This window comes from Xenorhabdus mauleonii (assembly GCF_900113945.1).
Lineage (GTDB): Bacteria > Pseudomonadota > Gammaproteobacteria > Enterobacterales > Enterobacteriaceae > Xenorhabdus > Xenorhabdus mauleonii.
On the sequence record NZ_FORG01000005.1, the window covers coordinates 1 to 230,686 of the forward strand.

The window sequence follows — 230,686 nt, forward strand, 5'->3', positions numbered from 1 at the left end:
ATGGCGTCGATTCAGAAATTACTGGTGGGGATAGACATCAAATCCACCAATTACATCCCTAACCGGCAGGGGTTCCGCATTGATGCCAAAACCGGGTTTCTGGAAATCAACGGGTACGGCAATGGCTATCGCACGCAACTCAAAGATGCTGGCTTTTATATGTTTGATGCGAATGGTGTTGCATTAATTGAATTGGGGGTCTTTTTATGAGTGGTGTTGGGTTGAAGATTACCAATCAGGCCGACGGCACGAGTTTTGTCTTCAATGAGAAAACCGCGCCCGCCAGTTTGGTATGGACGGATTTCGTTTCAAAAAGCACACCGGGCATTCGTCGAAGCCCGACGGACTGGCGGTTTTATGAATGGACGTGTCAAATTAAAATCCCGGCAGGCTATCGGGCGCATGTTTATCCTGTGGAATTCACTGGATTTAGCCAAGACCGTTCAGGCAACGGGTTCGTATTGACGGGGTTTTATGAGCGCGCTGAGTTTGCCCAGAACGGAGAAACGGTCATTGTCGACAGGGTGAGCTTAGATAATTTCTTCGAAAAGTGGCTCACGGAACTCATCAAAATTATCGCCTACCCTTCAACCTCGGGGGGCAAGGCGGGATTGAAAATAGCAAACAACAGCAATTTTAATAACAGTGTGCCGCCTGCCGGCTTTGGTTATGTTTCCCATAAAGCCCGCGTCTATATCGATGGTCGATTCGATCCGGCGTCCATTGACCCCCGGCTCAATTACGGCAACTGCCTGATGTTCTTTTATAACGAAGACCCGGAGTGCATGCTGGTGCATCGGGAGGGGTATTACACCAGTCATAACCGGTACGATGGGGGTGGCCGGGCGGGATGGTATCGGGTGGTGGTCTTTTCCAACATCGGCATTAAAGAGCGGCTGGAAGGCGGGGGCTATGGACTCAAGCTAAGGAACCGTGATGGGGTGGTGACCTTTAACTCGGGTGTCGGGGTGTTGACCAAACCGGTGAGTCTGGATGTCAGCAACCGAAAGCTGGGCGACATCATTCCGACACCGGGGATAAAGTACCCGATGCTGGTGCCTGCATGGATAGGACATCATCTGTGGATGGGCGGGAGCACGGCCTACAGCCGGGATTTGTCGCTGACCGGCAACGGGGCAGGGGCGTTGTTTATTGGTTCCGGCAAAAGTGCATTTCATCGGGCGAGCCATTGGGGAACCATCAATTACACCACCAAGCAATCCATTCTTATCCTGGACGCCGCCAGTTACTTCAATTTCTAACCTTTCAGGAATTCATCTATGTACTATTCACAAGGCACAGTCAGTATGGTGTCCGGCTCGGCTATTGTCCGTGGCACAGGCACCAAGTTTAACGCGAATATTAACGGTGTTGCCCCCGGGCAGATAATGTTAATCCAGTCCGGCAAGGATAACCTGCTGCACATGATACAGGCGGTGAACTCCGATACCGAGCTGGTACTGGCGGATAAGGCCAGCGTCACCCTGAATAACGCCACCTATCAGATACAGATTACCGTGCCTGATTCAGCCTCAGATGCGACCCGGCATCTCGTGGCGATTAACAGCTATATCGTTCAGTTCCTCCAGAACATGGACAGATGGATGTCACAAAGTGGGGTGGTGGATGTGACCTTGCCGAACGGACAGACGGTAGCGTTGCAGTCGATTAGGGCATTGCAGGCGGCGGTAGACGGGAAGCTGGATAAGACAGGTGGTGCACTGACAGGAGAGTTATCTATCACGCGGAATAAAGGGCGAATGTTGCGTATGAATGCTGCCACAGAATCGCACGCAAATTATCTTGAAATGTACGGTGGCGATAAAATAGTTGGCTGGCTGGGATTTGGTGAAGATAACGATAGTAAATTGACGATTGGGAATTCTAAGACACGTAATTACTTACATATTTCAGACGAGTTAAAGTTTAATGACCGTACAGTTCATGTTCATGGTGGACCTGTTATCGATGCAAAATCTGATTTAAATATGTTTCTCAATGAGGGAGTGTACTATTTTAACAATAATGCTGTGAGTGAGTCGTTTCCTGAAAAATGGGGGGGGACACTGATAGTGTATCAGGGGCCATACAGGAGGTGTTATCAGGTGTACCAAGTCTATGGCACCTCGGCTATCTATCGACGGGCGACAGACCATGAAAATAAATTCCTATCATGGACTAAGGATTGGAACACGAGTAATGCCAATTTTGACAACAACGGTTATCTCAAAAAATCCTCCCCCATCCTCCAAATCCATCCCGATGGCACCTTTACCACCAACGACGAATCCGAAGGGGCCACAGTCTCCAAACTCGGTACCGGCCACTATCAGATAGACGGTATCCTTGGCTATAACGCGGATGGGGCGTGGGGTGTCCACGGCGGTATCTCTTCCCCGAAGAACAACAACGGGCTTGAACTTATCTACATTGATGACCGGGTGGAAAAAGACGGCAGCATCACGATTGAGACGTTCCACCGTCAGCACAGTCATTTACCGGAGCGCTTCCAAAACAAACGGATAAAAGCCCTCGTGGACGGTGAAAAGGTCTACTATGCGGATGGTGAACCCTGTGATATTCCCGAAGGATGTCGCTTGGATGTCCGAGTTCAGATGCCAGAAGATTCGGTGTGGAATGTGGGGCAGAAAGAAGCAGAGATTACTACTGATATCGATCAGCCTAAACAGATGGAGTGAGGGGTGGAGAGGAATGCTATAGAAATAGAAAACAATAAACCCGCAGGAGATTGCGGGTTACGTATTGAAGTTATTTATTTTATTTCTTGAAGAGGATCATAGCGTGATTCTATTTTAACGTTGACATAAAAATCTCCAGAATTATCGCTATATTGGCTATCTGAAAATAAAAGAGTTAATTCACCATTTGTAGAGACTGTTCTGTGGAGTACACCATTGCCAATTTCATAGGTACTGTCACCAATTTTTGCAATTAAACCCCCTCCTGGAGGAAGAGGCGGAACTCCTTGAGGAGCAGACCAGGGATTTGTATTGTCAAAGGTATACCTAACCCAGCCAGAGGCAATAACAGAGATCACGTCTCCTTTTTCAAGGATAAGCCCAGTGGGTTGACCTTGTTCCGCGTTTGCAGGAACAGTTCCAGACCAATCGTACATAGAAACCTCCCAATTATATTTTGAAAATAACTGAAGAATTAAGTTTATGACTCTTGAGTGTCAGACATTTTTACCCGAACCGAAATGAACCTACCTTCTGGAATATCAATCAAATCACCGTCAGAGTAGCCTTCTCTTATATTTCTGGCAAAAGCAGGAGCATCCGAATGTTCACGATGGTAGGTCATTAACTTAATGGAACTATTAGGCAGGATCTCGTGATCAACCCAAATTAATGGCAGCTTGTTTTGGCATGATGGAATCTCTATGTTATTCATGGTTCCATCGGCATTGAATCCTATAACACCTTTGATAAGGTATACGCCTTCTGAAATTCGATCTACTGTAGCACCTTCAGACTCGTTATTTGTTTCGAATTTTCCATCACTCCAAAGATTGATTATGGCTGAAGATAACTTGAAATTACCATTTGCATCCATGAAGGTATTCACGCCTAATATTGAGAATTGGCTCCAATTATGAAACGTAGAATTGAACTGGCCTTTTCTGGAGCGTATCCAAGCATTGTTACTGTATGCATCAAATGCTAATTGTGTGGCCCACTTTTTAGGCCCAATTGATAAATACTTCATTGCATGCGGTAGCGGAGAATCAGTTGGTATTTGGTCTGAACCCTTCTGATAAAACCCTGTTTTTCCTGCCAAATCTTCCAGTGTTTGGCCATCTCGTACTTCAACTCCTCCGCCACCAATCCCAAAATCTCCAATTTTAAGTGTATTTTCTAAGCCTATATTTTTAACAAACTCAGCTTTATCAGGAATATCCGCCCCATTTTGATTTTTAGACAGCCTACCCTCGGCATTGATATTAGCACTGATAGCATTCTGATTTGCAGTGATTGCCAATGCGTCAACTTCGCTGATATGAAAGTCGGTTTCTTCTTTGGTATAAGCACCGACATCCTTTGCCCTTAGAATTACATCAGCTGATAGCAGATAGCCATTAACTGTTCGCCCGATTGGAACTCTGTTACTAGCATTATTATTTGCAGTATTCGCTAAATCATATGCTGTCTTAACTGCTTTAGACGTTGCAACGGTTAACTCACTGTCACTATCTGTTTCATTGCTCAGAGTAACAAATCCCGGTTCTGTCTGAGTTGCATATGGGTGATTGCGGCTTTGGGCATGTTCTTCAATGGCCTTTCTGACGTCGTCCATTGTTGGAACTTCTACGGAGTTTTTACTGTCTTGAATACTCATATTTATTCCCTCATTTAATCAACAATGCACATTGCTAAATAACATGAAGGCGGGGGACTTCTCCGCCAGTGAACATCAATAATCGGTTCATCAATACTGGAGAATGAATTTTGACTAACTACAGTTGAATAGGTGATTTGGTGAGTAGCATATTTTGATGACAGGATGACATAAAATGATAGGTGGGGAATTAATAGAATTTGTCAGATCACTGATGAAACTCAATATGCTAAAAGCGGGATTTTTCACCTGTTAACTCATTGATAATTCTTCATCCACAAATGGTGGGCTGGATATCATCGCATAGGTAGATACGGGATTATCCCGTATGTTAAAGGGCAGAAATCTACCCTCTAGAAATCACTCATTTTTCTGCTGCATGAGTTTGTTGAGTTTCTCGTGCATTTATTATCGAAAAAATTACTTTTAAATGGCGAAATTTTAATAGCCTAGGCGATTTTTTCATTCTGCAAAATTAATATTAAAATTATATAAAACAATGAGTTAATTAAGTGGTTTTTTATACATAAAACTGATGTTTTAACCCTTAAATATACAATATATACAGCGGGTTACGATACCCATTTTATCCTGTTGCTGCGCCACATGGGATGGTTCGAAGCCGCAGACTTAATCGTTAAAGGAATGGAAGGTTCAATTGCTGCCAAGACCGTGACTTACGATTTCGAACGCCTGATGGATGATGCTAAGCTGCTGAAATGTAGCGAGTTCGGTGATGCAATTATCTCTCATATGTAATTGATTGCTTACTTGAATTGATAACGGGGGCTTAAGGGTTCCCGTTGTTTTACTGTCACATATGAAATGGTTATCAAAAAGTTATCAAAACAAGTTATCAAAACCTGTCAAAAATTAACCAATTTAAATGACGATTTTTATCCAATCTTTTCCGCGATCATCATGGTATTTGTCAGTTTGCCTTTGACTTTTGTGCCCTAATAAATCCTTTGTGTTAATACCTTGTTCCCGATAAAGCCGTTCAGATAACGAACGCTGCTCATAGAAAGTTGCTGGTATGCCATCACCCCAATTAATATTGGTTTTATCCCTCGCTTTTTTAAAATTTGTTGTTAGCGTATTTGCTGCTACTTTTTCACCACACTTAGATTGTGATGTAGTGTGAAAGTAGTGAACTAAATACGGGTTATCATTTTTAATGCTGATTATGATATTGAACCTCAAGAAGATTATGCCGTATCCGAGTTCGAACGCTTAACTCAGTACCCAGATGGCAGCAATTTGATTTATTTTCCCTAACGATAATGATGATTCTCTAAAAGGTGTTCTGAATCGCGTCAAAAAGTGGCGAACTGAAAATGACTTACCACTATTCAAAAATCAAAGTAAAATAAACAAAAGTAATAACAGGGACATCAAATCCCTGTTATTATTTAGTCCAACCTAATTTAGGTCATTTTGAAAATAATTTTGTCAAAATGATGTATATTATATAAGCCGGAGTTTGTTACATAAGTTCTTAATCCGCTCATAATTAGACTTTTATCACTTGTTCTAACGCCATTCCAATGATCTGTAATAATATATTCAACCGCTGCTGGGGATATTATTGCACTAAAACCTATCTGGAAAGCAGTTTGTTGAGTGACATATCTATATTCTCCGCTAACGTTAGCGTAGATAAGATTACCAAGTTCTAAACTATAGTGTTTGAAAATACCGTCAAATACGCCAGGGTGGTCATTGCTATTAGTTATTTCTAGTGAAAGTTTTTCGTCAAGACTTACATAAGTGCCATCGATAGGACCCATAATATTATCCTCTGATTGAATGAAATGTATTTTTTTATTAACTATTTTATTTAATTCAACTGATAAAATAATTTCTGGATACAACATGATTGAGGGATGTTTTTTCTTACTCTCTCATAAAATAGCAAACTAGTTTAAAAAGAGATCATTTAAAAGAATGTATTTTATTAGATATATATTAATAAAATATATGCCTTTACCTTATGCATTAGGTGTTTTTTATACTAAAAAGTAGAGGTCCTGATGTATTTATTTACGATATTGGCACCTTTATGTTTGTAACTTTTTGAAGCTACAAACATAATAAAATGGTGTGTATAATGGAAAACATATTTAACTATATGATAAATAGATAAAACAGAATTAAAAAAATCTCGATTATAGCGTGGGTGGAGGCACGGGGTGTACATGGCGGTATATCTTCCCCGAAGAGGAACAACGATCTTGAGCTTATTTACATCAATAACAAGGTAAAAAAGGATGTCAGCATTGCAATTGTGACATTCCGTCGTTACCTCGACGCCTTCAAAACAAACGGCTCAAAGCCATCGTGGACGGTGAAAAGGTCTACTATATCGTTGGATAACCATATGATATTTCTGAAAACTGTCGTTTGGATGCCCGTTTTCAGATGCAGAAAGATTCGGTGTGGAATCAGGCACAGGAAGTGAGTGTTATCAAACTCAACCCGCAATGTTCTGCGGGTCGGAATTCTTAACATTATATTAACTAAGAATTAAGCGGCTCGTACGATGTAATTGAATGCTATGTTGCGGGGGCGCGTCTCGTTCGCAACGGAAAATTTATTACCAGTATAAGTGTTTGAAACATCTGAACTATAAGTTCTGAAAAAATTACTATTCCACAACCCCTGATTATTTCCACCTGACTTGCTTGTATCCAAGGCGAAGTTATTCGCTTGAGCATCGCTAAAAACAGTTGTGATTCCTTGCTCGTCCTTACTCTCGTCACCATTACTAGTTGGCAATGTATGAATCACCATTACATATTAGCCAGCCCTCTGGAGCGAATTCTGTTGGCCAAGGTACGGGAACACCAACAGGTAGAGCTAAATTAGCATTCTCATTTGCATTATTAGCATTTTGATTAGCAATATGCGCTAAATCATATGCTATTTTTACCGCCTTGGGTGTGGCCGCATAAGTTTCGTCATCGCTATTTACTAAGCTGTTCAGGGTAACGAATCCTTTTTCTCTTAATGTTGCATCGGGATGATTACGGCCTTTGGCGTGTTCTTCAATTTTCTTATCGATAGTTTCTTTTACATACTTTCGGCTAGGTACGATGAATAAATCACAGTCTTCTGAACATGATGCATCTGGCTTATTATCTTGTGTATTCATATTTTTCCCCTCATTTAATCAACAATACACATTGCTAAATAACATGAAGGCGGTGGGATACTACTCCGCCTGTGAACATCAACAAAATGGGTTCATCAATATTGGAGAGTACGGCTTGGTTAGTATTTAATAGATATATGTTTTGTTTGCAGGATGACAGAAAATAACAAGCGCTGGATCTTCAAAATTTGTTTATATGCTGACAAAAATTAAGGATAAAGAAAGCAAAACTTCCTTTGTTTTTATACTTATTATCTTTCGCCTGGCAACTCCCAAAAGCAAGGCGACCTATTGAAACAAAACTTAGATAAGACACAGTATTTTTGCGCCCATTAGGTTGATAAATAAATCACATAAATTTACATACAGAATTTAAGGCTGCTTAATGTGGCTTTTTTCGTATTTGCCACCGCAATCACGCTAATCACATGCGTAACTACACATTGCGGTTGGCATGCCTATTAATTGATTCACAGGGGCAGCTATTTCATTTCATTCTGTCTGTTTTAGGTTTGAATACTTGGGAGTCGTTTTTGGTCACTGGAGGGTTGCTGTCTTTTATTAAACTGAAGTTGCGGTTAGGAAGAATTTTGTAATGGCTCTGGTTGAGTTTTCATTTGTAGCTCATCACGACTATTCGAAATATGGAAAATAGAAAAAATAAGCGTTCGGAATCCAGCAATTAACCGCTTTCATCACCAGCCAGCAAGAAGCATCAAATCAGAGGGTAGAGAATATACGACACCAGAGCAAATGATTCTGGAGTGATTGGAAATAGGATGCAATGTCGACAGCCCCTAACTCAGGGGCTAATTATCGAGAATAGTGTATGAGGATATTTTTAGAATTCATCAAGCCAATCATCAGGCAAACCCGGGATGTTACTAAATCGGGGAGTAGGTGTAGAAGATTGCCTTACTAAACCCTGTGGAGGAGCGGGAATAATATCACCTTGATACCAATCATGAGGTAAATCAGATGATGCTTGAGGCCTATTAACAATATGAGCTTGTGCTGCTGGATGATTATAAGGCATGTGGCGGGTATGTTGTTGTTGATGCCTCATTGCACCACCAACGGGAGAGTGAGTAGCCCGAATATTGTGTTGAGGGGGATAATGCGTCCCTTGTTGTAAAGAAGAGGATTGTTGAGTCGAGTATCCCATTGTACTGGTAGATTGAGATAGTTGTGGGTGCTGATAAGAAGGATGTGGTGGCACCACCATAGATGGAGAATACTGCACGTGTGGTAGCCCTTGCTGTACCGGTGGAAATGATTGTCCCGGATTTACCCCATTTTGAGAATAGAAATTTAATTGGTTTCTAATGGCTTCATTAGAAACCCAAGCTTCGAATCCACGGGTGCTATTGCTGTGATAATTTACTAACTTTTTGAGTAGGACATGTGTGTATGCGTTGATAGTTATGTTGCATCGGTGCCTAGGCCACAATACATATTTCCCATGTTTTCTATAGTCTTTAAAATCCGCATACGTAGAAACAAAACCTAATCTAAGCAATCTATTGCGAGTTGTTGGCTCCTGTTCTGGTGGGAGAAGGGGGCTTTTTAGTTGAGATATATCTGCGTGAATACATAGCGAAGTGTGCCCATCTGGTTTTACATATTCTTGGATAACGGCACCGGATTGATTGTTGTAATCTCTGTTGCTCAGAGAGCAATGACCTGTGGAAAGGTATTTGAAATATTCCGATAAAGGGATACTAAGGTTAGCCATGATGCCCTCCAAAAGAACGGATGTATTTGTAATAACCCATACGCCTATTTCCACCGTAAAACAAACGAATAAGCCTTAACTATCAGTTACTATCTGAAACTAAAAACAATATTTCTTTGCTCGTTCCCTTGAGCAGTTAAAGTCAATAGCCCATACCATTATATCCGTACTTATCGCATACCCAGCGCACAGGGATTGGCGTCATCACTACACTGGACAGCATGGCGTTGGTGCTTATGTGGAATGGGACATCATAGGGATGTGATTAAACGTGAAGGAAAATCCTATAAACCCACGACCAACGCTGGCGATATTATTATCCTGGCGCATTCTCAGGTTGTCATGATGGATAAAGCATGGCACGGGTATGAAAGATGCTGGTCGAACTCCTGAACTTTGACAAAACACTTTGAGTCTTATTTGGTTGGTTTGGATAAATCTGAGTAAGTAATGGAAATATTTTATCAGCCAAGTGAAGGATTATATAGATATAATTTCACTTGGCCTTGCCTTGTTTAATAAAAATATTGATTACTATTAATTAATAGGTTTTATTTCTTTCAGATAATCGGGTGCATAACGTGATTCTATTTTTACATCAACATGAAATTCACCTGAGTTATCTCCAAAATCACCTGCATAGTCGTTAAATATAAATACTAATTCACCATCAACAGGAATTGTTTTATGGAGGACACCATTGCCAATTTCATAAGTTTTTCCTCCTATTTTAGCAACCAAGCTATATGCTAAATTACTCGGTTCATCTGCAACACCTTGAGGTGCGGTATATGGATTGCCCGGGCCACCATATTGAACCCATCCTTTAGCAATAATAGATATGACATCCCCTTTTTGGAGTGTAAGCCCCGTGGGTTGACCTTGCTCAAATTTAGCAGGAACAGTTCCAGACCAATCATACATAGTATTACCTCCAAATTATATTTTGAAAGTGACAGAAAAATTAAGATTGTGATTCTTGAATGTCAGGCATTTGCACTCGAACTGAAACAAATCTGCCATCGGGAATATCGATTAAATCACCATTCGCGTAGCCTTCTCGTATATTTCTGGCGAAAGCAGGAGCATCTGAATGCTCACGATGGTGGGTCATTAATTTGATAGAGCCATCAAGCAGGACTTCGTAATTGATCCAAATTAATGGTAGATTATTATGACATTTCGGTATTTCTATGTTGTCTGCTGCTCTATCAGTATTAAATCCTGAAACACCTTTGATGAGATATGAACCTTTTGATAAGCGTTCAACAGTAACATTTTTGGATAGTTTGTTGGTGGTATATTTACCATCTGAGTAGATTAGAATTGTAGGGGAAAATGTCTTAATGCAGCCATTATTATCTGTGGAAGTATTAACTTCTGACCAAACTTTTCCTCCTATTTGTTTTCCATCTTTGTATCCTTCCCCTCCGTTTATTAAATAATAGGCGTACAAATCTCCTGACGAGTTGAGATATATCTGACCTGTATCATAATCTGACCATCCAAAATTAATTCCTTTTACATATCGATTAATTATATCTTTTTCACTAACACTAAACACACCCAGATATTCAGCGCTTGGAATATAGCCAAATTCTTTAGTGCTATTCACCGCACCAACATCCTTTGAATTCAATATAATATCATTCGTTAATGGTTTATCATTGATTTTTCTATTATTAGGTACGGCATTTTTAGCTAGGATTATGGTTTCCGCTAGGCCAATGTTTTTCACAAATTCATCTTTATCTAGAATATCCGCCCCGTTTTGCTTTTTCTCCAAATAGAGAACGGAATTATTGAGAACATTTTGATTGGCAGTATTCGCTAAATCATAGGCTTTTTTTACAGCCTTAGAGGTTGCGACGGTTAACTCACTGTCGCTGTCTGTTTCATTACTTAAAGTAACGAATCCTGGTTCTATCTGAGTTGCATAGGGATGATTACGACTTGCGGCGTGTTGAGCAATGGCTTCTTTGATTGAATCGTCGACATATTCTGGCGTGGTAACGGTAACCAGATTGCTATCTTTTGAAACAGGCGCATCAGGTTTCTTATCTTGCATATTTTTTCCCTCATTTAATCAACAATACACATTGCTAAGTAACATGAAGGCGGTGGGATACTACTCCGCCTGTGAACATCAACAAAATGGGTTCATCAATACTGGAGAGTACGGCTTGACTAATATTTGATAGGCTGCATATTTTGTTGGCAGGATGACAGAAAATGACAGATGGAGAATTAATAAAGTTTGTCAGATCACTACTGAAATTCAGTATGCTCAAAGTATAATTGATCGTTTTTATAATTTTTGATTTGATGAAATGCTCGTGTTATATAGGAATAATAGAAAATAAACGGGGCATAAAATAACAAACATTTGAGCAATAAATTATATTCATTTGCTGATAATGGTTGATGAATATTTTATGAAAAAGGACATAGAATCCCATTATTTTTTATATTTATTATGAACATAAACTTAATTATTTTCTTAGTTCATTGTTTTTACTGATATGAAAATTGAATAAAAAGAGAGACGTAGTTTTGGATAAAATACGGCTATCAAAATTTAAAGAATATCTTGTGAAATACTTCCATATTCTGTTTTTCCATCACAGGCAAAGGCGGAAATGCCTATTTTTTCAGTCATCGTAATCGGGCGGCATATTCCGCCAAGGTTTATCTATGTTTAAAACCCCAAATATCATATTAATAACTCGCTGATTGTATTAGTAAATACGATTTCAAGCTCTCTTTGAATCAGGTAAATGAAGCTCAGGCAAGCCTCAAATATGATCAGAGATATTATGGCGTCAGCATACTGATGCACTTATAGATAACTCATTCTATTTATGGAATAAAAATCTTACTGTTACATAAAATTACTTATGACGACACCATCTAAAGTCAGTTTAGAATGAAATTTCCATAAAGAGTCGCATTCTATTCGGTTATTTGCGACAACATCCTTTTCAATATAAATAATGTTATATAGAACAAATAATTACAGTGAAATAAGATAATTACTTGCAAAATAAGCATTAAATTTTCAGATGAATTCTTAACTGACAACTCTATTGTATAAAATCTTTGAGGTTATTATGTACAGTACGGATTTATTACTGAGCAAAATCAATCAAACTCGCGATAGTCGAGCAATGACTCTCGCAGATCTTCAGCCCTTCTCATTTAGTGAATTAAGAAGCATGTTCGAACAGCAACTTAGCTGGGGAGAAACTCACTATCTCTATCGCGAAGCTGTTGAGCAAAAAAAACGTAATCGCCTGCTGGAAGCACGTATTTTCACCCGAACCAATCCCCAATTGTCCGCAGCCGTCCGTCTGGGTATTGAACCAGACAGCGCTTCACGCAGTTATGATGACATGTTTGGCGCTCGTTCTTCTTCCTTTGTGAAACCAGGCTCAGTGGCTTCCATGTTTTCACCGGCCGGCTATCTTACAGAATTGTATCGTGAAGCGAAGGACTTGCATTTTACAAGCTCTGCCTATCATCTTGACAATCGCCGTCCGGATCTGGCTGATCTGGCGCTGAGTCAAAGCAATATGGATACGGAAATCTCCACTCTGACACTGTCTAATGAGTTGTTGTTGGAGCATATTACCTGCAAGATCGGAGAAGATTCGGATGCATTGATGGAAAGCCTGTCAATATACCGCCAAGCCATTGACACACCTTACCACCAGCCCTATGAAACTATCCGTCAGGTAATTATGGCGCATGACAGTACATTAACAGCGCTTTCACATAATCCGGAAGTCATGGAGCAGGCGGAAGGGGCTTCATTACTGGCGATTCTGGCGAATATCTCTCCAGAGCTTTATAACATCTTGACCGAAGAGATTACGGAAGAAAATGCTGACGCGTTATTTGCAAAAAACTTTGGCGAAAATATCTTGCCTGAGAATTTTGCGTCACAGGCGTGGATAGCCAAGCATTATGATCTTGAACTGTCTGAGGTACAAAAATATCTGGGAGTATTACAAAACTATCATTCTGATGATGCTTCAGCTTATGTTGATAATATTTCAACGGGCTTGGTGGCAAATAGTGAAAATAAACTTGAAGCTTATAAGATAACGCGGATAAAGACTGATAACTATGATAGCCATGTAAATTATTTCGATTTAATGTATGAAGGAAATAATAAATTTTTCATACGTGCTAATTTTAAGGTATCAAGAGAATTCGGGGCTACCCTTAGAAAGAATTCAGGCACAAATGGAATTGTCGGCAATCTTTCCGGCCCTTTAATAGCCAATACGAATTTCAACAGTGATTATTTAAGTAATATATCCGACAGTGAATACAAGAGCGGTGTGAAAATATATGCCTACCGCTACACGTCTTCCACCAGTGCTACAAATCAGGGTGGAGGAATATTCACTTTTGAATCTTATCCCCTGACAATATTTGCTCTCAAACTGAATAAAGCCATTCGCCTGTGTTTGGCCAGCGGGCTTTCACCGAATGAACTGCAAACTATCGTACGCAGTGATAATGCCCAGGGTGTTATAAACGACTCGGTTCTGACTAAAGTCTTTCATACTCTGTTCTACAGTAACCGTTATGCATTGGGCTTTGATGATGCCCAGGTACTGAATGGATCGGTCATCAATCAATATGCCGATGACGACAGTGTCAGTCATTTTAATCGTATCTTCAATGCGCCTCCGCTGAAAGGGAAAATCTTTGAAGTCGATGGTGGTACGATCAGCATTGATCCGGGTGAAGAGCAAGCTACTTTTGCCCGTTCAGCTTTGATGCGTGGTTTGGGGATCAACAGTGGCGAGCTGTACCAATTAGGCAAACTGGCTGGTGTGCTGGACACAAAAAATAACATCACCCTTTCTATCTCCGTTATCTCTTCACTTTATTGCCTGAAATTACTGGCCCGAACCCATCATCTAACAGTCAATGAACTCTTTATGCTGTATAGATTTTCGCCGTTCAGCAGTAAGGTGACAGTTTCCTTGTCTTCTAATGAACTGGCGCGGCTGGTTATCTGGCTGTATCAAATAACACAATGGCTAACTGAGGCGGAAATCACTACTGAAGAGCTTTGGTTGTTATGTACGCCCGAATTTAGCGGAAATATTTCACCGGAAATCAATAACCTGATTGTGACTCTTCGGCCACGCATTAATGAAGACATAGCACAGAGCCACAATCAGGAACTTCAAGCTGAAATTCTTGCTCCGTTTATCGCCGCGATGTTGAATCTGTCATCATCGGATATGGCGCGTTATATCTTGCTGTGGACAGATAATTTGCGGCCGGGCGATCTGAATATTGCCGGATTTATGCAGTTGGTATTGAAAGAAGAACTAAGTGATGATGAAACGACCCAATTGGTGCAGTTCTGTCATGTGATGGCGCAGTTGTCACTTTCTGTGCAAAAACTGCGCTTCAGCGAAGCAGAGCTTTCTGTGCTAGTCACCTCCGATTTCTCCGTGCTGGGAGCGAGAAGTCAACCCACCGGCCAACATAATATCGATACGCTGTACTCACTCTACCGATTCCACCAGTGGATTAATCGCTTGGGTAAACTGAGTTCTGACACGCTGGATATGCTGCATCAACGGACGCTGACAGCAGACAGACTGGCTTCGGTAATGAGGCTGGACATCAGTATGGTGACGCAGGCCATGGTTTCTGCTGGCGTGGAGCGCCTTCAGTGTTGGCAAAATATCAACACCGTACTGCAATGGATAGAGGTGGCATCAGCACTGCATACCATGCCGTCGGTTATTCGTGCGCTGGTGAATATCCGCTATGTGACCCGATTAAACAAAGCTGTGCCAGAACTTCCTTCTTGGGATGAGTGGCAGACACTGGCAGAAAATATGGCAGCCGGATTGAGCACACAACAGGCTCAGGTACTGGCTGAATATACCGCAGAGCGCCTGAGTAGCGTGTTATGCAACTGGTTTCTGGCGAATATCCAGCCAGAAGGCGTGTCCCTGCAAAATCGGGATGACCTGTACAGCTATTTCCTGATTGATAATCAGGTCTCTTCTGCCGTGAAAACCACCCGGCTGGCAGAGGCAATTGCCGGTATTCAACTCTACATCAATCGGGCGCTGAACCGGATAGAACCTAATGCCCGTGCCGATGTATCAACCCGACAGTTTTTTGCCGATTGGACGGTGAATAACCGTTATAGCACTTGGGGCGGCATTTCGCGGTTGGTCTATTATCCGGAAAATTACATTGACCCGACCCAGCGTATCGGGCAAACCCGCATGATGGATGAATTACTGGAGAATATTAGCCAGAGTCAACTTAGCCGGGATACGGTAGAAGAGGCGTTCAAAACCTATCTGACCCGCTTTGAAACCGTGGCAGACCTGAAAGTGGTCAGCGCCTATCATGATAATGTTAACAGTAATACCGGATTGGCCTGGTTTATCGGCCAAACGCGGGAGAAGCTGCCGGAGTACTATTGGCGTAACGTGGATATGTCACTGATGCAGGAGGGTAAACTGGCAGCCAATGCCTGGAATGAGTGGATAAAGGTTGATACGGCGGTCAATCCTTACAGGGATGCAATACGGCCGATCATATTCAGGGAACGTCTGCACCTTATCTGGGTAGAAAAAGATGAAGTAGCGAAAAACGGTACTGATCCGGTAGAACCCTATGACCGTTTTACACTGAAGCTGGCGTTCTTGCGTCATGACGGCAGTTGGAGTGCCCCTTGGTCTTATGACATTACAACGCAGGTAATGGCGGTCACTGACGAAAAACCGGATGCTCAACGGCTGGGGTTGGCCGCATCTGGCTTTCAGGGCGAAGACACGCTTCTGGTGTTTGTGTACAAAACTGGGGAGAGTTACCCGGATTTTGGTGACAGCAATAAAAATGTGGCAGGAATGACCATTTACGGTGATGGCTCTTTGAGAAAGATGGAGAACACTGTACTCAGCCGCTATAGCCAATTGAAAAATACCTTTGATGTCATTAATGCTCAAGATAGCGGCAATACCCAAGATACCAATTTGGTAAGAAAGGCCAGCTATCGCTTTGCTCAGGATTTTGAAATCCCGACCTCATTGAGTATGGGATCTGCGGCAGGAACCTATAATTTGACGGTGATGGAGAAGGGGAATATACCGCAGATAACCAGCAAATACTCCAGTGATGACCTCGTTATTGCGCTACATAATGCCGTTTTTACTGTCAGATATGATGGCAGTGGCAATGCAATCAGAAACAAACAAATCAGAGCCATGAAACTGACGGGAGTGGATGGAAAATCCCAGTACGGTAACGCATTTATCATCGCAAATACCGTCAAACATTATGGCGGTTACTCTGATCTTGGAGGGCCAATCGCCGTTTATAACAAAACAAAAAATTATATTGCATCAGTCCAAGATCGCCTTTTCAACGCAGACTACATTAGGCGTCTGATTCTGACACCTGTTGAAAATAATTATTCTGCTCGATTGTTCGAATTTCCATTTTCACCGAACGCTATCCGAAACACCGTCTTCACGGTTGGCAGCAATAAAACCAGTGAGTTTAAAAAGTGCAGTTATGCTATTGATGGTAATAATGCTTCTGGTTTTCAAATATTTAGTTCTTATCAATCTTCCGGCTGGCTGGATATTGATACGGGTGTTAACAATACCGATGTCAAAATTACGGTGGTGGCTGGCAGTAAAACTCATACCTTTACAGCCAGTGAACATGTTGCTTCCTTGCCAGCAAATAGTTTTGATGACATGCAGTACACCTTTAACCCGTTGGAAATTGATGCATCGTCATTGAAATTTACCAATAATATCGCGCCACTGGAGATTGTTTTTGAGGTCAAAGCCAAAGACGGGCGAGTGCTGGGTAAAGTCAATAATACGTTGTCAGTGAAACGGGTAAATTATAATCCGGATGATATTCTGTTTCTGCGTGAAACCCGTTCGGGTGCGCAATATATGCAACTCGGCGTTTATCGCATTCGTCTTAATACGCTTTTGGCTCCTCAACTGGTATCCAGAGCCAATACGGGCATTGATACTATCCTGACAATGGAAACTCAACGGCTACCGGAACCTCCGTTGGGAGAAGGCTTCTTTGCCAACTTTATTTTGCCTAAATATGACCCTGCTGAACATGGTGATGAGCGGTGGTTTAAGATCCATATCGGGAATATTGGCGGCAACAGTGGAAGGCAGCCTTATTATAGTGGAATGCTATCCGATTCATCGGAAACCAGCATGACGCTTTTTGTCCCTTACGCCGACGGGTATTACATGTATGAAGGCGTCAGATTGGGGGTTGGATACAAGAAAGTTACCTATGATAAAGATTGGGAATCTGCTTTCTTCTATTTTGATAAAAAGAAAAAGCAATTTGTATTAATTAACGATGCCAATCATGCATCCGGAACAACAAACATTGGGGAAGTCAAGAACATCAAGAAATACAAAGGATTCTTGAATGTTTCTATCGCTACTGGCTATTCCGCCCCGATGGATTTCAATAGTGCGAGCGCCCTCTATTACTGGGAGCTTTTCTACTACACCCCAATGATGTGCTTCCAGCGACTGCTACAGGAAAAACAGTTCGACGAAGCCACTAAATGGATAAATTACGTCTATAACCCTGCCGGCTATATTGTTAACGGAGAAATCGCGCCTTGGATATGGAATTGCCGACCGCTGGAAGAAACCACCTCCTGGAATGCCAATCCGCTGGATGCCATTGATCCGGATGCCGTTGCCCAAAATGACCCGACGCATTATAAGGTGGCTACCTTTATGCGCCTGTTGGAGCAACTTATTCTACGCGGCGATATGGCTTATCGCGAACTGACCCGCGATGCGTTGAATGAAGCTAAAATGTGGTATGTGCGCGCTTTAGAATTGCTGGGTGATGAGCCGGAGGACTACGGCAGCAGCCAGTGGGCGGCACCGTCTCTTTCCGTAGCGGCGAGCCAAACCGTGCAAGCGACCTATCAGCAGGATCTTACGATGCTGGGCCGTGGTAGGGTTCCCAAGAAGCTCCGCACTGCTAACTCGTTGGTTGGGTTGTTCCTGCCGGAATATAACCCGGCGCTCACTGATTACTGGAAAACCCTGCGTTTGCGCCTGTTTAACCTGCGCAATAATCTTTCCATTGATGGACAACCGCTATCTCTGGCGATTTATGCCGAACCTACAGATCCGAAAGCGCTGCTTACCAGTATGGTACAGGCTTCTCAGGGCGGCAGTGTGCTGCCGACCGGTACGTTGTCGTTATACCGCTTCCCGGTGATGCTGGAGCGTGCCCGCAATCTGGTGGCGCAATTGACTCAATTCGGGGCTTCTCTGCTCAGTATGGCAGAGCATGATGATGCCGATGAGCTCACCACACTATTGCTCAAACAGGGCATGGAGTTGGCGACACAAAGCATCCGAATCCAGCAACGAATCGTCGATGAAGTGGATGCCGATATCGCTGTATTGGCAGAAAGTCGCCGCAGTGCGCAGAATCGTCTGGAGAAATATCAACAGCTGTATGACGAAGATATCAACCACGGAGAACAGCGGGCGATGTCATTGCTCGATGCAGCAGCCGGTCAATCTCTGGCCGGGCAGGCGCTCTCGATAGCAGAAGGGGTGGCTGATTTAGTCCCAAACGTGTTCGGTTTTGCCGCGGGTGGAAGTCGTTGGGGGGCAGCACTGCGTGCTTCTGCCTCGGTGATGTCACTTTCCGCAGCGTCCTCCCAGTATTCCGCAGAAAAAATCAGCCGTTCGGAAACCTATCGCCGCCGCCGTCAGGAGTGGGAAATTCTGCGTGATAACGCTGACGGTGAAGTCAAACAAATGGACGCCCAACTGGAAGCCCTGAAAATCCGTCGCGAAGCCGCACAGATGCAGGTGGAATATCAGGAAACCCAGCAGGCCCATACTCAGGCCCAGTTAGAGTTGTTACAGCGTAAATTCACCAACAAAGCCCTTTACAGTTGGATGCGCGGCAAACTGAGCGCTATCTATTACCAGTTCTTTGATCTGACCCAGTCCTTCTGCCTGATGGCACAGGAAGCGCTGCGCCGCGAATTGAACGACAACGGCGTGACTTTTATCCGGGGTGGTGCCTGGAATGGCACTACAGCAGGCCTGATGGCGGGAGAAACGCTATTGCTGAATTTGGCTGACATGGAAAAAGCCTGGCTGGAGCGTGATGAGCGGGCATTGGAAGTTACCCGTACTGTATCGTTGGCCCAGTTCTATCAGGCTTTAACCTCAGACAACTTCAATCTGACAGAGAAACTCACTCAATTCCTTCGTGAAGGCAAAGGTAACGCGGGTTCTTCCGGCAATGAATTAAAACTCAGTAACCGCCAGATAGAAGCCTCAGTGCGATTGTCCGACCTGAACATTTTCAGTGACTACCCCGAAAGCCTTGGCAAGACCCGCCAGTTGAAACAGGTGAGTGTCACCTTGCCGGCGCTGATTGGGCCGTATGAGGATATTCGGGCCGTGCTGAACTACGGGGGCAGCATAGTCATGCCTCGCGGTTGCAGCGCCATTGCTCTCTCTCACGGTGTGAATGACAGCGGTCAATTTGTGCTGGATTTCAACGACACCCGCTATTTGCCATTTGAAGGTATTCCGGTGAATGACAATGGCAGCCTGACGTTGAGTTTCCCGGATTCGATTGATCGGCAGAAAGCACTGCTGGGGAGTCTGAGCGATATCATTTTGCATATTCGCTATACCATCCGTTCTTAATTAAAACATTGTGATTGACAGGTGCCTGGGGCGCCTGTCTAAGGAGTTTTTATGCAAGGTTCAACACCTTTGAAAATTGAAACACCATCACTGCCCTCTGGAGGCGGATCACTAAAAGGGATGGGAGAAGCACTCAACGCCGTCGGAATGAAGGGGATTGCGTCATTTTCACTGCCCTTGCCAGTTTCTGTCGGGCGTGGTCTGGTGCCGGTGCTATCACTGAATTACAGCAGTGCGGCAGGCAATGGGCCATTCGGGATGGGGTGGCAATGTGGGGCTGGTTTTATCGGCCCGCCTACAGCCAGGGGCGTTCCGCTCTATGCTGGAAAAGATACATATCTCGGACCAGATGGAAAAGCATTGGGCATTGTGGCGAATAGCCAAGGGCAACCAGAGCAGCGCACCGCAACCTCACTGTTGGGAACTGCTCTGACGCAGCCACATACCGTTACCCGCTATCAGCCTCTCGTGATAGAGAAAATCGCGCGCTTAGAGCACTGGCAGCCACAGCAACCAAGTGAAAAAGAGACTGCTTTCTGGGTACTTTTCACTGCGGATGGCTTAATGCACCTATTCGGTAAGAATCGCCATGCACGTATTGCTGACCCGCAAGATGAAACCCGAATTGCCCGCTGGCTGCTGGAGGAAACCGTCACCCACACTGGGGAACATATTTACTATCACTATCGGGCAGAAGACGATCTCGACTGTGATGAGAATGAGATTGCTCAACACCCGGGTGTTACGGCCCAGCGTTATTTGGCAAAAGTCAGTTATGGCAATATTCAGCCGGAAACCGCTTTTTTCGCTGTAAAATCAGATATCCCTGCTGACAATGATTGGCTGTTTCATCTGGTATTTGATTACGGTGAACGTTCTTCTTCATTGGACGATGTGCCCGAATTTAATGCTTCTGAAAAATGGCGTTGTCGTCCGGATAGTTTCTCCCGCTATGATTATGGGTTTGAAATCCGAACCCGTCGTTTGTGTCGCCAAATTCTGATGTTTCATCAGTTAGGCGCATTGGCAGGGGAAAATGTTGCAGAGAAAACACCGGCGTTGGTTTCCCGCCTTATTCTGGATTATGACCTGAGCAATCAGGTTTCCTTACTGCAAACTGCCCGCAGGCTGGCACATGAAGCAGACGGTACGCCAGTGCTCATGTCCCCGCTGGAAATGGATTACCAACGTGTTAGCCATGACGCGAATCTGAACTGGCAGGCAATGCCACAGCTGGAAAAATTGAACACGTTGCAGCCATACCAAATGGTTGATTTGTACGGAGAAGGCATTGCCGGCGTACTCTATCAGGATGCCCAGAAAGCATGGTGGTATCGTGCTCCGATAAGGGATACCACTGCCGAAGGAACGGATGCGGTGACCTATGAGGATGCGAAACCACTGCCACATATTCCGACGCAACAGGAAAGCGCGAAGTTGTTGGACATAAACGGTGATGGGCGTCTGGATTGGGTGATTACTGCAACAGGGTTACGGGGCTACCACACGATGTCGCCGGAAGGTGAATGGACTCCCTTTATTCCACTATCCGCAGTGCCAATGGAATATTTCCATCCGCAGGCAAAGCTGGCTGACATTAACGGGGCGGGTCTGCCTGACTTAGCGCTTATCGGGCCCAATAGTGTACGTGTCTGGTCAAATAACAGGGCAGGGTGGGGTAGCGCTCAGGATGTGGCTCATTTGTCAGATATGCCATTGCCGGTTCCCGGCAGAAATGAGCGTCACCTTGTCGCATTCAGTGATATGACCGGCTCCGGACAATCACATCTGGTCGAGGTGACGGCAGATAGCGTGCGCTACTGGCCGAATCTGGGGCATGGAAAATTTGGTGAGCCGCTGATGATGACAGGCTTCCAGATTAGCGGGGAAACATTCAGCCCCGACAGACTGTATATGGTAGACCTGAATGGCTCAGGCACCACCGATTTTATTTATGCCCGCAATACCCACCTTGAACTCTATGTCAATGAAAGCGGCAATCGGTTTGCTGAACCTCAGCGTATCGATCTGCCGGCTGGGGTACGTTTTGATAATACTTGTCGGCTACAAGTTGCGGACACACAAGGATTAGGAACTGCCAGCATTATTTTGACTGTTCCCCATATGAATGTGCAGCACTGGCGATTGGATATGACCACATCCAAGCCTTGGCTGTTGAATGTCATCAATAATAATATGGGCACAGAAACCACGTTGTCTTACCGCAGCTCTGCCCAGTTCTGGCTGGATGAGAAATTGAAGGCTGCTGAATCTGGGATTACGGCTGTCAGTAAATTACCGTTTCCTGTGCATCTGTTGTGGCATACGAGTGTCTTGGATGAAATTTCCGGTAATCAATTGGCGAGCTATTATGATTACGCTCATGGTGCCTGGGTACGTCAGGAAAAAGAATTTCGTGGCTTTGGGCGGGTAACGCAAACCGACATTAATTCACGGTCGTGTGCAACACAAGGGACAGATGCTGAACCACCATCACTTTCGCATATTGTTACTTGGTACAGCACGGGTATGCAGAAAGTCGATATTCTTTTGCCCAAGGAGTATTGGCAGGGGGATCAACAGGCATTTCCGCATTTTACCCCACGTTTTATCCGTTATGACGAAAAATCCGGAGATAATAAAACGGCCGTACCGAGCGTACTGGATAGATACTGGTTACATCGGGCGTTAAAAGGACAATGTTTACGGCGTGAACTGTATGGTGACGATAATTCTATACTGTTCAGTAAACCTTATTCAGTGGATGAATTCCGCATCCAAACATGTTTGTTACCGAGTGTGGTATCGGCCATTCCGGCTGTACTGGTTTCGGTTATCGAAACCCGCCAATACCGATATGAGCGAGTTGCTGCCGATCCCCAGTGCAGTCAAAATATCGTCCTTAAATCTGATGAGTTTGGATTCCCAACGGACAATCTCGAAATTGCCTATCCAAGACGCCCACGGCCTGAGCTATCGCCTTATCCGGCTAGCCTGCCTGAAACACTATTCGCCAGCAGTTATGATGAACAGCAGATGTGTCTACGTCTGACACGCCAGCGTTCTTCCTATCATCATCTGAATCATGATGATAATACGTGGATCGCAGGGCTTATGGACACCTCACGCAGCGATGCGCGCATTTATCATGCAGATAAAGTGCCGGACGGTGGATTTTCCTTTGAATGGTTTTCTGCCACAGAAGCAGGGGCATTATTGTTGCCTGATGCAGAAGCCGATTATCAGGGGCATCAACGTGTGGCTTACACCGGCTCAGAAGAGAAGCCCGCCATTCCTCCGCTGGTGGCATATATCGAAACCGCAGAGTTTGATGCACGATCGCTGGAGGCGTTTAAAGAGGTCATGGATGAGCAGGAACTGGCAAAGCAATTGAATAATGCCGGCTGGACTGTTGCAAATGTGCCGTTCAGTGAAAATGCCGATTTCAGGGCTTGGGTGGGGCAAAGGGAGTTTACGGAATACGCCAGTGCAGACGGATTCTATCGACCATTGGTGCAACGTGAAACCAAGCTCACGGGTAAAACGACAGTCACGTGGGATACCCATTACTGTGTTATCACCGCGACAGAGGATGCGTCTGGCCTGCGTATGCAAGCGCATTACGATTATCGATTCATGGTTGCCGATAACACCAGCGATATCAATGACAACTATCACACAGCAACGTTTGATGCGTTGGGAAGGGTAACCAGCTTCCGTTTCTGGGGGACTGAAAACGGTGAAAAACAAGGTTATAGCTCTCAGGAAAATGAAACTGTTCCCTTTATTGTCCCCACAACGGTGGAAGATGCCTTGGAACTGAAACCCGGCATACCCGTTGCAGGATTGATGGTTTATGCCCCTCTGAGCTGGATGGTGCAGGTCAACTTTTCCAATCAGGCCAATTTTTCTGGTTATGATGAGCTGAAATCGGCTGGGATCATCACTGAAGATGGTTATTTTCTGTCGCTTGCCTTTCGTCGTTGGCAACAGAATAATCCTGCCGCAGCCATACCCATACAAGCCAATTCACAGAACCCGCCCCATATCCTGAGTGTGATCACTGACCGCTATGATGCCGATCCGGAACAACAATTACGTCAAACGGTTATGTTTAGTGATGGCTTTGGGCGAGCCTTACAGACAGCAGTACGTCACGAAAGTGGGGAGGCTTGGGTACGGGATGAGAACGGAGCCATTGTGGCTGGAAGCAATGGCATGCCTAAAACAGCAGTGACAAATTTCCGTTGGGCCGTTTCCGGACGTACAGAGTATGACGGAAAAGGTCAGGCTTTGCGGACGTATCAACCGTATTTCTTGAATAGTTGGCAGTACGTCAGTGACGACAGTGCCCGGCAGGATCTGTATGCCGATACACATTGCTATGACCCGTTGGGGCGTGAATATCAGGTTATCACCGCTAAGGGCGGGTTACGTCAAACTTTATTCACCCCTTGGTTTGTGGTGAATAAAGATGAAAACGACACTGCCGATGAAATGACCGCATAAAGTTCAGTGATGTCTGTTCGCTGAACAAACATCACTCCATTTAGGAATGAATTATGAAGAATTTCGTTCACAGTAATACGCCATCTGTCACAGTATCGGACAACCGTGGCCAGACAGTACGGGAAATAGCTTGGTATCGGCACCCCGACACACCTCAGGTAACCGATGAACGCATCACCTGTTATCAATATGATGCTCAAGGCACGCTGACCCAGAGTATTGATCCGCGATTTTATGAACGCCAGCGGACAGCGAATGACAAGAACGCTGTTACACCAAATCTCATTCGTCTGTCATCACTCAGTAAAAAAGCACTGCGTACACAAAGTGTAGATGCCGGAACCAGTGTTGCCTTGCATGATGTTGCCGGGCGTCCGGTTTTAGCTGTCAGTGCCAATGGTGTTAGCCGAACTTTTCAGTATGAAAGTCATAACTTTCCGGGACGCTTGTTGGCGATTACCGAGCAGGGCAAAGGAGAGAACGCCCGTATCATAGAGCGATTGATCTGGTCAGGAAATACGCCGGCAGAAAAAGGCAACAATCTGGCCGGGCAGTGCGTGGTTCATTACGATCCCTCCGGGATGAATCAAACCAACAGTATATCGTTGACCGGCATCCCCTTGTCCATCACACAGCAATTATTGAGAGATGACAGAGAAGCAAATTGGCAAGGTACGGATGAATCCGGCTGGAAAAACGCACTGGCGCCGGAAAGCTTCACTTCTATCAGCACAACAGATGCTACCGGTACTGCATTGACGAGCACAGATGCGGCCGGAAATAGGCAACGTATCGCCTATGATGTTGCCGGTCTGCTGCAAGGCAGTTGGTTGGCGCTGAAAGGGAAACAAGAACAGGTTATCGTGCAATCCCTGACTTATTCCGCTGCCAGCCAGAAATTACGCGAGGTACATGGTAACGGGATAGTAACCACATATACCTATGAACCTGAGACGCAGCGCATTATTGGCATAAAAACAGAACGCCCTTCCGGCCATGCCGCTGGGGAAAAGGTGTTACAGGATCTGCGTTATGAATATGATCCTGTCGGCAATGTGCTGAAATCAACTAACAAGGCTGAAATTACCCGCTTTTGGCGCAACCAGAAAATTGTACCGGAATGTACTTACACTTATGACAGCCTGTATCAGCTGGTTTCCGCCACAGGGCGTGAAATGGCGAATATTGGTCGGCAAAAAAACCAGTTACCCATTCCCGCCCTGATTGATAACAATACGTATACTAATTACTCTCGCACGTACGACTACGATCGCGGGGGAAATCTGACCCAAATTCGCCACAATTCGCCGATCACAGGCAATAATTATACAACGAGCATGACAGTCTCAGAGCACAGCAACCGGACTGTGCTGGAGGAGCTGGCGAAAGATCCCACTAAGGTGGATATGCTGTTCACCTCCGGCGGGCAGCAAACCCAGCTTGTTCCCGGTCAAGATCTTTTCTGGACATCCCGTGACGAATTGCAACAAGTGATATTGGCCAATAGGGAAAATGCGGCGCCTGATCAGGAATTCTATCGTTATGATGCAGACAGTCAGCGTGTCATCAAGACGCATATTCAGAAGACCGGCAATAGTGAGCAAATACAGCGGACATTATATTTGCCAGATATGGAGTGGCGCACGACATATAGCGGCAATGCATTGAAAGAGTTTTTGCAGGTCATCAATGTCGGTGAAGCGGGTCAGGCACAAGTACGGGTGCTGCATTGGGAAGCAGGCAAACCGGCGGATATCAGCAATGATCAATTACGCTACAGTTATGGCAACTTGATTGGCAGTAGCGGGCTGGAATTAGACGGTGACGGGCAGATAATCAGTCAGGAAGAATATTACCCCTATGGTGGAACTGCCGTGTGGGCAGCCCGAAGTCAGTCAGAGGCGGATTACAAAACCGTGCGTTACTCTGGCAAAGAGCGGGATGCAACAGGGTTGTATTACTACGGTTATCGTTATTATCAATCGTGGGCAGGGCGATGGTTGAGTGTCGATCCTGCCGGTGAGGTCGATGGTCTCAATTTGTTCCGAATGTGCAGGAATAACCCCATCGTTTTTTCTGACTCTGATGGCCGTTTCCCTGGTCAGGGCGTTTTTGCCTGGATAGGGAAAAAAGCGTATCGGAAGGCAGTCAATATCACGACAGAACATCTTATCGAACAAGGCGCTTCCTTTGATACGTTTTTGAAATTAAACCGAGGGCTGCGATCTTTTGTTCTGGGTGTAGGAATGGCAAGTCTGGGAGTTAAGGCTGCAACGATTGCGGGAGCGACGCCTTGGGGAGTCGTCGGGGCCGCCATTGGTGGTTTTGTCTCTGGCGCGGTGATGGTTTTTTTTGCGAACAACATATCAGAAAAAATTGGCGAGGTTTTAAGTTATCTGACGCGTAAACGTTCTGTTCCTGTTCAGGTCGGCGCTTTTGTCGTCACATCGCTCGTCACGTCGGCACTCTTTAACAGCTCTTCGACAGGTACGGCCATTTCCATAGGAACCGTGGTGACCGTTGGAGGAGTCATAGCTTTAGCCGGAGAGCATAACACGGGCATGGCTATCAGCATTGCCGCGCCAGCCGGACAAGGTACGCTGGATACGCTCAGGCCCGGCAATGTCAGCGCGCCAGAGCGGTTAGGGGCACTATCAGGCGCAATTATTGGTGGAATGCTATTTGGTCGTCATCAGGGAAGTTCTGAGCTTGGCGAACGGGCAGCGATTGGCGCGATGTATGGTGCCCGCTGGGGAAGGCTTATAGGCAATATATGGGATGGCCCTTATCGATTTATAGGCCGATTACTGCTCAGGAGAGGCATTAGCTCTGCTATTTCCCACGCGATCAGCTCCAGAGGATGGTTTGGCCGCATGATAGGAGAAAGCGTAGGAAGAAATATTTCTGAAATATTATTGCCTTATAGTCGTACACCAAGCGAATGGGCGGGCGCAGCTATTGGCGGGACAGCCGCTGCTGCCCATCACGCCGTCGGAGAGGATGTTGCCAATGCCGCTAACCGGGTGACTTGGAGTGGTTTTAAGCGAGCCTTTAATAACTTCTTCTTTAACGCCCCTGCACGTAATAATGAATCTGAAGCATAACAATAATATTAATTACTGCTTTGTCTTTTAATTACCACCTTGTCATGGATGACAAGGTGGATTTTGTAAGCGGATAAGGGCACGGGAAGGAGGGCGCAGTATTTGTTAACAGGCCATCATCCGATCGCCTGACCAAGAGAAGATCCCACCCAATTTCATTTTGGCGGCATCAATTCCCTTACGCAGCACATTACGCGGTGTATCCGGTGAAATGCAGGACCGCCGCCAGCATTGAAGAGTGCATCCGTGCTGTTTTCTGTGTCGGTTGCCAGCTCAAAATAGAATTGGCTTTCGAAACAGCGTTCGATTTTTCTTGAGCGGAATAAAAAACTGATGGTTTATTCGATGTACAGAGGTGTACAGAAATGTACAGAAAAAAGAAGGGGGGATTAGCCCCTCCTGTTGTTTCTTATACTCACATAATGGAAATGTTGGTGTCAGGCAGCAAAAGCGGTTGCTCGACCTTGGCAGGTTGCAGGTTTTGCAGCGTGTTGCCGTGAACACTTCCCGCATCAGGGAATGCGGCCATTGCGCCAATCAGCGTTCCCAGACTCAGCTCTTCTGCTTCTGAGACAATAGCAACTGCATCAATTGGCATGGCAGGTTTGGCGGGTTGCCCGCTGGCCCAGGATAAATCCATCAGCATGCCCTGAGTGCCATTCGGCTTGCTTAAGTTTTTGACCAGATAATCCACGTCGATCACCGATGAAGCTCTTTCTAGGTTGATATGTAGATGAGCCTTGGCCTGATTGTCAAAGGCCTGACGAACCACCAATGCCGTTCCGTTGCCAGTGTCAGTCAACATCAAATCATCATTGTGCTGTTTCACCAGAATACTTGCCGGATTCGCTATCGGCAGGATAAGGCGATCCAACGCTTGTGCCGGATCGTTATTATCGATAATTACTGTGCGGTAGTGATCCCATATTTCCTTGGTGAAATGATAGGAATCGTGATTGCCCCCGCCATGCAGCACCAGACTATCAACACCGTCAATGATCGGTGGCGTCAGATCGTCATCGGCTTCCCCTCCTTGAAGCAATAAAGAGGAATTGATTCGTTCCACGCCATTGAGCTTGTTGACAGTTGTCGCTCTGCCATCATGGAGACAGTACAGTTTCTGGGCCGTTTGGTTATACACATACGCCACCTTATGTTCTGCATTGATGCCGATAAAACTAAGATGATCCGTGGTCGGAATTCCGTTGCCTACGAATTTCTGACCGCTGCCAACATCAAACCAGCTTGGTGCACTGCTGTTTTGTAAGGTCAGTGCCCCTTCTTCGACTTGCCACTGATTGGCAAGTTTAGAGAGTGCCTGTGTCTGATCAGCCTTGTTATTGTTCTGCCATTCTTCGTCAACACCCACTAACTGTAACTTGCCATTATCGGCTCGCAGCAAAATCTCACCCTTGATTGTGGTCAGACGCATGCCAACATCAACCTGCTGTACCTCTTTTAGGGACAATTCAGGCGTCAACTCGCTGGCAACAGGAATCTGTGCTGATGCATCAAGCACTTGGTCAGAACCAAAAGCGGCAGCCAGTTCATTTGAAGTCATGACAGGTTGGTGATATAGCTTACCGCTTTCAGGTTCAAAGAGCCGAGCGGAGGTGCTGCCCGCGTCAAATCCCAGAAATTGTGGGGATTTACCCTGCAATTCAGTTGATGCTACCACCACTTGCCCGTTGTGATACCACACCGGCAACGGGCGCTTGCCGTCGCTGCCTTTGACGCCAAACACGGCCAAGGTAGCTCCGTTGCCAGTGACGCTGGCCAGATCCTGCCACCAATGAGCACGTCCCTTGAGCCAATGTTCGTTAACAGCTTCATAGTTAAACTGTCCCGCCGCATTGAGTTGAGCCACACGCCCGTCCTCAGTGATGGCAAGCAAACTACCATTCAGGTTGACCACGTTGGCCAGTGGGGGAGTGCTGACACGCAATGCTGTCGGATGGCTGGCGTCAAGAACCGTCTGCCCCGGGCCTTCCTGACGGAACAGAACCTTTTGCTCATGGCTGTAGAAGAAGAACACTTCCTTATCAGCAAGATCGGAAATAGTGCCTGCCAATACCAGATCAGCCGGGATCTGCCAGTTGCTGCGGATGTGTTTATCCGCGTCGAAGGACAGAGGATGATCTGCTGGTGGTGCCAGATTTGGCTTGATCAATGTCCCGTCGTTGGTACGTATCCAGTAACGGTGTTTCACGTCATCAGCATCTACACCAAACACGGTGATCAGGTCCGCACTGGTTGGTTGAATCTGTCGGGCGTCCAGCGTATATGTTGACAATTCACGTTGGGTGCGGTTGTTCTCGTAGTTTTGGAGGATCGCCCCGAGCACATCACGATGTCTGTCGGTATTTGCCAAATGCTGGAGCAACTCATCATCACCCACAACACTGACTAATTCCATTCGGTCATTGATGATCCGATAACTCAACTCCGCTTCTCTTTCTTTTAGCTGATAATGCCGCGCCAGATAAACCGCATCTCCTTCTTGCCAGAGCCGACTGATCTTGCCCGCATTGTGGTTGAACCACGGCATAAATTGCGCATCAACCTGTCCGTTGGCAATATCTACCCGCCATGCCGCTGCGTTGTCGGCATCATAGAAATAAGCGTGTTCACCCATCACGGCACCCAATTGCGCATGTTTGGCCTGTTCTTGGCGGGTGTCGGTGAATATCATCCGATCTTTAGCGACATCGTAGAAGGCTCGGCCAACGTCATGCCCATTGTGGCTGTAGTTTTCCACCACCACATATTGCCCGTGCAACTGGTGCGCTTTCGCCAGATCACTTAAATGCTGCTCGATTTGTTGACCGGATACTTGCCATTTACTTGCATCCTCTTTCACCACATCAGCCGTCAGTGTGGAGAAGTTGATTTCACGCACTTCGTTCTTGTTGTTGACCACCAGCACCTGCCCGTGCCGGGATGGATCAAGTTCCACCACCACTCCGCCGACTTCCAGCCGGTTTTTCGAGACTTTGATAGTGTCATTGGCAAGCTGGCTGCTATCGATGATCCAGCGTGACGGCATATCGCTACTGCCGTCCGGCTTAATAGCGTCGTTGATGAGCTTGACACGGGTTCCTTCGTTCAACCCGATCAGGTACTCGCCACCTGCGCCTTTGATTTCGTAATGCAGGTAGCCATGCAGTTCCTTGGGGAGTTCCGGTACTATCAGTTTTCTGTTGCGCGGGTCGAGTATGACTTCAATGGGGGTCGAGACATATTCTTGATAAATCCTGCGGATCGTCCATTCGCTTGGGAAAACGTAGAAATCATAGTCAAAGCGCTTATCATCTTCGAGCCTGCGGATCACATCGAAACCAGTATCGTGGCGCGTAGTTGCCCCCGGAAGTATCATATATTCGTATTTGATGAAGGATTTGGGCGTACCCGGCAAGATCAGCACATTACTGTCACTGTGATCGAGCTTATGGAAAGCGTTGGTATGACCGATTCCACTGCGCACTTCGATTGCCTGACTGCGATCGTGCACCATCTTTGGAGAATCTCCGACCCAAAAGAAGTAATTGATTTTCCCTGAACCTGTCGGGCCAGAATGGGTACGATAGATGTACTGACTGTCGAAGCCGACTTGTTTATTACGCAGATCCAACGTCTTGATGACAGCGCCGGCAAGGGGCACCAGCACATCTTGCTTGCTGTCATACCGGTAGCCATTACCTTCGTAGGCCTTATCGAGTATATCGAAATAACGCCCGACAGCTTTAGCATCTTCGGCAACCGCACTAAAAGCTTGGGCCAGTGCGGTGAAGCCCACCGCAAGCCCGCCAAGGATCACTCCGGCACCGCCGAGGACGGCTGCGGTTGTCGAGGCACCGACCATGCCAGCACCGGCTCCGGCGGCACCGGTCACGAAACTGGCGGAATCGAACGCCAGTTGCGTTCCAAATACCGCTTTTTGTGTATCCGTTTCTGCGTGAGCGAGTTCATAGGCATCTAACCCAACAAAAGCGCCGCCAAAAAGCAAGCCTATGCCTTCGTTGGCGGTATGAGCCAGAGCGGAAGAGAACTCCTTGAGTGATGTTTCGGCGCCTACTACTTCGCCGCGCAATGCGGTACGCACCAGCTCAGTCACTTTAACCACATCGTTGATGCTACCGTGCGCCATTTGGGCGTAGTTAAGATAACTGTGGATCTTGAGTGCGGTAGCCAAATCTGGCGAAGAAATTCCATGTGCTGCATCGCTGCGGTTCTTGTTGGTAAACCACTGAATCAGTGTCTGTACCGCAAACCCTGAGTTCAACCCATCAACTGGAGCGGCTTCGCCAACACCGCCATTGTGCCGTATCTGGCCGCGTTCAAGGGTGAAGTGCTGGCCTAAAGTGTGCATATGCTCATCAATAAAATGGCGGAATTTGACAAAAGTGTCATCGCCGCTGCTTATCCACTTCTCCTCAAGGTTATCGCGATTGATGAATTGGATGCGATAATGGCCTTTACCCTGTTCCTTAATATTGTCAATCACCGGCATCCAGCGCTGGTCAAGCCTATTTTCTCTGGCAAGTTCTGTCATGGCATTGTCGAACCTTTCTCCCCACTGCTCCGCATCCAGAGCAACCAATGTGGTGCGTAACTGGACGTTTTCAGCAATCTTCTCTTGGGTGTTGACGGCTTGCTTGGCCCATTGCCGTTGCTCTATGACGGTGGCCAGTTCATCGGGACGGGTCAGGTCAGCTACATCCAAGCCGTTGCCTACCGGGACTTTTGCCATTTTGGCCGGATCGATCTCCACTAAGTTGAAAGCCGGTGCCGACTGGCTGCCAAGTGCACCATAATGAACGGCTAATTTGCGTTTCACTAAGTGTTTTTCTATGGCACGGGAGAAGTTTTTCATGCTGTCAAATGCAAAAATACCGACATTGGGATCATAGAAATAGTATCGACGTCCTTCAGCGTCAACAGTCACTCCCACCATCATGGCGTGATTTCGGGTATTGAGAGCGAATGTCGAAGTGCCAGCCGATTCTTCCAGCAGGGAAGCCACTTCGGGTAAGGTAACCTGTCCTCGCTGCATTGATGCCTGTACAGCCTCAACATTGGAATGCAGTCTTACCAGACTGTTTTTGAATAGCGTGGAGCTGCCTTCCTGCGGGGAAGCTGCGGCCAAAAAGAGCTTTTCCACCAGACTGTTGACACCTGTCTCACCATTGTTGGCGAGTGCCACCGCCATAGCCCTGACCAAAGGATAGCAACGGCCGCCGGATACATCCCCGACCAATGACAGATAGAAATCTTGTGGTACCAGATGGCTGGAGAGACTTCCGGCGCGTTGAAAATCTTCGCTGAATACAGCCGTCTGCTTCAGGACATTATCAATGTATTCTGCTTGGCTCGCTTCAGTGATGCGACTGATTAAGGCACCTCGTTGCTTGGGAGTCAACTGACTGTCAAAAAACAGGCCTTTCATCTCCAGCGCCGACATTCTATCGTCAAAACCCGGAATGCTGACATCCTGAAAGTGACGTAGCCCATCAATAAATTCAGGGTTCGTTTCCCTTCGTTGATAAGCTTCAGCGATAGCATAACGTTCACCCAAGCTGAGGTTACGCTCCTGCCCACCGCCCTGAATAGAGGTATCATTAATCTGCAAGACGGCATCGATACCGTTCTTGGATTTAATCTGCTGCCACAACCAGCTTTGCTCGACTGAGAAGACTTCACGCAAGACTACATCGTATTGCTCTTTGTAGAATTCCAGCGTGATATTGAGCTGCTTTATCTGTTGGTCGATCAGGACAAGCTTGGCACTGTCTCTGGTGTTGTTTCGGAGTTGATAGAGATCGCTTCGTTTGTCCACCAATTGCTGGGTATCTGCGGTGATTTTGTCTTGAACCTTATCACGCAGCTCAATCCATGCGGCAATCGCTGAATGATGAGGAGAAAATTCCCCTTTTTCATATACACCATCAGAGATCCCTTCGGTTGATATGCCGAACTGGGCCGCAACCTTTTGGAGTTTTTGATGAATTTTTTCACGGTAATCCGTGAATTTGGCCTGGCTATGAGCAGTCACTTGGCTGTCAGCCACCTGAATGGATAGTGGCTCTTCGCCGTTGCGCAGTTTCGGCCAGAGCATATGACCGTCTCGCTGATACTCTTGACGCTGGAACACCAGTTGCCACTCGCCATTAACGTATTGCATGTAAGCCGCGGCAAGGCCTTCAGCTGTACCGGCGACTTGATAATCCTGATAATCCACTGCCATGACCACATTGTCATACAGCAATGAGCTGTTAACCCGGCCATCGTGGTAGACGCGATAAGTATTGTCATCAAGGTTGGTCACCACGATTGAACATCCCGACAATGATCCGGTGAACAGAAAACTTCCCGGAACAGCCTGCTTAGGAATATCCACATAGGCAGGCAACGCTTTAGCCTGATTTGCGCCGTTGTAGCCGAGGAAATAGGCGGGCACGCTGTTCGCGTTACTCTCTGTGCCCAGATCAATGTATTCGACTTCGTATAAACCTGTCTTGACTTTCACCAATTGAGCGAGCCCTTCAGCCGGGAGTTGCCCCGCTCTGACCAATGCTTCCACACTGATGGTGTTGGATTCAGCGAACGATTTTGGATCGGTGGCAAATTGTTGAATATCGGCACTGCCTTCACGGGAGCCGGCTCCATTTCCCATAGGCATTAAGCCAGCTTTGAGTTCGCGATCCCGTACCGCTTGCGCCAGTAATGCAGGGTTGGATGCATCATATCCCCGTCTTTGCAAGGTTTTCGTCAGGGTCTTCTCGAGCGGGGCGCTGGTGAGCAAGGACTCTGTTGCTGCCGCTGCGATCAATCGCGCCCGGGATTGACCATGGCTGCTTGATTCACCTTCAACCGTTTCAGAATATGAAATGCCTTTGCTGACGTGATACATGCCAATCGGGGTATGTTTGATAAAGGCTGTCGCCGGCAGTAATTCATTGAGCTGGCGGCCGATAGCTTGTGCATGTTCGACCCCTGCATTGGAAAGGTAAATCACGGCTTGGTCGGTACGGTGACCCAGATTTTTCGGCCCCATGATTTTGGCCTGCTCCAGCCAGCCACGGTTGTCATCATTAAACAATTGGGTCAATGCACTGGCGAGCGAGTTGAAATGTGTTTTGTCAACGTTAATGGTCAGCCTTGCACCCATTTTGGAGCGAGTGCCATGACGTTGTTTGAAATCCTTGGGAAGTACCCGAAAAGCATCGGCGGTGCCCAGAACAGTATCGGTTTGAGAGGACAAGGCGGTATTTTCACTACCTTGTACCAAAATATCGACCGTATTGGTACGCGCTGCCAGCGTTTTAATATAATTGACAAATGACCGTTGCTCACCTTCATTAAGTCCGCTGATATCAGCCGGCTTGTCATTGCTATAGCGCATATAAGCACCTTTCTCCACTGCCTGCTCCAGCATTTTTTGCTGCCTGATCAACTCAGGAGTCCATTTATGGCCACTTTCGCTGAATCCTTGCTTAATAGCCTGAATCAACACCTTGATATCCGGTTTCCGTTGTATTTCCTTAAGAGTCGCCTGCGCTGACATAAGCAGAGATTGGTAGCTATTATTCGGCATGATAATTCTCCTTAAAAAATCTTACTGTCCTATTGATAAACTTTATGATTTACAACACGTTAAATAGAGTTATGGCAAAACATTAAATGTAATCATGGCAAATACATCAGCCCGCTTGGGCGGTAATTCAATCCTTCATCTGCAAAGTGTACAGCCGGGCTTTAAACCCATCTAAGGCGAGCTACATAAGCTAAAAAATCAATACGTCGCCGAAAAGATGACAGAATCATCTTCCTGCACCATCTGGTTTCAAGTTCGTTAGTGGGAAAAATGTCAGGCGAAGCGGTATAAAGAGACTGAGTCAAAGCCTGATTGGAAGAAAGGCATTGCAACAATAATCGAGGGTAATCAAGGGCAAATGACAACGTATTAACAAATGTATAGTCCCTATCAATTGTAATGCCCATCGTGTGATTCCGTTCATATGTTGCTAGAGATAAACTTTGTTGATTATTGTTATCGTAACAATAATCATTATCAATTAGTTTTACAAAAAATAACAAAGAACAAGCACATAAGGAGAGAGGGAATCGGCGGTAAACTTCAATCATAATCATAAACGCCAGTACCCGCATACCGGCGTCATCTCTAAAATCTTAACAAACCTAATGCACCATAGCTGTTTTCTTATTGGAAAAATCGTGGGAATATTCAGAGATAGTTAAAATAGGAAGTTGAGAGGAGTTTGTTATGCCTATATGGGTGGATGCTGATGCATGTCCTAAGGTGATAAAAGAAATATTATATCGTGCTGCAGAACGTGAAAAAATACAGGTTACATTCGTGGCAAATCAACGGCTAAGTGTACCTGCATCCGCTTTTTTGCATACATTACAAGTCCCTGCCGGGTTTGATGTTGCTGACAATGAAATTGTTTGTCGCACAGAAGTCGGTGATTTAGTGATTACAGCTGATATTCCTCTGGCTGCCGAGGTGATCCAAAAAGGTGCAGCGGCGCTTAATCCGCGTGGCGAACTTTATAGCGAAGAGACAATACGTGAGAGTCTGACTATGCGTGATTTTATGGATACAATGCGCGCGAGTGGGATCCAAACAGGAGGGCCTCCTGCGTTAAAACAACGTGATCGCCAGCTGTTTGCAAATGAACTAGATAAGTGGTTATTGCAACAGAAAAAACAAGTGAAATAACGAAACGGAAAAAGCGGCTCTCCAGCTTATTGTTGGAGAGCCAGCTTAATTGAAGCTAATTCTTCATTAAGATTCAGACTCGGATGCAAATGAAGATATCGAAGCTGAATAGAGATAAGCAGACCACTCGTTATAGTGGCATACAAATATAGCTGGGGCTTTTGATGATAATGGCGCTGCTAATTTTCTGACTTTGTCTCTGATCTCCATAACAGAATTTGCAGAGACGCCAACATAAGTTCCAGAAGGTAAAAGCATTAACTCACCATTGCTGTATCTGACAGTGTTTCTAAAATCAATGATAGCCATTGATTCAGTCAGATAACTATACTCTTTTGGACCTGCACCAAAAATTTCAACACGAACCATATAATTAGCCATAATAGCCCTCTCTTTTGTTTAAGAAAAAACCAAGCCGTTTTTTTGGGGTGACAGTAAATTTTTTAGGTAACAGAAAGTCATAGCCAATTCCCTGATTTCTTTCCGAGAATCTTTAGATGAATTTACAGGTGTTAACATTGTTGCGCTATATCAATAAATCACAGTTATTTGAGGAAACATTCCTGTATTTAAAAATAGCTTGCCTGTGATACTCAATAATGGGGTATGCTGTGTAATAATTAACCGGATCATGGTGGTGTGATTATGTGGAATAATTATGCTCAAAGAGGAAATATGCGGTTGCTGGCAAATTTTCTATCACCAATAGATGCCCGTATTATCTTAGGCAGAATGTTATCAGAAGGGATTTATGCCGCAGTTATTGATGAAGATATTGTGTGGAATAATTATATGTATTCACAAGCATTTGGCGGTGTGAAACTTCTTGTTCATCATGACGATATAGAGCGGGCCAGAGAGATCCTTTATCAAATTGAAGATAATGAATATTCATTGGATAAAATAGCTGATAATCCAGTCAGTAAAGAATTATCTTCATCCTCATATCGATTTAATGTGTTAATAAATACTTTATTAGTACTTCTGTTGTTTTTTACAACAGGAATCGGATTACCGTTAAAATCTGACTGATTATTTTTATTTCACTTCAATTCTTACGTCAATTTTGTGCGATTCTCCCTGCATTCCCATTATCTATATCTGCTTGATCAAATTTAATACTGACACGTCGATTTAAAAACGGTAAATCTTAAATTGAAAGACGAAGGAAGATTATGCATCTGATATTTTAAAAATAGAGGGGTAATAATAATGAAAGCACATTTAGAACTACTCTGTTCCCCGGCTATCTGGGCAGAAGGCCCCGTTTGGCTCCCAACAGAAGATGCGGTTATTTTCAGCGATGTGAAAGGAAATAGGATGTTTCGCTGGTCAGAGCATGATGGTGTAACGCTATGGCGAAAATATTCTAATTACGCCAATGGCAATGCGTTGGATAAAAAAGGCAGGATCGTTAGTTGTGAACATGGCAGACGAGGAATTTCCCGCACAGAAAAAAATGGCAATGTGACTATGCTGGTGGAAAAAATAGATGGGAAAAGATTTAATTCGCCGAATGATGTCGCCATTCGCTCTGATGGTACGATTTGGTTTACTGACCCTCCTTATGGAATTATTAGTGATGACGAAGGATATAAAGCAGAAAGCCAGATTATTGGATGCTATGTTTATTGTTACGATCCGGCTGATAACAGTATTTCGATAGCAACCAGCGATACCCAAAGGCCGAATGGATTAGCTTTTTCACCGGACGAAAAATGGCTCTACATTGCTGATATGTCTATTATCGATTTTCCTGCTCATGGAAGACGTGAATTACGCATTTATCCGGTACGGGGTAAAATTTTAGGGTCTGGCAGACATTTTGCATCAATATCACCTGGCGTCCCGGATGGTTTTTGTATCGATAAATTAGGCAATATCTATTGTAGTTGTGCAGATGGTGTCATCATTCTCGATAAATTTGGTACACAAATAGATAAAATTGAAGTACCGGAACGAGTATCTAATTGCACTTTAGGTGGCTTTAATCAAGATCTACTCTATATTACGGCCACAACGTCGTTATACCGAATCTCTGTAGCTCAGTTCACTGAAGAATGATGAAAGGGAAGAGTTAAGTCACTCGGGAGCGATTTATGTTGGACGGAAAACAACATAAAACGTGCTATATGAACCGGCAACTTACCTCTTCCTGATACGTTAATGCGATGAAAAAAACCTGCTTATGGGAATTCCGGTAATTCGGGAAAAATTACCGCACAATGAATCGCAGAGTTTGACGCTTATTTCAGCAAGGCAGAATATTACGGAGCCACTTCATATCGGCTCGATATGCCAAATCTATTTAGTGTATTCATCATAATAGCCAGCCACTCAATTGCAGCAACTTCTGCATCACTCCATACTTCAGCAGCTTTTTGATAAACGTCATCTGGAACTCGATCATTTTGTATTTCTGTTATCGCTTCGGCTAGCAATAATGCGGCTCGTTCCTTTTCTGTGAAATATTTTGTTTCCTGCCAAGCGGCCACCAGAGAAACTTTATCAATAGATTCACCTTTCTTTAAGGCATCTCTGGTATGCAGCCGGACACAATAGGCGCATCCATTAATCTGGGAAATACGTAATTTTAATAGATCGCATAACACGTCCGGGATCCCGGCAGATGCGGCGCTTTTATCTACTTCAGAATTTAAAGATAACAGTTGCTTGTAAAGGTCGGGAAACGTTTTAACTAAAGAAACGCGTGTCATAATGCTTTCCTTTTAATCTATTATGGGGTAGTGATTATCATAAAGAAGATAGGTTTCACTTTCTGACACCTTTTCTGAGAGGATGGGATGAAAAAAACAATATTATTGCAACAGATGCAATTTTTCTTACAGGGCAAGCAGAAAGTAACTTTAAATGAGCTGATGCAGGAATTTAATTTATCCCGCAGCAGTGCTTTGCGTTATATATCCGCCTTGGAAGAATTGGGGGTTCCTCTATATTCGGAGCGGGGAAGGAATGGGGGATATATGATTGCGCCGACATATCGATTAGCTCCGGTCAGGTTTAGTGCGGATGAAATTCATGCAATGTTATTTGCTATTTCAGGTATGCATATTTTGCAAAACACGCCTTTCAATCTGCAATTTCGCAGTATTTCCGAAAAGCTGAAACAAGTTTTGCCTCATGATGAAAAATTAAAAGAAGACAAATTACGCAAACATTTGGGCGTGATGGCGGTAAAGCAGATTAATCCAGCCAAGCAATTGGATGTGTTGCTGAACCATATTCTGCAACAGGAAAATCTAGAAATAACTTACCATGACAAGACGATGTTCATTTATCCTATCGCGATGTGGTTTGAATCGGGAAAATGGTTTTTAGCTGTTTTTGATTATGAAGAACAAGATTTACGGGTGTTACGTTGTAACGAGATTCGTTCATTTCATCCGACAATAAAATCATTGAATATTCCTGAAGATATCCGGTTTGTGGATTTTAATTTACTCAATTTTGCTCAATTAAGGCAGGAAAAACAGCAACATTATTTCCAGATCAAGATAAAAAGAACCGGTATTGAGCATTATTATGGCAAACCTTTCCCGCATATTGCACTGAAATTAACCGAGGATAACCATGCAATAATCTCAGGCCATTATCATCAAAAAGAACTGGGCTATCTACTGGATTATATCAATGGTTTTTCTCAACATCTGATCGATATCGAACCAGAAACATTAAAGCAAATGTACATTGATGAAATCAAAGCACGCTTGCAGCGGCTAGAGTCAGAAACACTATAAAAAAAGCCTCAGTAAGAGGCGTCTTGGAAAATATTTTCTTATTTGCAGGGTTGCATCGTTTTGATGGTCGAATGACTGAATCTCTTGCGAATTAAAAAATGTGAAAATAAATTAAACAAAACACTGGCAATGAAGATAGCGTTTGAAGTATGATGCGCCGTCTGCACAAGGCAGCAATCAACTTACTTCCACACAACTGACTGAAAATGGAGGAAATTATAATGACGACAATAATAACTCTTTTCAGGCCAGCCCATAGCTAATTACTAAATTCAAATCTATCAGTATTGCTTGGCTCTAGAAGGCCTGTCTACACCCTTATTTTTTCATTGATCATAAGGTTGATCTATGGGCAATACTTTGCATTCGGCTGTACCGAACGTACAGCTTATCGTGACAGAAAATACTTGGCTGGAAGGTAAAGCTATCCAGCAACTTGAAATAACAGCGCAGCTTCCTGATATGGTTCGTGTCGTCGGGTTACCCGATCTTCATCCTGGCAGGGGGTATCCAGTCGGTGCTGCATTTTTTTCACAATCTCGTTTTTATCCGGCCCTTATTGGCAATGATATCGGCTGCGGTATGGCATTGTGGCGGACAGACTTGATGTTGAATAAATGGTCATTGGACAAGTTGGAAAAACGGCTTGGCTCTATTGACTTACCTCTGGAGGCAGAGGATTTACCTGAAGATATCCCTGCGCATTTTTGCTATTCACCGGGAACGATTGGAGGCGGCAATCATTTTGCTGAATTACAGCAATTGGATGTCATCTATCAGCCAGAACTGATTGAAAAATGGCAGCTGAATAAACAGCAACTTCTGCTTTTGGTGCACAGTGGTTCACGTGGCATGGGGCAAATGATCCTTGAACAACATGTTCGTGAACATGGGCATAATGGGTTGGAATCATCCAGCCCGCAGGCGCAGAATTACCTTGAACAACATCAACAAGCGTTGAATTATGCGTGTGTTAATCGCCAATTAATTGCAGAAAGAATGCTGGGACGTTGGCGTGCTAATGGCGAATGCTTGCTCGATGTTTCACATAACTTACTGACACCATGTACCGTTGGTGGCATTGAGGGTTGGTTGCATCGAAAAGGTGCGACTCCGGCTGATAAAGGGCCGGTAATCATTCCGGGATCACGGGGGGATTACAGCTATTTGGTTCAACCGCTGACCAGTGAGCAGAGCTTATTTTCTCTTGCCCACGGCGCAGGACGAAAGTGGATGCGTGGTGAATGTAAGGAACGGCTGAGCGGGCGTTATAACACTGTGCAGCTTTCCCGTACCTCATTGGGCAGTCGCGTGATTTGTTTAGATAAACAATTAATTTTCCAAGAAGCGCCGGAAGCCTATAAGCCGATTGATGGTGTTATGGAGGCAATGCTACAGGCGGGATTGATCAAATTAATAGCTCGGCTTAAACCTGTTTTGACCTATAAAACACGGGGAGGCCAAGAGTGATATTGTTGCAAATATCCTCGGCTCAGGGGCCGGATGAGTGCATGCTGGCCGTCAAAAAAGCACTGGGGCGCTTGATCCAAGAAGCTGATGCGTTAAGTGTCACTGCCGATATTTTGGAAGAAGAGAGGGGAGAACGTGTTGGGACATTGCGTTCTGTACTGGTTGCTATTCAAGGGAAAAATGAGCAACAACTTTTTGAGTGCTGGAACGGAACAATTAAATGGATTTGCGATAGCCCATGGCGAAAAGGTGCGGGTAGAAAAAATTGGTTTATTGGTGTCACCCAATGTGAGGCTATAGCTGAATTGCCTGAAAGTGAAATCAGATTTGAGACGCTCAAAGCCTCGGGGCCGGGTGGCCAGCATGTCAATAAAACTGAATCGGCCGTCCGGGCAGTGCATATTGCCAGTGGGATCAGCATTAAAGTACAGACTGAACGCAGCCAACATGCCAATCGTCGGCTTGCCCGCTTGATGTTGGAACACCGCCTCCGGCAGCAACAAGATATATCTCAGGCAGAGACAAGGGCTGAGCGGCGCTTATTTCATCATCAAGTTGAAAGAGGGAATGCGGTACGCACTTTTATCGGGATGAAATTTATTCCGGTTAATTGAGATTAGAGCGACAATGTTAGCCTGCCGCTCTACGGGAATTCATTTCGCACTTTGAGATAAGGCATGCTTAGTTTGTACTTTGCATGCCTTGACAGATTTATCCAATGACTCATCAAAATGACGTTGACTTGGGAAAGTATGCTTATTATTTCTGACTTCTGTGACAGTTTGCTTGATGGATGTAATAAATTCATCCTTATTGCTATGAATTTCTTTGAGATCAAAACCTTTCTTGCTTAATTCCTTGAAAGTTTTTTCAGCGATTGCATCCGGAGAATCATTAGTTTTGAATGCATCCACGGAAGCTTTGCCGAATAGCTCACAATAAGTTTCAGCTGTTTTATCTACATTCGCATGTGCGGCATAAGAGAAGAGTGAGGCAAGGAAAATCGGCAGTAAGAGACGTTTCATAATTTCCTCTTGAGCGATTGCACCATACATAATGGTGGCGGCAATATTAACAATAATGGCAGCATTGGCTGCATTAACAGTGACAACATTAACAATAGTACATAAAACAATAGTACATAATTCTTTGTTTGTACGGGTTATCTATGGAATGCCCGTACTTTATTGAGAACGGTTTTATTGTGGTTTCTGCTCTACACACTTACCTGTTTTGCAAAGCTCCCGGAGTAACTTGACGGGGTTTTTTGTCGTGTCTGTATTGATGCGAGAAAGTAGTTTGACATCTTTGTCAGTAATTTTGAGGGCGTCTACTTCAAGGTAATTGCCGGAACCCGCCGTGAGTTTGTAGACAATTAATTCCTTGGAACCGTCACCATTAATGTCGGCAAAAGAGATTCTCGGTTTACCGTCATTTTCGAATACTGAACCATCGCGGGAAAAGACCCCTCCGGTTTCAAAATCAGAAAGATCCTTGTCCTTGAAAACAGCAACGGAATAGCTACCAATCGATGCGCTTTCCAGATCCCCGACGGATATGACAGCAAAACGCTTATCAGGCAAATTAATCAATTTTCCTTCTTTTGCAATAGCCGGGGTTGAGAATGATAGGGCGACCAGAGCCGGAATAACAATCGTTTTCATCATGTTACTTATACGCATAAGCAATACTCCGCTATCTACTGTTTTGGGCAAATATTTATAGGGTGAGATTTATATCGTAGCACGAATTTAAGAGCCCATATCCCTAATGGAAACCTTCATGAAAAATCTATTTTCATCTGTAATGGCGAGTTGGCACCAAGAGATATCACTCATTAGTTTTATTGTTTTTTTTAGCTATAAATAGAAATTTTTACGATAAAAGTTTGTTGAATATTCTGTGATATGACTATTTTTGATATGACGGATGAACCTAATTCTATAGAGATAGCACATTAGAATTGACGGGAGTGGTGAACTCCCGCTTTTGGATTAGCTGAAACATCGCTTTGATTAACGTAAACATATAGTAAGATCTATGTGCTGTTTTTTTCTATTTTTGCAACAATCTTATTGTATTCTTTCCAGACGACAGATACGGGTGAGCTTAAGCAGCAAATAGAGATAGAACCACCTGTTGCAGGATGATACTCATACTTTGATTTTCCTCTATAAACTCGCTTAGGCAGTATGTTGTCTGCGGGGTTTTTTCTTTTTCGCTCTAACATCAATTATAACCTCACTTGTAGATTATCTGATAGCCAGATAGTGGAATGTTAACATCTTACTAACCTGTTATTGTTGTTTCCCTACGCAAAAATAACAATCGAAAATTTTAATATGGGATGGTGGCTTTTTCCAACTATCACAGTATTAAAATTTAATAATCTCATTTGAAGAAAAATATTGCTATATGTTTTCGTAAATATCAGAAATTTCAAGATTAAATTTTGTAATTATTTGGTGATTTTTAATAAAATGAGTTATTGCCACGTAAGTTGCATAACGATTTGCATCCATCGAAATTTGTTCTGTGTATTTTTTGTGACATGGTGCCAATAACTTTCAGTTAACACATGCATTTTATAGGGTTACTGTATTGATCTTGTTTTTTATTGGTTGTATTTTGGTTGCTATTAGGTTTTTGTTTCGGGTTAATTTGTTAATTAATTTATATTTCACGCTTATGCGTAGTATGGAAATTAACCCATATTTAATGCTTATAAAATGTAAGTCATAGGCTTGGAATGGGGAATCTTGTATTTATGTCATCAATATGAATGTTCATAAATACTAAAGTAAATGTAAAAATTTCATTAAAAGTTACCCATTGAAAACGATATTGTGTTACATTCTTTCCGTTTTACTGACTGGTATCTCTGTGTTTTTTTGTATACAGAATTGTGTTACTTGTTAATTATAAAGGAAATCAAACACAATAAAATTTAGCCGGATACTGCATTATGGTCAGCTAATGTTTGCTAATTAGTAAGGGGAAAATATCTTGACGGATCTGATTAACTTCATTAACAACATTCTTTGGGACAACGTATTAATATACTTGCTTCTAGGTGTTGGCCTTTACTTCACACTGCGTTCTGGTCTCATACAGCTTCGTCATTTTGGTCACATGTTTTCAGTTCTGAAAAACAGTAAGAAATCAGATAGCTCTGGTATTTCTTCTTTTCAGGCATTATGTACCAGCCTTGCAGCTCGTGTAGGAACCGGTAACTTGGCTGGGGTCGCCATTGCAATTACTGCTGGTGGACCAGGAGCCATTTTCTGGATGTGGGTAGTGGCATTTATCGGTATGGCAACTTCCTTTGTGGAAAGCACGCTTGCCCAGTTGTACAAGACGAAAGACGATCAAGGAAATTATCGTGGTGGCCCGGCCTACTATATGGAGAAAGGGTTGAAGCAGCGATGGATGGGGGTTCTGTTCTCAATCTTCCTTATTATCGCGTTTGGTCTTGTATTCAATGCTGTTCAGGCAAACTCAATTGCGAAAGCGGCTAGCTTTGCCTTTGACATTAAACCAATCTATGTTGGTATTGTATTAGTCATCATCAGTGGTGTGATTATCTTCGGCGGGTTGCGTTCTATTGCCCGAGTTGCTGAGTTAGTTGTACCGTTTATGGCTGGAGCATATTTAATACTGGCATTTTGGGTTGTTGGTCACAATATTGAACGTATTCCGGAAGTATTTGCATTAATTATCAAGAGTGCTTTTGGTCTTCAGGAAGCGGTAGCCGGAACATTGGGCTATGGTATTTCTCAGGCAATGATTCAAGGGGTTCAACGCGGATTGTTTTCCAATGAAGCGGGAATGGGCTCGGCTCCAAATGCTGCAGCTTCAGCTTCACCCTATCCGCCACATCCTGCCTCTCAGGGCTATGTGCAGATGCTGGGGGTATTCATGGATACCATCGTTATCTGTAGTGCAACCGCTGTCATTATCCTTTCTTCCGGGATCCTCAACGAGAACGTGACCACTATCAGTGGGATTGAGTTAACCCAGCGTGCATTGTCATCAGCAGTGGGTCATTGGGGAACAACATTCATTGCGATTGCTATCTTTTTCTTTGCCTTCACATCAATTATTGCCAACTACGCTTATGCTGAAAGTAATATGATATTCCTGGAGCGTAACCACACTGCGGGCTTATTCATTCTGCGCTTGGCTGCATTGGGAATGGTAATGTTTGGAACCTTGGCGGAAGTGCCTCTGGTCTGGAATATGGCTAATTTATCGATGGCATGCATGGCTATTGTGAACTTGATTGCCATACTCTTGCTGTCAGGGATCGCAATGAAGCTGGCGAAGGACTATAACCAGCAGAGAAAAGCGAAGCAATTGCCAACATTTAATATCAATAATTATCCAGAGATCCAACAAGATGTTGAAAAAGGTATCTGGGATAATGAAGCATTAAATCAAAGAGGGAAAGATAAATCCTGATATTGGGATTTAGTCTGACATCCTGTTAAAAGCCGGGTATTCCAATTTGGGATACCCGGCTTTTATTTGTACTGGAATTAGGTTGAAAGTAAAAACATCACATTTATTTTAGTTTTATCCGCTATTCTCATCTATTATATAATAATTACACATTACCCTTCCTTATATTAAATCGCTGACTGGCCATGATAAGAAGATCAATAGTATTTATATTTATCACCTTGTTGATTGGTTGTTCTTATTCCCCTGAACGGGAAGACAGAAACAGTTATATTGTTGACCATTCCCATCCTTATTCGACTGATCAGGATATAGAGCCGATTAAATTCCTTGTATTACATTATACTGCGTTGAATGATAAACGTTCATTGAGGGCATTAACGGGGGGACGTGTCAGTGCCCATTACCTCATTCCTTCCCAACCAAGATATAAAAATAAAGAGCCTATTATTTTTCAATTGGTTTCAGAAAAACAAAGAGCTTGGCATGCGGGAGAAAGTGAGTGGGGGGGATATCAAAGTTTAAATCGCCACTCTATTGGCATTGAAATTGTTAACTGCGGATTTAAACAAGATTTTATAAAAAAAGAATGGTGTTTATATCATCCATCACAAATTGATGCGGTGACTAGATTGGCAAAAGATATTATTCAGCGGCACCACATTAAGCCTGCCAACGTTGTTGGTCACAGCGATATAGCTCCTCTCAGAAAAGAAGATCCAGGGCCGGTATTCCCCTGGAAGCAGCTTTATGAGCAAGGCATTGGGGCTTGGCCTGATCATGCGGCGGTAGATAAATACTTGGCTGGCAGACATCCTAATGGCCTTGCATCCGTAAGTTCAATACAGAAAGTGCTGGCCCGGTATGGTTACCGTATTCCGCAAACAGGTTTACTGGATCATGCAACTCGTAAGACGATCCAAGCCTTTCAGATGCATTTCCGCCCTTCGGATATTAGCGGCACTCCTGATGCGGAAACCGAATCGATTGCTTTGGCGTTGGTCGAAAAATATCAACAATAATTAATTCTTATTCTACTAAAATGAAATAAGAATTAATTATTGGGATAGGTTGGCTATCCGCATCAAGGAGGTAGCGACCGGGATCAATGGCCGCACATGACAGTGGGTTTATGGTTCGCAGTTGTAAGACAGATGTAAGGGCAGCTTAACTTCAAGCTCGATATCTGCATTCTGGCGAAAATCATAAGGTGTAATGCCATATTCTTTACGGAACATATAAGTAAAGTGAGACTGAGATCCGAAGCCGAAATCCAAGGCGATATCAAAAATGGGCAGCGAACTGTTTCTCAGCAGAGACACCGCTCCAGCCAGACGCCGTTGGCGGATGTATTTCCCAAGAGATATCCCAGTAACTTCTTTGAATATTTTCTGCATATGCCAAAGCGAATAGCCAGAATAAGCAGCAAGTTCTTCAAGATGAATAACACGGCCAAGATGATTTTCTATCCATTTACTCAGTGCGCATACAAGTGCTAAGTGGTTATCTTGTGGCATTACAATTTTAAATTAGTTAAAGGTTGGAGAAGTATACACAACTTCTTTCCAAGATGACAAAATCCATGGTTATAGGGAGCAGGAATAATTCCACTACTAAAACAATGGATTTCACGGATAAACGCTCTTCATGGTATTTGATTGCCATGCTGACTACAACGAAATTATTCCGAGGAGGTAGAGTTGAACGCTAAAAAAATAACCTTATTCTCATGCCTAATACTGGGAAGTCTGTTTTTGTATTTGTTAGCATTGAGTGAGCACTGTTGGTACGATAACAAAGAGTTTGAATCGGGTGCTTGTTTAATTACCCAATACTTGCCTTTTTGATATTTATCCAACCATCATCAGCCGAGCATGCATGCTAACATGCATTCTTGGTATTTATTCTTTGTAAATGATGTTTTAATATCCGTCTGATTCAAATTCACCAACTAAACACCGTGTTAAACCCGCACATATTCCCATTGTTACGGGCGCTTGTTATGGGCATTGAGGTAATTTCAGTTCGACAAACGTTGTGAAAATTGGGAAAGTGGAAAGGTTTCTTGCTCTACTTTGGTTAAAAATAATATTTAGGTTAAACGCAACACTCAGATTTAAAAAACAAATAGAACAAATTTTCATGAGACGGACTCTATGCCCAGTGAACTCTAAGCCGTGCCTTGAGAAACGGTGGGTATAAGCATCATAAAAAGAGGACAAGATGGCAGGACAACAAGAACAGCAATCTACGCTTAAGCGAGGGTTAAAAAATAGGCATATCCAGCTTATTGCCCTCGGTGGCGCAGTAGGAACAGGGTTATTTTTAGGTATAGCACAAACCATCAAAATGGCAGGGCCTTCAGTGCTGCTTGGATATGCAATTGGCGGGTTCATTGCATTTCTGATTATGCGCCAATTGGGGGAAATGGTTGTTGAAGAGCCAGTAGCAGGTTCTTTCAGCCACTTTGCCTATAAATATTGGGGGGATTTTGCGGGCTTTCTCTCTGGCTGGAATTATTGGGCGATGTTCATTCTGGTCGGAATGGCAGAATTAACGGCTGTTGGTATGTATATCCAATATTGGTGGCCGGAAGTCCCAACTTGGGTTTCAGCTGCCATATTTTTTGTACTGGTAAACCTTGTTAACTTAATCAATGTCAGGATGTATGGTGAAACCGAATTTTGGTTTTCGCTCATTAAAGTCAGTGCGATCATCGGGATGATTATCTTTGGTAGTTACTTGCTGCTTAGCGGTAATGGCGGGCCGGATGCAAGCATTACTAATTTATGGCAACAGGGCGGCTTTATGCCAAATGGGATTTCCGGCCTGATTATGGCAATGGCAATCATTATGTTTTCATTTGGCGGTTTAGAAACGGTAGGGATCACCGCAGCCGAAGCCGAAAATCCTGAGAAAAATATTCCCAAAGCAACCAATCAGGTTGTTTATCGCATTTTACTGTTTTATATCGGTTCACTCGCTATTCTGCTTTCACTTTATCCATGGGACAAGGTCGTGGAAGGTGGCAGCCCATTTGTTTTAATCTTCCATGATCTGGACAGCTTTTGGGTAGCCAATGTCTTGAATGTGGTAGTAGTCACTGCGGCACTGTCTGTTTATAACAGTGGTGTGTATTGTAATAGTAGAATGCTTTACGGCTTGGCTAAGCAAGGCAATGCACCTCGCTTTCTTACAAAAGTGAATAAGCGCAGTGTACCTGTTTTATCCATTGGCTTGTCGGCGCTGGCAACATCAGTTGGCGTACTCCTCAACTATATTATGCCCGGCAAGGCATTTGAATTATTGATGGCGCTGGTCGTGACCACTCTGGTTATCAACTGGATTATGATTTGTCTTGCCCATCTGAAGTTCCGTCAGGCGAAGAACAAAGAAGGGGTTACGACAAAATTCCAGGCATTGTGGTATCCATTTGGAAACTATTTATGCCTGTTATTCCTGGCATTTATTCTCATCATTATTCTGATGATGCCGCCAATTCGTATTTCAGTTATTTTGATGCCATTCTGGATTGCCCTATTATGGGTGGGCTTTCAGGTAGCTAAATCGAAAAAAGAGCACAAACAAGAGAATTAATTCATCCAAAATATCTTACAGCCGGGTATTACACCCGGCTGATTATTTGTATTTTTTTATTTCTGTAACATAAACCTAAAAGCATGCTGCTGTAGTTGCATCGTTTTAGTTCTCTTTATCACATTTTTATCATTGTCTATGATTTAAATACTATCTGATTACGAGTAAATCAAATTCCTCTGAGATGAATATATTATTCAATTCAATTATAATTGAATAATATTTAATAAATGCTCAACAAAAATTAATCCGGTCATACATAAAGTGATTATATTACATGCGAGTAAGGCTTAAACTAAATCAGCCTTAATTTAGTATTGCAAAAAAAAGTTTCTGAGATTTTACAACACCCTGCGCTACTCCATAACTGGCGTAATAAACAGAATTTCATATTAAACTAATTAAATTTGTTTCTTGAGGTTAAAATTTTATTTTTACATTAATTCATGTTGTTATATAACTTAAAAGTTTCTGAGTAATTTTAAATTGGAATAGAGATTAGCATTTTCAAATTTGTGCGTTGGCTCCAGCACCTGAAAAAAATGGCTTGCGATTATATAAAGAGTATGTGATAAAACACATGGGTAAACGAAGTACTGTTCTGTTAATAAATAACAGCAACGAATACTGGTTTGTTTATATTTATGCCAATCGGCGATTAAAGTGATTCAAAGGAAATTTTTGAAATGGCAAAAATCACTGGTACTGTGAAGTGGTTCAACGAGTCTAAAGGTTTTGGTTTTATTACTCCAGCTGATGGCAGCAAAGATGTATTTGTACATTTTTCTGCGATTATGAAAGATGGTTTTAAAACATTATCCGAAGGCCAACAAGTTGAGTTTGAAATTCAGGATGGCCCTAAAGGTCCTGCTGCTGCAAACGTTACAGCTTTATAGTAATAAATTTATTTTGGTTGGTATTTAATTACTGACCAAATATATTTATCGTCAATTTAGTTTTATTATTTGACGATAACATATTGCAAATATCACTCTATTGGGATACTAATAGAGTGATTTTTATTTTTGACTCGGGGCGTTCTTAATTGGACTGAGAAGTACCCGTATTACCTGATCTGGATAATGCCAGCGTAGGGAAGTCATGGTATCCCCGGATTTTGATACCCGCTTTTCTTTTGCTGGTGAATAGGAGTCACCATCATGAGAATTAACTCACTGACTATCGCAGGAACAGATCCTAGCGGTGGTGCCGGTATCCAAGCTGATTTGAAAACTTTCTCTGCACTTGGTACTTATGGAACATCTGTCATAACTGCGTTGGTTGCCCAAAACACGATGGGAGTACAATCAGTCTATGATATTGATCCTCTCTTTGTTGCTGCTCAGCTAGATTCTGTGTTGTCAGATGTCAGGATAGACAGTGCCAAAATAGGTATGTTATCCAATGCTGCCAATATTGCTGTAGTTGCAGAATCATTGAACCGTTATTCTGTCCCCCATATTGTATTGGATACTGTCATGGTGGCAAAAAGCGGTGATCATTTGCTATCGCCGGAAGCGATTGCAACTATGGTTGAACAATTATTGCCGTCTGTTTCTTTAATCACGCCTAACTTACCGGAAGCTGCCGCGATATTAAGATGCAATCTCGCTGAGAATGAAGACGATATGTTGCGTCAGGGGCGAAGATTGTTTTCTATGGGATGCCCGGCGGTTTTATTGAAAGGTGGGCACTTAATCAATGAAGAAAGCCCTGACTGGCTTTTTACTGCGGAAGGGGAATGGCGCTTCACTGCACCCAGAGTGAAAACACGTCATACGCATGGTACAGGCTGTACACTGTCTGCGGCACTTGCTGCTTTACGCCCACAGTATTCTGATTGGCAGAGTACATTACCTGTTGCAAAAACATATTTGCAAAACGCATTGGCTCAGGCGGACACTCTGGAAGTAGGGCAGGGAATTGGGCCTGTGCACCATTTCCATCAATGGTGGTAAGTGAGATGGTCGCAATTGCGGTGGACGATCAATTCAGATAATGGTGCCGTTACCGAATAATGGGGGATACAAGCAGTATCCCCACATTGAAATACGATGGTCTAAATCATTTGATCAGGCGGTTTAGGCGATAAAAATGTTAGGCGATAGTAATTTTCTTATCGAGGTAAACATCCTGAACCGAGTTAATTAACTCGATACCCTCTTTCATCGATTTCTTGAACGCCTTGCGACCAAGGATCAAGCCCATGCCTCCGGCACGTTTGTTGATAACCGCAGTACGGACAGAATCACTCAAATCATTGTCTCCGGAAGCACCACCAGAATTAATTAACCCGGCGCGCCCCATATAACAGTTAGCAAGTTGATAACGAACCAGATCAATCGGATGCTCTGTAGTCAAGTTGCTGTAAACGCGCTTATCAGTGTGCCCAAACCCGATGGCAGTAAAACCGCCATTCGTTTCTGCCATTTTCTGCTTAACAATATCAGCGCCTATCGTTGCCGCCAGATGATTTGCCTGACCGGTTAAATCGGCACTGGTATGATAATCAACGCCATCTTTCTTAAATGCTGAATTTCGCAGATATGCCCACAATACGGTAACCATACCCAGTTCATGGGCACGTTCGAACGCGGCTGAAATTTCTTCTATCTGGCGACGTGATTCAGGCGAGCCATAATAGATAGTTGCGCCAACAGCAACGGCACCCATATCAAATGCTTGTTCAACACTGGCGTACAATGTTTGGTCATATTGAGCAGGATAGGTCAATGCCTCATTGTGATTGAGCTTCACCAAAAATGGGATTTTATGGGCATAACGACGAGAAACTGACGCCAGTACCCCATAAGTTGAAGCAACACAGTTACAACCTGCCTCGATTGCCAACTCCACGATATTTTTAGGATCGAAATAAAGGGGATTGGCGGCAAATGATGCACTGGCAGAGTGCTCAACACCCTGATCTACCGGCAAAATTGAGAGATAACCTGTTCCTGCCAAACGGCCATGATTCATCAAGGTTTGCATGGAACGCAGGACAGTATTGGGGCGATTATTTTCGATCATTACTCTATCGACAAAATCTGTGCCGGGAAGATAGAGGTTTTCACGTGGAATGGTACTGCATTGGTGTTGCAACAAACTTTCTGCGTCTTTTCCTAACAACTTAGCGATATCAGTCATGATTAACTCCAGTTTGCAAAAGGCGCTACTGATTGTTGTTGATATTGGGATGAATCACAAGGTGAGTAGAGAGGTAAACCGGGGTGGATCGCTTCAGTTTGAAATATCCTCATCATCTTTCAAATTACCTCTTTGCTGGTTGCATTTGCTCATTACTCTCTTGCAGCTCGGGTATAACTCGAAATTCAGCGGGTATAACGGGTAGTGAATTGTTAAAACGTAACCCGCTCTTTTTAGGGTAAAGTAAAGAAAATTTATCAGATATGAGTAGAAATAAATATTTAGTTATTCATGCATTGAATATTTTGGTGTTATTTCCTTATATTTTCCTTCATTAAATTGAATAAATATTCATATTATTTATTATTACATGATTTTATCATCAATAATTAATGAAGATATCGTCAGGTGCCCAAAAAAAATACAATGAAAGAATAAATAAACATTAAAGTTATTTATTTTTCCTCAAGTAAGGCAATCGATTAACTGTTTGAAATTAAAGCAATTTTATATTTTTCACATAAAAGAAAAGGCCAGCCCAAGGGAGATTGAGCTAGCCAAGGAGGTGGTTCCTAGTCTTACAGTAAAACTTTTTTAGTTCTTAATTTTCATGGCAGATAATACGAGAAATAAAATAGCATTGATGTGATCTATTTCTAAAAAAACAGATCAATTTCTTTAAAATCTTATTTCAAATTACTTTGCTTGTAATTTTTGCGGGTGAGAGGTTCGGGTATTGCCCTCTTTTAAATTTCGAATAAGCAATGCATAGTTCAGCTCAATTTCTTCAGGAATGGAGAGATAAACGATATGCCCATCACCCGGAGCGACATCCACAGCCTGGCCTTTTTTGTTTGTCATCGATTCTAACGTAAAGTTAATGTTACCTGATGGAGTCATGAGTTCCAGATTATCCCCGACAAGAAACTTATTCTTCACGGCAACTTCGGCCAACCCATTGACGCGTTTACCCGTAAACTCACCGACGAATTGCTGGGAGTCTGACACAGAATAACCATATTCATAGGTTTGATAAGCATCATGGGTATGACGGCGCAGGAAACCTTCGGTATAGCCACGATGTGCAAGACCTTCCAGCGTTGTCATCAACGTTGGATCGAAAGGTTTTCCGGCTACGGCATCGTCAATGGCACGACGATATACTTGGGCCGTGCGGGCACAATAATAGAAGGATTTAGTACGGCCTTCAATTTTCAGGGAATGGACACCCATTTCTGTCAATCTTTCCACATGTTCAATGGCACGCAGGTCTTTTGAATTCATGATGTAAGTGCCATGCTCATCTTCAAATGCTGACATATATTCGCCAGGACGCTTGGCTTCTTCAATCATAAATACTTTGTCTGTAGGTTCGCCTTGACCTAAAGTTGGCTCAATATTTTTGACCGGTATTGGATTTTTGACCGAAACAGGATCATGCATATGAACAATATTCCCGACCGTATCTTCCTTGCCTTCCTGTACATTGTATTCCCAGCGGCAGGCGTTTGTGCAGGTTCCTTGATTGGGGTCACGCTTGTTGATATAGCCTGATAGCAGGCAACGGCCAGAATAAGCCATACAGAGCGCGCCATGGACAAAAACTTCCAGCTCCATATCCGGTACTTGCTGGCGGATTTCGGCAATTTCCTCCAGTGAAAGCTCACGGGAAAGAATAACACGGGTCAATCCCATCTGCCGCCAGAATTTTACCGTCGCCCAATTGACAGCATTAGCTTGAACAGAGAGATGAATATCCATCTCTGGAAATGCTTCGCGTACCATCATAATCAAGCCCGGATCGGACATAATCAGCGCATCCGGCCCCATTTCCACGACTGGTTTCAAATCACGGATAAATGTTTTTAGCTTGGCGTTATGTGGCGCAATATTGACGACAACATAAAAACGCTTACCTAATTCGTGGGCTTCTTTAATGCCTTGGGCCAAGGTTTCATGATTAAATTCATTATTGCGGACACGCAAGCTATAGCGGGGCTGCCCTGCATAAATGGCGTCGGCGCCATAGGCAAATGCGTAACGCATATTTTTCAAAGAGCCGGCGGGAGAGAGTAATTCTGGCGTAAACATATTTTTAACGTTCTCAGTCTGAGTTCAAGTCAGCCCTTAACCTTTCATCGTTATCATTGCTAAATCATTACTAAGAATAAGGGTAAGGTGAAAGGAGGGGATTTTAGCGCTTATTCCACCGTTAGCACAAATGGATATTATTGGCGCGAGTGATTAGGTCTGTTTCTGTTTACATTATCATTTCCTTGCCTTCCTGAGCGGTACATGCCGTGTCATGAAATGGAAAATAGGGGGGAATACTGAAAGGGCAAATACAGTTTTTTTCAACATACTGTTTTGAATAGGAAAAGATAAATTTCAGCAACTATATGTAACAATATGATATATATGATTTTTAGATGACTGAGCCGATTTGAAGTGGACTTGAATGGTTGTAGCTGGCGATCAAAAAAGAAAGCGCCGTCAATGCGGCGCGAGTGATTAGATATTTTTGGTCAGGTCACGAATATTTTCCGTTGGCCCGAGTTTTATCACAGATTGCATACCCTTTTTCAGGCTTGCATCATTGGCATAAAACTCACTGACGCCAATAATCTGATGATTGCGGGCTTTCAGGACAAAATAAGATTTACCGGCCTTATTTTTTCTCACCTCATGTCGCTTTATGTCGGGAGAGTTGACCTGAACTGAATGAATGCCTTTATTGGCCGCAGCTTTGGTCGTGTACATTTCGCTGTTCAGAATAATGTCACCATTTGTTGCCACCAGATGAAAATAAAATTGCCCGTTCTTTGCTTTCTTAAGATCATAATGCCCTGTAGCCATAAGAAAATCTCCTGATTGGGTAATTACCAGCTTAAGTCTAGCTTGAATTTTGTACAATGCAGGAAGAAAACCATGAAATTTATCCGGTGCGCTGTAACGCCCCGATTTTCAGGCCAAAGAGAATGCCAATATTATATCAAACGGCAGATTTCAGCTTCCCAACGGTAACCTAATCCATAAATCGAGCGTATAAATGATTTATCTTCATCTAATAGCTCTAATTTTCTGCGCAAGTTTTTAATATGGCTATCGATAGTGCGATCATTAACAATGCGGTGATCGTTATAAAGGTTATTCAACAATTGATCACGAGTGAAGACCCGTCCCGGTTGGCTGGCCATAATTTTTAACAGGCGGAATTCAACGGGTGTCAGTTCAAGCACGTGTTCAAGATAGCGTGCCTGAAAGTGATTTTCATCAATGCTCAACGCGCCTTGTTCGCTGACAATATCTTTGGGGCGATAGCAGCGGCGCAGGATTGTTTTTACTCTGGCCACGATTTCCCGCGGACTATAAGGCTTGCAGATATAATCATCCGCACCGATTTCCAACCCGAGTAACCGATCAATCTCTTCTGTTTTGGCTGTCATCATGACAATTGGAATATCAGAAAACTTACGGATTTCCCGACAGATCGATAATCCATCAAGGCCGGGCAGCATCAGGTCAAGTAAGATAATATGAGGTTGGTGTTTTTGAACATGAGCAATAACTTCATCACCGCGTTTCAGCCATTGAGTCTGGTAATCCGCCGATTGCAGATAATCAACCAGTAGCTGCCCTAACTTTGGTTCATCCTCAACGATTAAGACAGTGTATTGTGTAAAATATGTGCTCATTGTGCTTCAATTTTAGAAGATTTCATCAGCGGCAATTCTACGTGAATTTGAATACCGCCTAAAGATGATCTTTCTGCCTGGATAGTGCCATCATGTGCTTCGACAATGTTATAGCAAATAGCCAGACCTAATCCTGACCCTCCGCTTGTGCGGTTGCGTGAGGATTCACAGCGGTAAAAGCGCTCAAAAACATGCCGGCATTGTTCAATGGTTGGGCCAGGTGCACTGTCTTGTAAATCCAGTACCCATTTTTGCGGTGTTGAATAGCATTGGATAATCACTTTTCCATTTTCATCGGTATAGCGCAGGCTGTTTTCCAGTAAATTTTGAAACAACTGTATCAGCCTGTCTGGATCTGCGAACAGTATCCCATCTTCTTGTAAGTCTAATTTCAACGTGATGTGTTTATCAGCAAAACGGTTGTGGTAATTTGCCACGGAAATTTGCAGCAACTGGCTGATGTTAACCGGCTCTTTTCTGTAAGTCAGCGAGCCACGATCGGAAAGGGACAATAAATTCAGGTCATTGACCAGTTTTGTCAGGGTGGTGACTTCCGCCAGCAAGGAATGAATAGTTTCTGGTGAAGGTTTGCGTACACCATCTTGCAACGCTTCCAATTCCCCACGCAGTACGGAAAGTGGGGTACGTAATTCATGGGAGATATCCGCCATATAATCACGGCGCATTTGTTCATTTTTTTCCAACGTACTGGCCAGTTGGTTAAAATCTGTAGCCAATTTCCCTATTTCATCTTTGCTGGATGGAATGACACGTACACTAAAATCACCCGCAGCGAGTTTATGAGTGCCTTCTACCAGCCGTTTAACTGGCCGCAGTAGTCCACGAGACAGGAGGAAGGTGGCAATGAGTGCCAACAAGGTTGAAAGGCCGGCGATTACCCAACTGGTAAATTGTTGTTGATGGGCAAAACTGATATCTGCCTGACTGGTCATTTTGTCTGAGGCACTGACAATAACCCAACCAACGGTATTGCCTTGGTAAATAACTGGCTTGCGATAAGTCTCTGAGGGGATATCCCCGGGATGGCCCACCAGACGCTTCATCTGAGAGTCTATTACCCAAAATTGTGTGCGCCAGCCACGGGGCGGAGGCCCCTGATGGCTGTCATTGTTTTGTTCAATGGTACGGAGAATTTGGAAAATCATCCGATCATTTGTCGTTAGAAAATTCCAATCACCATGCTGCTGGTATTGTTCCTCCAAAGCCTCGGCCAGCATGCTTGCACGCATTTGGCTATTTTGTTTGATATAGCCGATAAAACCGTGCTGAAAGCTGAGGTTTACTCCCCAGTGCATCGTGATCAGAACCAGCATGCAAGTAGCAAAAATCGCCAGAAACAATTTACTGCTGATGCCTGTTTTCATCATGAATTTCATGACAATTTAGCCGCCTTGGCTTGTGCCCGTGCTGCCCGCCAATGGTTCCATTTTTCCTGTAATCTATCAAAAGAGATATACACCACGGGTGTTGTATACAGTGTAAGAAGCTGGCTCATGACCAGCCCGCCAACAATGGTTATCCCCAATGGGAAGCGTAATTCGGCACCATCCCCATTGCTCAATACCAAAGGCAAGGCACCAAATATGGCTGAAAGTGTTGTCATCATGATGGGACGAAATCGCAATAAACTGGCCCGGAAAATTGCATCCCGGGCACTGAGCTTACCGTTCCGTTGTGCCTCAAGGGCAAAATCAACCATGATAATGGCGTTTTTCTTGACAATTCCCACCAGTAACATAATTCCTATCATGGCGATCAGGCTAAATGGCGTATTGAATAATTCTAACGCCAGCAATGCGCCTATGCCCGCAGAAGGCAGGGTAGAAAGGATAGTCAACGGGTGAATATAGCTTTCATACAATACGCCCAGAACCAAATAAACAGTGACGATAGCTGCGAGGATAACCATCAATTGAGAGTTTTCACTATCTTGAAAATCTTGCGCAGCGCCTGCGAAAGAACTGCGGACTGAAGAGGGGACACCCAGTTCTGTCATGGTTCTTTCTATCGCGCTGATTGCTTGGGAGAGCGTGTAACCTGGTGCAATGTCAAAGGCAATGCCAGAAGAAGCCGAAAGCCCTTGATGATAAACGTCCAGCAGCGCGCTGGCGGGATGCCATTGCGCAAAATAGGACAGTGGAATGCGTTCACCTTGCGCATTGATGACAAACATTTTCTCTAATGCCGTCGGATCTTGGTTATATTGCGGTGCAACTTCCATGACCACTTTGTATTGATTCAATGGCTGGTAAATGGTGGAAATTTGCCGTTGCCCAAAGGCATTGTGGAGCAGGCTATTCGCTTCAGCAACGCTGATTCCCAAACGAGCCATAACATCACGATCATAGGTAATTGCTATTTCGGCGCCTTTAGCTTCTTCATCATTGTCAGAGTTAACATCCACCAGTAGCGGCAGTTTTTCCAACGCTTTCTTGATGATTGGACTCCACTTACGCAATTCACCGGCATCATCGGACAGCAGATTGAACTGATATGTGGATCTTGAACCGCGCCCGCCGCCAGATCTGAGGTCTTGAACCGGCACTAAATACAGACGTGCGCCGGCTTCATTGTTTAGCTTGCTTCTTAAACGAGTGATGACTTGCAGGACGCTTTCATGGCGCTCGTCCAGCGGTTTTAGGGAAACAAACATGAAGCCCGTGTTGGTGCTGTCACCGCCGGTAAATCCCACGGCATTATCTACAGTCGGGTCGGCATTGACTATTTGCATAAAGCTTTTCACTTTTTCGCGCATCGACTGAAATGAAATGCTTTGGTCAGCGACAATAAAGCCCAGCATCTTCCCCGTATCCTGTTGAGGAAAAAAGGTTTTGGGAATACTGATATAGAGCCAGATATTCAGGGCAACAATGCCAACCAATGTTAACAGTACCCAACGGGTATGGTTGAGTATCCATTTCAATGAACGTCCATAGCCTTGTTGAATTTTCAGCAATACCTTACCGAACCCTCGAGTTTGCCTCTGTGATTTTTCTGGTGATGATTTGAGTAAGTGTCCACACATCATCGGGGTCAGCGTCAGAGAAACCAATAGTGAAATGCCAATGGCAGTAGCGAGTGTGACTGCAAAATCCCGGAATAGCCGACCAAGTAGCTCATCAATCAGAACGAGAGGAATAAAAACCGCGACAAGGGACAGGCTCATGGCAAGCACCGTGAACCCCACTTCCCGTACCCCCTTGAGGGCAGCTTGCATGGGTTTCAGGCCGGCATCGATATGACGGGAAATATTTTCCAGCACAACGATGGCATCATCAACAACGAACCCTGTGGCAATAGTCAAGGCCATCAAGGAAAGGTTATTTAAGCTGAAACCACATAAGTAAATTGCGGTGAAGGTGCCAATAAGAGAGACAGGTACTGCAATTGCCGGGATAAGAGTCGCACGGCCTGAACGCAAGAACAGAAATACAACCAGAATGACCAAAGCAACAGCAATCGCGAGTGCACGCTCCACTTCTTGCAGGGAAGCCCGAATAGCCGGAGAGCGATCCTGTGCAATGTTCAACTGGATACTGGCTGGCAGTGAATCTTGCAAGATGGGGAGTTGATCGCGAATGCGTTGAACTGTTGCAATGATATTCGCGCCTGCTTCACGGCGAATAATGATAACGATTGCCGACTTATTGCCGGACATGGCAGCAGCCCGGGTATCTTCGACAGAATTCTTAACATCCGCGACGTCCTGCAAGCGAACAGGGGCGCCATTATTGTAGTGGACAATGACTGAGCGGTAGCTGTCTGCTGTTTTCAATTCATCATTGGTGTGCAATTGCCAGCTTTGTTTATCGGAATCCAAGTACCCAATTGGGCGCCGGACATTCGCATTATTGATGGCATTGCCGACATCATTAAGAGAAACGCCTTGGTTGAAGAGGGCATTGGGATTCAGTTCAACGCGTATTGCCGGTAACGAACTTCCGCCAACGCTGACTTTACTGACACCTTCTACTTGAGAGAGTTTTTGAGCCAATCTGGTGGATGCGAGATCATAAAGTTGCCCTTCACTATAACTGTCGGACGTTAAGGTCAAAATCATGATGGGGGCATCTGACATATTTGCTTTATAATATACCGGCTTGCTTGGCATGCCAGAAGGCAACAAGCTTTGGGCGGCATTGATCGCTGCCTGAACATCCCGCGCAGCGCCATTGATTTCCCGGTTGAGGTCAAATTGCAAATAAATGAATGAAGAGCCCAGAGAACTTGCGGAAGACATCTCTTTCACTCCCGCAATTCTGCCCAATGCCCGCTCCAGAGGTGTTGTGACTGAAGATGCCATGGTTTCGGGTGATGCGCCAGGCATGGAGGCATGGACAGTAATCACGGGAAAATCAACTTTTGGCAACGGCGACACGGGCAGCAGAGTAAAACTGAGCGCACCACACAGCGTGATGGCAAGACTCAATAATGTTGTGGCAACCGGCCGCCGGATAAAAAGCGCAAAAAATTTCACAGCGGCTCCTGATGGTTAACAGAGGTTTGATCAAGCTGCTTATTCTTTTGGCGACCTTTCTTGTAATAGTGCGCTAACCTATCAAACAGCAGATAGATAACCGGCGTCGTAAACAAGGTCAGGATTTGGCTCATGATAAGCCCGCCAACCATGCTGACACCCAATGGGCGACGCAACTCTGCACCAATGCCGGTACTCAGCATCAGCGGCAATGCCCCCAACAACGCGGCCATGGTGGTCATCAATATTGGCCTGAAACGCAACAGGCAGGCTTGATAAATGGCATCATAGGGCGACATGCCTTTTTCACGCTCTGCTGCCAATGCAAAATCGATCATCATGATGGCGTTTTTCTTCACAATGCCTATCAAGAGGATGATCCCAATGATGGCAATAATGTCTAATTCATAATTGCCTATCATTAATGCCAACAATGCACCAACACCCGCAGTAGGCAACGTGGACAAGATTGTGACGGGATGAATAAAACTTTCATACAGGATACCGAGCACAATATACATTGCGACAACTGCGGCTAAAATCAGCCAGAGTGTGTTACTGAGCGCATCCTGGAATGCTAATGTTGCCCCTTGAAACTGAGTGATAATGTCTTTTGGCATCTGGATCGCCCGCTCAGTTTCTTTAACAGCATTGACCGCCTGTTCAAGGGACGAGTGCTTCGAAACATTGAATGAGAAAGTGGCAGAAGGAAACTGTTGTAGATGATTAATGGACAGATTGCCCAACCGCTGTTCAACCGTCGCAATTGCATTAAGCGGCACCATTTTGCCATCATTGCCAGACAAATAAACATTGTTGAGTGCATCCAGACCTGATGAATTGTCCGTATCTTGTTCAAGGATCACACGATACTGATTTGACTGAGTGTAAATGGTCGAAATCAAGCGTTGGCCGAATGCGTTGTACAGGGCATTATCCACGGCGGCCATTGAGATCCCCAATCGGCTGGCCATATCGCGATTGACATTGAGGTAGGCCACCAGTCCTTGATTCTGCCAATCGTTACCGATATCAGCCAGTTCTGGGCGCTGCTTCAGGGCTTGCTGTAGTTTAGGCACCCAGATGCTGAGTTCATCAAGGGAAGTGGCCTGCAATGTAAATTGGTACTGAGTGCGGGATACTTGCGTATCAATCGTTAAATCTTGGGTCGGTTGCAGATACAGTTTGACGTCGGGTACACCAGCAATACTGGCCTGCAAGCGTGGAATAACCTCATCTATGCGTTGATCACGCTGGTCGAGGGGTTTTAGTGTAATTTGCACGCGCGCGTTATTTAATGTTGGGTTATTGCCGTCAACACCCACAAAAGTAGAGATATTTTCTACGGCAGGATCTTTCAGCAATAGAGCGGTAACTTGTTGCTGTTTATCTGCCATTGCGTGGAATGAAATGGATTGGGGCGCTTCAAGTGTACCCTGAATCAACCCATTGTCTTGCAAAGGGAAAAAACCTTTTGGGATCATGACATAGAGCAGGGCGGTCAGAGCCATTGTTCCGAATGCAACACCCAATGTAATCCAAGGATGGTTCAATACCCGTTTCAGAAAGACGGCATATATCGCAATCATGCGCTCGAAGAAACGCTCGCAGGCTTGTTCGAAACGGTTATGTTTGATGTCCGCTTCAGATTTCAGCATTCGCGCACACATCATCGGCGTTAGCGTCAGTGACACGACTGCAGAAATTAAAATGGCGACAGCGAGAGTAATGGCAAACTCGCGGAAGAGGCGGCCGACAATATCCCCCATAAACAACAGCGGGATCAAGACAGCAATCAATGAGAAGGTCAGGGAAATAATGGTAAAGCCGATTTCCCCGGCTCCTTTTAATGCGGCTGCCAGCGGTTTTTCTCCTCGTTCGATATAACGGGAAATATTTTCGATAACGACAATGGCATCATCCACGACAAAGCCAGTTGCGATGGTCAATGCCATTAACGTGAGGTTATTGACGGAAAAACCGCAGAAATACATAACGGCGAAGGTACCCACCAGAGAAAGTGGTACGGCAATACTTGGAATCAAGGTTGCTGTGGTATTGCGCAAAAACAGGTAAATCACCATCACAACCAGCGCAATAGCCAACAACAGCTCAAATTGCACGTCCTTGACCGAGCTACGGATAGTCACGGTTCTGTCTGTCAAAACATCTACTTTGACAGATTTAGGCAGGCTGCCAATCAACTCAGGCAGCATGGCGCGAATATTATCCGTTGTTTCAATAACATTCGCACCGGGTTGGCGTTGGACGTTGAGGACAATGGCAGGTTTTTCATTGGCCCATGCGCCCAGCTTGTCATTTTCTGCCCCTTGCTCAATGGCAGCAACATCACGCAGGCGAACCGGAGCGCCATTTTTATAGGCCACGATGAGTTTGCGATAATCATCAATGGATTTCATCTGGTCGTTGGATGAAATTGTGACTGAGCGTGTCGGCCCGTCAAAACTGCCTTTTGCTGAATTTACATTGGCTTTCATGATGGCGGCGCGGATCATATCACTATCCAACCCTTGGGCAGCGATGGCTTGTGCGTTCAATTTCACACGCACGGCAGGGCGTTGTCCGCCAGCCAATGTCACCAAACCAACGCCACTGACCTGAGAGATACGTTGGGCAACGCGGGTTTCCACCATATCTTGCACTTGCGTCATGGTTTGGGCATCGGAGGTGACAGCCAGCGTTAAAATAGGCGGATCCGCCGGATTGACCTTGTTGTAAATAGGCGGGTAGGGCAAATCGTCCGGCAAGAGATTACTGGCTGAATTAATGGCAGCCTGCACATCTTGTTCTGCCACATCAAGCGGCAGAGAAAGCTGGAAAACCAGAGTAATGACTGACGCTCCCCCGGAGCTTCTGGATGACATTTGTTTCAAGCCGGACATTTGCCCGAATTGGCGCTCCAGTGGCGCTGTCACGGCTGATGTCATTACATCTGGGCTGGCGCCGGGATACAGAGTAACCACCTGAATTGTAGGGTAATCCACTTGTGGCAAGGCAGAAACGGGCAACATCCGATAGCCGATAATCCCTGCCAACAAAATGGCCAGCATAAACAACGTCGTGGCAACGGGGCGCAGTATAAACAGGCGGGATGGCCCTCCGCCTGTCATTGGCGAATCAGATTGCATTACGGATTCTCCACGCCATTGCCTGACTGGCTGTTTGATTGAGCCGGATTCTTCTTGCTGCTGTCATCTTCAAGTGACGCCACGGACAACGGTTTGACAATTTCGACTTTGGCGCCATCAGTCAGTTGGTCGATGCCGTCAGTGACAACGCGATCGCCGGCTGAAACACCGCTGCTAATGACCGCAAATTGGCTATTTTGCAGCCCCACAGTGACCTTATTTTTGCTGACCTTATTGTCTTTATCGACTTTCCAGACAAAATGACCGTTATTTCCCATTTGCAACCCTGCGTTAGGGATCACGACAGCGTTTTGCAATGTATTGACTTTCATCTGAATATTGACGAACTGATTCGGAAACAGTGCATTGCCTTGATTATTGAATTGAGCCTTCATTTTGATCGTGCCTGTCGTAACATCAATCTGATTATCAATGCTGAGCAGCTTGCCTTGTGCCAATTGTTGCTGATTATTGCGATCCCATGCACTGACGCTGACGTCCTTGTTATTTTTCTGGGCGTTGAGTACCGCCCTGATATCGTTTTCTGGCAGGGAAAACAGTACATCAATGGGATCGACTTGGGTAATTACTACAATTGGTGTTCCACCTCCGGCAGAAACATAGTTGCCGACATCGATGCGCTTTAACCCGGTTCGGCCGGAAATTGGCGCAGTAATGCGGCTATAGGCCAATTGCAGTTTTGCATCGTCGATATCTGATTGATCGGCTTTCAGGCTGGCTTCACTTTGGCGAACCAACGCCATCTGCTTATCCAAATCTTGTTGAGATATCAGTTTATTTTTTGCTAATTGCTGAAAGCGGCTTAAATCCTGTTTGGCATTGGTCAATGTTGCCAGATCTCTGGCATATTGCCCTTGTGCCCTTGCCAGCTTAACCTGAAGCGGACGGGGATCGATTTCGGCCAGCAAATCCCCTTTTTTGACATATTGGCCTTCATTGAAATGCAGCGCTATCAATTGGCCTTCTACGAGACTGGTGATGGTTACGGTGTTTGTGGCTTGAACTGTTCCCAGGCCACTTAAATAATGTGGAACAGATTTTATTGCAGCCGTTGCTACTTGCACCGGAGGGATAACCTGGTTGCTGGCGCTTTGCTTTGCTCCCGGATTTTGAGCTTTGTTTGAGGGGGTTGGCGCACCGAAGTGTTTCCAGGCAAAGAAAGCCGCAGCGATAATCACGGCCAGCACCGCAGCGACTCGGAAAAAGTAGGAACGGCTTTTGTTATTCATTAGCTCGACATTCTCTCAATATTGTGACGAAATGTTGTGACGATAGGCAGTCATGCCACATCTAATATCAAATAGATACAGAACTTATTATTAGTGTAACCAGTTAGAATTAACCAATAATGAAGAAAGTATGGAGCTTATGTCAAAAAGATAATGTTTTGGACAATGGCTCCCTTTAGATTTTGTGATGAACAATCCAATATTTCATGAAAAATTATGTTAGGGGCTTTATCGCGTCTTTTTTTTAGTTGTCATTTCCGGAGGGTAATCACGATTGATGATGCAGGGGATTCAATCAATATGCAATGTTAATGATGTTTGAGCTATCAAAAGCCACGGATTATGTTTTTTGTGATCAACGTTGAGGTTCAACTGGATTAAATCAGGATAGAGTGAACCCACTTTGTGATTCATTTGTTTTTCGCTACGTATTATTTCCACTACATATATATTTACATACTATTTTCACTACATTCTATTGGCGCCATATTCTATTTTTGGCAAAGACCTTGGCAGAGTGTCCAGCCTGTCCGATTTATCACCAGTAAAGTATTTTCTCCAACATCTTATTATCAACACCAATACCTTGTTGTTTATACCTAATTACTGACATCTTTATCATTTGCATCTTGTTACAAACATTAAGCGATATTTCAAGCACCTGCGAATAAGGGGCATGAATATGACATTCCGCTACATTGCTATAGATTGGGGCTCCACAAATCTGCGTGCCTGGATTTTCGATGATGAGGTCTGTTTAGAACGTCGCCAATCAGAGGCAGGTGTGACAAAGCTGAAAGGTGTTTCACCCATAACAGTGTTGGCTGAGATTACAGCAGGTTGGCGAGAAGATTCTGACCTGCCAGTCATTATGGCTGGCTTGCCTGAGCAGCAAACGGATGCCGGTACATTTAATTCAGGGCTATTGCGTGGTATCGAATCTCCTGCTTTGTTACCACAACTCTTTGAAGTCCGCGCTGCACATGTCTTAAAAGCGTTGCCTGCTGAGTTTGTCAGCGAATTTTTGTCCGGGTTGCTGATTGGCCATGAAGTGGCAACCATGACGAAACAGCTTGCCTGTGGCACAAATCAATCTCTTCATGCACAACCGATCACTATTGTGGCGGAACCTAAACTGGCAGCCCGTTATCAGGCCGCATTTAACTATTTCCAATTATCAACCCAGTTAGTTGAGGGTGATGCTGCATTTCTCGCAGGCATAAGGAATATTGCATATGAACTGGCAAACTAATCTTTCCTTCATTGCCATTTTGCGCGGGTTGCGTGACGCCGGAAAATTTACATGAATGGTTGGTTGTGGGCTGTTTGGGCGCGGGGCTGGGGAGTGATTTGTACCGTGCAGGACAACCGGCCAACCGCACCAAAGAAAAAGCCATGACATTTGTGAAGGCATACAGAGCAGCAAAGCAAAAAATAAAAAGTAATCGATAAAAGGTAATGCAATAAGAGGTGTGCAATGAAAATCACTAAACTCACAACGTATCGCTTACCTCCGCGGTGGATGTTCTTGAAAATGGAAACAGATGACGGGGTTGTTGGGTGGGGAGAACCTACCATTGAAGGACGGGCGCGCACGGTTGAAATGGCCGTTCATGAGTTGGGGGAATATCTTATTGGTCAGGATCCGGCCAGAATTAATGACTTGTGGCAGGTGATGTATCGGGGCGGTTTCTATCGCGGCGGGCCTGTCTTGATGAGCGCCATTGCCGGAATTGATCAGGCTCTCTGGGATATCAAAGGGAAAGTTTTAAAGGCACCTGTCTGGCAACTGCTTGGGGGATTGGTGAGGGACAAAATCAAAGCTTACAGTTGGGTAGGGGGAGATCGTCCGGCGGAGGTCATTGCAGGTATCGAAAACTTGTGCAAAATAGGTTTTGATACCTTCAAGCTAAATGGCTGCGAAGAGCTGGAAATAATAGACACTGCTCGAAAAGTGGATGCAGCCGTCAGTGTTGTGGCACAAATTCGGGAAGCGTTTGGTCATCAGATAGAATTCGGGCTGGATTTCCATGGGCGGGTCAGTGCCCCGATGGCGAAAGTGTTAATCCATGAACTGGAGCCTTATCGTCCACTCTTTATTGAAGAGCCTGTTCTGGCGGAGCAGGCAGAATATTATCCTCGCCTGGCGGCTCAAACACATATCCCGATTGCAGCAGGGGAACGCATGTTTTCTCGCTTTGAGTTCAAGCGTGTTTTGGAAAATGGGGGCGTGTCCATTCTGCAACCTGATCTCTCTCATGCGGGTGGCATTACGGAGTGTCATAAGATTGCATCTATGGCTGAAGCCTATGATGTCGCATTGGCACCCCATTGCCCGCTCGGCCCGATTGCACTCGCTGCCTGCCTTCATATCGATTTTGTTTCCCGCAACGCGATTTTCCAAGAACAGAGTATGGGGATCCATTATAACCAGGGCGCAGAACTCTTGGATTTTGTGAGAAATAAAAATGATTTCGATATGACAGGTGGTCATTTCTACCCTCTGACAAAGCCGGGATTGGGCGTTGAAATCGATGAGGAACAAGTTATTTTCCGCAGCCAAAATGTTGCTGATTGGCGTAATCCGCTGTGGCGCCATGATGATGGCTCCGTAGCTGAATGGTGATCCACGGCACTGACAGTTTTACAGTGTTGGTAAGGGTTATGCCCAGATTTGGCAGTGAAGATTGGGAGATGGGCGTATGGGCATTTCGAATACGACGACAAGACTGGCTCACCGCCGTTACCTGACTTTGGTAATCCTCTTTATCACAGTGGTTATTTGCTATGTTGACAGAGCAAATCTCGCTGTTGCATCCGAACATATTCAGCAAGAATTCGATATCAATAAAACCCAGATGGGATACGTTTTTTCTGCTTTCTCTTGGCTCTATGCACTGTGCCAGATTCCCGGCGGTTGGCTTGTTGATCGAGTTGGCTCCAGGCTGATCTATTTTGTCGCCATTTTAGGCTGGTCTGTGGCAACCCTTTTGCAGGGAGTTGCCACAGGTTTATTATCCTTGATTGGCTTACGGGCAATGACCGGTATTTTCGAAGCTCCGGCATTTCCAGCCAATAACCGCATTGTGACCAGTTGGTTTCCTGAACAAGAACGTGCTTCAGCGATCGCTTTCTATACTTCCGGTCAGTATGTCGGGTTGGCTTTCTTGACTCCGTTACTTATTTGGATTCAGGAAATTATGAATTGGCGTTGGGTGTTTATTATCACTGGCGGTATCGGGATTATTTGGGCGTTTATCTGGATGAAGGTTTATCAGCCCCCGAATAAGAGCAAAAGGCTCAATCAGCAAGAGCTTGACTATATCCGTAAACACCGTGGCTTGGTGGATGGTGAGAGTCGTGCAGAGAAAAAAGGCAATTTGTCTTTGACGAAAAAAGATTGGAAATTAATGTTTAATCGCAAATTGCTGGGTGTTTACCTGGGCCAATTTTCTCTGGGTTCGACACTGTGGTTTTTCTTAACTTGGTTTCCGAATTATTTGACCCAAGAAAAAGGGATTGCTGCACTTAAGGTCGGTTTTATGACAACGGTTCCTTTTTTGGCGGCATTTGTGGGGGTGCTTCTATCCGGTTGGATTGCAGATAAACTGGTTAAGAGAGGCCATTCTTTGAGTTTGTCGCGTAAAACGCCCATCATTTGTGGCCTGTTGATTTCAACATGTATTGTTGGCGCAAATTATACAAATAATCCCATGCTGATCACGTCCTTAATGGCGCTGACATTTTTTGGCAATGGGCTGTCTTCTATCACTTGGTCACTTGTTTCTTCTTTGGCTCCCGCACATTTAATTGGCCTTACGGGAGGGATATTCAATTTCATTGGTGGATTGGGTGGGATCACCGTTCCGCTGGTGGTGGGATATTTAGCGCAGAACCATGGTTTTTCCCCTGCCTTGGTTTATATCTCGGTTGTCGCGTTGATCGGGTCTTTTTCTTATATTTTTCTGGTGGGGGAAATTAAACGGATTGATTAAAATAAGGCGGCTGCTATACGCCGCCATTAATTTTGTCATTTTCAAATATTAGATTAATCTCAAGGCGGTTTTTGAGATTAAATATTTAAAGGAGATTGGGATAATATAAATATAAAAATAGAATGAAAAGAATATATTTTTTCAATTCCAGTAAATGCTGCGAGTAAATAAGATATTTATACGCCTCGTACTTCAAGGTGCATGTATTACCATCCCGCGACGCGGGATGATAATACGTCGCTTCCTGAAGCTTGGAGTTAATAGGGTATAAACGTTATTTAGAGTGAATATCATCACTTTTTATCTACCCAAGTGACCATGTTTAGGGATATATTAGCACTGTTTTACCCCACTTAATGCAGCTTAACCACTAACCATAACAGGGAGTTTTTATGGCAAATATTATTTATTTAACATTGAAAGGAGACAAACAGGGGGTGATTTCACAAGGTTGCTCTTCTGTTGAGTCCATCGGTAATAAATATCAGGTTGGTCATGAAAATGAGATATTTGTATTGAATCTCCATCATTCTATTCACAGAGAGCAAAATGTTAACCATAGCCCAATTGTATTTATAAAGCCGCAAGATAAGTCGTCACCATTATTAATGATGGCAATTTCGGATAATGAAACATTGAATCTGAAATTTGATTTTTATCGTACAGCACAATCAGGGGCGCAGGAATTATATTATTCTATTGAATGCCGTGATGCGACAATCATTGAGCTATCACCGAATTATCCACACAGCGCCAATCATTCGGAAGCGCAACCCGAAGAGAAAGTCTCTATTAAATATAAAGACATTATTTGCCATCATCATATGGCGGGAACATCTGGATACAGTGTTTGGGACGATAGGGTATATTAATCTTTGGAAAAAACGCCGATTTGAACATCGGCGTTTTTTTATTATTGAATCAAGCTAAATACCGTACCAAATCATGTGTCATTGTCGAAATAGGCTTCACAGGCCCATCGTCAATGGTGGGCTTACTGTTTTGCCCCGTACCAAGGAACCAAACGTTTTTGCAATACCCGCAATCCTAATTCAAGCGTACATGCAATAAGCGCTATCACACAGATCCCGGCAATGACCATATCGGTTGACAAAAATTCACCAGCAGATTGCACCATGAACCCCAGCCCTTGTGTTGCTGCAATTAACTCAGCCGCAACCAAAGTAGACCAACCCACACCCAGCCCAATTCGCAAACCAATCAGAATTTCAGGCAATGCATTGGGTAATATAATGTTTGTCAGCAGTTGGCGGCGGTTTGCCCCCAGCGATCTCGCCGCCCTGATTCGGGTAACGTTCGCATTTTGTACGCCGGCAACCGTTGATAGGATGACCGGAGGCAGCATTGATGCCCAAATCAGCAATATTTTTGAAAATTCCCCAATGCCAAACCAAATCACAATCAAAGGCAAGTAAGCAAGGGGAGGGACAGGGCGATAAAATTCAATCCAGGGATCTAAAATAGCCTGTATCTTTTTGCTGATGCCCATCGCTATACCGACAGGGATGCCGATAATCACCGCAGACAGCAAGGCCAGTAATATTCGACTCAGGCTGGCCCAAAGGTGTTCCCAGAGAGTAACACCCATAAATCCGAGATCACCCGCGGCGCTGACAAGCTGGGCAATAACCTGTTTGGGGGAGGGTAGAATGATAGGATCAACCCAACCTTTTTCTGTGATAAACCACCAGATCAGCAGCAAGGCGAAGACAGAAATGATCCGCAATCCAAGGTATGAAGCAGACAACCATCCGATCAAACGTTGGTAACGACGATGGATATTCAATACCGACAAAGTGTTTTCTTGTTGAGAGCGCATTATTTGCCCCCCAAGTCATTGAAAATCTTATCCTGAACATATTCACGGCAGGCAATAAATTGTGGATCAGATTTTATATGACGGCTGCTTTCTCCCTGTATAAAGCGACGACCAAAATCCAGCGTCAGACGTTCAACTATTTGGCCCGGCGAAGAAGATAGCAGATAGAGTTCTTCAGCCATAAATATTGCTTCTTCAATATCATGGGTGATAAGTAAGCACTGTTTGCCTGTGCTGTGCCATAGCTTCAACAGCAGCTCCTGCATTTGTGCCCGGATATAGATATCCAAGGCGCCAAAAGGCTCATCCAGCAGTAATATCTGTGGGTTAATGGCCAATGCCCGGGCGATGCCCACGCGTTGACGCTGCCCGCCGGAAAGTTGCCAGATCTGGGCGGTTTCATATTCGGCCAGCCCAACTTGAATAAGCAGATCACGGGCGATATCCAGCCGTTCTTGTTTGGTGACGCCGATGAATTTTAAACCGAGTGCTACGTTATCAATAACATTCAGCCACGGCATTAATCCATCGCCTTGGAATATCACTCCGCGATCTTGGCCCGGCCCGGTCAGGGGAACACCGTCCAGTAGAATTTGTCCGGAAAAAGGTTGTAAAAAACCTGCGATCAGATTGAGTAATGTCGTTTTTCCGCAGCCAGAAGGCCCTTGGATCACAACGAATTTTTCAGGTTCAATATTAAAATTGATATTGTTCAATACCAATCTATCCTGATATTTCATACTGAGGTGATTAATGGAGAGCATATCGAACACCTCTCTTATTGGTTAGCCGGATAGGCTTGATGAATAAAGGCATCAGTCACATATTCGTGGTAATCCCTTTTTATGTCTGACGATTTTCCTTGTTGCGTTAAAAACTGGGTGGTCTTTTTAATCACTTCGGGTATTTTTTGCTGCAACAAGGTTTGTTGTTCCTGAATTCCGAAATAATGGTTTGCTTCAACCCAATGTGCCACTTGCTCTGCCGGTAATCCGCTGAATGAGGCAATAGCCGCAATGTTCTCGCGAGCAGCCAGCCATTGCTGAGGGTTGCTGAGGTAGCGATTATTTTCATTTTGTATGGCTCGGGTAAATTCAGTGACTAATTTGGGATGTTTTTCGGCAAAGTCATTGCGGACAACCCAGACATTCAGTGTCATGTTTCCCCATTGACTGACTTGGTTTGAGTCGGTCAAAACATGTCCAGTGGTCGTGATTTCGTTTAAGGATGGAGACCAAACATAGGCACCGTCGATATCCCCCCTTTTCCAAGCTGCCACGATAGCAGAAGGTTGCATGTTCACTATTTTCACCTCTTCCGGTGCTATGCCCCAGTGCCTTAAGGCGGAAAGCAGGCTGTAGTGCGCAGTGGAAATAAAAGGCACGGCAATGCGTTTGCCTTTCAGTTGCTCTGGCTGGCGTATCTGTGGCCTCACGACAAAGGATTCGGATTGACCAATCTGGGAATTAATCAAGAATGCCTTGATGGGTAATTTGCGGCTTGCTGCTATCGCCAATGGGCTGCTGCCAATGTAACCAATTTGTACATCGCCGGAAGCCATGGCTCTTAAAATGGACGCGCCGCTGTCAAACTTGCGCCATTGAACATTGGCCTTTACCTCTTTTTCAAAGGAGCGATTAAATTGGGCGACTTTTGCGGGATCGGCGATGGATTGCCAGGCAATAGTGACTTTGGCTTCTTTTGCCTGAGAGGAGGTGGTAAAAAGCAACAAAAAAGATATCAACAATAGAAATGGGATTTTTCTCACAAAACTCTCCTAATTCACATTTGGATTGTTATCTGAATTAAATACTTCTATTTATTTCGAAGAGTAAGAATATTTAAAGAAATATAAAAATATTTTTTATATTTTTTTGTGATAATAGAAGAAAATGATGATTTTTTTTGGATAGAATCAGGACGTAATTATCAGTTTAAGCTGAGGGGTTAAATTTTTAATATTTTGATTTTTTTAGTTATTTTATATATTTTGGTGGTGTGTCTTATGCTGTTTTAAAGGCAAGAAAGAAATTAATTTGCAATAATTTTAATATTACTCAAATGAGATGAATGAATCTTTTCAGCGAATATTTTTAATAAGAGCCATACTTTTTATTTTTTAAACTGGGAAATTTAAATCGATTGATGCGATTTCGGTAAGTTTTCCCACTAAGTTTTTGGGGGGTATTTTTGAAATGATGTTCTTGGGATAAGTGAGAGGTTTTTGCCTCTCACTGAGAACCAGCCTTTAGCTGGAAAAGTTCGTTCACTTGCTGTTATGCAGTATCTGGAAACCTATGGGGATATGTTCACACCAAAAATAATGTCGCCAGCCCCAAAAAGATGAAGAACCCGCCAGTATCGGTAATGGCGGTAATCATCACACTGGAACCAATTGCGGGATCTCTTCCCAGTTTCATCATAATAAACGGAATCAGTACGCCCATCAGCGCCGCCATCAGGAGATTCAATATCATCGCCATCGTCATCACAATTCCCATAGCAAGGTCACTGTAGAGCAGATATGTGACAATTCCCATGATCCCGCCCCAAATAATACCGTTGATCAAGGCGACACCAAACTCTCTCAATAGCAGGTAAGAAAAGCTGCCCCGTTGGATTTGGTGAAGCGCGAGAGCACGAACAATCATGGTGATTGTCTGATTTCCGGTATTTCCCCCGATGCCCGCGACAATAGGCATCAACGCTGCGAGGGCAACCAGTTGTGAAATAGTATGCTCAAACAGGCCAATAACCCTTGAAGCCACAAAAGCCGTACATAGATTGATGGCCAACCATGTCCAGCGGGTTTTCACCGCCTGACCGACTGGCGCGAAAACATCTTCTTCCCGGCTCAGACCCCCCATGCGGCGGATATTGGTATCTGTTTCTTCGTTTAATGTATCAACGATATCTTCAACGGTCAGGCGTCCCATCAAACGACCATTATTGTCTACCACGGCTGCGGAAATTAAATCGTAACGTTCGAATGCGCTCGCGGCATCTTCGCCTTTTTGCTCAGGTGAGAAAGTCACCGTGTCTGTATTCATGACTTCGGCAACCAGTTTATCCTGAGCGTTGGTCAACAATGTGGTAAGGAGAAGCTCTCCCTGAAGGCGATTTTTACGATCAATAACAAAGATTTTATCTGTCGTGTTTGGAATAGAGCCACGGGAACGCAAAAAGCGTTGCACTGCGTTCAGTGTTACGTTTCCCCGTACGGTCACAAATTCAAAATCCATCATCTGGCCGATACTATCTTTGTGGTACTGCAATACTTCGCGAATGCGATTGCGTTGGCTTGGTTCCAGATAAGTCAGCAGTCGGCGAGTTGTTTCACGGGGAAGGTGCTCTACGATATAAGCTTGTTCATCTACATGCAGCGTGCCGATAGAGCGCAATAGCTCAACATCAGACATATCTTTGATCAAGTTATCCCAGACAGGGATAGAGGCTTCCACCAAAACTTCACCGCGTTGGTTATTGTCTATCAACCGCCATAAAGCGAGGCGTTCATCATAAGGCAACGCTTCCAGAATATCGGCAATATCAGCAGCATGCAGGCTGAGCAATAACTTTTTGGTTTCCTCTATTTTTTCAAGTAACTGTTCATCGCTGACGCTGGAAAAAGCGTCTGTCTGAGCCAATAATTTCTCAACAAATAATTTATCGTCAATAAACAGTGAAAGCAGACGTTGACGGGCATGCGCCAATTTCTGGGAATGCTGATTGGCAATGGCTGAATTGTCAGGTGTAAAAGCCGGCTGTAACATTGGTGTACCTTTTCAGTAAGGCAAAAAATAAGGCAAAACTGAGTGCTCGCACTTAGCGTAATCAACTGAAACCGTTAAGACGATTCCTCTTCTTTGATATGTAAGTGCCAGCCAGTGACATCACTCCAGTAATCCTGCTCTTTTTCTAAATCGAGCAGCACAAGGGCGTTTTGCGTTAAGTAGTTTTTTGGCAGGTAGAGTGCCCAATGACCGTAATCGGTTTCCAGCCTTAGTGTATCAGGTGTTGTGGTGGATTGGCGTTGATTATTCAACAGAGTTGCCAATCGTAATATTTTAAGTATAGGTAAATACTGTTTTTTCTTGAACAGATAGAAGCGGGGATGATCATCTACCTTAATGGCTTTGCGATGGTAGCGTACCAGTGTTGCCAGCAATAATTGCTGTTCCTGATTAAATCCCGGCAGGTCGGTATGTTGCAGGATATAAGCGGAATGGCGTTGCAACCCACTCAAATTGATGCTTAAACCAACTTCATGCAACATGGCCGCCCACAATAGAATCGATTCCAGTTGTGGTTGTACTCGTTGGGGATTTTGCTCTGCCCATTGTTCATAAAGGTTTTTGGCGGTATTCCAGACGCGGTCGGCCTGATCCCGGTCAATATTGTAGTGTTCTGCAAGGCTTTTGGCGGTTCGTTGGCGGATATCTTGATGGCGAAAGCGGTCTTCCATTTCGTAAAGCACACCTTCCCTCAGCGCTCCTTGAGACAAGCGTAACTCTTGAATGTGCAAGGCGTCGAAAATGCCGCACATAATTGCAAGACCGGGCACAAAGATATGTTTGCGATCTTCGGTCAGCCCCGGCAAATCCAGCGCATCGAAATTTTTGTATTTCAGAATGCGCCTTACCAGCATATTGAGCCGCTCTGGTGTGATCAGGCCATCTTTTTCACCCTGTTCCACCAATAATTTATGAATGGCTTTAATTGTCCCTGATGCACCCAAGGCAAAATCCCAGCCTTTGGAGCGAAATTGCCAGACCAGATTTTCTAGTTTCTGTGCTGCCTGAAGCCGTGCTTTACAAAAATTGAGTTCACTAATCACGCCGTCCGGAAAAAATTGGTGGGCAAAACTGATGCAACCCATGCGACGGCTTTCAATCAACAACGGCTCGAAATCTTCACCAATGACCAATTCTGTGGAGCCGCCCCCAATATCAATCACCAGTTTCCGGCCTTTTTCGGGCTGTGTATGTTCAACGCCCATAAAGATCAAGCGAGCTTCTTCATGACCAGAAATGATTTCAATCGGATAGGGGATAACTTCTTTTGCCCGTTTCAAGAACTCTTGAACATTGGTCGCTTCACGTAAGCTATGGGTGCCCACCATACAGACATTATCCGCCGGAACACCCTGCAACCGCTCTGCAAACAGAGAAAGGCAAGCAAGCCCCCGGTTGATAGCCTCTTCGCTTAGTTCATTTTTGCTGTTCAGGCCATCGGCAAGATGCACCCGCTTTTTTAACCGTCCGATAACTTGTATTGCACCATTGACAATGCGGGCGATTACCATATGAAAACTATTCGAACCCAAATCGATTGTGGCAATTTCTTGGGGCTTAGGTATGGGGGTGTCGTGTTTCAACGGCATAGATCAGGCTCTTGTTTCTGGTTGTTCAAGATTTTTCAGGTAATCGTATATAGCGATTTGTGCACGGATTTTACGCTTATTCCCGCGCGGAACATAGCGATTGCTCAACTCTTTATCAATATAACGGGCTTTGACCGTATCGCTGAATTGCAAATCAAGGATATCCAAAACTTGTTGTTTCAACATGGGATCGAGCAGACAAACGGCAACTTCAATGCGGTAATCGATATTGCGGGTCATCCAGTCAGCTGATGAAAGGAAGACTTTTTCATCGCCTTTATTGGTGAAAACGTAAACGCGATCATGTTCCAGAAAGCGATCCACGATGCTGATGACCTGGATATTCTCGCTAAAACCGGCTTGATTGGGGACTAAAGAGCACATGCCCCGCACCAGAAGACGAATTTTGACTCCAGCCCCTGAAGCATCATAAAGTCTATTTACCAAATCTTTATCGACAAGGTTATTGATTTTTAGGGTAATTCCAGAGATCTCGCCGGCCTTCGCATTTTCGATTTCTTGATCGATCAGGTGATTCAGCATAGTACGTGAATTTTGGGGGGAGACCATCAGATTATCGAAAGTGACAGGACGATATGGGTTTTCAATAAAGTTGAATACCCGGCGGACTTCATTGGTGACTTCCGGTTTTGCCGTCAACAGAGAATAATCGGTATACAACCGCGCCGTTTTTTCATTGAAATTCCCTGTGCCAATATGGGCGTAACGAATAATCTCGCTGCCTTCTAAGCGGGAAATGATAAACAGCTTCGCGTGAATTTTCAGGCCTGGGGCAGAGAAAATAACATGTACACCGGCTTCGGTAAGCCGTTTTGCCCAATGGATATTGGCTTCTTCATCAAAGCGGGCTTGTAATTCCACCACAACCGTAACTTTTTTACCGTTGTGTGCCGCATGGATCATGGAGTCAATGATGCGGGAATCTTTCGCAACACGGTAGATATTGATCTTGATTGAGAGAACACTTGGATCGAAAGAAGCCTGACGCAACAATTCCAGTACATGTTCAAATGTATGGTAAGGATAGTAAAGCAGGACATCTTTTTCGCGAATGGCATCGAAACCATTGCGGAAATGGTCGAACCAAGTATGGCGCAGCCGCGGCATGGGTTTATTCAAAAGATTCCGGTTGCCTTCGTTGGGGAATTTGATGAAATCTTTGAAATTATGGTATCGGCCGCCTGCAATCACCGAGTCATCATTCGACAAGCCTAATTTGCTGCGCAGTAATTCCACCATTTCGTCAGGCATATTACGCTGGTACACAAACCGCACAGGCTCTGCCGTCAGCCTCTGTTTTAAAGTGGAAGACATTAATTCCAGCAGGTTTGATTCCATTTCTGAGACAAGGTCATATTCAGAATCACGGGTCATTTTCATGGAGTAAACATTCAAGGCATCGTAATCGAAAAACCCCTTGAATATTTCATCCAACGTATACCTAAGTATATTATCCAACAATATCATTGACTTGCGCTTGCGAGGCATTTCCGGCGGCAAGTTAACGAAACGAGGAACCTTGTCAGAGGGAATTTCCAACAGTGCGTATTGGGTGTCTTGCCCGCGGATAATTTCAACGGCCAGGTAGGTATAGTCATCTTTTAGAAACTCAACTAAATTAGTTCCCGGATTGATAACAATTGGCGTTATGTGCGGGCGCAGGTGCTGGCGAAAATATTGGCGCAGCCAGATCTGTTGATTCGGGGATATTTGCCGCTCATTGATTAAAAAAATCTGATTGCGGGCCATTTCCAGCAGCAGATCATTGTACAGTTCGTCAAATTCCTGATCGGTTTTGGCAACTTTGGCTTCGATTTTCCTCAGTAACTGGCGGCCACTGGTGGCTGAACCCTGTTCTTCACTGATAAGAATGCGCCGTTTTACGTCGGCGAAGCGAACCTTATAGAATTCATCCAGGTTATTGGAGTAGATACCTAAAAACCTCATTCTTTCAATCAGCGGATTACTTTTGTCAGCCGCTTCTTGAAGTACACGTTCGTTGAAAGAGAGCCAGCTGAGTTCTTTTTCGGTATAGAGACGATCGTGGGACATTACTACTCCGTTTGATTTTCCATTCAGTTTATGAACCAGCGTGCTGGTTTAGGACTTACGGGCTTTATTGGCAAAATAATTGTGCTGGAAAGTGCACATCCGAATGGCTGTATGATAAGAGCCGTTCACAAAAAATTCATCGATGAGTTCGCCTTCAGTCAGGAACCCCAGTTTCTTATAGATATGGATTGCTTTGGTGTTCTCTTTATCAACAATCAAATACAGTTTATAGAGGTTCAAAACAGCAAAAGCATATTCCATTGCGAGTTCGACGGCTATTGCCGCATAGCCTTGCCCTTGGTAAGCAGGAGCAATGATAATCTGGAATTCAGCACGGCGGTGGACGTAATCTATCTCAACTATTTCCACTAAACCCACTTTGGAGTTCAGGCTTTCAATGATAAAGCGACGTTCATTTTGATCATGAATGTGCTTGTCATAAAGATCGGATAACTCAACAAAGGCTTCATAAGGCTCTTCAAACCAATAACGCATGACACTGGCATTATTATCCATCTGATGAACAAAAGGGAGATCTTCCCGTTCAAGAGGACGTAATTTTATTGCAGGGTTTTCTACATCACCGGACATTGGATACCTCAGTGCTTCTGGGTTCTATACCCATCGTCTTTCAAGTTGCCTCTTTGTTGGCTGCGTTCATTCACTCCGGCCACCGTTTTTATAAATAGACGGTTATCTATGCTCCGGAAGGTGACTGAAAGGCTCTTTCCTCTCGGCCTTTGGTCGGGCAAATTCGTTCTCTTGTCGGCGCGGCGCATCTTGAAATCAATAGGGTATGCATATTTTCATTATCTAATTATTGCAATATAAATATTTATTTCCAGATTAATATTTTTCAGATGGTGAATTATCAAAATTATTTGAGCGAGAAAAATAAATTAATAAGAGATAATAACCTACAGCAAAGCTATGTCTTAATACAATATGTTAATGATGATTGTGTTAATAATATTTTTAAGAGTCTATCTCTCTTTTAAGTTGCAGCCAGACAAGGTATGAACCCGAAAGAGAGATAACCGTTGATAGCCCAGATTATTCAGATGCGTAGCCCTGTGGCGGCAACACTTTTCCATCCATTATTGCGGCATGCCCTTTCATTGACAACCGGCCATTCAAGAACCAGTCAATCACCATGGGATAGAAATTATGCTCTTGGCTTTGGACGCGCTGGATAACATCTTCGAGCTTATCATCCTCAAAAATAGGAACTTTGGCTTGCAAGATAATAGGGCCGCCATCCAGCTCTTCAGTAACAAAATGGATGGATGTACCGTGTTCTTTGTCGCCGTTTTCAATGGCTTTTTGGTGGGTATGCAGGCCGGGATATTTGGGTAACAGGGAAGGGTGGATATTGAGTAAACGCCCATAATAATGCTGAACAAAATCAGGTGATAAAATTCTCATGTAGCCTGACAAGACCACTAAATCAGGTTGATATTGATCAATCGCCTTGAACAGGGCGATATCGTAGCTGGCGCGGTCGGGATAGGCCTTGGGATCAAGGAAACAGCTTGGAATGCCTGCGTGCATGGCTCGTTGCAGGCCGTAGGCGTCAGCATTATTGCTGAATACGGCAGCTATGTGCCCATTAATTCGGTTTTGCTGGCAGGCATCAATAATGGCTTGAAGATTGCTGCCGTGCCCAGAAACTAAAACAACAATTTTTTTCATGGATGTATTTCGCTGAAATAATTCATTGACCGGTATATCCGCTGTTTTTCAAGTTGCAGCTTTATGGACTGCAACATGAAATCTATCCGGTACATAATTTATGCATGAATAATTTATGTATGACTAAATTATTTACTGATAATAACCGGTTGCTCATCTGCATTGAGTTCTGCAATTGTACCGATCTGCCATGCATCTTCTCCTGCTGCTTTCAAATATGAAATTGCCTGATCAGCCTGAGATTGAGGTAGCGCAATTATCATCCCCACGCCACAGTTAAATGTGCGGTACATTTCATGATCGCTGACATTGCCGGTTTGCTGTAACCACGTAAATACTTCCGGCCATTGCCAACTCGCAGCATCGATTCTTGCCTGCATATTTTCAGGCAGGACGCGCGGGATGTTTTCCCAGAAGCCACCGCCGGTTAGATGTGAAATGGCATGAACGTCAACGTCGGCAATCAATCCAAGAATGGATTTGACATAAATTCGGGTCGGTGCAAGCAGATGATCTGCGAGTGACTTTCCGTTAAGTTCAATACGTTCAGGTTCAGTCTGGCTGACTTCGAGGATCTTGCGGATCAGGGAGTAGCCATTGGAATGCGGCCCACTGGATGCCAGCGCAATCAATGCATCACCCACCTGCACTTGGCTGCCATCAATGATTTCTGATTTTTCCACCACGCCGACACAAAAGCCTGCGACATCATAATCTCCACCGTGATACATACCGGGCATTTCGGCTGTTTCACCCCCAACCAGTGCACAGCCTGCCTGTTTGCAGCCTTCCGCAATACCGGTAATAACACTGGCGGCGGTATCAACATCCAGTTTGCCTGTGGCATAGTAATCAAGGAAGAAAAGCGGCTCTGCACCCTGAACAACCAAATCATTGACACACATGGCCACTAAATCAATCCCGATGGTGTCATGGCGTTTCAGATCCATCGCCAAACGCAGCTTAGTACCAACCCCATCCGTACCGGAAACCAGTACAGGTTCACGATATTTCTGTGGCAAGGCGCACAAGGCACCGAAACCACCCAATCCTCCCATCACTTCAGGGCGACGGGTCTGTTTTACGACACCTTTAATACGATCGACTAAGGCATTGCCAGCATCAATATCGACACCAGCATCTTTATAACTAAGAGAGGTTTTGTTGGTCACTGCGTAGCTCCCAGGCGGTTGCATTTGAATGAATATACCTGTTGTTTTGCAAATTGCAGTTTTGTTATCTGCATCTTGAAACCCAAAGGGTATAAAACAGAACGGAAATGATTCTATCAGTCTAAGCAAACGTTTGCGATAGCTTTATACGTGTTTCCTGTCAGATAATAAATAGAGAAAAATAGCTGGAGTTGATAAAAATCAGTAGATTGATAGTGGCGCAATGCCGAAAAGGAGGTATAATCCCGCGATTTTTTTATCTGCCGGCTATATTAGGAGAAACCCATGAAGATCGTTGAGGTTAAACACCCACTAGTTAGACATAAACTTGGTCTGATGCGAGATCATGATATAAGCACAAAACGATTTCGTGAATTGGCATCAGAGGTGGGTAGTCTTCTGACATATGAAGCAACTGCTGATTTAGAAGTTGAGAAAGTGACCATTGAGGGATGGTGTGGTCCGGTAGAAATAGACCAGATTAAAGGGAAAAAAATTACGGTAGTGCCTATTCTGCGTGCAGGGCTGGGTATGATGGATGGTGTGCTGGAGAATATTCCAAGTGCACGGATCAGCGTCGTTGGCGTATACCGTGATGAAGAAACACTCGAACCTGTACCTTATTTTCAGAAATTGGTTTCTGACATTAGTGAACGCATGGCATTGGTCGTTGACCCAATGCTGGCGACAGGGGGATCAATGATTGCCACTATTGATCTATTGAAAAAGGCGGGATGCCCGGTAATTAAAGTACTGGTTCTGGTTGCAGCGCCTGAAGGGGTTGCGGCATTGGAAAAAGCGCATCCAGATGTTGAACTGTATACCGCCTCAATTGATGAACGGCTCAATGAGCATGGATATATTGTCCCCGGCTTGGGAGATGCCGGCGACAAATTATTCGGTACTAAATAAGATTTATAGCCGGCTGAAAAGTCGGCTTTTTTTTGTTTCCAGCAAGATGATACAAGAGGATATGAGTAATGACCCGTAGAACTATTGGGGTAGATGAGAGGCCGTCTCTGGCGCAAACTATTCCATTAAGTTTACAGCATTTATTTGCCATGTTTGGCGCTACTGTTTTGGTGCCTATTTTATTTAAAGTAAATCCTGCCACTATTTTATTATTCAATGGCATTGGAACATTATTGTATTTGGTGATTTGCAAAGGGAAAATTCCTGCTTATTTGGGTTCCAGCTTTGCCTTTATTTCCCCGGTATTATTGTTATTGCCTTTGGGATATGAATTAGCCTTGGGTGGGTTTATTGTTTGTGGTTTCTTGTTCTGTTTGGTAGCCCTAATTGTTAAAGTCGCGGGGAGAGGGTGGATCAATGTCATGTTTCCGCCTGCGGCAATGGGAGCGATTGTTGCGGTAATTGGTCTGGAGCTGGCGGGAGTGGCTGCTGATATGGCGGGTTTGCGTCCCGCAGCAGGCGCTGAAGTTAATATGACCAACCTGACTGTCTCTATGGTGACATTGGGTGTCACTATTTTAGGTTCGGTGGTATTCCGTGGTTTTATGGCGATTATCCCAATTCTGATTGGTGTTCTGGTGGGTTATGCACTGTCATTTTTCATGGGAATTGTAGATATAACACCAGTACGCGAAGCGCCTTGGTTTGCTTTGCCAACTTTTTATACCCCGCGCTTTGAGTGGTTTGCCATCATGACTATTTTGCCAGCAGCGCTTGTGGTGATTGCAGAACATGTCGGCCATTTGGTGGTAACGGCAAATATTGTGCAGAAAGATTTACTGAAAAATCCGGGTCTGCACCGTTCCATGTTCGCCAATGGTTTTTCAACAATATTTTCCGGTTTCTTTGGTTCAACGCCTAACACAACGTATGGTGAGAACATTGGTGTCATGGCACTGACCCGCGTATACAGCACATGGGTGATTGGCGGTGCTGCGATATTGGCAATATTGCTCTCTTGCGTGGGTAAATTGGCGGCAGCGATTCAAATGATACCTGTTCCTGTAATGGGCGGAGTTTCTCTGTTGTTATATGGCGTTATTGGTGCATCCGGTATCCGGGTTCTGATTGATTCAAAAGTCGATTACAGCAAAGCACAAAACTTGATTCTGACTTCCGTTATTCTGATTATTGGTGTGAGCGGGGCGAAAATTCAAATTGGTGCAGCGGAGTTAAAAGGCATGGCGCTTGCAACGGTCGTGGGTATTGGCCTGAGCCTGCTGTTCAAATTGATAAGCGTTATTCGTCCAGATGAGCCGTACATTAATGCGTCTGTAGAATCGATTGGCAATGATAAAAAAAGCGAAGCCACAGAATAAGTTATACCTAATTGAATTATTCTGACAAAAAGGGCTGCCATTGGCGCCCTTTTTGCTTTTTATTTGTAAATTTATTTGCATTTGGTAAGTCATTTTCATGGGCGAATTTATTCTATTATGTGGAGATTGGAGGTATTTATTTAACTTTCTTTTAACATCATGGGCATTAATTATCTCTTTTCATATGCCATATTCACTGATGGTTCTGGATTGTTATTGCAGTACCTCTTGAAAACTAAAAATAAATGTTTTTTTGTCAATTAATAAAAAGCACAGGCGAAATATTCTCAAAATAAAATCCCCAACAAATTTCGATTAACGCCTTTCTGAATTTATTATTATTTACAGAGCGATATAAACGAACAAAGCTCTTTCGCAATTTTACCCATCAAATAGGCAATGAAATATATTCTGAAAAAGTCTCTCTTTACTGGTTGTAAATTATCCATTTTATCGATTGATTGTCATTGCCAATTCCCGCTCATTTTAAGCAAAGCATTCGTTTCATTTATAGGGGCTTTTTGTGGTAGACTTAGCGCTGTTCGTTATCCATTCTGTTTGAGGTGCTTCTGAATACACCGTCGCAGCTTTCATTACCGTTATATTTGCCCGATGATGAAACGTTTGCCAGTTTCTTTGCAGGTGAGAATTCAACCTTATTAGCTGCAATAAAATTGGCCATCAGTCAGTCACACGGCAATTATATCTATTTTTGGTCCCGTGATGGCGGGGGCAAGAGTCATTTGCTTCACGCAGCCTGTGCCGAATTGTCCCAACAGGAAGAAGCTGTGGGATATGTACCGCTGGATAAACGTGCCTATTTTGTTCCCGAAGTTCTTGATGGCATGGAGCATTTGTCATTGGTCTGCATTGATAATATTGAGTGTATTGCCGGCGATCAAGAATGGGAGATGGCGGTTTTCAATCTCTATAACCGAATTGTTGAAATTGGCAGGACGTGTCTTTTGATCACGGGTGATCGTCCTCCACGCCAGATCAACCTGACATTGCCGGATCTGGCATCTCGTTTGGACTGGGGGCAAATTTACAAATTACAGCCTTTGTCTGATGATGAAAAGATCCAGGCGTTGCAATTGCGGGCAAAATTACGGGGTTTTGAATTACCTGAGGATGTCGGGCGTTTTGTATTGAAACGGTTGGATAGAGAAATGCAAACATTGTTTAAGACGTTGGATGAACTCGATAGGGCATCCATTGTGGCACAACGTAAGCTCACTATCCCGTTTGTGAAAGATATCCTTGAGCTTTGATTTGATAAGTGGCAGGTAAAATGAGTTTCAGATAAAAAAGTGATAGAGAGTAGTCTCCTATCACTTTTTTGTTTCATCACTTTTCAGAACGTTTTTTCCTAAAGGTGACCGTTCATTGAAAATGCTTGTTCATTTGGGATATTCAGCCCAGAATTTCTTTGACTTGTTCAGGCGGACGGCCCAAACGAGCTTTATTGCCGGCAACAACAATTGGGCGTTCAATCAATTTTGGATTTTCAGCCATTGCCTGTAGCAGGGCTTCTTGGGATAACGAACCATCGCCAAGATTCAGTTCTTTATACCGCTCTTCCTTGGTTCGCATCAATTGGCGGGCATCATCAAACCCGAGTTGTTTCAGCAGGACAGAAAGTTGTTCCACTGTCGGCGGTGTCTCCAGGTAATGAATGATTTCCGGCTTTATGCCCAACTCTTCAACTAGCTTGAGTGTTTCACGGCTCTTTGAACAGCGAGGGTTGTGGTAGAAAGTCACTTGTCGCATGTAAAAATCCTTTATTTATAATATTGCTCATAATTGTGTTGCAGCTGGCGTAATTGATCAATGCGGGCATCATACCTTTCTTGATCATGGCTACCCAGTTTTACCATTGCGCTGGCCCTGCTGAGGTATGCAATGGCAATATCAAACTTCCCTTGTAATGCCATGGTTTCTGCATAGGCGGCCAGTTCTTCATTGGGCTTGCCTTGTTTCCCCGCCACTTCTGTCAGTAATGTCCAGCCATTGAGATCGTTAGGATTATTGAAGGTATAGCGGAACAGCAACTGCGATGCCTGTGAATACTGTTTGGCCTGAAGGTAAGCATTTGCCAGATTGATTTGTAATACCGGGTTATTTTTCTGCTTTTTCAGTGCATTTTGCAATCGAGCAATTGCACTGGTGTATTGCTTTTGGCCGATGTCAATATCAGTCATGGCATCGATAAACCAAACGTTATCCGGGTATTTATCCAACAAGGGCGATAAGACAGTTTTGGCCTCAGCATATTTTTTATCCATAGACAGCAAGAGCGCGCGCCCATAAGTTGCTGCCAATTGCTCTTTGGCTGTGCCTTGGCTGTATTTTTTCAATAGCTGTTCAGTATAAGAATTTTGTTCTGCCGAATACATTGTCAGGATACGGATACTGGCAAATAGAAAATCCTGCGATTCAGGAACAATTTTGGCCGGATATTGATTGGCTCTGTTTCGGGCATCTGACAGTCGGTTATCTGGTAATGGGTGTGTATACAAGATCTCAGGCAACTTGGAACTGTAACGAGATTGATCGGCTAGATTTTGCATAAACATAGGCATAGCCTGTGGATCAAACCCCGCCCGGCTGAGAATTCGCAGCCCAATGCGATCAGCTTCTTGCTCATTTGATTGGGTAAAGCTGATTATGTTTTGTTTGATGCCTGCAAGTGTACCGCTAAGAGCCGCCATACCTGCCTGTGGACTGGCCATCATTAACAGGACGGAACCGAGGGCGCCAGCCCAAGCGAAGGGGGTCTTGCGTTGTTGGTCTTCGAAGAACCTCGCTAAATGCCGCTGGGTTACATGGGAGATTTCATGAGCCATGACCGATGCCAGTTCGCTTTCAGTGCTGCTATAGCGGAATAAAGCGGAGTGCAGAACAACATTGCCACCAAAAGTTGCGTAAGCATTAATGCTGGGGCTATCAACCAAATAAAAATGGAATGGTGTTTTTACTGAATCAGCGTGGTTGACCAACCTTTGGCCTAATTTATTAATGTACTCTGTCAATAGCGGGTCATAAATCAGCGGCGATTGGGCTCGTATAAAACGGATAGACAAATCCCCCATTGCCATCTCTTGATTGACACTGAGTGTTGAGCTTGCTGTCGTACCTATATCAGGCAATGAATCTTCAGTTGGTGCTGAATAAACAGGGGGATTCCCCAATAATAACAGGCTCGCGAGTATGGCTATCAGAGACTTTTTCGGCATTTTTCTCATAAAACGATCCCCGTAAAACAATCCTGGTAAGACAAGCACTCCAATTAGCTATTAATTCCATGAATGCGTGTATGATAGCAAAGGGTAACCTAAAACCTGCCGAACTGAATAATTTTTAGTAAAAATAATCATTGAATATCGCCATCAAGGAGTTTGATTTATGCTGGATATGCTTATGCAATGGTATCAGCGTCGTTTTACTGATCCACAAGTTGTTACACTATCAGTCATTTTACTGGTAGGGTTTGGAATCATCTATTTTTTCAATGGGATCTTGGCTCCTGTTCTTGCCGCGATTGTACTGGCTTATCTACTGGAATGGCCAACAATGCAACTAGAAAAATTAGGATGCAGCCGTGTGCTCTCCGTTTCAATTGTATTAATTGTTTTTATGGGAATCAGCGCATTAATTATCTTGATTGTTGCACCAACGGTATGGCAACAGGGATTGAATCTATTCTCTGATTTGCCCAATATGTTAAATCGCTTTAATGAGTATGCGCTCACCCTGCCTGCACGTTACCCTGAGCTGGTTAATGCAGGTATCATCGACATGATAGCGGATAACCTGCGCAGTAAACTTTCCCTGGCGGGCGAATCTGTCTTTAAATTTTCAGTGGCCTCATTAATTGGTTTGGTGACTCTGGCGATTTATTTGATCCTTGTTCCTTTAATGGTGTTTTTCCTGTTAAAAGACAAAAATAAAATGGTAGCGGCATTGCAGCGTGTTTTACCTCGCAACTATGGATTGGCTGGTGAACTATGGAATGAGATGAATCAGCAGATTACGAATTATATTCGTGGCAAAGTCACGGAAATGCTTATTCTGACAGTTTGTACGTATGCGGTATTTGCTTTCTTTGGATTAAATTATGCCTTGCTGCTTTCAGTCCTGGTCGGTCTATCGGTGTTAATTCCTTATATTGGTACGGTGCTGGTGACTATTCCGGTTATTGTTGTTGCACTGTTTCAGTGGGGGCTTGGAGCAGATTTCTGGACGTTGTTCATTGCATACTTAGTTGTACAGGGATTAGATGGTAACCTCCTTGTCCCCATCCTATTTTCGGAAGCGGTCAACCTTCATCCGCTTGTTATCATTCTCTCCGTCATTATTTTTGGTGGATTATGGGGATTTTGGGGTGTCTTCTTGGCAATCCCGCTGGCTACGTTAATCAAAGCCATTATTCATGTCTGGCCGGAAGAAAAAACAGAATAAGAGGCCATTAAGATTTAGCGTCGTCGCCAGTAATAACAACTAGTCTGTAATAAGAATGAAAAATCTAAACTAAATAAGGAATGGCAATGAAATCGCTATTAGGGATTATTCCCTGTGTATTTTTGGGGTGGATTCTGTCACTGCTAGGGGTACCTTTGGCTTATATGTTCGGAGCCATTGCAGCTGTTATCATTGCATTCCGGTTGAAAATTGAGTTAACAGCGCCAAAGCACAGCCTGACGATAGTTCAGATTGTCTTGGGCAGTTCCATTGGTCTGATGGTCAAAGAATTGCCTATGGAAGAAGGGCAGGATATTTTACGGTTGCTCCCTGCATTATTGGTATGTCTGGTTTTGCAATTTAGTGCCGGCTATTGGTGGTTCCACCGAAAAATGGGCTGGACTCGTGCAGAGTCAGTGCTGGGTTCTGTTCCGGGGGCATTGGCCGCGATCATCGTGCTGACAGAGCATTCTAAAACACCGCCTCAGAAAATTGTTATTTCCCATGCCATTCGTTTGGTGGTTCTTATTATTATTGCCGGGGTTATTACCGGCTTAAATCCACCTCCGGCGGCAAAACAAGTAGCGTTTGTTTATACGCCGGAAATTATTGGCTGGCTGATCCTGATTGCTATCGGAGGTTATGTTGTCGGCGTTTTGCTGGAGCGTATTCGCGTTCCGGCACCTTATATGTTGACTTCACTGGTTGTGGCAAGTGTTGTGCATTATTTTTCTGGTATTAATTTGAAGATGCCTGAATTGCTCAGTTTATTATCTATGGCATTGATGGGAATGCGGATAGGTTTGTATTTTAATGCTTTCTCCGGATCAGCACTTATCAGTAATATCTGGAATTCCTTGCAATCAGTGTTTATTGCCTTGGTTGTCACCGTGTCGGTGGCTATAGTGGCGGCACAATGGATGGATTATCCGATATATTTATTGGTTCTGTCTTGGGCTCCCGGCAGCATGGAAGCCATGTTATTTGCCGCAATGGCGATGAAAGTGAATGTTGGTATTGTTATGGCAAGCCACATTATACGCATGTCTTTACTTCATATCGTGCCGGTAATAGTCGTGATAATAGAGGGGCGGCGTAAAAAGAGCTAATTTTCGGCAGGTATCGAGCCATGTAAGGAGCAGGTAAGGATTGGTGAAATTCCCCCGTTAGGCAAACGGGGGAATGATGCTAGAGCAATTAGCCAATCAGTCAGGCTGAATGCTGTTTCAGGTAGTCGAGAACAACTTGGTGGTGATCACTGGTTTTGAATTTATCAAAAACGTGTTCAATGTCGCCCTGTGGAGTTATCAAGAAACTGATGCGGTGAATGCCGTCATAGGTTTTACCCATAAACTGTTTCTTTCCCCAAACACCAAATTGCTCGGCAAGTTGGTGATCAACATCAGAAAGCAACGTAAAATTCAGCATCTCTTTTTCTGCAAAACGAGATAGTTTTTCTGATGTGTCCGTGCTTATACCCAAAACTTCAACATTGAGGCTCTTTAGTTCACTCATCGTGTCACGCAAACCACATGCTTGTACAGTACAACCAGGAGTCATTGCCTTGGGATAAAAATAAACTAAAACCCGCTGCCCTTTGAAGTCAGACAAACTAATGGGCTCGCCATCTTGGTCAGGAAGGCTGAATTGTGGTGCCTTATCACCGGCTTTCAATGGACTCATCACGCATTCTCCGTTTGATCGTTTTGATTTAAGTGATTTTATACGCTAATACTGTTATGTGTTCTTGCATTAAATTCCATGTATAGATATATGAATTTCGGGCTAATTTGTCTCCTTTCCTTGTTGTGTTCAATCTTAATTCATATGTGTTCATCTCATGGAAAAATTATATTTCAATTTAAGTGGTGCAGGAACTTATGATTCTAGATAGTTTTGTACACTGACAGTGCCTTGTGCACTTAACTCCGCACATAATTGCTGAAAGGTTTCTTTGAAAGTCGTGCCGTTATCATCCAATGGATGATGGCCTGTAATTTGAATTTGCAGGCGGGCTGGGGTATTTCCTTCCGCAGGATGAGTTTTTGAAACCAATTCAGCAATATTAAGATTCTGGGTTGTGAACAAATTGGTAAACCGTTCAACAATTCCCGGCGAATCATCTACATCGACTTTAACAGTAATCGCCGAAGGAAATTTTGTCTGAATACCGCACCGGGTGCGTTTCATGACAACAAGCAATTCAAGTTCCGCCCCTTTTTGGGGCAGGGTAGACTCAATTAGTGTAATGGCATTCCAGCTTCCGGATAGCAGCATGATAAAAGTAAACTCTTCGCCAAACATTGCCAGGCGGCTGTCTTCAATATTACAGCCGCATGTGCTGACAAGCCGGGTAATAGTATTGACGATGCCGGGACGATCTGTACCGAGGGCAGTGATCACTAAAAAGTGTTGTTCTGATGTTGGCAAAGCGATTTTCCTTTAATTGTAATAAGTGTTTGCTGTGTGTATCTGTTTAAACATAAAAAATGATCAAGAGAAGGTCAATCGTATTTGTTAATAAGGACACGATTATAATTTTCGTTTAATCGTCTACACTTGGTATTAACAAAATTCATTGAAATCGCGTGCTTAAAGAGTTTTCTTCTGTATTACAAGAAAGTACCATGAACCTCTCATGTGTGGTTTTTGGTTTAATTAAGGGGAAGTGGCGATGGTGAGCGAACATTTTGGTTTTACAGGCAGTATGGTTGCATTGCTAACACCAATGAATTCAGCAGGTCAAGTTGATAAAGCCAGTTTGAAAAAGTTGGTGGAATATCATATCTCCAGTGGTACATCTGCGATTGTGTCCGTTGGGACGACAGGGGAAAATGCAACACTTAATCATAATGAACATGTCGATGTCGTATTGATGACACTGGAAATCGCGGATGGGCGCATTCCTGTTATTGCAGGAACTGGTGCAAATGCCACTGCTGAAGCCATTTCGCTGACCAATTGTTTCGAAAACACGGGTGTTGTGGGTTGCCTGTCAGTGACACCTTATTATAATAAGCCGTCACAGGAAGGATTATACCAGCACTATAAAGTGATAGCTGAGAATACTGACTTACCACAAATTCTGTATAATGTGCCGTCTCGTACCGGATGTGATTTACTGCCGCCAACGATTGCCCGTTTGGCGAAATTGAAAAATATTGTTGCAGTCAAGGAAGCAACAGGGAACTTAAGTCGCGTCAGTCAGATCCAAGAATTGGTTAATGATGAAAATTTCATTTTGCTAAGTGGTGATGATGGGAGTTATATCGATTTCATGCAGTTGGGCGGTAAAGGTACTATTTCTGTGACAGCAAACGTAGCTGCCGCTGAAATGGCGCAAATATGCAAACTGGCTGAACAGGGTGAATTCGTGGCAGCCCGCAGCCTGAACAGCCGACTGATGGAATTGCATCATCAATTATTTATTGAACCTAGCCCGGCGCCAGCCAAATGGGCTTGCCGTCAACTGGGGTTGATTGCCGATGATACTCTGCGTTTGCCAATGATTCCGCTAACGCAAGAAGGGCAGGAAGCAGTTGGCAAGGCCTTGAAAGTGGCTGGATTACTGTAAAATTTAGGGAATTTTAATGGCAACATTATTGCAAAAATCGAAGGTCATGAAAGTTGCTGGTCTGTCATTGGTAGTTTTTTTGGCAGCTTGCTCCAGCGATCAGCGCTATAAACGTCAAGTAAACGGAGATGATTCTTATCTTGAAACGCCTCCACTGAAAACCTTGAACATCCCTGCGGGAATGGTATTACCATTGCAAAATGGTGAATATAATATTCCGCCAACAACTTCAACCGGTGCAGTGGGCAAGGACTTGGATATTCGTCCGCCATTGCAGGCCCTTGCGTTATTGACAGGCTCCCGTGTTGAGAGTAGCGCACAAAGCAGTAAGTTGTTGCTTGATAATGCCTCGGAATACAGTAAGTTGTGGTCACAGATAAATGATCTGCTGGCGAAGAAAAATCATCAGATCAGCAAAAAAGATGATGCAACACAAACTCTGACAACGGATTGGATTACATGGGCGCGCGCAGATGAAAACGTACCATACCAGGCTCGTTACCATATTTCGGTCGATAAACAGGGTTATCAAACTGCCTTGTCTGTTTCGAATGATGGCTTGAAGCAGGGGACAGAGGAAGTCACAAATCCGGCGGAAATCCAGCGTTACAATATATTGATGCTCAATGAATTGGCTGGTGGTTTAAGTCAGCAGCAGGAAGAAGCGAGCCTGAACAGTACGAAAGATTCAGGGGCGTTAGCTGTACAAAGTGGCAGTGACAATACCGGATTGCCACAAATCATTGTACGTGCGCCATACAGTGTAGTATGGAACAGGTTACCATTCGTGCTGGAAAGCGTAGGTATGCAAGTGACGGATCGTACGCGTTCAACCGGTGCGATAGACGTGGCATACAAAGGACTCAGCTCTTCTGGTTGGAAAGAGCTGGGTGTTGAAGAGCCGACTGTCAGCGAAGGAAACTATAAGCTGCAGGTAGGTGATTTGGATAACCGAAGCAGTTTGCAATTTATCAGCGAGAAAGGTAAGCCGTTGACTCAATCTGAGAATGATCAAATGGTAGCCGTGCTGGAAGCTGCATTTAGTAAATCCACAGACAAGTAATGACATAAAGGGGCTTAGGCCCCTTTATATTTTGGGTGCAATTTCTCGTTTAATTTTTTACGTTTAAAGAAGTCACATTTCTGGAGTGTAAGATGCAGAAAAAAGCTGAGTTGTATCGTGGAAAGGCAAAAACAGTGTATTCCACTGAGAACCCTGACCTGCTTGTACTGGAATTCCGTAATGATACATCAGCATTGGATGGTGAACGCATAGAGCAGTTTGATCGTAAAGGGATGGTGAATAATAAATTCAATCATTTCATTATGAACAAACTGGAAGAAGCGGGCATTCCGACGCAAATGGAACAGCTATTGTCAGATAACGAATCGCTGGTGAAAAAACTTGATATGGTGCCAGTGGAGTGCGTTATCCGTAACCGTGCTGCCGGCTCCCTCGTTAAGCGTCTGGGGGTTGAGGAAGGCATGGTATTGAATCCACCACTGTTTGACTTGTTCTTGAAAGATGATGCCAAACACGATCCTATGGTTAATGAATCCTATTGCGAGACATTTGGTTGGGTCAGCAAAGCGCATTTATCCGAGATGAAACGCCTGAGCTACAAAGCCAATGAAGTGTTGAGTCAATTGTTTGATGATGCCGGTTTGATTTTGGTGGATTTCAAATTGGAGTTTGGGTTGTTCAACGGGAAAATTGTGCTGGGTGATGAATTTTCACCAGATGGCAGCCGTTTGTGGGACAAACAGACGATGGACAAGATGGATAAAGATCGCTTCCGTCAAAGCCTCGGTGGTTTAATTGAAGCGTATGAAGAAGTCGCACGCCGTATCGGCGTTATTTTGGACTAACTACGCAAACGATTACTTAGGGTTTATTTCTTAAACTTACCCCTTAATAATGACAGGATGCTCTCGTATTAAAGAGCATCCTGTCAATGCGTTGGTTATTTAATGAATATCAAAGTAAATATCTAATCTTTTGTTTCCAGCCTTTCTGGTTCATGCAATTGAAAAAGTATTGTTCTCTGGAGTCTCTATTGACATCAATGACATAACTTTCAGTTACCGGAACGCTTTGATTGTAATACCCCTCTTTCCCGCATTGGACACCATTTACGCAGGCTTGTCTCACTGTCCTGATGACCGATTTTTGAGCCACTTCATTTTTTACAGGAAATATTTTTGATGCTGATTCATTGCATATTTGGGTTGCTTCATTAAATGGCGTTGGGTTACCTGTCGCGGGCACCCATTGCGTGGTACACGCGGTCAGTGAAGCGCACACCATCATGGAGAATATTAGTTTTCTCATATCGTCTATATGAACGCATCCTGTTTGCAAGGCATTTCTTACAATCTTTCTGCATTCCTCCAGATAAAAGAGTTGATATTGATCAGTAAAATGCGGTTATACCTGGAAGTTACTGACATAATTAAATGAGTCGTTGCCCTGTCTGTATCATGAACGGACATTATAATTATTTATCATTGTGATTATTTAAATCAAGGGTATTAAAAAGTGACAAAGTTTCATCTGGTTACCTTACTACTTTTCTTACACAACCAAAGTGTAACTCCATGTAGGTATCTTGGATGCATTTTATGAATTGTTGTTTTTTTGATTGAATGAAACTATTTCAGCTACATGATTAATTATATGATGAAAAATCATTTTCTGCTGCGATTCCACCGGAAACACGTTGGGCAGGGAATATATTCACCGGTGTTATAAAATTCAGAGTTCAGGCATTAACTTAAGTTTTAAAAATAGGCTGTTATGTTGAGGTTATTGTATAAAATTCAACATATTATTCTGCATAGTGACAGAGATTGTGTTGTATGATGCAAAGAATATCAAATACTGTTATGTAGGAAATAAAAATTAATGAGCCATATTGATCCAACTTTACTTATTTTACTTGTATTGGCAGGGCTTGGTATTATCAGCCATAACATGACTGTTACACTGGCTATGTTATTTCTCTTGGTAGTTCGTATCACGCCATTGAATCAATTCTTCCCTTGGGTGGAAAAGTATGGCTTGACGATAGGTATTCTGGTTCTGACCATAGGTGTGATGTCACCTATCGCAAGTGGAAAAATCTCGCCACAAGAAATTTTTAGCTCATTCCTGAATTGGAAATCACTGCTGGCAATTGCGGTGGGTGTTCTTGTATCGTGGCTAGGAAGCCGTGGTGTTGCTTTAATGTCCAATCAACCTTCAACTGTAGCGGGATTATTGGTCGGTACAATATTGGGGGTTGCCTTATTCAGAGGAGTTCCTGTCGGCCCATTGATCGCGGCGGGTATTTTATCAATGATGATTGGCAAGTCATGACAGTTTCGGTAAACACCATAGACAACAATGCATGGGGAACGTTGCAAGCACAGATGCAGCAACAGGGGCAGCGCCGTTTAGTTGTATTGAGTGGTGAACCGCAATGGAGTGCTTTGATAGTTTCTCAACTGAAAAAACAGTTTCAGGGAGACTGGTTAACGGTTTCATCTCATGAATCCGATGCCATTGAACCAACTAAAGCCGTGAGTTTACTTGGGCGTGAATTTTTGCATGGCGTTTTTGATGCGACTCAGGGATTTAATGCTGAAGCATTGGCGATACTGGCCGGTACGTTAAAAGCGGGAAGCTGGTTGATTATGCGCGTTCCTGTCTGGGAGCACTGGTCAGAAAATCCTGATGAGGATAGTTTGCGCTGGAATGAATCAATAGGAATTATCCCCACACCTAATTTTGTGCATCACATTAAAAACCAATTAATGAGTTTTAAAGATGTTTCGTTATGGAAACAGGGGACTCCTTTCCAAATTTTACCATTGCCGCAGTCGGAAATGTGGCAGATGCCGGATGGAAATCCCACGGCCAGCCAGAAAGCCATTCTTGATGAATTATTGCAGGCTTCGCAAGGTGTTTGGGTCATTACTGCACCAAGAGGGCGGGGAAAATCCGCGTTGGCAGGAATGTTGGTAAGGCACTGGCAAGGTAAAGGCAAATGTTGGTTATGTGCGCCGGCCAAAATCACAACGGAAGTTATTCGAAGGTATTCAGGGAGCTCAGATCCGCTCGGTCAGGACATTCCGGAGCAGGAAACACCATTTTGGGCGGTAGACAATTTATTGAAATATTGCCGCACTAACGCTTTTCAAGCGAACGATCTTCAAGCAAATGGTTTGCAAGCGAATAACCCGCAACCGAATAATCATGGACGGGAAAACAGAAACGAAGTTGATTGGCTATTAATTGATGAAGCGGCTGCGATCCCAACGCCACAACTTGCAGAATTGATCCGTTATTTCCCGCGAGTACTGCTGACATCAACTGTTCAAGGTTATGAAGGTACAGGGCGCGGTTTTTTGTTGAAGCTGTGCTCTGCGCTGCCGGAGTGTCAAATTAGAGAGTTGAAAACGCCAATGCGTTGGGCTGAAAACGATCCACTGGAAACTTGGCTGGATAGCGCGTTGCTATTTGATGATAATCCGTGGCTTACTGAATGGCCTTCTCACTTGAATCTTGCAGAAGATTTAGATTTTTCCTCCATCACGCAAGATATGTGGCTAAAACACCCTACAATATTGCGTCAATTTTATGGGCTATTGACCAGTGCCCACTATCGCACCTCCCCCCTTGATTTACGTCGATTGCTGGATGGTAATGGAATGCGCTTTCTGGCCGCCAAATTACACACTGAAAATGACCAGAAAAATGCTCAACAGTCATTGGTTGGGGCATTGTGGATGGTAAATGAAGGTGGATTATCATCAACATTAGCGCATGAGATATGGGCAGGGCGACGGCGTCCCAGGGGTAATTTGGTTGCTCAATCTCTGGCAGCACACAGCGGCTTTCCTTGCGCGGCAATGCTACGATCACAACGGGTCAGCCGGGTTGCGGTACAAACACAGTATCGCCGCCGTGGGATCGCCAATCGCCTGATAACTCAGCAATGTCGGCAAGCCAATAAAAATAAGCTGGATTTCCTGTCTGTCAGTTTTGGTTATACCCCAGAGCTGTGGTCCCTTTGGCAAAAATGCGGTTTCCGCTTGGTGAGAATGGGAACTCACCGTGAAGCAAGCAGTGGCTGCTATACCGCAATGGCTATTTTGCCGTTGAGTGAACAAGGACATCAACTTGCCCAATCAGCACAACAACAATTATCCCGGGATGCGAGGGGGTTGGAATCATTGCTTGGTTTTACGCTTCCCCTTGAATATACCAATGACGAGCGGCTTAACGGCAATGATTGGCTAGAATTATCTGGATTTGCATTTGCCCATCGGCCGCTGTCTGCATCTTATTTTTCATTACAGCGGTTATTGCTGGCGAGCGATTTAGCCTTGCCTGCATTGAGAAAATATTTCCACCAGCAAATAGATATTGAGCAGTGCGCCCGTGAGCTATTATTGAGCGGCCGCAAGGCATTATTGAAATGTTGGCGGAAAGAAGTGGCTGACGCATTGGCAAGCATGGATAACATACTTGCCAATCAGTGGCGTAATTGGGTTACTTCTTGCGATTCTGTTGAGGCCAGTCGTCCTCATCATCCCATTGATCATTAAAATCTCGGTGCGGGGGTAATTCTGGTTTGTTATCTAAAAAAGATTTCGTGTTAACCCGGCTTAATGCTTTTACTGCATTAATAACAATGCCGATGAGTACTAGCAGAACAAGCCACCAATAATCTATCAACCAATGCATTTTACTCACCTTGAGACTATGTTCATTGCGGAGAGCGTCCGCGTTGGGGTATTAAGCGCCTTTCCCATGAGGCGCTTATTCCCATTATCCATCACCTTTCAAGTTGCAGTTTATCGGCTTCACTTACCTCAGCCCACGTTTTTATAAACATACGGTTATCTGCCCTTGGGGCTGATTCCTTGGCGGCTTTGCTGCGCGGTTGCCTGCATTTTGAAATCCATTAGATACAGATGTAATCAACTATAAGCCTAGTCAATAATTCTGATGTATTTATCAAATACATAGGATAGATTGTTTCTCAACCAATTTATGCCGGCAATATCACGATCCTGCCAAGCATCCAGCAAGACTTGTTCATCAAACAAACGCTCAGCTTCATGAGATATAGGCCAATAGCTGATATGCCAGGGTTCATAAGCTACGCCTGCATCGTGTCGAGTAAATGGGCGATAAAAATCATAATGAGACATGTTTTCTGTCAGCCAGTGGGTCAACGGTTCAAAGTAACCGCCGTTTTCATATTCCCAAGGCTCTAACTGCAACTGCTTATCTTGTGGGAGCAAAAACGGGTCATAGACATCCAGTTCAGTTCCCCAATGATGCCGGCTCGCACCCGGCAGGGCAGACCAACGAAGAATCGCTTCACATAGCTCGCCTTCACTCATTTTTGAAATATCAAGCGGCTGGCTATTGTCATCCAATACGGGACGTTGGCCGCGAAATTTTTCATTCCAGATTGTTTGCTGGCGCGTGAAATCGCGAAATGAACTGGCAGGTTGTAATTTAAATCCTGCTTGGGCAGCCTTTTGTTGCATGGCAAGAAACGCTTTGGTGGCATTGAACTGCAAACGGTGATTGCCGGAAAGTGTTACCAGATGATCTGTGGACAGGCCAGTTAACATTTCAGGTGTCATCATTTGACCAATTGCTCCATGATACGTTGATAAATTAGGCTTAATTGTTGTAATTCAGCCACGTTGACGCACTCATTGACTTTGTGGATTGTGGCATTAATTGGCCCCAGTTCCACAACTTGTGCCCCCATTTTGGCAATAAAACGCCCGTCTGATGTACCGCCACTGGTGGACAGCTCGGGTTTGTACCCGCAAAAGTGTTCAATGGAATCCACGGTTGCATCAACAAGTTTGCCTTCGCAAGTCAGGAAAGGTTGCCCGGACAGCCACCAATCCAGTTCATATTTCAGCTTATGCTTATTCAGCATATCTTCAACTTTCTGGCGGATTTCGGTGTCCGTCAGCTCCGTGCTGAAACGGAAATTAAATTGCACCCACAGTTTACCCGGGATGATGTTATTGCTGCCGGTTCCTGCCTGAATGTTGGCAATTTGCATGCTGGTGGCAGGGAAAAACTCATTGCCTTCATCCCATTGAGTATTGACCAACTCTTGCAAAAAGGGCAGTGAGCGGTGAATAGGATTGTCTGCCAATTGAGGGTAGGCGACATGCCCCTGAGTGCCAAATATCGTTAGACTGGCTGTCAGAGAGCCTCTCCGCCCATTTTTGATCATATCCCCAAGGCGATGTTGGCTGGAAGGCTCACCCACCAGACAATAATCCAGCCGTTCATCGCGAGCCATCAATGTCTCAACGACTTTAACTGTACCGTTGGTTGCCTTGGCTTCTTCATCGGAAGTGATCAAAAAGGCAAGGCGGCCTTTATGCTCCGGATACTGCGCAACAAAACGTTCTGCCGCTACCACCATGGCAGCCAGAGAACTTTTCATATCTGCCGCACCGCGGCCATACAGCATTCCATCACGGATAGACGGCTCGAAAGGCGGAGTTTGCCACTGTGACATATCACCGGCAGGAACAACATCGGTGTGACCAGCAAGGGCAAAAGTGACTCCCGTACCACGATAAGCCCAGAAATTTTGGGTATCACCGAAAGGCATGCGTTCTATCGTGAAACCAATGTCTTGCAGGCGTTGAATGAGAATTTCTTGACAACCATGATCATCAGGGCTGACAGAAGGCTGCTTAATTAACTGCTGCGCCAAATCAATTACTGGGCAAACCATGATGTGATCCTTATCTAGTCATGCGAGAAAAATTGTTGATACTGTTCAGCCTTAAAGCCGAGTAAATATTTATCTGCTGATAACGCTGTGTTTGTTTTCTCTGAATGTGAGATCAAAAGAGGTCGTTTTATTATTGCAGGCTGTTCCAGCATCAGTGCCTTGGCCGCTTCAGCGTTATCAATGGCTGATTTTTGCTCATCAGACAATTTGCGCCAGGTTGTACCACGGGTATTCAACAGGGGTTCCCAGCCGATCTGTTCAACGAATGATTGGAGTAGCTCAGGGGGTAGACCATCAACACGATAGTCATGAAATTGATAAGGGATCTCTTGGTCTTCTAGCCAGCGACGTGCTTTTTTTATGGTATCGCAGTTTTTGATGCCGTAAAGAATGAATGTCTTGTGAGAAGTGGTGTCCGACATGATGAGATCCTTGGTCTTGTTTAACGTATCCGACATAATGCGTGAAATTTAGTATTTTATCCAGATTGCTTACTCCCTTGCGCATACTTGCTGTTCTTATTTCCACCAAGGTTTCTTTATCAACAGATTTCTGCCAGTAATTTTCTACCAACATTCACGTTACAGGTTGCAAACCATTTGCAATCTCAGAAGAGAGAAATAGAGGAAAAGAATATAAATAAATTAATAGCATTGAAATAATAACTAAAATAAATAATGCATGTATTTATTATACAAATAATTAATTTATTTCAAATCAATTTGATATTTTCGGTAACTCACAATTTCCCTGCTGGCAAAACTTAGGGAAATTGTGTTCCATATTGAAGATGCAAAAGAAAACTCAATGTCAGATTAAGGCTGCTTTTCTATGCTTCAAATAGATAATAGTGGCTTCAAGGCGGGAGCGAGATTTAAGTTTTTTCAATAGGTTACGTGTATGGACTTTCACGGTTTCTTCAGAAATAAAGAGGAAGTCAGCAATTTCTTTGTTGGTCATGCCTTCGGAGATTTCTTTTAAGACATCCAATTCACGCTTAGTTAATTTTGATAATGGATCGACATAAAGATGGCGAGTGGATAAATATTGGTGAACTTTTTCACTGAACACGGCATGACCATCAATCGCTTTTTTTATGTTGCTCAACAAAGGAGCAAGTTCAATGTCTTTTAATAAATAACCATTCGCGCCGGCATCAACGGCATCATAAATATCACCGCGATGATCTGAATCAGAGAGTACAAGAATATAGGTATCAAGCCCTTTTCGACGAAGTGACTTAATCGTATCAATTCCGGAAAGACCGTGAATTTTCAGATCGATCAAAATAATGTCCGGTTTTATCTGGCAGGCGATATTTATTGCATCTTCACCATTGTCAGTTTCGGCTGTTACAATGAGTTCCCGTTCCAATTCGATCAAATCTTTTAAGCCATGACGAATGATTGGATGATCATCTACTATCATAACTGAATGATTATGCATATTCTTTCTCCCATATAGAAATGCAGATTTTTTGTTTGATAAAACATAAAAACAGGATTCTGCTTTATGTTAAATTGCTGTGTGATTTTTATGGAGTATATTGAATCATCATTAATGAGATTCTGAAAATATATCCTGATATAAAAATAGAAATATCGCAAACAGGTTTATCCATTCAGATGAAATAAAATTCACTTTCATTAGAAAATGCGTTTTCTTAATTGCTAATAATTTTCTAAATAAATTTTTGGGATATTTTATAGATTAATTTTTGTTTTTGTAAACTTATTTTAAATAATAATTTTAAATCGACTATTTAATTAATTTATCAAGTTATTAATTGGAGATTAAATACCTCTCTATAGGTATCATTAGGATAATATCTATATAATATTGGTTAATGCAACACCATGATTTGCCGTTTTTTTACCCTTCGATTTTGATGATTATGAACAAAATGCTGCTAACATCATGATTTAACCTTCCGTAACTATTATACTGGACGGATTTTTACTTCGACAGACGTGTAAAGGATCAGATAATGGATGAAAAATTAAAACAAAGTGCTCTTGATTTCCACGAGTTCCCACAACCAGGAAAAATCACAGTTACTCCGACCAAGCCACTCACTACACAACGTGATTTGGCATTAGCCTATTCGCCGGGTGTTGCTGCGCCATGTCTTGAAATAGCAGAAGATCCTTTGGCCGCCTATAAATATACAGCCCGTGGTAATCTTGTTGCGGTTATTTCCAATGGTACGGCTGTGCTGGGGTTGGGTAACATTGGTGCTTTGGCCGGTAAACCTGTGATGGAAGGCAAGGGCGTTTTGTTCAAAAAATTCTCCGGCATTGATGTTTTTGACATTGAAGTGGATGAAACTAACCCGGATAAATTGATTGATATCATTGCTGCGCTGGAGCCAACGTTTGGTGGTATCAACCTTGAAGATATCAAAGCACCAGAATGTTTCTATATTGAACAGAAACTGCGCGAACGCATGAAAATTCCTGTATTCCATGATGATCAGCACGGTACGGCGATTATCTGTACCGCAGCAGTTCTGAATGGCTTACGGGTTGTTAATAAAGACATCAGCAAAGTACGCATGGTAGTTTCGGGAGCGGGAGCCGCTTCGATTGCGTGCATGAACTTGCTGGTGGCTCTGGGCTTGCAACGTGAAAATATTGTCGTTTGTGACTCGAAAGGCGTTATCTATCGTGGTCGCGAAGAGAATATGGAAAAAACCAAGGCTGATTATGCCATTGAAGATAACGGCAGCCGCACATTGGCAGATGTGATCCCGGATGCTGATATTTTCCTGGGCTGTTCTGGGCCGGGTGTTCTGACCCAAGACATGGTGAAAACCATGGCGCCATCCCCACTGATTATGGCACTGGCCAACCCTGAGCCAGAAATCCTGCCGCCGTTGGCAAAAGCGGTACGTCCTGATGCAATTATTTGTACCGGTCGTTCTGATTTCCCGAATCAGGTCAATAACGTTCTCTGCTTCCCATTCATTTTCCGTGGTGCCTTGGATGTCGGGGCAACAACCATCAACGAAGAAATGAAACTTGCTTGTGTCCGCGCCATTGCAGATTTGGCACTGGCTGAGCAAAGTCAGGAAGTTGCTTCCGCTTATGGTGATCAAGACTTGTTCTTTGGCCCGGATTACATTATCCCTAAACCGTTTGATCCTCGCTTGATTGTCAAAATCGCACCGGCCGTGGCAAAAGCGGCGATGGAATCCGGCGTGGCAACACGACCTATTGCTGATTTCAACGTATATATAGAGAAGCTCAATGAGTTTGTTTATAAAACGAACTTGTTCATGAAACCGATTTTCTCTCAAGCGAAAAAAGAGAAAAAACGCATCGTATTGGCAGAAGGGGAAGATGTTCGCGTATTGCATGCTACGCAAGAACTTGTTTCTCATGGTCTGGCATTCCCGATTTTGATTGGCCGTCCTAGCGTCATTGAAATGCGGATCAAAAAACAAGGCCTGCATATTGAGGCCGGTAAAGATTTTGAAGTCGTAAACAACGAAAATGACCCACGTTTCAAAGAGTATTGGCAAGAATACTACCAAATCATGAAGCGTCGTGGTGTTTCGCCAGAGCAGGCACGTCGCGCAGTGATTGGCAACCCAACACTCATTGGTGCAATCATGGTACACCGTGGTGAAGCGGATGGCCTGATTTGCGGTACGGTGGGCAGCTACAATGAACATTACCAAATCGTGAAAGATGTCTTCGGCTTCCGCCAGGGCGTACATACCGCAGGTGCGATGAATGCCTTGCTGTTGCCGATGGGAAATACATTTATTGCCGATACCTACGTCAATGAAAACCCAAGCCCGGAAGAATTGGCTGAAATTACGCTGATGGCGGCTGAAACTGTCCGTCGTTTCGGTATCGAGCCTAAGGTAGCCTTGCTGTCACGCTCAAGTTTTGGCTCTTCAGATTGTGAGTCTGCGCAAAAAATGCGCAAGGCATTGGAGTTGGTTCAGCAAATGGCCCCATCACTTGAAATCGATGGAGAAATGCACGGAGATGCGGCGTTGGTGGAGAGTATCCGTCGTGACATCATGCCAGATAGCCCATTGAAAGGCTCTGCGAATCTGTTGATCATGCCAAATATGGAAGCTGCCCGCATCAGCTATAACTTATTGCGCGTGACCAGTTCAGATGGCGTAACGGTTGGGCCAGTCTTGATGGGTGTGGCTAAACCTGTCCATATTCTGACCCCAATTGCTTCTGTGCGCCGTATCGTGAACATGGTGGCATTGGCGGCAGTTGAAGCTCAAACAAATCCACTGTAATTCACAATCCCAACATTCTCGGTTTCAATCATGAAATCGAGAATAATTTGAGTGATACCCCGCCAATGCTTCCCTTGGCGGGGTATTTTTATTTGTAAATAATTCTCATTATCTATACTATGCGGCAAATTTTATTTTGATAATGAATAACTATGAAAAAATTTACCTGCATAAAATCGACATTTTTAATGTGTTCTCTTTTGGCTGGCAGCTTTGTGCTTAATGGTTGTGCCGGCGCTCCCGATAACGCCAAAAACACTTCTCAGATAGTATTTCAAACCCTTCCTGCTGAATTAACCCAATCGGGTGCTGTCGTTGATCTGAAAACAGGGAAAGAAATTACCTCTAACGAGTTACTTGAGCGATTGACTGCTTATCCTCGCGTTGTTGTGGGGGAAAAACACGATAACCCTTACCATCATCAGATAGAGCTATGGCTGGTGCAACAGCTAGAACAAAAACGCCCTCACGGTTCTGTATTACTGGAAATGATTAACCCAGATCAGCAAGAAAAAGTGAATAAAGTGAAAAGCTGGTTGCAGGGTAATCCGATCGTCAGGAGTGAGCGGATTCAACAGCTACTGGCTTGGCAACAAGGGTGGCCTTGGGAATGGTATGGTGATTTGACGATGGCGCTGATGAAAGCACCGTATCCATTGTTGGCTGCCAATATGGATCGCAGTGAAATCAATCAGGCTTATAAAGATCACAAAACAGGGGATAAAACGTCACTAGTGCCTGATGATGTTAAAAAAATGATTGAGATAACCATTAAAAATTCTCATGGTGAAGATATAGAGAAACAGCATCTTTCTGCCATGACGAAGATCCAACAGATGCGTGACCGCCGCATGGCTGAACAACTCATCAAAGCACCGTCACCGGCTTTGCTATTTGCGGGTGGATATCATGCTGCTAAAGCCATGGGCGTACCTCAACATGTGAAGCAGATCGCACCAAACGAAAAAATCGCGGTATTGATGATCGCAGAACAAGGCGTCTCTTTGAACCATGAATATGCAGATTTTGTCTGGTTTACGCCCAAAGTGAGTGAAAAAGTAACCAAATAATATTAGTTATCACAAGGACGTGCATAAGCAATAAATAAAAATAGTTTTCATTTATATATACAATTGATTATCATTCCTATCCATTTATTATTGACAAAATGTGCTACAAGAAATGTTAACGTACACCACGTATCAAAATGTTCACACGGGTCACGTGACAAAATCCTTTCTCGCTGCGATCGCACTCCATGCCGTGATAGTTGGCTGGTTGGTTTACAAACCTGCGGATGTTGATATTGAGGAATTTCTGCCTCCGCCTGCGGTTATGGTTGAACTGTCAATACAGACGGAAGCAATACATAAGATACAAAATCAACCCGTTGGTGTTGAGCAGATACTGTCTGTTACCAGCAAACAGCAGGAAAGTAAGGTTGATGAAGTTAACATGCCGAAATTGGATGTAAACGAGGATGCGCTTCTTTTGGTGAATAAGCAGAAGAAAATGCAGGAGGCGCGGGAAGTTCCCCAAAAAACACGACCTGTCGAGCGTGCAAAAGCAAAAGAACAAGAAAATGACAAGTCGCAAACTAATGCAGCACCGACGACCAGTAATGCAACAGCAAATAATGTGACTACCCGCACAGCGGCAGCTTATGAAAGTAACTCGGACACGATTGCCGATGCCAAGGCGGTATGGCAAGCCGAAGTTACCGGTCATTTGAATCGTTATAAAAAATACCCACAGGACGCGAAGAGAAGAAATCGAACAGGGCGTCCCGTAGTGCAATTTACCGTTAATCAACAGGGAATTGTGCTTGATAATAATTTGCTGCGGCCTTCCGGGACTAATTCACTCGATAGGGAAGCAAGGATGGTATTGGAAAGGGCACAGCCTTTACCTGCGCCTCCTGACATTATTTTAACGAATGGCAGGATTACAGTTGAACTGCCGATAGATTTTTATTTATCCCAATAAAAATACAGGATTGATGGCATGTCTGAGGATAAAAAAGCGTTTTCGGCAAATATCAAAAAGCCAAATCAAAAAAATACCGTAAGCAGTAAAAGAATGATGCTTAGTTTTTTGCTGGGTGGTAGTTTGTTGAGTACAGGTCTATTAAGTACAAGTTTTGCCACTATCGCAATGGAGGAAAATATGGTTCCACCTACGGCCAAAAAGCAGCCGCATCAAATGGAAATGCACGGAGATTCCCGTGTCGATAATTATTACTGGCTGCGCGATGATAATCGTCAGGACGAAAATGTCATTAATTACCTGAAAGCTGAAAATCAGTATACCGAGCAAATGCTTGAATCGGGTAAAGAACTGCGTGAAACCCTGTATAAAGAAATGACTGACAGAATGAATAAAGAAGATCAGTCCGTTCCTTATACCTATAATGGTTATGTTTATCGTACTGTTTATGAAGCAGGGAAAGACTTTCCTATCTACCAGCGGAAACCTGCCGATAATTCGACTGACTGGTTGGTTATGGTTGATGGCAATGAGCGGGCAAAGGACCATAAATTTTACCAGCTCGGCGGATTTGCCGTCTCATTGGATAACAAACGTATCGCGATAGCGGAAGATACGCAGGGGCGTCGTAATTTCCACGTTTCATTTAAAAATTTTGCTGACACTGATTGGCAGAATAATGTTATAGAAAACACTTCTGGCAACATTTTGTGGGCCAACGATGGCAAGACCCTGTTTTATGTGCGCAGGGATCCACAAACTTTATTGCCTTATCAATTATTCCGCCATCAATATGGCACGGATACCAAACAAGATAAAAAAGTTTATCAAGAAAAAGATGAACGTTTCTATTTGTCGATCGCGGAAAGTACCTCGCTTGATTATATTTTAGTGTCTAGCACCAGTTATACCAGTGCAGAATATCGACTGATTGATGCAAATAATCCGCAAGCGGAACCACAGATTTTCTCTGCCCGCCAAGCAGGGCGCGAATATGATCTCGATCATTTCCGTGGTCAATTCTATATTCGTTCTAACCATGAAAGCCCATTGTTTGGTTTATATCGCACGGATGCAATTAATAAACCGTGGGAAACTGTGATTGCACCGCAGGAAAATACTGATCTGGAAAACTTCGAGCTTTTCAATAATTGGCTGGTTGTACAAGAGCGAACGAAAGGGTTATCGTCAATTCGCCAGATTGACTGGAAAACTCAGCAAGAAAAACGCGTCCACTTTGATGATCCTGCATATATGGCGTCATTGAGCTATAACCCTGAGCCAGATACAAATTTACTGCGCTATAGCTATTCTTCCATGACGACACCAAGTTCAGTATTCCAGTGGGATATGCAAACTGGTGAGCGTGAATTACTGAAGCAGCAGGAAGTTAAAGGATTCAACAAAGAAAACTATGAAAGCCAGCGCATGTGGGTAAAAGCCCGCGATGGGATGGAAGTTCCGGTTTCTCTGGTGTACCGCAAATCCTTATTTAAAAAAGGTGAGAACCCAATTCTGATTTATGGTTACGGGGCTTATGGCATCAGTATGGATCCCTATTTTAGTTCAGCCCTTCTGAGCTTATTAGATCGCGGTTTCGTCTATGCATTAGTCCATGTTCGTGGCGGTGGGGATTTAGGCAAGAATTGGTATCTGCAAGGTAAAATCGAAAACAAAATGAACAGTTTTCACGATTTTATTGATGCAACCAAGAAACTGATTGCCGATGGATATGGTGACAGCAAGCGTGTTTATGCGGAAGGTGGCAGCGCCGGCGGTTTATTAATGGGCACTGTCATTAACCAGGCTCCAGAATTATACCGTGGCGTAATTGCAAAAGTGCCATTTGTGGATGCATTGACGACCATGCTTGATTCCTCCATTCCATTGACAACGGGGGAATATGAAGAGTGGGGCAATCCAAATAACAAAGAAGATTATTACCGCATTAAATCTTATAGCCCTTATGACAATATTGAACATCAGCGTTATCCGCATTTGCTGGTTACGACAGGCTTGCATGATTCTCAGGTTCAATATTGGGAACCCGCAAAATGGGTCGCAAAATTAAGAGAAATGAAACAAGGTAATAGTCTCTTATTATTGGAGACAAATATGGATACCGGCCACGGCGGAAAACCAGGTCGTTTTAATCGTATTAATGACATTGCCTTTGATTATAGCTTTTTATTAATGCTGGATAATGCGAAAACATATTTCCCAGAATTAAAAGACGAATAAAAATTATTATTTAATAATCCATAACACTAATAAGAAATTATCAGTGTTATGGATGCTTTACACACAAATTTGCGAAGCAATGTGAACAACAATAAATATTATATCTATTTAGGGTAAGGATAATGAAAATTGTAGCTAGAATAGCTGGAGTCAGCGCTGTGCTGATGGGCCTCCAGGGAATCGCTTATGCTGAAAATACGGACGACAATAAAAAAGAAAAAGTTGTGCGATTCAGCAGTCTGAAAGTTTCAGGTGCGCAAGATAATAAAAACTCTGCACAGATAGAGGCAATGGAAAAACCAGGTTCTTATAGCTCTGTGGGTGAAGATAATAAATTAGAGTCTATGGATAGCGTATTGCGCAGCTTGCCGGGGACTTATACTCAAATGGATGCCAGTCAAGGACAAGGAGTTGTCAGTGTTAATATTCGAGGCTTGAGTGGTTTTGGCCGAGTGAATATGATGGTTGATGGTATCAGCCAGAGTTTTTATGGTTCGGCAACGAGTGAGATTTCGCACGGGACACAGCCTTATAGCCAGTTTGGCGCATTAGTTGATCCAAATTTTATTGTTCGTGTTGATATTGCTCGTGGTCAAGCTGATGATTCAGACTCTGTCAATGCTTTGGTTGGAAGCGCTAATTTCCGCACCATTGGCGTTGATGATGTAGTATTCGAAGGCAATAACCTAGGCGTTCGTACTAAATGGACATATGGCAATAATGGCATTGGCCGAAGTGGTATGATGGCGGTTGCAGGAAAAACGGAAGCATTCGGCCCAGAAGGTTCTTTGGGAGCTATCTTAGCTGTCAGTGGACATAATATTGAAGCCCACTATAGGAATGCTGAAGGTGTGAGTAGTGAAGAATTTGGTACAAGCGAAACGTTCAAACAAAAGCCAAATTCTCAACTAATGAAAATAAACATTAAACCCAATGATTTTCATGATTTGGAGTTAAGTAGCCGTTTATATCATAATAAATTCAATAAGCGCCATATTGATAACTATGATTATTATTTAAAATATAACTACACCCCATTTACTGAACTGGTTGATGCTAAAATTATGCTAAGTACCAGTAATGGACGGCAAAAATACCTTCCTAGGACGATGGGTGTATTAGGGGAAAGTGAATCAAATGGAAAATCAAATTCTATTGATATAAAAAATACTAGTCGGTTCAATTATGAAGATACTGATTTTGCGTTCACGCTAGGTAGTAAGTGGATGCATACAGAGTATCGGAAAAGTATAGATGTAAGTACTGGTGATAAAATTAGAGATAAACAGATTGCAGAAAATAATATGTTTTCTCCAAGTGGTAAGCAAGATATTGCCAGCATTTATAGTAAACTGAAAATTGAACGTGATATTTACACCGCTGATTTAGGATTAAACTATCTGAATTACAGTGTGAGAGGGAAAAAACCAGCTTGTGAAGACCGAGTGGAGTGTTTTCCTCAGGGCGAGGCCCAGTTAAATCTTAAAGAGCGTGGTTTCAATCCGAACATCTTATTGTCAGCAGAAATTATTCCTGAGTTTCAACCTTTTGTAAGCTATTCGCACTCAATGAGAGCTCCCAATGCTCAGGAAATTTTCACCACAATGGATGGTGGTGCTTCTATTAATCCATTCTTGAAAGGTGAAAAAGCGGATACTTATCAAATTGGTTTTAATAGTTATCGCCCGAACTTAATTGTGGATGGAGATACATTCCGTCTAAAAGCAGCATTCTTCCATACTAAAATTAAAAATTATATTAGTAGTGAACCGTATATGCTTTGTCTTGAAAGAAAGTTATGTATACTTGATGGAACATTAACGGATGAAGAAAATGCAACACTTAATGAAAATGTTGCTGGCTCTCTTCACACCAATAGCTTGACACCGGTAACTATGAAAGGTTATGAAATCTCTGCTAATTATGATGCAGGTATGTTTTATAGTTCACTAGCATATAGCCAGCAAAAAACACAGCAACCAACATCAATAACAACATCCATGTTCGGCGGAAGCCCAGCATCCCAATTACCAGAAAGTTATTTAACATTGGATACAGGTATTCGCTTTTTAGATGAAAAAATTAGATTAGGGGCTATTGTAAAATATACAGGAAAATCTTATCACATGAACCCTGCCGGTGATACGGATGAGAACAATAGAGTAAAAATGGATGAATCAGACAAAGTGCCTACGATTATTGATTTGTATAGTGACTACCAAATCAATAAAAACGTATTTCTAAAATTTGCAATACAAAATTTGACTAATCGAAATTATTCTGAAGCACTGAATCGAATGAATTCAACACCTCTCATGCAAGAGCAAGAATCTAAAACCCAAACAGCCCGCGGTAGAACCTACATTATGGGCGCTGAGATTCGTTTCTAATAGGATTTAAAAAATATCAAAATTATTAACCACTTCAGGCGATATTCTGAAGTGGTTAATAATGTGTATTGTAGCCTTGATAATAATATCCATTATCACAAAACTAACTAAAGTAACCCAATAATGCCTAAGACAGCCCCATCTATAAGTACTTTTATTAAAAGGCTTGTCTCGGAGTCAATAATATTAATTTCGAATAAAATATCAACAAGGCTATTTAGTATGCCTCCTATACCATTAATACACTTTGTGATTTCATTCTTTAATGACACGCTAATAATAAAACTTTCCATCGGTTCATCTAGTTCTTTCATGATTACTCCGTTACTGAAAGTGACGTTATTGTTTCTTTTTACTACTGCATTTATGTCTCTTGGTTATATAATTTATAGATTGGTGTATATATTAGAAGGCCATATATAGTGGTGTTATCTATTGTTATAATTATAACGATGGGGAAAATAATTAATATATAATTTAATCCTGTTATATTCAGTTTTTTTATTTTTTAAGTATAAATGCGGAAATAAGTGTTAACAATCCTTCAAGAATCGATTTTATACCATGAGATATAAGCATTTTTTGATACTTACTAATTGTTCGTTTATTAACTAATATATCTAAAGTAGCGTTAAGAATTATTGATACGCCATTACTAATATTCTCGATACAATCATAAACATCAAGCTGTTGAACTTCTTGCATATTTGTTGTTTTTTCCATAATTCCCTCATTACATAATAAAATATATAATTTTAATAACCATAATATGGTTATAAATTCAAAACTATATAATTGTTTTTTACATGATAATAATGCATTAATATGATGAAGTTCTATATTCCCCCCCCCATATGGAAGGGGAATATAGAGTTAACTTATTTTATTGATATTATGGATTTTCCTGTTTTTGTTGTTCTAACACCTTTATAGCAGCTTCTTTTAGCGCATCAGTGATGGAAATTCCTAGTTTTGCTTTAGATTGAATACTTTCATTTCCGGGGTTTTTTGCACTCCAAATACCAAGGCCACCGTCAATAATCAAATCTAAACCACTGACAATATCTTCAATACTTTTCCAAAAGCCATCATTTTTTGCTAGGTTATCAGTATCTGAAGCAGTTGCTAATTGTGTCATAATTCCCTCACATATTTATGTTGTGTGTAATGTTTGTTGCTAATCAATAGCTATATAAAAAATATAATGTAGGTGAAATTATTTTTTCTATAGAAACCAAAAAAGTTAATTAATGAGTATTTCATCCAATATCAATGAGTATTATTTTAGTCGTTAAATACAAATAAACATTGTTCGGAAAAATAATATCTATAGAATAATTTCGCTTACAAACTAAGTATAGGATAAAGATTTCATCTATCAAGTAATGGAATAAAAAAATACAAAAAAGAGTAATTATTTAACCTAACTTTTTTATTTTTAACTAAATAAAATCTTCTGTGGAGATGATTGGAAACAAGATTTCCTCTGTTAATAATTCCACTTTAAGTTAAATGATTAATTTTTTATTCTAATGACGTATAAGAATTGAATCGAGGATTAATTTAAGAAAAAATCATCCGTGCTTTGTGCGGCCAATACAATTTTTCTGGATATTTAAATAGAGATTTAACGCACTAAAAAATAATGTAAAAAAGCAAATCCAGAAGAATGTGAGAAGCCTCTCAAAATCAGCGCTAATAGTGCAGTGCTGGGATAAATTAAACCTCCCTCTATAAAAGGAAATTTTTACCGCGACATGATTCTACTAGCGTTGGTCAAAGATTGGAGAATAAAGCCAATTAGCGGGCACTGTTCACACAATGAAAAAATTTATTTATGAGTAAAATAGCGCTTGTCATTAGAATAACTTACTTTATTAAGATAATGGCAATGTTAATTTCGGCTACCTATTCAGGATATTACGCTCATGTCAGATAAGTTAATAAATACATGGATTGAGTTTCATAACGCAACAGATCAAGACCAAAAAACGCAGCTCTTTATTGAATTTTTTAATCTATTCCACTCATCCGATTTTTGGCTTGCCACTGCCGTTGCAGACAACAGCGATGACTACACCTTTTCGATAAAGGAAGATCCTGAATTCCATTTCAGGCCGTATATCATTGCTTATCTCTCTGAAGAAAATCCTGCATCATGGCACCACGCTGAATCTACCGACAATAATCCTGAAAATTTCCATCAGTTCCGTGCTGAACATTTGTACTATCTTGTTGACGAATTCCAATGCGACCTTGTGATTTATAACGGGCATAATTATGTGATTTTCGATCAAAACACACTGACAAATATAAAAAATTCAGCACAAGGTGAAAACGAAACCTATCTCCCTGATAACTCCCAGCCTTTTACTCCTTCTGATTGGGGGATGATATTAGGCGCACCTTACTCCTGTTTTAATGGATGGAGTTGCAATGATTATTCTCAAGAAGAAGATGATGGAGGTTTAGCATCCGCCTGGGGTATTGAAAATCGCGATGATCTGGTTTACCAGCTATTTACTCTGCTGGTGAGGGGACATGCTGTCGATTATTACAGGATGCGGGATGAGCTGAGCGAATTATCAAAACCAGAATTTGATGAAATGCTGGCAGGTATTCAGAAAAGTGATATGAATGAATCTGATAAACAAGAAACTATTTGGCGTTATACCATGATGTATAACAATGAAAATGATATTCAGGACATTCAATATGTAGCGTGGGATTATGTTCGTTTCAGCATGTTGTGTCTGAATGGCTGTAAACTGCAATATATCTCAGAGCAGGAAGCGAAAAATTGGGCACTTATGCTCGCCCCGTTGCTACGGATGGTTTACAGCGGCTGGGATAACCTCTGGTATCACTTTGCGCTTACACGCTGGTTTTGGGCATCAACGGATGGGGATTGGGCTGAGTGTCAGTCTGAATATGTCAATATTATCCGTGCGTTGCTGAATGACGAAAATAGCCCAACCAATGTTATCGATTGGAATAGCGATTTGCCTCCCACCGAAACCCATTCATTTGCCCAAGCGCTAACTGAAGTGTTGGCAAAACAAAATCCCGACATTGATTTTAATGAAGTGCATGAAGCCATTAGAGAACAAGTCAGGGCTGATGAATTATAAGGTATAAAAAATGTGCTCAAATTTTACAATTTGAGCACATTTATATTGATAGCAGTTTGATTAATTAGATTTTTTCTTGCGGGTTTTCTTTACTTGAGTGACTTGACTCTCAACCCAGCCATCCTGCAACCGAGTTTTCAGCGTATCCCCAACTTTCACCTGCTTAACTTGCTTTAACAATGTTCCATCAGGCGCTTCGCCGATACTGTAACCGCGACTTAACGTTGCCAACGGGCTGACCGCCTCCATTCGTGAACAGGAAACCGCAAATTTTTCCCGATAACGCCCCAATTGCCGCTCAATCGCTTGTTTCAATCGAAAATCAAGTTGTTGGATGGATTGATCGTAATGGCGGATTTTTCGCTCCGGATGCGTTTGCAATAGGCGCAGGCTAATTCTTTCATGTGAATTTGCATGCTGTTTTAGGCTGCGTGAAAAAGCATCAATCAACTTTTGGCGCAATTCAGCCAAATGATTTTGCTGGCGCGCCAACTGCAAATCAGGGCGTTGTTGTCGGAGCCTATGCTGCAATACATTGAATACACGTTGTTTCTGGGCGAAGAAGTAATCCATCGCCATTTCGAACCGCTGTTGCAGAGACTGCACCTGCCTCAATAATTCGATTTGATTGCGGCTAACCAGTTCTGCCGCCGCAGAAGGCGTTGGCGCGCGTAAGTCAGCGACAAAATCTGCGATTGTCACGTCTGTTTCATGACCGACAGCACTGACAACAGGAATACGGCTCTGGAATAATGCCCGTGCAACCTGTTCGTCATTGAAACACCATAAGTCTTCAAGTGATCCTCCTCCACGTCCGACAATCAGGACATCACACTCTTGCCGCGCGTTTGCCAGTTCAATTGCCCGAATAATCTGCAATGGAGCTTCGGCACCCTGAACAGCGGTAGGGTAAATGATAATGGGCAGGGAAGGATCACGACGTTTCAAAATATTGAGAATATCGTGCAGTGCCGCACCACTGGCCGAAGTGATAACACCAAGACGTTTGGCGGGCGAGGGCAGTGGTTTTTTATGAAATTGATCAAACAAACCTTCAGCTGCGAGTTTTTGTTTCAACACTTCAAATTGTTGTTGTAATAACCCATCACCGGCAGGTTGAATGCTTTCCACGATTAATTGATAGTCGCCCCGAGGCTCATACAGGGTAATTTGTGCCCGAACCAATACCTGTTGCCCATTTTGCGGTCGAAATGTTGCCTTTAGGTTTTGACCACGGAACATGGCGGCACGAATTTGTGCTCGTTCATCTTTTAACGTGAAGTACCAATGTCCTGATGATGGCTGAGAAAAATTGGACATTTCGGCAGAAAGCCAAATCCTGCCCATTTCCAGCTCCAATAGCTGGCGAACCGTCTGATTAAGGCGGCTAACAGAAAAAATTCCGGTATTGGTAGGTAGTGACATGTGAGCTAGATCAAATTTTAAAACAAGGACTTAATTAACTGATATTAATCTTCCTGTATGACTAATCAAGAATTTTTTTTTAAAAAATGCTGGAGGCAACCGATTTCGGCCTGTATAATGCCGCGGCAATATTTTATCCCTCTTATTGCCCCATTGCTTGGTGAGATATTGCCCATGTTACGTATTAAAAAAGAAGCATTAACTTTCGATGATGTTCTGTTGGTTCCTGCCCATTCTACAGTCCTGCCTAACACGGCGGATTTGTCTACCCAATTAACTTCTACTATTCGCCTGAACGTTCCTATGCTTTCAGCAGCCATGGATACCGTGACGGAATCTTCACTGGCAATCGCACTGGCTCAGGAAGGGGGCATTGGCTTCATCCATAAAAACATGTCAATCGAGCGTCAGGCTGAAGAAGTCAGCCGCGTGAAGAAACATGAAAGCGGTGTTGTTACTGATCCTGTGACTGTAACGCCACAAACGACTCTGCATGAAGTTCATGAATTGACTGAACGCAATGGTTTCGCTGGTTATCCGGTTGTGACAGAAGCGAATGAGCTGGTTGGTATTATTACCGGCCGCGATGTGCGTTTCGTTACCGATTTGGATCAGCCTGTGACTGCGGTGATGACACCGAAAGAGCGTCTGGTAACAGTGAAAGAAGGCGAAGCCCGTGAAGTTGTCTTGCAGAAAATGCACGAAAAACGTGTCGAGAAAGCGCTGGTTGTTGATGATAACTTCCACCTGCTTGGCATGATCACGGTGAAAGATTTCCAGAAAGCAGAGCGTAAACCAAACGCATGTAAAGATGAACAGGGTCGTCTGCGTGTTGGTGCTGCGGTTGGTGCAGGCGCTGGCAACGAAGAACGTGTTGATGCGTTGGTCGCTGCGGGTGTGGACGTGCTGTTGATTGACTCTTCTCATGGTCACTCTGAAGGTGTTTTGCAACGCATTCGTGAAACCCGTGCTAAATATCCTGATCTGCAAATCATTGGTGGCAACGTAGCCACTGGCGAAGGTGCCAAAGCGTTGGTTGCTGCGGGCGTGAACGCAGTGAAAGTAGGTATCGGCCCTGGTTCTATTTGTACAACCCGTATCGTAACGGGTGTTGGTGTTCCTCAAATCACGGCTATCGCAGATGCGGTTGAAGCGCTGGAAGGGACAGGCATTCCTGTTATTGCTGACGGTGGCATTCGTTTCTCCGGTGACATCGCCAAAGCGATCGCTGCGGGCGCGGCATGTGTCATGGTCGGTTCAATGTTGGCGGGCACAGAAGAATCTCCGGGAGAAATCGAACTGTATCAAGGCCGCTCGTTCAAATCTTACCGTGGAATGGGTTCTCTGGGCGCGATGTCCAAAGGCTCTTCTGACCGTTACTTCCAGACTGATAATGCGGCTGACAAACTGGTTCCTGAAGGCATCGAAGGCCGTGTGGCTTATAAAGGCCTGCTGAAAAGCATCGTTCACCAACAAATGGGCGGTCTGCGTTCCTGCATGGGTCTGACGGGTTGTGCAACCATTGACGAACTGAGAACTAAAGCAGAATTTGTTCGTATCAGTGGTGCAGGTATTCAGGAAAGCCACGTTCATGACGTGACTATCACCAAAGAATCACCAAACTACCGTTTAGGTCTGTAATTTATTTAGAGTGGCCCGTAATCGGGCCACTGATTTATTTATCTTTTAATTGCCACTTGTTTTGGGAATTCACCTCAAATGACAACTAATATCCATAAGCATCGCGTTCTGATCCTTGATTTTGGCTCGCAATATACACAGCTTATTGCCCGCCGTATCCGTGAAATTGGTGTTTATTGTGAACTTTGGACATGGAATGTTACCGAAGAGCAAATCCGCGAATTCAATCCAAACGGAATCATCCTTTCTGGTGGCCCAGAAAGTACCACTGAAAACGATAGCCCTCGCGCTCCAGATTATGTCTTTAACGCAGGTGTGCCTGTGTTGGGGATCTGTTATGGCATGCAAACTATGTCCATGCAATTGGGTGGCGAAGTTTCCAATTCTAACGAACGTGAATTTGGTTATGCTCAGGTTGAAATCAAAAACAACTGTGAGTTATTCCGTGATATTCAAGATGCCCTGAGCGAAGATGGCAAGCCTTTGCTGGATGTATGGATGAGTCATGGTGATAAAGTTACCGCTATTCCTGCTGATTTCACGACAGTTGCCAGCACCGACACTTGTCCGTTTGCCATTATGGCGAATGATGAGAAACGTTTTTACGGTGTGCAATTCCACCCGGAAGTGACTCATACCCATCAAGGTTTGAATATCCTGAAACGCTTTGTGTTGGATATCTGTCAGTGTGAAGCGCTGTGGACACCGGCTTCTATTATTGACGATATCGTAGAACGTCTGCGTGTGCAGATTGGCGACGATCAGGTGATTCTGGCGCTGTCCGGCGGTGTGGATTCCTCTGTTACAGCCTTGCTGTTGAACCGCGCAATTGGCAAGCGTCTGACCTGTGTTTTCGTAGATAACGGCTTGTTGCGTTTGAACGAAGCGGATCAAGTCATGGAGATGTTTGAAGGTAAATTTGACCTGAACATTATCCATGTTAAAGCTGAAGATCGCTTCCTGTCTGCGTTGGCTGGAATTGATGAACCAGAAGCCAAGCGTAAAACCATCGGCCACGTCTTCATTGACGTATTTGATGAAGAAGCATCAAAACAAACTCAGATTAAGTGGCTGGCACAGGGCACAATTTACCCAGATGTGATTGAATCTGCGGCATCCGCAACGGGCAACGCACATGTCATCAAATCTCACCACAACGTAGGTGGTCTGCCAGAAGATATGAAACTGGGTCTGGTTGAACCGTTGAAAGAACTGTTCAAAGACGAAGTTCGCCGTATTGGTCTGGAATTGGGGTTGCCTTATGAGATGCTGTATCGCCACCCATTCCCAGGTCCGGGCCTTGGCGTTCGCGTATTGGGCGAAGTGAAGAAAGAGTATTGTGACTTGCTGCGTCGTGCTGATGCTATCTTCATTGAAGAACTGCACAAAGCGGACCTGTACCATAAAGTCAGCCAGGCATTCACCGTATTCCTGCCGGTTCGTTCAGTAGGCGTTATGGGTGATGGCCGTAAGTACGACTGGGTTGTTTCCCTGCGTGCGGTAGAAACCATTGACTTTATGACCGCTCATTGGGCGCATCTGCCATATGACTTCTTGGGTCGTGTATCGAACAGGATTATTAATGAAGTCAGTGGCATTTCGAGGGTAGTCTATGACATCAGCGGCAAGCCACCAGCAACAATTGAGTGGGAATAATCCCGCGTTAGGTAATAGCTGGTAATAACTGGCAATAAATAACAAAAAAAGCTCATGTTTTTACATGGGCTTTTTTATTGTCTGTTCCCTCATGCTAAATGCTTCCTCAGCTTGTTGCCGAACAATTAGAGGCGTAAATAACATGATCAGATGATGAAATCGCATCGCCTGTATACTGCCGTTTCCCGTATCATTTAATTCGTATGTCAGAGTAGCAAGATAAAACCTTAAGAAGTGATTTAGGTAAAGAACTTTATAGAATTATTTATATTTATTGCAATATGAAAGAATGCAGGTAATAAAATTAAATCTTCAAGGAAATTATGTGGATTGAACTTTTCAGAGCGCTACTGAGTTTATGCATTTTCGATTTAATGTACTTCAATCAATAAAGGGCTGCGATAAGATTACTGATAAAATATCTTCATTTGAGAAGGAAAATGCGATGGAGTAATCATTTTTGATAAAAACATTAATTCTTGAATTCAGTCGGAGGAAATGAAGAAATAATTAGAAGATATGTACGATATTAAAATAAGGTTTCGAAAGTAAAATTGGCAAGATAATATTAACTAAAACTGGAATAACCATCAGTAATTTTTCTTTTATGGCTGCGCCAAGGTACTTGTATAACAGGTGGTTTTTTATAAAAACTGCATCTCGCTATAAATTTTAATAGTGGATTTATTTTGGTATATAAATTAAAAACTTTATTCTATGTTAGCCGTGAATGCTAATGTTGGTGATTAGCTTTATAAATTTATTGCCCATTGATTAGCACTATAAATCTATTGCTCATTATAGTGATGAATCACGTTATTTTAATATCTGAAACGGATTATATATTATGTCAATAAATATTGCTAAAGGTTTGGTTAATGTACTCGAAGGCTGTAAAGTTAAAGCGGCGTTTGGCATTGCTGGGGGATTTATTGGCCCAGTATGGGAAGCATTAATGGAATCGGAAAAGATTAAAACATTTCACTGTAGGCATGAATCAGGAGGCGTCTTTGCTGCATCTGAGTATAGCTTGTGTGAACAGGCCCCAACCGTGGCTTTTGCTACAGCAGGCCCAGGCATAAGTAATGCATTAACTGGGTTAAAAGCAGCAAGGTTGGATGGGGCGCAAGTTGTTTTTATCTCATCAATCACATCAGTGGCTCCTTCAGGAAAGTGGGGCTTGCAAGAAACCACAGTACAAAATATAAATGGTTTGGTTCTTGCTGATGGGCAGGGTTATTTTGATGAAGTCATTATCATAAGTAAAAAAGAAGATTACGCCCAAATTGAGAAAAAATTAAAGGAAGGGTTTAATAAGAAAGAAGGCTATGTAGTTGGTATATTTTTGACAGCAAAAGTACAGCGAGAAATCATCGAGAATGAGAATAGTGAAGCGTTTTTTTTATCTAATGACGATCTCGATGTTAATGTAAAACGTCATTCACAGGAATTAGCTGATTCGATTGTCAATAAAAAAGCTGTTTTTTGGGCTGGGTTTGGTGCGCGGAATGCTTCTGCTCTATTGACAAAAATCGCTATAAAAACAAACTCACAGGTCATATCGACCCCTCGGGGTAAAGGGATATTTGATGAAAAAAATAGTCTTTATGTCGGAACCAGTGGTTTAGGTGCTGATGGGGAAAATATTTATAACGCATTACACTGCCCGTCATTGTCAACGGTGATCATTATGGGCACCCGATTGGGCGAGTTAAGTTCTTCCTATGCTCAAAATAGCCTTAAAGATGTTAACGTTTATTATATCGGTCTGAATGCGCAGGAAGTCAAAAATAACCTACCTCCGCATGCTGTCATCATTGACTGTGATATTGAAAAATTCCTTACGTTAATTGATTCTCATATTGATTATGAATCAATGCCTGATAGAGATATTGAAACGGTTCCCACCCTCCATGAGAGTGATAAATATCATTCAGATCCTGCAAAGGATATGTGTCACCCACTTGATGTGATGCGTGTAATTCAAGAAATAGCGATTGATAAATTTGATTGTTATGTTGCGTCAGAAGCAGGAAATTCCTTTGTTTGGGCTAATCGCTACTTAAAATTTTCCCATCCGTTAAGATATCGTACAAGCACAGCGTATGGCTCTATGGGGCACTATGCTTGCGGGATGGTCGGGCTTGCTGCATCAAAAGAACGTTGTGCAGTAGGTATCATCGGTGATGGTTCCATGCTGATGTTGAATGAAGTAAGTACAGCAGTTAAATATGGATTACCTGCTATCTGGCTTGTGATGAATGATGCCAGTTACAATATGTGCCGCCAGGGGGAAGAATTATTGAATAATACTTCATTTGATTACGACATTCCTCCGGTTGATTTTGCTTTATTTGGGCAATCTATTGGGGCAACAGGCTATACCGTCACAAATGTAAAAGAGTTATATCAAGCACTCACTCAGGCAATTGAAGAAAAGAAACCTGCCGTGATCAATGTCGTTATTGACAGACACCCGCTTCCTCCCCTTAAAGATAGAGTGGAAAGTTTAAAGAAATTGAAGGTGTAATCATATGAATAATGGCATTTCAATCATTTCAGCGGCAGGCATTCTGCCAACGGGAAAAATTATTATTCATCCTGAGGAGAACATAAATAATGAATTTAGCGCTCCCGGCAAACAGAAGGCATCCCGTCCTCGTACTATATGGCGCTTAAATAATAAAGATGAATTAATTGAATTAATAAAAGTAAGCTTGTTAGAGGCAGTAAAACAGGTACAAATGGATATTTCCGATATTGATTATCTGATCCTTAGCCAAGTGTGGTTTGATAACATTTTGGGTGATGAATCCGGGCAACTTGCCAGAGAATTAAAACTATCTTGCCCAGTGGTGCCAATCAATGTTGGAACAAGTGGCGGGATAACGTCACTGGAGCTTGCCTCATCTTTGTTTATCAACCCAAAATTTCAGAATATAGCTGTTATTGCTGGGTGCAATTACTCGCATTGGTTTTCGGAAAGCGATCCTGCGAGGACGTTATTAAGTGATGGCGCTGCATGTTTAATGCTTAGCAGAAAACAAGGCGTAACTGTGGCCGGTTGTCAAACTGTGAGTACTGCCCATTACGATGTTTTGCAATTTAATAGAGAACCTGTGCCGCATGTCCGTTATAAACCGCAGAGTGGTGATTATATATTTAATAATTTGCAGGAGACGACTTACCGATGCTGCAATGAGGTGTGTCAAGCAAACGGAATTAATCTAAATGATGTCAGTGCTTTTTATATCTATGATCCAACAGAATGGGCTGCCGGCCATTCAGCGGAAGCATTAGGGGTAGAAAAAGATAAAGTGATATCCATTTTTCACAAGTATGGAAGTTTAGGGCCAGCTCAGAGCTTGTTTGGTTTTATGGAAATACAACATAATAAAAATTTAACTGATTCTGACTGGGTTGTTGTGATGGGCATTGGTCCTTCATTTACTGCAACAGCCGCGTTATTTAAATGGCAGCATATTCCTAATCGTATATATTGTTATGATCATAAAACTCGATTAATTAGTTCAATAGAGTGATTCAAAATACCTAAACTATTATTAAGTGTCTATTTTAGATTAAGCCTTGTCAGTTTAGGTAAAATAACTAACTGTTTCACACTAATATCATATTTATTGGGAATGTTATCGGGTTTTTATCATTGAATGTTTGTTGGTGAAAAAATTTTAATGAATTAATTACGCTAACTATCGATATAAATGGAAATAATCATGACAAGCGCAGCAATTCATTACTAGGAATTTAGTTTTTTCAAACCAATAAATTCCTTTCTAGGTGCAGTGCTAAAGAAAGTCGGCTGTCTCTTGAACAAGGCTCGTGATCAAGAGACAGCCGACTTTAGTCAGTCGTTGTTAAGTCTAACTTCATGGAATTTTTTGATGGAATGGGTACAACACTCTAACTTACTCTAAATTGCCGTGGGCATTGGATTCGGTCACGGCATTAGTGCCTATTTCCCCGTTCCCATGCATCTTGCATATTCAATCTTCATACACCGATCATATAACCAGGATTTATCAATATACGGTCGGCATAAATTTTCAGCCTGTATGCGGCATCGTGGATTCGGATATGGGTCGATTTGTTTTGAACTTTTCGCTAAGCCCGTATTGGGTATCACAAAAATAAATATACTCATTAATAATGAAGCGTAACAACATAGTCTTTTCATTTTAATACCTCTTACATTAGAGGGGGAAAAACGGAACTATAATGAACGTTAAGGGATTACATAGAATGGATAAGATATGATAAATCAGTAAGTTAAATGTGTGCCAACTCATCTTATCAAGATGCAATCAAATTGAGTATACACACGCTTAGTTAACCATTTTATAACCTAAAGCAGGTTAAACGAGCCTAGCCAATCAAACGGATTCAAATAGCCATAGTCTTTTGCCAATTTACCTAAATACGGTTCAACATTAATTTCAATGACATCCCATGCCCATCCTGCATGCAGTAGCCATTAAATTAGCGTTCTACTTTAGCGTATACACTTCGTCTTTCAAACTGCCTCTTTGTTGGCTGCGCTCGCTCACCCCGGTCACATAGTTAGCTATGCTCCCGGGATGTTCTCCCTTGCCGCCGCGATGCAATTTGAAATCCATTGCGTATAGATCGGTTGATGTAAAATCCCTCTGCTCCAATCGTAAAATGCCCGGATTGAAGGCGGCAGATACCTGTTTTGCGGATACACTAAGGATAATGGTAAATCAAAAGTATGATGCTCCAGGCAGGAAATAAGTGCCCCGTTCTCGAGATATGGCGAAACAAGATAACTGGCCACGCGAATTAATCCCATACCCTGAATTCCGGCCTGAATGTAGGCATCTGTGTCATCGACTACCAGACTCTCTTTCATACGGATCATGCAATCGGTATTGTCGAGAGTAAAAAACCATTCAGTGGTTCGCCCGGTACGATGATTCAGGTAGCCCACCGCATGATGCTTTTCCAGATCCTCCAGATTTTCCGGCTTTCCATGTGCTGCAATGTAAGCCGGGGCTCCCAGAATTACCCATGTAAAATTTGCCAGTGGACGGGCTACCAGAGTTGTTGAATCCTCAATCCTGCCAGTGCGGATCACGCAGTCATATCCTTCCTGGATAATGTCCTCCACGTTATCACTGGAGCAGAGTATCAAATCCAGTTCGGGATAGCGGTGCAAAAATTCCTGAATTCTCGGAATAACGCAATGTCGGGCGAGAGATTGGGGCATCCCCACTTTAAACCTGCCTTTGGGTTGTCCAGATCCGCCCGAAAATGATGATTCCATGGTCGCGATATCGGCCAGTATCCTTTTGCACTCGTCGTAATAACTGCGGCCATCGGTGGTCACGCTGAGTTTTCGGGTGGTGCGCTGTAGTAACTGGATCCCAAGCCTGTTCTCCAGTTCCTTTATCACCCGCGATACCGTTGAACGCGGTAGTCCCAGTACCTCTGCAGCCCTGGCAAAACCATTAGCCTCCACCACATAAACATAGACCTGCATTGATTCGAGCTTATCCATATTATATCCCGCCACTAATGCTCTAATTATCCCATTAATACGAACAGTCTAACCCGCCCACCTGTACTTATCAAATGAAGACCCCAGCTGTAAACTTGCCAAAAACACAGCAATTATACTGCGTTGAAAAGAGAGATATCAAAATGAAGCAAAACGATTTAAAGGTCAGTGAAAACGTATTGGTGCTAGGCGCGGGACAACTTGGCGCTGCCATCCTGGATGCGCTGCTGCCGGCTGTAGCTAGGTTAAAAGGCCACGTTTCGGTGATCGTTTCGCCTGGATCTTGGGATGAACAGGGCAAATTGCGGTCCAGTAACCATCAACGACTGGCGGATAACGGTGCAGAGTTTATTGCTACCGACATCTCTGCTGGTACGGTTGAATCACTGGCAGCGTGCTTTAAGGCTTTTGATACCGTTATCAATTGCATGGGATTTGTCGCCGGGGCCGGTACGCAGATAAAGATCACCCGCGCGGTGCTGGAGGCAGGCGTCAAACGATACTTTCCCTGGCAGTTTGGCGTGAATTATGATGTTGTCGGCAAAGGGAGCGGTCAACCGGTCTGGGACGAACAATATGATGTCCGAACTCTATTACGCCAACAGCAGGCAACGGAATGGGTCATTGTTTCGACCGGAATGTTTACCAGCTTTCTTTTTGAACCCGCGTTCAATGTCGTCAATTTAGCCGAGAAAACGATCCATGCACTCGGGGGATGGGAAACGCAGGTCACTGTCACTTCGCCAGATGATATCGGTCGGCTGACTACCGCCATTTATTTGCATCAGCCTCGCATTGCCAATGAAGTGGTATTTGTGGCGGGTGAAACGACCTCATACGGAAAACTGGCTGAAACCGTTGAACGCGTGACGCAACAATCTTTTACCAGAAGCGTCTATAGCCTGCCTGCATTGAGAGACGCATTGCGTTTAAATCCAGATGATCAGATGGTTCGCTATCGCTTGGTTTTCGCCCAAGGTGACGGTATGTGGTGGCCGATGAATGAAACCTACAATGCGCAGAATCATTGGCCGACTCAAAATATTGCTTCTTGGCTGAAGGCATTTCTTTGACTCTCTTCCCCGAAGAAAGCCATGACGATGAAAACCGGCATGATGCAGCTATTAGTTTCCCGGCTACTGCCATTTTCAGTATACGCCAGAACGAGTACCGTAACTGGCGATACCCTGGAGCATGCAGAAGATAAACCATTAAGGCGGGAATATTGAAACAACAGGATAAATAGCAAGAATATTTCTGTTTAACTTTCCATATAAAAGGTCATAAAAAGAACGAATGTAATGGCAATGCCATAACGGCAGTGTGTGATATTCACCTCAAAATATGATCATATTTTGAGGTGAATCATGCAAACGACAAAACGAGATACTTTGAGTATTCGTATCAGACCAAAAACCCATAGGCGAATTTAACCTGTCCCGGATTTTTTCGGCTGCGTGGGCGGTCGTCTATGGCGACAGGCCGGTATGCCACGTGGATAGGCCACAGTGCGCGGGTCGGCGCGGTGCAGGACATAACCGAATCGGGTTAAAGTCTCGCCCGGATCATGCAGGAAGGGAATTGGAGAAGCCCGAATCGTGTTGGGCTATCAATTACTGTTAAGAGGGTAGTCAATGTAACCCTGAGGTCCAGGTGTATAGAATGTTTCTTTATTTGGTGCATTGAGTTGCGCGCTTTGGCGAAAGCGTTCTGGTAAATCAGGATTAGCAAGGAAAGCATTACCGAATACGACAGCATCGGCACGACCTTCGATTAAAGCTTCTGTAGCGCTCTTCTGATCTAACCCTCCTCCCATAAGATATGCACCTTCGAAGCGAGGTCGAAGCAACCCATGATAATCAACTGGGGTACCAAATAGCGCAACATGTAAGTATGCTAAATTACGCCCATTTAATTGATCAACCAAGTAAGTGTATGTTTCCTGCGGATTGGTGTCGGTAATGTCATTAAAGTTCATTTCAGGTGAAATTTTGATCCCTACTCGGTCACTGCCAGCTTCCGCAATCATAGCATCCAGTACTTCGAGAGTGAAACGTACCCGATTTTCGACTGAACCGCCGTACTGATCTTGGCGATTGTTACTGCCTGAAGACAAAAATTGCTCTGGTAAGAAACCAGATGCTGCATGAAGCTCAACGCCATCAAAACCTGCCCCCATCGCATGAGCTGTGGCTAATCCAAAGTCTGATACAATATCGGCAATTTCATTTATTTCAAGAGCTTGAGGTGTGACCATATCCTGTGGACCATCTAAAGTCCAAACCTGTCCAGCAGGCTTGATAGCAGATGGTCCTACAGGTGTTGCGTTATCCGGCAGTAAAGATGGGTGTGAAATGCGACCACTATGCCAAAGCTGGATAAAAATCTGCCCACCATTTGCATGAACTGCATCTGTTACTTTCTTCCAAGCAGCTACTTGTGCTGTTGTCTCAATGCCTGGAGCGCGTACATAACCCTTCCCCAGTGAAGAAACATACGTGCATTCGGTAATAATTAATCCAGCTTCTGCACGTTGACCGTAATAGGTTGCAGCCAACTCACTTTGTATTCCTTCATCATTTGAGCGAGAACGGGTCATGGGTGCCATAACTAAACGATTTTTTAACGTGTTACTACCAATGCGAATAGGAGTAAATAAGGAGGTCATATCGTATTCCTTTGATACTTTTAAATGAGGCATCAATAGTACTTATTAGCTTTATTGTGATAAAGATGGGAAAATTCAAAACATTGATTCATTTTTGGAACAATCTAAATGAAATTACTCAATGATATGGAGTTGTTTGTCGAAGTTATTAAGGTTAACGGATTTCGTCGAGCATCTGATGCGCTTGGAATTCCTAGCTCAACAATATCCCGTAGAATTAGTGCATTGGAGAAGAATATTGGCCTGCGGTTACTTCATAGAACAACTCGCAGGCTAGAATTGACGGAGGCCGGACAGATCTATTATGAGCGGTGTAGACGCATTGTTGAGGAAGCAAGGCTAGCCCATGAAGAACTAGGCGAGCTATTATCTCAGCCTAGTGGTGTATTACGCGCCTCAATGCCAGGAGATTTTGCAAGTACTTATCTGCCTCCCTTGATCACCGAGTTTATGCATCGCTATCCTAAGCTCAGTTTCGATTTTGATTTAACTCCGCACAAAATTGATTTGATTGCAGACCATTTTGATGTTGCGATCCGCATTGGTGAACCTAAGGAATCAAATCTAGTTGCGCGTAAACTTGCTAATTTACGTTGTGGTATATACGCAGCACCAAGCTTTATTGATGACACCACCTTGCCTCGAGAGCCAATAGATCTATCCAATCTAAAGTGCCTGCTACTAAGAGGCGAGAGAAAACTTACATGGACTTTATGTCAAGGAGCTACAACTGTAGAGGTCTCGGTTAGTGGGCGCATTCAGCTTAATAGTATAGATCTGATGCGCAGGCTCGCAATATTAGGACAAGGTATCGCTATGTTGCCTATTGAGATTGCGGCTGAGGATGTCGAACAAGGGCGGTTAATTCATATTTTACCTAACTGGGAAGGGCTGTCCGTACCAGTATATGCCATAACTGAAACTCGATTAATACCAGCAAAAACTCGACTCTTTATTGATTTTTTACAAGAGAAACTTACCAATGTAAATACTCTTGCATTTATATAATAAGTGCAGCTCTGTTATGAGCGAAGTAAATGGATGGGTATTTCTTTAAATCATTCATTCGGTGTTTTATACCTTGTGTTTTTCGAGGTCGTTTATTTATGAAAGTCTGGACTTCGGTTGACAATTAGTTTTTTATAATTATATCGCCGGAGGTCAGATATTATAAACATTCAATCCAAACGAGATATTTCGCAAATAAATCTTGCTCTGAAAATCCAGCGAGAAGAGTTGCAAAACACATTGAAGAATTTGTTATTTATCTGCGTACAACTTATCATTTTGAGCCTCAACGTATAGATTGGTATCTTCTATGTATAGATAGTTTTTAATTAATAGTCTGCTTTCAGCTTTTTAAGTTAAGAATAAAAAGCCTCACATTTTGCTAGGCTAGTATTTGGTGGCTTTTTATTTCAGCGTAAGGGAGAAAATTTCTCTAAAGAACAATAGGGAAATTATTGATGGAGAAATAAACATTAACGCAAAGAATGCAGATAATATTTTAGTTATTTTTGTTTTGGCTTTTTTAGCATACAGAAAGGTGAAAAAGAAGCCTAAAGGAACAGTGATAAACCATAACCAACTGGCATAAAATATATATGCTCCGCCTAACCAAATTGTCAATATTGCTATCGATGGTATTGGCTCTGGCATTGTATCTACTGTCTCTAATATTACCGTTATTATATCTTTCATACATATTTTTCCACATTTTATCGTTATTCCATGAATATATCATAATGCCATGCTCCAGCCTACTGATAAGTGAGCTAGTATGAAATGTAATTATTAATAAACTAAAATTCATTTATCATATATACCCTATTAACTCCAATATGCTGGGTTGATTTTCAAATTAACAATTTAAAATCAAAAGCATGAGTTGAATCCTAACATGCATCTTCAAGTTTATTGCGTATATAAGTGAGTTCATAAATATAAATTTCCAATAAATAATAAGGTTGATCAAATATTGATTTAATATTGTGGTTTTGGGTTTTCGTATGAATTCGGGAAAGCTCAAAAACCCCTCAATTTTCATCAAGGGGTCGCTCATAAAATGTAATTTCTATAAAGCAAGAGATATCATCACCTCACACCAACAACTACGTCAGCATTTAGTCATTCTGTAGATATACCCTCGTGAAAGGGCAAGGCGTTAATGATTTCCGCGCTGATAATTGAAACTGCCTCAATCATGTTTTCATGATGATAATTATCGACTAACTTAATTACCAATGGGTTAGACAACCATTGGGAAATATTATTATCCTCAATTCCTGCAATCAGCTTGCTCATCACTAAACCCGTTCCTTCTTGATGATATGGACTCATTTGCCCTGCTTTGAATAATGTGATCTTTGTATGTATTAATTTTCCGCTAAAATTAGAATTTGCTATTCCTGTTTCAGATGGAATTGCCCTTAATACGGTATCGATATAACCTTTTCCTGCTCCCATTTCCTGCAACCTTTTGATGATCTTGCTGAGCTCTTTTGGAATTTCTAATTTATGCCTGAGTGTTGTTAATTCATCGTTGTTAATAATGGTGTCCAATAGAAATAATTGAATCTCTTTCGCACCGAGTTGTTCTAATTGAAATGCAATTTCCATCGCTATTTGTCCACCCAAGGACCAACCTAAAATACGAATGGGTTTATCAATGGATGTTTCTTGTAAAATTAATTCTTTGTAGATTTGAGCTATTTGATGTAGCGAGTCTATTTGATTATCTGAAAGGAAATTGTAATTATCGATGCCGATGCAATTGTAGGTATCAGACAAAGCATTTGCCAACGGTTTATAGACTTCACTGCCACAGTTGGCCGCATGTACCATAAACAGCTTATGTGTGGCAGTTGATTCCGGAGTTAATAAATTGAGTAAACTGAATTTATGACTATCAATTTCCAGCCATTGAGATAATAGAGAAATAGATTTGCAGTTAAATAACACAGTTAAAGGAATATTGATATTTATCGTATTTTCGATTGCTGCGGTTAGTTTTATCGCCAACAGAGAATTGCCACCGATGCGGAAGAAATTATCTTCAATGCCAACGCGTTCCAAGCTCAAAACGTCCTGCCAAATGCTGCATAGCTGGGCTTCCAGTGCATTGCGGGGCGCAATGTAATTATTCCGGTTGTCCCAAATTGGCGCAGGCAGGGCCCGGCGATCCAGTTTGCCGTTCAGCGTCAAAGGAATAGTGTCGAGGCGGGTAAAGCTGGCGGGCAGCATATATTCTGGCAGGCGGGCAGAGAGGTAATCAAACAGGGTTTCATCCGAGAGTTTTTCCTCTGCCACCAGATACGCGGCCAGTAGCTTACTTCCCTGATGTTCGCGGTCAATCACTATCGCTTGTTTCACCTGTGAATGGGAAATCAGAACATTTTCAATTTCCCCCAATTCAATGCGGTAACCACGGATCTTGACCTGAAAGTCGTTGCGCCCCAGAAATTCCAGTTCGCCGTTTGGCAGCCAGCGCACCAGGTCGCCGGTTTTGTACAGGCGGGTGTAACCTTTGGCCTTGTCTTCAGCGGTGGCAAAAGAATTCGGCACAAAACGTTCAGCAGTTAGTTGCGGTTGGTTTAAATACCCTCGTGCCAGTCCGGCTCCGCCGATATACAGCTCCCCCGGTGCCCCGATGGGAGACAGATTGCCTTGCCCGTCAAGGACATAGAGACGGGCATTAGGAATGGGCTTGCCAATATTGGTGGCGATATCACCAAATTGAAAGTATTTCTCAGTAGCACAGACAGTGGCTTCGGTCGGGCCGTAAGCGTTCATGACTTGGCTGTGATGGCGAAAATAATCCAGCATCGCTAAAGACGGGGATTCGCCCGCAGTCACCAAGCGTTGCAGGGAAGGCAGATTCGTACCCATCAGTGAATTCAGCAAGGAGGGCGATAAGGTAGCGATTTCAATGCCTTCACGCTGAATGAGTTTTGCCACTGCCGGCGCGTTGCGTTCCGCTTCGCTGCAAATGTAAAGCGTCAGACCGTGCAATAAGGCGGGAAATAGTTCGAACGCTGAACCGTCAAAGACATAGGGGGCAAACATGAGGGCTTTTTGTCGCTGGCTGATGTCAAACAACTTGGCCTGCGCGGTTATTAGATGGGTAACACTCTTATGCTCAACCATTACCCCTTTGGGCTGGCCGGTGGTGCCGGAAGTGTAAATGATATAAGCCAAATCGGCAGGATTATTGATCGGAACCGGATTTTCTGCGGATTGCTTTTCGATGAGGAGCTGGTCATCCGTGGCTATCAGTATCGGTTGCTCGGTAAATGGTTGAGTGTATGCCGCCAATGTTGCCAGATGTCGTTGTTGGGTTATCACGTATGGCGCAGCGGTATCCACCAAAATAAACTGCACGCGCTCTGCGGGATATTCCGGCGAAATGGGTACGTAAGCGCCGCCGGCTTTGAGCACCGCCAGGATGCTAATCACCATTTCCAGACTGCGGTCAAGGTAAAGGGCAATGGGGGTATCTGCCGGCAGGGAAGCACCAAACCGTTGCTGATATTGTTCGCGGAAAACAACAGCCAGTTGGTTCGCCCGTTGGTTAAGTTGGTGATAGGTCAGTTTTTCCCCTGCAAACACCAGCGCCACAGTATCGGGTGTTTTTTCGGCTTGGATTGCGAACAGTTGTGGCAGGGTTTTATCCTGCGGATAAGGGGCATCAGTCTGGTTCCACGCATGCAGCAGGGTATAGCGCTCTTCGTCGCTGAGAAACGTGATGGATGTATGCAACTGATTTGGGCCGGATGCCACGGCAAGCAAAATACGTTCAAGCTGGTAAAGCAGGCGTTGTGCCTGTTGATCTGTCAGCCATGTCTCCCCATAACTCAATCTGAGGGTCAAACGGTTATCATGTTCATAGGCTATCAGTGACAGCGGATAATCCACTTTTTCGATGGCCCGGCAGAATGTCAGGGCATGTTCGATGCCTTCTCCGTTGTCATTGAGTGCAGGCGTCGGGTAATTTTCAAAAACCAGCAAGGAATGGAACAGCCGTTCTCCGTCAGATTGCAGGCTAGAGAGCGAAACGGCACTGTGGCTGCTGAGGGCGGCGATGTCCCGTTGGATGTTTTGCAGAATATCAACAATACTGCCAGCTCTGTTCCACTGCACCGCCAGTGGCAGGGTATTGATGTAAAGCCCGACACTGGATTCAATACCTTCTACCGGCACATCGCGCCCGGATACGGTTGTGCCCACCATTGTTTGTTCATCGCCGGTATAACTGTGCAAAAGTTTATGCCAGGCAAATTGCAGTGCCACATTCAGGGTAACACCGTACGTTCGGCAGGTATTTTTCAATTGCTCACAGGCATATCCTTCTACCATAATTGCCTGTTTATCGGGCTTTTCGACGGTTTTTATCTGGGTTAAGTCAACGCGATGGCTTAACAGGGGAGACAGATCGTTGGCGGCCTGAAAATGGGCTTTGCGCTCTGCCCAGAAAGCGTCTGATTCTGCTTGGTGTGCCTGATGATATTGCTGGGTTGCCAGATAAGCCTGTTCTACGACAATCTGAGGTTCTTTCCTCTGAACCAGTGCATTGTAATATTCATGTACGGCCTGCAATAAAATCGGATTACTCCAGCCATCGGAAATACAGTGGTGTTGGGTGATCAACACTGTCACCAACTGTTCATGTTGCCTGATCTCGGTAAAACGAATCAAACCGGGCTGGTTTAAATCAAAGGGCAGGGTGCGGTCGTATTGTTGGATGGCGTCAATGGTGTTGTCCCGCTCTTCCTCCGGTAACTGGCTGATGTCTTGAAGCGTGAAATTTGTTGGCCCGATACTGGCCCCCTCAGTCACTATCTGCAAGACCTCGCTTTCCCAATCAAAGGCGGTTCTGAGGATGGGAAAACGCAGGGAAGCCAGCGCCCAGGCTTGTTGATAGGCGGTAAGGTCTAGGTGGGTGTGATAATCCAGCAAGAGTTGTACACGATAGGCATCATCTTGTGGCTGGGTCAGATAATGATAAATAAATCCCTGTTGTAAGCTGGTGGCAGGATACAAGGCTTCAATCGAATATTTGTGCTGGAGGCGACGCATGATCTTACCGGAAAGCCCGTTCACACCATAATCACTGGATGTTTTTATTCCACCGGATTGAGCCTGTTTCTGACCAGCCATAATGACAGTGTTGAGGGCTTGCTCAAAGGCTGTGATTAACGTTTGTGTTTGAGTTTTCGTCAAACAAGCGTTAAGGCTAAATTGCAACCTGCCTTGCCGAATCAGGCCATTAATACTCAGTAACCAATGGTTGTGGCTCTCATCTGTCATACTTTCCGCCTCATCAGCGGTAGTGTTGCCACAATCATCATTGGTCAGTGACCAATCTTGTTCATTTTCTCCACTTAATTGGCCGAGATAGTTGAAGCTGATGGTGGGTAAATCCCCACTCAAATATCCGGCCTGGCGCAGTGCGCCATAGCCAATGCCTTTATTTGGCACTGCCCGCAGCATCTCTTTGGTATAAATAATGGTTTCCGCAATATCGGCCTGAGCTTCCAGACGAACCGGATAGAAAGTCGTAAACCAACCGACGGTTTCTGATATGTCCAGCGTGCTATCGATATTTTCCCGGCCATGACCTTCAAGCGCGATATGATTTACGGATTGAGAGAACACTGCCGGTAATGCCAATGTCAGCGCACTGAGCAATAAATCATTAATTTCCGTGTGATAACCTAAGTTTGCCTCATGCAGAAGGATATCGGTCAGCTCAGTGGAAATACTCAGCTTATGTTGGCTGCTTGCGCCCGATGCTGTGTGGACAGAATATCCCGCCATCACTTTTTGCCAATAGGGGGATTCTGTTTGGTGCTGCTGTGCATAGTGACGGACGGCGTGAACCCATTGCCGATAGCTGCTGGTTTTCTCTGGCAGTGTTCCGTCCAGCAACAATCTACGCATATCTTCAGCAATGATCCGCCAAGATACGGCGTCGATTATCAGGTGGTGGAAGGCAAAAAATAAGCGGGCGCTGCCGTCTGGGTATCCGATCAAATGAGCGGCCTGCCACAAAGGCCCTGTATAATAATCAAAATTATTCTGCCATTGAGTCAGTTGTTGATGCAGTCTGGTTGCATCAAACTTGCTGATATCACCATGCAGTAAAGTGGGTAGCCACGGCGGCATTTCTGCGGGATAACATTGGCGATGGCCTTGTTTAGTATCGATAAAATGGGCACGTAGCATGTCATGACGTTCGATCAATGTTGACAGCGCTTGCCTGACAGCGGCGTAACTGAGGTTGCCGGGTAGCCGGATCATGAATGCCTGATTCCAATGGTGTGGGCTGGATAAATTCCAGTTGAAGAAATCCTGTTGGATAGGCAATAAATCAAATTCTCCACTCAATAAGCCCTGTTCGGCAATCATGGTTGCTGAACAGGTTTGCGTCATTAAGTACGCCAGACGTGACACGGTCGGGGCTTCAACGATCGATTGGACTTGCAGGGAGAAGCCTTCCAACCGCAGTTTGGACACTAATTTGATGCTGATAATGGAATCGCCGCCGATGCGAAAGAAGTTATCTTCAATGCCAACGCGTTCCAATCCTAAAACGTCCTGCCAAATGCTGCATAGCTGGGTTTCCAGCGCATTGCGGGGGGCTACGTAATTGTTCCGGTTACCCCAAGTCGGCGCAGGCAGGGCGCGGCGATCCAGTTTACCGTTCAGCGTCAGCGGAATGGCATCAAGGCGGGTAAAACTGGCGGGCAACATATAAGCCGGCAGGTGGGCAGAAAGGTGTTCAATCAGCGTTTCATCCGAGAGTTTTTCCTCTGCCACCAGATACGCGGCCAGTAACTTATTTCCCTGATGTTCGCGGTCAATCACTACCGCCTGTGTTACCTGCGGATGGGAAATCAGAGCATTTTCAATTTCCCCCAATTCAATGCGATAACCGCGGATCTTGACCTGAAAGTCGTTGCGTCCCAGAAATTCCAGCTCGCCGTTTGGCAGCCAACGCACCAGGTCGCCGGTTTTGTACAGGCGGGTGTAACCCTTGGCCTTGTCTTCGGCGGTGGCGAATGGATTCGGCACAAAACGTTCAGCAGTCAGTTGCGGTTGGTTTAAATACCCCCGCGCCAGTCCGGCTCCGCCAATATACAGCTCTCCCGCTGCACCAATGGGAGACAGATTGCCGTGCCCGTCAAGGACATAAAGACGGGCATTCGGGATGGCTTTGCCAATATTGGTGGCGATATCACCGGATTGATAATATTTCTCGGTGGCACAGACGGTAATTTCTGTCGGGCCGTAAGCGTTCAGGACTTGGCTATGAAGGCGAAAATAATCCAGCATCGCTAAAGACGGGGATTCGCCCGCAGTCACCAAGCGTTGCAGGGAAGGCAGTTTCGTACCCATCAGTGAATTCAGTAAGGCGGGCGATAAGGTAGCGATTTCAATGCCTTCACGCTGAATGAGTTTTGCCACTGCCGGCGCGTTGCGTTCCGCTTCGCTGCAAATGTAAAGCGTCAGGCCGTGCAATAAGGCGGGAAATAGTTCGAACGCTGAACCGTCAAAGACGTAGGGCGCAAACATGAGGGCTTTTTGTCGCTGGGTGACATTAAACAGTTCAGCCTCTGCGGTTATCAGATGGACAACATTTTTATGCTCAATCATCACGCCCTTGGGCTGTCCGGTGGTGCCGGAGGTGTAGATGATATAGGCCAAATCGGTGGCGGTATTGATCGGAACCGGATTTTCCGCGGACTGATTTACGGTGAGTGTCTGGTCATCCGCGGTTATCAGTATCGGTTGCTCGGTAAATGTTTGGGTGTATGCTGCCAATGTTGTCAGATGCTGTTGTTGGGTTATCACGTATGGCGCAGCGGTATCCGTCAAAATAAACTGCACGCGCTCTGCGGGATATTCCGGCGAAATGGGCACGTAAGCGCCGCCGGCTTTCAGTACGGCAAGGATGCTGATCACCATTTCCAAACTGCGGTCAAGGTAAAGCGCAATGGGGGTATCTGCTGGCAGGGAAGTGCCAAACCGCTGTTGATACTGTTCACGGAGAACAACAGCCAGTTGGTTCGCCCGTTGATTAAGCTGGCGGTAGGTCAGTTTTTCCCCTGCAAACACCAGCGCCACAATATCGGGTGTTTTCTCGACTTGCGTTTCAAACAGTTGTGGCAGGGTTTTGTCCTGTGGATAAGGCATATCAGTCTGGTTCCACGTATGCAGCAGGGTATGGCGCTCTTCTTCGCTGAGAAACGTGATGGATGCATGCAACTGATTTGGGTCGGATGCTACGGCAAGCAAAATACGTTCAAGCTGGCAAAGCAGGCGTTGTGCCTGTGTGTCCGCCAGCCACGCATCCCCATAATTTAATTTGATGATTAAACGGTTATCGAGTTCATAGGCTATCAGCGACAGCGGATAATCCACTTTTTCGATGGCCCGACGGAAAATCAGGGCATGTTCGATACCTTTTCCGTTTTCATTGATTATCGGCGCGGGATAGTTCTCAAAAACCAGCAAGCTATGAAAAAGCCGCTCTCCCTCAGATTGCAGGCTGGAAAGTGAGACGGCGCTGTGGTTGTTGAGTGCGGCGATATCCTGCTGGATGTTTTGCAGGATGTTGAGAATGCTGTCGGCCTTGTTCCACTGAACTGCCAGCGGCAGGGTGTTGATGTATAGCCCGACACTGGATTCAATGCCTTCTACCGGTACATCGCGCCCGGATACGGTTGTGCCTACAATCGTTTGCTTATCACCGGTGTAATTGTGCAAAAGTTTATGCCAGGCGAATTGCAATGCCACATTCAGGGTAATGCCGTGTGTTCGGCAGGTGTTTTTAAGCTGCACATAGGCATTTCCTTCTATCGTAAGCGCCTGTTCAGCGGGTTTTTCGACAATTTTTATCTGGGCTAAATCAACGCGATGGCTTAACAGAGGGGACAGATCGTTGGCGGCCTGAAACTGGGCTTTGCGTTCTGCCCAGAATGCGTCTGATTCCGCTTGGTGCGCCAAATGATATTGCTGGGTTGCCAGATAAGCCTGCTCCACAACGGCCTGTGGTTTTTGCCCCTGAACCAGTGCGTTGTAATATTCATGCACGGCCTGCAATAAAATCGGGCCGCTCCAGCCATCGGAAATGCAGTGATGCTGGGTAATCAACACTGTGACCAACTGTTCATGTTGCCTAATCACAGTAAAGCGAATCAAACCGGGTTGGTTTAAATCAAAGGGCTGGGTGCGGTCATGTTGTTGGAGGGCATCGATCGCGTTATTTCGCTCTTGCTCTGGTAACTGACTGATATCCTGAACAGCAAAATTTGCCGGCCCGATACTGGTTCCCACGGTCACTATCTGCAAAACCTCGCCGTCCCAATCAAAGGCGGTTCTGAGGATGGGAAAACGCAGAGAGGCCAGCGCCCAGGCTTGCTGATAGGCCACAAGGTCAAGGTCGGTGTGATAATCCAATAGCATTTGCACACGATAGGCATCATCTTGTGGCTGAAGCAAATGATGGTAAATAAAACCTTGTTGCAGGCTGGTGGCCGGGAACAGGTGTTCCACCTGAAAACGTTGTTGTAAACGGTTTAGGCGATCAATGGAAACGGTTTTAAGGCCATAGTCACTGGGGGTTTTCACACCACCTAATCGAGCCTGTTTCTGGCCGGCTGCAATCACTTCATTGAGGGCGTATTCAAAGGCCGTGATAAACCGTTGGGTCTGAACTGGCGATAATCGAGCCAGTACGCTGAATTGCAGTTTTCCCGCCAGAACGGCGCCATTAATATCCAGCAGTAAATGACTGCTGTTCTCGTCGGCGATAGTTAAACCACAATTGTCGTAAGTCAGTGACCAATCTTGTTGATGGGATGGCTCCGCTTCATCACTCAATTGACCGAGATAATTAAAGCTGATGGCAGGTAAATTGCCCGTCAGATATCCGGCCTGAAATAAGGCTCCGTAGCCAATGCCTTTGTTGGGAACTGCACGGAGCATTTCTTTGGTATGAATAATGGTTTCTGCTATATCTCCCTGAACAGCCAACCTAACCGGATAAAGGGTGGTAAACCAGCCCACCGTTTCAGACACGTCCAGTGTGTTGTCGAGATTTTCTCTGCCATGACCTTCAAGAATAATCGGGTGTACTGGGCGGGAGAATGTAGCCTGCAATGCCAGAGTGAGAGCACTGAGCAATAAGTCGTTAATTTCAGTGTGATAACCTAAGTTAGCTTCACGCAGCAGGGTGCCGGTCAGGTCAGCGGGTAAACTCAATTGATGCGAAATAGCTTTTTCTTCCAGCGGGTAAGCATCTTTTCTTCCCAATACATCCTGCCAGTAGGGCACTTCATCTTGATGTTGTATGGCATAGCGTTGGACTGCCACAACCCATTGCCGATAGCTGCTGGTTTTTGCCGGCAAGGTTTGGCCTTGCAGCAATCTACGCATATCCTCAGTGATGATCCGCCAAGATACTGCATCAATAATAAGGTGGTGGAAGGCGAAGAATAAGCGGGCATTGCCGTCTGGGTATCCGGTAAGGTGGGCGGCTTGCCACAAAGGCCCCGTACAATAATGAAAGCTGCTTTGCCACTGGGTCAGTTGCTGATGCTGTTCATGCTCATTTAACTTCCTGATATCACACTGCAACAAGGTGGGTAACCAAGGCGGTATTCCTGCGGAATAACACTGATGATATCCCTGTTCAGTGTGGACAAAATAAGCACGCAGAATATCATGCCGTTCAACCAGCCTTGCCAGAGCCTGAGCAATATCGGTGTGTTTGATCGTTCCGGGAAGCCGGATCATAAATGCCTGATTCCAGTGGTGTGGGGAGGGTAAATTCTGATTGAAAAAATCTTGCTGGACAGGCAATAAACCAAATTCGCCGCTCAATAATCCCTGTTCAGCGGCCACACTTGCCGGGGATGACGTTTGGTTCAGCAATTGCGCCAGACGCGACACTGTCGGCGCTTCAAAAAGCGATTTGACCTGAAGGGAGAAACCATGTTGCCGTAGTTTGGAAACCAGTTGGATGCCGATAATCGAATCGCCCCCCATGTGAAAAAAATTATCCTCAATGCCAACCCGCTCCACACCTAAAATCTCTTGCCAGAGCGCACTCAAGCGAGTTTCCAATTCTGTGCGTGGCGCTATATGGCGATCTTGATTTTCCCAGACGGGAATCGGCAAGGCATGGCGGTCGAGTTTGCCATTGACGGTCAAAGGAATGGCATCAATGCGAGTAAAGCTGGCCGGTATCATATATTCCGGCAGATGGTTTGCGAGATATTGGACCAAAACGTCATCGGTCAACGCGTCATCGCTGACCAGATAAGCCGCCAGCACTTTATGGCCGGCACGTTCCCGGTCAATGACCACGGCTTGTTTCACCAGAGGATTCGAGGTCAGGGCTGCTTCAATTTCTCCCAATTCAATGCGGTAACCGCGGATTTTGACCTGAAAATCGTTGCGCCCCAAATATTCCAGATTCCCGTCCGGTAACCAGCGCACCCGATCGCCGGTTTTGTATAGGCGGGTATAGCCCCGGACTTTATCTTCGTCTGTCGCGAACGGGTTTTCGACAAAACGCTCGGCGGTCAATTCAGGTCGGTTCCAATACCCCCGTGCCAGACTGGCTCCGCCAATATACAACTCTCCGGGCGAGCCAATGGGTGCCAGCCTGCCGTAATGGTTCAGGACATACAGACGGGTATTGTGATGCGCTTTGCCAATGGGAATATTGCCGTCAATGTCATCGGTGATATCAAAGTGGGTGATATCGTTTGTCGTTTCTGTCGGGCCATAGAGGTTAATCAGGACACTTGCGCTGTTATTGATGGCTCTGAATGCATTGACATGGGACATGGTCAATGTTTCTCCGCCACACAAAACATAACGGACAGTACTGGGTAATTGCTGGTCGAAGTCCCGAACCGTTTGGCAAAAAGCCCCCAGCATGGACGGAACAAATTGCACTACCGTCACGCCGGTTTTCTGTATCAATCGATAAAGTTCTTCCGGTTGTTTATGAACATCCGGTGAAGCCATGACGATGCTGGCACCGAACCAATTGGCGGCAAGCAATTCCCAGACTGAGGCATCAAAGGTATATGGGATTTGTTGCAGTACCTTATCCGAGGTATTTAACGGATATTCGGACTGCATCCAACTGAGGTGATTGATGACATTTTTGTGGGTCAATGCTACCCCTTTTGGCTGTCCGGTCGTTCCTGAGGTATAGATAATGTATGCCAGATCGGTACTTTGGTTTACTGGTAATAAATCTTCCATCGAACGGCCTTGAGTGACGGCATTGTTATCTGTGGCTATCAACACAGGCTGAATAGGTAAGGGCTGAATATATTTTTCCAGTGCGCTCAAGTGGTTTTGTTGCGTCAGCACGCACGGACTGCCGGTATCTTGCAGAATAAACTGCACGCGCTCTGGTGGATATTCAGGAGAAATAGGCACGTAGGCGCCACCGGCTTTTAGCACGGCCAGAATGCTGACGACCATTTCCAGACTGCGATTAAGGTACAGCGCCACAGGAGTATCTGCCTGCATTGAGGCATTGCGCTGTTGTTGGCAATATTCGCGTATCACTATGGCGAGCTGGTTTGCTTGTCCATTAAGCTGGCGGTAGGTCAGGCTCTTGTCTTCAAATATTACTGCGACATTATCCGGAGTAGCGGCAACTTGCTTCTCAAATTGCTGTTGCAGAGTTTGATTTTGTGGATAAGGGGCGTCATTCTGATTCCATTTATACAGCAGAGTGTGGCGCTCTTCTTCTAATAAAACAGGCAATTCGCTGACGGATAGAGAAGGGGTGTTGAGGAAAGCAAGCAATAGATTTTTTAGTCGGTTAAAAATTCCTTTTATCTCTTGTTCGTTGAAATAATCCCGTAAATAATCGATGGCGATTGTTAGCTCTTGATGATAGCCAAAATCTTGCAGGCGAAAAATAATAGGCTCAGTATTAAATTTTCCATCCACCATATAATGTTGTGCTTGACTGATTTCAGAAGATGATGCTGAAAGCCTTTCATAGAATATGAAGATATTGGGTAAAGCAATACCATGATTATTGGCCAGTCTGACCAAGTGAGAATAGGGAAATTGGCTGTGGTAATAGCTTTCTTTTAAAGCAAATTCCATTAATTTAATCTGCTCAATCATACTGGAGTTATCAGAAATATGGCAATATACCGGATAGATATTGGCTTGCATCCCGACAACATATTTCTCTGATTTTGTTTTTCTGCCATGAGTGATGGTATTGAAGGTGACTTCTTGTTGCCCTGTCAGCTCTGCCATCATAATAGTGACCAGACTTGAAAAGACAGCGAGAATATTGGTTTTATATTTTTTGCAAAGATCATATAGATTCTTTTTCATCGAAAAAGGCAATGTCAGCGTATTTTGGGCAGAGCTTCTATTTTGATGGTGAGGAACCAATTGATGTATATTTTTTTGGGTTAAGAAATCATGCCAGTAATTTTTATCGTTGTCATAATTGGGCGAATATAAATATTCTTTTGCTTGCTCCATACTGCCTGAGTATTGCGGAATTTTAGATAGCCAGTCTGTTGATTCTCCGTTTTTCAGGCAATTGTACAATTTATGGATATATTCATGCAGGCGGAACAGGCCAACTCCATCAATGATAATATGATGAAATTTAGTGAAAAGATAATGCCTTTTTCGATTAATGCGGATTAATGATATTTGATACAAAATCTCATCGGGAAAATTGATGGCTTGATTTATCTGCTGTTGCATCCAACTATTTACTTTTTCTTCGGGATCTGGCTGGGTTGAAAAATCATGGAATATCATTGACTCAGGAATAGACCGGTTTTTAACATATTGCATGGCTTTATTGTCTGAATTAATGAATATGCGTAACCTGAGCATATCAACATGTTGATACAACAATTGCCACGTTTGTTGCAAGATAACAATATCAACATCGCCCTCCATTAAGGTATACCAACCTAAATTATGCTGTGAGGCATTTCCGTGGAGGGTTTGCTCGTTAAATACATCCTCTTGAGCGGGGTGAAGTTCATATAATTTTGAATCCAACGCTTTCTCAGCTATTTTCATAATAAATTATACGAATGCATTCCGTTTACAAGTTATTTGTAATTTATGCCAAAAATGAATAGATGTTAGTTTTTGCTTCTCTCCCCGTCGTTTTTCATATTGTCGCTTGATTGGTCGCGTTCATTATAATTATTATTGTCAATATCAAATTATTCTTTTTATTAGGTGACGGCATTATCTATCCATTTGTTTGTCATAATTTATTACAACCAATCTCGCAACCTTTCAGCACTCTTCCTCATGCAAAGAAGTGAATGTTTATTAGTAAATGTTTATCGTCAATGCTCTTGGTTGTATTTGTTATATCTTCGAGTTTTATTCCTGTCACCCAATATTTTTCTCCTGATTTATATTTTATATTAATAATAACCATTGCTTTTTTCGTTATTTAATAAATACGATTCTCACCATTAATGATTGCATTTATATCTTTACCATATTGAAATATTGATTGCCATTTTGTTTTTAGTCTATATTATTTTTTGTTTAATAGAGTGATGCTTTTTGTTCTTTCTATGTTCAGATTGTAATGATTAAAAGTATTTATTTTAACTTTAGGTAAGTTAACTTTATATTTATTTGTTTTAATTGGAGTATATTTGTTTTTATATTTATTTGAATGGTTCTATTTGATTACTTTACCTATGGGGGATTGTGTGTTTTAATTTTTTTTGTTATTCATGAAAAGTATTTTAATTTAATTTTTCAAATGGAGATAATGTTTTTTGGTTATGATGATGAAAGGGGAGTGCTGTTTATTTTGGGAATGATTCCTATTTTTTACCACTTAGCCCGAATTTTATAATTTCACGGTTTTTAAATCATAAAGCTCTGGCTGAGGTGTTTTATATTTTACTGATTAATCTGGATCATATTTAGTTATTACTTTTGTTCCATAATTTTCTTGGGTAAAAGATATTTCTGTTTCTCCACCCTCAAAAAATTGGGTTATAATAAGGGCTTTTTCATTCTTCCAGCTGAAGTTAACATTGATGCAATCAATTTCACATTTATATTCTAGGTTCTTATTGTTAATGATTTTTTTGGTAGTCCATCATTGTTTGTTTTATATTTTAAGTAGGATTCCGCAATATTCATTCCTTTAAAAAAACATCCTGTCATAGACTCATACCCAGAAAGTTCTTCTGCTGGGATTTCTATGTTTTTACAAATAGAATCGCCATGATACATGTTTTTATATTGATCTTTTATTAAAAGATCAAAGGAATTTAGAGTTATTTTTTTATTTTCTGAACTGATAATTTTAAAAATATCTTGATTATTACGCTCATCCGACAAAGAGAAATAAAAAATTGCCCTATGATCCTCAAAGAATATGATCGTATTATCAATAATCATAAGCTCTGAAAATGGGTATTCGCATGATTCTTCATCATTTTCAGTTAAAACCTCATAGATAGCATTATCTATATTTATCGAATATTTAGTTAAGAATAAACGGTAAAAATCAACTGCTTTATTACTCTTCCAAATTTCTATTGGTGTTCTTTTTTTAGCAACATATTTATATTTACATGTGTTTGTAATAATTACATTTTCATCAGAAAAGAAAACACTTTTTGTTAAGAATAACTTTTCTAACTTTTCTAATTCAAGGTGAATATATGGTTCTGTTATTACATCTGAAAAATAAGGGCCTTTCCATGTGACATTTTTAAATTCATGATCTAAATTGATTTTCAGAAGCAAAAGCATTTACGCAGTTTAATAATAGCGTGAATGCAATGACCACTATAAATTTATACATTATTTTTACCTTGGGAAATTGCAATTTATCCTAAAAATGAAATTAATTATCTGATTATAGAAATTTTTTGTCATTTGTTAAATATAAAACCACTCGCTATGCGGGTGGTTCTGATTGCTACTTTAATCCAGTTAGTACCAAAGTTACCATCATAATCATTACTGTTATGATTAGTACTTTTTTGACTATCTCACCATTTGTCTTTATTGCGTGAATACTACCGATATGATTGCCTAACAAACTAGCAATTATCATTGGAATACCTATAATAAATGCCATATTTCCAGATATCGCAAATGCAATGAATGCCCCTATGTTTGAGGAGAAATTAAATATCTTTGAAGTGGCAGATGCCTTAAGCAAATCTAAATTATTAATTAGATAAAGACATATTATAAAAATACTACCCGTTCCAGGACCAAAGAAACCATCATAAAAACCCACAATAAAGCAGGTCATAAAAACAATAAATACAGATTTTTTTATTTCGGATTTAACTTCGCTTTTTGAGGATAACTTTCCTTTGAAAAAAGCTGCTAACAAACCTAACGGGAGCATTCCTATTATTATATAGGTAATAATGTGACTTGGTAGATAAATTACAGCTCTGGCTCCTATATATGCACCTAAAAGAGAAGATATTATTCCTGCTGGAATTATACTCCATATAATGGATTTATTTTTTAGAAAATTTTTAATGGCAGCTATTGTACCAACAGTACTAACTAATTTTTCTTGCCCTAAAGCTAGATGAGGAGGAAGTCCTACTAACATAAATGAAGGTATTAATATTAGCCCTGCGCCACCGGCAATAGAATCGATATATCCAGCTACAAATGAAGCAAGTACTAAAATAAATATCCCTATGTATAGATATTCAGAAATTAAACTGTTTTCAATAAACATTTATTATCCTATTACTTTTAAATGGCGGTTGCATTTTTCACTAAGAAAGAATGATTGTTCTGGTTTTTTGTAAAGAGAGAAAAGTCTTAATAACCATCTCATTCAGCTTATTTTTATTCATTGATAAACTATATAGTTCATTGTTATCCATTTACGGTTACCTCTGTCACTATCCTAAAATATGTCTTTAATAAAAAACCAACATTAAAATAATAACTACGCCATTATTTAACTTTAATTTAAATATTTTTACAATTAAATTTATTTAATTAAACTAATAAAAATGTGAAATTTAAAATTATTAATATAAAACAATGCGTTATATATATTTTAGTTGGCAGGTTGTTGGTATTTTTTATTTTCATGCAAAATATATTGAATTAAATGATTAAAATAATGAATGCATTTGATTAAGAATTACACTGAGAGTGCTCATGCTTAATCTCACAAGATCACATTTTCTGGATAAGGTCATTTTTATATAGCCTTGGAATATTTCAGGAGAAAAATAGGTAAGAAACTATTTAAGGCATTATCTTACATGGATTAGAATGATAATTTTATTATGAATAATAGTTGGGCCGTTTAGGACTTTCTGTCTATTAATCACTAACACAGCCACTTTTAGCTGCGTGTTGTTTATTTTGATACTTTTGAACCCTTAAAATCTTCTGTCAAAAGCTCGTCTATAATTTATTCACCTTCAATGCTAAACAAGGAAACCCATGATGACCATGTTGAAACAGAGACAGCTTATGATTATTCGCGCATTGAATGATCAGAATCACCAGATGCGACCTATTAGTGAAGAAAAATTTCGGTTTCTTGGGGACACGTTTGGGCGAGATCAATTGGCTGATGATATCAACTACTTAATAAAAATCGGATTAGTTAACCATGATGCCATGCACTTTGATATTGATGGTGGTTATGGTTTTAATCTTGGCGCGATGGTTCTTACTGCCGCAGGTGTTGATTATGCCAATATGGATGAAATCGATCATGAGATTGATTCTATAACCATTAAAATTCATAAGAACATATTTGAACAACTCGAAACGGTAATTAATGAAACAAATTTGTCAGATGTTGAAAAGAAAAAAATCTTACACCTGATAAAAGAACAAGGAATTGAATCAATTGTCGGTCAGTGTGTTGATACTGTATTTTCCAATGCGAAATTAGCGGCTCCTGTTCTTTCTGAAGTGGCTAAAAAAGTATTGTAGTGGTTGTTAAGTCCTGCCCAACGCTGCGTTATGCCTGAATTTTTTAAGAACAAGCGATGCCGAGGTGAAAAAAGTTTTCTGTCTACGTCCATGTTTAGTTTACGTTGATAGTCAATATGCCAGAGTGTCGCTTGAAGCTTCTATATACCCGACGAATTTACCATTCCCTTGCCGCCGCGATAAATCTTGAAATCCATAGGGTATAGATTGGAAATTGTTACATAGTGTGATTCTTTTCACGCTTTGCATTCGAATTGCACAAAATTAAGAAATATTCCTAGATCAACTAAGAATCAGGCTCAAGCCAATCCTCCCCTTATTTCTTACACTGCCCAGTAATAAAAATACTTACGAACACTTTCGCTATTTTGCGATCTGCCTTTTTTATTTTTCACCTGCATCAAAAGGCCTGTCTTCTCGTGATTATCTAAGGATTTCACATGATTAAAATTCTAGAACAAATTCGTAAACCTACGCTGGATCTTCCAGTGGAAGTGCGTCGGAAAATGTGGTTCAAACCTTTTATCCAGTCGTATCTGGTCGTTTTTATTGGCTATATGGCCATGTATTTGGTGCGCAAAAACTTCAACATTGCCCAGAATGATATGATCTCGACTTATGGTTTGTCGATGACTCAGCTGGGTTTGATTGGGTTAGGTTTTTCTATCACTTACGGAATTGGTAAAACCGCTGTTGCTTATTATGCTGATGGTAGAAATACCAAGCAATTCCTGCCATTTATGCTGATCTTATCCGGCGTTGCCATGTTGGGTTTCAGCATGAGTATGGGAAATTCCAGCATCAGCGTATTCCTGATGGTGGCATGTTATGCCCTGAGTGGTTTTTTCCAAAGTATCGGTGGGCCAGCCAGCTATTCCACCATTACGAAATGGACACCGCGCAATAAACGCGGCACCTATCTTGGGTTGTGGAATATGTCCCATAACGTTGGTGGGGCAGGTGCAGCCGGGGTTGCTCTCTTTGGTGCTAACTATTTCTTTAATGGGCATGTGATAGGAATGTTTGTTTTTCCTTCTATCGTTGCCTTGATTATCGGCTTTATTGGATTGCGTTATGGTAGCGATTCACCTGAAAGTTATGGTTTGGGCAAAGTCGAAGAGTTGTTTAATGAACCTGTCAGCGAAGAAGATAACGCGGCAGAAGAAAATCAAATGACCAAGAAAGACATCTTTGTTGAGTACATCTTGAAAAACAAAGTTATTTGGTTACTTTGCTTTGCCAATATTTTTCTTTATATCGTGCGTATAGGCATCGACCAATGGTCGACGGTATATGCGTATCAAGAGCTGGGGCAGTCAAAAGAAACGGCTATCACTGGCTTTACGATGTTCGAAATCGGTGCACTGGTGGGAACCCTGATGTGGGGTTATTTGTCAGATTTGGCGAATGGCCGCCGGGCATTGGTTGCTTGTATCTCATTGGCGTTGATTATTGTTTGCCTTGAGTTCTATCAGAACGCCACCAGCGAATTCATGTACTTAGGTTCTTTGTTTGTACTTGGTTTCTTAGTATTTGGCCCACAATTATTGATTGGTGTGGCAGCCGTTGGTTTTGTACCGAAAAAAGCGATCAGTGTTGCAGACGGTGTTAAAGGAACATTCGCTTATCTAATCGGTGATAGCTTTGCCAAGCTTGGTTTGGGCATGATTGCTGATGGTGTACCGATTTTTGGCCTGACCGGTTGGAAAGGCACGTTTGTTGCCCTTGATGTTTCCGCTTTCGTTTGCCTTATTCTGCTTGCTTTTGTTGCGATTGCAGAAGAGAGAAAAATCCGAAAACAAAAACATGTGTTAGTGAATACATAACATTAGGCGGATGCTGCTGGGGGAGCCTCAGCAGCATCCGCTATCCTCCTCTATACCTATCTTCCCATCCCTTGCGAAGCCTTGTCAATAAGAGTAATTTAGTCCTCACTTCCCATTTGATAAAAATAGTGATGATTAAAGTAGCATTAGTTGATGATCATGTGATCGTGCGTTCAGGATTTGCCCAGCTTCTAAATTTAGAGCCAGATATTGAAGTCGTGGGGGAATTCAGTTCGTGTGCGGAAGCCAGACAAGGGCTGCCGGGTTCAGGCGCAACTGTATGTATTCTTGATATTTCAATGAAAGATGAAAGTGGGTTGTCTCTATTGCAGGATCTCCCTTCAGGCATCACCTGCATTATGTTGAGTGTGCATGATTCCGCTACTATGGTGGAAAACGCGTTAAAAGCGGGCGCCCGTGGTTATCTGAGTAAACGTTGCAGCCCAGATGAATTGCTTCAGGCGGTACGCACTACAGCAAACAATGGTTGCTATCTCACCCCCGATATTGTGCACAAATTGACATCATCAAAAAACAGCTCGGTGTCGTTGGATCATCTGACTAAGCGTGAGCGGCAAGTGAGTGAAATGCTTGCCAGTGGCATGGATGTCAAAGCTGTGGCGGTTGAATTGGGTTTGAGCCATAAAACAGTGCATGTTCATCGTGCCAATGCGATGAGCAAATTAGGGGTAACGAATAACGTTGGTTTAGCAAATTATTTTACTGCTGGTGATCTTTGATAAAGCCGCGAAAGTGTTTGCCATCAATGAATTCCACCCATTATGGAAAGCCTGAAATTCGTAAATGACTGGGCAGGAGAAGAAGTCGTACGCTTTTGCCTCTATGCCTGATCGGCACGTCATAACACCACCAGATCCACACCCGCCAAGCACACACTGTCGGTTAACGTCATTCAACCGCGCGTTACACCCATCACCATCCTGGCTCGCACGCCAAACGTGCGACTGAGTGTTGCTATGGCGGTATTGAACGCCTCTTTTGCGATTACCGCAATTCCCACCGGAAAGTTGACTGATTACCACCCGTTGTGCACGTTTGCTCCTCCGCCTCATTTGTACGCAAAAGGGGGCGTTCTTGTGCAGTTATGCAAAAGAGGGGGGAAACCTTACCTGAGCCGGCCTTGTGCGAGGTTTAAATATCAAGAAAAACTGTGCAATTTTATGAGAAATTGTGGGGCGATTTTTATCTAATTAAATCTTTGATCACGTGATACATGTTTTATATCCTATTAACTCCAAGTTTCAGGAAGCAATGCATTATCATCCCGCGTCGCGGGATGATAATGCATGCACCTTGAAGTACGACGCGTATAGTATCTATTCCCTAGTAGATCGAACAGATCTTAAAAATTTCATCATATTTCATATCATTGTAGCCTACCAATATTTACTAATAAGTTCTATTCATTAAATGAGAATAAATGTATTATTAGTTTCATAGTCTTAAGCATTCCTGATTGGTGGGTTAGATCTAAAAGCAATGAATTATATTATCATAATCTTCAACTATAATTATGAGATTTATTAAATTAATATAATCTTCAATAAAATAAATAAATAAATAAATAAATAAAATGATTTTTATATGTAAACATTATTCAATTCTATTTATTATAATTTTGTTTTTCAATTTAATCTTATATAAATCAATGTACTTCTAGTTGGGTATACTCTACATTTTTATATTAAATAAATTATTATTAGCAAACCAAGTAAAAATCAAATGACATATAATCAAACTCCTATTGTACAAGTTTCTCGTGGTGATCTAATTTATGGATTATCTAGAGAAAGGCAAAAATACGTTATAGCTTACGCACCATTTCGTTTTATTAATATGAATTATAATCCAAAAGACGTTGATTATATACCTACAACTATAGATCATTATTTAATTCCATTTGAAAAATTTAATAATGAAAGAAAGTTGGCGCATATTGAAAAAGGTGCGGTTTTTGAAAAATTGGTGGCTTTTGAAAAATTGGCATCTTTTGAAAAATTAGAGTCTTTTAAAGAATTAGCGTCTTTTAAAGAATTGGAGAATTCTGAAAAATCGGCAATTTCTAATTTATGTAAAGAGAGAAATCAAACTAAATTGAATATAGGAAGTGCTCAAAGGCGCGAATATAACTTGAATCTGCCTAAAAAACGAGGATTTAGGGATAATTATAACGCACATATGATAGGTCATAAAGCATATTACACCGCTATGTTACCTGAACATGATAAACGTCAGTTGGATTATGAGGTGCGTAAAAAACACTTTATCAGAAAGTGCAAAGGGGGATTATCTTGGGTTGTCACGGACAGTGACCCTATAGCTCAAAAAATTAAGGTACATTTTATTCTTGATGGCTTAGACATGAGATCTATAGTAAGTAAACAACCTTATGTCAATAATAAAACTGGTGAAGTTAGTAAAACCAGTATAACTGCAAGTGAATTGAGGTGGATCTATAGGAATAGACACAATCCTAAGGTGAAACAAAAAATACACTTTTGGTTTGAAGGGAAACCTACGATTCCACCCTGGGAAAGCGAAGAAGGAAAGATGATATGGCAAAAATACGTACCAAAATATTTATCAGAGTGATTATTTAAAATATTCTTTTCATATTTTCCTTATCTTACTAAGATTTTTAATACGCAGCCGCAACGTATTGCGGCGCACCTTTTTCCGAGTTTTCCGAGCGTCAAACTCACACAACCTTAGTGCCCGCCCGTCTTCTGCTTCCATCAACCTGATTTCACTATCAACAAACCGCATAATTTGGTCGTCAAAACTGATGGACATACCTTTCATAAACATCATGCCGACCGTTCTGTACACGATGGGGTAGCTGGTTACTGCTGTAAATTTCATGATTTCTGGCAACATCGCTTCTTCTTTCAGATTTAAGCTGGCCTGAAACGCTGACTTTCTCGCCCTGTACGTCATTCTCAGCCGTGTTTAAGTGGGTTGATGCCTCATTCCAATATATTTGATAGCATCTTGGTGCTAGATCGCCATGTGCAAGGTGTTGAACTGAACGCCGAACGATTTAATCAAACTCAATAAGAAATTAACGTTTTGTAACAAATATTATTTTTTGAATGCAGTTTGAAATGTTACTGTTTCATCAATAATTCTTATTTGGTCTAGCGAAATGTATGATTTAACATCTCAAGCAGCATGGATACACGGCACTTTATTTATAATAGGAATGGCTATAATTATTTATAGTTTGCGTTTTATAAAGGCAGTTCAAGGAAAGAAGTATCTTGAATTTATAGGGGTAGTGGTGATGGTTATTGGGGTAGGATTAGTCTTCATTGCAGCTATCTACGCCTTATGGTTAGTCTTTATCTATGTATTATGCCTGTTAATTTGCCATAACTCCCCGCTTTGGGCGCTATTCTCATAGTTGGCAAATCTAAATACCACAATGGCTGCGCTCCGGTATGGATTTTTGTTTTTTGGTACTCAAACGCTATCACGTGCAAAGCATCACCATTGGCGGTACCAATGAAGCGGTGCACGAACTAGTTTGCCAATTTTTTCCGGCAGCGACCTTATTGAAACATTCCGCGCCCCTCAAGCGTATACTGGCTATGAAAGCCCAAATGCTGATCCGCGTCGGTCGGCTTGAAAGGACGCGGCATTTACCCTTAGCTATCTCGCGCCGATTATCACCGGCTGGGATTTGCTGAACTGCATAGAGTGAGCCAAAAATGGCCGTTGGCATGAAACCTCGATTGATTTTTTCGGGCTGGCGCGCTTAAGAACCTGTATCAACAAACCACATAATCTGGTCGTCAAAACTGATGGACATACCTTTTATATACATCATGCCGACCGTTCTGCGCTTGATAGGGTAGCCGGTTACTGCCGTAAATTTCATGATTTCTGGCAATATAGCTTCTTCTTTCCGATTTAAAACAATGCGGGAAATAACCCGCTGACCTGATGATGCACATTATCCAGTCCAGTAACCGGGAAGGGGATGTGGTGGCAGATTTCTTTATGGGGACTGGGGGTAACTTTAAAAGTAGCATTAAAATTAAATCGCCGTGTTTTGGGCGTAGAACTGGAAGAAGAACGATTTAATTAAATTGAACAAGAAATTCAATCCACTCTCCGGTAATTCCGGATAATTCAGTTTGTAGCTATTAATACTTTTTATTCAACTTAGGGTATTTCATCAGCAGTAAACTTTGACTTTACAACTTAAAAGATGGGCTGAGATATAGACTAATTTGGTTTAATGGCTAATTGTAGAGTATTAAAACGTATTAATATCTACAGCACGTACTGTATTAAAATAAGAACCTGGCTTAAATATTATTAATTGGCTAATTAGCAGTAGGAAGAAGCGATCTTTAACGAATAATAAAGTGAGGGATTTATGTCTGACGTTAATAAACCAGAAAATAATGATAAAGAATGTTTACTTTCTCCAGATCAATTCAAAGATAGTGTGGCACCTGTCGGTTCTTTTCCTTGGGCAATTATTCAAGTGTATCTAGGGAAATACCTGCGCCGTAAAGACTGGCGCTTTCCTACTCAATCTATACGCCTTAAACCCCAAATAGGTGCGGAGCTAATCTATATAGAGGAGTATGATGAAGACGAATGGGTGTCATGGTTTCCGAAGCAAAAAGATATGGTGGCGTGTGATTGGGAGATATGTGTTGCTGATAAAAAGCAAATAAATTGATTTCATTTATTTGTTAAGGCCGCTTATTGCGGTCTTAATAAATTTGCAACATTCTTATATTTATAATGGTACTGTGATTACCGACACCCCCCTTATACGTAATCCTATTTTGCATATAACATTTATGGAGGACAGTTCTGCAGAGAAGGTAGTTTATTATACCAATCCAAACACGCCACTGGTGCTATATGACCCTCTACTTGGAACATGAACAACAAAAGCTAAAGCAAATTCGAGGCTCTTTCCGTCAAGCCGTTGACGAGACACAATCTCACCTTATATGACGTCATGAACGCGATGTAACATCACTGGTAATTGGCATGGATGTCGCATAATATTTATGCGTTGAATCATTACCAAACCCGTCTATTCAAGGCGGATTTGTCAGTCGTGTGACATGTAATCCCATAGCAGCTTTACTTCATGTCAGCATGCTGCTACGCCAGCTGAGACGATATTCTTCCTGTACGCAATTGTGATTCCACTACGCCGCCCACTGAAAAATCACTAAATTTAGCGCCTATTTATCATAATAAATAAAAGGCAATGAATTTAATTAATTCGTCGTTGTGTGGGTAACTAAAAATTATCATGGGAATTAATATTTAATCATCATTAAATGACAATAGATCATTTTAAGTTAATATTAAAATTTAAAAAAATATTTTTTATGTAATTTAATCGATTATTTTTTTATTTATAATGAAAATCCCCAAGCCATCAAAAAGGTAAATTCCATGGGTGAAAAAAATTTTGTCAATATATCAAATAATACAATGTCCGTTTCAGTTAAAGGTAGGGATGATAAGCATTATCATAGTGTTACAGTGCCAGCATTAGGCTCTGCGCATGTAAATTATACAGGGTATTACCTGTCTCAGATAAATATTTTAATAGAAACTCAGGTGATTTATTTCAACCAGAATTTAATGTCTTCTGATATTTCAGGAGATTTAAGTGGTTTCTTTAATAGTCGTTCAGAGTTTACAATTAATTTCAATATAAATACTTATCAATTTTATATAACTTAATGATAGTCACCTAAATATTAGTTCAATGAATACAATTGGTGAGGTTTATAATATGAGCTATAAATTTATAATTAATAAAGTAGGGGTAGGTATATCAGTTTACTTGACTGCTGCTAGTGGGACAGAGGCAGGAACAGACATAGGTGAGGGTAATTCAAAGAAAATATATTATGGCTCCAGAGAAGATGATAGATTGGTAATGTTAATGGTTCGTTTCAGTAGAAATATAGGAGAAGTGATTGAAATTAATTACACAACTTCCACGATTGGAGTGGGGATTGACGCAGTATTTAACAACAATACACATCTCTTGTTATCAAATGACATGATTAAGGATCCATATACTATTAGAGTAAGTGGTTATAATTAATAATGTTTGCAGGAAGGGTTTAATAAAATAATGGAGTGATGTAATCATGTTTTTTAAAAACTATCACTCCATTGAAATAAAGAAACCACTCTTAATTGATACTCTATGTCAGATTTAACTTGAAAATTTCAATTGGCTAATTACAAGATAACAATATCATCTAAGCATAATTTGTTTATTGAGTTTTATTTTTCTGATTAACACCGTTCATGAGGCAAACGGCGCAAAAAAATTTCTTCAAACTCCTTTCGGGGATAGCGCTCAATAAGCAGTTTCTCAATCAGAAAATTTTCATAATCATCAAACAACGTAAACGTATCAAAGAAAGCCAGCTCCCCTCTATACAGTTTTGGGTAAAGAATTTTTATACTCCGTTTCCCCATTATCTCCGTCATTCTTGATAAATAAAATGTACGTTGTCACCCGTTAGTGGCATTTTTAATTTCAACCATTGGGATCTCTCCTATGGTTGATTTATGGGTTGGGCAAAAAGAGTAACTCTATTGCTTTTACTTGTTTATTTCATCGGCAACTCTTTGCGTCGGGTTATCGCCGTCTGTCAGTATTAGCGATGGCCCTTACCCTTGAACGAACAGACAGAATCAAAAATAACTCATGCCGCCGTGTTGGACGGGACATTATCAGATAGGCTGTATCCTTGGCTATAACGCAGATGAGGCATTGGGTGTACACAGCGGTATCTCTTCCCTGAAGAACAACAATGGCCTTGAACTCATCTACATTGATGTCCGGGTGCAGATGCCGGCGGATTCGGTGTGGAACCAACGGCAGAAAGTGCAAGACTCGGATTAGTTTTGAATTTACATAGTCACGTAAGGGGAGTAGGTTGATTGTATACCTGAAAGGGAGAATATGACACTTAAACTAGTAGCCGTATATCCAGATGCCTATGTATTTGTAGAGCCAGACCCAAAAGAACGAGATAAAAAACGATTAACTATCTCGTGTCATGGCGAGAAAACAGGTGTAATGATAAATGGAACTTATTTTGGAGCATTAGGAGTTGCTCAACTTATTCGCGGTTGGGCTGCAAGCATCGCTAATTTGCATAGTGTTCGGATGATTATCTGTGGCTCCGCAGATCCAGGTTCTAGTATGACGATAAAACCATTAGCCATGGAATTATCTGCACAGTTGCGAGATATTTTAATTAAGGGGTATGTGCGTAAAGTTGCTGCAAATTGTGCTTTTCCAACTGTGTACGATTGTTTTTGTACATATGGAAGGCAGGCTGTTGAATACGGGTTGAGCTGCTTTTCCATATCCAAGGACGATCCTTTGTACCATTTCCACAGCGTAGTTTTTTTAAACGGAGTTCAGGTAAAACAAACTATGAACGGGCACGATTTCGTAACGTTGGGATATGATGGTAAGGCACGGCCTTTTGGCCTGTATAAATAAAGTGAAATTTAATCTTTTAACTTCCTTTATTTCCGCCAGAGATGAGAACTGCAACTCCCACCCTGAACAGTAATTAAATAAAGCCAGAAAGTTAACTAAATCGAGATTTCCTGTCTTTCAACCCCCCTTGATTCCACTAATCTCCGGCTCTCTGGCGGAAGTTAACAAAATCAATAGATTACGTTAAATGGGAGAATTATCCTCTTTAACTCGTTAATATTCTCAGCGATCCCCTTCATCCAAAGTGGGATATCACACCTTGAGTATGGTGATTTCCGTCATGGCTAGGCAACTCATCAATAATCTCGCCATCCTCTAATGGAGGACGGGATATAACTGCATAGGTAGATACGGAATTATCCCGTATGTTAAAGGGCAGAAATCTACCCTTTAGAAATCACTCATTTTTCTGCTGCATGAGTTTGTTGAATTTTTAATGTAGTGATTGTGGGTGCAGTTCTGTATATACCTGCCACAAGACGTTTAATGAACGGTGTCCTGTAACCTGAGCCACCTCTTCAATCGAGAACCCAGCTTCGAATAGGCGACTTGCGCCTTCCCTGCGTAGATCGTGATAGCGGAGATCTTGAATACCCAATTCTTTGCACGCATCGTGAAATGCATTAGATATGCTTCTCACATTGTAGGGAAATATAAGTTCACTATCAGATGTTGGTTGGTTTTGAACAATATCCCATGCTTCTCCAAGCAAGGGAACAAACATGTGATTACCCATTTTTATCATTCGAAGGAAATCCATTTTGCTCCAATTCAGCCATCCTCATAGCACCCCCTGTTTTTGCGTGGGATTGTTTTCCGAAAGTGCGATTCTCCCTATAAATATATTTACCGCCAGATTTGACACCAACGGGGCAACGATAGCGGGCAGTGCCGTCTGCGCGAGGGTGCTTTTGTATGTTATAGTGAGCCATGTGCGATGCTCTCCAGCTCAAATTTTCACGATTTAAAGGGAGCCTGATAATCCCAAAATAGCCTGACGTCCTTAAAAGCACGAAAATTAGCAAAACAGAAATCCAAATAATTCAGTGCAATAGTCAGGTGTGGTGGGGAGTTAGCGTGTCATCTGGGAAATTTTTTCTTTTTATGCGCCGATATCTACTTAATTCATTCTGTGGTTGGTTGTTGTTTTCTTGCTGGTGGTTTTGTTTATGGGTAATTGCCTATTATTTTCTCAATGATTCCGAACTGGCTATATTATTTTTTCCCTTTGCTTTACGTCTTGGCATTGTATTGCATATCCCGAAGAGCTACTGGCCAACGATTTACGGGGCAGAATGTGGGCTAACTATCTGTTTGGCATTATTAATGGGGCAGCCACAATGGTTGACGGTATTAACCGCCAGCATCGCCAGTCTGCCAATTGTTTGGTTTGCCAGTCATTATTATTGTGGCACCCAATGGCAGCGATTTGCTGTCATGATGAGTGTTATTTTGGCAAGTGCCATTATTAATGTTGTGGCAGTAAGCAATCATAATTCGACCTTGCTCATTGCATTTTTAGTGAGTTTAACTGGCGGTGTTATGGTGGTGCCCCTGTGTTATTTAGTGTGGCACTACTTATTCCAGAATATTTGGCACCCTTTGACTGCCAACCTTGTTATGTATCGGGTTCACTTTCGCCTGCGCCATATTTTTCTCTATATTTTACTGTTTTTACTTAATATTTTTGTTCAGGTAGGGTATCCCAATGAGCTGCGCTATTTTGCGCCGTTCTGTCTGGCTATCCCCATTATTTTGTTGGCTTTCCGGTATGGCTGGCATGGCGCTGTGCTTGGCACCTTGCTAAATAGCATCGCATTGATTGCGGCTCGTAGCGGTGTTTCAAATATGGAGATAACAGATTTATTGTTGTCACTTTTGGTACAGACGATAACAGGGATCATGCTTGGCATGGCTGTTCAGCGTCAGCGGGATCTCAATGCGCAGTTAAAACGCCAGCTATATCGCAATCACAGTTTATCCCGTCAATTAGTGAAAGCCGAAGAATCTGTGAGACGAGATATTGCCCGGGAATTGCATGATGAAATTGGTCAAAATATTACGGCTATCCGAACGCAGGCTAATATTATTCAACGAGTAGAGGCTGCGCCAGTAACGTCCAATTGCGCAAAAACCATCGAATCATTATCCCTTAATGTCTATGATACGACTAAAGGTTTGCTCAGTCGGTTGCGTCCTAAAATTCTTGATGATCTTGGTCTGAAAGAAGCCATTGAACAATTATTGCGGGATATGGAATTTGAAGCTCAAGGGATCATCGTGGATATATTCTGGGCAGATAATTCGGCTGTGGCAATTGAACAATTAAGTGATACCACCAAAATAACGGTATATCGTCTTTGTCAGGAAGCACTGAATAATGCACTGAAATATTCTCAGGCAGATCGTATTGAGTTGCATTTTTCCGTTAAGGGAATGATTCACTTGTCGATTAAGGATAATGGAATTGGCTGTAAGGCCGAAGATCATATGAAAGGATTTGGCTTGCGTGGTATGCGAGAACGTGTACAGGCACTCGGTGGCAAATTCTCTGTCAGTAATGGAAAAAAGCATATCGAAAAAACGGATAATGAAAAAACTTATAGCGAAAAACGACAGCATAATTTGATTAATGCTGGAACAAATTTGTCGATCATTTTGCCCAAACTTTAAGACGAGTCATGACATTTTTTCTTCAATCTAAGCCAGCACATCACCGTCATTTATCTGATGGAGAAATCAGAGAGCAATATCGTTACTGGCGTTTGCATATCATGCTTAGCCTTTATATCGGCTATGCCCTGTTTTATTTTACCCGCAAAAGTTTTAACTATGCGATGCCGGCAATGATAACCGATCTTGGCCTTGATAAAGGTGATATTGGCCTTATCGGGACTTTATTTTATATCACTTACGGTTGCTCTAAATTTCTTTCCGGCATCATTTCAGATAGCTCTAATCCCCGTTATTTTATGGGTATTGGTTTAATTGCTACCGGGGTTATCAATATTTTCTTCGGATTATCCAGCTCAATCGCGATGTTTACCTTTCTTTGGGTATTAAATGCGTGGTTTCAGGGATGGGGTTCCCCATCATGTGCCAAGTTGCTTACCTCTTGGTATTCCCGTTCAGAGCGCGGGTTTTGGTGGTCATTGTGGAATACTTCGCACCATACCGGGAGTGCTTTGGTTGCATTGCTTGTGAGTTTTTTAACACTGCATTTTAGCTGGCGTGAAGGATTTATTGTGCCGGGTTGTTTGGGGATTCTTGCGGGGCTCTTTTTATGCTACCGATTACGCGATAAACCAGCCACGATGGGATTACCGACGATTGGTCAATATCGTAATGATGGTCTGGAAAAGATGCAGGAAAATGAAGGGCAGGGGTTAACAACCAAAGAGATATTGAAAATTTATGTGTTCCGCAATAAGTATATTTGGCTGCTTTCTCTGAGTTATGTGCTGGTTTACATTGTTCGTACGGTGATTAATGATTGGGGCAATCTTTATCTGACGGAATATCACCATTATGATTTGGTGAGTGCCAACGCAGTATTATCGCTTTTTGAGGTTGGTGGGTTTATGGGGTCTTTGGTGGCAGGTTGGGGATCAGACCGATTATTTGGTGGCAACCGAGGGCCAATGAACCTGATTTTCGCCATGGGAATTTTTTTGTCTGTGGCGGCATTGTGGTTGATGCCGGTCACTAATTTGGTTTTCCAATCAATCGGTTTTTTCACAGTAGGCTTTTTTGTTTTTGGCCCGCAATTGTTGATTGGTATGGCTGCCGCTGAATGTTCACATAAAGATGCTGCGGGAGCTGCTACCGGGTTTGTCGGCCTGTTTGCTTATACCGGCGCTGCTCTTGCGGGTTATCCTGTTGCCATTATTTTGGATAATTATCATTGGACAGGGCTGTTTATAGCGATTTCTATCTGTTCAGTAATGATTGGGTTACTTTTGCTTCCTTTCCTGCAAGCTCAATTTCCAAGAGAGAAAGTACAGGATTAATTGGTAGTTTTAATTGATTGTGTGAGTATAAAAGCTCAGGGATGGATAGATAAAGGCCCTTGCTTAAGGGGCCGTATTTCGTTTAAGCCATTCTTCTTTGGTGATTTCCCATATTTCACTGTCATACTTCCCTGATACATATTCCTTTTCTTTTGCATTTATTTTCCTGGCTCCTTGCGCCAATGAAATTCTTTGGGAACCCTGATTAATACTGGCTTTTTGTGCTCTGAGAACAGGTTTGCCGAGTATATTAAACCAATAATCAGTGACTTTTTCACAGGCTTCGCGCATAAATCCTTGGCCTTGGTATTCTAATGATAACCAGAAGCCGCGGTTGTTATCTTGCTTATCATATAAGCCAATGACACCGATGAGCGCGTCAGGATTGTCTTTCACTCTTATCGACCAAATCCAGGCTTTTCCGGACTGGATGGCGGGAAAAGCCACGTTGTTGACAAAATACTCAGCACCATTATCAGGGTAGGGCCAAGGAACAGCTCCGCTATCCAGATATTTGACAATTTCCCAATGAGGGAATTTTTGCTGGATTTGGGGAGCATCGTTATAAGCGAGTTTTTTCAGCAGAAGCCGTTTGGTTTCTAAATTATCGAAGGGCATTTCACATTCCTTTTGTTGATTGTTTATTTTATGAAAAAATAGTGTTAACTAAAAGGCGGGTCAATTCGATTTTGGCAATTAATGGGATAAGGGCAGATTTCAAAAACATGGTATAGTATGCCCCCTGTTTCTCCTATCCACCGGTATGTTATGTCTTATCAATGTCCTTTATGCCACTCTCCATTGTCGTTTGTTCACAATCAATGGCGTTGTAACAATAATCACCAGTTTGATCGTGCAAAAGAGGGGTATGTCAATTTATTGCCCGTTCAACATAAACGTTCAAAGGAGCCGGGTGATAGTGTGGAGATGATGCAAGCAAGAAGGGCGTTTCTGCATTCGGGGCATTATCGCTCTTTACAACAAAAATCCGTTGATTTACTTAACGAATATTTGCCAGAAAATGCAGGGATGTTGCTGGATATTGGTTGTGGTGAAGGTTATTACACCGCAGCAGTACAGGCACAATTAAGTTGCCATCGAAATTTGGCAGTCTATGGTTTAGACGTGGCAAAAGTGGCTGTTCGTTATGCAGCTAAACGGTATTCCAAAGTCAATTTTTGTGTGGCATCCAGTCACCGATTACCATTTTCAGATAGTTCTCTGGATGGCATTTTGCGGATTTATGCGCCGTGCAAAGCAACGGAATTAGCGCGAGTGGTGAAACCCGATGGCATTGTTTTAACCGTGACACCCGGCACACGACATTTATACCAATTAAAGGAATTGATTTATCAAGAAGTGCATTTGCACCCTGAAAATCAGGAACAGTGGGTAGGATTTGAGCTGATTTCAACGGAAACGCTGTCTTATCCCATGTTGCTGGATGGCGAACAAGCCCATAATTTATTGCAAATGACACCTTTTGCGTGGCGTGCGTCGGAAGAAATTAAAACCAAATTGCTATCGGAAAAAGAATTTAATTGTGAAGCCGATTTTATGTTGAAGGTATATCAACGTATTTAATCACCATAGAAGTGTGGCGTTTTGTGAGTATTAATTTAGTTTATAAGATTAATTAAATAATAATAAACACTCACAAAACGTTAGCTGTATATCTTAGCAATTACATCTTATCAAGAATATGATTAATATGATTATCACCTGCTTCGCTGAAATCCGGGAGATATGAATACATGATTCTAACTCGACTCTCACTTTTTAAGTGAGCGTACATGCTATTTATAGCGATTTCTATTCTATCTATTGTGAATCTACTTATTTTTTCCAATTTTCCACCAGTATTGGGGTCAAATACAAATAAGCTTTCCTTATTCCAAAAAACAAGTCCAACATGATTTAAAAATTCTGCATCTGGTGATGAATATAATGTATTCATATCATGATTATATAGTGTATTTATAGGGATTTCAGCGGTCTTTTCATATTCCATGACACCTAATAATAAAAGAGCACAGCCTTCGTCAGGGAAATTGCCTCCTGTAAATCCATAACCCCCTAAAGGATTACTTTGTGTTTTTTTTGTATAAAAATCATGTCAATATTAAAATGAAACTGTTGGCTGGATAATGCACCTTTTCCACGTTGATAGATTATTTCTGAATGCTTTTTGGCTATATTGAATGCATTTTGGAGTGATGGGAATTTGAAATTTTCTACACTCATAAAATACTCCATAAAATTATGCGATAGGTTGTAATCGGATTGATATGTTTCATCCATTATTTTTTTTAAAATATATATGGAAATTGCACTGCAAAAACCAGCTTTAGGGCCGAAAGATCGACAACTAATAATTTCATTTTCTCTTAAATGATTAATATAATAACCTTGGTTAAAAAAGAAGAAATCGTTCATAATATGCTTCCTCTCTAATTCAGTATTTTGTTTAAAAAACTCCAAATAGTTATCTAATCTTAGTTAATGAAATAGCATTTATCCATTATGTTTAAGATGGTTGTTCAATGTATTGTTTTTTTTGTTTTTGTTTTTGTTTTTGTTTTTGTTTTTGTTTTTGTTTTTGTTTTTTGCTTATCTTTGGCGCTCTTAACGCGTTTTACCAGACTAAACTTGGTTAGTTATTTAAAAATAAGGTTAACTAAAAGTTATAGGTACCTAATAAAAACTCATTGTCAAACAAAAGGTAACCAAAGTAATTTGATTGATCACTGTTGTTAAATACCAATATTAAATAGTAACAGTGAAGGATCTGGTAAACTGACGTGAGGTAAAAAGAATGATTTTAAATGCCAGTTATACATTACTAGTGGCATGTTTAGCTTTGCTCATTGGTATGTTTGTGGTTAAACACACTCCTTTTTTGCAAAAAAACCATATTCCAGAAGCCGTTATTGGTGGGTTCATTGTTGCGATTATTCTATTAATTGTTGATAAGGCAATTGGATATACATTTATATTTGATACTTCATTACAAAATTTGTTAATGGTGAGTTTTTTCTCTTCTATTGGATTAAGTTCTGATTTTTCTCGCTTGATAAAAGGGGGAAAGCCACTTGTATTATTGACTGTTGCAGTCACAATCCTTATTGCCATCCAAAATACGGTCGGTATAAGTATGGCTGTGATGATGAATGAAAGTCCGTTTATTGGTCTAATTGCAGGCTCTGTCACATTAACGGGAGGCCATGGTAACGCCGGTGCTTGGGGGCCAATTTTAGCTGACAAATACGGTGTGACAGGTGCCGTTGAATTAGCTATGGCCTGTGCGACCATGGGGCTGGTTTTGGGGGGCTTAATCGGTGGGCCTGTTGCAAGGCACTTATTGAAAAAAGTCACAATACCGAAAGCAACAGAGCAAGAACGTGATACGGTTGTTGAGATTTTTGAGCAACCTAGCGTTAAAAGGAAAATTAATGCCAATAATGTGATTGAAACCATCTCAATGATGATCATCTGTATTGTTGTGGGCGGTTATATCAGCACCTTATTTAAAGATACCATTTTTCAAATGCCGACTTTTGTATGGTGTTTATTTGTCGGGATCACTATTCGTAACGTGTTGGCGCATGTTTTTAAACATGAGGTTTTTGAGCCAACCGTGGATGTTTTAGGCAGCGTGGCCTTATCACTCTTCTTGGCGATGGCATTAATGTCATTGAAATTCGGTCAACTGGCCAGCATGGCGGGCCCAGTATTAATCATTATCGCAGCACAGGCTGTTGTGATGGTGTTATTTGCTTGTTTTGTGACATTCAAAATGATGGGCAAAGATTATGATGCGGTCGTTATTAGTGCGGGGCATTGTGGTTTCGGCATGGGGGCAACGCCAACCGCTATTGCGAATATGCAGACAATAACTAAGGCCTTCGCTCCGTCACATAAAGCTTTCCTTATTGTACCCATGGTTGGTGCCTTTATTGTTGATATTTCAAACAGCATTCTAATTAAAATCTTTATTGAAATTAGCGCCTACCTTACTTAAGTTCATCACTGTATCTCATCAGTGGTTTGCTCGTATAACAAAAATGTATGGGGAAATCACTGAGTTTTATCTATTTTTTTCTTTGAAAATTCACGGTAAATTGTCTTTTTGTAAACTATTTAGTGACTGAGTTATCTGATTGTTATCATTTTTTTAGATAAAATATTTTCTAAAAAGAATAACAGCTTGCAGACTACTAAAGATGAAACTAAGACACCTCGATATTTTTTATGCCGTGATGACTTGCGGTTCACTAACCCGAGCGGCAGAAGTTTTACACATATCTCAACCTGCTGCCAGTAAGGCGCTTAAGCATGCTGAACAACAATTGGGTCTTGCTTTATTCCAACGCATCAGAGGGAAGTTATTACCCACTGATGAAGCATTGCAGCTCTTTGATGAAGCAAAGGTTGTTTACCGAAATTTAGATCGGTTAAGAATACTGGCACAAAATTTAGCCAAGGATCCGCAGGGGAAACTGGCGATTGGTTGCTTGCCTAGCTTAGGTTTGAGCTTAGTACCGGAAGTCACTGCCCAGTTCATTAAAAAACACCCCAATATAAAACTAACCATTGGCACTCATCATACGGTTGATATTTTACAATTATTAACACAGCAGGATTTAGATATTGGCATTGGTTTCAATTTGGCTATTGAAGGAGGCATTACGGTTCTGCCAATCGCCGAAATTCCGCTTGTTTATATCGATAATATAAGAAAGCAATCCCCTGTTTCATTAGCTGATATTGATAAAGAGCGTTGGATTCATCCTGGCTCAGACTCCCTTGTGCAATTACTGTTGCAATACCAAGAGCTTCCGGCTTCCAATGTTAGTGTTCATACTTATCATATGGCTGCGGAGTTTGTGCAGGCAGGGTTAGGATGCAGTATCACGGATATCTTTTCCGCTGAACATACCTTGCCAGAATTCATGATCTACCCCTTAAAAGAAAACTTACATTTAGCAGTATCCGTTTTTCATCGGGCAGATAAACCGCTAACTAAGGCGGCTCAAAACTATGTAAATACGCTATCACTTACTCTTGAGAGGAGAAATAAATTACTTAACCAAAGGTTATACTCTGGCAATGAAAACTCAATTGATTAGTTGGCTTATCCGCCGTTAAATAAGGACTCTCCAGTTATTATTGGTTGCGGATAATTATGAAAAAACATGTGGTGGTTATTGGTGCCGGTGTGATTGGGTTAAGCACTGCATATGCTTTAATTAAAGCAGGCCAAATCGTCACTCTGTTGGAATCAGAATCAGATGTTGGGATGCAAACCAGTTTTGCCAATGGTGGGCAGCTCAGTTATCGTTATGTTTCTCCTCTTGCGGATGCCGGTGTTCCATTGCAGGGGTTGTGCTGGATGGGGAAAGATGATTCACCGCTGAACTTAAATATTCAATTCTCTTTACAGCAGTGGTCTTGGTTAGCGCAGTTTACTTTGGCCTGTAATCGAAAAACCAATAAAGTTAATGGGGCTCATTTACTGCGGCTTTCGTTATTAAGCCAAAAAATCATGGAAGTATGGCGTACAAATGGGAATATTGATGATTTTTTATGGGAAAAATCAGGAAAGTTAATTATTTACCGCGATAAAAAAAGCTTTCAAAAAGCGTGTGAAACGATCGATAGCCAATTTCAGCAAGTTTTGAATGCACAAGAAACGGTTTCTTTAGAACCGTCATTAAAAAACATTCAGTCACAGTTAGTAGGTGCCATTTATTCGCCAGACGATGAAAATGCGGACTGCTACTTATTCTGCCAAAGGTTGTTGAAATATTTATTGACACAACCACAATTTAATTTGCGTTTACAACATTCAGTTAAATCCTTTATTAAAAAAAATAACCGCATTATTGGAGTTGCCACTCACCAGGGAACTATTTTTTCCGATGATGTCATTATCTGTGCCGGTAATAAAAGCCGAGAGTTATTGCAATCACTTGGTATAAATGTGCCTATCCTGGGTCTGAAAGGCTATAGCTTAAGTGTACCTTACCCACAAAAATCACATGATTTACCGAAAATAAATATCACCGATTACGGCAATAAAATTGTTTATGCTAAATTAGGCCAACAATTACGTATCGCTGCGATGGTTGATATTGGTTATGATAAATCTGGGTTGCGTAATAATAGAATAACGGCGTTAAAAAATATTATTCAAAAAACGTTTCCAGAACTACCGAATATGGATGAAGCAGAAACATGGAGCGGTTTACGTCCATCAACACCAACAGGTTTACCAATTTTAGGTAAATCCGATTATGCTAATTTATGGTTAAATATTGGGCATGGAAGCTTAGGTTTCACATTAGCCGCAGGAAGTGCTGCAATACTCAGTCAATTAATTACAGAACAGACTTCACCTATTTCTTTAGCAGGATTAACGAGGTAAGACGTAATGATAAAACGAAATAACCCCAAACCACGTTTAGCTGATAGTGTTGAATATGCAGGATTAATCTACTTATCAGGCCAAATCCCCAATGATTTTTCAGGCGATATTACTCAACAAACTAAAGAAGTGCTCGCGAAAATCGATGCACTGCTGGCCGCCGGGAATAGCAATAAAACACGCATTCTTTCTGCCCAAGTTTGGCTCAAGGACATAAAACATGATTTTGAAGCCTTTAATGACGTTTGGGTATCTTGGATGCCGACAGAAAATAGTCCTGCTCGAGCCGCTGTTGAAGCCAACATGGCACGCGAACAAGTCCTTGTCGAAATTATGGTAACGGCAGCGCAACTGTAAATATTGGCAATTTAGCGAAAAGGTGGGGTCTGTTAACCCCTCCATATGATATTGAATTATTAATAACTGCACCTTGTTAATTTCATTTTTCAGGTGCAGTTCAGGCAATCTATTTTTTGCTAATTTCTTGTTTTGTTAATTCATTTCTTTATTAATTTATATGCATATGCCGATTTTTTAGTTGATTACTCTGCATACATAAATAATTTAAGGTGTTCGAATAAGATATTAAATCCAATAATAATTAATATTATTCCACCCATCAATTCTGCTTTTTTGCCCAGTAGAGGGCCAATATAGCGACCAATCAGCATTCCCAATGTAGCCATAATCATGGTCATCAGGCCAATTGTCATTGCAGTGTGCACAATATCGACTTGCAGGAGGGCTAAACTCACCCCCATGACCATGGCATCAAGGCTGGTGGCGATGGCCGTGAAGATTAATGTCGTTGAACTGTGTTGGGATGCGTTTTTTTGGGTTGCTCCAGATTCTTGCTTGAGACTTTCAATAATCATTCTGGAGCCAAGAATGAGCAGCAATGTGAAGGCTATCCAGTGATCCCATTCCATAATGTATTGGCTGGCATAAAGCCCCAATGACCACCCGATTAAAGGTGTGACGGCTTCCACTGAACCAAAGATAATGCCTGTACGGATAGCTTCACGGAAACGGGGGCGTTTAAGGGCGGCTCCTTTCCCTATCGCTGCGGCAAAAGCATCCATGGAAAGCGCGAGTGAAAGAACAAGTATAGTGTAAAAACTCATCAAAACAGCCTCGGTCGGGGAATTCCATATACACACAACTCACCCCCAACCTAACGGTGTTGTTATGTGCCTATGGTCTTGCCAACCGAGTAGAATCCATCTATTTTTTATTGATTAAGTTATCGAAAATTAACATTGATCAATAAATTTGAGACTCTTCGGCATTCGTACCACGTTTTATTTTAAACGAGTATGTTGATACGAATTTTCCAGATATTATCCGGAACAGGCTACTCCCCAATGACTGAAACGGACAATATCATAACCAGAATAAAAGGCAAAAAATATTTTCTCATCTATTTTGCATGATTTCGATAATGATAATCATTATTATTTTCTGACAAGAAATTGATAAATTTTCTCTAAATCATCCAAATTTGTTACTGAGATATATATTTTATTCTGTTCCAATTCCATCATAAGAATGCCATCTTCAGAGAGATTCATTGATTTAATATTGTCATAAGAAAAAAAACGATTGGAATAATAAAAACCTTGTTGTTTGAATATTAACTTTGGCGAGCGAATATAACCCAGATATAACGTTATTAAAATGATAAATGACAATAAATAAGTTGTGAATTGGCTGCCATGTGACGAGACATTATTGTAAATAACAATGACGATCAAAATAATGAATATTAGGGCATCAATGCGCTGTTTTCTTTTTAGTTTTATGCTTAATAGCGTTTTTCCCTTGAGCCGGTCGATAATAAATTCATCATAAATTGAAAAAGCGAGCATTAACGCAATCAAAATCATCAAGAGGGCATCATTCAGGCTCATTTTTCATTCCTATTTCTCACAATGAATGGGCATTTTATCTTGTTTTTTAATAAAGAAATGGGGAAGCAAAACCTCCCCATTTCTTGAAGCGATGTAGAAAAACTGGTTCTAACCCAGGAAACCAAAGCGGAAGCCGACGATCCCCAAAATGAAGAACCCAACGATTATCCATAGCGGGTTAACTTTTTTCCGCAATAGCCACATACAACCGAATGTGAGCAGCAGTGGCATTAAACCCGGCATTAACTGATCCAGAATAGTCTGGACGGTAGTCACCTTAACTACACCGGTGATTGGATCCGGAACTTCAGAAACGACCAACGGAATATCGACCCTTGTCCATTTATTAACCAGCGCTCCCATGACAAATAAGCCAAGAATTGAGGCTCCTTCTGTCATTTTTTGCAAGAAACCGCCGCCCATATCTTTAACGATATCCAGACCTTTTTTATAGCCATAGGATACACCAAAGTAACGGGTAATCAGTCGTACCAAATTGAACAGGACGAAAAACAGGATAGGCCCAAGCATGCTGCCGCTCATGGCAATCCCGGCACCAAGGGCCGCAAATACCGGACGAACGGTGCCCCAGAAAATTGGGTCGCCGACACCGGCCAGAGGCCCCATTAACCCAACTTTGATACCGTTGATGGCACCGTCATCAATGTCAGCGCCGTTGGCACGTTGCTCTTCCATTGCCATCGTGACACCAAGGATTGGTGCAGCAACATAAGGATGAGTGTTGAAGAATTCCATGTGGCGTTTGATAGCCTGTTTTCTTTCTTCAGTGTTTTCAGGATATAAGCGACGAATGGCCGGAACCATTGAAAAGCAGAAACCGAGTGCCTGCATACGTTCAAAGTTCCATGAACCCTGAAATAAGTTAGAGCGGAGGACAACACCACGGATATCGCTTCGTGTCAGTTTTTTCTGACCTATATTTGTTGTCTCTGACATGTTGTTTATCCTCTTAATCTAATTCGTTATCAAGGTCGTTTGAGGTATTGCCGGCAGGGGCGGCAGCCTGAGATTGGTTGTATTTAGGGCTAAGTTGGATATACAGGATAGCCATAACCACACCAATTACACCTAATGCAACAAGGTTGAAATCAGTAAAGGCAGCGGTAACGAAACCAAGGTAGAAGAATGGCATCAGATAACCGGCACGCATCATGTTAATCACCATTGCATAACCAACAACCACAATCATGCCGCCTGCGATATTCAATCCGCTGGTCACAACCTGCGGGATGGAATTCAACATGTGCTGAACTTCAGATGTTCCGACTGATATAGCGACAACCAGGGCAGGGATAGCGATTCTCATCGCCTGCAACATCAACGCGGAGATATGCAGCACAGTGATTGCACGAAGATTGCCGTTTTCTGCCGCCTTATCGCCGGCATGCTGGAAACCAACAGTCAGAGTACGAACGATAATGGTCAATACTTGCCCAGCGGCAGCCAGAGGGATGGCCAAGGCAATGCCGGCACCGACATCTTGCCCGCCGGCAATAACCAGAATGGTTGAAATAATGGAGGCCAGAGCCGCATCGGGAGCGACTGCTGCGCCGATATTCATCCATCCAAGCGCGATCATTTCCAGCGTACCACCGATAATGATACCGGTCTTCATATCACCAAGAACCAAGCCGACTAACGTACAGGCAACCAAAGGGCGGTGAAATTGAAATTCATCGAGAATAGAACCCATACCTGCAATACAGGCAACGATGAATATCAACACAAGCTGAACAACGGTAATTTCCATTGTTTTTCTCCTATAACCAAATGTAATTTGGTAAGAACTTTGTTATTGAGTAATGGTTAATAAAATGACATCTGTTTTTGTTTTTTAAGCTTTTTTGAGCAGATCCATCATATTCAAGCGGGTATCGCTGGCGACTTTGCGAGCCTCCAATTCAATGCCACGGGCGTTCAGTTTTTCAAAGGCGTCAATATCATCTTTGTCAACGGAAATGGCATTGTTGATCTGGGTTCTTCCTTGACGGAAAGCCATGCCGCCGATATTTATAGACTCCAGAGTGACTCCGCCTTCGACAATGCGCAGTACATCGGTTGGATTAGTGAACAGCAACATAACGCGTTCACCTGCGTATTTAGGGTTGTTGTAAACGCGAACACATTTTGCAACATCAATAACGTGTGCGCTAACTCCGGGAGGAGCGACTTGTTTCAGTAGAGTAGAGCGCACCGTATCTTGAGCAACTTCATCACTGACCACAATGATACGCTTGACGTTAGTTTCTTTAGTCCAGCGGGTAGCGACTTGACCGTGGATGAGACGATCGTCAATTCGTGCAAGGGCTATTTTCATGTGGCAGCCCTCGGAAGGGGCTGAAACAGGTGCAATTGTGGGTGCTGCTGGTTTGGTCTGCTCAGGTTTTGCCGGCTCTTCAGCGGGTTCTGTTTTCAGGGCGCGGATCCCTTCTTTGCCTGTTTCCAATGCTACTGAAACCAGTTCTTCCATGGATGGGTCGTCATCGCGACACATAAAGGCTTCAACCAGCATCGGAATATTAACTCCAGTGATAATTTCGTAATTATCTTTATCAACTGCGATGCGGTTTGCGGCATTGAACGGGCTACCGCCCCAAGTATCGACAAAAAATAAAACCCCTTGTGTTGTATCAAGCGATTCCAGTTTTTTGTTGTACTTATCAAATAACGTATCAGCATTTTCACCGGGTACGAAGTCGATATAGGAAACGTTTTCTTGTTCTCCAATCAACATCTCAGCGGTATGAAGCAATTGCTCTGCCGCGGACCCATGTGTGCCAATCATAATGGCTATACTCACTTATTTTCCCCTTCTGTAACTATTGAACTCAGATTTACAGCAAGCTCACGCGCAATATTTCTAAAGTATGGCACCTTCTACCAATGATTGTTTTCTACCAGCAATTATTGATAGTTGAATAGATAAAATCACATCAATAATCTATCTCAATATTTAATTTCTCATGGTGTTATATTTCGTTACATAAGAAAATATGTCGTTAGATTATCATTTGATGCTTTTAAGAAAATTGCTATCAGTCAGAAAAATTAAGATAGACTATTTTCATAGCCCAAAAAGAGATTTTTTACTTTCCATAGAATATTTTGTGTTATTAAATATTTCAATATTATGTTTTTGAAGTTAATTATTCTGTTTCCGGTAACATTTTGTTAATCTTTGTGTAAAATTTTTGCGATGTTTTTATGGCGAAATGTAAAATAAAGTACTTTAGTGATCCGTTTCAGCCAAAAAAATATCCCTGCCAAATGACAGGGATATGATTTTATATAAGGACTGAATGTAGTAAAAAATAGGTAGAAAAATCACTCATTTTTATATTAATGAGTGGTCTTATATTAATCACACTGAACTTTTATTGCCAAACCACCGCGTGAAGTTTCACGGTATTTTGCGTTCATGTCTTTACCTGTTTCGTACATTGTTTCAATAACTTTATCGAGTGAAACACGTGGCTCGCTGGTACGACGCAATGCCATGCGAGCTGCGTTGATTGCTTTGACAGATGCAATCGCGTTGCGCTCAATACATGGAACTTGCACTTGGCCTGCCACTGGGTCGCAGGTCAGGCCGAGGTTGTGTTCCATGCCAATTTCTGCCGCGATACAAACTTGCTCTGGGCTAGCACCAAGTAATTCAGCAAGACCAGCTGCCGCCATTGAACAGGCAACACCGACTTCTCCCTGACAACCTACTTCGGCACCAGAAATAGAAGCATTCATCTTGTACAAGATGCCAACAGCGCCGGAAGCCAGGAAATAGCGGGTATACAGCTCAGGGGTAACTGGCTCAATGCAGTGGTTGTAGTAAGCAAGCACTGCCGGCACGATACCACATGCACCGTTGGTTGGCGCGGTTACAACGCGGCCGCCCGCGGCATTTTCTTCATTGACAGCCAATGCAAACATATTGACCAGATCAACAACATTCATTGGGTCATTGGAAAAACTATTGGATGAAGTCAGCATGCGGTGCAGTGCTGCCGCACGGCGAGGAACACGCAATGGCCCCGGCAATACACCTTCTGTATTCAGACCACGGTCAATACAGGCTTGCATGGTTGACCATACATCTTCGAAATACTCAGCAATTTCTTCTTGGCTGTGTAAATCCAATTCGTTTTTCATCATCAAGCCAGAAACGGACAAACCTGTTTTTTTGCAGTTCATCAGCAGTTCGGATGCAGAACTGTATGGATAAGAAACAGGCTTGGTATCTTGAGATGGTTTGCCAAAATGTTCTTCATCAACAATAAAGCCACCACCGATAGAGTAATAGGTTTTACTGTATACTTTTTCATCACCAGCGAAGGCATGGATCTGCATGCCATTTTCGTGCAGTGACAGGTTATCGCTACGGAAGTTCATGCCTCCATCGCGAGGGAAATCGACTACGTGTAAACCATTTGCCAGTGGCAAACGTTGAGTATGCTCAACATCACGAATAAAACCTGGAATTGAATCAATATCAACTGTCGCTGGCATGTTGCCTGCCAGACCCATGATGATAGCGATATCTGTATGGTGGCCTTTCCCGGTTAATGAAAGTGAGCCGTATACATCAACAGCTACACGCGTGATAGAGGACATTACTCCTTGGTTTACAAGATCATCGACAAATTGTTTGCCTGCTTTCATAGGGCCAACAGTATGAGAGCTGGATGGGCCAATACCCACCTTAAACATGTCGAAAACGCTAATCACGCCAGACTCCTTTAAGAAGAAAGAGATATAGTTATTTATATTAAAAGCGCGCTACTTTACTGTTATTTAGTAGTGTTGATAAAGGAGTTTACAGTTTTTTTTTAATTATAATAGCAATTGATATGATCATGGATAAATAATATACAGATTTATAACATTTTATATCCTGCCTAGAGTGTTTTTTGAACTTGTTGTGCTAGTTGGTAAAGGATCCCGGCAGTGAGTCCCCAGATCATCTGTTCTTGATGCCAGTAAAAGTAGACCCTGTGCAGCCGATTGCGGCGCTTTATATCCACATATCTGTAATGGGCGATAGACAGCACATCAAATAACGGGACTTCAAACATTTTGGCTACTTCGGTTGGATTGGTCCGCAAAGAGAGCGAAGGGGGAATCAGGCCGATGACAGGTGTAACGCGATAACCCCCGCTGCTGTCCAAGGGAAACAATTGCCCCAGGATTTGCACTTCGTCTTGTGGAATATTGACTTCTTCTTCTGCCTCACGCAATGCAGTGACAATCAATGAAGGATCTTCAGGATCAGCAGCTCCGCCCGGAAAGGCAATCTGGCCTGCATGGGAGCGGAGATTCCGGGAGCGTTGTGTCAATAAAAGCGTTGGTTCTGGCTTGCATATAATCGGCAGCAATACCGCGGCATTACGCTGGTTGCACGCCAATTGTGCTGGCTGCGCGGGAAGTTGTAATTGAAACCGATGAATGAAGTCAGAAAGTGATGTCATGGTATATCAAGTTCCCCTAATTGCGGCAAAATCCGCCCTAGTTTATCAAAAGTTTCCTGATATTCTTTTTCAGCAATGCTATCTGCAACGATACCACCTCCTGCCCAACAGTAAATTTTTCCTTTTTCTGTCAGTAAGGTACGAATAGTGATATTGCTATCCATTGTACCGCAGAAACTGATATAGCCGATAGCGCCACAATATCCATGTCTGCGATGTGGCTCTAATTCTTCAATGATTTCCATCGCCCTGATTTTAGGCGCTCCGGTAATTGAACCGCCGGGAAAACAGGCACGGAGCAGATCGGTGGCGTGGTATTCATCAGGCAATGTTGCTGTAATGGTGCTGACTAAATGGTGTACAGCGGGAAAAGGTTCCACGACAAATAATTCAGGCACTTTGACTGAACCTGGTTTAGCAACTCGGCCGATATCATTTCTTAATAAATCAACAATCATCAGGTTTTCAGCACGGTCTTTCCGAGAACTGGCTAATTTTTCAGCCTGCAATTGATCCTCTACCGGATCTTGTCGGCGTGGCAAAGTTCCCTTAATCGGGCGAGTCTGAATTTGTTTATCTTCCAGCAGAATAAAACGTTCTGGTGAAACACTGATAATGCAATGTTCAGGCAAACGGATAAAAGCAGAAAAGGGCGCCCGATTGCTTTCATTGAGTTGAGTGAATGCTTGCCATTCATCTCCTTGATAATTAGCCTGAAAGCGCTGTGATAAATTGATTTGGTAGCAATCCCCACTTTGTAGATAGCGATGAATTTGAGCAATTTTTTCGTGATATTGTTGCTCAGTCATATTTGATTTCCACTGATTGGTCAGGGAAAAATGGGATTCTTTATTTTCCTGCAATGATTGCAGCCACGCCAGCCTTTTATCGATATTTTGATAGCTCAGTAAGGTTGCTTTCTGTTGCTGATGATCAACAATCACGGCCCAATCGTAGATGCCTATGGCCATATCAGGAAAATCCAGCTCATTTGCAGCAATGGTTGGTAACTTTTCAACCCTGCGGCCAAGGTCGTATCCCCATATACCCAGTGCTCCTCCCTGAAAAGGCAATTCAGGATCAAACGCTGGGGAGATATCACAGGCATTGAGGTATTTTTTCAACAAAAGGAAAGGGTCTTCTTGAGAAAAAGAAGTTTCATCAGCCAGGCGGATTTCAGTTGTTTCGCCCCGGGTAACCAGTGTCGCTATCGGCTCAGAGACAAAAATATCAAATCGATTGTGCGGATGTTCGGCTGCTCCTGAATGTAGCAGCATTGCCCAAGGGGAAGCGGATAACGGAGCGAAATAATGAATCGCAAGATCAGGAGAATATGGTAGTTGTTTTTTTTGTAATGCAGTATTCATGATGGAATTAGTGTCAGCGTTTGGCAATTCTCAGTCAGTGTTTTTAGAGGTCATTAACACGTGATGAGAAGTCGTGTATTAACCCAAGGAGATTAGCAGAGAATCTCACTCCTGACTTTAGATAAAAAAGGCTATAATCTCTGTCTGCTATTAAATTGCTATGTTTGAGGTTCTAGCCATGTTTTCAGGTATGCCAGCATTATCCCATAAAGAGCAGCAAGTTGCTGTAGAGAGAATTCATCAACTTATTTCTGAAGGAATGGGAAGTGGGGAGGCCATTGCCATCGTTGCTCAGGAGTTGCGCGAAAAACATAAGGATAATGAGCACATCCATGTTTTATTTGAAGATGATGAATAATAAACGCAACGTATTTTTAACAAAACTCACATAATTACTTTCTATGACATGTTAATTTGTCTCAACTTTTAATCCATAGAATTTGGATGGTAATAGGAGGTAATTGTATGAAGATGAATCAATTTATTCATCGAATTGGTTTGGTAGGCGCAGGGATTCTGTTTTCTGTCTCATTTACTGCGGCAGCCGCCGAAAATGAAAGAGTGGCAAAGTTTGTTTCTTGTGGGAATTTGACGAAAGATCAGGTTGCCGCACAGGTTAAGCAAGACTTCTTACAAAATCGCATCGCCCATTGGGACGCTGACAGAAAACAATTAGGCACCTCAAAACCAATTGCATGGGTAAATGTCAACGATATTACTGGTGATGAAGACGCATTACAGATCCCACTTATCGTCCGGGGTTCCAAGAAAGACAAAAGCTATAATGTTAAGGTCGATTGTAAAAAAGAAACAATAAGTTATAGTGAAGTGAAGTAAATAGCTTGTCATACTATTTTTAAATATGAGCGGGATACTGGAATGTATCCCGTCTTGTTTAAACAGTGAGAGGGCTTTATGACGGAACTACGGAAACTATATCCCGCTTATGGCGCATATCGCACAGGGTATTTAGATACAGGAGACGGACACCAGATTTATTGGGAATTGTGTGGTAATCCGAAAGGCAAGCCTGCGGTATTTCTCCATGGTGGCCCCGGTGGTGGTATTGCAAGTTATCATCGACAGTTATTCGATCCTGAACATTATCACATTATGTTGTTTGATCAACGGGGCTGTGGCCGCTCTAAGCCTTCCGCCAGCCTGGACAACAACACAACCTGGCATTTGATCGATGACATTGAACGGCTGCGGAATTTGATGGGAGTTGAGAAGTGGCTGGTTTTTGGTGGTTCATGGGGTTCAACGCTATCTTTGGTTTACGCTGAAAAATATCCTGAACGTGTTTCAGAATTAGTGTTGAGGGGCATTTTTCTATTCCGTCCACAAGAGCTACATTGGTACTATCAGGAAGGAGCATCCCGTTTTTTCCCTGAAAAATGGGAGCGCACATTATCCATTTTAGCTGAAGAAGAACGCACAGATGTGATAGCGGCCTACAATAAAAGGCTGACCAGTGATGATATGCAGGTACAACTGGAATCTGCGCGCTTATGGAGCCTCTGGGAAGGCGAAACGGTAACGTTGCTGCCTTCTGCAAATACCGATTCATTTACGGAAGATAACTTTGCTTTGGCATTTGCACGCATTGAAAATCATTATTTTATCAATAACGGCTTTATGGATGAAAACCAGCAACTATTGAACCATATTGATGCTATCCGGCATATCCCCACCGTTATTATTCATGGGCGCTATGATATGGCATGCCAGGTTCAGAATGCGTGGGAGCTTGCAAAAGCATGGCCGGAAGCTGAATTGCATATTGTAGAAGGAGCAGGTCATTCTTTTGATGAGGCCGGCATTTTGCATCAGCTAATTAAGGCAACGGATAAATTTATTGGAAAATAACTGAGATAACCACCCCGTATGCGGTGGTTATTTTTCACTTCATATCACTTTAAATCCCGCCGTAGTCTTCTATTTGCAGCCTTATCAGCGGCTTCTGGGTTCATAAGGCAAGCGTGACATCAATCTTGATTGTTGACGATAGTATTGCAAGCGCTGCTGGAAGTACTCTCTCAGATGCGGTAATTGCGATTTTTCAACAGTGTCGGGAACAACCGGCATGTTATAGCGTTCTTTAAAAGCAACGCCAGATGCTGCTAAATCGACATTGATTTTATCCATTTCATCTTTAGGTAATTCGGCTAAGTTATGTCCCATGGTGACTCTCTTTACAAACTGATTTCTTAACAGTGAAAACTAATCAACTCTCTTTTATTTAGCAAGCAGTTTAAAACGTTTTAAAAGAAATGATAAAAATAAATAATATCTATTCTCATTTTTATTAAAGAAGTTATTTTCTAATCAGAAAATTAATTAAATAAAACTGATTCTTATTTCGTTATATTTAATGAGATTTATTCTTATTAAAAATCTATAAAATTCATTATTTATCAATTAGTTATTTTATTTAATTTTATTTTTGTCTTATGGGGTTTTAATTGGCATAATACCCGAAATTTTAATGAATTGTCAGGAGGAACGGCTAATGTTAAAACAAGAAATGATCAAAAAATTAAATGAGCAATTGAATCTGGAATTCTACTCTGCAAATTTATATCTACAAATGAGTGCATGGTGCAGTGACAAAGGGTATGAAGGTGCAGCGGCATTTTTAAAAGCGCATTCTCAAGAAGAAATGCAGCACATGCAGCGCTTATTTGATTATTTGGGTGACACTGGTTCAATGCCTGTACTGGGTGCTATTCAAGCGCCTCCTGTTGAATTTAATTCTATTGCTGATGTGTTCAATCAAACTTACGAACATGAAAAATTGATCACCGAAGAGATCAATAAACTGGCTCATGTTGCGATGCTGACGCAGGATTACTCTACTTTTAATTTCTTGCAATGGTATGTTGCTGAACAGCATGAAGAAGAGAAATTGTTTAAATCCATACTGGATAAACTGGACATGGTGGGCGAAAGCGGTAAGGCTCTCTTCTTACTTGATAAGGATCTGAAAAGCTTATCTACAGCTCCTACACATGCCGCACAATAATGGCAAATTAAGCTAATTTGAACGGTTTCTCAGCGTAATTCTTGTTTTTTCGCTCATTGTTGAAGCAAGAATTACGGTTCTTTTCATTTTCCCCCTCATTTTTGCGTAGTGCTTCACAGGTCAAGACATTGTTCATCAATGAACGCAGATTAAACTGATTTTTTGATATAGAATCCCTGCTTAATTGTAAGAAATACATCTACATATTAAAGGGTTATCTATTATGTCTATTCTTAACATCCGTTCATCTTGGGCTAAATTGTCCGCTCTGGTGGTTCTGTTTGTCGGTATTTCTTGCCAGCAAGCTTTGGCTCATGCTCATTTGAAAGATCAAACTCCGGCGGAAAATGCAACGGTTGAAGCTGCTCCGCAAGCCATAACGCTGAGTTTTTCAGAGCGCATTGAACTTGGATTCAGCAAGGTAAAATTGATTGGCCCTGAAAAAACAGTGATTAAAACAGGTAAGTTGGAACTGGATCCTGAAACAAAAACAAAATTAATTTTGCCAGTCGAAGGCAAACTTGCTGCGGGTGAATATAGTGTCGATTGGAGTGTGCTCTCAGTCGATGGTCATAAAACAAAAGGTGTTTATAGCTTCATTGTAAAATAATGATCTCTCTAGAGGCGTTATACGTATTTTGCCGTTTTTCTCATTTTGTTGTTGTTATGCTGATGTTTGGCCTCAGCTTATTCAGTGTCATGCTTGTTTCAGGCCCTTTTGCGACTTTGATGAGAGAACGGCTAAAAACTGGAATTCTGATCAGCACGGTATTGGCTCTAATAACCTCAGTGGTGTGGTTTGTTACTCAAGCTGGGTTAATGGGGGATGGCTGGCATGATGTTTATATGCCGGAAATCTGGTTAGCCGTGTTGAGCACCTCGTTCGGAAAAATTTGGCAATGGCAATTGCTGATTGCAATAGTTGCTGTTGGCGGATTATATCTCTCCAATGCAAACCTCAGGCATTTTCTATTACTGACTTGTTCGACCCTTTTGTTGTCCAGTCATGCACTTATTGGCCATGCAGCCATGTATGAGGGCAATATAGGGCTATTACTTCAAGCAAGTCAGGTCATTCATTTATTGAGTGCAGGGTATTGGTTTGGTGGGTTATGGCCGTTTTTGCTGTGTCTGCAATTCTTGCGTTTGAAAAAGATATCAAATGGGGCTGATCAAAATACAGTTGACCTATATCCAGACAGCATATCAGCGATGAAAAAATTTTCCTTCTACGGCCATTTTGCTGTTTTTTTGGTGATAGCAACAGGTATTGTAAGCAGTGTCATCTTAATTCCGGGGTGGCCTACATTCAGTCGTTCCTTGTCTGAATATCAATCAATGCTATGGCTTAAAATAGTTCTAGTCGCAGGTATGGTACTTTTGGCATTGATTAATCGTTACATTTTAGTCCCTAAGCTAAGGCAAAAAGGCAGTTACCAATTGTTAATAATCAACAGCTGGCTGGAAATTATCTTAGGAACATGTGCATTATTGTGTGTCGCGATTTTTGCTATGCAACCTCCTGCATGATCTCTGTATGATTAGTATAAATCTGAGTATATAGACCTAATGGGTATCGAATCGCAGCCAACAAGGCTGTGATTGAAATTTATAAGCGATAAAATTAACAATAGATCAAAAGATTTGTTTATTTGGGAAATAATAATGAAACGAATTATTTGGGCTTTACCTTTCTTTTTGCTTTCTTTTCAAGGCATAGCGGCACCAATACAAACTGTCAGTAAGCTGCAATTTGGCAAAGAATGGGCATTTACCCGTGAGGAAGTCATGCTGGATTGCCGTATGGAAGGCGCGCTGTTTGTGATAAACCCCAGCACGTTGATGCAGTATCCGCTGAACGAAAAAGCAACGCAACTGATGAAATCTAATAAAGTTATTGCGACTTCATTAGATACAATTCTCCTCGATGATCCGGCACAACCCAATAAAAAGATGAGCATTGAACCATTTCAGAAAGCTGCATTGGCTTTATGCGACCATTCAGATAATAAAAAGTAGCGATAAATCAATGTAGTTAATGCAAATGGTGGCTGAACTTGCCTGACAGTGATAGAAACTCGTAGAAGTATAAATTTGGTAAATAATGACTGGTCAACTACTCTTTAAGTGGTAAGTTGTCCTACGTCTCAATGGAAACTTTTAGCACAAGGCTCTCTTAACAGAGCCAATTTTCCCTAGGCCGAGTAGAGGAATGAACTCGGCCTCTTTTTGTTTATCGCGAGGAATGGATATTTTTGCTCTCTTCTCAATAAATTATTTCATTTTTTCCTATATATAATGAAAAAAGAGGATAAAGCAACCGTTGCTCCGCGTATTTGGTACACTATTTTTTTATAAAAAGAACTTGAGCAAAGGCACGGTTATGACTGCAAGTTAGATTGGATTTTAACATAAGCTGTGATATCTCCCTGAATTTTATAAGTGAATACTGGTAAAAATAATTAAAGAAAATTTAAATTAAGGGTAACAGACGTTATCTTGAAATAATTTACATTACGACAACAAATTGTTTTTCATAAATAGTTTGGGGAAAATGTCTAAAAAGCTAGTGTCTGACAAGCTTTGATGTAAAAATTATGTGTTTATTTTGTTAAAATTAGATTTGTGTCGTAGGGGTATATGGATAAGAACGAATTTTATCAAGAGTTAACCGATAGCCTGATGGCTCTATTATCAGGTGAGTATGACCTCATCGCTTCTCTTGCCAATGCAAGCGCGCTGTTATATGAGCGTTTGGAAAATGTTAATTGGGTTGGATTTTATTTAGCAGATGGTGATACCCTAATTTTGGGTCCATTTCAGGGTAAAATCGCCTGTGTACGCATTCCTATCGGTAAAGGTGTATGTGGAACGGCTGCCGAAACTAATACAATACAACGTGTTTCAGATGTGCACACTTTCCCCGGTCATATAGCTTGTGATGCTTCCAGTAATGCAGAAATTGTTCTTCCTTTGGAAATCAATGGAAAAATTATTGGAGTTTTAGATATTGATAGCACGATTTTAGATCGGTTTGATATGAGTGATGAAAAAGGCTTAAAAGCGCTAGTTATCAGGCTTTGTGAACATTTAAGGCAATGTGTAGTGTCAAAATATCTACAACAGAATGTAACTTAACATACGTATAACGTGGCATTTATCAGTAACGCTATTATAATGTCGCCTGTTCATGCCTGCGCTGGTTGGCAAAACCGTTGTAATCAGGAAATTTCATGGAAAATCAACCTAAGTTGAACAGTAGTAAAGAAGTCATTGCTTTCTTGGCTGAGCGTTTCCCGCTTTGTTTTGTAGCAGAAGGTGAAGCACGTCCTTTGAAGATTGGTATCTTCCAGGATATCGTTGAACGTATTCAGGGCGAAGAGTGTTTAAGTAAAACACAACTTCGTTCTGCTTTGCGCTTGTATACATCCAGTTGGCGTTACCTCTATGGTGTGAAAGAGGGCGCACAGCGTGTTGACCTTGACGGTAATATATGTGGTGAATTGGAAATAGAACATATTGAACATGCCCGTCAGCAATTAGTTGAAGCTAAAGCGCGAGTTCAAACTCAGCGAGCTGAACAGCGTGCCAAGAAACGTGAAACCGAAAACGTATCAGACAAAAAAAGTGAACGCCCTGTGAGTAAAAAGCCGGCTCCTCGCCGTCAAAAACCAGGTGAAGGTGCAAAACACCCAGCCCGTTCACAAAATCGTCTGCAACAATCGCGTAAACCAGCAGAGAAAACTACACGGCCTGAACTAACTTCAGTTACCGACGTCTCTTCTTTGAAAGTCGGCCAGACAATCAAAGTAAATGTAGGAAAAAGCATAATGGATGCATCTGTGCTTGAAATTGCAAAAGATGGTGTAAGAGTGCAGTTACCTACTGGTTTGGCAATGATTGTACGCGCAGAACACTTAAAGTTCTGATACGGAGGCCAACTCGGGCATGAACAAACTCATTATTTTGGCTTTCGTTTTAGGTCTATCGTTTTCTGGTGCGGGGTATGCTGATACCAGTACCAGTAATAGTAACGGGGCAGAAAACAACAATGTTAAAACTAACGTTGTAACCAACGACAGTGCTACCAATAGCAATGTTACTAACAATCCCGTTACGAATAACAATGCGGTTACCAATAATAAGGCTGCCAATGGCACTGCCGTCAATGGTAACAAAACAGTTGTAGTCAGCCTGAATCAGTTACCTGATTTAAAACCGGAACTACAACATCCAACAGTCAGCAAGCGGATAGTTTCCCGCTTTCTTCGTTCCCATTACCGCCAATTTTATTTGGATGCGGATTTTTCAGGAAAGATTTTTGATCGTTACCTGAATCTATTGGATTATGGGCACAACGTTTTCCTGGCATCAGATATCGCAAAATTTGCGAACCAAAAAGGCACATTAGGAAAAGAGCTTGAAAATGGTGACTTAAAGCTACCTTATGCCTTGTTTAATTTGATGCAAAAGCGTCGTTTTGAGCGCTATCAATATGTTCTTTCTCGTTTAGAGAAGCCAATTGACATTAATGGCAACGGTACGATTGAAACAGAACGTTCCAAGGCTCCGTGGCCAACGAGTGTTGAAGAATTGGACAAACTTTGGGATGCCAAAATTAAATCTGATTGGATAAACCTCAAACTATCTGGCAAAAGCGATAAAGAAATCAAAGAAACACTAATCAAACGCTATCGGATGTTATTGAAGCGTCTCACTCAAACCAAGAGTGAAGATGTTTTTCAAACAGCGATGATGGCTTTTGCCCGTGAAATAGATCCACATACCAGCTATCTTTCTCCTCGTGATACAGAACAGTTTAATTCAGAAATGAGCTTGTCTCTTGAAGGCATTGGTGCTGTTTTACAATATGAGGATGAATACATTACCATTCGCTCACTCGTTGCTGGAGGGCCTGCGGCTAAAAGCAACCTACTGAAAGTGGGTGATAAAATCATAGGTGTTGGTCAAATCGGCAAACCTATTGTGGATGTTGTTGGATGGCGTCTGGAAGATGTTGTTGCATTAATTAAAGGGCCGAAAGGAAGTAAAGTCCGCCTTGAAATTATCCCGAGTGCGAAAGGCGCCAAGAATCACATCATTACTCTTACTCGCGAGAATATCCGTCTCGAAGACAATGCCGTTAAAATGTCGGTAAAAACGGTTGGCAAAGAGAAAGTAGGCGTTCTCGATATACCGAGCTTTTATGTTGGTTTGACGAATGATGTAAAAGTACAGTTACAGAAGCTCACTAAACAGGGTGTTTCTGCGATCGTGATTGACTTGCGCAGTAATGGTGGCGGGGCATTAACAGAAGCCGTATCACTTTCAGGTCTGTTCATTCCTACTGGTCCAATTGTTCAAATCCGGGATAATACAGGTCGGGTTAAAGAAGATTCGGATACTGATGAAGCAGTCTATTATAAAGGCCCTCTGGTTGTTTTAGTTGACAATAGAAGTGCTTCTGCGTCTGAAATTTTTGCTGCCGCGATGCAAGATTATGGGCGGGGATTAATTGTTGGAGAACCAACCTTTGGTAAAGGTACTGTTCAGCAATATCGTCCTTTGAATCGTATCTATGATCAGATGTTAAAACCTGATTGGCCAGAAATTGGTTCTGTGCAATATACTATTCAGAAGTTTTACCGGGTAAATGGTGGTAGTACCCAGCTTAAGGGGGTAACTCCGGATATCATTATGCCGACAGGGGAAGATCCTTCTGATATAGGTGAAAGCCAAGAGGACAATGCATTGCCGTGGGATAGTATTCCACCTGCAAACTATAATTCCTCAAAAGTGATTTCAACGTTGGTTCCATTACTGACTAAGCTGCATAATCAACGCATTGCCAATGATCCTGAATTTAAATATATCAAACAAGATATGGTTTATTACAAAACCATAAAGGATCGTAAGGGTGTCTATTCCTTAAACTATGCGGAAAGAGAAAAAGAAAATAAGGAATATGAAGCAGTTAAATTGAATCGCATTAATGAACGGTTTAAACGGGAAGGGAAAAAGCCACTTAAGTCGCTTGAAGATTTACCAAAAGACTATAAAGGGCCAGATCCTTACTTGGATGAATCAGTAAAAATTGCTCTGGATTTGTCACATCAGCCTGCTGAAATTGCTGTAACGAAGTAGTTTGTAGGTTCGTTATTAAAAGGCCGGCTTAATAGCTGGCTTTTTTTTATCATAATGTAAAGTTGTGTTGATTGTATCGCTTAACACCTTAAAAAACTTGAATAATATAGGTTCAGCCCCCATTTTATGGTTCAGTTCTTAGTTGAATGGTTTGATTATTAGAGGAAGCAAATTTATATGATGAGAATAGCCTTGTTCCTTCTCACTAACCTTGCTGTCATGGTTGTGTTTGGGATAATACTTTCACTTACAGGAGTTCAGCGAAGCAGTGTTACTGGCCTCATGATTATGGCTGGTCTGTTTGGTTTTGGTGGAGCTTTCGTTTCTTTGTTAATGTCGAAATGGATGGCCTTACGTTCTGTTGGTGGTCAAGTTATCGAAAAACCTGCCAATGAAACCGAAGCTTGGTTGATGGAAACTGTGCGCCGCCAGTCTGAGCAGGTTGGTATTACTATGCCGCAAGTGGCTATCTATGACGCCCTTGACATTAATGCATTTGCGACAGGTGCTCGTCGAAATGCTTCTTTGGTTGCTGTTAGTACAGGATTGCTGAGTAATATGAGCCGTGATGAAGCTGAAGCTGTCATTGCTCATGAAATTAGCCACATTGCTAATGGCGATATGGTAACGATGACTCTTTTGCAGGGTATCGTGAATACATTTGTTATCTTTATTTCACGTATTATTGCGCAGGCAGCAGCAAGCTTTCTTTCCAGCAGTGATGACGAAAGTGAAAGCAGCAGTAACGGCAACCCTATCGTTTATATGGTGCTTTCCATGGTACTGGAAATCGTATTCGGTATTCTGGCGAGTATTATCACCATGTGGTTCTCCCGTTACCGTGAATTCCATGCCGATGCAGGGTCTGCAAAATTGGTTGGCCGTGAAAAGATGATTGCTGCATTACAGCGCCTTAAAACCAGCTACGAACCTCAGGAAGAGGGCAGCATGATGGCATTTTGCATCAATGGTAAGGGTAAGAGTTTCAGCGAGTTGTTCTTATCTCACCCGCCATTAGATAAGCGAATTGAAGCTCTGCGTAATAACGAATATATAAAATAATATTTTAAGTGTCTTAATCGAAGGGGCTTAAGCAACTTAATGAAAAGCCGGAACTGTCTTAAAGTTCCGGCTTTTTTTGAGCATGATTTTAAATGGTTCTAGTTAACTACTTTTATATTTATTAGAAAACCAGCTAAATTCTCGCAAATCCATTTAGTGTTGGCTCAATGCGATTTCATCATCTTGTTCTAATATTTCTTTATTCGTTTGCCCCATCAATTGACTGGTGATTGTACCGGCAGCCATTGCGCCATTGACATTTAATGCAGTGCGTCCCATATCGATAAGTGGTTCAACCGAAATTAATAGAGCTACCAAAGTGACAGGAAGCCCCATAGCTGGCAAAACAATCAGTGCAGCAAAAGTTGCTCCGCCACCAACACCGGCAACGCCTGCGGAGCTAATGGTTACAATTCCAACCAGAGTTGCAATCCATAACGGATCAAAAGGATTAATGCCCACGGTAGGCGCAACCATCACTGCTAACATGGCCGGATAAATACCAGCACAGCCATTTTGACCGATCGTTGCACCAAAAGTGGCAGAGAAACTGGCGATAGATTCGGGAACGCCAAGGCGGCGAGTTTGTGTTTCAACATTTAATGGAATACTTGCTGCACTTGAACGGCTGGTAAATGCGAATGTTAATACAGGCCCTGCTTTTTTGAAAAATCTCAGTGGGTTAATACCTGTAAGCGCCAGAAGCCCGCCATGCACAACAAACATCAATCCGAGGGCAACATAGGAAGCAACGACAAAATTACCTAATTGTGTAATATCATGAATGTTGGAACTGGCAACAACCTTAGTCATCAATGCCATAACACCGTATGGAGTCAGAAGCATCACCAATCTTACCAATTTCATTGCCCATGCTTGCATTGTATCAATGGCAACTAGTGCGCGTTCACCTCGCTCATGATCATCTTTGAGCATTTGCAATGCAGCAATGCCTAAAAATGTCGCAAAAATCACTACACTGATGATGGAAGTCGGGTTTGCTCCAGTCAGATCAGCAAACGGGTTTTTAGGGATAAAAGAGAGAATGATTTGCGGCACACTCATATCTGCAACTTTACCAACATAATTGGTTTCAATAGCGGATAAACGAGCGGTCTCTTGAGTTCCTTGAATTAAGCCTGCCGCACTCAGCCCAAATAAATTGGCAATAATAATACCCAGTAGAGCGGATATTGCTGTGGTGAACAACAATGTACCAATTGTCAGGAAGCTGATTTTGCCTAAAGAAGATGCTTTATGTAAGCGTGCAACCGCACTCAGAATTGAAGCAAAAACCAGAGGCATAATGACCATTTGCAATAGCTGTACATAACCATTACCAACAATATTGAACCACTTGATTGATTCTTTGACTGTTGGGTTATCTGCGCCATAAATAATGTTCAAAGCGAGTCCGAAAGCAACGCCTACAATTAGCGCGATAAGCACTTTTTTGGACAAGCTCCATTTATTTGAGCTGGTTTTTGCCAATAAAATAAGCAGTGCGACAAAAACGAGCACATTGATGATGAGTAGTAGATTCATCCCTAGTCTCCAAAAAATTTTATCCCTCTATCTTGTAAGTTGTTGTTTTTATACGCTGCGCTACAACTTACAATCTATCAGGCATAATAATAGTTATATGATCTGTAGTTTTTGATTCATGGTACGTGTGTGCTAAGTGGTGACAGGTAACTTTCAAGCAGCTAATTGATTATTGGTGCTGTAAATTCAAAAACCATCGGAGATGCATACCATGACAATCTATGAGATTGAATAATATCAACATAAGAATTATGTTTCTTATAATTAAATGGAATTAAATATAATTATTTTTCACAAAACAGTAAAAATGGTTATAAGGCCTAATCAATCTAGAGCTTATTTTCCATAATGTTTTTTATTAGATGTACTGAGTTGGGGAGTTAATGGTACTGGATAAAAATGAAAAAATAATATTAAGAAATATTATTTATATTTGAATGGATGACCCTATGGAATAAATAGGGTCATTATCTTAGGGATGCATTATAAATTAGTCAATTGTATAAATTTTGTAACTTATCAATTTGTAACTTATCGAGCGACAATTTGTCGAATGGCAATTTATCAAAATAATGGTTGAGTGAAAAATTGATGTGTTGGGGAAGGGTGATAGCAACAACCACGAGTAAAACAGCAATAGCTCGCTCAGCTTTTTTTCGCTCTTTACCTCTAAGAATTGGAATACAAAAACGTGTTCTCAGGGGCCATAAGAGTGGAATACCGGCAGGAGTGAGCATATCTGCAATCAAGTGGCTGATATAACCTACAACCATTGCATGGATAAAATCGGTAGGAATAGGCCAATCGGCAGGTATTTCAGTCTGGAAAAGAATAATTCCTGCTATCAACGCCAATAAACTATGCGTAAAGCCACGATGTCCGCATAACCGTGCAATGGGAATGGATATAAAGCGAAATAATCTTCCTAAAGTGGAGCTGGGGTGATCAATATCAGGTAACAATGAAGCCAGAAGCACGCCTGGGAGCATATGTAACCAATCTCCCTGAGCTATTTCTGGTGTGATTTGTAGCTGGTGAGCCAATACAAGGCTGGCAACGGAAAAAAGGAGGTGCCCTTCTGCTGTCATAACGTTTTATACTAATTATTTATACTGATTGCTGTTTATACATACAGTTGGCAGTATAGAGTGTTTCGCATGAGGATGGTAGAGGGTAAATAAGAAAAATCTGTTATTTATTAATATATAACACTATTATTTAGCTAGTTTTTTCCTAGATCAGCTAAAAAAGTAATATAGAGATTAAAATTTGCGCTGCTGAATCTAGCCATAAAATGTTTGAAAAATAGCAGCGCAACCAGTGTTAGCTAATATTTTCTTTCGTCAATTTTTCCAGTGAACTCAATTTGATATCGGCCAATGACCAACGTGGATCATTGAAATTTTGGGCTGACGGCACAACGATAGAGCGCATTCTTGCCGCTTTGGTGGCAATCATCCCATTAAATGAATCTTCTAAAGTAAGGCAATGAATTGGATTTACACCAAGTTGGGCGGCTGCCTGCAGATAAACTTCGGGATGAGGTTTGCTGTAAGGCAGTTTGGCGGCAGAAACGACGGTATCAAAGTAATGTTGTAAATTAAACAATTCGAGTACTTCTTCCAACATTTCGAGAGGAGATGCTGAGGCTAAACCAACTTTTAATCCGTGTTCTCGGCAGAGGCTCAAAGCATGTTCAACGCCTGGTAGTAGAGGGCGCTTTTCTTTTACTAAGCGAACTACATGGTTAATGATGCGCTGCTCAACCTCACTTTTGGATGCACCTTGCCACGGTGACGCTTGGTACCACAGATCAACGACGTGATCTATCCGCAATCCCAACGTATCAGGCAATGTTTTTGCTAATGTTAAATCGACCCCCAATTCGCTGAATACAAATTTTTCCCCTTGTTCCCAATATGGCTCAGAATCAATGAGCAAGCCATCCATATCAAAAATAGCGGCTTCTATAGATAAACAAAATGACATTTCATATCTCTCTGCAATGATAGTCGCGATTAGTAAGGATTAATTGTAGCAATCTCCGTAAGTTAAGTCTTGCCATGAGAAAGCTTGTATAGGCGATTGCTGGCTGAAAAAGGAGGGGTATTCAACGTCTATCATTAGTGTGCCTATTCCTCATTAATTGGGGTATACCTGGCTAAAATTTTCTAACTGTTTTCGATCTGTCTCCAGAGGGAGATGATTTAATTTTTCATGAGGCGGTTTTGTTTATAATTTTGCTGCCAAAACCAGGCCATTTCTCTAATCTGATTTAATGATTCAAATAAGTACCCATTCAAAAACTCTCGGCGAAATGAGTCATTAAAACGTTCGATAAATCCATTTTGTTGTAATTTACCCGGTTGGATATGGCACAGCTCAATCTTATTACTTTCACAATAGTTCATCAGATTCATGGATATTAATTCAGGTCTGTTATCGCCCCGAATTTGTTGAGGTAATTCTCGCCCTTCTTTTAAACGCTCAAGTACGCGAATAATTCTCTAGGCGGGCAGTGAAGTATTAATTTCAATAGCCAATCATTCTCTTGTGCTTTCACCAATAATATTGATAATTCTGAATCGATTACCGCAATATACTACATCATGCAGAAAATCTAATAATTGCTGTCTCATTTTAGGGGAATTGGATAAAGACATCTTGTACTATTGCAGATGAAAAACAACTTATGGGATATTAAATAAAATGAAGCTAATAATTTTTGACTGTGATGGTACTTTAGTTGACAGTGAGCATTTGTGTAACTTGGCACTGCATGAAGAGTTAAAATTACTAGGTTTAGAAAGTGATCCAACCACTCTCCTAAACAGCTATCGTGGAATGAAACTAGCGAAAATAATTGAGTCTCTTGAACAACATTACCGCACAATTTTTCCAGAAGATTTTGAATCGAAGTATCGTTACAGAATGAATAATATGCTTGCAACAAATTTAAAACCTAATGAAGGGGTTGAAGAGTTACTAAAATCTCTTGATATTTCCTTCTGTGTAGCTTCATCAGCCCCAATGGAGAAAATATTGCTATCATTGAAAGTCACAGGGCTACTAAACTACTTTAAAGAAAACATCTTCAGTTCGTATGACATAAATTCTTGGAAACCTGAGCCAGATATTTTTTTGCACGCAGCCCAAAGTATGAGCACTGACCCAGAAGATTGTCTTGTTGTAGAAGACAGTTACGTAGGCATAGAGGCAGCATTTAATGCTAATATGAAGAGCGCTTACTTTAATCTTAACTCGACCATGGAATCTAAATTCAATGAGATTCAAATTAGTAATATGTCCGACGTCTTAGATATAATTCAAGTATGTAAAAAATCAGTCACTAGATGACGAAATGACTGGCATTTCAGCATTATTTACGCCTTCATTTTTTTGTATGTACTAGTTGCCTGAAATATTTATTGAACGTTATGTGCTTTATTAAACAACAAACCTATAGTTAAGTTGTGAAATACAATTAAATATACAACTTATTCATCGTCTGTTTAATTTTTACGAGCCTTGGCTTTATGAGAGAAAAAGTAAAAAAAACGTATAGGCTTGCAGAATCTAAATTAACAATTTTTGCAAACACAGCGACTCAGTAACACGTTCATTTCACGTATACGAAATCATCTGAGGAAGGTTATAGTCAAGACAGGATTCGCAGATTGCGAGCATTTGGTATCAAGAGAAGTCAAGAGCAACGAACCACTGTCAGATTTAAATCAGTCTCTTACAGTGTAAGCAAGAAGCTTAGTTAGAGGGCTAGTTTCATCAGCTATAAGACCCAGAATTAGATAACGTTGAGATAATTAAAATTGCATAAAGCAGCAACCCGAAAACAGTAACTATCCAATTAGCAATTGCATAATTCTTTTTATTTAAATTTGTGCTTTTTGAAAGGCTCCAATAGGCTAAAAACACCAAATTAACAACTGGAATCATGACTAGAATTATTGTCCAAACCCATTCTTTTGTAGAGATAACCTGTGTTCTATCATTCTGCTCCATAAATCATCCTGAAAAAATAAATCAATATTTAATCATATTGAAGTACATAAAATTTATTTATGCAATTGAATTAGAGAAGTATTTATTTTCCCTACTGAAAAATTTTTTTATCTCTGACCGTCTAGTTTTTGTGTTGCTGAAAACTCTGTGTCACTCTTTTAATCTCGCTAAAAACGCTACCGCGTGGGGTGTTGGGGCTTTGCCCTGACCAAGAATTTTGTCCCGTTTTTGACGAAACGAAGCGGTTTAGTGAATCTATTTAACATGCAGGAACACGTTGATTCACTGTCAGGCATTATTTTATTTGTCTCCTTAGAACCATTAATCTGCCCTGAGTCAGGTCGGATCCCTTGTTTCAGGTGAAGGTAACAACCATCATCCTGTTTTTAAAACAAACGAATAAATCTTAACTGTCAGTTACTATCTGAAACTAAAAACAATATTTTTGCCTATTCCCTTGAGCTGTGAGCGTACAGATAGGACCCAAATCCCCACTTTTCCTGAAGAAGTGGTTTATCTGGGGTAGCATTGTTTCTACAATATCTTTCAAGATAGACAGTCAGACGGAAAAGTTGATTAAGTCTTCTCAGTACTTTCAGTTTACTGTAATTTTTACTGTAATTTGGCGGATTGCATTCATTACTCAGGTGAGCGCTAAAATTTCTTTTTGTATACCTCTACGTATTCCAAAAGCCTGTCGCAGACAAGGTTGTTTCCAAAACCATTATTGGCCGCAGTAGCTACTGCACTAAACACCTGCATACACGCTGGAAAAACCACCAACAAGGTAAGAGCCGACATAAGCACGGCTATGGCAGCAAATGAGACAAATTACGGGTACAAATGAAGCAACGTGACAAACACTACTGCAGACAACATCAAACTGAAAGCCCATTGTGGTGTGGATGTGATATAGAATTTGGCATCATTATGCTTTGTCTGCCATAGACGCAATACAGTGGCAGAGCGATTGCGATGACAAAAGGTGCTCAAACGTAAAAAGGCAGGTTTTTGCAGTATAGTGGATCACTCTTTTTCTCACTTCTATCTTGAAACCGATCTCAATTATTCCTATCTAACCAGTATAAAATCCGTTGCTATACTCAGTATTAAATGTTTTTTCTGTTTGCGCATAGTAATGTGCATATATGAATAAATTAAGACAATTACATAATATAATTAATTGTTTTTGATGGAGAATTTAAAATAATGGGGTATTTACAAGCAAGATATGTTGCTATTGCTAAACGAATCTTAGGGTGGGTGATTTTTGTACCAGCTTTTTTGTCGACTTTTGTGTCAGTCGTAAATCTGGCGTGGCAACATGGCCTGAAAGGTGATGGAATTAATGCCGTATTTAATGATTTTATCAAGATGATGGCAGAAATGATTAAGTTCAATACACCTTTTTTAGATTTTTTTTGGAAAAATTCACCAACACCTGATCGAGTGATGGGAATGACCGGTGTAAATATCAGTTTTATTATTATTTATTTCTTAATGTTTGTTGGCTTGGCAATGAGTGCATCTGGTTTAAGAATGTACCGCCAATTTAAATACATTAAAGAACATATTGAAGATCAAATGCTCCTTGAAGATGCTAAAGAAAATGGAATGACTAAGGAGCAGTTAATAGAGAAAATTAAATTCCCCCGCCATAGCTTATTTAACCAGATTTTTACTCTCTATATATCGCCAATCATCATTGGAGCAATAGCTTATTTCTTATCTAGGCTACTGGGTTGGTAATATAAAAATAATGGCTGCGCAAGGAGGATTTACGCAGCTTTTTGATATTTATAGTTATATCTTTTTAGGTAAAGTGATTCCTGTTTTTGCTTTATTCACATTTTCTAATGTAAAAGTTTTTACTTTTTTCTTGGAAGGCGTTTGGTATCGATAATTCTTTGTATAGTTATTCGGATAAGATTTTATCAATTATATTTTGCGCTACGATGAAGTTATCTCCTCCGAAAAGGTTACATCGATTCAGCAAGTGATAGAGTTGGTAAATGGGTTGGCGTTCAATAAAATCGTGTGGCAATGGCCAAACACTTTGATAACCATCAAAAATTTGCAGAGGGAGTTCCGGATAAAGAGGTAACATCGCCAGATCACATTCGCGATCTCCCCAATAACAGGCTGGATCAAATATTACTGCGCATTCATCATTCAACGACGCACAATTGGTAGGCCATAAATCACCTTGCAAAAGAGAAGGTTGGGGGTGGTGGGAGTGTAATTTATCACTGACTATTTGGACAATTTGATTGATATCGCCAAATATCATTCCATTATCTGCCGCGATTTGTAATTGCCAACCTATTCGTTTTTCGGCATAAAACTGATTCCAGCGTTTTTGCCATCCATTGGGCTGTATGGTGGTTGCAAGCATGTTATCAAAGTCAAAACCAAATTTTGGTTGTTCACTCCATTGATGCAGCTTAGCCAAGTGTTGACCGAAACAATATGCGCTATGGGCATTGAATGGTTTAAGAGGCAAGTATTCCAGCAAAAGGAAACTATAGTCACGATCATGTCCCACGCCAAATACTTCAGGAACACGAACTGTTTTACTGCGAGCCAGTAATTCTAACTGTTCTGCTTCTGCTTTAAAAATTGGCAGCATTTCTTTCACATTAGATTTAACGAAAATATACTGTTCGCCATATTCAATGCACCAAGAACGGTGTATATCGCCACCCGCTAATTCTGTTTTATTGTGAATTTCAGCGTCACCAAAATGATCACTTAATAGACGGTTCACGGTTTGCCACATGATTCACCTCATTAAGTTGACAATTGCTATGTCCATATTACAGCTAGATGCAACATTTGAACAGGATAAAAAGGGTTTTAATAGCAATTAATAAGGCCATATCTCAAATCCGATATGGCGCTCTACGTTGGTTAATTTGATTTTTCTGGCATTGATACAGTTTGAGGGGAAGTTCTTTTGCTGGATTTTTTGTTTGCCTTTTTGCGAGCCAGTCTTATTTGGCTATAAATAAGTGCTGCGATGAAAAAGATTGCTTGAATAATGACAATGCAAGGCCCTGTTTCTCCATCAATGTGGAAACTGATAATTGTACCGAGCACACAGGATAATACGGATGCAATCGTGGCGACAATCAGCATGCGATCAAAACTCCGGCAAAGAATAAAAGCAATGATGCCAGGTGAAATCAGCATTGCAATCACAAGAATAATGCCGACTGCTTGCAGTGATGCGACAATGGTTAACGCCAGCAGAGATAATAAACCGTAATGCAATAGCTTAACAGGGAGGCCAACAACACGTGCCTGGTTGGGATCGAAACAATAGAGCATAAAGTCTTTTCGTTTCAGCAGGACAACCGCAAGCGTGAGCCCAGCAATGCACATTGTTTGAATCAATTCATTTTGTGTAATGCCAAGTATGCTGCCAAACAGTATATGAGTCAGGTGCTGATCGGTATCTATCCGGGTAAACAAAACTAACCCAAATGCAAACATGCCAGAGAAAACAATTCCCATGACCGTATCTTCTTTAACTCTACTGTGTTCTTTCAAGTATCCAGTGGCAAATGCACAAAATATACCGGATAAAAAAGCACCCACTGCAAGTGGTATTCCAGCGACAAAGGCCAGAACGATACCGGGCAGGACTGCGTGGGAAATGGCATCTCCCATCAGTGACCAACCTTTTAAGACCAGATAACAAGACAGCACTGCACAGACAGCGCCCACCATAATGGCCGCCAGAATGGCTCGCTGCATAAAATCGTGCATAAAAGGCTCAGTGATTAACTCAATAAATTCATTCATGGATGCTTTCCTGAGTTAAGGCCATGGATTCCTTTCTGGCGCGTCTGCGAGAAGCCAACATGCCGTGCTTGGGAGCAAAGAAAAAAGCCAGCAAAAAGATTAACGTTTGCATCGTGACTATCACACCACCAGTTGCGCCATTAAGAAAATAACTCAAATATGCCCCAGAACCACTGGTGAGTGAGCCGATAGCAACGGCAATGATCAGTAAATTTTTAAACCTGTCTGTCAATAAGTAAGCCGTTGCGCCCGGAGTAACAACCATAGCAATGACCAGAATGGCTCCTACCGTTTGTAATGCAGCAACAGTACAGGCACTTAATAAAGTAAAGAAAATTATTTTTAATCTTAATGGAGATAAACCGATAGAGCGTGCATGGGTTTCATCAAAAAAAACAACCAATAAGTCTTTCCAGAGCAGCATTAAAACGACAAAGGAAACGGCGATAATAATCTCGACTTGTAGAACGTCTTCATCTGCAATACCTAAGATATTACCCATGATAATCGTTTGCACATTCACAGAGGTGGGATTTAAAGAAACGATGAGTAATCCAACAGCAAAAAAAGTCGAGAATATAAACCCGATCACCGCATCTTCACGCAACCGAGTAATGTGGCGTACTAATGTCATTGATAATGCGGCGAGCATGCCGGTAAAAAAAGCGCCGCCAGCATAAGGCAAACCTAAAGCATATGCACCGGCTACGCCGGGTACAACGGAGTGGGAGAGGGCGTCTCCCATTAATGACCAGCCTTTCAACATCAAATAAGCAGATAAAAAAGCGCAGACTGCACCAACGATGGAACTTACCCACATAGCTTTTACCATGTAGTTGTAATTGAATGGCTGTAATAACAACTCCATCATGGCTAATTTTCCTTCTGTTTTGGACTCTGTCGCGGAGGAACATGATGGTCATGCCCATAAAAGACGGCCGCACGTTCGTCATCAGTAATGACGGTCAGTGAACGAGGGTCATCGTCATCATGCAATTCTGGGCCAGAAAGATTTATATGGCGTAAAACTCCACCGAACGTAATTTCCAGATTTTTTTGAGTAAACGTGGTTTCAGTTTGTCCACTGGCCAATACTGTGCGGTTGATCAAAATAACATGATCGCAAAACTCGGGCACACTTCCGAGGTTATGAGTGGAGACTAAAATTAAATGGCCTTCATCTCGTAAGTCACGAAGTAAACTAATGATGGCATTTTCCGTTTTAACATCAACACCGGTAAAAGGTTCATCCAGAAGCAGTACCTTTCCTTCTTGGGCTAATGCCCGGGCTAAAAACGCCCGTTTTTTCTGGCCACCGGAGAGTTCACCAATTTGCCGATCGCTCAGGCCGCTTAGTCCAACACGTTCGAGTGCTTTACCTACGATTTCATGATCATGTTTACTGGGGCGACGTAAGAATCCCATTTTTCCATAGCGGCCCATCATCACGACATCGGAAACTAGCACAGGGAAGTTCCAATCGACTTCTTCAGTTTGTGGGACATATGCAATGATGTTTTGTTTTAACGCTGCTTTAATCGGTTGGTTATTAAGGGTAACTTTACCTTGAGAGGGATTTACCAGCCCCATAATGGTTTTAAATAATGTAGATTTTCCACTGCCATTCATGCCAACCAATGCACAAATTGTGCCGCCGGTAATGTCAAAGCTGGCATCATAGATTGCAGTGTGCCCATTGTTATAAGTGACAGTCGCGTTATCGACAATTAAATGAGGTGGTTCAATTAATGGTCGTTGATTCAACGATGAACGGTTCATTGATTAAACCCTTTTGCAATGGTATCAACAGTCGTATTCAGCAGATCGATGTATGTAGGAACAGGCCCTTTTGCAGTAGAAAGGGAATCTACATAAAGTACGCCGCCGTAACGTGCCCCGGTTTCTTTACTGACTTGTTTTGCAGGTTTATCCGAGACAGTACTTTCACTGAAGACAACGGGGATTTTATTGGCTCTTACAGTATCAATGACACTGCGTACTTGTTGGGGGGAACCTTGCTCTTCAGCGTTGATGGGCCATAAGTAAACTTCTTTGAAACCATAGTCCTGCGTGAGATAGCTGAAAGCGCCTTCACTAGTCACCAACCAGCGTTGCTCTTTCGGAATGCGTGAAAGCCGCTCTCTAAGTGGTGAATCTAGCTGGGCGATTTTTTCTGCATAGATTTTGGCATTGCGATTATAAGTTTCAGCATTTGCCGGGTCGTGTGTGACAAGCGCCTTACGGATATTTTCGATATAAATCAGGGCGTTTTTGGGCGACATCCAGGCATGGGGGTTGGGGTTTTTATTGTAAGGCCCTTCACGAATTGGAAGAGGGGTAATACCTTCAGTAATAACAGCGACCGGTATATCTTTCATATTTTCAAAAAAACGCTCAAACCAACGTTCAAGGTTTAATCCATTCCAAAGAATAAGATCGGCACGTTTTGCTTTAATAATATCCTTTGGTGTTGGCTGATAGTCGTGAATCTCTGCACCAGGTTTTGTTATGGAGTCAACAATGGCCGCGTCACCGGCGATATTTTGGGCCATATCTTGAATAATGGTGAATGTCGTAACGACCCTGAATTTTTTCTCTGCATGGGCAAGTTGGCTAAAGAAGAACATTGCTGATAGTGCAATGATCAAGGTAAATATTGGGAAAACAGAAATTGAGTGCTTTTTGACCATTGTAATAAACCTTACTTGTTATACATATAATTATTGATAATGATTATCAGTATCATTTGTGTAAAGTCAAGGCGTTAACGAATTAAATTCGTAATAGATTTGATATCTGCATGCTTAATTTCCGGCAATTCAGCATGGCAGTGATGACTCCCATGCGAACAAAAAAACGAGATATTGTCCAGAATTATCCAAGATAAATAGGTTAATTTATTTTGATAAATATACTCCCATAGGCTTTGAGCTGTACCAGCCAGACCAAGACTGACTCCTCATTCATTTCTGTAAGCATAGATAATCATGCTAACGGGGGCAGAGAGTGCAGCCAACAAGAGGTCACTTGAAAGTTGATAGGCATAACAGAAAAATATTTTTCGCTTATCAAAAAAATTATATATCCTTTATAAGATCAATTTTATCTTAGGGGGAAAACGCGTGAAATCAAGGTTTGGCTATATTGCATCAGTTCTGTTATTGGTGGGATGTTCGGGGCAAAATGCGCAGCAATCAGGCGTTCAAGCTCAACCTACTGCAACACGCATGCTTAATGACAATAACGCCGCGTTTGGTTCTCGTAAGTTTACAAATAAATCTGAACCAACACCATTTGATGCTTTCATTGAACAAGCGTCAAAACGCTATGGTGTTGATGAAATGCTTATTAAAGCGATTATTCAAGTAGAATCCGGTTTTCGCCCAGAAGTTATCAGCAAATCAAATGCTGTTGGATTAATGCAGATTAAAGCATCCACGGCAGGGCGGGATGCTTACAAAATGAAAGGAAAATCAGGGCAGCCAACGATGCGTGAATTGAAAGATCCTGAAACCAATATTGACCTCGGGACTGCCTATATTAGCATATTGAAAAAACAGCATTTAGGCGGAATTGTTAATCCTGAAACATTGTATTATGCCACGATAGTTGCATACGTGAATGGCGCAGGAGCGTTATTGCGGACATTTGATTCCAATCGGGCTTTGGCAATCACTAAGATTAATCAAATGACGCCAAATGAGTTTTATCAATATGTTCAAAATAATCATCCTGCACCACAGGCTCCACGTTATTTATGGAAAGTAAAAAACGCTTATCGTGCATTAGGGGAAGTTCAGTGATGACATAACCTATTATTTTCTGTTTTTCATTAAGAATGATGGCAGGCTTGGTACTCTTTTAAAGAGGTTTCTAGCATCGGTGTATGTTTGATTTCTTATCTTTGCAAACCTACTAGGCCAACTGGGATTGACGTTAGTATAATAGTGTTCATCTCTCATTTTTTGGATTAAATGAAACAATTCATCATCATTTTGAATAACGCATACCATATTAAACGGCGCAATATTTTTTGGTAACACAAATATGGCGGGATAATTAGTGGCTGGATCAGTATAAGGGTTTTCTGTATCTGCACCATGGTGTATAAGATTGGGGTTATTTCCAGCAATCAACACATTAATCTCATTTATGATTTTTATGATTCGTCTAGTGACAACGCCCATATCGGGTTGCTTTTCTTGATTTTTCATATTGTTATCACAATAGCTAGGATATATGCCTGCGTTTTTATCGTGTTTTATAATTCTATCATTTACGCCATAATCAGCGATATGTACGCCGATTAATAACAAATCATAATCTGCCGTTAATGGTTTGCTTTGTTCATTGGGGGCTAATACTTTGATCGGTTTGTTCTTGTATAGAACTTTAAGATATTGTTCTTCTTGTTTTTTATTTGAGTCTACTGGGACTAATTTGAACGAATACTCGTTGCCACTTGGTCTTTTTGAAATATAATCATTAGAATTTGGGGAATTACTATTTCTCATAATAAGTCTTTCACCCATTAACTCTTGCAATCGCCCTCTGGTTATTTTTAAAGGAATTGAGGTAGCATAGCGAGCATTAATACAATCTTGCACTTTCTGATTAAAATATTCAATTTCTAAACCAGAAGTACCTTCTAGCTTGCTGAATAATTGGTTTTCACAGATGAATCCGGCCTGAGGTCCCCAATTTGAACTTTTTCCTTTTATATCAAGTGATTTTGTGGGGTATCCATCCCTAATTAATGAGCCAGCCAGGCTTTCTACTGGCCGAATACCGACAATACAATTATTAATCGCTGCATATCGTTGTAGTTTAATTACATGGCTATAATCAATTCCACCCAAGAAACCTGTTAAACCTTTAACTAACTCTTCAGGTGATTGTGATGTTTCTTCTTTTATGTTGTGCTCGATTTGCATATAACAACCTTTTGTTCTTTCCCAATGTGAAATACAAAATAGATTTAATGTGTCTTTTAAATTATTCTAGGTTTCTTTTAATGGAATTATAACTATAAGTAAATATATCTCTATGTTTTTTTATCTTAAATTTATTAAAGTGAATTATGTTTATATGTTAAGTTTTTATTTTTACATTTGTATTTTTAATGCATTGTGTAGAGAAATTATTATTTTTCATTTAAACTTGCTCAAGTAAAAGATAAGCATTATATGGTCTGAACTAAAATATCTAATGTGTGCTTATAATTTCTAAATGTGATATAAATTAAAAGGATATATGTTAAATTAAATCTGATAATTCAGTGCATTCAATGTAGTAATCTAATTAAATATAGCTTTCGGAGTAATAAGAAAGTGAAAAAATTCCGTGGTATCGTAAAAAACAGTTTTATTCGCTGAGATACCAAGATCTTTCTGCGGAATGCATACCGAAAAGATAGTTTTTGATTTTTCAAAATAATAAATAATTATCAATTAATTGATAAAGTTGATTTGATATCAATATGAACTATTTCAACATCTGCTCTGTGTGATAGTATGCTCAGCGAGTTAGGATAAATGTACAGGATACATTTGAATAATGTGTCATAAATGTGTACACATCTTGCGGAGTGAAGCAAGAGTTTGTTTCTAACGTATTGATTAACAATGAATTTGATTTAATGCAAGTGATCTTTCGTATGGGTCACCACTGTATATAAGGATTTTAAATGCCTGTTATTACTCTTCCTGATGGTAGTCAACGTCAATTTGAGCATGCTGTTTCTGTAATGGATGTGGCGCGTGATATCGGCACTGGTTTGGCAAAAGCATGTATTGCCGGCCGTGTTAATGGTGAGTTGGTTGATGCCTGTGAATTAATCGAAACTGATGCCAACCTTGCTATTATCACCAGTAAAAATGATGAAGGTCTGGAAATAATCCGTCACTCATGTGCTCACTTGTTAGGTCATGCAATCAAGCAGTTGTGGCCTAATACGAAGATGGCCATTGGCCCTGTAATTGACAATGGTTTCTATTACGATATCGATTTGGATCGCTCTTTGACGCAGGAAGATATCGAGTTGCTTGAGAAGCGTATGCTGGAACTTGCCAAAAAAGACTATGACGTTATCAAGAAAAAGGTCAGCTGGCAGGAGGCGCGCGACACATTTGCAGCTCGTGGCGAAGAGTATAAGGTTCAGATTCTGGATGAGAATATCAGCCGTGATGATCGTCCGGGTTTATATCACCATGAAGAATACGTTGATATGTGCCGTGGGCCGCATGTTCCTAATATGCGTTTCTGCCATCATTTCAAACTGCAAAAAGTTGCAGGGGCATATTGGCGCGGCAATAGCGACAACAAAATGTTGCAACGTATTTATGGTACTGCCTGGGCTGATAAGAAACAGCTCAATGCTTATTTGCAGAGATTAGAAGAGGCGGCTAAACGCGATCACCGCAAAATTGGTAAGCAGCTTGACCTGTATCATATGCAAGAAGAAGCACCGGGTATGGCTTTCTGGCATAACGATGGCTGGACCATTTTCCGTGAGCTGGAAACTTTCGTCCGCATGAAGCTTAAAGAGTACCAGTATCAGGAAGTTAAAGGCCCATTCATGATGGATCGCATCCTGTGGGAAAAGACAGGACACTGGGAAAACTATAAAGAAAATATGTTCACCACTTCATCGGAAAACCGTGAATATTGCGTAAAACCGATGAACTGTCCGGGTCATGTCCAGATTTTCAATCAGGGATTGAAATCTTATCGTGATTTGCCGTTGCGTATGGCTGAATTTGGTAGCTGCCACCGTAACGAGCCATCAGGTGCATTGCACGGATTGATGCGTGTACGTGGCTTTACTCAGGATGATGCACACATTTTCTGTACCGAAGAACAAATTCAGCAGGAAGTTAGCAGCTGCATCAAAATGATTTATGATGTATACAATACATTTGGTTTTGAGAAGATTATTGTTAAATTATCAACTCGCCCAGAAAAACGTATTGGCACGGATAAACAATGGGATGAAGCAGAAGCGGATCTCGCCAAAGCATTAACCCAAAATGGTATCGAATTTGAATACCAACCGGGTGAAGGGGCATTTTATGGCCCTAAAATTGAATTTACTCTACATGATTGTTTGGATCGTGCGTGGCAATGTGGTACTGTGCAACTGGATTTTTCACTGCCAGCGCGTTTGAGTGCGTCATATGTGGGTGAAAATAACGAACGTAAGGTTCCTGTAATGATTCACCGTGCGGTTCTGGGCTCCCTGGAACGCTTCATCGGTATTCTGACAGAAGAATATGCTGGGTTTTTCCCAACATGGTTGGCGCCTCAGCAGGTCGTCGTCATGAATATTACCGACGGTCAGGCAAATTATGTACAGGAATTGGTTAAAAAACTTCAAGATGCAGGCATTCGTGCAAAAGCAGACTTGAGAAACGAGAAGATTGGCTTTAAAATTCGCGAACACACTCTGCGTCGTGTACCTTACATGCTTGTTTGTGGTGATAAAGAAGTCGAGTCAGGAAAAATTTCTGTCCGTACTCGCCGTGGCAAGGATTTAGGTAGCATTGACGTCAACGAGTTTACAGAAAAACTGCTGACAGAAATTCGCAGTCGCAATCTTCATCAATTGGAGGAATAAGGTATTAAAGGCGGAAAAAGAATTCAACCGGCGCGCCCAAATCGCATTAATGAAGAGATTCGCGCCACTGAAGTTCGTTTAACTGGATTAGATGGCGAACAGATTGGTATTGTCAGTCTGAAAGAAGCTCTTGAGAAAGCCGAGGAAGCTGGTGTTGATTTAGTTGAAATCAGCCCAAATGCCGAACCGCCGGTTTGTCGTGTGATGGATTACGGCAAGTTCCTCTATGAGAAGAGTAAGTCGATCAAAGAGCAGAAAAAGAAACAAAAGGTTATTCAGGTTAAGGAAATTAAATTCCGTCCTGGTACAGATGAAGGCGACTATCAGGTCAAACTACGCAACCTGATTCGTTTTCTGGAAGATGGCGATAAAGCTAAAATCACCCTGCGTTTCCGTGGGCGTGAGATGGCGCATCAACAAATTGGTATCGAAATGCTTAACCGCATTCGTGACGATTTGAGTGAACTGGCAGTAGTCGAATCCTTCCCAACGAAGGTTGAAGGCCGCCAGATGATCATGGTGCTCGCTCCTAAGAAGAAATAGTCAGGCAGACAAGTAATAGGCTCCAGCCAATTCTGGATGGGGTCTATTCGCCTTACTAGTTCGTTGTAATTAACAATGCGAAGTGGAAATTTAAAATGCCAAAGATTAAAACAGTACGCGGCGCAGCTAAACGCTTCAAAAAAACCGCAAGTGGTGGTTTCAAGCGTAAGCACGCTAACCTTCGTCACATTCTGACTAAAAAATCAACTAAGCGTAAACGTCATTTACGTCCAAAAGGCATGGTCTCCAAAGGTGATCTGGGCCTGGTTGTTGCTTGCCTGCCTTACGCATAAGCAAGTTTTTTTTAGATTAGAATATAGAGACGATAGGAGAAGTATATGGCTCGCGTAAAACGTGGTGTTATTGCCCGTGCACGTCACAAGAAAATTTTAAAACAAGCGAAAGGTTACTACGGTGCTCGTTCGCGCGTTTATCGTGTTGCTTTCCAGGCTGTTATCAAAGCTGGTCAGTACGCTTACCGTGACCGCCGTCAGCGTAAACGTCAATTCCGTCAACTGTGGATTGCACGTATCAACGCTGCTGCACGTCAGAACGGCATGTCTTACAGCCGTTTCATCAACGGCCTGAAAAAGGCTTCGATTGAAATCGACCGTAAGATTCTGGCTGACATCGCTGTATTCGACAAAGTAGCATTTGCTGCTCTGGTTGAAAAAGCGAAGGGCGCTCTGGCATAAGTCAGGTTAAAAGAGGGAGCTTGCTCCCTCTTTTACTTTTTCTCAAAATGTGGCTTACTATTATTTACTTAGGTTTGCTAATTAGTAGTATTTCAACTAATCAACTCAGAAAGTATGTGGAGGAAATAACGAAAATGATGAGATTAGCCTTTTTTCGTTTCTTTTTTTACTTTAGCACCTGAAATCAGGAGGCTTCGCGCGTAAGAAAAGAAACGAAAAATAGCGCTTGAGCCTCCAATGTGGAGGCTTTTTTATTTTTATGCATTCATAAGTCGATAAACTTGTGGGCATAGTCGATAACAACTAAAGGGCCATCTGGCCGAAGGAAGAGGAAACGATGTCACATCTTACTGAGCTGGTTGCAAAGGCAAAAGCAGCCGTAGAAGAAGCCCAGGATGTTGCTGCGTTGGATTTGGTGCGAGTTGAATACCTGGGAAAAAAAGGCCATTTAACCCTCCAGATGTCATCGCTGCGTGACTTACCTGCCGAGGAGCGTCCAGCGGCAGGGGCTGTCATTAATCAGGCTAAACAAGAAGTTCAAGAAGCATTGAACGCGCGCAAGGCAAAGCTTGAATCAGATGTTCTGAATGCACGCTTGTCAGCCGAAAAAATCGATGTTTCATTGCCTGGCCGTCGTATGGAAAACGGTGGATTGCACCCTGTTACACGCACGATTGAACGTATTGAAACTTTCTTTGGTGAGTTAGGTTTTTCTGTTGAATCCGGCCCAGAAATCGAAGATGACTATCATAATTTTGATGCCCTGAATATACCTGCACATCATCCGGCCCGTGCGGATCATGATACTTTCTGGTTTGATGCAACGCGTCTGCTGCGTACCCAGACCTCTGGGGTACAGATCCGCACAATGAAGAATAGCGAGCCACCTATTCGTATCATTGCTCCGGGACGTGTATATCGTAATGATTATGATCAGACACATACACCAATGTTCCATCAGATTGAAGGATTAATTGTTGATAAAAATATCAGCTTTACCAATCTGAAAGGGACATTGCATGACTTCCTGAATAACTTTTTTGAAGAAGATATGCAGGTTCGTTTCCGTCCTTCATATTTTCCATTTACAGAACCTTCAGCTGAAGTGGATGTAATGGGGAAAAATGGCAAATGGCTTGAAGTATTGGGTTGCGGCATGGTGCACCCGAGCGTGTTGCGCAATGTAGGTATTGATCCTGAAGTCTATTCTGGTTTTGCCTTTGGTATGGGAATGGAGCGCCTGACCATGCTTCGCTACGGTGTGACAGATTTACGCGCATTCTTCGAAAATGATTTACGTTTCCTCAAACAATTTAAATAAGGCGGGTATATCTCATGAAATTCAGTGAACTCTGGTTACGCGAGTGGGCAAACCCGGCCATTGATAGTGAAACATTGTCTGATCAAATCACCATGGCTGGTTTGGAAGTTGATGGTGTTGAAAAAGTGGCAGGTCAATTCCACGGCGTATTTGTGGGTGAAGTTGTGGAATGTGGCCAACATCCAAATGCAGACAAGTTACGTGTTACCAAAGTCAATGTTGGTGGCGAACGTCTGTTAGATATTGTTTGTGGTGCGCCAAATTGCCGCCAAGGGCTTCGTGTCGCTGTTGCTACAGTGGGTGCTGTGCTTCCGGGTGATTTCAAAATCAAGGCCGCTAAATTACGCGGTGAGCCATCTGAAGGGATGCTGTGTTCATTTTCCGAACTGGGTATTGCTGACGATCACGATGGTATCATTGAGCTTCCTGTGGATGCGCCGATTGGCACTGATCTGCGTGAATACATGAAATTGGATGATAATGCGATTGAAATCAGTATCACACCAAACCGCGCTGATTGTTTGAGCATTATGGGTGTAGCCCGTGATGTTGCTGTGATCAACAAACTGCCTTTGAACGAGCCAAAAATTGAAGCGGTTAAACCAACGGTAGATGCGACATTCCCTATTCGCGTTGATGCCGCTGAAGCTTGTCCTCGTTATCTGGGACGTGTTATCAAAAATGTAAACGTTAAAGCGAAAACACCATTGTGGATGCGTGAAAAATTACGCCGTGGTGGTATTCGCTCTATTGATCCGGTTGTTGACATTACCAATTACGTTTTACTTGAGCTGGGACAACCACTGCATGCCTTCGATTTAGAGCGTTTGAGTGGTTCAATTATTGTCCGTTTGGCTGAGCAAGGCGAAAAACTCACGTTACTAGATGGTAATGAAGCCGAACTTTCTGCTGATACACTTGTAATTGCTGATGAAAAGCAATCACTTGCAATGGCAGGGATTTTCGGCGGAGAACATTCTGGTGTTAATGCCGAAACGCAGCATATTATGCTGGAGTGCGCATTCTTTGCACCGTTGGCAATTACTGGTCGTGCTCGCCGTTATGGTTTGCATACTGATGCGTCTCATCGTTTTGAACGTGGTGTCGATCCGCAGCTTCAACATAAGGCAATGGAATATGCGACTCAATTGTTGGTTGATATCTGTGGCGGGGAAGCTGGAGAAATCGTTGATGCTACCAGTGAAGCGCATTTGCCGAAACCAGCAACAATTACACTGAGCCGTCAAAAATTGGATCGCTTGATTGGCCATCATATTATTGACGAACAAGTAACTGATATCCTGACTCGTTTGGGTTGCCAAGTAACCGTACAAGCCGATAGTTGGCAAGCTGTCGCTCCTAGCTGGCGTTTTGATATGCAGATCGAGGAAGATCTGGTAGAGGAAGTTGCTCGCATTTACGGTTATAATAATATTCCAGATGTGCCAGTACACGCTGACCTTGTGATGACTTCGCACCGTGAAGCCAATTTGTCTCTGAAACGCGTTAAAACCATGCTGGTGGATTGCGGCTATCAAGAAGCAATTACCTATAGTTTTGTCGATCCGAAGATTCAGCAACACTTACATCCTCAGCAAGATGCATTGATTCTGCCAAATCCAATTTCAGCAGATATGTCAGCAATGCGTTTATCTCTGTTGACGGGGTTATTGACTACAGTTGCCTATAACCAGAATCGCCAGCAAAGTCGTGTTCGTTTATTTGAAACAGGTTTGCGTTTTGTACCGGATGAAAATGCAGAACACGGTATTCGTCAGGAATTGATGCTTGCTGGTGTTATAGCCGGAAATCGCGTCGATGAGCACTGGTCGATGGAAAAACAGCCCGTTGACTTCTTTGATTTGAAGGGTGATTTAGAATCTGTTTTAGAACTGACAGGTAAACTATCGAAGATTTCCTTCAAAGCAGAAGAACATCCTGCTTTGCATCCTGGGCAATGTGCTGGGATTTATCTGGAAAATAGTTACATTGGTTATATTGGCGTTGTTCATCCAGAACTAGAGCGTAAACTTGACTTAAACGGCCGTACCGTGGTATTCGAGGTGTTATGGGCTAGTCTGGCGGACCGCGTAATTCCTGAGATGAAGGAAGTTTCTCGCTTCCCATCTAACCGCCGTGATATTGCTATTGTTGTGCCTGAAAATGTAGCCGCAGAAGATGTTCTGGTTGAATGTAAGAAAGTTGGCGTAAATCATATAGTTGGCATAAACTTATTTGACGTGTATTGTGGTAAAGGTGTTGCGGAAGGCTATAAGAGCCTTGCTATTAGCTTAATCTTGCAGGATACCACGCGTACACTGGAAGAAGAAGAAATTGCTGCGACCGTCAACAAATGCGTTGCTGCATTAGAACAGCGATTCCAAGCATCCTTGAGGGACTGAACTTATGGCGCTTACTAAAGCTGAAATGTCAGAAAATCTGTTTGAAAAACTGGGTATTAGCAAACGTGACGCTAAAGATCTGGTAGAGATGTTCTTTGAAGAAGTGCGTCGTTCTTTGGAGAATGGGGAGCAGGTTAAGCTATCTGGATTTGGCAACTTTGACTTGAGAGATAAAAATCAACGCCCTGGTCGTAATCCGAAGACTGGAGAAGATATTCCGATTACAGCTCGCCGCGTTGTCACTTTTCGCCCAGGCCAAAAGTTGAAAAATAGGGTAGAAAAAGCGTTACCCAAAGAATAGATAAATCAAAAAGGCCGCATATTGCGGTCTTTTTCTTACCTTAAATTTCCTATTGCTACAATGGGAAGTATTTCTTATTTCCGAATGGTTTTCTTGCCATGCACTCTGTTCATGAACTGGTCACGTTGCAGAAAAAACGCAGCCATCGAATCATCATTATCCTGTCTGTTTTACTCATTGTTCTGTTTATTTTGTCATTATGTGCAGGCGAAATTTGGTTTCGGCCTGATCAGTGGCTATCTGAACCAGCTCAATTATTCATTTGGCAATTAAGATTACCCCGAGCGGTTGCGGTAATCATGGTTGGTGCCAGTTTGGCTGTATCGGGTGCAGTCATGCAGGCATTGTTTGAAAACCCGTTAGCAGAGCCTGGGTTGCTTGGAGTCAGTAACGGGGCCGGTGTTGTAGTGGTATGCCTGATACTGATTTTTCATGGCATAGCGCCATTATGGCTGTTGAGCGTTGGTGCCGTGTTGGGAGCGCTTTTTATGACGGGCATCTTGCTGGGTTTTTCCAGAAAACATCATGTGACCAATGCCCGTTTATTATTGATTGGTGTTGCTTTCGGGGTGATATTTGGTGCCTTGATGACATGGATGGTTTATTTCAGCAGTAGTTTAGATTTGCGGCAATTAATGTATTGGATGATGGGGAGTTTCAGTGGCATTGATTGGCGTCAAAAATGGTTGGTTATTGCATTGTTTCCCGTTGTTTTATGGCTAAGCAGTAAGGGGAACGTCCTGAATTATTTGTCACTGGGGGAATTGCAGGCCCGACAGCTGGGGGTTTCCCATCATATGTGGCGTAATGTTTTTGTATCCGTAGTTGGGTTATTAGTGGGTTTGAGTGTTGCCCTTGCGGGAGCGATTAGCTTTATTGGTTTGGTTATTCCCCATATTTTAAGGCTGATTGGCCTGACAGATCATAAAACTTTGCTGCCGGCCAGTGCATTGGCGGGAAGCAGCGGCCTATTGCTGGCTGATTTATTTTCACGTTTGTCACTATCTCATGCAGAAGTACCAATCGGTGTTGTTACTGTGACATTGGGGGCACCAATTTTTATATGGCTTTTGTTGAGAACGCGTCGCTATTAAGAAATACGCTGAATATACTGGAGAAAAAGTCAGTAATATGGGAATAGCAAGATGAGGAATTATGGCTGACCAACCGATTGTAGTTCTGGATAATGTGACTGTTGGCAACAGATTGAATTCATTATCTGCCTCTGTTATGGCCGGGGAACAAACCCATTTGGTCGGTTTAAATGGCTCAGGGAAAAGTACTTTGCTTTCAGCGATTGCTGGTGTTTTACCCTATCACGGGAACATTTATTTACATGGCAAGGAATTGACTGATTACCGACAACATGAACTGGCGCAATATCGCTCTTGGCTCTCTCAATCTGCATCTATACCTGCCATGCCGGTGTTCCAATATTTGGACATGTTTCGCCCTCAATTATCTCCATTGAAGCAGAGTGAGCAGGTATTACATGATCTTTGCCAGCAAATGAAACTCGTTTCCCTACTTTCTTCACCAATCGGGCAGTTATCCGGTGGAGAATGGCAACGTGTCAGATTGGCTGGAACTTTTTTCCAAGTATGGCCGGAACTGAATCCTAATGGGCGATTACTCTTACTTGATGAGCCAACAAATAACCTTGATATCACTCAGCAAGCCATCTTAGATGAATTAATTAAAGCATTTTGTTCCTTGGGAGGTTCTGTGCTGCTGAGTAGCCATAATCTTGATCACACTTATGAACAAGCGGCAGGTGTATGGCTGTTGTCACACGGAAAATTATTGGCATCAGGTGTACCACAAAATGTTATGACTGAACAAAATTTATCAGAAATTTTTGAGGTAAGTATTAGACATCTCAAAAATACCCGCTATAAATTATGGAGGATCAATCATAGGTAATTTTTATAAGTGAATTCGCTACATTTATAGCTTTTATTATCGCATAGTGCTCTCTGATTGATTAAAAATTGTTTATCTGTTGATGGTTGGTTAAACTAATTTCATCTAGGATTGTCAGATTATAAATATTAGTTAATGCAAGGCATAAGGCGATTATGGACAGTTTTTTGCCATTTTCTCGTCCTGCGATTGGCAGTGAGGAGATAGAAGCAATTGAAAAAGTTTTACGTTCAGGTTGGATCACTACAGGGCCACAAAACCACCAATTAGAGCAAGATTTTTCTCGTATGTTTGGATGCAAACATGCGATTGCTTTGTGTTCCGCGACAGCGGGAATGCATTTGGCTTTGCTGGCGTTGGGTATAGGTCCCGGTGATGAAGTCATCACTCCCTCTCAAACTTGGGTTTCCACAATCAATATGATTTGTCTGCTGGGCGCTGAACCCGTCATGGTAGAAGTTGACCGTGATACGCTCATGGTGAGTGCAGATACAGTCAAAAAAGCGATCACTCCAAGAACCAAAGCGATTATTCCTGTGCATTATGCTGGAGCGCCTTGCGATCTTGATGCTCTGCGTGCTGTTGCCCAAGAAGCTAATATTCCTCTGATTGAAGATGCAGCTCATGCTGTCGGAACGCGTTATAAAAATGAATGGGTGGGAGAGCGGGGAACCGCCATCTTTTCTTTCCACGCCATTAAAAATATGACGTGTGCCGAAGGTGGGATGTTCGTTACAGATGATGACGAATTAGCCAATAGGATCCGTTGCTTAAAGTTTCATGGTTTGGCTGTCGATGCATTCGACCGACAAATTCAGGGAAGAAAGCCTCAAGCAGAGGTCATTGAGCCGGGTTTTAAATATAATTTATCCGACATCCATGCGGCGATGGCAGTTGTGCAATTAGGCAAACTGGCATCAATGAACGAGCGCCGCAGGGAACTGGTGGAACGTTATTCTGCCGCTCTCATTGACTCACCCCTTCAGATGTTAAGTGTTCCTGAATATGAACACTTGCATACCCACCATCTTTTTATGGTTCGTGTTGACAAGAATGTCTGTGGTATTGACCGGGATACTTTCATGGCGCGCCTAAAAGACAGAAATATTGGTACAGGCTTGCATTTCAGGGCCGCGCATACGCAGAAATACTACCGCGAACGTTACCCGCAACTCTCTCTGCCTGTATCTGAATGGAACTCGTCAACACTCTGTTCATTGCCACTTTTTCCTGATATGAGCAATGCAGATGTTGATCGTGTCGTGAATGCAATAACTGCAATCCTTTCGGAGCATAATTAAGTGACATTTGAGAAGATCAAAAAAGTTTCCGTCGTTATTCCTGTTTATAACGAAGAGGAGAGTTTGCCCCAATTACTGGAAAGAACTATCGGAGCATGCCGGGAACTTGAACGAGAATACGAAATTATTTTGGTGGATGATGGCAGTCGTGACAGTTCCGCCGATATTCTGACTCAGGCAGCAGAAGTTCCTGAAAACCACGTTATAGCTATTTTGCTGAATCGCAATTATGGGCAACATTCAGCAATTATGGCGGGGTTCCATCAGGCAGATGGCGATTTAGTGATTACGCTTGATGCTGATTTGCAAAATCCACCGGAAGAAATTCCTCGGTTGGTTAAAACGGCAGAAGAGGGATATGACGTAGTTGGAACACGCCGTGCCAATCGCCAAGATTCCTGGTTCCGTAAAAGCGCATCTAAACTCATCAATGCAATGATCACTAAAGCGACAGGACGCTCAATGGGTGATTATGGCTGTATGTTGCGTGCCTATCGTCGCCACATTGTGCATGCAATGTTGCAGTGCCATGAGCGGAGCACTTTTATTCCCATCCTTGCCAATACGTTCGCCCGCAGAACGATAGAAATTGATGTAGGGCATGCAGAACGTGAGTTTGGGGATTCTAAATACAGTTTCATGAAACTGATAAACCTGATGTATGACCTTTTGACCTGCTTAACAACCGCACCTTTGCGGTTACTGAGCGTCGTTGGAAGCATTATCGCCATCACAGGTTTCCTGCTGGCGGTACTATTGATAACTCTGCGCCTTATTTTTGGCTCAATGTGGGCTGCTGAAGGTGTATTTACTCTGTTTGCTATCCTTTTCATGTTTATTGGTGCGCAGTTCGTCGCAATGGGATTACTCGGTGAATATATTGGCCGGATATATAACGACGTTCGTGCTCGCCCGCGTTATTTTATTCAAAAAGTGGTCGGAGTTAACAAGACCAAGGACAATCAGGAAAAAAGCTAATGAAAGCAGTTATCTTTGCCTATCATGATATTGGTTGTGTCGGACTTAATGCGCTCGCAAATGCAGGTTTTGATATTCAGGCAGTATTTACGCATACCGATGATCCAAATGAAAATCACTTTTTCTCGTCTGTTGCTCGTGTCGGGGCAAATATGGGGTTACCTGTATTTGCGCCAGAAAATGTGAATCATCCACTTTGGGTTGAACGCATTCGAGAGATGAAACCGGATGTCATTTTCTCTTTCTATTACCGAAACATGATTAGCCAGGAAATCTTATCCTTGGCTGAGAAAGGCGCATTTAACTTGCATGGCTCCTTATTGCCAAAATATCGTGGTCGGGCTCCGGTTAACTGGGCGGTACTCAATGGTGAGACCGAGACAGGCGTAACGTTGCATAAAATGCTGACGAAACCAGACGCTGGAGATATTATCGCGCAGCAGTCCGTACTCATTGGCGAGGCGGATACTTCGCTGGAAGTGCACGGAAAAATACGCGAAGCAGCTGCTGAGTTATTGGAAGGTATTTTACCGCAGATAAAATCAGGCCATTATCCTTCTATCCCACAAGATGAAAGTCAGGCAACGTATTTTGGCCGTCGCTCGGCTGAAGATGGTGAGATAATCTGGAACAAATCCGCCAGAGAAATTAATAACCTGGTCAGGGCTGTTACTGAACCATATCCAGGCGCATTTACTTTCTTGGGTGAGCGTAAGATTACCATTTGGCGTTCTCGCCCACTGGAACAAAATCATGGCAAACGCCCTGGCACCGTCATTTCAACTGAACCATTTGTTATTGCTTGTGGCGATGGGGCACTGGAAATTATCAGCGGGCAGGGTGAATCAGGTCTCTACGTCCAAGGTAATCGATTGGCTCTTGAAATGGGTATCGTAGCGGGTATTCATGTTGGCCCAAAAGCAACCGCACAAGTCAGCCGCCGCAAGCGTGTTTTAATCCTGGGTGTTAATGGGTTTATTGGTAATCATCTGACAGAACGTTTGCTGAACGATGGCAATTACGACATCTACGGAATGGATATTGGTTCTTCTGCCATTGAGCGGTTTATAGGCAACCCTCGTTTCCATTTCATCGAAGGGGATGTCAGTATTCATACTGAATGGATTGAATACCACATCAAGAAATGTGATGTTATTTTGCCATTAGTGGCAATTGCCACTCCAATTGAATATACCCGCAATCCTTTACGTGTCTTTGAACTGGACTTTGAAGAAAATCTGAAAATTGTCCGTTACTGCGTGAAATACAATAAACGAATTATTTTCCCATCAACGTCCGAAGTTTATGGAATGTGTGACGATAAGGAATTTGATGAAGATAATTCACGTCTTATTGTCGGACCTATTAATAAACAGCGCTGGATATATTCAGTTTCTAAGCAGTTACTCGATCGGGTTATCTGGGCATATGGTGCAAAAGAAGGTTTGAAATTCACCTTGTTCCGTCCATTTAACTGGATGGGGCCAAGGTTGGATAACTTGAATTCAGCACGTATTGGCAGCTCAAGAGCAATTACTCAATTGATTTTGAACTTGGTGGAAGGGTCACCGATTAAGCTGGTAGATGGCGGGGAGCAAAAACGCTGCTTCACTGATATTCATGATGGTATTGAAGCCTTATTCAGAATCATCGAGAATCGGGATGGTTTGTGTGACGGTCAAATTATCAATATCGGTAATCCAACGAATGAAGCCAGTATTCGCCAATTAGCTGAAATGTTGCTGGATAGTTTTGAAAAACATGAACTGCGCGGCCATTTCCCTCCATTTGCAGGGTTTAAGAAAATTGAAAGCAGCAGCTATTATGGCCAGGGCTATCAGGATGTAGAACATCGTAAACCCAGCATTAAAAATGCGGAGCGCTTCCTTGGCTGGAAACCAACCATTGATATGACACAAACCATTGATGAAACATTGGATTTCTTCTTGCGTGGAGCAGTAGAAGAATTACAAAGGAAAAGCTAGAAAGGGATAGGGACTAACGTAATGAAGAAAGTTGGTTTAAGAATTGATGTAGATACTTATCGAGGCACAAAGGAAGGTGTACCGCAATTGCTTGAGATTTTGCAGAAGCATCATATCCAAGCCAGCTTTTTTTTCAGTGTCGGTCCAGATAACATGGGGCGCCATTTATGGCGCCTGTTACGGCCCAAATTTCTTTGGAAAATGCTGAGATCGAATGCGGCCTCTCTTTATGGTTTGGATATTTTACTGGCTGGCACAGCATGGCCGGGTAAGAAAATTGCCAAGGATCTGGGGTATCTGATGAAACAAACAGCAGATGCAGGTCATGAAGTTGGATTGCATGCATGGGATCATCAGGGCTGGCAAGCGAAAGTTGGGCGTTGGTCGGAAGCCGAATTAGCAGAACAAGTACGATTGGGAACTGACGCGTTAAAACAGGCGATAGGGCAAGCTGTTACATGTTCAGCAGTTGCTGGCTGGAGAGCGGATGAGCGTGTAGTGGCTGTCAAACAGCGTTTTGGTTTTGATTACAATAGCGATTGTCGTGGAACGCATCCATTCAGGCCAATTTTGTCTGACGGCAAAGTTGGGACTGTGCAAATTCCGGTTACACTGCCCACTTATGATGAAGTCGTTGGCACACAAGTCAGTGACGTTGATTTCAATAACTTTATCCTTGATGCAATTAAAAATGCTCAAGGTGTTCCTGTTTACACCATTCATACCGAAGTTGAGGGTATGTCGAAATCTTCTCAATTCGAAACACTCTTGAATATGCTTCATCAGCAAGACATTACATTTTGTAAATTGAGCGATTTATTACCTGAAAATAGAGACTCGCTTCCTGTTGGGAAAATTGTTCGTTCGGATTTTCCCGGTCGTGAAGGCTGGTTAGGTTGCCAACAAGAGGTATAACACAAATATGTTGAATACTCGGACGAGTAAAGCTGGAGCCGTACTGATGGCTCTTTTTTTTATCCTCACGTATCTGTTGCCGCTGGACGGCCGCCTGTTATGGCAGCCAGATGAAACCCGGTATGCTGAAATCAGCCGGGAAATGCTGCAACGTGGTGACTGGATTGTGCCTTACTTTTTGGATGTTCGTTATTTTGAAAAGCCAGTAGCAGGATACTGGTTTAATAATATTAGTCAGTGGATTTTTGGTGATAATAACTTCGCGGTTCGTTTTGGCTCAGTATTCAGCATCTTAATCAGTGCATTTTTACTTTATCGATTAGCAATGATGATGTGGCAATGTCGTCAGACTGCGTTTGTTTCCAGTTTGATTTACATTTCTATGTTCATTGTTTTTTCCATCGGCACATATAGTGTTCTTGATCCCATGTTTTCTTTGTGGATCACCGCCGGAATTGTCAGTTGTTATTGGACGCTTAAAGCCAGCAGTACACGAGAACGGGTTGCAGCTTGGTCTGTATTGGGGCTGACTTGTGGTATGGCTTTTATGACAAAAGGTTTTTTGGCATTGGCGTTGCCCGTCATTAGCATGGTGCCCATCACGTTATACCAGAAACGTTTTTTAGAAATGCTCCGCTTTGGCTTTCTTGCCGTTATTTTTGCGATTTTGATTAGCCTGCCATGGGTAATTGCAATCGCGTTACGTGAACCAAATTATTGGCATTATTTCTTCTGGGTGGAGCATATACAACGTTTTGCTTCTGAAAATGCGCAGCACATTGCACCCATTTGGTATTACCTGCCAATACTGGTTTTAGGTGTGATCCCGTGGTTGGGTCTACTGCCGGGAGCTTTAGTCAAAAGCTGGAAAGAGAAAAAAGATCGCCCAGAAATGTTTTTCCTGCTTTGCTGGTTTGTCGTTCCATTTATTTTTTTCAGCATCGCAAAAGGTAAATTACCAACCTATGTTTTGCCGTTTATTGGGCCATTAGCTGTGATGATGGCAAAATACGCTGTCGATTGTGTCAAAAACGGCAGGATGAAAGCATTAAAGGTGAATGGGCTGGTCAATGTCGTCATTGGATTGGCAGCGATTTTAACCCTTTTCATTATGGAAAAATTCACCAGCCATCCACTTTATCAGCCTGATGAACGGTTGAAATGGATCACGGGAATTATTGCTTTCGGTTTTTGGGGAATCGTTGGCTATTTGTGTTTTACCCGTAATGGTAAATATTGGTTATGGGCTGCCGCATGTTCACTTGTACTGAGTCTGTCTATCGGCAGTGCATTGCCTACCAATACGATTAATTCCAAACTACCTCAGAATTTTATCCGGCAGAATGAAACAGAGCTGGCGAATAGTAAATATATTTTCACTCAATCTGTTGGGGTGGGAGCGGCTATCGCATGGGAATTGAAGCGTGATGACATTTATATGTTTGATCGTACAGGTGAATTGGAATACGGCCTTTCATACCCTGATAGCCAGTACAAGTATGTGACTCAAGAAGAATTTCCTGAATGGTTGGCAAAAGCGCGTAAAAATGGTCAGGTATCGATGGTCTTTTTGCTCTCTTCAAAAGGAGAGCTGCCGGACTTACCAAAACCCGACCTTGTGCGAAGAGACCATCGTTTTGTCCTTGTTATTTATAAGAAGCAACCATGAGTAATGGTATAGCGTTATTAATATTGGTTAGTTTGCTGACCTGTGTTGGGCAGCTATGTCAGAAGCAGGCGGTTATTTGTTGGCAGAAAAACACCCCTCATAGAGGGGTGTCTGTAGCTATATGGCTGACTGGTGCTATTCTTTCGTTAGGAATAGGCATGATATTTTGGCTGCGGTTGCTGCAATTTTTGCCATTGAATATTGCCTACCCAATGTTAAGTATTAATTTTGTTGTTGTAACGTTAATTGGGCAATTCCTGTATCGGGAAAAAGTAGGCCTAAAAGACTGGATAGGCATTTTTGTCATTATGTTGGGAATTTTGTTGATGAGTCTGGAGCAATGAAAGGTTACCTTTGGGGAATAACGAGTGTTTTGCTGATCACGATAGCGCAACTGCTTTTGAAGTGGGGGGTTGTTCATCTGCCACCACTTTCACTGTCGGCATATTGGCTGGATATTGATTGGCTTTGGCAACACCATAATCCTTTACTCATGATTTTGGCTGGATTGTCAGGTTATGCACTATCCATGCTATGTTGGTTCTTTACCCTAAAATACCTGCCACTGAACAAAGCATACCCCATAATTAGTTTGAGTTATGTTTTTGTTTATTTAATGGCGGCCATTTTGCCGTGGTTCAATGAGCCTATCTCATTATTAAAAACGGTTGGGGTAATTTGTATCTTATCTGGCGTTTGGTTAATCAGTCGGCCGGGAAAAAATCAACTTCATTGATCATCAATAGTCACTGGCCGCCAGTAACAAGGGAATAAACAATTTTAGTTCGATATGGCAGGAAATCTGGTACATAAACTGGCCTTTTTATCTCATGGCAGATAAAATTTGTTTGTTTCCATTATGGTCACCGGGAGAAAGCAAATGATAACCAGAGCAGGCTATTTATGCTTACTATTTAGCTTTTTTCTCATTGGTTGTTCCAATCAGATCTCAAAATCCCTCCCTCCGTCGTCAAAAGCCGCACTTTCTGACCCAATAATGGTCATTGCCCAACTAAAAGAACAACTGAAACAATGGCATAATACGCCTTATCGCTATGGAGGAATGGATAGGCGTGGTGTTGATTGTTCTGGCTTTGTCTACCGCACATATTATGATCGTTTTAATATCCTACTTCCGCGCACAACGAGTGAACAAACTAAGCTAGGCACACGGATTGATAAAGGCGATCTGATGCCGGGAGATTTAGTTTTTTTCAAAACGGGCAGCGGCGAAAGTGGGTTACATGTAGGCATTTATGATACGAATAATGAATTTATCCATGCATCTACCAGTAAAGGTGTCATACGTTCCTCCCTTGATAATGTGTATTGGCGCCGTGTTTTCTGGCAAGCCCGCAGGATGTGATTTTACTTTTTCCGGCATGTGGGCATCAATATCCAGATTATGAGCGATATCAATAAATTGCAGTTATCACTTACGTTTTTCTTTGCTGGAGCTAAATATGTCCACATTACGTCTGTTGCTGTCAGACTCTCACGATCCTTGGTTTAATCTCGCTGTTGAAGAATGCATTTTTCGGCAAATGCCGCCAAATCAGCGCGTTCTGTTTTTGTGGCGCAACGCCAATACTGTTGTTGTTGGACGTGCACAGAATCCGTGGAAAGAGTGTAACACCAGGCGGATGGAGCAGGACGGTATAAAGCTGGCTCGCCGTAGCAGTGGTGGTGGCGCCGTTTTTCATGATTTGGGCAATACATGTTTTACCTTTATGGCGGGCAAACCTGAATATAATAAAACGGTTTCCACACAGATCATCTTGGAAGGGTTAAAAAAGTCAGGAATTCATGCAACAGCATCTGGCCGTAATGATTTAGTTTTATCTTCTCCGGAAGGGGAGCGCAAGATCTCCGGCTCTGCTTATAAAGAAACTAAAGACCGAGGGTTTCATCACGGTACTTTGCTGATTAATGCCAATCTAAATCGCCTTGCGGATTATCTCAATCCAGATCCCAAAAAGCTGCAAGCGAAAGGGATTACATCTGTACGCTCTAGGGTTACAAATGTATCCGAGTTATTGCCGGGTATTACGCATGAAACAGTCTGTAAGGGGATCGTTGAGTCATTTTTTGAATACTTTGATGAGACGGTTGAGGCGGAAGTCATTTCGCCACAATCTTTGCCTGATCTGCCGGGTTTTAGTGATATTTTTGCTAAACAAAGTAGCTGGGAGTGGAATTTTGGTCAGGCACCTGCGTTTAGTCATGCTTTGGATACACGGTTCGTCTGGGGTGGAATTGAGCTACATATTGATGTTGAACATGGCATGATCAGCCGTTGCCAAATATTTACCGATAGTTTAGAACCTACTCCGTTTGAGTTATTGGCGGAAAAACTGATTGGCGTACTGTATCAGCCGGAGGCGGTGGGGCAGAGCATTCATCAAATTCGAAATCTATATCCCTCCCTGGACGCGGAATTACAGCAACTACATGATTGGTTGGTCAGCGAATTAAAATGAAGGGTAAATTAGGCTGAATGGGATAATTGTCATATAAATTCCGGATGAAAGTCCTATAGCGGGATTTTCATCTGCCTATATTTTATGCGGGAACTTGGTCATAGTGGCGCCTCTTAATGGAAGAACCCGAAGATAGCTTACATAAGTGTGAATCTTTAAACCTCAACTGACAGTTTTAGGTCTATCTAACAGGTGTTAGTTGAGGTTAATTTTAACAAAAAAGCAGAGCTGAAAGTTCGAAGACAGTGATTTGTTTCTTCTTCAATTATTTCTCGCAATTGCTGAAAGCATTGTATTCAATCCGGTGGCTATCTGCCCTAAATTTAGCCGGTGTAGTATTAAAATGTTTTTTAAAAATCCGGGTAAATGTAGCCTGAGAGCTGAAACCATATTGCAAAGCAATATCCAGGATTGGCAATTTATCTTCACGCAAAGATTTGGCTGCCTCATGAAGGCGGCGCTGACGGACATATTGTCCCAGTGTACATCCTTTCATCTCTTTAAATATGCGTTGTAGATGCCATTTTGAATAGCCACTTTTATGGGCAATAGTCTCTATTTTGATTCCTTCGGTTCGTTGAAGTTGGCCTTCTAGCCATCTCACAATATCGTTGATAACATTTTCTGACATATCTACCTCCCACATAGGTGGGTATTTGCTGAAAAGATAGCGATGTAAACAATAAACACAAATAGTAACTTAAGTTATTATGTGAGACATTTTAAGTGTTTCATTTTAATCGTATACACAAAATGTGCTATTTTAGGATAATAAAAATCATACAGCGTTTGCTTTTCTCTTATGAAACAAGTGATAGCATCAGATGTTCATCAGTTTTTTACGTTAGTGGTATTATTGTCGCGTTGTAAATGATGAACGAGGCTGTAATGCAATCTGATTTAACTTATTTAACCAGCAAGCTGGTTTTTTTTATTTTATACGCACTGGTAATGGCTGGAGTGACAGGGTTACTGTTTTTGGATGTGAATTACCTACATAATGGTGTACAGGAAAATTCACTGACTGAAATTTTTCAGGAGCTGTTCTTACTGATTATTGCTGTTTTGTTGTTTTATGAGGCGAAAAAGAATTTAAAACTGCGTCCGGCATTGTGCTTAATGGCGGGCTTTTTTAGCAGTCTCTTAATTAGAGAATTAGACGCTTATTTTGATGATGTTTTCTTTCACGGAGCATGGTCATGGTTTGCTATTCCACTGTCTCTGGTTTGCATAGGATATGCTTGTCTGAAAAGAAATCAGTCTCTTTCCGGCCTTGTCCATTTCACCCGCCATCAGAGTTATTCCATGATGGTATGTGGTTTGTTGTGCGTACTGGTGTTTTCCCGTCTATTTGGTATGGGAAGTTTATGGCAAGGATTGATGGATGAACATTTCAATCGGGCAGTCAAAAATATGGTTGAAGAAGGCTGTGAAATGTTAGGTTATTCGCTGTGCTTAATCGCCACGCTTTGGTATTTACCCTCCGCCCGTAAACAACGTCTTGAATAAAAAATAGCTGACTCAATAAATTAATGTGATCAAATAATATCGATCTGATTGTTTTTTGTATTTGAGGTGGATTAGCTTTCAATCAGTTTAAATTAAAACTAAGGCAAATTTTGCAGGGACTGCAAAGCTTGCCTTTTTTACGTTATCCATTTTTATTCATTTACTGGCCTGAAAATCCCTGCCAGCAGTATATGTTCCGAGGAACAGAGAAAGAGTGACTGTTTTCTATTGTCGGAGATAAACTTGTGGTTGATGAGTTTCAGGATGTTGGGTAACTCCTAAATCTGCCTGATACCACTGTTTGAGAATATCGTCACGCAACACATCCTGTGGCGTGCCTGTTGCCACTAATTTTCCTTTGTGCAGCAGGATAATCTTATCGGCATACAGTGCCGCCAGATTCAAGTCATGCAACACACAGCAGACGGCAAGGGGAGATTGCCGTGTTAGTCGGTGAACTAACCGCAATGTATGTTGTTGATGATAAAGATCCAGTGCGGAAGTCGGTTCATCTAAAAACAGACACGATTCTGTGGGTTCTGGGTGCCAAAGCTGTGCCAAAACCCTTGCCAGTTGCACTCGTTGTTGCTCCCCTCCGGACAGTTGTTGGTAATTCCTATTTCTCAACTCTTCACATTCGGTCAACGCAATAGCTTCATCAATGGCAGTTTTCTTGTGACTGTTTTCATGGGGAACACGCCCCATGGCGATAACATCTTCTACGCTGAACGAAAATGACAGAGAGCTGTATTGCTTCATTACAGCACGCGTACGCGCCAGTTGCTGAGTCGGCCACTGAGAAATAGGGATGCCTTTCAATAAACACTCACCTGAGTGTGGAGGATTGTATCCTGTTAATAGCCGCAAAAGCGTGGATTTTCCTGCACCATTCGGGCCAATAATCGCAACAACTTCACCCTGACGAATAGAAAGTGAAACATCTTTGATTATTTGCTGTTGGCCGATGAAATAATTTAAATTTCTGGCTTCAATTAAACTATCAGACATAACAGGTTTCATTATAAACGTCTCCCGGATGGTTTAAGGATAAGCCATAAAAAATAGGGAGCGCCGATCAAACCAGTGATAAGTCCTACTGGCATTTCAGCAGGGGAAACTAATGTACGGGCCAGTGTATCGGCGGTTAATAAAAGGCATGCCCCACCAAGAGCAGAGATTGGCAGCAGCCAAGTATGATCACCACCAAACCGAAGTCTGACAAGATGCGGGATAACCAAGCCGATAAACCCAATGATCCCAGTCAATGCAACAGAACACCCAATCAACAGAGCGCTGAGTAACAATAATTGATACTTAGTACGGCGAACATTGACACCTAAATAATGAGCTTCTTCATCACCCAATTGCAGTAAATTGAGTTTTCGCGATTGACTGAAGGCCAGTATGCAAACAGGGATGATAAGTGACGCAGCAATAAGTAAGGTTGGCCATTCAATTCGACTCAGTGAACCCATCATCCAAATAGTGAACTGACGTAATTGCTGATCGTTACTGATATAACTTAAAACACCAATAAATGATGCACAAAGTGCATTAATGGCAATACCTGCAAGCAATAACTTAGACAAGCTGCCGTGGTTATATTTCCCAAGGGAAAAGATTAGCAGCGAAACCAGCAGGCTGCCGATAAAGGCTGCAATAATGTGGCTGTATAAGGCAATACCGGCAAAAAATGTAATAGGTTGAACAATCGCTACGGCTACCATCAACGCAGCGCCACTGCTGATCCCTAATAAGCCGGGATCAGCGAGGGGATTGCGGAACAGACCCTGCATTATGGCGCCTGATACAGCCAAGGCACACCCAACAAGGATTGCCAATAAAATTCTTGGTAACCGGATATTTAGCCAAATTTGCCACTGTGGGTCATCCAAAGAGGATTCCCACAGAGTTTTGAAAGAAAGCGGCAATGCCCCCAGATTGGCTGAACTAATTGCTAAAAATATCAGCAGAATACTCAGTACTATTAAGCCAATAGCGGGGGATTGAGAACGACTCATTGCACTTGCTCCGCTGCTTCACGGACTTTTTTCATTACGGCAGGCGTCTGCAATCCAAATCCAAGCAGACCCATTTCATCTACAACAACGACCTGCTTTTTCATACCGGCAGGTGTGAAATTCAGCCCCGGAAGTTGCCAGACTTTATCAATACCACCTAAGGTTTTTAGCCCCTCAGTGCTGATCAGCAGCAAGTCTGGTTTGCTGGCAATGACACCTTCTTGGGACAAAGGACGATACCCCTGAAAACCTTGCATGGCATTTTTCGCACCAATGGCACGGATCATTTGATCTGCTGCTGTTTGTTGACCGGCAGCCATTGGATTGAGGCCACCGTGGCTCATAATGAAGATTACTTTGGTGGGAATATCTGACGTGGTGATGTCAGCTAATTGCTGGCGGTATTGGGCAACTAACTCTTCGCCACGTTTTTTCTGATTGACCGCCTTGGCGACGGTCATGATTTTAGCAGGAACGGCTTCTAACGAGGTTTCGCTGGTCACTTTAATGACTTTTACACCGGCATCTTCGACTTGCTTGAGTGCCAGAGAAGGCTGAGCCGATTCACTTGCAATCACCAGTGATGGGCGCATGGATAAAATTCCTTCGGAATTAAGCATTCTCATATACCCGATATCAGGCAGAGAAAGCAATTCCTTCGGATTCAGGCTGGTACTATCCCTTGCGACAACATTCTGTCCTTCGCCAAGTGCAAAAACAATTTCAGACACATCGCCACCAATTGTTACAATGCGTTCAGCAGAGAATGCACTGGAAGAGATGGCAAGCATAAATGTTAGAAGCCATTTTTTCATGCTATGCAAGTTTCCTGTTCTGGTTGTAATTTAGGCAGGGCACTAATTTGATCACGCCACTGAGCCTGCTCAGAAGTTCCTTCGGTACGTTGGCCGTACAATTGTGCGATTTGGTTGCCATTAGCATCAAACAATTCCAGGCTGGTAACGAAACCATCAGTTGTTGGTTTGCGGGTTACCCAACTTTCCGCAATGGCGCTTTCAATCAGATGCAACGTGAAGTGACGATTGAAAATATTGATCCATTTCTGATCAGAATTCTCTTCCTGATAAGGCATCAAACGTTCCAGCTTGCCAGTAAAAATCTGAATACAGCCACGGTTTCCGACGAAAACCATAATTTCATTCTGATCTTTATGCGCTATTTCAACAAGTTGAGATAATGCTGAATTATCTACACGATATGCCAAATCATCTTTCACTGCATTGAAAATTTGTTGACGGTTCAGATTGTGGCGTTTCATCATAATGAAAAACTGATGTACATCAGTCATGGCACGCCATTCATCATCCAACTGAACTTGCAGTTGTTCTGTCATTGCAGCATGTTCAGGCACTTCTTCTGGTTGGATAACCAACTCAGGGTTTTCATCGGTCTGGTATTTTTCAATCAGTGCGTCCCATGCCGCCATATCAGTTTTGTTGGTGGTATAGACTTTATGCAGGGCATCACCTTGGCGATCAAAGAATTGAATGCTGTGACGCATACCGTTCTTGGCAGGTTCTACCAGAGAAAAAACACTGCTCCAGTGATCGAAGAACAGACGCAGATCCAGCTCACGAGGATTGAGGATCAACCCGACATGTTCGCTGAATTTGGTATTTTCGTAACGGCCAATGTGCTCATGAACAGCAAAATCATTACGGGTAATCGCCTTGGTTTCACCAACAACCGCCAATTCCTGCAGCAGGGTAGGAGCATCAACGTTCAGACGTTTTGCATCAATGCCGACACGGCTATGCAATAACTCTCCTTCGCTGACATTGAGGTAAGCAGCCAGATCACGTGCGTATTTAGCTTTGTTATCTGCTTTGGCTTGTTGGTAACGTTCATAAAGTGATTGAGTCACAGTTACTAGCTCCTTAAAAACACTGCGTTAAAAATAAATTTAGTCTTAAAGTAATCTTATTGAGGTGCTGCTATTTTTACCACTGGTAGCTGACAAACAGTTTAGCGCTGCGGCCATTCTGCGGTGCTCCCTGTGATGAGTAATATTCTTTATCAAAGGCGTTAGCCAATACGACAGAGGTAGTTAATCCTTTTAGTGCGTCTTCACCGTGATAGCTGACATAGAAATCATTGACACCATAACCTGCGTATTGAGTAGAATTTCTCTGCCCATTTTTTCCTTTAAAATTAGTGCCCTGAGTAAATTTACCGATCCACCCAATGGAAAAACCGCTTCTGGACAGAGGAATATCTAAAGTACTGGTGAAGGAATCTGGGCTAAGTGCATCTATAGATTCGCCGGTTTCATCGTTTTTGCCGGTGGTACGGTTATAGGCGAGATCCCAAATGAATAGGTCCGAATTATATGTCATAGAGACATCCCAACCCCAGATTTTGGCTTTAGGAATATTGAATGATGTGGTGAATCTCATGTCAGGCGTTACTGTGGCAGAGATGTAATCTTTCGCCTTGGTATCAAAATAACTGGCTTTGAATTTCAGTCCATCATTGTTAGCGAAAAGATCATCAAAACGCAGTCCGAAGCCATATTCCAGCGTCTCATTGCTTTCAGGACGTAAATTAGGGTTTGGTTTCCAATAGTTAGTGAGTCCTGGGCGATCTTCTTTAGGAGGTATATAAAAATGTTTTGAATCGTTATACATTTCTCCCATAGTTGGCGCACGGAATGCCTGAGAATAGGAAGCAAACAACATCGACCAATCTGTCGGAGTTATGCTGATAGCACCTTTTGATGACCACTTATCGGCACTGATATCGTTATATTTGCTATTTGAAGCTTTGTAATTGTCGTAGCGGGTGCCTGCAATCAATGAAACAGGCAAATCACGCAGGGTGATTTCATCTTGAAGCCAACCAGATGCAAAACGAATATCGGCATTAGGGAAACTCTCTGTATTGCCACTCGGTTTTTGTTTCTGTTTGTAAGTTTCACCGCCGTAAGTCAATTGGTGGGCGGCAAAAGTATTCACCCCAAAATGGGAGCGGTTTTCTAATTTCAAACCATAAGTTTCTTGTTTTCGGCCTTCAAAGCCATTATTTTTGGTTTTGGCATTAATATTAATGTCAGAATAATAGGTATCAGCCCTGAGATTTAACCAACTGTAATTTGAAGGGTTAAATTGATAAGTCAACTGGGCATCACGCTGTGCTGTAGTACGGTCTGTCCGTTGACTATCATTGAGGTAAGTGATGTCCTGAGGATTTTTGGGTTCATGCGCTTCATTGCGATAATAACGCAAATTGCCGCTGAGTGTTTGGCTGTCAGTTATTTTCCAAGAGCCCTTGGTCAGAATATTACCGATGCTTTCATCATTACGGCCTTGTAACCCGCCGCCATACCGAATATTACCGACATCCCGGGTAGCAAATGACAATAAACCATCAAATTGTTCTGTTCTGCCAAATGCAGAACCACCAAATCCGAGGCTATGGTCGCCGCTTCCGGCACGATTAAATACACGGAAACCCGCATTTTGGCCGTCTTCCAACAAATCGGCGGCATCGACTGTCTGATAGGCGATAACACCTCCCAGGGCGCCGCTGCCATATAATAAGGCAGACGGGCCGCGAACGACTTCAGTTTGTTTAATTAAGGCAGGATCGAGGAATACACCATTAAGGTGTCCGGTATCCGTTCCTTGTCGAATACCATCAACAAGCGTCAAAACACCACTTTTAGAATAGCCGCGCAGACTGATGTCCTGCCCATTGGCACGTTCAGTGCCAGAAATATGAATACCCGGAATATTACGCAGCAAATCATTTGCACTGCCTGCAACTCGACTATTGGCAGAATTGTTTTCAATGACCGTCACCATCATTGGAGCTTCAAAACTGTCACGTTGATTGCCTGTGGCATACACAGTTATTGTGTCCCCAGATGATTTGCCTTTTTCGGCATGCGTCGTTTTGGTATGTGCTGGCTCGGAAGGTATTGTCGCCGCATTCGCAGAAGCTAAACTTGCGAAGATGACTACTGTTAATGTAGACAGCTTTAGGTTTGGCGATTTAATTCGGGTCATGTAAGTCAATCTCCATGTTGAAACGGCATTTTAATCAACACAAATAGTCAGGTAGCTCGCTGATATTCAACGGGCAGGCTTACTGGTTTTTGAGTGTGTCAGAATAAATTTGCTGAGTTTGGTCGGATATACTGGAAAAATTTGTTTTGGCAGCAAGTCTTCATTGCATACAATTTCCCCAGAAATGGCTGACTACTGATGCAATTGCTTGCCGCAGTGATGCTGAATAGATCAGGATGAGTCTGCTGTTGTAGAGAATTAATGTAATTGAATGGGTAATGCTCTAATTTTTCCATACCAAAAGTGAACAGTAATTATTCTAATATTGAGAATAATTATCGTTTCAACAAAGACTAACTTCAAGCTATTTTTTTCTATACCTAAAATTATGTATTAATTGACTGATTTTAGGTGTTTTATTTTTGATATTGGCTGGCTCCTATGGGGAAATAGGAGCCAGAATAAAGAAAGGATTCAGGAACGGCTTTCGATGGCATCTGCAAGAATACTGATAAATTGTTCCGTATCTTGCCAGCCAAGGCATGGATCAGTGATGGATTGCCCGTAAGTTAAGGGCTCTCCGTGGATCACTTTTTGTGTTCCTTCAACCAAGAAGCTTTCAGCCATAACACCGGCAATGGCAGTGGAACCAGCTTTAATTTGTTCACTGATATCCCTGGCAATATCCAGTTGACGGCGGTGGATTTTCTGGCAATTAGCATGGCTGCAATCAACAATCAGACGTTCTGGCAAATGCTGTTCGCGTAATTTATGGCAAGTTTCTGCAATATCTTCAGCACCGTAATTCGGTTTTTTCCCGCCACGCATAATAATATGGCCGTAGGGGTTCCCGTTGGTTTGATAAATGGTCATTTGACCATTCTTATCAGGAGACAAGAACATGTGTTTGGCACGTGCGGCGCGTATAGCGTCAATGGCGATGAGTGTATTGCCATCCGTGCCATTTTTAAAACCTACAGGGCATGAGAGGGCGGAGGCCATTTCCCGATGAATCTGGCTTTCGGTGGTTCTGGCTCCAATCGCCCCCCAACTAATTAAATCGGCAATGTATTGACCTGTCACCATGTCCAGAAATTCTGTCGCAGTAGGTACACCCAACTCATTAATATCAATCAATAGCTTACGAGCAAGAGAGATGCCTTTATTGACTTGGCATGAGCCATCTAACATTGGGTCAGAAATCAAACCTTTCCAGCCAACCACGGTTCGCGGCTTCTCGAAATAGGTTCTCATTACAATTTCCAGACTATGCTGGTATTTTTCACGTAAAACGCTCAGGCGGGAAGCGTAGTCAATGGCGGCATCAACATCATGGATAGAGCAGGGGCCAATGATGACAAGCAGGCGTTGGTCATCACCTGCCAAAATTGATTCAATACGCTTACGTGACAATGTCACATTCTGCAGGCTCTTTTCTGATACAGGATATTGTTCAGCAAGTGCTTTAGGTGTGATTAGGCTATCAATGCGGTGCGTTCTTAACTCATCTGTTTTGTACATATACTTTTACTTTCTCGAATTCTACTTCACATTGAAACAGTATCTGGAATGACTGAAATCACAATAACTCAACTTCCAGCAAATTCAACAGACAATTAATGATATTTATGCGAGAAAGTATCGTGAATAATTATTGTGAAATTTATAGGGTTTTCCAATCAGAACATTCGGCGTTTCAACCCCATAATATCAATAATTTTGGTTGAAATTTCTTCGACAGAATAATTGGTCGTATTTAAATAGTTAATTTGATTCTTACGAAATAGAGCTTCCACTTCAGCAATTTCAACCCGGCATTGGCGCAATGAAGCGTAACGGCTATTTTCCCGCCGCTCTTCCCGAATGGCAGCAAGCCTTTCAGGACTGATTGTCAGACCAAATAATTTATTCTGAAAAGACTTTAACGCTGCGGGTAACCGAAGATTATCCATATCATCGGCGGTGAATGGGTAGTTGGCAGCTTGAATACCAAATTGCATGGCAAGATAAAGGCTGGTTGGTGTTTTTCCACAGCGTGATACGCCAAGAATAATCACTTGGGCTTGATCGAGATTGCGTAATGAAACACCGTCATCATGGGCGAGGGCATAATCAATGGCAGCAATGCGGGCGTCATATTGCCCCAGGTTTTTTTTAGATAAACCATGAGTCCGGTGTAATTCCGGCTTTGGCTCCAGACCTATTTCTTGTTGCAGCGGCGCAACCAATGTTTGAACAATATCCTGACAGAAACCATCACTTTGGGTAATAATATTTTTGACTTCATTTGAAATGATGGAATAAAAAACTAATGGCCTGATTTGTGTGTGTTGGTATATCGCGTTTATTTGATCGCGAATTTCCTCTGCCCGCGCTTTGTTGGTGACAAAAGGTAGAGTGTAGGAAGTAACGGCAATTGGAAACTGGGATAAGACAGCATGACCCAATACTTCGGCAGTGATTGCGGTTCCATCAGAAATAAAAAATACGCTGCGCTTCAGCGCATCATCTTCTGATGTTATGGGGGTATAAACTTCCATCATCATCTCTTTTCTTTTATTGTTCGATTTTAACGGTATTTAATCGGATTTTTTAGCATTATCGGCTGAATCGTTTTTAACAAACGCTATCAGAATAACCAGTGTTCTTGATTATATCTATAAAAAAATAATATTGTTGGGTTGATCGATTCACCTTTCCGTCTCTGGCAAAACAATGTGCTAGTCTATTCCTGCTGTTAAAAGCAGCGATAATTTTTCCGATTTGTACCTCTGAATGTAAAAAAAGGATAGTTTCTAATGTCCAATAATGGCCTCACCCTAAGCAACGTGCTCTGGTATAACCAATTAGGTATGAATGACGTTAATCGAGTCGGTGGTAAAAACGCCTCCCTTGGCGAGATGATTACCAATTTAGCTGAACTTGGTGTGTCTGTTCCTAATGGTTTTGCAACAACGGCACAGGCATTTAATGATTTTCTGGAACAAAGTGGCGTGAACCAGCGTATTTATCAGTTGCTGGATGAAACCAATGTTGATGATGTTAATCAATTGGCGAAGGCTGGCGCACAAATCCGCCAGTGGGTGATTGATACGCCATTTACGGCGCAGCTTGAGAAAGATATTCGTGATGCTTATCTGCAATTATCTGAAGGCGAGCCTGAGGCCTCTTTCGCAGTGCGCTCTTCTGCAACAGCAGAAGACATGCCGGATGCCTCTTTTGCCGGACAGCAAGAAACTTTCTTAAATGTGCAGGGCATTGACGCGGTCATGGTTGCTATCAAGCATGTCTTCGCATCATTATTTAATGATCGCGCTATTTCCTACCGTGTGCATCAAGGATATGACCATCGTGGCGTCGCGCTTTCTGCGGGTATACAACGTATGGTGCGTTCAGATTTGGCATCATCAGGCGTGATGTTCACGATTGATACTGAATCTGGTTTTGATCAAGTTGTCTTTATCACATCAGCCTATGGCTTGGGAGAGATGGTTGTACAAGGGGCCGTGAATCCAGATGAGTTTTATGTTCATAAGCCGACATTATTAAACAATAATCCTGCGATAGTGCGCCGTAATCTGGGTTCTAAAAAAATACGCATGGTTTATGCGGATAGCAAAGAACATGGAAAACAAGTACGTACGGAAGATGTTTCAGATGAGCTACGCAATCGTTTCTCTTTAACGGATAGTGAAGTTGAAGCGTTGGCAAGACAGGCTTTATTGATAGAAAAACACTATGGCCGCCCGATGGATATTGAATGGGCGAAAGATGGGCACAATGGCAAGCTATATATTGTACAGGCGCGCCCCGAAACTGTTCGTTCAAATCAGCAGGTCATGGAGCGTTACCAACTCAATGAGCAGGGTAATGTCCTGGTAGAAGGCCGAGCGATCGGGCATCGTATCGGTGTTGGAACAGTGAAGGTAATCCACAATCTCAGCGAAATGGATCGTATCCAGGCCGGTGATGTGCTGGTGACAGACATGACTGATCCTGATTGGGAACCTATCATGAAAAAAGCGGCTGCAATTGTCACGAACCGTGGCGGCCGTACTTGTCATGCCGCCATCATTGCCAGAGAGCTTGGGATCCCGGCTGTAGTTGGTTGCGGCGACGCTACTGAACGTCTGCAAGAAGGCCAGCAGGTGACCGTATCTTGTTCGGAAGGTGATACAGGGTTTGTTTACCAGAATAAATTGGATTTCAGTGTCCAAAGTTCTCAGGTTGATGAATTGCCAAAACTCGATGTCAAGATCATGATGAATGTGGGAAATCCCGATCGTGCATTTGATTTCGCTTGTCTGCCGAATGAAGGAGTAGGTCTGGCTCGTTTGGAATTTATCATTAATCGAATGATTGGTGTTCACCCTCGTGCCTTGCTCGAATTTTCCCAGCAGTCTCCTGAATTGCAAGAGCAGATTACGTCATTGATGGTGGGTTATGATGACCCGGTTGAATTTTATGTCGGCCGTCTGACGGAAGGGATTGCAACGTTAGCGGCAGCATTTTGGCCTAAGCGTGTCATTGTTCGGTTGTCAGATTTCAAATCCAATGAATATGCGAATCTGGTCGGTGGGGATATGTATGAGCCGCACGAGGAAAATCCGATGTTAGGTTTCCGTGGCGCAGGGCGTTATGTTTCTGACAGTTTCCGCCAGTGCTTTGCTCTGGAGTGCGAAGCCGTCAAACGGGTGCGTAATATCATGGGATTAACCAATGTTGAAATCATGATCCCATTTGTACGTACTGTCGCTCAGGCTGAAGCTGTTGTAGCCGAACTGGCATCTCAGGGGTTGAAGCGCGGTGAAAACGGTCTGAAAGTTATCATGATGTGTGAGATCCCATCAAATGCACTTTTGGCCGATCAATTCCTCGCGCATTTTGATGGTTTTTCAATTGGCTCAAATGACATGACACAATTGGCCTTAGGATTAGACCGTGATTCCGGTGTCGTTTCTGAATTGTTCGATGAACGCAATGACGCAGTGAAGCAATTACTTTCCATGGCAATTCAGGCAGCTAAACGTCAGGGAAAATATGTTGGTATCTGCGGTCAAGGTCCTTCGGATCACGAAGACTTTGCTGAGTGGTTAATGAAAGAAGGAATTGACAGTTTATCGTTGAATCCTGATACCGTAGTGAAAACTTGGATTTCTTTGGCTGGGAATAACTAACGGAATATAACTCTAATAAAAGCCTGTTAAAATATTTGCAGGCTTTTATATTTTGTATAATAGAATACTTTTTAACAGGGATGCTTAATT

General features: G+C 42.6%; 181 protein-coding genes, 9 pseudogenes, 2 riboswitches and 1 other annotated feature. Of the genes and pseudogenes, 103 read left to right on the forward strand and 87 right to left on the reverse strand.

Translation table 11 applies throughout. The annotated features are described in order from the left end of the window. From BM100_RS22975 to BM100_RS22980, 3 genes are all read left to right on the forward strand, one after another. Positions 1 to 210 (forward strand): hypothetical protein (locus tag BM100_RS22975; protein ID WP_092507852.1); only part of this gene is annotated, 210 nt, incomplete at its 5' end. Beyond that, positions 207 to 1,262, forward strand: coding sequence for a hypothetical protein (locus BM100_RS06305; RefSeq protein ID WP_092509062.1), 1,056 nt, complete (start codon positions 207 to 209; stop codon positions 1,260 to 1,262). The genes BM100_RS22975 and BM100_RS06305, both read left to right, overlap by 4 nt. A gap of 18 nt (positions 1,263 to 1,280) precedes the next feature. Then, the gene (locus BM100_RS22980; protein ID WP_175494924.1) at positions 1,281 to 2,699 is read left to right on the forward strand and encodes a pyocin knob domain-containing protein; all 1,419 of its coding nucleotides are present in this window, start codon (positions 1,281 to 1,283) and stop codon (positions 2,697 to 2,699) included. Between the two features lie 74 nt (positions 2,700 to 2,773). Here BM100_RS22980 and BM100_RS06315 read toward each other — a convergent pair whose 3' ends face one another. Next, positions 2,774 to 3,136: a LecA/PA-IL family lectin gene (locus tag BM100_RS06315; protein ID WP_092509064.1), complete on the reverse strand. Its 363-nt coding sequence runs from the start codon at positions 3,134 to 3,136 to the stop codon at positions 2,774 to 2,776. Between the two features lie 44 nt (positions 3,137 to 3,180). Then, complete coding sequence (locus BM100_RS23555; protein WP_244590530.1) at positions 3,181 to 4,359, reverse strand: phage tail fiber protein; 1,179 nt, start codon at positions 4,357 to 4,359, stop codon at positions 3,181 to 3,183. Positions 4,360 to 4,950: 591 nt separating this feature from the next. Here BM100_RS23555 and BM100_RS06325 point away from each other — a divergent pair. Continuing rightward, positions 4,951 to 5,118 (forward strand): annotated as a pseudogene (locus BM100_RS06325) (NADP-dependent isocitrate dehydrogenase); the annotation flags it as partial. Positions 5,119 to 5,241: 123 nt separating this feature from the next. Here BM100_RS06325 and BM100_RS06330 read toward each other — a convergent pair. Next, positions 5,242 to 5,526 (reverse strand): annotated as a pseudogene (locus tag BM100_RS06330) (site-specific integrase); the annotation flags it as partial. Positions 5,527 to 5,550: 24 nt separating this feature from the next. Between BM100_RS06330 and BM100_RS23940 the strand changes: the two are divergent. Further along, positions 5,551 to 5,785: pseudogene (locus BM100_RS23940) on the forward strand (bacteriocin immunity protein). A gap of 1 nt (position 5,786) precedes the next feature. Here the strand turns inward: BM100_RS23940 and BM100_RS06340 are convergent. Beyond that, positions 5,787 to 6,149, reverse strand: a complete 363-nt coding sequence (locus BM100_RS06340; protein ID WP_139216936.1) for a hypothetical protein — start codon at positions 6,147 to 6,149, stop codon at positions 5,787 to 5,789. A 389-nt stretch (positions 6,150 to 6,538) separates the two neighbouring features. On the opposite strand from BM100_RS06340, the gene BM100_RS24165 reads away from it, so the two are divergent. Continuing rightward, on the forward strand, positions 6,539 to 6,820 hold the full coding sequence (locus BM100_RS24165) for a phage tail fiber protein (RefSeq protein ID WP_476756449.1): 282 nt from the start codon (positions 6,539 to 6,541) through the stop codon (positions 6,818 to 6,820). 306 nt (positions 6,821 to 7,126) lie between these two features. Here BM100_RS24165 and BM100_RS06345 read toward each other — a convergent pair whose 3' ends face one another. Together BM100_RS06345 and BM100_RS22500 are read right to left on the reverse strand one after the other, a co-directional pair. Then, on the reverse strand, positions 7,127 to 7,513 hold the full coding sequence (locus BM100_RS06345) for a phage tail protein (RefSeq protein ID WP_092509070.1): 387 nt from the start codon (positions 7,511 to 7,513) through the stop codon (positions 7,127 to 7,129). Between the two features lie 841 nt (positions 7,514 to 8,354). After that, positions 8,355 to 9,248: a hypothetical protein gene (locus BM100_RS22500; RefSeq protein WP_139216937.1), complete on the reverse strand. Its 894-nt coding sequence runs from the start codon at positions 9,246 to 9,248 to the stop codon at positions 8,355 to 8,357. Between the two features lie 243 nt (positions 9,249 to 9,491). On the opposite strand from BM100_RS22500, the gene BM100_RS22985 reads away from it, so the two are divergent. Beyond that, complete coding sequence (locus BM100_RS22985) at positions 9,492 to 9,641, forward strand: hypothetical protein (RefSeq protein WP_169924641.1); 150 nt, start codon at positions 9,492 to 9,494, stop codon at positions 9,639 to 9,641. Positions 9,642 to 9,785: 144 nt separating this feature from the next. Here BM100_RS22985 and BM100_RS06360 read toward each other — a convergent pair whose 3' ends face one another. Continuing rightward, positions 9,786 to 10,172, reverse strand: a complete 387-nt coding sequence (locus BM100_RS06360; RefSeq protein WP_092509074.1) for a LecA/PA-IL family lectin — start codon at positions 10,170 to 10,172, stop codon at positions 9,786 to 9,788. A gap of 40 nt (positions 10,173 to 10,212) precedes the next feature. Further along, positions 10,213 to 11,316, reverse strand: coding sequence for a phage tail fiber protein (locus BM100_RS23560; RefSeq protein ID WP_244590529.1), 1,104 nt, complete (start codon positions 11,314 to 11,316; stop codon positions 10,213 to 10,215). 1,042 nt (positions 11,317 to 12,358) lie between these two features. Between BM100_RS23560 and BM100_RS06370 the strand changes: the two genes are divergently transcribed. The 3 genes from BM100_RS06370 to BM100_RS06380 are packed head-to-tail and all read left to right on the forward strand — an operon-like array spanning position 12,359 to position 27,606. Further along, on the forward strand, positions 12,359 to 19,993 hold the full coding sequence (locus tag BM100_RS06370) for a Tc toxin subunit A-related protein (RefSeq protein ID WP_092509076.1): 7,635 nt from the start codon (positions 12,359 to 12,361) through the stop codon (positions 19,991 to 19,993). Positions 19,994 to 20,044: 51 nt separating this feature from the next. Continuing rightward, positions 20,045 to 24,502, forward strand: a complete 4,458-nt coding sequence (locus BM100_RS06375; protein ID WP_092509078.1) for a SpvB/TcaC N-terminal domain-containing protein — start codon at positions 20,045 to 20,047, stop codon at positions 24,500 to 24,502. Between the two features lie 53 nt (positions 24,503 to 24,555). Continuing rightward, positions 24,556 to 27,606 (forward strand): RHS repeat domain-containing protein, encoded by a 3,051-nt coding sequence (locus BM100_RS06380; protein ID WP_092509080.1) that lies wholly within the window; start codon positions 24,556 to 24,558, stop codon positions 27,604 to 27,606. A gap of 415 nt (positions 27,607 to 28,021) precedes the next feature. On the opposite strand, the gene BM100_RS06390 is transcribed toward BM100_RS06380, so the two are convergent. Beyond that, the gene (locus BM100_RS06390; RefSeq protein ID WP_092509082.1) at positions 28,022 to 35,200 is read right to left on the reverse strand and encodes a TcdA/TcdB pore-forming domain-containing protein; all 7,179 of its coding nucleotides are present in this window, start codon (positions 35,198 to 35,200) and stop codon (positions 28,022 to 28,024) included. A 690-nt stretch (positions 35,201 to 35,890) separates the two neighbouring features. Between BM100_RS06390 and BM100_RS06400 the strand changes: the two genes are divergently transcribed. Further along, positions 35,891 to 36,349: a YaiI/YqxD family protein gene (locus BM100_RS06400; protein ID WP_092509086.1), complete on the forward strand. Its 459-nt coding sequence runs from the start codon at positions 35,891 to 35,893 to the stop codon at positions 36,347 to 36,349. A gap of 66 nt (positions 36,350 to 36,415) precedes the next feature. Here the strand turns inward: BM100_RS06400 and ghoS are convergent, their stop codons facing one another. Further along, the gene (gene ghoS / locus BM100_RS06405; protein WP_092509088.1) at positions 36,416 to 36,730 is read right to left on the reverse strand and encodes a type V toxin-antitoxin system endoribonuclease antitoxin GhoS; all 315 of its coding nucleotides are present in this window, start codon (positions 36,728 to 36,730) and stop codon (positions 36,416 to 36,418) included. A gap of 264 nt (positions 36,731 to 36,994) precedes the next feature. On the opposite strand from ghoS, the gene BM100_RS06410 reads away from it, so the two are divergent. Together BM100_RS06410 and BM100_RS06415 are read left to right on the forward strand one after the other, a co-directional pair. Next, positions 36,995 to 37,381, forward strand: a complete 387-nt coding sequence (locus BM100_RS06410; RefSeq protein ID WP_092509090.1) for a putative signal transducing protein — start codon at positions 36,995 to 36,997, stop codon at positions 37,379 to 37,381. Positions 37,382 to 37,561: 180 nt separating this feature from the next. Further along, positions 37,562 to 38,413, forward strand: coding sequence for an SMP-30/gluconolactonase/LRE family protein (locus BM100_RS06415; protein ID WP_092509092.1), 852 nt, complete (start codon positions 37,562 to 37,564; stop codon positions 38,411 to 38,413). A 203-nt stretch (positions 38,414 to 38,616) separates the two neighbouring features. Here BM100_RS06415 and BM100_RS06420 read toward each other — a convergent pair whose 3' ends face one another. Next, the gene (locus tag BM100_RS06420) at positions 38,617 to 39,066 is read right to left on the reverse strand and encodes a carboxymuconolactone decarboxylase family protein (RefSeq protein WP_092509094.1); all 450 of its coding nucleotides are present in this window, start codon (positions 39,064 to 39,066) and stop codon (positions 38,617 to 38,619) included. A gap of 87 nt (positions 39,067 to 39,153) precedes the next feature. On the opposite strand from BM100_RS06420, the gene BM100_RS06425 reads away from it, so the two are divergent. The 3 genes from BM100_RS06425 (at position 39,154) to prfH (ending at position 42,191) form a co-directional block, all read left to right on the forward strand. Further along, complete coding sequence (locus BM100_RS06425) at positions 39,154 to 40,107, forward strand: helix-turn-helix transcriptional regulator (protein WP_092509096.1); 954 nt, start codon at positions 39,154 to 39,156, stop codon at positions 40,105 to 40,107. Between the two features lie 348 nt (positions 40,108 to 40,455). Further along, positions 40,456 to 41,577 carry an RNA ligase RtcB family protein gene (locus BM100_RS06430; protein WP_092509098.1) on the forward strand — a complete coding sequence of 374 codons (1,122 nt, stop codon included), beginning with the start codon at positions 40,456 to 40,458 and terminating at the stop codon, positions 41,575 to 41,577. Beyond that, on the forward strand, positions 41,574 to 42,191 hold the full coding sequence (prfH, locus tag BM100_RS06435) for a peptide chain release factor H (protein ID WP_092509100.1): 618 nt from the start codon (positions 41,574 to 41,576) through the stop codon (positions 42,189 to 42,191). The genes BM100_RS06430 and prfH overlap by 4 nt, the downstream gene beginning before the upstream one ends. A 39-nt stretch (positions 42,192 to 42,230) precedes the next feature. On the opposite strand, the gene BM100_RS06440 is transcribed toward prfH, so the two are convergent. From BM100_RS06440 to BM100_RS22505, 3 genes are all read right to left on the reverse strand, one after another. Beyond that, positions 42,231 to 42,602 (reverse strand): hypothetical protein, encoded by a 372-nt coding sequence (locus tag BM100_RS06440; RefSeq protein ID WP_092509102.1) that lies wholly within the window; start codon positions 42,600 to 42,602, stop codon positions 42,231 to 42,233. Positions 42,603 to 42,776: 174 nt separating this feature from the next. Further along, on the reverse strand, positions 42,777 to 43,259 hold the full coding sequence (locus BM100_RS06445) for a PliI family lysozyme inhibitor of I-type lysozyme (protein ID WP_092509104.1): 483 nt from the start codon (positions 43,257 to 43,259) through the stop codon (positions 42,777 to 42,779). Between the two features lie 356 nt (positions 43,260 to 43,615). Further along, positions 43,616 to 43,807, reverse strand: coding sequence for a hypothetical protein (locus BM100_RS22505; RefSeq protein ID WP_139216938.1), 192 nt, complete (start codon positions 43,805 to 43,807; stop codon positions 43,616 to 43,618). A gap of 776 nt (positions 43,808 to 44,583) precedes the next feature. On the opposite strand from BM100_RS22505, the gene BM100_RS06450 reads away from it, so the two are divergent. Further along, positions 44,584 to 46,038: an alanine/glycine:cation symporter family protein gene (locus BM100_RS06450; protein ID WP_092509106.1), complete on the forward strand. Its 1,455-nt coding sequence runs from the start codon at positions 44,584 to 44,586 to the stop codon at positions 46,036 to 46,038. 185 nt (positions 46,039 to 46,223) lie between these two features. Beyond that, positions 46,224 to 47,060 (forward strand): N-acetylmuramoyl-L-alanine amidase, encoded by an 837-nt coding sequence (locus BM100_RS06455; protein WP_092509108.1) that lies wholly within the window; start codon positions 46,224 to 46,226, stop codon positions 47,058 to 47,060. Between the two features lie 108 nt (positions 47,061 to 47,168). On the opposite strand, the gene BM100_RS06460 is transcribed toward BM100_RS06455, so the two are convergent. Next, a complete protein-coding gene (locus tag BM100_RS06460) occupies positions 47,169 to 47,555 on the reverse strand; it encodes a helix-turn-helix domain-containing protein (RefSeq protein WP_092509110.1) in 387 nt (128 codons plus the stop codon). A 243-nt stretch (positions 47,556 to 47,798) separates the two neighbouring features. Here BM100_RS06460 and mgrB point away from each other — a divergent pair, with 243 nt between their 5' ends. The 4 genes from mgrB to thiD all read left to right on the forward strand — a co-directional run bounded on the left by mgrB (position 47,799) and on the right by thiD (position 51,593). After that, positions 47,799 to 47,885, forward strand: a complete 87-nt coding sequence (gene mgrB, locus BM100_RS23565) for a PhoP/PhoQ regulatory lipoprotein MgrB (RefSeq protein ID WP_274539928.1) — start codon at positions 47,799 to 47,801, stop codon at positions 47,883 to 47,885. A 376-nt stretch (positions 47,886 to 48,261) separates the two neighbouring features. Next, the gene (locus BM100_RS06470) at positions 48,262 to 49,635 is read left to right on the forward strand and encodes an amino acid permease (protein ID WP_092509114.1); all 1,374 of its coding nucleotides are present in this window, start codon (positions 48,262 to 48,264) and stop codon (positions 49,633 to 49,635) included. Between the two features lie 686 nt (positions 49,636 to 50,321). Next, positions 50,322 to 50,531 (forward strand): transcription antiterminator/RNA stability regulator CspE, encoded by a 210-nt coding sequence (cspE, locus tag BM100_RS06475; RefSeq protein WP_092509116.1) that lies wholly within the window; start codon positions 50,322 to 50,324, stop codon positions 50,529 to 50,531. 125 nt (positions 50,532 to 50,656) lie between these two features. Next, a riboswitch (TPP riboswitch) is annotated at positions 50,657 to 50,749 on the forward strand. Positions 50,750 to 50,792: 43 nt separating this feature from the next. After that, entirely contained in the window at positions 50,793 to 51,593 is an 801-nt protein-coding gene (gene thiD, locus BM100_RS06480) for a bifunctional hydroxymethylpyrimidine kinase/phosphomethylpyrimidine kinase (protein WP_175494928.1), read from the forward strand. Between the two features lie 139 nt (positions 51,594 to 51,732). Here the strand turns inward: thiD and fbaB are convergent, their stop codons facing one another. The 8 genes from fbaB to BM100_RS06520 all read right to left on the reverse strand — a co-directional run bounded on the left by fbaB (position 51,733) and on the right by BM100_RS06520 (position 65,374). Then, positions 51,733 to 52,782 carry a class I fructose-bisphosphate aldolase gene (gene fbaB / locus BM100_RS06485; protein WP_092509120.1) on the reverse strand — a complete coding sequence of 350 codons (1,050 nt, stop codon included), beginning with the start codon at positions 52,780 to 52,782 and terminating at the stop codon, positions 51,733 to 51,735. A 696-nt stretch (positions 52,783 to 53,478) separates the two neighbouring features. Then, complete coding sequence (trhP, locus tag BM100_RS06490; RefSeq protein WP_092509122.1) at positions 53,479 to 54,873, reverse strand: prephenate-dependent tRNA uridine(34) hydroxylase TrhP; 1,395 nt, start codon at positions 54,871 to 54,873, stop codon at positions 53,479 to 53,481. A 420-nt stretch (positions 54,874 to 55,293) separates the two neighbouring features. Continuing rightward, positions 55,294 to 55,638, reverse strand: a complete 345-nt coding sequence (locus BM100_RS06495) for a YegP family protein (protein ID WP_092509125.1) — start codon at positions 55,636 to 55,638, stop codon at positions 55,294 to 55,296. A gap of 131 nt (positions 55,639 to 55,769) precedes the next feature. Then, complete coding sequence (baeR, locus tag BM100_RS06500; RefSeq protein WP_092509127.1) at positions 55,770 to 56,477, reverse strand: envelope stress response regulator BaeR; 708 nt, start codon at positions 56,475 to 56,477, stop codon at positions 55,770 to 55,772. Then, positions 56,474 to 57,862: an envelope stress sensor histidine kinase BaeS gene (baeS, locus tag BM100_RS06505; protein ID WP_092509528.1), complete on the reverse strand. Its 1,389-nt coding sequence runs from the start codon at positions 57,860 to 57,862 to the stop codon at positions 56,474 to 56,476. The genes baeR and baeS overlap by 4 nt, the downstream gene beginning before the upstream one ends. Before the next feature lie 8 nt (positions 57,863 to 57,870). Beyond that, positions 57,871 to 60,975: a multidrug efflux RND transporter permease subunit MdtC gene (gene mdtC, locus BM100_RS06510; RefSeq protein ID WP_092509129.1), complete on the reverse strand. Its 3,105-nt coding sequence runs from the start codon at positions 60,973 to 60,975 to the stop codon at positions 57,871 to 57,873. Continuing rightward, the gene (locus BM100_RS06515) at positions 60,972 to 64,124 is read right to left on the reverse strand and encodes an MdtB/MuxB family multidrug efflux RND transporter permease subunit (RefSeq protein ID WP_092509131.1); all 3,153 of its coding nucleotides are present in this window, start codon (positions 64,122 to 64,124) and stop codon (positions 60,972 to 60,974) included. Before BM100_RS06515 ends, mdtC begins: the two co-directional genes overlap by 4 nt. Beyond that, positions 64,124 to 65,374 carry an MdtA/MuxA family multidrug efflux RND transporter periplasmic adaptor subunit gene (locus tag BM100_RS06520; protein WP_092509133.1) on the reverse strand — a complete coding sequence of 417 codons (1,251 nt, stop codon included), beginning with the start codon at positions 65,372 to 65,374 and terminating at the stop codon, positions 64,124 to 64,126. Before BM100_RS06520 ends, BM100_RS06515 begins: the two co-directional genes overlap by 1 nt. A 682-nt stretch (positions 65,375 to 66,056) precedes the next feature. On the opposite strand from BM100_RS06520, the gene BM100_RS06525 reads away from it, so the two are divergent. From BM100_RS06525 to BM100_RS06545, 5 genes and pseudogenes are all read left to right on the forward strand, one after another. Continuing rightward, positions 66,057 to 66,626, forward strand: a complete 570-nt coding sequence (locus BM100_RS06525) for a 2-dehydro-3-deoxygalactonokinase (protein ID WP_092509135.1) — start codon at positions 66,057 to 66,059, stop codon at positions 66,624 to 66,626. A gap of 5 nt (positions 66,627 to 66,631) precedes the next feature. After that, positions 66,632 to 66,826, forward strand: a pseudogene (locus BM100_RS06530) (2-dehydro-3-deoxy-6-phosphogalactonate aldolase); the annotation flags it as partial. Between the two features lie 25 nt (positions 66,827 to 66,851). Then, a complete protein-coding gene (gene dgoD / locus BM100_RS06535; protein ID WP_092509139.1) occupies positions 66,852 to 68,000 on the forward strand; it encodes a galactonate dehydratase in 1,149 nt (382 codons plus the stop codon). Positions 68,001 to 68,076: 76 nt separating this feature from the next. Beyond that, on the forward strand, positions 68,077 to 69,369 hold the full coding sequence (locus BM100_RS06540; protein WP_092509141.1) for an MFS transporter: 1,293 nt from the start codon (positions 68,077 to 68,079) through the stop codon (positions 69,367 to 69,369). A gap of 392 nt (positions 69,370 to 69,761) precedes the next feature. Then, entirely contained in the window at positions 69,762 to 70,241 is a 480-nt protein-coding gene (locus tag BM100_RS06545) for an Hcp family type VI secretion system effector (protein ID WP_092509143.1), read from the forward strand. Between the two features lie 122 nt (positions 70,242 to 70,363). Here BM100_RS06545 and tauC read toward each other — a convergent pair whose 3' ends face one another. The 9 genes from tauC to purM all read right to left on the reverse strand — a co-directional run bounded on the left by tauC (position 70,364) and on the right by purM (position 81,529). Beyond that, on the reverse strand, positions 70,364 to 71,209 hold the full coding sequence (gene tauC / locus BM100_RS06550) for a taurine ABC transporter permease TauC (RefSeq protein ID WP_092509145.1): 846 nt from the start codon (positions 71,207 to 71,209) through the stop codon (positions 70,364 to 70,366). Then, positions 71,209 to 71,973: a taurine ABC transporter ATP-binding subunit gene (gene tauB, locus BM100_RS06555; RefSeq protein WP_092509147.1), complete on the reverse strand. Its 765-nt coding sequence runs from the start codon at positions 71,971 to 71,973 to the stop codon at positions 71,209 to 71,211. The genes tauC and tauB overlap by 1 nt, the downstream gene beginning before the upstream one ends. Positions 71,974 to 71,987: 14 nt before the next feature. Next, positions 71,988 to 72,977, reverse strand: a complete 990-nt coding sequence (tauA, locus tag BM100_RS06560) for a taurine ABC transporter substrate-binding protein (protein ID WP_211284478.1) — start codon at positions 72,975 to 72,977, stop codon at positions 71,988 to 71,990. Between the two features lie 541 nt (positions 72,978 to 73,518). Continuing rightward, positions 73,519 to 74,982 (reverse strand): magnesium transporter, encoded by a 1,464-nt coding sequence (gene mgtE, locus BM100_RS06565; protein ID WP_092509149.1) that lies wholly within the window; start codon positions 74,980 to 74,982, stop codon positions 73,519 to 73,521. A 74-nt stretch (positions 74,983 to 75,056) separates the two neighbouring features. Continuing rightward, on the reverse strand, positions 75,057 to 76,592 hold the full coding sequence (ppx, locus tag BM100_RS06570) for an exopolyphosphatase (protein ID WP_092509151.1): 1,536 nt from the start codon (positions 76,590 to 76,592) through the stop codon (positions 75,057 to 75,059). A 3-nt stretch (positions 76,593 to 76,595) separates the two neighbouring features. After that, a complete protein-coding gene (ppk1, locus tag BM100_RS06575; RefSeq protein ID WP_092509153.1) occupies positions 76,596 to 78,665 on the reverse strand; it encodes a polyphosphate kinase 1 in 2,070 nt (689 codons plus the stop codon). A gap of 48 nt (positions 78,666 to 78,713) precedes the next feature. Then, positions 78,714 to 79,256 (reverse strand): spermidine N1-acetyltransferase, encoded by a 543-nt coding sequence (gene speG / locus BM100_RS06580; RefSeq protein ID WP_092509155.1) that lies wholly within the window; start codon positions 79,254 to 79,256, stop codon positions 78,714 to 78,716. 462 nt (positions 79,257 to 79,718) lie between these two features. Further along, the gene (gene purN / locus BM100_RS06585) at positions 79,719 to 80,357 is read right to left on the reverse strand and encodes a phosphoribosylglycinamide formyltransferase (RefSeq protein WP_092509157.1); all 639 of its coding nucleotides are present in this window, start codon (positions 80,355 to 80,357) and stop codon (positions 79,719 to 79,721) included. 128 nt (positions 80,358 to 80,485) lie between these two features. Beyond that, positions 80,486 to 81,529 carry a phosphoribosylformylglycinamidine cyclo-ligase gene (purM, locus tag BM100_RS06590; RefSeq protein ID WP_092509532.1) on the reverse strand — a complete coding sequence of 348 codons (1,044 nt, stop codon included), beginning with the start codon at positions 81,527 to 81,529 and terminating at the stop codon, positions 80,486 to 80,488. Between the two features lie 285 nt (positions 81,530 to 81,814). Here purM and upp point away from each other — a divergent pair, with 285 nt between their 5' ends. The 3 genes from upp (at position 81,815) to hda (ending at position 85,091) form a co-directional block, all read left to right on the forward strand. Continuing rightward, a complete protein-coding gene (gene upp / locus BM100_RS06595) occupies positions 81,815 to 82,441 on the forward strand; it encodes a uracil phosphoribosyltransferase (RefSeq protein ID WP_092509159.1) in 627 nt (208 codons plus the stop codon). 68 nt (positions 82,442 to 82,509) lie between these two features. Further along, positions 82,510 to 83,820, forward strand: a complete 1,311-nt coding sequence (gene uraA / locus BM100_RS06600; protein ID WP_092509161.1) for a uracil permease — start codon at positions 82,510 to 82,512, stop codon at positions 83,818 to 83,820. Positions 83,821 to 84,383: 563 nt separating this feature from the next. Beyond that, complete coding sequence (gene hda, locus BM100_RS06605; protein WP_169924640.1) at positions 84,384 to 85,091, forward strand: DnaA inactivator Hda; 708 nt, start codon at positions 84,384 to 84,386, stop codon at positions 85,089 to 85,091. Between the two features lie 142 nt (positions 85,092 to 85,233). Here hda and arsC read toward each other — a convergent pair whose 3' ends face one another. Both arsC and bepA read right to left on the reverse strand, forming a co-directional pair. Next, the gene (gene arsC / locus BM100_RS06610; protein WP_092509165.1) at positions 85,234 to 85,590 is read right to left on the reverse strand and encodes an arsenate reductase (glutaredoxin); all 357 of its coding nucleotides are present in this window, start codon (positions 85,588 to 85,590) and stop codon (positions 85,234 to 85,236) included. 11 nt (positions 85,591 to 85,601) lie between these two features. Further along, positions 85,602 to 87,065: a beta-barrel assembly-enhancing protease gene (gene bepA / locus BM100_RS06615; RefSeq protein WP_092509167.1), complete on the reverse strand. Its 1,464-nt coding sequence runs from the start codon at positions 87,063 to 87,065 to the stop codon at positions 85,602 to 85,604. A gap of 160 nt (positions 87,066 to 87,225) precedes the next feature. Here bepA and BM100_RS06620 point away from each other — a divergent pair, with 160 nt between their 5' ends. Together BM100_RS06620 and BM100_RS06625 are read left to right on the forward strand one after the other, a co-directional pair. Continuing rightward, positions 87,226 to 88,281 (forward strand): AI-2E family transporter, encoded by a 1,056-nt coding sequence (locus BM100_RS06620; protein ID WP_092509169.1) that lies wholly within the window; start codon positions 87,226 to 87,228, stop codon positions 88,279 to 88,281. Positions 88,282 to 88,367: 86 nt separating this feature from the next. Beyond that, positions 88,368 to 89,390 (forward strand): AbrB family transcriptional regulator, encoded by a 1,023-nt coding sequence (locus BM100_RS06625; RefSeq protein WP_169924639.1) that lies wholly within the window; start codon positions 88,368 to 88,370, stop codon positions 89,388 to 89,390. A 100-nt stretch (positions 89,391 to 89,490) separates the two neighbouring features. Here BM100_RS06625 and bcp read toward each other — a convergent pair whose 3' ends face one another. After that, a complete protein-coding gene (gene bcp, locus BM100_RS06630) occupies positions 89,491 to 89,964 on the reverse strand; it encodes a thioredoxin-dependent thiol peroxidase (protein ID WP_092509173.1) in 474 nt (157 codons plus the stop codon). Between the two features lie 195 nt (positions 89,965 to 90,159). Continuing rightward, positions 90,160 to 90,711: a glycine cleavage system transcriptional repressor gene (locus BM100_RS06635; protein ID WP_092509175.1), complete on the reverse strand. Its 552-nt coding sequence runs from the start codon at positions 90,709 to 90,711 to the stop codon at positions 90,160 to 90,162. 244 nt (positions 90,712 to 90,955) lie between these two features. Between BM100_RS06635 and dapA the strand changes: the two genes are divergently transcribed. From dapA to purC, 3 genes are all read left to right on the forward strand, one after another. Then, positions 90,956 to 91,855 carry a 4-hydroxy-tetrahydrodipicolinate synthase gene (gene dapA, locus BM100_RS06640; RefSeq protein WP_092509177.1) on the forward strand — a complete coding sequence of 300 codons (900 nt, stop codon included), beginning with the start codon at positions 90,956 to 90,958 and terminating at the stop codon, positions 91,853 to 91,855. A 16-nt stretch (positions 91,856 to 91,871) separates the two neighbouring features. Continuing rightward, a complete protein-coding gene (gene bamC / locus BM100_RS06645; RefSeq protein WP_092509179.1) occupies positions 91,872 to 92,918 on the forward strand; it encodes an outer membrane protein assembly factor BamC in 1,047 nt (348 codons plus the stop codon). A 92-nt stretch (positions 92,919 to 93,010) separates the two neighbouring features. Then, positions 93,011 to 93,724 carry a phosphoribosylaminoimidazolesuccinocarboxamide synthase gene (gene purC, locus BM100_RS06650; protein ID WP_092509181.1) on the forward strand — a complete coding sequence of 238 codons (714 nt, stop codon included), beginning with the start codon at positions 93,011 to 93,013 and terminating at the stop codon, positions 93,722 to 93,724. 109 nt (positions 93,725 to 93,833) lie between these two features. Here purC and BM100_RS06655 read toward each other — a convergent pair whose 3' ends face one another. Further along, positions 93,834 to 94,187: a hypothetical protein gene (locus BM100_RS06655; protein ID WP_244590528.1), complete on the reverse strand. Its 354-nt coding sequence runs from the start codon at positions 94,185 to 94,187 to the stop codon at positions 93,834 to 93,836. A gap of 573 nt (positions 94,188 to 94,760) precedes the next feature. Between BM100_RS06655 and BM100_RS06660 the strand changes: the two genes are divergently transcribed. Together BM100_RS06660 and BM100_RS06665 are read left to right on the forward strand one after the other, a co-directional pair. Beyond that, positions 94,761 to 95,213, forward strand: a complete 453-nt coding sequence (locus BM100_RS06660) for a DUF441 domain-containing protein (RefSeq protein ID WP_092509183.1) — start codon at positions 94,761 to 94,763, stop codon at positions 95,211 to 95,213. Further along, positions 95,210 to 97,447: a tRNA(Met) cytidine acetyltransferase TmcA gene (locus BM100_RS06665; RefSeq protein ID WP_092509185.1), complete on the forward strand. Its 2,238-nt coding sequence runs from the start codon at positions 95,210 to 95,212 to the stop codon at positions 97,445 to 97,447. The genes BM100_RS06660 and BM100_RS06665 overlap by 4 nt, the downstream gene beginning before the upstream one ends. On the opposite strand, the gene BM100_RS06670 is transcribed toward BM100_RS06665, so the two are convergent. From BM100_RS06670 to BM100_RS06690, 5 genes are all read right to left on the reverse strand, one after another. Beyond that, positions 97,392 to 97,586 (reverse strand): YpfN family protein, encoded by a 195-nt coding sequence (locus tag BM100_RS06670; protein ID WP_092509187.1) that lies wholly within the window; start codon positions 97,584 to 97,586, stop codon positions 97,392 to 97,394. The genes BM100_RS06665 and BM100_RS06670 overlap by 56 nt on opposite strands. Positions 97,587 to 97,834: 248 nt before the next feature. After that, a complete protein-coding gene (locus BM100_RS06675) occupies positions 97,835 to 98,503 on the reverse strand; it encodes a M15 family metallopeptidase (RefSeq protein ID WP_092509189.1) in 669 nt (222 codons plus the stop codon). After that, complete coding sequence (dapE, locus tag BM100_RS06680; RefSeq protein ID WP_092509191.1) at positions 98,500 to 99,627, reverse strand: succinyl-diaminopimelate desuccinylase; 1,128 nt, start codon at positions 99,625 to 99,627, stop codon at positions 98,500 to 98,502. Before dapE ends, BM100_RS06675 begins: the two co-directional genes overlap by 4 nt. Positions 99,628 to 99,641: 14 nt before the next feature. Further along, positions 99,642 to 100,049 (reverse strand): ArsC family reductase, encoded by a 408-nt coding sequence (locus tag BM100_RS06685; RefSeq protein WP_092509193.1) that lies wholly within the window; start codon positions 100,047 to 100,049, stop codon positions 99,642 to 99,644. Positions 100,050 to 100,437: 388 nt separating this feature from the next. Then, positions 100,438 to 101,073: a response regulator gene (locus BM100_RS06690; RefSeq protein ID WP_092509195.1), complete on the reverse strand. Its 636-nt coding sequence runs from the start codon at positions 101,071 to 101,073 to the stop codon at positions 100,438 to 100,440. Between the two features lie 541 nt (positions 101,074 to 101,614). On the opposite strand from BM100_RS06690, the gene maeB reads away from it, so the two are divergent. The 5 genes from maeB to BM100_RS06715 all read left to right on the forward strand — a co-directional run bounded on the left by maeB (position 101,615) and on the right by BM100_RS06715 (position 110,511). Further along, on the forward strand, positions 101,615 to 103,894 hold the full coding sequence (maeB, locus tag BM100_RS06695) for an NADP-dependent oxaloacetate-decarboxylating malate dehydrogenase (protein ID WP_092509197.1): 2,280 nt from the start codon (positions 101,615 to 101,617) through the stop codon (positions 103,892 to 103,894). A gap of 152 nt (positions 103,895 to 104,046) precedes the next feature. Next, on the forward strand, positions 104,047 to 104,964 hold the full coding sequence (locus tag BM100_RS06700) for a ChaN family lipoprotein (RefSeq protein WP_092509199.1): 918 nt from the start codon (positions 104,047 to 104,049) through the stop codon (positions 104,962 to 104,964). A gap of 154 nt (positions 104,965 to 105,118) precedes the next feature. Further along, positions 105,119 to 105,880: an energy transducer TonB gene (locus BM100_RS06705; protein WP_244590527.1), complete on the forward strand. Its 762-nt coding sequence runs from the start codon at positions 105,119 to 105,121 to the stop codon at positions 105,878 to 105,880. 18 nt (positions 105,881 to 105,898) lie between these two features. After that, complete coding sequence (locus BM100_RS06710; RefSeq protein WP_092509203.1) at positions 105,899 to 108,121, forward strand: S9 family peptidase; 2,223 nt, start codon at positions 105,899 to 105,901, stop codon at positions 108,119 to 108,121. Between the two features lie 122 nt (positions 108,122 to 108,243). After that, positions 108,244 to 110,511: a TonB-dependent receptor domain-containing protein gene (locus BM100_RS06715; protein ID WP_092509205.1), complete on the forward strand. Its 2,268-nt coding sequence runs from the start codon at positions 108,244 to 108,246 to the stop codon at positions 110,509 to 110,511. 107 nt (positions 110,512 to 110,618) lie between these two features. On the opposite strand, the gene BM100_RS06720 is transcribed toward BM100_RS06715, so the two are convergent. The 3 genes from BM100_RS06720 to BM100_RS06730 form a co-directional block, all read right to left on the reverse strand. Beyond that, positions 110,619 to 110,825 carry a hypothetical protein gene (locus tag BM100_RS06720; RefSeq protein ID WP_092509207.1) on the reverse strand — a complete coding sequence of 69 codons (207 nt, stop codon included), beginning with the start codon at positions 110,823 to 110,825 and terminating at the stop codon, positions 110,619 to 110,621. Positions 110,826 to 111,012: 187 nt separating this feature from the next. After that, positions 111,013 to 111,234 carry a hypothetical protein gene (locus tag BM100_RS06725; protein WP_092509209.1) on the reverse strand — a complete coding sequence of 74 codons (222 nt, stop codon included), beginning with the start codon at positions 111,232 to 111,234 and terminating at the stop codon, positions 111,013 to 111,015. A 169-nt stretch (positions 111,235 to 111,403) separates the two neighbouring features. After that, positions 111,404 to 111,649, reverse strand: a complete 246-nt coding sequence (locus tag BM100_RS06730; protein WP_092509211.1) for a hypothetical protein — start codon at positions 111,647 to 111,649, stop codon at positions 111,404 to 111,406. Positions 111,650 to 112,439: 790 nt separating this feature from the next. Between BM100_RS06730 and BM100_RS06735 the strand changes: the two genes are divergently transcribed. Next, a complete protein-coding gene (locus BM100_RS06735; RefSeq protein ID WP_092509214.1) occupies positions 112,440 to 113,642 on the forward strand; it encodes a DUF1266 domain-containing protein in 1,203 nt (400 codons plus the stop codon). A gap of 60 nt (positions 113,643 to 113,702) precedes the next feature. Here the strand turns inward: BM100_RS06735 and xseA are convergent, their stop codons facing one another. Further along, positions 113,703 to 115,067, reverse strand: a complete 1,365-nt coding sequence (gene xseA / locus BM100_RS06740) for an exodeoxyribonuclease VII large subunit (protein WP_092509216.1) — start codon at positions 115,065 to 115,067, stop codon at positions 113,703 to 113,705. 174 nt (positions 115,068 to 115,241) lie between these two features. Between xseA and guaB the strand changes: the two genes are divergently transcribed. From guaB to BM100_RS06760, 4 genes are all read left to right on the forward strand, one after another. Then, a complete protein-coding gene (gene guaB, locus BM100_RS06745) occupies positions 115,242 to 116,708 on the forward strand; it encodes an IMP dehydrogenase (protein ID WP_092509536.1) in 1,467 nt (488 codons plus the stop codon). Between the two features lie 78 nt (positions 116,709 to 116,786). Next, on the forward strand, positions 116,787 to 118,364 hold the full coding sequence (guaA, locus tag BM100_RS06750; protein ID WP_092509218.1) for a glutamine-hydrolyzing GMP synthase: 1,578 nt from the start codon (positions 116,787 to 116,789) through the stop codon (positions 118,362 to 118,364). Positions 118,365 to 119,211: 847 nt separating this feature from the next. Further along, entirely contained in the window at positions 119,212 to 120,894 is a 1,683-nt protein-coding gene (locus BM100_RS06755) for a thiamine pyrophosphate-binding protein (protein WP_092509220.1), read from the forward strand. A gap of 4 nt (positions 120,895 to 120,898) precedes the next feature. Next, complete coding sequence (locus BM100_RS06760; RefSeq protein WP_092509222.1) at positions 120,899 to 121,906, forward strand: 3-oxoacyl-[acyl-carrier-protein] synthase III C-terminal domain-containing protein; 1,008 nt, start codon at positions 120,899 to 120,901, stop codon at positions 121,904 to 121,906. Between the two features lie 1,040 nt (positions 121,907 to 122,946). Here the strand turns inward: BM100_RS06760 and BM100_RS06765 are convergent. Further along, positions 122,947 to 123,900: a LysR family transcriptional regulator gene (locus BM100_RS06765; protein ID WP_092509223.1), complete on the reverse strand. Its 954-nt coding sequence runs from the start codon at positions 123,898 to 123,900 to the stop codon at positions 122,947 to 122,949. A gap of 143 nt (positions 123,901 to 124,043) precedes the next feature. Between BM100_RS06765 and BM100_RS06770 the strand changes: the two genes are divergently transcribed. Together BM100_RS06770 and BM100_RS23820 are read left to right on the forward strand one after the other, a co-directional pair. Continuing rightward, a complete protein-coding gene (locus BM100_RS06770; protein ID WP_092509225.1) occupies positions 124,044 to 124,973 on the forward strand; it encodes an aromatic alcohol reductase in 930 nt (309 codons plus the stop codon). 21 nt (positions 124,974 to 124,994) lie between these two features. Then, positions 124,995 to 125,129, forward strand: coding sequence for a hypothetical protein (locus BM100_RS23820; protein WP_274539922.1), 135 nt, complete (start codon positions 124,995 to 124,997; stop codon positions 125,127 to 125,129). Positions 125,130 to 125,509: 380 nt separating this feature from the next. On the opposite strand, the gene BM100_RS06775 is transcribed toward BM100_RS23820, so the two are convergent. After that, positions 125,510 to 126,601 carry an alkene reductase gene (locus BM100_RS06775; protein WP_420855289.1) on the reverse strand — a complete coding sequence of 364 codons (1,092 nt, stop codon included), beginning with the start codon at positions 126,599 to 126,601 and terminating at the stop codon, positions 125,510 to 125,512. Between the two features lie 75 nt (positions 126,602 to 126,676). Here BM100_RS06775 and BM100_RS06780 point away from each other — a divergent pair, with 75 nt between their 5' ends. Then, positions 126,677 to 127,576 (forward strand): LysR family transcriptional regulator, encoded by a 900-nt coding sequence (locus tag BM100_RS06780; protein ID WP_092509229.1) that lies wholly within the window; start codon positions 126,677 to 126,679, stop codon positions 127,574 to 127,576. A 194-nt stretch (positions 127,577 to 127,770) separates the two neighbouring features. Next, positions 127,771 to 127,887, forward strand: a pseudogene (locus tag BM100_RS24030) (IS481 family transposase); the annotation flags it as partial. 94 nt (positions 127,888 to 127,981) lie between these two features. Here BM100_RS24030 and BM100_RS06785 read toward each other — a convergent pair. From BM100_RS06785 to BM100_RS06810, 4 genes are all read right to left on the reverse strand, one after another. Beyond that, positions 127,982 to 128,269, reverse strand: a complete 288-nt coding sequence (locus BM100_RS06785) for a hypothetical protein (RefSeq protein WP_092509231.1) — start codon at positions 128,267 to 128,269, stop codon at positions 127,982 to 127,984. Between the two features lie 426 nt (positions 128,270 to 128,695). Then, on the reverse strand, positions 128,696 to 141,646 hold the full coding sequence (locus BM100_RS06795) for a non-ribosomal peptide synthetase (RefSeq protein WP_169924638.1): 12,951 nt from the start codon (positions 141,644 to 141,646) through the stop codon (positions 128,696 to 128,698). Between the two features lie 1,038 nt (positions 141,647 to 142,684). Further along, positions 142,685 to 143,383 carry a hypothetical protein gene (locus BM100_RS06805; RefSeq protein ID WP_092509239.1) on the reverse strand — a complete coding sequence of 233 codons (699 nt, stop codon included), beginning with the start codon at positions 143,381 to 143,383 and terminating at the stop codon, positions 142,685 to 142,687. Positions 143,384 to 143,552: 169 nt separating this feature from the next. Then, entirely contained in the window at positions 143,553 to 144,341 is a 789-nt protein-coding gene (locus BM100_RS06810; protein ID WP_092509241.1) for a sulfite exporter TauE/SafE family protein, read from the reverse strand. A 725-nt stretch (positions 144,342 to 145,066) separates the two neighbouring features. Here BM100_RS06810 and BM100_RS06815 point away from each other — a divergent pair. From BM100_RS06815 to BM100_RS06830, 5 genes and pseudogenes are all read left to right on the forward strand, one after another. Next, complete coding sequence (locus BM100_RS06815; RefSeq protein ID WP_139216939.1) at positions 145,067 to 145,567, forward strand: hypothetical protein; 501 nt, start codon at positions 145,067 to 145,069, stop codon at positions 145,565 to 145,567. A 440-nt stretch (positions 145,568 to 146,007) separates the two neighbouring features. Continuing rightward, positions 146,008 to 147,393, forward strand: coding sequence for a hexose-6-phosphate:phosphate antiporter (gene uhpT, locus BM100_RS06820; RefSeq protein WP_092509245.1), 1,386 nt, complete (start codon positions 146,008 to 146,010; stop codon positions 147,391 to 147,393). Positions 147,394 to 147,524: 131 nt separating this feature from the next. After that, positions 147,525 to 148,133: a response regulator transcription factor UhpA gene (uhpA, locus tag BM100_RS06825; RefSeq protein ID WP_092509247.1), complete on the forward strand. Its 609-nt coding sequence runs from the start codon at positions 147,525 to 147,527 to the stop codon at positions 148,131 to 148,133. Continuing rightward, positions 148,132 to 148,244, forward strand: a pseudogene (locus BM100_RS23570) (phage portal protein); the annotation flags it as partial. The gene uhpA and the pseudogene BM100_RS23570, both read left to right, overlap by 2 nt. An 892-nt stretch (positions 148,245 to 149,136) precedes the next feature. Beyond that, a complete protein-coding gene (locus BM100_RS06830) occupies positions 149,137 to 150,006 on the forward strand; it encodes a hypothetical protein (protein WP_092509249.1) in 870 nt (289 codons plus the stop codon). 18 nt (positions 150,007 to 150,024) lie between these two features. Here the strand turns inward: BM100_RS06830 and BM100_RS06835 are convergent, their stop codons facing one another. Next, complete coding sequence (locus tag BM100_RS06835; RefSeq protein WP_092509251.1) at positions 150,025 to 150,351, reverse strand: hypothetical protein; 327 nt, start codon at positions 150,349 to 150,351, stop codon at positions 150,025 to 150,027. Positions 150,352 to 151,171: 820 nt separating this feature from the next. Then, complete coding sequence (locus BM100_RS23825; protein WP_274539921.1) at positions 151,172 to 151,306, reverse strand: hypothetical protein; 135 nt, start codon at positions 151,304 to 151,306, stop codon at positions 151,172 to 151,174. Positions 151,307 to 151,347: 41 nt separating this feature from the next. On the opposite strand from BM100_RS23825, the pseudogene BM100_RS06845 reads away from it, so the two are divergent. From BM100_RS06845 to BM100_RS06875, 6 genes and pseudogenes are all read left to right on the forward strand, one after another. Continuing rightward, positions 151,348 to 151,504 (forward strand): annotated as a pseudogene (locus BM100_RS06845) (DNA methyltransferase); the annotation flags it as partial. Positions 151,505 to 151,798: 294 nt separating this feature from the next. Further along, on the forward strand, positions 151,799 to 152,110 hold the full coding sequence (locus BM100_RS06850; protein ID WP_092509255.1) for a Thoeris anti-defense Tad2 family protein: 312 nt from the start codon (positions 151,799 to 151,801) through the stop codon (positions 152,108 to 152,110). Positions 152,111 to 152,847: 737 nt separating this feature from the next. Continuing rightward, complete coding sequence (locus tag BM100_RS06855; RefSeq protein WP_092509257.1) at positions 152,848 to 153,141, forward strand: hypothetical protein; 294 nt, start codon at positions 152,848 to 152,850, stop codon at positions 153,139 to 153,141. Between the two features lie 52 nt (positions 153,142 to 153,193). Continuing rightward, positions 153,194 to 153,511 carry a hypothetical protein gene (locus BM100_RS06860; protein ID WP_092509259.1) on the forward strand — a complete coding sequence of 106 codons (318 nt, stop codon included), beginning with the start codon at positions 153,194 to 153,196 and terminating at the stop codon, positions 153,509 to 153,511. A gap of 615 nt (positions 153,512 to 154,126) precedes the next feature. Continuing rightward, on the forward strand, positions 154,127 to 154,324 hold the full coding sequence (locus BM100_RS06870; RefSeq protein WP_092509263.1) for a phage tail fiber protein: 198 nt from the start codon (positions 154,127 to 154,129) through the stop codon (positions 154,322 to 154,324). Positions 154,325 to 154,384: 60 nt separating this feature from the next. Then, a complete protein-coding gene (locus BM100_RS06875) occupies positions 154,385 to 154,933 on the forward strand; it encodes a hypothetical protein (protein ID WP_092509265.1) in 549 nt (182 codons plus the stop codon). Between the two features lie 433 nt (positions 154,934 to 155,366). On the opposite strand, the pseudogene BM100_RS24035 reads toward BM100_RS06875, so the two are convergent. Then, positions 155,367 to 155,672, reverse strand: a pseudogene (locus tag BM100_RS24035) (tyrosine-type recombinase/integrase); the annotation flags it as partial. Beyond that, positions 155,662 to 155,865 (reverse strand): hypothetical protein, encoded by a 204-nt coding sequence (locus BM100_RS24040; RefSeq protein WP_420855288.1) that lies wholly within the window; start codon positions 155,863 to 155,865, stop codon positions 155,662 to 155,664. The pseudogene BM100_RS24035 and the gene BM100_RS24040, both read right to left, overlap by 11 nt. A 172-nt stretch (positions 155,866 to 156,037) precedes the next feature. Here BM100_RS24040 and uhpB point away from each other — a divergent pair, with 172 nt between their 5' ends. Both uhpB and uhpC read left to right on the forward strand, forming a co-directional pair. Next, the gene (gene uhpB / locus BM100_RS06885; protein WP_092509267.1) at positions 156,038 to 157,606 is read left to right on the forward strand and encodes a signal transduction histidine-protein kinase/phosphatase UhpB; all 1,569 of its coding nucleotides are present in this window, start codon (positions 156,038 to 156,040) and stop codon (positions 157,604 to 157,606) included. A gap of 8 nt (positions 157,607 to 157,614) precedes the next feature. Beyond that, positions 157,615 to 158,943 carry an MFS transporter gene (gene uhpC, locus BM100_RS06890; protein WP_092509269.1) on the forward strand — a complete coding sequence of 443 codons (1,329 nt, stop codon included), beginning with the start codon at positions 157,615 to 157,617 and terminating at the stop codon, positions 158,941 to 158,943. A 63-nt stretch (positions 158,944 to 159,006) separates the two neighbouring features. On the opposite strand, the gene BM100_RS06895 is transcribed toward uhpC, so the two are convergent. Next, on the reverse strand, positions 159,007 to 159,561 hold the full coding sequence (locus BM100_RS06895) for a GNAT family N-acetyltransferase (protein WP_092509271.1): 555 nt from the start codon (positions 159,559 to 159,561) through the stop codon (positions 159,007 to 159,009). 150 nt (positions 159,562 to 159,711) lie between these two features. On the opposite strand from BM100_RS06895, the gene rlmA reads away from it, so the two are divergent. Continuing rightward, the gene (gene rlmA / locus BM100_RS06900) at positions 159,712 to 160,527 is read left to right on the forward strand and encodes a 23S rRNA (guanine(745)-N(1))-methyltransferase (RefSeq protein ID WP_092509273.1); all 816 of its coding nucleotides are present in this window, start codon (positions 159,712 to 159,714) and stop codon (positions 160,525 to 160,527) included. A gap of 100 nt (positions 160,528 to 160,627) precedes the next feature. Here the strand turns inward: rlmA and BM100_RS06905 are convergent, their stop codons facing one another. Both BM100_RS06905 and BM100_RS06910 read right to left on the reverse strand, forming a co-directional pair. Then, positions 160,628 to 160,954, reverse strand: a complete 327-nt coding sequence (locus tag BM100_RS06905; RefSeq protein ID WP_092509275.1) for a hypothetical protein — start codon at positions 160,952 to 160,954, stop codon at positions 160,628 to 160,630. A 65-nt stretch (positions 160,955 to 161,019) separates the two neighbouring features. Beyond that, the gene (locus BM100_RS06910) at positions 161,020 to 161,379 is read right to left on the reverse strand and encodes a hypothetical protein (protein ID WP_092509277.1); all 360 of its coding nucleotides are present in this window, start codon (positions 161,377 to 161,379) and stop codon (positions 161,020 to 161,022) included. Between the two features lie 379 nt (positions 161,380 to 161,758). On the opposite strand from BM100_RS06910, the gene gltS reads away from it, so the two are divergent. The 4 genes from gltS (at position 161,759) to BM100_RS06930 (ending at position 165,727) form a co-directional block, all read left to right on the forward strand. Next, a complete protein-coding gene (gltS, locus tag BM100_RS06915) occupies positions 161,759 to 162,964 on the forward strand; it encodes a sodium/glutamate symporter (protein WP_092509279.1) in 1,206 nt (401 codons plus the stop codon). Positions 162,965 to 163,166: 202 nt separating this feature from the next. Further along, complete coding sequence (locus BM100_RS06920; protein ID WP_092509281.1) at positions 163,167 to 164,072, forward strand: LysR family transcriptional regulator; 906 nt, start codon at positions 163,167 to 163,169, stop codon at positions 164,070 to 164,072. Between the two features lie 56 nt (positions 164,073 to 164,128). Continuing rightward, complete coding sequence (locus BM100_RS06925) at positions 164,129 to 165,370, forward strand: D-amino acid dehydrogenase (protein ID WP_092509283.1); 1,242 nt, start codon at positions 164,129 to 164,131, stop codon at positions 165,368 to 165,370. Between the two features lie 6 nt (positions 165,371 to 165,376). Then, positions 165,377 to 165,727, forward strand: coding sequence for a RidA family protein (locus tag BM100_RS06930; RefSeq protein WP_092509285.1), 351 nt, complete (start codon positions 165,377 to 165,379; stop codon positions 165,725 to 165,727). Between the two features lie 185 nt (positions 165,728 to 165,912). Here BM100_RS06930 and mntP read toward each other — a convergent pair whose 3' ends face one another. From mntP to pabB, 8 genes are all read right to left on the reverse strand, one after another. Further along, complete coding sequence (gene mntP, locus BM100_RS06935; RefSeq protein WP_139216940.1) at positions 165,913 to 166,494, reverse strand: manganese efflux pump MntP; 582 nt, start codon at positions 166,492 to 166,494, stop codon at positions 165,913 to 165,915. Between the two features lie 137 nt (positions 166,495 to 166,631). Continuing rightward, positions 166,632 to 166,747, reverse strand: a riboswitch (yybP-ykoY riboswitch). Between the two features lie 77 nt (positions 166,748 to 166,824). Further along, positions 166,825 to 167,280 carry a DUF986 family protein gene (locus BM100_RS06940; RefSeq protein ID WP_092509289.1) on the reverse strand — a complete coding sequence of 152 codons (456 nt, stop codon included), beginning with the start codon at positions 167,278 to 167,280 and terminating at the stop codon, positions 166,825 to 166,827. 108 nt (positions 167,281 to 167,388) lie between these two features. Beyond that, a complete protein-coding gene (locus BM100_RS06945) occupies positions 167,389 to 168,237 on the reverse strand; it encodes a PTS mannose transporter subunit IID (protein ID WP_092509291.1) in 849 nt (282 codons plus the stop codon). 13 nt (positions 168,238 to 168,250) lie between these two features. Beyond that, positions 168,251 to 169,051: a PTS mannose/fructose/sorbose transporter subunit IIC gene (locus tag BM100_RS06950; protein WP_092509293.1), complete on the reverse strand. Its 801-nt coding sequence runs from the start codon at positions 169,049 to 169,051 to the stop codon at positions 168,251 to 168,253. Positions 169,052 to 169,135: 84 nt separating this feature from the next. After that, entirely contained in the window at positions 169,136 to 170,101 is a 966-nt protein-coding gene (gene manX / locus BM100_RS06955; RefSeq protein ID WP_092509295.1) for a PTS mannose transporter subunit IIAB, read from the reverse strand. A 557-nt stretch (positions 170,102 to 170,658) separates the two neighbouring features. After that, complete coding sequence (locus BM100_RS06960) at positions 170,659 to 172,023, reverse strand: L-serine ammonia-lyase (protein ID WP_092509297.1); 1,365 nt, start codon at positions 172,021 to 172,023, stop codon at positions 170,659 to 170,661. 170 nt (positions 172,024 to 172,193) lie between these two features. Beyond that, complete coding sequence (locus BM100_RS06965; RefSeq protein ID WP_092509299.1) at positions 172,194 to 172,763, reverse strand: CoA pyrophosphatase; 570 nt, start codon at positions 172,761 to 172,763, stop codon at positions 172,194 to 172,196. Next, positions 172,760 to 174,130 carry an aminodeoxychorismate synthase component 1 gene (gene pabB / locus BM100_RS06970; RefSeq protein ID WP_092509301.1) on the reverse strand — a complete coding sequence of 457 codons (1,371 nt, stop codon included), beginning with the start codon at positions 174,128 to 174,130 and terminating at the stop codon, positions 172,760 to 172,762. Before pabB ends, BM100_RS06965 begins: the two co-directional genes overlap by 4 nt. Before the next feature lie 178 nt (positions 174,131 to 174,308). Between pabB and BM100_RS06975 the strand changes: the two genes are divergently transcribed. From BM100_RS06975 to pip, 3 genes are all read left to right on the forward strand, one after another. Further along, a complete protein-coding gene (locus tag BM100_RS06975; protein ID WP_092509303.1) occupies positions 174,309 to 174,488 on the forward strand; it encodes a YoaH family protein in 180 nt (59 codons plus the stop codon). 107 nt (positions 174,489 to 174,595) lie between these two features. After that, a complete protein-coding gene (yebF, locus tag BM100_RS06980; protein WP_092509305.1) occupies positions 174,596 to 174,967 on the forward strand; it encodes a protein YebF in 372 nt (123 codons plus the stop codon). A 78-nt stretch (positions 174,968 to 175,045) separates the two neighbouring features. Beyond that, entirely contained in the window at positions 175,046 to 175,999 is a 954-nt protein-coding gene (gene pip / locus BM100_RS06985) for a prolyl aminopeptidase (protein ID WP_092509307.1), read from the forward strand. Positions 176,000 to 176,083: 84 nt separating this feature from the next. On the opposite strand, the gene BM100_RS06990 is transcribed toward pip, so the two are convergent. Then, entirely contained in the window at positions 176,084 to 176,314 is a 231-nt protein-coding gene (locus BM100_RS06990; protein ID WP_092509309.1) for a DNA polymerase III subunit theta, read from the reverse strand. 328 nt (positions 176,315 to 176,642) lie between these two features. Here BM100_RS06990 and ftnA point away from each other — a divergent pair, with 328 nt between their 5' ends. From ftnA to htpX, 8 genes are all read left to right on the forward strand, one after another. After that, a complete protein-coding gene (ftnA, locus tag BM100_RS06995; protein WP_092509311.1) occupies positions 176,643 to 177,155 on the forward strand; it encodes a non-heme ferritin in 513 nt (170 codons plus the stop codon). Positions 177,156 to 177,378: 223 nt separating this feature from the next. Continuing rightward, positions 177,379 to 177,765 (forward strand): CopC domain-containing protein YobA, encoded by a 387-nt coding sequence (yobA, locus tag BM100_RS07005; protein WP_092509315.1) that lies wholly within the window; start codon positions 177,379 to 177,381, stop codon positions 177,763 to 177,765. Beyond that, positions 177,765 to 178,685, forward strand: a complete 921-nt coding sequence (gene copD / locus BM100_RS07010; protein WP_092509317.1) for a copper homeostasis membrane protein CopD — start codon at positions 177,765 to 177,767, stop codon at positions 178,683 to 178,685. Before yobA ends, copD begins: the two co-directional genes overlap by 1 nt. 135 nt (positions 178,686 to 178,820) lie before the next feature. After that, positions 178,821 to 179,174 (forward strand): YebY family protein, encoded by a 354-nt coding sequence (locus BM100_RS07015; protein ID WP_092509319.1) that lies wholly within the window; start codon positions 178,821 to 178,823, stop codon positions 179,172 to 179,174. Between the two features lie 621 nt (positions 179,175 to 179,795). Then, positions 179,796 to 180,293, forward strand: coding sequence for a GAF domain-containing protein (locus tag BM100_RS07020; protein WP_092509321.1), 498 nt, complete (start codon positions 179,796 to 179,798; stop codon positions 180,291 to 180,293). A 95-nt stretch (positions 180,294 to 180,388) separates the two neighbouring features. Further along, on the forward strand, positions 180,389 to 181,084 hold the full coding sequence (gene proQ / locus BM100_RS07025; RefSeq protein WP_092509323.1) for an RNA chaperone ProQ: 696 nt from the start codon (positions 180,389 to 180,391) through the stop codon (positions 181,082 to 181,084). Positions 181,085 to 181,103: 19 nt separating this feature from the next. Continuing rightward, the gene (gene prc / locus BM100_RS07030; protein WP_099139494.1) at positions 181,104 to 183,299 is read left to right on the forward strand and encodes a carboxy terminal-processing peptidase; all 2,196 of its coding nucleotides are present in this window, start codon (positions 181,104 to 181,106) and stop codon (positions 183,297 to 183,299) included. Positions 183,300 to 183,476: 177 nt separating this feature from the next. Next, positions 183,477 to 184,361: a protease HtpX gene (gene htpX / locus BM100_RS07035; protein ID WP_092509325.1), complete on the forward strand. Its 885-nt coding sequence runs from the start codon at positions 183,477 to 183,479 to the stop codon at positions 184,359 to 184,361. 153 nt (positions 184,362 to 184,514) lie between these two features. Here htpX and BM100_RS07040 read toward each other — a convergent pair whose 3' ends face one another. The 4 genes and pseudogenes from BM100_RS07040 to BM100_RS07055 all read right to left on the reverse strand — a co-directional run. Further along, on the reverse strand, positions 184,515 to 185,906 hold the full coding sequence (locus BM100_RS07040) for an L-cystine transporter (protein ID WP_092509327.1): 1,392 nt from the start codon (positions 185,904 to 185,906) through the stop codon (positions 184,515 to 184,517). A 494-nt stretch (positions 185,907 to 186,400) separates the two neighbouring features. Further along, the gene (locus tag BM100_RS07045) at positions 186,401 to 186,994 is read right to left on the reverse strand and encodes a metal-dependent hydrolase (protein WP_092509329.1); all 594 of its coding nucleotides are present in this window, start codon (positions 186,992 to 186,994) and stop codon (positions 186,401 to 186,403) included. 235 nt (positions 186,995 to 187,229) lie between these two features. Continuing rightward, a complete protein-coding gene (gene hxpB / locus BM100_RS07050) occupies positions 187,230 to 187,895 on the reverse strand; it encodes a hexitol phosphatase HxpB (RefSeq protein ID WP_092509331.1) in 666 nt (221 codons plus the stop codon). A gap of 153 nt (positions 187,896 to 188,048) precedes the next feature. Continuing rightward, positions 188,049 to 188,539, reverse strand: a pseudogene (locus tag BM100_RS07055) (integrase core domain-containing protein); the annotation flags it as partial. 76 nt (positions 188,540 to 188,615) lie between these two features. Here BM100_RS07055 and BM100_RS07060 point away from each other — a divergent pair. Next, positions 188,616 to 189,263, forward strand: coding sequence for an HAD family hydrolase (locus BM100_RS07060; RefSeq protein ID WP_092509333.1), 648 nt, complete (start codon positions 188,616 to 188,618; stop codon positions 189,261 to 189,263). 426 nt (positions 189,264 to 189,689) lie between these two features. Here the strand turns inward: BM100_RS07060 and BM100_RS07065 are convergent, their stop codons facing one another. Further along, positions 189,690 to 189,926, reverse strand: a complete 237-nt coding sequence (locus BM100_RS07065) for a hypothetical protein (RefSeq protein ID WP_092509335.1) — start codon at positions 189,924 to 189,926, stop codon at positions 189,690 to 189,692. A 1,209-nt stretch (positions 189,927 to 191,135) separates the two neighbouring features. Between BM100_RS07065 and BM100_RS07075 the strand changes: the two genes are divergently transcribed. After that, entirely contained in the window at positions 191,136 to 191,675 is a 540-nt protein-coding gene (locus tag BM100_RS07075; protein WP_092509337.1) for a YniB family protein, read from the forward strand. 166 nt (positions 191,676 to 191,841) lie between these two features. On the opposite strand, the gene BM100_RS07080 is transcribed toward BM100_RS07075, so the two are convergent. From BM100_RS07080 to BM100_RS07100, 5 genes are all read right to left on the reverse strand, one after another. Continuing rightward, positions 191,842 to 192,705 carry a fructosamine kinase family protein gene (locus tag BM100_RS07080; protein WP_092509339.1) on the reverse strand — a complete coding sequence of 288 codons (864 nt, stop codon included), beginning with the start codon at positions 192,703 to 192,705 and terminating at the stop codon, positions 191,842 to 191,844. Positions 192,706 to 192,836: 131 nt separating this feature from the next. Beyond that, complete coding sequence (locus tag BM100_RS07085) at positions 192,837 to 193,733, reverse strand: metal ABC transporter permease (RefSeq protein ID WP_092509341.1); 897 nt, start codon at positions 193,731 to 193,733, stop codon at positions 192,837 to 192,839. Next, positions 193,726 to 194,604, reverse strand: coding sequence for a metal ABC transporter permease (locus BM100_RS07090; RefSeq protein ID WP_092509343.1), 879 nt, complete (start codon positions 194,602 to 194,604; stop codon positions 193,726 to 193,728). The genes BM100_RS07085 and BM100_RS07090 overlap by 8 nt, the downstream gene beginning before the upstream one ends. A gap of 2 nt (positions 194,605 to 194,606) precedes the next feature. Then, the gene (locus tag BM100_RS07095; RefSeq protein WP_092509345.1) at positions 194,607 to 195,512 is read right to left on the reverse strand and encodes a manganese/iron ABC transporter ATP-binding protein; all 906 of its coding nucleotides are present in this window, start codon (positions 195,510 to 195,512) and stop codon (positions 194,607 to 194,609) included. Next, positions 195,509 to 196,423 (reverse strand): metal ABC transporter substrate-binding protein, encoded by a 915-nt coding sequence (locus tag BM100_RS07100; protein WP_092509347.1) that lies wholly within the window; start codon positions 196,421 to 196,423, stop codon positions 195,509 to 195,511. The genes BM100_RS07095 and BM100_RS07100 overlap by 4 nt, the downstream gene beginning before the upstream one ends. A gap of 432 nt (positions 196,424 to 196,855) precedes the next feature. On the opposite strand from BM100_RS07100, the gene BM100_RS07105 reads away from it, so the two are divergent. Beyond that, on the forward strand, positions 196,856 to 197,536 hold the full coding sequence (locus BM100_RS07105; protein ID WP_175494925.1) for a transglycosylase SLT domain-containing protein: 681 nt from the start codon (positions 196,856 to 196,858) through the stop codon (positions 197,534 to 197,536). Between the two features lie 12 nt (positions 197,537 to 197,548). Here BM100_RS07105 and BM100_RS07110 read toward each other — a convergent pair whose 3' ends face one another. Then, the gene (locus BM100_RS07110) at positions 197,549 to 198,667 is read right to left on the reverse strand and encodes an anthrax toxin-like adenylyl cyclase domain-containing protein (RefSeq protein WP_092509349.1); all 1,119 of its coding nucleotides are present in this window, start codon (positions 198,665 to 198,667) and stop codon (positions 197,549 to 197,551) included. A gap of 752 nt (positions 198,668 to 199,419) precedes the next feature. Between BM100_RS07110 and thrS the strand changes: the two genes are divergently transcribed. The 18 genes from thrS (at position 199,420) to lplA (ending at position 217,861) form a co-directional block, all read left to right on the forward strand. Continuing rightward, entirely contained in the window at positions 199,420 to 201,348 is a 1,929-nt protein-coding gene (thrS, locus tag BM100_RS07115) for a threonine--tRNA ligase (RefSeq protein WP_092509351.1), read from the forward strand. A 3-nt stretch (positions 201,349 to 201,351) separates the two neighbouring features. Then, complete coding sequence (gene infC / locus BM100_RS07120) at positions 201,352 to 201,891, forward strand: translation initiation factor IF-3 (RefSeq protein ID WP_092509353.1); 540 nt, start codon at positions 201,352 to 201,354, stop codon at positions 201,889 to 201,891. A gap of 95 nt (positions 201,892 to 201,986) precedes the next feature. Beyond that, a complete protein-coding gene (gene rpmI, locus BM100_RS07125) occupies positions 201,987 to 202,184 on the forward strand; it encodes a 50S ribosomal protein L35 (protein ID WP_006118955.1) in 198 nt (65 codons plus the stop codon). A gap of 45 nt (positions 202,185 to 202,229) precedes the next feature. Beyond that, the gene (gene rplT / locus BM100_RS07130) at positions 202,230 to 202,586 is read left to right on the forward strand and encodes a 50S ribosomal protein L20 (RefSeq protein WP_010847342.1); all 357 of its coding nucleotides are present in this window, start codon (positions 202,230 to 202,232) and stop codon (positions 202,584 to 202,586) included. Positions 202,587 to 202,719: 133 nt separating this feature from the next. Further along, positions 202,720 to 202,842, forward strand: a sequence feature (Phe leader region). A gap of 81 nt (positions 202,843 to 202,923) precedes the next feature. Beyond that, entirely contained in the window at positions 202,924 to 203,907 is a 984-nt protein-coding gene (gene pheS, locus BM100_RS07135) for a phenylalanine--tRNA ligase subunit alpha (protein ID WP_092509355.1), read from the forward strand. Positions 203,908 to 203,921: 14 nt separating this feature from the next. Next, positions 203,922 to 206,309, forward strand: coding sequence for a phenylalanine--tRNA ligase subunit beta (pheT, locus tag BM100_RS07140; protein WP_092509357.1), 2,388 nt, complete (start codon positions 203,922 to 203,924; stop codon positions 206,307 to 206,309). 4 nt (positions 206,310 to 206,313) lie between these two features. Further along, entirely contained in the window at positions 206,314 to 206,610 is a 297-nt protein-coding gene (ihfA, locus tag BM100_RS07145) for an integration host factor subunit alpha (RefSeq protein WP_038233943.1), read from the forward strand. Between the two features lie 98 nt (positions 206,611 to 206,708). Further along, positions 206,709 to 207,704: a vitamin B12 ABC transporter permease BtuC gene (btuC, locus tag BM100_RS07150; RefSeq protein ID WP_092509359.1), complete on the forward strand. Its 996-nt coding sequence runs from the start codon at positions 206,709 to 206,711 to the stop codon at positions 207,702 to 207,704. A 61-nt stretch (positions 207,705 to 207,765) separates the two neighbouring features. Continuing rightward, a complete protein-coding gene (gene btuD / locus BM100_RS07155; RefSeq protein WP_092509361.1) occupies positions 207,766 to 208,533 on the forward strand; it encodes a vitamin B12 ABC transporter ATP-binding protein BtuD in 768 nt (255 codons plus the stop codon). 155 nt (positions 208,534 to 208,688) lie between these two features. Continuing rightward, positions 208,689 to 209,834, forward strand: a complete 1,146-nt coding sequence (arnB, locus tag BM100_RS07160) for a UDP-4-amino-4-deoxy-L-arabinose aminotransferase (RefSeq protein ID WP_092509363.1) — start codon at positions 208,689 to 208,691, stop codon at positions 209,832 to 209,834. Beyond that, a complete protein-coding gene (arnC, locus tag BM100_RS07165; protein WP_092509364.1) occupies positions 209,835 to 210,812 on the forward strand; it encodes an undecaprenyl-phosphate 4-deoxy-4-formamido-L-arabinose transferase in 978 nt (325 codons plus the stop codon). Further along, complete coding sequence (gene arnA, locus BM100_RS07170) at positions 210,812 to 212,797, forward strand: bifunctional UDP-4-amino-4-deoxy-L-arabinose formyltransferase/UDP-glucuronic acid oxidase ArnA (RefSeq protein ID WP_092509366.1); 1,986 nt, start codon at positions 210,812 to 210,814, stop codon at positions 212,795 to 212,797. Before arnC ends, arnA begins: the two co-directional genes overlap by 1 nt. Positions 212,798 to 212,818: 21 nt before the next feature. Next, positions 212,819 to 213,712, forward strand: coding sequence for a 4-deoxy-4-formamido-L-arabinose-phosphoundecaprenol deformylase (gene arnD, locus BM100_RS07175; protein ID WP_092509368.1), 894 nt, complete (start codon positions 212,819 to 212,821; stop codon positions 213,710 to 213,712). 7 nt (positions 213,713 to 213,719) lie between these two features. Further along, a complete protein-coding gene (gene arnT, locus BM100_RS07180) occupies positions 213,720 to 215,381 on the forward strand; it encodes a lipid IV(A) 4-amino-4-deoxy-L-arabinosyltransferase (RefSeq protein ID WP_092509370.1) in 1,662 nt (553 codons plus the stop codon). After that, the gene (gene arnE, locus BM100_RS07185; protein WP_092509372.1) at positions 215,378 to 215,725 is read left to right on the forward strand and encodes a 4-amino-4-deoxy-L-arabinose-phosphoundecaprenol flippase subunit ArnE; all 348 of its coding nucleotides are present in this window, start codon (positions 215,378 to 215,380) and stop codon (positions 215,723 to 215,725) included. The genes arnT and arnE overlap by 4 nt, the downstream gene beginning before the upstream one ends. Further along, positions 215,722 to 216,117, forward strand: a complete 396-nt coding sequence (arnF, locus tag BM100_RS07190; RefSeq protein ID WP_092509374.1) for a 4-amino-4-deoxy-L-arabinose-phosphoundecaprenol flippase subunit ArnF — start codon at positions 215,722 to 215,724, stop codon at positions 216,115 to 216,117. Before arnE ends, arnF begins: the two co-directional genes overlap by 4 nt. Before the next feature lie 144 nt (positions 216,118 to 216,261). After that, a complete protein-coding gene (locus BM100_RS07195) occupies positions 216,262 to 216,747 on the forward strand; it encodes a C40 family peptidase (protein ID WP_092509376.1) in 486 nt (161 codons plus the stop codon). Between the two features lie 97 nt (positions 216,748 to 216,844). Further along, positions 216,845 to 217,861 carry a lipoate--protein ligase gene (gene lplA / locus BM100_RS07200; protein WP_092509378.1) on the forward strand — a complete coding sequence of 339 codons (1,017 nt, stop codon included), beginning with the start codon at positions 216,845 to 216,847 and terminating at the stop codon, positions 217,859 to 217,861. 265 nt (positions 217,862 to 218,126) lie between these two features. Here the strand turns inward: lplA and BM100_RS07205 are convergent, their stop codons facing one another. Next, a complete protein-coding gene (locus BM100_RS07205; RefSeq protein WP_092509380.1) occupies positions 218,127 to 218,492 on the reverse strand; it encodes a helix-turn-helix domain-containing protein in 366 nt (121 codons plus the stop codon). A 257-nt stretch (positions 218,493 to 218,749) separates the two neighbouring features. Between BM100_RS07205 and BM100_RS07210 the strand changes: the two genes are divergently transcribed. Then, a complete protein-coding gene (locus BM100_RS07210) occupies positions 218,750 to 219,370 on the forward strand; it encodes a hypothetical protein (RefSeq protein WP_092509382.1) in 621 nt (206 codons plus the stop codon). Between the two features lie 225 nt (positions 219,371 to 219,595). Here BM100_RS07210 and BM100_RS07215 read toward each other — a convergent pair whose 3' ends face one another. From BM100_RS07215 to ppsR, 7 genes are all read right to left on the reverse strand, one after another. Continuing rightward, the gene (locus BM100_RS07215; protein ID WP_092509384.1) at positions 219,596 to 220,390 is read right to left on the reverse strand and encodes a heme ABC transporter ATP-binding protein; all 795 of its coding nucleotides are present in this window, start codon (positions 220,388 to 220,390) and stop codon (positions 219,596 to 219,598) included. After that, positions 220,390 to 221,391: a FecCD family ABC transporter permease gene (locus BM100_RS07220; RefSeq protein ID WP_092509386.1), complete on the reverse strand. Its 1,002-nt coding sequence runs from the start codon at positions 221,389 to 221,391 to the stop codon at positions 220,390 to 220,392. The genes BM100_RS07215 and BM100_RS07220 overlap by 1 nt, the downstream gene beginning before the upstream one ends. Then, positions 221,388 to 222,206, reverse strand: coding sequence for a heme/hemin ABC transporter substrate-binding protein (locus BM100_RS07225; RefSeq protein ID WP_092509388.1), 819 nt, complete (start codon positions 222,204 to 222,206; stop codon positions 221,388 to 221,390). The genes BM100_RS07220 and BM100_RS07225 overlap by 4 nt, the downstream gene beginning before the upstream one ends. Further along, complete coding sequence (locus BM100_RS07230; protein ID WP_092509390.1) at positions 222,203 to 223,276, reverse strand: hemin-degrading factor; 1,074 nt, start codon at positions 223,274 to 223,276, stop codon at positions 222,203 to 222,205. The genes BM100_RS07225 and BM100_RS07230 overlap by 4 nt, the downstream gene beginning before the upstream one ends. 76 nt (positions 223,277 to 223,352) lie before the next feature. Further along, entirely contained in the window at positions 223,353 to 225,419 is a 2,067-nt protein-coding gene (locus BM100_RS07235) for a TonB-dependent hemoglobin/transferrin/lactoferrin family receptor (RefSeq protein ID WP_092509392.1), read from the reverse strand. Between the two features lie 474 nt (positions 225,420 to 225,893). Then, a complete protein-coding gene (locus BM100_RS07240) occupies positions 225,894 to 226,940 on the reverse strand; it encodes a 3-deoxy-7-phosphoheptulonate synthase (RefSeq protein WP_092509394.1) in 1,047 nt (348 codons plus the stop codon). A 158-nt stretch (positions 226,941 to 227,098) separates the two neighbouring features. Further along, positions 227,099 to 227,959, reverse strand: coding sequence for a posphoenolpyruvate synthetase regulatory kinase/phosphorylase PpsR (gene ppsR, locus BM100_RS07245; RefSeq protein WP_420855293.1), 861 nt, complete (start codon positions 227,957 to 227,959; stop codon positions 227,099 to 227,101). 258 nt (positions 227,960 to 228,217) lie between these two features. Between ppsR and ppsA the strand changes: the two genes are divergently transcribed. After that, complete coding sequence (gene ppsA / locus BM100_RS07250) at positions 228,218 to 230,596, forward strand: phosphoenolpyruvate synthase (RefSeq protein WP_092509396.1); 2,379 nt, start codon at positions 228,218 to 228,220, stop codon at positions 230,594 to 230,596. Positions 230,597 to 230,686 lie beyond the last annotated feature (90 nt).

Excerpts from the sequence above, each read along its gene's own strand:
- BM100_RS06765 (WP_092509223.1), bottom strand. The coding sequence starts at position 123,900 with ATGGATAAGCTCGAATCAATGCAGGTCTATGTTTATGTGGTGGAGGCT.
- BM100_RS06835 (WP_092509251.1), bottom strand. The coding sequence starts at position 150,351 with ATGACGTACAGGGCGAGAAAGTCAGCGTTTCAGGCCAGCTTAAATCTG.
- ppsR (WP_420855293.1), bottom strand. The coding sequence starts at position 227,959 with ATGGAAGTTTATACCCCCATAACATCAGAAGATGATGCGCTGAAGCGC.
- baeR (WP_092509127.1), bottom strand. The coding sequence starts at position 56,477 with ATGAGCACATATTTTACACAATACACTGTCTTAATCGTTGAGGATGAA.
- BM100_RS06420 (WP_092509094.1), bottom strand. The coding sequence starts at position 39,066 with ATGACACGCGTTTCTTTAGTTAAAACGTTTCCCGACCTTTACAAGCAA.
- BM100_RS06495 (WP_092509125.1), bottom strand. The coding sequence starts at position 55,638 with ATGGCTACAGGGCATTATGATCTTAAGAAAGCAAAGAACGGGCAATTT.
- guaA (WP_092509218.1), top strand. The coding sequence starts at position 116,787 with ATGACAACTAATATCCATAAGCATCGCGTTCTGATCCTTGATTTTGGC.
- BM100_RS06855 (WP_092509257.1), top strand. The coding sequence starts at position 152,848 with ATGGGTGAAAAAAATTTTGTCAATATATCAAATAATACAATGTCCGTT.
- BM100_RS06315 (WP_092509064.1), bottom strand. The coding sequence starts at position 3,136 with ATGTACGATTGGTCTGGAACTGTTCCTGCAAACGCGGAACAAGGTCAA.
- BM100_RS07110 (WP_092509349.1), bottom strand. The coding sequence starts at position 198,667 with ATGCAAATCGAGCACAACATAAAAGAAGAAACATCACAATCACCTGAA.
- BM100_RS23555 (WP_244590530.1), bottom strand. The coding sequence starts at position 4,359 with ATGAGTATTCAAGACAGTAAAAACTCCGTAGAAGTTCCAACAATGGAC.
- BM100_RS06850 (WP_092509255.1), top strand. The coding sequence starts at position 151,799 with ATGTCTGACGTTAATAAACCAGAAAATAATGATAAAGAATGTTTACTT.
- BM100_RS06895 (WP_092509271.1), bottom strand. The coding sequence starts at position 159,561 with ATGCCCTTCGATAATTTAGAAACCAAACGGCTTCTGCTGAAAAAACTC.
- BM100_RS06905 (WP_092509275.1), bottom strand. The coding sequence starts at position 160,954 with ATGGAATATGAAAAGACCGCTGAAATCCCTATAAATACACTATATAAT.
- ihfA (WP_038233943.1), top strand. The coding sequence starts at position 206,314 with ATGGCGCTTACTAAAGCTGAAATGTCAGAAAATCTGTTTGAAAAACTG.
- BM100_RS06430 (WP_092509098.1), top strand. The coding sequence starts at position 40,456 with ATGGGCAATACTTTGCATTCGGCTGTACCGAACGTACAGCTTATCGTG.
- lplA (WP_092509378.1), top strand. The coding sequence starts at position 216,845 with ATGTCCACATTACGTCTGTTGCTGTCAGACTCTCACGATCCTTGGTTT.
- BM100_RS06410 (WP_092509090.1), top strand. The coding sequence starts at position 36,995 with ATGTGGAATAATTATGCTCAAAGAGGAAATATGCGGTTGCTGGCAAAT.
- purC (WP_092509181.1), top strand. The coding sequence starts at position 93,011 with ATGCAGAAAAAAGCTGAGTTGTATCGTGGAAAGGCAAAAACAGTGTAT.
- BM100_RS06725 (WP_092509209.1), bottom strand. The coding sequence starts at position 111,234 with ATGGAAAAAACAACAAATATGCAAGAAGTTCAACAGCTTGATGTTTAT.
- BM100_RS06975 (WP_092509303.1), top strand. The coding sequence starts at position 174,309 with ATGTTTTCAGGTATGCCAGCATTATCCCATAAAGAGCAGCAAGTTGCT.
- rpmI (WP_006118955.1), top strand. The coding sequence starts at position 201,987 with ATGCCAAAGATTAAAACAGTACGCGGCGCAGCTAAACGCTTCAAAAAA.
- maeB (WP_092509197.1), top strand. The coding sequence starts at position 101,615 with ATGGATGAAAAATTAAAACAAAGTGCTCTTGATTTCCACGAGTTCCCA.
- BM100_RS07075 (WP_092509337.1), top strand. The coding sequence starts at position 191,136 with ATGGGGTATTTACAAGCAAGATATGTTGCTATTGCTAAACGAATCTTA.
- ppsA (WP_092509396.1), top strand. The coding sequence starts at position 228,218 with ATGTCCAATAATGGCCTCACCCTAAGCAACGTGCTCTGGTATAACCAA.
- BM100_RS06390 (WP_092509082.1), bottom strand. The coding sequence starts at position 35,200 with ATGCCGAATAATAGCTACCAATCTCTGCTTATGTCAGCGCAGGCGACT.
- BM100_RS06620 (WP_092509169.1), top strand. The coding sequence starts at position 87,226 with ATGCTGGATATGCTTATGCAATGGTATCAGCGTCGTTTTACTGATCCA.
- BM100_RS06715 (WP_092509205.1), top strand. The coding sequence starts at position 108,244 with ATGAAAATTGTAGCTAGAATAGCTGGAGTCAGCGCTGTGCTGATGGGC.
- proQ (WP_092509323.1), top strand. The coding sequence starts at position 180,389 with ATGGAAAATCAACCTAAGTTGAACAGTAGTAAAGAAGTCATTGCTTTC.
- tauB (WP_092509147.1), bottom strand. The coding sequence starts at position 71,973 with ATGCTCTCCATTAATCACCTCAGTATGAAATATCAGGATAGATTGGTA.
- BM100_RS06990 (WP_092509309.1), bottom strand. The coding sequence starts at position 176,314 with ATGGGACATAACTTAGCCGAATTACCTAAAGATGAAATGGATAAAATC.
- dgoD (WP_092509139.1), top strand. The coding sequence starts at position 66,852 with ATGAAAATCACTAAACTCACAACGTATCGCTTACCTCCGCGGTGGATG.
- uhpB (WP_092509267.1), top strand. The coding sequence starts at position 156,038 with ATGCGCCGATATCTACTTAATTCATTCTGTGGTTGGTTGTTGTTTTCT.
- BM100_RS07195 (WP_092509376.1), top strand. The coding sequence starts at position 216,262 with ATGATAACCAGAGCAGGCTATTTATGCTTACTATTTAGCTTTTTTCTC.
- bamC (WP_092509179.1), top strand. The coding sequence starts at position 91,872 with ATGGCAACATTATTGCAAAAATCGAAGGTCATGAAAGTTGCTGGTCTG.
- arnF (WP_092509374.1), top strand. The coding sequence starts at position 215,722 with ATGAAAGGTTACCTTTGGGGAATAACGAGTGTTTTGCTGATCACGATA.
- BM100_RS06375 (WP_092509078.1), top strand. The coding sequence starts at position 20,045 with ATGCAAGGTTCAACACCTTTGAAAATTGAAACACCATCACTGCCCTCT.
- BM100_RS07240 (WP_092509394.1), bottom strand. The coding sequence starts at position 226,940 with ATGTACAAAACAGATGAGTTAAGAACGCACCGCATTGATAGCCTAATC.
- BM100_RS06780 (WP_092509229.1), top strand. The coding sequence starts at position 126,677 with ATGAAATTACTCAATGATATGGAGTTGTTTGTCGAAGTTATTAAGGTT.
- BM100_RS06785 (WP_092509231.1), bottom strand. The coding sequence starts at position 128,269 with ATGAAAGATATAATAACGGTAATATTAGAGACAGTAGATACAATGCCA.
- BM100_RS06520 (WP_092509133.1), bottom strand. The coding sequence starts at position 65,374 with ATGAATAACAAAAGCCGTTCCTACTTTTTCCGAGTCGCTGCGGTGCTG.
- BM100_RS06685 (WP_092509193.1), bottom strand. The coding sequence starts at position 100,049 with ATGTCGGACACCACTTCTCACAAGACATTCATTCTTTACGGCATCAAA.
- BM100_RS07090 (WP_092509343.1), bottom strand. The coding sequence starts at position 194,604 with ATGATGGAGTTGTTATTACAGCCATTCAATTACAACTACATGGTAAAA.
- BM100_RS06875 (WP_092509265.1), top strand. The coding sequence starts at position 154,385 with ATGACACTTAAACTAGTAGCCGTATATCCAGATGCCTATGTATTTGTA.
- BM100_RS06305 (WP_092509062.1), top strand. The coding sequence starts at position 207 with ATGAGTGGTGTTGGGTTGAAGATTACCAATCAGGCCGACGGCACGAGT.
- BM100_RS06380 (WP_092509080.1), top strand. The coding sequence starts at position 24,556 with ATGAAGAATTTCGTTCACAGTAATACGCCATCTGTCACAGTATCGGAC.
- guaB (WP_092509536.1), top strand. The coding sequence starts at position 115,242 with ATGTTACGTATTAAAAAAGAAGCATTAACTTTCGATGATGTTCTGTTG.
- yebF (WP_092509305.1), top strand. The coding sequence starts at position 174,596 with ATGAAGATGAATCAATTTATTCATCGAATTGGTTTGGTAGGCGCAGGG.
- BM100_RS06810 (WP_092509241.1), bottom strand. The coding sequence starts at position 144,341 with ATGTTTATTGAAAACAGTTTAATTTCTGAATATCTATACATAGGGATA.
- uraA (WP_092509161.1), top strand. The coding sequence starts at position 82,510 with ATGACCCGTAGAACTATTGGGGTAGATGAGAGGCCGTCTCTGGCGCAA.
- BM100_RS06860 (WP_092509259.1), top strand. The coding sequence starts at position 153,194 with ATGAGCTATAAATTTATAATTAATAAAGTAGGGGTAGGTATATCAGTT.
- BM100_RS06540 (WP_092509141.1), top strand. The coding sequence starts at position 68,077 with ATGGGCATTTCGAATACGACGACAAGACTGGCTCACCGCCGTTACCTG.
- arsC (WP_092509165.1), bottom strand. The coding sequence starts at position 85,590 with ATGCGACAAGTGACTTTCTACCACAACCCTCGCTGTTCAAAGAGCCGT.
- BM100_RS06910 (WP_092509277.1), bottom strand. The coding sequence starts at position 161,379 with ATGAACGATTTCTTCTTTTTTAACCAAGGTTATTATATTAATCATTTA.
- BM100_RS06870 (WP_092509263.1), top strand. The coding sequence starts at position 154,127 with ATGCCGCCGTGTTGGACGGGACATTATCAGATAGGCTGTATCCTTGGC.
- BM100_RS06760 (WP_092509222.1), top strand. The coding sequence starts at position 120,899 with ATGAATAATGGCATTTCAATCATTTCAGCGGCAGGCATTCTGCCAACG.
- BM100_RS07065 (WP_092509335.1), bottom strand. The coding sequence starts at position 189,926 with ATGGAGCAGAATGATAGAACACAGGTTATCTCTACAAAAGAATGGGTT.
- thrS (WP_092509351.1), top strand. The coding sequence starts at position 199,420 with ATGCCTGTTATTACTCTTCCTGATGGTAGTCAACGTCAATTTGAGCAT.
- BM100_RS06945 (WP_092509291.1), bottom strand. The coding sequence starts at position 168,237 with ATGTCAGAGACAACAAATATAGGTCAGAAAAAACTGACACGAAGCGAT.
- BM100_RS06460 (WP_092509110.1), bottom strand. The coding sequence starts at position 47,555 with ATGCCACAAGATAACCACTTAGCACTTGTATGCGCACTGAGTAAATGG.
- hxpB (WP_092509331.1), bottom strand. The coding sequence starts at position 187,895 with ATGTCATTTTGTTTATCTATAGAAGCCGCTATTTTTGATATGGATGGC.
- BM100_RS06815 (WP_139216939.1), top strand. The coding sequence starts at position 145,067 with ATGATGACCATGTTGAAACAGAGACAGCTTATGATTATTCGCGCATTG.
- mgtE (WP_092509149.1), bottom strand. The coding sequence starts at position 74,982 with ATGTTACAGCCGGCTTTTACACCTGACAATTCAGCCATTGCCAATCAG.
- BM100_RS06950 (WP_092509293.1), bottom strand. The coding sequence starts at position 169,051 with ATGGAAATTACCGTTGTTCAGCTTGTGTTGATATTCATCGTTGCCTGT.
- BM100_RS06660 (WP_092509183.1), top strand. The coding sequence starts at position 94,761 with ATGAGCCATATTGATCCAACTTTACTTATTTTACTTGTATTGGCAGGG.
- BM100_RS07085 (WP_092509341.1), bottom strand. The coding sequence starts at position 193,733 with ATGAATGAATTTATTGAGTTAATCACTGAGCCTTTTATGCACGATTTT.
- BM100_RS06525 (WP_092509135.1), top strand. The coding sequence starts at position 66,057 with ATGACATTCCGCTACATTGCTATAGATTGGGGCTCCACAAATCTGCGT.
- BM100_RS06415 (WP_092509092.1), top strand. The coding sequence starts at position 37,562 with ATGAAAGCACATTTAGAACTACTCTGTTCCCCGGCTATCTGGGCAGAA.
- BM100_RS06940 (WP_092509289.1), bottom strand. The coding sequence starts at position 167,280 with ATGAGCCTGAATGATGCCCTCTTGATGATTTTGATTGCGTTAATGCTC.
- BM100_RS07060 (WP_092509333.1), top strand. The coding sequence starts at position 188,616 with ATGAAGCTAATAATTTTTGACTGTGATGGTACTTTAGTTGACAGTGAG.
- BM100_RS06470 (WP_092509114.1), top strand. The coding sequence starts at position 48,262 with ATGGCAGGACAACAAGAACAGCAATCTACGCTTAAGCGAGGGTTAAAA.
- BM100_RS06370 (WP_092509076.1), top strand. The coding sequence starts at position 12,359 with ATGTACAGTACGGATTTATTACTGAGCAAAATCAATCAAACTCGCGAT.
- BM100_RS06925 (WP_092509283.1), top strand. The coding sequence starts at position 164,129 with ATGAAAAAACATGTGGTGGTTATTGGTGCCGGTGTGATTGGGTTAAGC.
- copD (WP_092509317.1), top strand. The coding sequence starts at position 177,765 with ATGATCTCTCTAGAGGCGTTATACGTATTTTGCCGTTTTTCTCATTTT.
- BM100_RS06730 (WP_092509211.1), bottom strand. The coding sequence starts at position 111,649 with ATGACACAATTAGCAACTGCTTCAGATACTGATAACCTAGCAAAAAAT.
- arnT (WP_092509370.1), top strand. The coding sequence starts at position 213,720 with ATGTTGAATACTCGGACGAGTAAAGCTGGAGCCGTACTGATGGCTCTT.
- btuC (WP_092509359.1), top strand. The coding sequence starts at position 206,709 with ATGCACTCTGTTCATGAACTGGTCACGTTGCAGAAAAAACGCAGCCAT.
- gltS (WP_092509279.1), top strand. The coding sequence starts at position 161,759 with ATGATTTTAAATGCCAGTTATACATTACTAGTGGCATGTTTAGCTTTG.
- BM100_RS06655 (WP_244590528.1), bottom strand. The coding sequence starts at position 94,187 with ATGAGAAAACTAATATTCTCCATGATGGTGTGCGCTTCACTGACCGCG.
- fbaB (WP_092509120.1), bottom strand. The coding sequence starts at position 52,782 with ATGACTGATATCGCTAAGTTGTTAGGAAAAGACGCAGAAAGTTTGTTG.
- pabB (WP_092509301.1), bottom strand. The coding sequence starts at position 174,130 with ATGAATACTGCATTACAAAAAAAACAACTACCATATTCTCCTGATCTT.
- mntP (WP_139216940.1), bottom strand. The coding sequence starts at position 166,494 with ATGAGTTTTTACACTATACTTGTTCTTTCACTCGCGCTTTCCATGGAT.
- BM100_RS07015 (WP_092509319.1), top strand. The coding sequence starts at position 178,821 with ATGAAACGAATTATTTGGGCTTTACCTTTCTTTTTGCTTTCTTTTCAA.
- BM100_RS07210 (WP_092509382.1), top strand. The coding sequence starts at position 218,750 with ATGCAATCTGATTTAACTTATTTAACCAGCAAGCTGGTTTTTTTTATT.
- BM100_RS22980 (WP_175494924.1), top strand. The coding sequence starts at position 1,281 with ATGTACTATTCACAAGGCACAGTCAGTATGGTGTCCGGCTCGGCTATT.
- BM100_RS06440 (WP_092509102.1), bottom strand. The coding sequence starts at position 42,602 with ATGAAACGTCTCTTACTGCCGATTTTCCTTGCCTCACTCTTCTCTTAT.
- rlmA (WP_092509273.1), top strand. The coding sequence starts at position 159,712 with ATGTCTTATCAATGTCCTTTATGCCACTCTCCATTGTCGTTTGTTCAC.
- BM100_RS06710 (WP_092509203.1), top strand. The coding sequence starts at position 105,899 with ATGTCTGAGGATAAAAAAGCGTTTTCGGCAAATATCAAAAAGCCAAAT.
- BM100_RS06930 (WP_092509285.1), top strand. The coding sequence starts at position 165,377 with ATGATAAAACGAAATAACCCCAAACCACGTTTAGCTGATAGTGTTGAA.
- baeS (WP_092509528.1), bottom strand. The coding sequence starts at position 57,862 with ATGAAAACAGGCATCAGCAGTAAATTGTTTCTGGCGATTTTTGCTACT.
- dapE (WP_092509191.1), bottom strand. The coding sequence starts at position 99,627 with ATGGTTTGCCCAGTAATTGATTTGGCGCAGCAGTTAATTAAGCAGCCT.
- BM100_RS06360 (WP_092509074.1), bottom strand. The coding sequence starts at position 10,172 with ATGTATGATTGGTCTGGAACTGTTCCTGCTAAATTTGAGCAAGGTCAA.
- htpX (WP_092509325.1), top strand. The coding sequence starts at position 183,477 with ATGATGAGAATAGCCTTGTTCCTTCTCACTAACCTTGCTGTCATGGTT.
- BM100_RS06345 (WP_092509070.1), bottom strand. The coding sequence starts at position 7,513 with ATGAATACACAAGATAATAAGCCAGATGCATCATGTTCAGAAGACTGT.
- BM100_RS07100 (WP_092509347.1), bottom strand. The coding sequence starts at position 196,423 with ATGGTCAAAAAGCACTCAATTTCTGTTTTCCCAATATTTACCTTGATC.
- BM100_RS22505 (WP_139216938.1), bottom strand. The coding sequence starts at position 43,807 with ATGTTAGAGCGAAAAAGAAAAAACCCCGCAGACAACATACTGCCTAAG.
- BM100_RS06670 (WP_092509187.1), bottom strand. The coding sequence starts at position 97,586 with ATGCATTGGTTGATAGATTATTGGTGGCTTGTTCTGCTAGTACTCATC.
- BM100_RS23820 (WP_274539922.1), top strand. The coding sequence starts at position 124,995 with ATGACGATGAAAACCGGCATGATGCAGCTATTAGTTTCCCGGCTACTG.
- BM100_RS06665 (WP_092509185.1), top strand. The coding sequence starts at position 95,210 with ATGACAGTTTCGGTAAACACCATAGACAACAATGCATGGGGAACGTTG.
- BM100_RS06445 (WP_092509104.1), bottom strand. The coding sequence starts at position 43,259 with ATGCGTATAAGTAACATGATGAAAACGATTGTTATTCCGGCTCTGGTC.
- BM100_RS06515 (WP_092509131.1), bottom strand. The coding sequence starts at position 64,124 with ATGCAATCTGATTCGCCAATGACAGGCGGAGGGCCATCCCGCCTGTTT.
- BM100_RS07220 (WP_092509386.1), bottom strand. The coding sequence starts at position 221,391 with ATGAGTCGTTCTCAATCCCCCGCTATTGGCTTAATAGTACTGAGTATT.
- BM100_RS07040 (WP_092509327.1), bottom strand. The coding sequence starts at position 185,906 with ATGAATCTACTACTCATCATCAATGTGCTCGTTTTTGTCGCACTGCTT.
- arnB (WP_092509363.1), top strand. The coding sequence starts at position 208,689 with ATGGACAGTTTTTTGCCATTTTCTCGTCCTGCGATTGGCAGTGAGGAG.
- ppx (WP_092509151.1), bottom strand. The coding sequence starts at position 76,592 with ATGCCGTTGAAACACGACACCCCCATACCTAAGCCCCAAGAAATTGCC.
- arnA (WP_092509366.1), top strand. The coding sequence starts at position 210,812 with ATGAAAGCAGTTATCTTTGCCTATCATGATATTGGTTGTGTCGGACTT.
- BM100_RS22985 (WP_169924641.1), top strand. The coding sequence starts at position 9,492 with ATGGGACATCATAGGGATGTGATTAAACGTGAAGGAAAATCCTATAAA.
- pheT (WP_092509357.1), top strand. The coding sequence starts at position 203,922 with ATGAAATTCAGTGAACTCTGGTTACGCGAGTGGGCAAACCCGGCCATT.
- BM100_RS06700 (WP_092509199.1), top strand. The coding sequence starts at position 104,047 with ATGAAAAAATTTACCTGCATAAAATCGACATTTTTAATGTGTTCTCTT.
- tauC (WP_092509145.1), bottom strand. The coding sequence starts at position 71,209 with ATGCGCTCTCAACAAGAAAACACTTTGTCGGTATTGAATATCCATCGT.
- prc (WP_099139494.1), top strand. The coding sequence starts at position 181,104 with ATGAACAAACTCATTATTTTGGCTTTCGTTTTAGGTCTATCGTTTTCT.
- purN (WP_092509157.1), bottom strand. The coding sequence starts at position 80,357 with ATGAAAAAAATTGTTGTTTTAGTTTCTGGGCACGGCAGCAATCTTCAA.
- BM100_RS06775 (WP_420855289.1), bottom strand. The coding sequence starts at position 126,601 with ATGCCTCATTTAAAAGTATCAAAGGAATACGATATGACCTCCTTATTT.
- bepA (WP_092509167.1), bottom strand. The coding sequence starts at position 87,065 with ATGAGAAAAATGCCGAAAAAGTCTCTGATAGCCATACTCGCGAGCCTG.
- BM100_RS06455 (WP_092509108.1), top strand. The coding sequence starts at position 46,224 with ATGATAAGAAGATCAATAGTATTTATATTTATCACCTTGTTGATTGGT.
- dapA (WP_092509177.1), top strand. The coding sequence starts at position 90,956 with ATGGTGAGCGAACATTTTGGTTTTACAGGCAGTATGGTTGCATTGCTA.
- BM100_RS06675 (WP_092509189.1), bottom strand. The coding sequence starts at position 98,503 with ATGATGACACCTGAAATGTTAACTGGCCTGTCCACAGATCATCTGGTA.
- BM100_RS07235 (WP_092509392.1), bottom strand. The coding sequence starts at position 225,419 with ATGACCCGAATTAAATCGCCAAACCTAAAGCTGTCTACATTAACAGTA.
- BM100_RS06625 (WP_169924639.1), top strand. The coding sequence starts at position 88,368 with ATGAAATCGCTATTAGGGATTATTCCCTGTGTATTTTTGGGGTGGATT.
- BM100_RS07205 (WP_092509380.1), bottom strand. The coding sequence starts at position 218,492 with ATGTCAGAAAATGTTATCAACGATATTGTGAGATGGCTAGAAGGCCAA.
- bcp (WP_092509173.1), bottom strand. The coding sequence starts at position 89,964 with ATGAGTCCATTGAAAGCCGGTGATAAGGCACCACAATTCAGCCTTCCT.
- BM100_RS07020 (WP_092509321.1), top strand. The coding sequence starts at position 179,796 with ATGGATAAGAACGAATTTTATCAAGAGTTAACCGATAGCCTGATGGCT.
- BM100_RS07045 (WP_092509329.1), bottom strand. The coding sequence starts at position 186,994 with ATGACAGCAGAAGGGCACCTCCTTTTTTCCGTTGCCAGCCTTGTATTG.
- BM100_RS06920 (WP_092509281.1), top strand. The coding sequence starts at position 163,167 with ATGAAACTAAGACACCTCGATATTTTTTATGCCGTGATGACTTGCGGT.
- BM100_RS23560 (WP_244590529.1), bottom strand. The coding sequence starts at position 11,316 with ATGCAAGATAAGAAACCTGATGCGCCTGTTTCAAAAGATAGCAATCTG.
- rplT (WP_010847342.1), top strand. The coding sequence starts at position 202,230 with ATGGCTCGCGTAAAACGTGGTGTTATTGCCCGTGCACGTCACAAGAAA.
- pheS (WP_092509355.1), top strand. The coding sequence starts at position 202,924 with ATGTCACATCTTACTGAGCTGGTTGCAAAGGCAAAAGCAGCCGTAGAA.
- BM100_RS06400 (WP_092509086.1), top strand. The coding sequence starts at position 35,891 with ATGCCTATATGGGTGGATGCTGATGCATGTCCTAAGGTGATAAAAGAA.
- yobA (WP_092509315.1), top strand. The coding sequence starts at position 177,379 with ATGTCTATTCTTAACATCCGTTCATCTTGGGCTAAATTGTCCGCTCTG.
- cspE (WP_092509116.1), top strand. The coding sequence starts at position 50,322 with ATGGCAAAAATCACTGGTACTGTGAAGTGGTTCAACGAGTCTAAAGGT.
- BM100_RS06545 (WP_092509143.1), top strand. The coding sequence starts at position 69,762 with ATGGCAAATATTATTTATTTAACATTGAAAGGAGACAAACAGGGGGTG.
- uhpA (WP_092509247.1), top strand. The coding sequence starts at position 147,525 with ATGATTAAAGTAGCATTAGTTGATGATCATGTGATCGTGCGTTCAGGA.
- uhpC (WP_092509269.1), top strand. The coding sequence starts at position 157,615 with ATGACATTTTTTCTTCAATCTAAGCCAGCACATCACCGTCATTTATCT.
- speG (WP_092509155.1), bottom strand. The coding sequence starts at position 79,256 with ATGTCCGGTGATGTAGAAAACCCTGCAATAAAATTACGTCCTCTTGAA.
- pip (WP_092509307.1), top strand. The coding sequence starts at position 175,046 with ATGACGGAACTACGGAAACTATATCCCGCTTATGGCGCATATCGCACA.
- uhpT (WP_092509245.1), top strand. The coding sequence starts at position 146,008 with ATGATTAAAATTCTAGAACAAATTCGTAAACCTACGCTGGATCTTCCA.
- BM100_RS06830 (WP_092509249.1), top strand. The coding sequence starts at position 149,137 with ATGACATATAATCAAACTCCTATTGTACAAGTTTCTCGTGGTGATCTA.
- BM100_RS06735 (WP_092509214.1), top strand. The coding sequence starts at position 112,440 with ATGTCAGATAAGTTAATAAATACATGGATTGAGTTTCATAACGCAACA.
- BM100_RS06425 (WP_092509096.1), top strand. The coding sequence starts at position 39,154 with ATGAAAAAAACAATATTATTGCAACAGATGCAATTTTTCTTACAGGGC.
- arnD (WP_092509368.1), top strand. The coding sequence starts at position 212,819 with ATGAAGAAAGTTGGTTTAAGAATTGATGTAGATACTTATCGAGGCACA.
- BM100_RS24040 (WP_420855288.1), bottom strand. The coding sequence starts at position 155,865 with ATGGCTCACTATAACATACAAAAGCACCCTCGCGCAGACGGCACTGCC.
- BM100_RS07215 (WP_092509384.1), bottom strand. The coding sequence starts at position 220,390 with ATGAAACCTGTTATGTCTGATAGTTTAATTGAAGCCAGAAATTTAAAT.
- arnE (WP_092509372.1), top strand. The coding sequence starts at position 215,378 with ATGAGTAATGGTATAGCGTTATTAATATTGGTTAGTTTGCTGACCTGT.
- ghoS (WP_092509088.1), bottom strand. The coding sequence starts at position 36,730 with ATGGCTAATTATATGGTTCGTGTTGAAATTTTTGGTGCAGGTCCAAAA.
- upp (WP_092509159.1), top strand. The coding sequence starts at position 81,815 with ATGAAGATCGTTGAGGTTAAACACCCACTAGTTAGACATAAACTTGGT.
- BM100_RS07080 (WP_092509339.1), bottom strand. The coding sequence starts at position 192,705 with ATGTGGCAAACCGTGAACCGTCTATTAAGTGATCATTTTGGTGACGCT.
- BM100_RS07225 (WP_092509388.1), bottom strand. The coding sequence starts at position 222,206 with ATGAAAAAATGGCTTCTAACATTTATGCTTGCCATCTCTTCCAGTGCA.
- BM100_RS06755 (WP_092509220.1), top strand. The coding sequence starts at position 119,212 with ATGTCAATAAATATTGCTAAAGGTTTGGTTAATGTACTCGAAGGCTGT.
- BM100_RS06965 (WP_092509299.1), bottom strand. The coding sequence starts at position 172,763 with ATGACATCACTTTCTGACTTCATTCATCGGTTTCAATTACAACTTCCC.
- BM100_RS22500 (WP_139216937.1), bottom strand. The coding sequence starts at position 9,248 with ATGGCTAACCTTAGTATCCCTTTATCGGAATATTTCAAATACCTTTCC.
- ppk1 (WP_092509153.1), bottom strand. The coding sequence starts at position 78,665 with ATGTCCCACGATCGTCTCTATACCGAAAAAGAACTCAGCTGGCTCTCT.
- BM100_RS06690 (WP_092509195.1), bottom strand. The coding sequence starts at position 101,073 with ATGCATAATCATTCAGTTATGATAGTAGATGATCATCCAATCATTCGT.
- xseA (WP_092509216.1), bottom strand. The coding sequence starts at position 115,067 with ATGTCACTACCTACCAATACCGGAATTTTTTCTGTTAGCCGCCTTAAT.
- btuD (WP_092509361.1), top strand. The coding sequence starts at position 207,766 with ATGGCTGACCAACCGATTGTAGTTCTGGATAATGTGACTGTTGGCAAC.
- BM100_RS06805 (WP_092509239.1), bottom strand. The coding sequence starts at position 143,383 with ATGCTTTTGCTTCTGAAAATCAATTTAGATCATGAATTTAAAAATGTC.
- trhP (WP_092509122.1), bottom strand. The coding sequence starts at position 54,873 with ATGTTTACGCCAGAATTACTCTCTCCCGCCGGCTCTTTGAAAAATATG.
- BM100_RS06720 (WP_092509207.1), bottom strand. The coding sequence starts at position 110,825 with ATGAAAGAACTAGATGAACCGATGGAAAGTTTTATTATTAGCGTGTCA.
- BM100_RS07095 (WP_092509345.1), bottom strand. The coding sequence starts at position 195,512 with ATGAACCGTTCATCGTTGAATCAACGACCATTAATTGAACCACCTCAT.
- ftnA (WP_092509311.1), top strand. The coding sequence starts at position 176,643 with ATGTTAAAACAAGAAATGATCAAAAAATTAAATGAGCAATTGAATCTG.
- BM100_RS06770 (WP_092509225.1), top strand. The coding sequence starts at position 124,044 with ATGAAGCAAAACGATTTAAAGGTCAGTGAAAACGTATTGGTGCTAGGC.
- BM100_RS06340 (WP_139216936.1), bottom strand. The coding sequence starts at position 6,149 with ATGGGTCCTATCGATGGCACTTATGTAAGTCTTGACGAAAAACTTTCA.